This is a genomic window from Pseudomonas sp. IT-196MI5 (genome assembly GCF_949767415.1).
Taxonomy (GTDB): domain Bacteria; phylum Pseudomonadota; class Gammaproteobacteria; order Pseudomonadales; family Pseudomonadaceae; genus Aquipseudomonas.
The window spans coordinates 1-225,324 of sequence record NZ_CATKPZ010000033.1; the positions used below are offsets into that span (position 1 = coordinate 1).

213 protein-coding genes, 1 other RNA gene and 7 pseudogenes (1 of these 221 only partly in view) are annotated in these 225,324 nt (G+C 60.3%); 97 read left to right on the forward strand and 124 right to left on the reverse strand.

Translation table 11 applies throughout. The annotated features are described in order from the left end of the window. Positions 1-32: 32 nt before the first annotated feature. The 6 genes from ACM6IK_RS18350 to pilG all read right to left on the reverse strand — a co-directional run bounded on the left by ACM6IK_RS18350 (position 33) and on the right by pilG (position 10,150). Complete coding sequence (locus ACM6IK_RS18350) at positions 33-494, reverse strand: chemotaxis protein CheW (protein WP_414875481.1); 462 nt, start codon at positions 492-494, stop codon at positions 33-35. After that, on the reverse strand, positions 487-6,504 hold the full coding sequence (locus ACM6IK_RS18355) for an Hpt domain-containing protein (protein ID WP_414875783.1): 6,018 nt from the start codon (positions 6,502-6,504) through the stop codon (positions 487-489). The genes ACM6IK_RS18350 and ACM6IK_RS18355 overlap by 8 nt, the downstream gene beginning before the upstream one ends. A 37-nt stretch (positions 6,505-6,541) precedes the next feature. Then, entirely contained in the window at positions 6,542-8,602 is a 2,061-nt protein-coding gene (locus ACM6IK_RS18360) for a methyl-accepting chemotaxis protein (RefSeq protein WP_414875482.1), read from the reverse strand. 170 nt (positions 8,603-8,772) lie between these two features. Next, positions 8,773-9,312: a chemotaxis protein CheW gene (locus ACM6IK_RS18365; protein WP_414875483.1), complete on the reverse strand. Its 540-nt coding sequence runs from the start codon at positions 9,310-9,312 to the stop codon at positions 8,773-8,775. Between the two features lie 10 nt (positions 9,313-9,322). Further along, positions 9,323-9,688, reverse strand: coding sequence for a twitching motility response regulator PilH (gene pilH / locus ACM6IK_RS18370; protein WP_008068134.1), 366 nt, complete (start codon positions 9,686-9,688; stop codon positions 9,323-9,325). 57 nt (positions 9,689-9,745) lie between these two features. Next, a complete protein-coding gene (gene pilG / locus ACM6IK_RS18375) occupies positions 9,746-10,150 on the reverse strand; it encodes a twitching motility response regulator PilG (protein ID WP_414875484.1) in 405 nt (134 codons plus the stop codon). Between the two features lie 282 nt (positions 10,151-10,432). Between pilG and gshB the strand changes: the two genes are divergently transcribed. From gshB to ACM6IK_RS18415, 8 genes are all read left to right on the forward strand, one after another. Then, positions 10,433-11,386 (forward strand): glutathione synthase, encoded by a 954-nt coding sequence (gene gshB, locus ACM6IK_RS18380; RefSeq protein ID WP_414875485.1) that lies wholly within the window; start codon positions 10,433-10,435, stop codon positions 11,384-11,386. A 64-nt stretch (positions 11,387-11,450) separates the two neighbouring features. Next, positions 11,451-12,350, forward strand: a complete 900-nt coding sequence (locus ACM6IK_RS18385; protein WP_223456711.1) for an energy transducer TonB — start codon at positions 11,451-11,453, stop codon at positions 12,348-12,350. A gap of 191 nt (positions 12,351-12,541) precedes the next feature. Continuing rightward, positions 12,542-13,114: a YqgE/AlgH family protein gene (locus tag ACM6IK_RS18390; RefSeq protein WP_414875486.1), complete on the forward strand. Its 573-nt coding sequence runs from the start codon at positions 12,542-12,544 to the stop codon at positions 13,112-13,114. Continuing rightward, positions 13,114-13,551, forward strand: a complete 438-nt coding sequence (ruvX, locus tag ACM6IK_RS18395; protein WP_057398155.1) for a Holliday junction resolvase RuvX — start codon at positions 13,114-13,116, stop codon at positions 13,549-13,551. The genes ACM6IK_RS18390 and ruvX overlap by 1 nt, the downstream gene beginning before the upstream one ends. 79 nt (positions 13,552-13,630) lie before the next feature. Next, positions 13,631-14,134, forward strand: a complete 504-nt coding sequence (gene pyrR / locus ACM6IK_RS18400) for a bifunctional pyr operon transcriptional regulator/uracil phosphoribosyltransferase PyrR (RefSeq protein ID WP_108217047.1) — start codon at positions 13,631-13,633, stop codon at positions 14,132-14,134. A gap of 27 nt (positions 14,135-14,161) precedes the next feature. Then, positions 14,162-15,166: an aspartate carbamoyltransferase catalytic subunit gene (locus ACM6IK_RS18405; protein WP_414875487.1), complete on the forward strand. Its 1,005-nt coding sequence runs from the start codon at positions 14,162-14,164 to the stop codon at positions 15,164-15,166. Next, a complete protein-coding gene (locus tag ACM6IK_RS18410; protein ID WP_414875488.1) occupies positions 15,163-16,434 on the forward strand; it encodes a dihydroorotase in 1,272 nt (423 codons plus the stop codon). Before ACM6IK_RS18405 ends, ACM6IK_RS18410 begins: the two co-directional genes overlap by 4 nt. A 628-nt stretch (positions 16,435-17,062) precedes the next feature. After that, positions 17,063-17,461, forward strand: coding sequence for a hypothetical protein (locus tag ACM6IK_RS18415; RefSeq protein WP_414875489.1), 399 nt, complete (start codon positions 17,063-17,065; stop codon positions 17,459-17,461). A gap of 95 nt (positions 17,462-17,556) precedes the next feature. Here the strand turns inward: ACM6IK_RS18415 and ACM6IK_RS18420 are convergent, their stop codons facing one another. Beyond that, on the reverse strand, positions 17,557-17,976 hold the full coding sequence (locus ACM6IK_RS18420) for an NINE protein (protein ID WP_046039250.1): 420 nt from the start codon (positions 17,974-17,976) through the stop codon (positions 17,557-17,559). Between the two features lie 251 nt (positions 17,977-18,227). Here ACM6IK_RS18420 and ACM6IK_RS18425 point away from each other — a divergent pair, with 251 nt between their 5' ends. Continuing rightward, positions 18,228-18,848: a C40 family peptidase gene (locus tag ACM6IK_RS18425; RefSeq protein ID WP_115947974.1), complete on the forward strand. Its 621-nt coding sequence runs from the start codon at positions 18,228-18,230 to the stop codon at positions 18,846-18,848. A 117-nt stretch (positions 18,849-18,965) separates the two neighbouring features. On the opposite strand, the gene ACM6IK_RS18430 is transcribed toward ACM6IK_RS18425, so the two are convergent. Next, the gene (locus ACM6IK_RS18430) at positions 18,966-20,000 is read right to left on the reverse strand and encodes a type IV pilus twitching motility protein PilT (protein WP_414875490.1); all 1,035 of its coding nucleotides are present in this window, start codon (positions 19,998-20,000) and stop codon (positions 18,966-18,968) included. 56 nt (positions 20,001-20,056) lie between these two features. Between ACM6IK_RS18430 and ACM6IK_RS18435 the strand changes: the two genes are divergently transcribed. From ACM6IK_RS18435 to ACM6IK_RS18480, 10 genes are all read left to right on the forward strand, one after another. Continuing rightward, on the forward strand, positions 20,057-20,743 hold the full coding sequence (locus ACM6IK_RS18435; protein ID WP_414875491.1) for a YggS family pyridoxal phosphate-dependent enzyme: 687 nt from the start codon (positions 20,057-20,059) through the stop codon (positions 20,741-20,743). A 35-nt stretch (positions 20,744-20,778) separates the two neighbouring features. After that, the gene (proC, locus tag ACM6IK_RS18440; protein WP_414875492.1) at positions 20,779-21,597 is read left to right on the forward strand and encodes a pyrroline-5-carboxylate reductase; all 819 of its coding nucleotides are present in this window, start codon (positions 20,779-20,781) and stop codon (positions 21,595-21,597) included. Between the two features lie 10 nt (positions 21,598-21,607). Continuing rightward, entirely contained in the window at positions 21,608-22,198 is a 591-nt protein-coding gene (locus ACM6IK_RS18445; protein WP_414875493.1) for a YggT family protein, read from the forward strand. A 4-nt stretch (positions 22,199-22,202) separates the two neighbouring features. After that, positions 22,203-22,490, forward strand: a complete 288-nt coding sequence (locus tag ACM6IK_RS18450; protein ID WP_008019963.1) for a DUF167 domain-containing protein — start codon at positions 22,203-22,205, stop codon at positions 22,488-22,490. Positions 22,491-22,649: 159 nt separating this feature from the next. After that, positions 22,650-23,789, forward strand: a complete 1,140-nt coding sequence (metX, locus tag ACM6IK_RS18455; RefSeq protein ID WP_414875494.1) for a homoserine O-succinyltransferase MetX — start codon at positions 22,650-22,652, stop codon at positions 23,787-23,789. A 7-nt stretch (positions 23,790-23,796) separates the two neighbouring features. Continuing rightward, on the forward strand, positions 23,797-24,417 hold the full coding sequence (gene metW / locus ACM6IK_RS18460; protein WP_056726485.1) for a methionine biosynthesis protein MetW: 621 nt from the start codon (positions 23,797-23,799) through the stop codon (positions 24,415-24,417). Positions 24,418-24,443: 26 nt separating this feature from the next. After that, positions 24,444-24,878, forward strand: a complete 435-nt coding sequence (locus ACM6IK_RS18465; RefSeq protein ID WP_108217056.1) for a DUF4426 domain-containing protein — start codon at positions 24,444-24,446, stop codon at positions 24,876-24,878. Beyond that, positions 24,875-25,471, forward strand: coding sequence for an RdgB/HAM1 family non-canonical purine NTP pyrophosphatase (gene rdgB / locus ACM6IK_RS18470; RefSeq protein ID WP_414875495.1), 597 nt, complete (start codon positions 24,875-24,877; stop codon positions 25,469-25,471). Before ACM6IK_RS18465 ends, rdgB begins: the two co-directional genes overlap by 4 nt. Beyond that, the gene (gene hemW / locus ACM6IK_RS18475) at positions 25,468-26,673 is read left to right on the forward strand and encodes a radical SAM family heme chaperone HemW (protein WP_414875496.1); all 1,206 of its coding nucleotides are present in this window, start codon (positions 25,468-25,470) and stop codon (positions 26,671-26,673) included. The genes rdgB and hemW overlap by 4 nt, the downstream gene beginning before the upstream one ends. 22 nt (positions 26,674-26,695) lie before the next feature. Next, on the forward strand, positions 26,696-27,019 hold the full coding sequence (locus tag ACM6IK_RS18480; protein WP_007987827.1) for a DUF3392 domain-containing protein: 324 nt from the start codon (positions 26,696-26,698) through the stop codon (positions 27,017-27,019). A 131-nt stretch (positions 27,020-27,150) separates the two neighbouring features. Here the strand turns inward: ACM6IK_RS18480 and trmB are convergent, their stop codons facing one another. Genes trmB through thiS form a run of 3 tightly spaced genes read right to left on the reverse strand, consistent with a single transcriptional unit; the run spans position 27,151 to position 28,941 of the window. Continuing rightward, positions 27,151-27,876 (reverse strand): tRNA (guanosine(46)-N7)-methyltransferase TrmB, encoded by a 726-nt coding sequence (trmB, locus tag ACM6IK_RS18485; protein ID WP_414875497.1) that lies wholly within the window; start codon positions 27,874-27,876, stop codon positions 27,151-27,153. A gap of 9 nt (positions 27,877-27,885) precedes the next feature. Beyond that, entirely contained in the window at positions 27,886-28,680 is a 795-nt protein-coding gene (locus tag ACM6IK_RS18490; RefSeq protein WP_414875498.1) for a thiazole synthase, read from the reverse strand. A gap of 60 nt (positions 28,681-28,740) precedes the next feature. Next, positions 28,741-28,941, reverse strand: coding sequence for a sulfur carrier protein ThiS (thiS, locus tag ACM6IK_RS18495; RefSeq protein WP_007953386.1), 201 nt, complete (start codon positions 28,939-28,941; stop codon positions 28,741-28,743). 72 nt (positions 28,942-29,013) lie between these two features. Between thiS and ACM6IK_RS18500 the strand changes: the two genes are divergently transcribed. After that, the gene (locus ACM6IK_RS18500; protein ID WP_414875499.1) at positions 29,014-31,161 is read left to right on the forward strand and encodes an acyltransferase family protein; all 2,148 of its coding nucleotides are present in this window, start codon (positions 29,014-29,016) and stop codon (positions 31,159-31,161) included. Positions 31,162-31,170: 9 nt separating this feature from the next. Here ACM6IK_RS18500 and ACM6IK_RS18505 read toward each other — a convergent pair whose 3' ends face one another. Continuing rightward, entirely contained in the window at positions 31,171-31,542 is a 372-nt protein-coding gene (locus tag ACM6IK_RS18505; protein ID WP_414875500.1) for a DUF423 domain-containing protein, read from the reverse strand. Between the two features lie 74 nt (positions 31,543-31,616). Here ACM6IK_RS18505 and mtgA point away from each other — a divergent pair, with 74 nt between their 5' ends. Next, positions 31,617-32,339 carry a monofunctional biosynthetic peptidoglycan transglycosylase gene (gene mtgA, locus ACM6IK_RS18510; protein WP_414875501.1) on the forward strand — a complete coding sequence of 241 codons (723 nt, stop codon included), beginning with the start codon at positions 31,617-31,619 and terminating at the stop codon, positions 32,337-32,339. Positions 32,340-32,501: 162 nt separating this feature from the next. Here the strand turns inward: mtgA and rpoH are convergent, their stop codons facing one another. The 4 genes from rpoH to ftsY all read right to left on the reverse strand — a co-directional run bounded on the left by rpoH (position 32,502) and on the right by ftsY (position 36,635). Beyond that, positions 32,502-33,356: an RNA polymerase sigma factor RpoH gene (gene rpoH / locus ACM6IK_RS18515; protein ID WP_150725044.1), complete on the reverse strand. Its 855-nt coding sequence runs from the start codon at positions 33,354-33,356 to the stop codon at positions 32,502-32,504. 119 nt (positions 33,357-33,475) lie between these two features. Next, a complete protein-coding gene (gene ftsX, locus ACM6IK_RS18520; protein WP_414875502.1) occupies positions 33,476-34,498 on the reverse strand; it encodes a permease-like cell division protein FtsX in 1,023 nt (340 codons plus the stop codon). Further along, positions 34,495-35,166 carry a cell division ATP-binding protein FtsE gene (gene ftsE, locus ACM6IK_RS18525; protein ID WP_007975383.1) on the reverse strand — a complete coding sequence of 224 codons (672 nt, stop codon included), beginning with the start codon at positions 35,164-35,166 and terminating at the stop codon, positions 34,495-34,497. The genes ftsX and ftsE overlap by 4 nt, the downstream gene beginning before the upstream one ends. Next, positions 35,163-36,635, reverse strand: coding sequence for a signal recognition particle-docking protein FtsY (gene ftsY, locus ACM6IK_RS18530; RefSeq protein ID WP_414875503.1), 1,473 nt, complete (start codon positions 36,633-36,635; stop codon positions 35,163-35,165). The genes ftsE and ftsY overlap by 4 nt, the downstream gene beginning before the upstream one ends. Positions 36,636-36,978: 343 nt before the next feature. Between ftsY and ACM6IK_RS18535 the strand changes: the two genes are divergently transcribed. The 7 genes from ACM6IK_RS18535 (at position 36,979) to ACM6IK_RS18565 (ending at position 45,261) form a co-directional block, all read left to right on the forward strand. Next, a complete protein-coding gene (locus ACM6IK_RS18535; RefSeq protein WP_414875504.1) occupies positions 36,979-38,334 on the forward strand; it encodes a M16 family metallopeptidase in 1,356 nt (451 codons plus the stop codon). Next, positions 38,327-39,817, forward strand: a complete 1,491-nt coding sequence (locus ACM6IK_RS18540) for a M16 family metallopeptidase (RefSeq protein WP_414875505.1) — start codon at positions 38,327-38,329, stop codon at positions 39,815-39,817. The genes ACM6IK_RS18535 and ACM6IK_RS18540 overlap by 8 nt, the downstream gene beginning before the upstream one ends. Beyond that, positions 39,817-40,413, forward strand: a complete 597-nt coding sequence (gene rsmD, locus ACM6IK_RS18545; RefSeq protein WP_414875506.1) for a 16S rRNA (guanine(966)-N(2))-methyltransferase RsmD — start codon at positions 39,817-39,819, stop codon at positions 40,411-40,413. The genes ACM6IK_RS18540 and rsmD overlap by 1 nt, the downstream gene beginning before the upstream one ends. 126 nt (positions 40,414-40,539) lie before the next feature. Continuing rightward, on the forward strand, positions 40,540-41,886 hold the full coding sequence (locus ACM6IK_RS18550; protein WP_414875507.1) for a M16 family metallopeptidase: 1,347 nt from the start codon (positions 40,540-40,542) through the stop codon (positions 41,884-41,886). Further along, positions 41,879-43,324, forward strand: a complete 1,446-nt coding sequence (locus ACM6IK_RS18555; protein ID WP_414875508.1) for a M16 family metallopeptidase — start codon at positions 41,879-41,881, stop codon at positions 43,322-43,324. The genes ACM6IK_RS18550 and ACM6IK_RS18555 overlap by 8 nt, the downstream gene beginning before the upstream one ends. A gap of 73 nt (positions 43,325-43,397) precedes the next feature. Continuing rightward, positions 43,398-44,417: a hydrolase gene (locus tag ACM6IK_RS18560; RefSeq protein WP_414875509.1), complete on the forward strand. Its 1,020-nt coding sequence runs from the start codon at positions 43,398-43,400 to the stop codon at positions 44,415-44,417. A 4-nt stretch (positions 44,418-44,421) separates the two neighbouring features. Then, positions 44,422-45,261: an AraC family ligand binding domain-containing protein gene (locus tag ACM6IK_RS18565; RefSeq protein WP_414875510.1), complete on the forward strand. Its 840-nt coding sequence runs from the start codon at positions 44,422-44,424 to the stop codon at positions 45,259-45,261. Positions 45,262-45,405: 144 nt separating this feature from the next. On the opposite strand, the gene ACM6IK_RS18570 is transcribed toward ACM6IK_RS18565, so the two are convergent. After that, positions 45,406-46,260, reverse strand: a complete 855-nt coding sequence (locus ACM6IK_RS18570) for a sulfurtransferase (RefSeq protein WP_414875511.1) — start codon at positions 46,258-46,260, stop codon at positions 45,406-45,408. Positions 46,261-46,294: 34 nt separating this feature from the next. Then, positions 46,295-46,966, reverse strand: a complete 672-nt coding sequence (locus tag ACM6IK_RS18575) for a TetR/AcrR family transcriptional regulator (protein ID WP_223546881.1) — start codon at positions 46,964-46,966, stop codon at positions 46,295-46,297. A gap of 145 nt (positions 46,967-47,111) precedes the next feature. Here ACM6IK_RS18575 and ACM6IK_RS18580 point away from each other — a divergent pair, with 145 nt between their 5' ends. The 5 genes from ACM6IK_RS18580 (at position 47,112) to ACM6IK_RS18600 (ending at position 51,907) form a co-directional block, all read left to right on the forward strand. Next, the gene (locus ACM6IK_RS18580; protein ID WP_414875512.1) at positions 47,112-48,542 is read left to right on the forward strand and encodes a coniferyl aldehyde dehydrogenase; all 1,431 of its coding nucleotides are present in this window, start codon (positions 47,112-47,114) and stop codon (positions 48,540-48,542) included. A 27-nt stretch (positions 48,543-48,569) separates the two neighbouring features. Beyond that, the gene (locus ACM6IK_RS18585) at positions 48,570-49,115 is read left to right on the forward strand and encodes a twin-arginine translocation pathway signal protein (RefSeq protein ID WP_414875513.1); all 546 of its coding nucleotides are present in this window, start codon (positions 48,570-48,572) and stop codon (positions 49,113-49,115) included. A 140-nt stretch (positions 49,116-49,255) separates the two neighbouring features. Next, positions 49,256-50,851, forward strand: a complete 1,596-nt coding sequence (locus ACM6IK_RS18590) for a GMC family oxidoreductase N-terminal domain-containing protein (RefSeq protein WP_414875514.1) — start codon at positions 49,256-49,258, stop codon at positions 50,849-50,851. A gap of 115 nt (positions 50,852-50,966) precedes the next feature. After that, a complete protein-coding gene (gene coaD / locus ACM6IK_RS18595; protein WP_108217078.1) occupies positions 50,967-51,449 on the forward strand; it encodes a pantetheine-phosphate adenylyltransferase in 483 nt (160 codons plus the stop codon). 206 nt (positions 51,450-51,655) lie between these two features. Continuing rightward, positions 51,656-51,907 carry a YfhL family 4Fe-4S dicluster ferredoxin gene (locus tag ACM6IK_RS18600; RefSeq protein WP_003195146.1) on the forward strand — a complete coding sequence of 84 codons (252 nt, stop codon included), beginning with the start codon at positions 51,656-51,658 and terminating at the stop codon, positions 51,905-51,907. A 143-nt stretch (positions 51,908-52,050) separates the two neighbouring features. On the opposite strand, the gene mutM is transcribed toward ACM6IK_RS18600, so the two are convergent. Both mutM and ACM6IK_RS18610 read right to left on the reverse strand, forming a co-directional pair. Beyond that, positions 52,051-52,863, reverse strand: a complete 813-nt coding sequence (gene mutM, locus ACM6IK_RS18605; RefSeq protein WP_223456647.1) for a bifunctional DNA-formamidopyrimidine glycosylase/DNA-(apurinic or apyrimidinic site) lyase — start codon at positions 52,861-52,863, stop codon at positions 52,051-52,053. Between the two features lie 31 nt (positions 52,864-52,894). Then, the gene (locus tag ACM6IK_RS18610) at positions 52,895-53,764 is read right to left on the reverse strand and encodes an HDOD domain-containing protein (RefSeq protein WP_414875515.1); all 870 of its coding nucleotides are present in this window, start codon (positions 53,762-53,764) and stop codon (positions 52,895-52,897) included. Between the two features lie 153 nt (positions 53,765-53,917). Here ACM6IK_RS18610 and ACM6IK_RS18615 point away from each other — a divergent pair, with 153 nt between their 5' ends. Continuing rightward, positions 53,918-55,114, forward strand: coding sequence for a class I SAM-dependent rRNA methyltransferase (locus ACM6IK_RS18615; protein WP_103395796.1), 1,197 nt, complete (start codon positions 53,918-53,920; stop codon positions 55,112-55,114). Between the two features lie 34 nt (positions 55,115-55,148). Continuing rightward, a pseudogene (locus ACM6IK_RS18620) lies at positions 55,149-55,226 on the forward strand (outer membrane lipoprotein carrier protein LolA); the annotation flags it as partial. A 2-nt stretch (positions 55,227-55,228) separates the two neighbouring features. Here ACM6IK_RS18620 and ACM6IK_RS18625 read toward each other — a convergent pair. Beyond that, positions 55,229-55,687 (reverse strand): REP-associated tyrosine transposase, encoded by a 459-nt coding sequence (locus ACM6IK_RS18625; RefSeq protein WP_414875516.1) that lies wholly within the window; start codon positions 55,685-55,687, stop codon positions 55,229-55,231. 472 nt (positions 55,688-56,159) lie between these two features. Here ACM6IK_RS18625 and ilvD point away from each other — a divergent pair, with 472 nt between their 5' ends. Then, positions 56,160-58,001 (forward strand): dihydroxy-acid dehydratase, encoded by a 1,842-nt coding sequence (gene ilvD, locus ACM6IK_RS18630; RefSeq protein WP_414875517.1) that lies wholly within the window; start codon positions 56,160-56,162, stop codon positions 57,999-58,001. 606 nt (positions 58,002-58,607) lie between these two features. On the opposite strand, the gene ACM6IK_RS18635 is transcribed toward ilvD, so the two are convergent. The 4 genes from ACM6IK_RS18635 to ACM6IK_RS18650 form a co-directional block, all read right to left on the reverse strand. Further along, complete coding sequence (locus ACM6IK_RS18635) at positions 58,608-59,225, reverse strand: hypothetical protein (protein WP_223531461.1); 618 nt, start codon at positions 59,223-59,225, stop codon at positions 58,608-58,610. Beyond that, positions 59,222-60,697, reverse strand: a complete 1,476-nt coding sequence (locus ACM6IK_RS18640; RefSeq protein ID WP_414875518.1) for a PAAR domain-containing protein — start codon at positions 60,695-60,697, stop codon at positions 59,222-59,224. The genes ACM6IK_RS18635 and ACM6IK_RS18640 overlap by 4 nt, the downstream gene beginning before the upstream one ends. 185 nt (positions 60,698-60,882) lie before the next feature. Then, positions 60,883-61,170, reverse strand: coding sequence for a DUF6124 family protein (locus ACM6IK_RS18645; RefSeq protein WP_414875519.1), 288 nt, complete (start codon positions 61,168-61,170; stop codon positions 60,883-60,885). 488 nt (positions 61,171-61,658) lie between these two features. Continuing rightward, on the reverse strand, positions 61,659-62,714 hold the full coding sequence (locus ACM6IK_RS18650; protein WP_414875520.1) for a haloacid dehalogenase-like hydrolase: 1,056 nt from the start codon (positions 62,712-62,714) through the stop codon (positions 61,659-61,661). A gap of 255 nt (positions 62,715-62,969) precedes the next feature. On the opposite strand from ACM6IK_RS18650, the gene ACM6IK_RS18655 reads away from it, so the two are divergent. Further along, the gene (locus tag ACM6IK_RS18655; protein ID WP_414875521.1) at positions 62,970-64,361 is read left to right on the forward strand and encodes an L-cystine transporter; all 1,392 of its coding nucleotides are present in this window, start codon (positions 62,970-62,972) and stop codon (positions 64,359-64,361) included. A 116-nt stretch (positions 64,362-64,477) separates the two neighbouring features. Here the strand turns inward: ACM6IK_RS18655 and ACM6IK_RS18660 are convergent, their stop codons facing one another. Next, on the reverse strand, positions 64,478-64,990 hold the full coding sequence (locus ACM6IK_RS18660) for a dihydrofolate reductase (RefSeq protein WP_414875522.1): 513 nt from the start codon (positions 64,988-64,990) through the stop codon (positions 64,478-64,480). An 85-nt stretch (positions 64,991-65,075) separates the two neighbouring features. On the opposite strand from ACM6IK_RS18660, the gene ACM6IK_RS18665 reads away from it, so the two are divergent. Then, entirely contained in the window at positions 65,076-66,446 is a 1,371-nt protein-coding gene (locus tag ACM6IK_RS18665; protein WP_414875523.1) for a DUF2868 domain-containing protein, read from the forward strand. Then, positions 66,439-67,815, forward strand: coding sequence for a GTPase/DUF3482 domain-containing protein (locus tag ACM6IK_RS18670; RefSeq protein WP_414875524.1), 1,377 nt, complete (start codon positions 66,439-66,441; stop codon positions 67,813-67,815). The genes ACM6IK_RS18665 and ACM6IK_RS18670 overlap by 8 nt, the downstream gene beginning before the upstream one ends. A gap of 150 nt (positions 67,816-67,965) precedes the next feature. Here the strand turns inward: ACM6IK_RS18670 and ACM6IK_RS18675 are convergent. From ACM6IK_RS18675 to ACM6IK_RS18705, 7 genes and pseudogenes are all read right to left on the reverse strand, one after another. After that, positions 67,966-68,241: pseudogene (locus ACM6IK_RS18675) on the reverse strand (phosphohydrolase); the annotation flags it as partial. Beyond that, positions 68,241-69,374 (reverse strand): TIGR03364 family FAD-dependent oxidoreductase, encoded by a 1,134-nt coding sequence (locus ACM6IK_RS18680; RefSeq protein ID WP_414875525.1) that lies wholly within the window; start codon positions 69,372-69,374, stop codon positions 68,241-68,243. The gene ACM6IK_RS18680 and the pseudogene ACM6IK_RS18675, both read right to left, overlap by 1 nt. 128 nt (positions 69,375-69,502) lie before the next feature. Further along, the gene (locus tag ACM6IK_RS18685; protein ID WP_414875526.1) at positions 69,503-70,528 is read right to left on the reverse strand and encodes a putative 2-aminoethylphosphonate ABC transporter substrate-binding protein; all 1,026 of its coding nucleotides are present in this window, start codon (positions 70,526-70,528) and stop codon (positions 69,503-69,505) included. Between the two features lie 39 nt (positions 70,529-70,567). Then, entirely contained in the window at positions 70,568-72,286 is a 1,719-nt protein-coding gene (locus tag ACM6IK_RS18690) for a putative 2-aminoethylphosphonate ABC transporter permease subunit (protein ID WP_414875527.1), read from the reverse strand. Beyond that, positions 72,286-73,362 carry a putative 2-aminoethylphosphonate ABC transporter ATP-binding protein gene (locus tag ACM6IK_RS18695; RefSeq protein WP_414875528.1) on the reverse strand — a complete coding sequence of 359 codons (1,077 nt, stop codon included), beginning with the start codon at positions 73,360-73,362 and terminating at the stop codon, positions 72,286-72,288. Before ACM6IK_RS18695 ends, ACM6IK_RS18690 begins: the two co-directional genes overlap by 1 nt. A gap of 220 nt (positions 73,363-73,582) precedes the next feature. Further along, positions 73,583-74,446, reverse strand: coding sequence for a LysR family transcriptional regulator (locus tag ACM6IK_RS18700; RefSeq protein WP_414875529.1), 864 nt, complete (start codon positions 74,444-74,446; stop codon positions 73,583-73,585). A 16-nt stretch (positions 74,447-74,462) separates the two neighbouring features. After that, positions 74,463-76,724 (reverse strand): heavy metal translocating P-type ATPase, encoded by a 2,262-nt coding sequence (locus tag ACM6IK_RS18705; RefSeq protein ID WP_414875530.1) that lies wholly within the window; start codon positions 76,722-76,724, stop codon positions 74,463-74,465. Positions 76,725-76,817: 93 nt separating this feature from the next. On the opposite strand from ACM6IK_RS18705, the gene cadR reads away from it, so the two are divergent. Further along, positions 76,818-77,267, forward strand: coding sequence for a Cd(II)/Pb(II)-responsive transcriptional regulator (gene cadR, locus ACM6IK_RS18710; RefSeq protein ID WP_218431587.1), 450 nt, complete (start codon positions 76,818-76,820; stop codon positions 77,265-77,267). Positions 77,268-77,390: 123 nt separating this feature from the next. Here the strand turns inward: cadR and ACM6IK_RS18715 are convergent, their stop codons facing one another. The 3 genes from ACM6IK_RS18715 to ACM6IK_RS18725 form a co-directional block, all read right to left on the reverse strand. Beyond that, positions 77,391-78,362: a thymidylate synthase gene (locus tag ACM6IK_RS18715; protein ID WP_414875531.1), complete on the reverse strand. Its 972-nt coding sequence runs from the start codon at positions 78,360-78,362 to the stop codon at positions 77,391-77,393. Positions 78,363-78,411: 49 nt separating this feature from the next. Then, positions 78,412-79,218, reverse strand: coding sequence for a prolipoprotein diacylglyceryl transferase (gene lgt, locus ACM6IK_RS18720; RefSeq protein WP_414875532.1), 807 nt, complete (start codon positions 79,216-79,218; stop codon positions 78,412-78,414). A gap of 97 nt (positions 79,219-79,315) precedes the next feature. Further along, the gene (locus tag ACM6IK_RS18725; RefSeq protein ID WP_414875784.1) at positions 79,316-80,098 is read right to left on the reverse strand and encodes a sulfite exporter TauE/SafE family protein; all 783 of its coding nucleotides are present in this window, start codon (positions 80,096-80,098) and stop codon (positions 79,316-79,318) included. Between the two features lie 134 nt (positions 80,099-80,232). On the opposite strand from ACM6IK_RS18725, the gene ACM6IK_RS18730 reads away from it, so the two are divergent. Further along, on the forward strand, positions 80,233-80,979 hold the full coding sequence (locus ACM6IK_RS18730) for an NRDE family protein (protein ID WP_414875533.1): 747 nt from the start codon (positions 80,233-80,235) through the stop codon (positions 80,977-80,979). A gap of 114 nt (positions 80,980-81,093) precedes the next feature. Here the strand turns inward: ACM6IK_RS18730 and ptsP are convergent, their stop codons facing one another. Then, entirely contained in the window at positions 81,094-83,373 is a 2,280-nt protein-coding gene (ptsP, locus tag ACM6IK_RS18735; RefSeq protein WP_414875534.1) for a phosphoenolpyruvate--protein phosphotransferase, read from the reverse strand. Between the two features lie 22 nt (positions 83,374-83,395). After that, a complete protein-coding gene (locus tag ACM6IK_RS18740) occupies positions 83,396-83,875 on the reverse strand; it encodes an RNA pyrophosphohydrolase (RefSeq protein WP_003229203.1) in 480 nt (159 codons plus the stop codon). A gap of 144 nt (positions 83,876-84,019) precedes the next feature. Here ACM6IK_RS18740 and ACM6IK_RS18745 point away from each other — a divergent pair, with 144 nt between their 5' ends. Next, positions 84,020-84,676 (forward strand): HAD family hydrolase, encoded by a 657-nt coding sequence (locus ACM6IK_RS18745; protein ID WP_414875535.1) that lies wholly within the window; start codon positions 84,020-84,022, stop codon positions 84,674-84,676. 93 nt (positions 84,677-84,769) lie between these two features. Here ACM6IK_RS18745 and ACM6IK_RS18750 read toward each other — a convergent pair whose 3' ends face one another. Then, a complete protein-coding gene (locus ACM6IK_RS18750) occupies positions 84,770-85,195 on the reverse strand; it encodes a DUF2269 domain-containing protein (RefSeq protein ID WP_414875536.1) in 426 nt (141 codons plus the stop codon). A gap of 39 nt (positions 85,196-85,234) precedes the next feature. Then, positions 85,235-86,749, reverse strand: coding sequence for a threonine ammonia-lyase, biosynthetic (ilvA, locus tag ACM6IK_RS18755; RefSeq protein ID WP_414875537.1), 1,515 nt, complete (start codon positions 86,747-86,749; stop codon positions 85,235-85,237). Between the two features lie 312 nt (positions 86,750-87,061). On the opposite strand from ilvA, the gene rpiA reads away from it, so the two are divergent. Next, a complete protein-coding gene (gene rpiA, locus ACM6IK_RS18760) occupies positions 87,062-87,736 on the forward strand; it encodes a ribose-5-phosphate isomerase RpiA (protein ID WP_414875538.1) in 675 nt (224 codons plus the stop codon). A 145-nt stretch (positions 87,737-87,881) separates the two neighbouring features. Here the strand turns inward: rpiA and ACM6IK_RS18765 are convergent, their stop codons facing one another. The 4 genes from ACM6IK_RS18765 to ACM6IK_RS18780 form a co-directional block, all read right to left on the reverse strand. Next, positions 87,882-88,799 carry an SdiA-regulated domain-containing protein gene (locus ACM6IK_RS18765; RefSeq protein WP_414875539.1) on the reverse strand — a complete coding sequence of 306 codons (918 nt, stop codon included), beginning with the start codon at positions 88,797-88,799 and terminating at the stop codon, positions 87,882-87,884. Between the two features lie 107 nt (positions 88,800-88,906). Then, a complete protein-coding gene (locus ACM6IK_RS18770; protein WP_414875540.1) occupies positions 88,907-89,833 on the reverse strand; it encodes an SdiA-regulated domain-containing protein in 927 nt (308 codons plus the stop codon). A gap of 268 nt (positions 89,834-90,101) precedes the next feature. Continuing rightward, positions 90,102-90,767, reverse strand: a complete 666-nt coding sequence (locus tag ACM6IK_RS18775; protein ID WP_223551223.1) for a fumarylacetoacetate hydrolase family protein — start codon at positions 90,765-90,767, stop codon at positions 90,102-90,104. 39 nt (positions 90,768-90,806) lie between these two features. Then, positions 90,807-92,201: an FAD-binding oxidoreductase gene (locus tag ACM6IK_RS18780; protein ID WP_414875541.1), complete on the reverse strand. Its 1,395-nt coding sequence runs from the start codon at positions 92,199-92,201 to the stop codon at positions 90,807-90,809. Between the two features lie 204 nt (positions 92,202-92,405). Between ACM6IK_RS18780 and serA the strand changes: the two genes are divergently transcribed. After that, a complete protein-coding gene (gene serA, locus ACM6IK_RS18785) occupies positions 92,406-93,635 on the forward strand; it encodes a phosphoglycerate dehydrogenase (protein ID WP_223456601.1) in 1,230 nt (409 codons plus the stop codon). Between the two features lie 61 nt (positions 93,636-93,696). On the opposite strand, the gene ACM6IK_RS18790 is transcribed toward serA, so the two are convergent. Next, positions 93,697-94,119, reverse strand: a complete 423-nt coding sequence (locus ACM6IK_RS18790) for a DUF4399 domain-containing protein (protein ID WP_414875542.1) — start codon at positions 94,117-94,119, stop codon at positions 93,697-93,699. Between the two features lie 135 nt (positions 94,120-94,254). Here ACM6IK_RS18790 and ACM6IK_RS18795 point away from each other — a divergent pair, with 135 nt between their 5' ends. Further along, entirely contained in the window at positions 94,255-94,845 is a 591-nt protein-coding gene (locus ACM6IK_RS18795; protein WP_414875543.1) for a transporter substrate-binding domain-containing protein, read from the forward strand. A 122-nt stretch (positions 94,846-94,967) separates the two neighbouring features. Here the strand turns inward: ACM6IK_RS18795 and ACM6IK_RS18800 are convergent. Both ACM6IK_RS18800 and ACM6IK_RS18805 read right to left on the reverse strand, forming a co-directional pair. Further along, positions 94,968-95,454, reverse strand: a pseudogene (locus tag ACM6IK_RS18800) (DUF523 domain-containing protein). A 2-nt stretch (positions 95,455-95,456) separates the two neighbouring features. Continuing rightward, the gene (locus tag ACM6IK_RS18805) at positions 95,457-96,089 is read right to left on the reverse strand and encodes a 2OG-Fe(II) oxygenase (protein ID WP_414875544.1); all 633 of its coding nucleotides are present in this window, start codon (positions 96,087-96,089) and stop codon (positions 95,457-95,459) included. Between the two features lie 108 nt (positions 96,090-96,197). Here ACM6IK_RS18805 and ACM6IK_RS18810 point away from each other — a divergent pair, with 108 nt between their 5' ends. Beyond that, positions 96,198-96,950, forward strand: a complete 753-nt coding sequence (locus ACM6IK_RS18810; protein ID WP_414875545.1) for a DUF2059 domain-containing protein — start codon at positions 96,198-96,200, stop codon at positions 96,948-96,950. Between the two features lie 142 nt (positions 96,951-97,092). Here ACM6IK_RS18810 and ACM6IK_RS18815 read toward each other — a convergent pair whose 3' ends face one another. Beyond that, the gene (locus tag ACM6IK_RS18815) at positions 97,093-98,040 is read right to left on the reverse strand and encodes an alpha/beta hydrolase (protein WP_414875546.1); all 948 of its coding nucleotides are present in this window, start codon (positions 98,038-98,040) and stop codon (positions 97,093-97,095) included. A gap of 96 nt (positions 98,041-98,136) precedes the next feature. Between ACM6IK_RS18815 and ACM6IK_RS18820 the strand changes: the two genes are divergently transcribed. Beyond that, positions 98,137-98,718 carry a DUF6436 domain-containing protein gene (locus ACM6IK_RS18820; protein ID WP_414875547.1) on the forward strand — a complete coding sequence of 194 codons (582 nt, stop codon included), beginning with the start codon at positions 98,137-98,139 and terminating at the stop codon, positions 98,716-98,718. 103 nt (positions 98,719-98,821) lie between these two features. Further along, a complete protein-coding gene (locus ACM6IK_RS18825) occupies positions 98,822-101,221 on the forward strand; it encodes a penicillin acylase family protein (protein ID WP_414875548.1) in 2,400 nt (799 codons plus the stop codon). A gap of 145 nt (positions 101,222-101,366) precedes the next feature. Here ACM6IK_RS18825 and ACM6IK_RS18830 read toward each other — a convergent pair whose 3' ends face one another. Then, the gene (locus ACM6IK_RS18830) at positions 101,367-102,332 is read right to left on the reverse strand and encodes a GlxA family transcriptional regulator (protein WP_414875549.1); all 966 of its coding nucleotides are present in this window, start codon (positions 102,330-102,332) and stop codon (positions 101,367-101,369) included. A 290-nt stretch (positions 102,333-102,622) separates the two neighbouring features. Between ACM6IK_RS18830 and ACM6IK_RS18835 the strand changes: the two genes are divergently transcribed. Beyond that, positions 102,623-103,264 (forward strand): HD domain-containing protein, encoded by a 642-nt coding sequence (locus ACM6IK_RS18835; protein ID WP_414875550.1) that lies wholly within the window; start codon positions 102,623-102,625, stop codon positions 103,262-103,264. 155 nt (positions 103,265-103,419) lie between these two features. Here the strand turns inward: ACM6IK_RS18835 and ACM6IK_RS18840 are convergent, their stop codons facing one another. The 7 genes from ACM6IK_RS18840 to ACM6IK_RS18870 all read right to left on the reverse strand — a co-directional run bounded on the left by ACM6IK_RS18840 (position 103,420) and on the right by ACM6IK_RS18870 (position 111,827). Then, on the reverse strand, positions 103,420-104,310 hold the full coding sequence (locus ACM6IK_RS18840; protein ID WP_108217123.1) for an ABC transporter permease subunit: 891 nt from the start codon (positions 104,308-104,310) through the stop codon (positions 103,420-103,422). Next, the gene (locus ACM6IK_RS18845; RefSeq protein WP_191622238.1) at positions 104,307-105,188 is read right to left on the reverse strand and encodes an ABC transporter permease subunit; all 882 of its coding nucleotides are present in this window, start codon (positions 105,186-105,188) and stop codon (positions 104,307-104,309) included. Before ACM6IK_RS18845 ends, ACM6IK_RS18840 begins: the two co-directional genes overlap by 4 nt. Before the next feature lie 35 nt (positions 105,189-105,223). Further along, positions 105,224-106,366: an ABC transporter ATP-binding protein gene (locus tag ACM6IK_RS18850; protein ID WP_218431609.1), complete on the reverse strand. Its 1,143-nt coding sequence runs from the start codon at positions 106,364-106,366 to the stop codon at positions 105,224-105,226. Positions 106,367-106,416: 50 nt separating this feature from the next. After that, positions 106,417-107,514, reverse strand: a complete 1,098-nt coding sequence (locus ACM6IK_RS18855) for a polyamine ABC transporter substrate-binding protein (RefSeq protein WP_414875551.1) — start codon at positions 107,512-107,514, stop codon at positions 106,417-106,419. A gap of 249 nt (positions 107,515-107,763) precedes the next feature. After that, a complete protein-coding gene (locus tag ACM6IK_RS18860; RefSeq protein WP_414875552.1) occupies positions 107,764-108,873 on the reverse strand; it encodes a polyamine ABC transporter substrate-binding protein in 1,110 nt (369 codons plus the stop codon). Positions 108,874-109,044: 171 nt separating this feature from the next. Next, a complete protein-coding gene (locus ACM6IK_RS18865) occupies positions 109,045-110,409 on the reverse strand; it encodes an aspartate aminotransferase family protein (RefSeq protein ID WP_414875553.1) in 1,365 nt (454 codons plus the stop codon). Positions 110,410-110,468: 59 nt separating this feature from the next. After that, positions 110,469-111,827: a glutamine synthetase family protein gene (locus tag ACM6IK_RS18870; protein WP_414875554.1), complete on the reverse strand. Its 1,359-nt coding sequence runs from the start codon at positions 111,825-111,827 to the stop codon at positions 110,469-110,471. Positions 111,828-112,494: 667 nt separating this feature from the next. On the opposite strand from ACM6IK_RS18870, the gene ACM6IK_RS18875 reads away from it, so the two are divergent. Together ACM6IK_RS18875 and ACM6IK_RS18880 are read left to right on the forward strand one after the other, a co-directional pair. Further along, a complete protein-coding gene (locus ACM6IK_RS18875; RefSeq protein ID WP_160386188.1) occupies positions 112,495-113,871 on the forward strand; it encodes a glutamine synthetase family protein in 1,377 nt (458 codons plus the stop codon). A 255-nt stretch (positions 113,872-114,126) separates the two neighbouring features. Then, the gene (locus ACM6IK_RS18880) at positions 114,127-114,759 is read left to right on the forward strand and encodes a TetR/AcrR family transcriptional regulator (RefSeq protein ID WP_414875555.1); all 633 of its coding nucleotides are present in this window, start codon (positions 114,127-114,129) and stop codon (positions 114,757-114,759) included. A gap of 192 nt (positions 114,760-114,951) precedes the next feature. Here the strand turns inward: ACM6IK_RS18880 and ACM6IK_RS18885 are convergent, their stop codons facing one another. The 9 genes from ACM6IK_RS18885 to ACM6IK_RS18925 all read right to left on the reverse strand — a co-directional run bounded on the left by ACM6IK_RS18885 (position 114,952) and on the right by ACM6IK_RS18925 (position 123,990). Beyond that, positions 114,952-115,167, reverse strand: a complete 216-nt coding sequence (locus ACM6IK_RS18885; RefSeq protein WP_007967989.1) for a TOBE domain-containing protein — start codon at positions 115,165-115,167, stop codon at positions 114,952-114,954. Positions 115,168-115,200: 33 nt separating this feature from the next. Continuing rightward, a complete protein-coding gene (gene ssuB / locus ACM6IK_RS18890; RefSeq protein ID WP_414875556.1) occupies positions 115,201-116,007 on the reverse strand; it encodes an aliphatic sulfonates ABC transporter ATP-binding protein in 807 nt (268 codons plus the stop codon). Then, a complete protein-coding gene (gene ssuC, locus ACM6IK_RS18895; RefSeq protein WP_414875557.1) occupies positions 116,004-116,786 on the reverse strand; it encodes an aliphatic sulfonate ABC transporter permease SsuC in 783 nt (260 codons plus the stop codon). Before ssuC ends, ssuB begins: the two co-directional genes overlap by 4 nt. A gap of 9 nt (positions 116,787-116,795) precedes the next feature. Next, entirely contained in the window at positions 116,796-117,944 is a 1,149-nt protein-coding gene (gene ssuD / locus ACM6IK_RS18900) for an FMNH2-dependent alkanesulfonate monooxygenase (protein WP_218431619.1), read from the reverse strand. 25 nt (positions 117,945-117,969) lie between these two features. Further along, positions 117,970-118,950 (reverse strand): sulfonate ABC transporter substrate-binding protein, encoded by a 981-nt coding sequence (locus tag ACM6IK_RS18905; protein ID WP_108217138.1) that lies wholly within the window; start codon positions 118,948-118,950, stop codon positions 117,970-117,972. 90 nt (positions 118,951-119,040) lie between these two features. Continuing rightward, entirely contained in the window at positions 119,041-119,634 is a 594-nt protein-coding gene (ssuE, locus tag ACM6IK_RS18910) for an NADPH-dependent FMN reductase (RefSeq protein ID WP_414875558.1), read from the reverse strand. Positions 119,635-119,964: 330 nt separating this feature from the next. Further along, a complete protein-coding gene (locus ACM6IK_RS18915; RefSeq protein WP_414875559.1) occupies positions 119,965-120,603 on the reverse strand; it encodes a peroxiredoxin in 639 nt (212 codons plus the stop codon). 292 nt (positions 120,604-120,895) lie between these two features. Beyond that, positions 120,896-122,239 carry an OprD family porin gene (locus ACM6IK_RS18920; protein WP_414875560.1) on the reverse strand — a complete coding sequence of 448 codons (1,344 nt, stop codon included), beginning with the start codon at positions 122,237-122,239 and terminating at the stop codon, positions 120,896-120,898. A 410-nt stretch (positions 122,240-122,649) separates the two neighbouring features. After that, the gene (locus tag ACM6IK_RS18925) at positions 122,650-123,990 is read right to left on the reverse strand and encodes an OprD family outer membrane porin (RefSeq protein ID WP_414875561.1); all 1,341 of its coding nucleotides are present in this window, start codon (positions 123,988-123,990) and stop codon (positions 122,650-122,652) included. 472 nt (positions 123,991-124,462) lie between these two features. On the opposite strand from ACM6IK_RS18925, the pseudogene tauA reads away from it, so the two are divergent. Further along, a pseudogene (gene tauA, locus ACM6IK_RS18930) lies at positions 124,463-124,642 on the forward strand (taurine ABC transporter substrate-binding protein); the annotation flags it as partial. 127 nt (positions 124,643-124,769) lie between these two features. Here the strand turns inward: tauA and argA are convergent. Further along, positions 124,770-126,068, reverse strand: a complete 1,299-nt coding sequence (gene argA / locus ACM6IK_RS18935; protein ID WP_108217144.1) for an amino-acid N-acetyltransferase — start codon at positions 126,066-126,068, stop codon at positions 124,770-124,772. 266 nt (positions 126,069-126,334) lie between these two features. Next, positions 126,335-127,504, reverse strand: coding sequence for an acetylornithine deacetylase (gene argE / locus ACM6IK_RS18940; RefSeq protein ID WP_414875562.1), 1,170 nt, complete (start codon positions 127,502-127,504; stop codon positions 126,335-126,337). A gap of 157 nt (positions 127,505-127,661) precedes the next feature. Between argE and ACM6IK_RS18945 the strand changes: the two genes are divergently transcribed. Continuing rightward, complete coding sequence (locus ACM6IK_RS18945; protein ID WP_414875563.1) at positions 127,662-129,029, forward strand: inorganic triphosphatase; 1,368 nt, start codon at positions 127,662-127,664, stop codon at positions 129,027-129,029. 97 nt (positions 129,030-129,126) lie between these two features. Here ACM6IK_RS18945 and ACM6IK_RS18950 read toward each other — a convergent pair whose 3' ends face one another. Next, positions 129,127-129,591: an Lrp/AsnC family transcriptional regulator gene (locus ACM6IK_RS18950; protein WP_414875564.1), complete on the reverse strand. Its 465-nt coding sequence runs from the start codon at positions 129,589-129,591 to the stop codon at positions 129,127-129,129. Between the two features lie 126 nt (positions 129,592-129,717). Between ACM6IK_RS18950 and ACM6IK_RS18955 the strand changes: the two genes are divergently transcribed. The 5 genes from ACM6IK_RS18955 to ACM6IK_RS18975 all read left to right on the forward strand — a co-directional run bounded on the left by ACM6IK_RS18955 (position 129,718) and on the right by ACM6IK_RS18975 (position 133,780). Then, complete coding sequence (locus ACM6IK_RS18955) at positions 129,718-130,056, forward strand: hypothetical protein (protein WP_414875565.1); 339 nt, start codon at positions 129,718-129,720, stop codon at positions 130,054-130,056. A 90-nt stretch (positions 130,057-130,146) separates the two neighbouring features. Then, on the forward strand, positions 130,147-131,931 hold the full coding sequence (locus tag ACM6IK_RS18960) for a GspE/PulE family protein (protein WP_414875566.1): 1,785 nt from the start codon (positions 130,147-130,149) through the stop codon (positions 131,929-131,931). An 84-nt stretch (positions 131,932-132,015) separates the two neighbouring features. Continuing rightward, entirely contained in the window at positions 132,016-132,936 is a 921-nt protein-coding gene (locus tag ACM6IK_RS18965; RefSeq protein ID WP_414875567.1) for an SPFH domain-containing protein, read from the forward strand. Positions 132,937-132,944: 8 nt separating this feature from the next. Then, entirely contained in the window at positions 132,945-133,394 is a 450-nt protein-coding gene (locus tag ACM6IK_RS18970) for an NfeD family protein (protein WP_414875568.1), read from the forward strand. A 68-nt stretch (positions 133,395-133,462) separates the two neighbouring features. Then, positions 133,463-133,780, forward strand: coding sequence for a DUF2388 domain-containing protein (locus tag ACM6IK_RS18975; RefSeq protein WP_414875569.1), 318 nt, complete (start codon positions 133,463-133,465; stop codon positions 133,778-133,780). A 193-nt stretch (positions 133,781-133,973) separates the two neighbouring features. Here the strand turns inward: ACM6IK_RS18975 and gcvP are convergent, their stop codons facing one another. Next, positions 133,974-136,847 (reverse strand): aminomethyl-transferring glycine dehydrogenase, encoded by a 2,874-nt coding sequence (gcvP, locus tag ACM6IK_RS18980; protein ID WP_414875570.1) that lies wholly within the window; start codon positions 136,845-136,847, stop codon positions 133,974-133,976. Positions 136,848-137,001: 154 nt separating this feature from the next. On the opposite strand from gcvP, the gene ACM6IK_RS18985 reads away from it, so the two are divergent. Beyond that, positions 137,002-138,141 (forward strand): DegT/DnrJ/EryC1/StrS family aminotransferase, encoded by a 1,140-nt coding sequence (locus ACM6IK_RS18985; RefSeq protein WP_414875571.1) that lies wholly within the window; start codon positions 137,002-137,004, stop codon positions 138,139-138,141. A gap of 84 nt (positions 138,142-138,225) precedes the next feature. Here ACM6IK_RS18985 and gcvH read toward each other — a convergent pair whose 3' ends face one another. The 9 genes and pseudogenes from gcvH to ACM6IK_RS19030 form a co-directional block, all read right to left on the reverse strand. Then, positions 138,226-138,609, reverse strand: coding sequence for a glycine cleavage system protein GcvH (gene gcvH, locus ACM6IK_RS18990; protein ID WP_108217155.1), 384 nt, complete (start codon positions 138,607-138,609; stop codon positions 138,226-138,228). A 49-nt stretch (positions 138,610-138,658) separates the two neighbouring features. Further along, positions 138,659-139,741, reverse strand: a complete 1,083-nt coding sequence (gcvT, locus tag ACM6IK_RS18995) for a glycine cleavage system aminomethyltransferase GcvT (RefSeq protein WP_414875572.1) — start codon at positions 139,739-139,741, stop codon at positions 138,659-138,661. Between the two features lie 155 nt (positions 139,742-139,896). Then, positions 139,897-141,513, reverse strand: coding sequence for an ABC transporter permease (locus ACM6IK_RS19000; RefSeq protein ID WP_414875573.1), 1,617 nt, complete (start codon positions 141,511-141,513; stop codon positions 139,897-139,899). Between the two features lie 138 nt (positions 141,514-141,651). After that, entirely contained in the window at positions 141,652-142,656 is a 1,005-nt protein-coding gene (locus tag ACM6IK_RS19005) for an extracellular solute-binding protein (protein ID WP_414875574.1), read from the reverse strand. Between the two features lie 229 nt (positions 142,657-142,885). After that, on the reverse strand, positions 142,886-144,103 hold the full coding sequence (locus ACM6IK_RS19010) for a 2-octaprenyl-3-methyl-6-methoxy-1,4-benzoquinol hydroxylase (RefSeq protein ID WP_414875785.1): 1,218 nt from the start codon (positions 144,101-144,103) through the stop codon (positions 142,886-142,888). 9 nt (positions 144,104-144,112) lie between these two features. Then, positions 144,113-144,223, reverse strand: a pseudogene (locus tag ACM6IK_RS19015) (tetrameric acyl-CoA thioesterase); the annotation flags it as partial. Positions 144,224-144,261: 38 nt separating this feature from the next. Beyond that, the gene (gene ubiH, locus ACM6IK_RS19020; protein ID WP_414875575.1) at positions 144,262-145,449 is read right to left on the reverse strand and encodes a 2-octaprenyl-6-methoxyphenyl hydroxylase; all 1,188 of its coding nucleotides are present in this window, start codon (positions 145,447-145,449) and stop codon (positions 144,262-144,264) included. Next, complete coding sequence (pepP, locus tag ACM6IK_RS19025) at positions 145,446-146,780, reverse strand: Xaa-Pro aminopeptidase (protein WP_414875576.1); 1,335 nt, start codon at positions 146,778-146,780, stop codon at positions 145,446-145,448. Before pepP ends, ubiH begins: the two co-directional genes overlap by 4 nt. 27 nt (positions 146,781-146,807) lie before the next feature. After that, positions 146,808-147,365 carry a YecA family protein gene (locus tag ACM6IK_RS19030; RefSeq protein WP_414875577.1) on the reverse strand — a complete coding sequence of 186 codons (558 nt, stop codon included), beginning with the start codon at positions 147,363-147,365 and terminating at the stop codon, positions 146,808-146,810. Positions 147,366-147,559: 194 nt separating this feature from the next. On the opposite strand from ACM6IK_RS19030, the gene ACM6IK_RS19035 reads away from it, so the two are divergent. The 4 genes from ACM6IK_RS19035 (at position 147,560) to ACM6IK_RS19050 (ending at position 148,984) form a co-directional block, all read left to right on the forward strand. Then, positions 147,560-147,769, forward strand: coding sequence for a TIGR02449 family protein (locus tag ACM6IK_RS19035; protein ID WP_218431640.1), 210 nt, complete (start codon positions 147,560-147,562; stop codon positions 147,767-147,769). Continuing rightward, positions 147,766-148,083, forward strand: coding sequence for a cell division protein ZapA (locus ACM6IK_RS19040; RefSeq protein WP_039765346.1), 318 nt, complete (start codon positions 147,766-147,768; stop codon positions 148,081-148,083). Before ACM6IK_RS19035 ends, ACM6IK_RS19040 begins: the two co-directional genes overlap by 4 nt. A gap of 30 nt (positions 148,084-148,113) precedes the next feature. Then, a non-coding RNA gene (ssrS, locus tag ACM6IK_RS19045) (6S RNA) lies at positions 148,114-148,292 on the forward strand. A gap of 86 nt (positions 148,293-148,378) precedes the next feature. Continuing rightward, on the forward strand, positions 148,379-148,984 hold the full coding sequence (locus tag ACM6IK_RS19050) for a 5-formyltetrahydrofolate cyclo-ligase (RefSeq protein WP_008004722.1): 606 nt from the start codon (positions 148,379-148,381) through the stop codon (positions 148,982-148,984). A 35-nt stretch (positions 148,985-149,019) separates the two neighbouring features. Here the strand turns inward: ACM6IK_RS19050 and ACM6IK_RS19055 are convergent, their stop codons facing one another. Then, positions 149,020-149,175 carry a hypothetical protein gene (locus tag ACM6IK_RS19055; protein WP_007978897.1) on the reverse strand — a complete coding sequence of 52 codons (156 nt, stop codon included), beginning with the start codon at positions 149,173-149,175 and terminating at the stop codon, positions 149,020-149,022. A 195-nt stretch (positions 149,176-149,370) separates the two neighbouring features. On the opposite strand from ACM6IK_RS19055, the gene ACM6IK_RS19060 reads away from it, so the two are divergent. Further along, entirely contained in the window at positions 149,371-149,823 is a 453-nt protein-coding gene (locus ACM6IK_RS19060; protein ID WP_414875578.1) for an EVE domain-containing protein, read from the forward strand. Positions 149,824-149,965: 142 nt separating this feature from the next. Here the strand turns inward: ACM6IK_RS19060 and ACM6IK_RS19065 are convergent, their stop codons facing one another. Then, on the reverse strand, positions 149,966-150,373 hold the full coding sequence (locus ACM6IK_RS19065; protein ID WP_414875579.1) for a flagellar basal body-associated protein FliL: 408 nt from the start codon (positions 150,371-150,373) through the stop codon (positions 149,966-149,968). A 150-nt stretch (positions 150,374-150,523) separates the two neighbouring features. Here ACM6IK_RS19065 and ACM6IK_RS19070 point away from each other — a divergent pair, with 150 nt between their 5' ends. Next, positions 150,524-151,501, forward strand: coding sequence for an NADPH:quinone oxidoreductase family protein (locus tag ACM6IK_RS19070; RefSeq protein ID WP_414875580.1), 978 nt, complete (start codon positions 150,524-150,526; stop codon positions 151,499-151,501). Between the two features lie 122 nt (positions 151,502-151,623). Here the strand turns inward: ACM6IK_RS19070 and ACM6IK_RS19075 are convergent, their stop codons facing one another. Beyond that, positions 151,624-152,292: a gamma-glutamylcyclotransferase gene (locus ACM6IK_RS19075; RefSeq protein ID WP_218431644.1), complete on the reverse strand. Its 669-nt coding sequence runs from the start codon at positions 152,290-152,292 to the stop codon at positions 151,624-151,626. Positions 152,293-152,606: 314 nt separating this feature from the next. Here ACM6IK_RS19075 and ACM6IK_RS19080 point away from each other — a divergent pair, with 314 nt between their 5' ends. Then, entirely contained in the window at positions 152,607-153,083 is a 477-nt protein-coding gene (locus ACM6IK_RS19080) for a sn-glycerol-3-phosphate transporter (protein WP_414875581.1), read from the forward strand. A gap of 12 nt (positions 153,084-153,095) precedes the next feature. Here the strand turns inward: ACM6IK_RS19080 and ACM6IK_RS19085 are convergent, their stop codons facing one another. The 5 genes from ACM6IK_RS19085 to ACM6IK_RS19105 form a co-directional block, all read right to left on the reverse strand. Continuing rightward, positions 153,096-154,064: a CDP-6-deoxy-delta-3,4-glucoseen reductase gene (locus ACM6IK_RS19085; RefSeq protein ID WP_414875582.1), complete on the reverse strand. Its 969-nt coding sequence runs from the start codon at positions 154,062-154,064 to the stop codon at positions 153,096-153,098. Further along, positions 154,064-155,530: a 4-hydroxy-3-polyprenylbenzoate decarboxylase gene (ubiD, locus tag ACM6IK_RS19090; protein WP_108217171.1), complete on the reverse strand. Its 1,467-nt coding sequence runs from the start codon at positions 155,528-155,530 to the stop codon at positions 154,064-154,066. The genes ACM6IK_RS19085 and ubiD overlap by 1 nt, the downstream gene beginning before the upstream one ends. Before the next feature lie 140 nt (positions 155,531-155,670). Further along, complete coding sequence (gene rho, locus ACM6IK_RS19095) at positions 155,671-156,930, reverse strand: transcription termination factor Rho (protein WP_057712815.1); 1,260 nt, start codon at positions 156,928-156,930, stop codon at positions 155,671-155,673. A gap of 247 nt (positions 156,931-157,177) precedes the next feature. Next, complete coding sequence (gene trxA / locus ACM6IK_RS19100) at positions 157,178-157,507, reverse strand: thioredoxin TrxA (RefSeq protein WP_003206727.1); 330 nt, start codon at positions 157,505-157,507, stop codon at positions 157,178-157,180. Between the two features lie 121 nt (positions 157,508-157,628). Next, positions 157,629-158,336 (reverse strand): FadR/GntR family transcriptional regulator, encoded by a 708-nt coding sequence (locus ACM6IK_RS19105; protein WP_414875583.1) that lies wholly within the window; start codon positions 158,334-158,336, stop codon positions 157,629-157,631. Between the two features lie 256 nt (positions 158,337-158,592). On the opposite strand from ACM6IK_RS19105, the gene ACM6IK_RS19110 reads away from it, so the two are divergent. The 5 genes from ACM6IK_RS19110 (at position 158,593) to ppx (ending at position 163,178) form a co-directional block, all read left to right on the forward strand. Further along, the gene (locus ACM6IK_RS19110; RefSeq protein WP_414875584.1) at positions 158,593-159,378 is read left to right on the forward strand and encodes a transporter substrate-binding domain-containing protein; all 786 of its coding nucleotides are present in this window, start codon (positions 158,593-158,595) and stop codon (positions 159,376-159,378) included. A gap of 22 nt (positions 159,379-159,400) precedes the next feature. Further along, positions 159,401-160,069, forward strand: coding sequence for an amino acid ABC transporter permease (locus ACM6IK_RS19115; RefSeq protein WP_414875585.1), 669 nt, complete (start codon positions 159,401-159,403; stop codon positions 160,067-160,069). Continuing rightward, positions 160,066-160,716 (forward strand): amino acid ABC transporter permease, encoded by a 651-nt coding sequence (locus ACM6IK_RS19120; RefSeq protein WP_108217176.1) that lies wholly within the window; start codon positions 160,066-160,068, stop codon positions 160,714-160,716. The genes ACM6IK_RS19115 and ACM6IK_RS19120 overlap by 4 nt, the downstream gene beginning before the upstream one ends. Continuing rightward, entirely contained in the window at positions 160,703-161,440 is a 738-nt protein-coding gene (locus tag ACM6IK_RS19125; RefSeq protein ID WP_414875586.1) for an amino acid ABC transporter ATP-binding protein, read from the forward strand. The genes ACM6IK_RS19120 and ACM6IK_RS19125 overlap by 14 nt, the downstream gene beginning before the upstream one ends. A 235-nt stretch (positions 161,441-161,675) precedes the next feature. Further along, positions 161,676-163,178 (forward strand): exopolyphosphatase, encoded by a 1,503-nt coding sequence (ppx, locus tag ACM6IK_RS19130; protein ID WP_414875587.1) that lies wholly within the window; start codon positions 161,676-161,678, stop codon positions 163,176-163,178. A gap of 166 nt (positions 163,179-163,344) precedes the next feature. On the opposite strand, the gene ppk1 is transcribed toward ppx, so the two are convergent. Then, entirely contained in the window at positions 163,345-165,573 is a 2,229-nt protein-coding gene (gene ppk1 / locus ACM6IK_RS19135) for a polyphosphate kinase 1 (protein ID WP_414875588.1), read from the reverse strand. 18 nt (positions 165,574-165,591) lie between these two features. Then, complete coding sequence (hemB, locus tag ACM6IK_RS19140) at positions 165,592-166,605, reverse strand: porphobilinogen synthase (RefSeq protein WP_218431653.1); 1,014 nt, start codon at positions 166,603-166,605, stop codon at positions 165,592-165,594. 205 nt (positions 166,606-166,810) lie between these two features. Here hemB and ACM6IK_RS19145 point away from each other — a divergent pair, with 205 nt between their 5' ends. Then, positions 166,811-167,443, forward strand: a complete 633-nt coding sequence (locus ACM6IK_RS19145; RefSeq protein ID WP_414875589.1) for a DedA family protein — start codon at positions 166,811-166,813, stop codon at positions 167,441-167,443. Here the strand turns inward: ACM6IK_RS19145 and ACM6IK_RS19150 are convergent. Continuing rightward, positions 167,424-168,659 carry a sterol desaturase family protein gene (locus ACM6IK_RS19150; protein WP_414875590.1) on the reverse strand — a complete coding sequence of 412 codons (1,236 nt, stop codon included), beginning with the start codon at positions 168,657-168,659 and terminating at the stop codon, positions 167,424-167,426. The genes ACM6IK_RS19145 and ACM6IK_RS19150 overlap by 20 nt on opposite strands. A 115-nt stretch (positions 168,660-168,774) precedes the next feature. On the opposite strand from ACM6IK_RS19150, the gene elbB reads away from it, so the two are divergent. After that, a complete protein-coding gene (gene elbB, locus ACM6IK_RS19155; RefSeq protein ID WP_414875591.1) occupies positions 168,775-169,443 on the forward strand; it encodes an isoprenoid biosynthesis glyoxalase ElbB in 669 nt (222 codons plus the stop codon). A 119-nt stretch (positions 169,444-169,562) separates the two neighbouring features. On the opposite strand, the gene ACM6IK_RS19160 is transcribed toward elbB, so the two are convergent. The 5 genes from ACM6IK_RS19160 to ACM6IK_RS19180 all read right to left on the reverse strand — a co-directional run bounded on the left by ACM6IK_RS19160 (position 169,563) and on the right by ACM6IK_RS19180 (position 175,552). Beyond that, positions 169,563-170,018, reverse strand: coding sequence for a YaiI/YqxD family protein (locus ACM6IK_RS19160; protein ID WP_008048660.1), 456 nt, complete (start codon positions 170,016-170,018; stop codon positions 169,563-169,565). A 123-nt stretch (positions 170,019-170,141) separates the two neighbouring features. Continuing rightward, the gene (locus ACM6IK_RS19165; protein WP_414875592.1) at positions 170,142-172,040 is read right to left on the reverse strand and encodes an FTR1 family protein; all 1,899 of its coding nucleotides are present in this window, start codon (positions 172,038-172,040) and stop codon (positions 170,142-170,144) included. Between the two features lie 162 nt (positions 172,041-172,202). Further along, the gene (gene rhtB / locus ACM6IK_RS19170; protein WP_414875593.1) at positions 172,203-172,835 is read right to left on the reverse strand and encodes a homoserine/homoserine lactone efflux protein; all 633 of its coding nucleotides are present in this window, start codon (positions 172,833-172,835) and stop codon (positions 172,203-172,205) included. 225 nt (positions 172,836-173,060) lie between these two features. Further along, a complete protein-coding gene (locus tag ACM6IK_RS19175; RefSeq protein ID WP_414875594.1) occupies positions 173,061-173,642 on the reverse strand; it encodes a mechanosensitive ion channel domain-containing protein in 582 nt (193 codons plus the stop codon). Then, positions 173,642-175,552, reverse strand: coding sequence for an ATP-binding cassette domain-containing protein (locus ACM6IK_RS19180; protein WP_414875595.1), 1,911 nt, complete (start codon positions 175,550-175,552; stop codon positions 173,642-173,644). The genes ACM6IK_RS19175 and ACM6IK_RS19180 overlap by 1 nt, the downstream gene beginning before the upstream one ends. Positions 175,553-175,602: 50 nt before the next feature. Here ACM6IK_RS19180 and ACM6IK_RS19185 point away from each other — a divergent pair, with 50 nt between their 5' ends. After that, the gene (locus tag ACM6IK_RS19185) at positions 175,603-176,067 is read left to right on the forward strand and encodes a TIGR02444 family protein (protein ID WP_414875596.1); all 465 of its coding nucleotides are present in this window, start codon (positions 175,603-175,605) and stop codon (positions 176,065-176,067) included. On the opposite strand, the gene ACM6IK_RS19190 is transcribed toward ACM6IK_RS19185, so the two are convergent. Next, positions 176,064-177,152: an AlgP family protein gene (locus ACM6IK_RS19190; RefSeq protein ID WP_414875597.1), complete on the reverse strand. Its 1,089-nt coding sequence runs from the start codon at positions 177,150-177,152 to the stop codon at positions 176,064-176,066. The two genes, ACM6IK_RS19185 and ACM6IK_RS19190, sit on opposite strands and share 4 nt — an antisense overlap. Positions 177,153-177,344: 192 nt before the next feature. Between ACM6IK_RS19190 and ACM6IK_RS19195 the strand changes: the two genes are divergently transcribed. Next, positions 177,345-178,010: an FKBP-type peptidyl-prolyl cis-trans isomerase gene (locus ACM6IK_RS19195; protein ID WP_414875598.1), complete on the forward strand. Its 666-nt coding sequence runs from the start codon at positions 177,345-177,347 to the stop codon at positions 178,008-178,010. Between the two features lie 61 nt (positions 178,011-178,071). Here ACM6IK_RS19195 and rsd read toward each other — a convergent pair whose 3' ends face one another. The 8 genes and pseudogenes from rsd to ACM6IK_RS19235 form a co-directional block, all read right to left on the reverse strand. Beyond that, positions 178,072-178,530: a sigma D regulator gene (gene rsd / locus ACM6IK_RS19200; RefSeq protein WP_414875599.1), complete on the reverse strand. Its 459-nt coding sequence runs from the start codon at positions 178,528-178,530 to the stop codon at positions 178,072-178,074. Between the two features lie 178 nt (positions 178,531-178,708). Then, the gene (locus tag ACM6IK_RS19205) at positions 178,709-179,260 is read right to left on the reverse strand and encodes a disulfide bond formation protein B (RefSeq protein WP_414875600.1); all 552 of its coding nucleotides are present in this window, start codon (positions 179,258-179,260) and stop codon (positions 178,709-178,711) included. 263 nt (positions 179,261-179,523) lie between these two features. Beyond that, positions 179,524-180,762 (reverse strand): heme biosynthesis protein HemY, encoded by a 1,239-nt coding sequence (locus ACM6IK_RS19210; protein WP_414875601.1) that lies wholly within the window; start codon positions 180,760-180,762, stop codon positions 179,524-179,526. Continuing rightward, the gene (locus ACM6IK_RS19215) at positions 180,759-181,922 is read right to left on the reverse strand and encodes a uroporphyrinogen-III C-methyltransferase (protein WP_414875602.1); all 1,164 of its coding nucleotides are present in this window, start codon (positions 181,920-181,922) and stop codon (positions 180,759-180,761) included. The genes ACM6IK_RS19210 and ACM6IK_RS19215 overlap by 4 nt, the downstream gene beginning before the upstream one ends. 16 nt (positions 181,923-181,938) lie before the next feature. Beyond that, positions 181,939-182,706 carry a uroporphyrinogen-III synthase gene (locus ACM6IK_RS19220; RefSeq protein ID WP_414875603.1) on the reverse strand — a complete coding sequence of 256 codons (768 nt, stop codon included), beginning with the start codon at positions 182,704-182,706 and terminating at the stop codon, positions 181,939-181,941. Further along, positions 182,703-183,644, reverse strand: coding sequence for a hydroxymethylbilane synthase (gene hemC, locus ACM6IK_RS19225; protein ID WP_414875604.1), 942 nt, complete (start codon positions 183,642-183,644; stop codon positions 182,703-182,705). The genes ACM6IK_RS19220 and hemC overlap by 4 nt, the downstream gene beginning before the upstream one ends. Positions 183,645-183,782: 138 nt before the next feature. Further along, on the reverse strand, positions 183,783-184,529 hold the full coding sequence (locus ACM6IK_RS19230) for a LytR/AlgR family response regulator transcription factor (protein ID WP_414875605.1): 747 nt from the start codon (positions 184,527-184,529) through the stop codon (positions 183,783-183,785). Further along, positions 184,526-184,642, reverse strand: a pseudogene (locus ACM6IK_RS19235) (sensor histidine kinase); the annotation flags it as partial. The gene ACM6IK_RS19230 and the pseudogene ACM6IK_RS19235, both read right to left, overlap by 4 nt. 347 nt (positions 184,643-184,989) lie before the next feature. On the opposite strand from ACM6IK_RS19235, the gene argH reads away from it, so the two are divergent. Further along, the gene (argH, locus tag ACM6IK_RS19240; protein WP_414875606.1) at positions 184,990-186,384 is read left to right on the forward strand and encodes an argininosuccinate lyase; all 1,395 of its coding nucleotides are present in this window, start codon (positions 184,990-184,992) and stop codon (positions 186,382-186,384) included. A 103-nt stretch (positions 186,385-186,487) separates the two neighbouring features. Here the strand turns inward: argH and ACM6IK_RS19245 are convergent, their stop codons facing one another. Then, entirely contained in the window at positions 186,488-187,147 is a 660-nt protein-coding gene (locus tag ACM6IK_RS19245) for a glutathione S-transferase (RefSeq protein WP_414875607.1), read from the reverse strand. 124 nt (positions 187,148-187,271) lie between these two features. Between ACM6IK_RS19245 and ACM6IK_RS19250 the strand changes: the two genes are divergently transcribed. The 3 genes from ACM6IK_RS19250 (at position 187,272) to ACM6IK_RS19260 (ending at position 191,059) form a co-directional block, all read left to right on the forward strand. Beyond that, entirely contained in the window at positions 187,272-187,556 is a 285-nt protein-coding gene (locus ACM6IK_RS19250) for a hypothetical protein (protein WP_223456453.1), read from the forward strand. 223 nt (positions 187,557-187,779) lie between these two features. After that, positions 187,780-188,025, forward strand: coding sequence for a TIGR02647 family protein (locus tag ACM6IK_RS19255; RefSeq protein ID WP_007980796.1), 246 nt, complete (start codon positions 187,780-187,782; stop codon positions 188,023-188,025). A gap of 190 nt (positions 188,026-188,215) precedes the next feature. Next, the gene (locus ACM6IK_RS19260; RefSeq protein WP_414875608.1) at positions 188,216-191,059 is read left to right on the forward strand and encodes a class I adenylate cyclase; all 2,844 of its coding nucleotides are present in this window, start codon (positions 188,216-188,218) and stop codon (positions 191,057-191,059) included. An 8-nt stretch (positions 191,060-191,067) separates the two neighbouring features. Here the strand turns inward: ACM6IK_RS19260 and rnk are convergent, their stop codons facing one another. The 3 genes from rnk to cyaY all read right to left on the reverse strand — a co-directional run bounded on the left by rnk (position 191,068) and on the right by cyaY (position 192,316). Continuing rightward, entirely contained in the window at positions 191,068-191,478 is a 411-nt protein-coding gene (gene rnk / locus ACM6IK_RS19265; protein WP_007992229.1) for a nucleoside diphosphate kinase regulator, read from the reverse strand. A gap of 282 nt (positions 191,479-191,760) precedes the next feature. Then, positions 191,761-191,979: a DUF1289 domain-containing protein gene (locus ACM6IK_RS19270; protein ID WP_414875609.1), complete on the reverse strand. Its 219-nt coding sequence runs from the start codon at positions 191,977-191,979 to the stop codon at positions 191,761-191,763. A gap of 4 nt (positions 191,980-191,983) precedes the next feature. Continuing rightward, positions 191,984-192,316: an iron donor protein CyaY gene (gene cyaY, locus ACM6IK_RS19275; RefSeq protein WP_083367569.1), complete on the reverse strand. Its 333-nt coding sequence runs from the start codon at positions 192,314-192,316 to the stop codon at positions 191,984-191,986. A gap of 307 nt (positions 192,317-192,623) precedes the next feature. Between cyaY and lptM the strand changes: the two genes are divergently transcribed. From lptM to ACM6IK_RS19305, 6 genes are read left to right on the forward strand one after another with little or no spacing between them, the layout of a single operon-like run. Continuing rightward, positions 192,624-192,800, forward strand: coding sequence for an LPS translocon maturation chaperone LptM (lptM, locus tag ACM6IK_RS19280; RefSeq protein ID WP_218431702.1), 177 nt, complete (start codon positions 192,624-192,626; stop codon positions 192,798-192,800). A gap of 9 nt (positions 192,801-192,809) precedes the next feature. Further along, positions 192,810-194,057, forward strand: a complete 1,248-nt coding sequence (gene lysA / locus ACM6IK_RS19285; protein WP_108217203.1) for a diaminopimelate decarboxylase — start codon at positions 192,810-192,812, stop codon at positions 194,055-194,057. A 4-nt stretch (positions 194,058-194,061) separates the two neighbouring features. Then, the gene (gene dapF, locus ACM6IK_RS19290; RefSeq protein WP_414875610.1) at positions 194,062-194,892 is read left to right on the forward strand and encodes a diaminopimelate epimerase; all 831 of its coding nucleotides are present in this window, start codon (positions 194,062-194,064) and stop codon (positions 194,890-194,892) included. A gap of 13 nt (positions 194,893-194,905) precedes the next feature. Then, the gene (locus ACM6IK_RS19295) at positions 194,906-195,631 is read left to right on the forward strand and encodes a DUF484 family protein (RefSeq protein ID WP_414875611.1); all 726 of its coding nucleotides are present in this window, start codon (positions 194,906-194,908) and stop codon (positions 195,629-195,631) included. A 2-nt stretch (positions 195,632-195,633) separates the two neighbouring features. Continuing rightward, positions 195,634-196,533, forward strand: a complete 900-nt coding sequence (gene xerC, locus ACM6IK_RS19300) for a tyrosine recombinase XerC (protein ID WP_223544711.1) — start codon at positions 195,634-195,636, stop codon at positions 196,531-196,533. Beyond that, entirely contained in the window at positions 196,530-197,231 is a 702-nt protein-coding gene (locus tag ACM6IK_RS19305; RefSeq protein ID WP_414875612.1) for an HAD family hydrolase, read from the forward strand. The genes xerC and ACM6IK_RS19305 overlap by 4 nt, the downstream gene beginning before the upstream one ends. Positions 197,232-197,389: 158 nt before the next feature. Here the strand turns inward: ACM6IK_RS19305 and sutA are convergent, their stop codons facing one another. The 4 genes from sutA to glnK all read right to left on the reverse strand — a co-directional run bounded on the left by sutA (position 197,390) and on the right by glnK (position 200,166). Next, positions 197,390-197,713 (reverse strand): transcriptional regulator SutA, encoded by a 324-nt coding sequence (gene sutA / locus ACM6IK_RS19310; protein WP_414875613.1) that lies wholly within the window; start codon positions 197,711-197,713, stop codon positions 197,390-197,392. Positions 197,714-197,814: 101 nt separating this feature from the next. Continuing rightward, positions 197,815-198,240, reverse strand: coding sequence for a secondary thiamine-phosphate synthase enzyme YjbQ (locus ACM6IK_RS19315; protein ID WP_414875614.1), 426 nt, complete (start codon positions 198,238-198,240; stop codon positions 197,815-197,817). Between the two features lie 214 nt (positions 198,241-198,454). Continuing rightward, positions 198,455-199,792, reverse strand: coding sequence for an ammonium transporter (locus ACM6IK_RS19320; RefSeq protein ID WP_414875615.1), 1,338 nt, complete (start codon positions 199,790-199,792; stop codon positions 198,455-198,457). 35 nt (positions 199,793-199,827) lie between these two features. After that, a complete protein-coding gene (glnK, locus tag ACM6IK_RS19325; RefSeq protein WP_002555808.1) occupies positions 199,828-200,166 on the reverse strand; it encodes a P-II family nitrogen regulator in 339 nt (112 codons plus the stop codon). A 408-nt stretch (positions 200,167-200,574) separates the two neighbouring features. Between glnK and ACM6IK_RS19330 the strand changes: the two genes are divergently transcribed. Then, a complete protein-coding gene (locus tag ACM6IK_RS19330) occupies positions 200,575-200,835 on the forward strand; it encodes an accessory factor UbiK family protein (protein WP_008015521.1) in 261 nt (86 codons plus the stop codon). A 419-nt stretch (positions 200,836-201,254) separates the two neighbouring features. Continuing rightward, positions 201,255-201,776 (forward strand): Bro-N domain-containing protein, encoded by a 522-nt coding sequence (locus ACM6IK_RS19335; RefSeq protein WP_414875616.1) that lies wholly within the window; start codon positions 201,255-201,257, stop codon positions 201,774-201,776. A 52-nt stretch (positions 201,777-201,828) separates the two neighbouring features. Here ACM6IK_RS19335 and ACM6IK_RS19340 read toward each other — a convergent pair whose 3' ends face one another. Next, positions 201,829-202,134 (reverse strand): HigA family addiction module antitoxin, encoded by a 306-nt coding sequence (locus ACM6IK_RS19340; protein ID WP_039757791.1) that lies wholly within the window; start codon positions 202,132-202,134, stop codon positions 201,829-201,831. An 8-nt stretch (positions 202,135-202,142) separates the two neighbouring features. Then, positions 202,143-202,253 (reverse strand): annotated as a pseudogene (locus ACM6IK_RS19345) (type II toxin-antitoxin system RelE/ParE family toxin); the annotation flags it as partial. Positions 202,254-202,555: 302 nt separating this feature from the next. On the opposite strand from ACM6IK_RS19345, the gene ACM6IK_RS19350 reads away from it, so the two are divergent. From ACM6IK_RS19350 to ACM6IK_RS19360, 3 genes are all read left to right on the forward strand, one after another. Beyond that, entirely contained in the window at positions 202,556-203,002 is a 447-nt protein-coding gene (locus ACM6IK_RS19350) for a hypothetical protein (RefSeq protein WP_414875617.1), read from the forward strand. Between the two features lie 101 nt (positions 203,003-203,103). Then, a complete protein-coding gene (locus ACM6IK_RS19355) occupies positions 203,104-203,904 on the forward strand; it encodes a hypothetical protein (RefSeq protein WP_414875618.1) in 801 nt (266 codons plus the stop codon). 273 nt (positions 203,905-204,177) lie between these two features. After that, on the forward strand, positions 204,178-205,671 hold the full coding sequence (locus tag ACM6IK_RS19360) for a YifB family Mg chelatase-like AAA ATPase (RefSeq protein ID WP_414875619.1): 1,494 nt from the start codon (positions 204,178-204,180) through the stop codon (positions 205,669-205,671). 57 nt (positions 205,672-205,728) lie between these two features. On the opposite strand, the gene ACM6IK_RS19365 is transcribed toward ACM6IK_RS19360, so the two are convergent. Both ACM6IK_RS19365 and ACM6IK_RS19370 read right to left on the reverse strand, forming a co-directional pair. Beyond that, on the reverse strand, positions 205,729-206,943 hold the full coding sequence (locus ACM6IK_RS19365) for an aldose 1-epimerase family protein (RefSeq protein WP_414875620.1): 1,215 nt from the start codon (positions 206,941-206,943) through the stop codon (positions 205,729-205,731). 151 nt (positions 206,944-207,094) lie between these two features. After that, positions 207,095-208,015 carry a LysR substrate-binding domain-containing protein gene (locus ACM6IK_RS19370; RefSeq protein ID WP_414875621.1) on the reverse strand — a complete coding sequence of 307 codons (921 nt, stop codon included), beginning with the start codon at positions 208,013-208,015 and terminating at the stop codon, positions 207,095-207,097. A 157-nt stretch (positions 208,016-208,172) separates the two neighbouring features. On the opposite strand from ACM6IK_RS19370, the gene ACM6IK_RS19375 reads away from it, so the two are divergent. After that, positions 208,173-209,582, forward strand: coding sequence for a NorM family multidrug efflux MATE transporter (locus ACM6IK_RS19375; RefSeq protein ID WP_414875622.1), 1,410 nt, complete (start codon positions 208,173-208,175; stop codon positions 209,580-209,582). A 101-nt stretch (positions 209,583-209,683) separates the two neighbouring features. Here ACM6IK_RS19375 and ACM6IK_RS19380 read toward each other — a convergent pair whose 3' ends face one another. Then, positions 209,684-211,357, reverse strand: coding sequence for a putative bifunctional diguanylate cyclase/phosphodiesterase (locus ACM6IK_RS19380; RefSeq protein WP_414875623.1), 1,674 nt, complete (start codon positions 211,355-211,357; stop codon positions 209,684-209,686). A 264-nt stretch (positions 211,358-211,621) separates the two neighbouring features. Between ACM6IK_RS19380 and rep the strand changes: the two genes are divergently transcribed. Beyond that, complete coding sequence (gene rep / locus ACM6IK_RS19385; protein WP_007989511.1) at positions 211,622-213,631, forward strand: DNA helicase Rep; 2,010 nt, start codon at positions 211,622-211,624, stop codon at positions 213,629-213,631. Between the two features lie 55 nt (positions 213,632-213,686). Further along, positions 213,687-214,259 carry a xanthine phosphoribosyltransferase gene (locus ACM6IK_RS19390; protein WP_046038985.1) on the forward strand — a complete coding sequence of 191 codons (573 nt, stop codon included), beginning with the start codon at positions 213,687-213,689 and terminating at the stop codon, positions 214,257-214,259. Between the two features lie 130 nt (positions 214,260-214,389). On the opposite strand, the gene ACM6IK_RS19395 is transcribed toward ACM6IK_RS19390, so the two are convergent. The 6 genes from ACM6IK_RS19395 to dadA form a co-directional block, all read right to left on the reverse strand. Next, the gene (locus ACM6IK_RS19395) at positions 214,390-216,312 is read right to left on the reverse strand and encodes an acetyl-CoA hydrolase/transferase C-terminal domain-containing protein (protein ID WP_414875624.1); all 1,923 of its coding nucleotides are present in this window, start codon (positions 216,310-216,312) and stop codon (positions 214,390-214,392) included. Between the two features lie 249 nt (positions 216,313-216,561). Further along, complete coding sequence (locus ACM6IK_RS19400) at positions 216,562-216,984, reverse strand: c-type cytochrome (RefSeq protein ID WP_108217220.1); 423 nt, start codon at positions 216,982-216,984, stop codon at positions 216,562-216,564. Positions 216,985-217,166: 182 nt separating this feature from the next. Further along, entirely contained in the window at positions 217,167-217,715 is a 549-nt protein-coding gene (locus ACM6IK_RS19405) for a cupin domain-containing protein (protein WP_008023455.1), read from the reverse strand. A gap of 127 nt (positions 217,716-217,842) precedes the next feature. Further along, the gene (gene alr / locus ACM6IK_RS19410) at positions 217,843-218,916 is read right to left on the reverse strand and encodes an alanine racemase (RefSeq protein WP_414875625.1); all 1,074 of its coding nucleotides are present in this window, start codon (positions 218,914-218,916) and stop codon (positions 217,843-217,845) included. Between the two features lie 97 nt (positions 218,917-219,013). Beyond that, positions 219,014-219,367, reverse strand: a complete 354-nt coding sequence (locus tag ACM6IK_RS19415) for a RidA family protein (RefSeq protein WP_414875626.1) — start codon at positions 219,365-219,367, stop codon at positions 219,014-219,016. After that, on the reverse strand, positions 219,339-220,643 hold the full coding sequence (gene dadA / locus ACM6IK_RS19420; protein ID WP_414875627.1) for a D-amino acid dehydrogenase: 1,305 nt from the start codon (positions 220,641-220,643) through the stop codon (positions 219,339-219,341). Before dadA ends, ACM6IK_RS19415 begins: the two co-directional genes overlap by 29 nt. Before the next feature lie 157 nt (positions 220,644-220,800). Here dadA and ACM6IK_RS19425 point away from each other — a divergent pair, with 157 nt between their 5' ends. Then, positions 220,801-221,289: an Lrp/AsnC ligand binding domain-containing protein gene (locus ACM6IK_RS19425; RefSeq protein ID WP_007975155.1), complete on the forward strand. Its 489-nt coding sequence runs from the start codon at positions 220,801-220,803 to the stop codon at positions 221,287-221,289. A 5-nt stretch (positions 221,290-221,294) separates the two neighbouring features. Here ACM6IK_RS19425 and ACM6IK_RS19430 read toward each other — a convergent pair whose 3' ends face one another. Further along, the gene (locus tag ACM6IK_RS19430; RefSeq protein WP_007975156.1) at positions 221,295-221,648 is read right to left on the reverse strand and encodes a YkgJ family cysteine cluster protein; all 354 of its coding nucleotides are present in this window, start codon (positions 221,646-221,648) and stop codon (positions 221,295-221,297) included. 147 nt (positions 221,649-221,795) lie between these two features. Between ACM6IK_RS19430 and ACM6IK_RS19435 the strand changes: the two genes are divergently transcribed. Further along, positions 221,796-223,103 (forward strand): NAD(P)/FAD-dependent oxidoreductase, encoded by a 1,308-nt coding sequence (locus tag ACM6IK_RS19435; protein WP_414875628.1) that lies wholly within the window; start codon positions 221,796-221,798, stop codon positions 223,101-223,103. A gap of 143 nt (positions 223,104-223,246) precedes the next feature. Here the strand turns inward: ACM6IK_RS19435 and ACM6IK_RS19440 are convergent, their stop codons facing one another. Further along, positions 223,247-223,492 (reverse strand): DUF1127 domain-containing protein, encoded by a 246-nt coding sequence (locus ACM6IK_RS19440; RefSeq protein WP_414875629.1) that lies wholly within the window; start codon positions 223,490-223,492, stop codon positions 223,247-223,249. Between the two features lie 179 nt (positions 223,493-223,671). Here ACM6IK_RS19440 and ACM6IK_RS19445 point away from each other — a divergent pair, with 179 nt between their 5' ends. Next, complete coding sequence (locus ACM6IK_RS19445) at positions 223,672-225,105, forward strand: PLP-dependent aminotransferase family protein (RefSeq protein WP_218431775.1); 1,434 nt, start codon at positions 223,672-223,674, stop codon at positions 225,103-225,105. Positions 225,106-225,165: 60 nt separating this feature from the next. Then, positions 225,166-225,324: the beginning of a phospholipase D family protein gene (locus ACM6IK_RS19450; RefSeq protein WP_414875630.1), read on the forward strand. It continues 1,416 nt past the right edge of the window; 159 of the gene's 1,575 nt are visible here — the first part of the coding sequence; its start codon is at positions 225,166-225,168; the stop codon falls past the right edge of the window.

Sequence of the window (225,324 nt, forward strand, 5' to 3'; positions counted from 1 at the left end):
AGGCGTCAACACCATCAACACAAAAATCGGCATCAGTCGATCAACCCGGCATCTACCAACAACTCCTCCAACGCCAACAAATCCGGCACCTTGGCCACCTGCTCGCCCACCTGCACCGCCGCCTGCTCCAACGCACACAACGGCACATCCACGTAACTCAACTGGCTGTCGAGCTTGCAGGAACGCGGAATCCCCTGCACCAACAGCGCGATGAACTTCAGCTCGGGGCGCCCGCCGAGGGCGTTGAGGATCACGATCCGCGCACGTTCGCCGATGACGATATTCTGCGCGCAGGCCGACTCGAAACTCAGCAGCGGAATCTGCCGGTCGCGCCACGTCACCAGGCCCAGGTACCACGGCGGCGTGTCGAGGTCGAAGGTCCCCGGCTGCTGGTAGTCGATCAGCTCGGCAACGGCGACGTTGGGCAGGATCAGGTTTCGGTCGGCCAATGGCAGCAGCAGGCCGGTGAGGTTGCTGGTGCGGTGCTCAAGCATGGGTCTTGCTCCACAAGGCGATGCTTTCGAGCAACACCGATTCCTGGTACGGCTTGCCCAGGTAGTCGTTGACGCCGATGGCCATGGCGCGGTCGCGGTGTTTCTGTCCGGTGCGGGAGGTGATCATGATGATCGGCAGGTGTCGCAGGCGTTCGTCATTGCGCACCTGGGTCGCGACTTCGAAGCCATCCATGCGCGGCATCTCGATGTCCAGCAACATCAGGTCGGGCATGTGTTCTTCCAGCAGCAGCATGGCATCGACCCCGTCCTTGGCGGTCAGCACGTTCATGCCATGGCGTTCGAGCAAGCGGCTGGTGACCTTGCGCACGGTGACCGAGTCGTCGACCACCATCACCAGCAGCGGCCGATGCGGTTCGGCCTCGACTTCCTGCCCCGCCGGACGCTGGGGCACTCGGGCCTGCATGGCACGGATCGGCGCCAGCAAATCCAGAATCAGCACCACCCGGCCGTCTCCGAGAATCGTCGCCCCCGACACCCCTTGCACCGCCGCGAACTGCGGCCCCAGGCTCTTGACCACGATTTCGCGAGTACCGGCCATGGCGTCCACCAGCACCGCGATGTGCCGCTCATTGCACTGCACCAGCAGCACCGGCAATGGCAGGCTCTGGCCCAACAGCTTCGGGCGCGGGCTGGTTTTCAGCAACTCACCCAGGTAGCACAGCTCGTAACGTTGTCCGGCGTATTCGTAGGTCGGCGAATCGAAACGGAAATACCCTTCGAGTTCATTGGGCAGGACACGCACGATGCTATCGATGGTATTGAGCGGGATCGCGTATTGGTCCTCACCGCACTGCACCATCAGTGCGCGGTTGACCGATACGGTGAACGGCAGGCGAATGCGGAAATGCACGCCCTGCCCCGGCACCGAGTCGATGCTCATGGTGCCGCCCAGTTGCCGCACCTCTTCGTGCACCACGTCCATGCCGACGCCGCGCCCGGAGATCTGGGTGACTTTTTCTGCGGTGGAAAACCCCGGTTGCAGGATGAACTGCAACACGTCGTGATCACTGATGACACTGTCCGAGGCGAGCAGGCCGCGCTTGATCGCCTTGCGCCGCACCGCGTCCAGCGGCACACCGGCGCCGTCGTCGCGGATGTCGAAAATGATGTCGCCCCCTTCGCGCAGCAGATCGAGGGTGATCTTGCCCTTGGCCGGTTTCCCCGCCGCGAGCCGCGCTTCGACAGACTCCAGGCCGTGGTCGACGGCGTTGCGCAGCATGTGTTCCAGCGGTGCGGCCATGCGTTCGAGAACGTTGCGGTCCATTTCGCCTTCGGCGTTATCGACGATGAAATCCACGTCCTTTCCCAGTTCACTGGACACCTGCCGGACGATGCGCTGCAAACGCGGGAGCATGCGCTCGAACGGCACCATGCGCGTGCGCATCAGGCCTTCCTGCAATTCGGTGTTGATGCGGCCCTGCTGTTGCAGCAGGTTTTCCGTGTCCTGATTGCGTCGCTCGAGGGTTTCCTTGAGGTCGAGCAAGTCAGAGGCCGATTCGAACAGCGCCCGGGACAATTGCTGCAACTGCGAGTGGCGGTCCATTTCCAGCGGGTCGAACTCTTCGTAGCCCAGGCGTTCGGCGTCGACTTGCTGGCGGCTGAGAATCCGCCCCTGGGTTTCGGTGTCGAGGCGGCGCAACTGGTCGCGCATCCGCTCGATGGTGGTCTCCATCTCATTCAGGGCGATGTGCGCGTCGTTGACCTGCTGTTCGATCCGGCCACGGAAGATCGATGTTTCACCGGCCAGGTTGACCAGATCGTCAAGCAGCTCCGCCGAGACCTTGACCATGTCGGTGCCGGCATCGGACGGCGGCACCAGCGGCTCCGCCTTGGGCGTGGCCGGCGGAGCAATCGGCGCGGGGGCTTCAGGCATGGCCGGGTGGCTGAAGTTCCTGATCGCATCGATCAAGCGATCGGCCGGCGGCATCGACTCACCGGCCCGGGCCGCATCGAGCATCTGCGCCAAGCGGTCATGGCTGCGCTGCAACAGCGCGAACAATGGTTCCGTCGGTTGCAACACGCCGGTAGACAGACCTTCGTAGAGGAACTCCAGTTCGTGGGCCAGATCACCAATCGCGGCGATTTCCACCATGCGCGCGCCGCCCTTGAGGGTGTGCAGGTCGCGCAGCAGGGTTTCCACTTCCTGCCGATTCGAAGGCTGGGCCTGCCAGCGTTCCAGCGCCGCCCCGGAGCTTTCGATGATGTCGAAACCTTCCTCGAGGAATATTTCCAGCAATTGCGGATCGTGCCCGGCGGAGTCGCTATCAGTCGCCTGCCGGGCTGCCTCGGCGCCGCCCGCATGATCTTGGCGGTAGGCACGAATGGCTTCGATCAGATCGCGGGAATCGTCCAGTGGCTGGTTGGGCTGCAGCTGTTCAAGGTACAACGTCAGTCGCTCATGGCTCTGTCGCAGCAGCACCGCCAGTGAATCGCTGAAAGCGTAACGACGGTCCACCAGACCCTGGTAAAGGCTTTCCAGTTCATGGGCCAGATCGCCGACCGGCCCGACCTCGGCCATGCGTGCGCCGCCCTCGAGGGTGTGCAAATCCCGTTGCAGGGACGACAGCGGCGCGGCGTTGTCCGGGTCGCGCAACCAGCGCTGCAAGGCCTGACCGGCGCTGTCGAGGATATCCACCGCTTCTTCAAGGAAGATCGCAACGATTTCCGCATCCAGCTCGCGCCCCTCTCCTGTAGGAGCGAGCTCGCTCGCGATGGGCTCACCGGCGCCGCGTTTATCCAATGACAACGCGTCATCGTTTACGTCCATCGCTGGCAAGCCAGCTCCTACAGGGGGGCGCGCGGTGTTTTCAAGCTCGGCGGTGGCATCGGACAGGTCACGGATGCTCAGGCTACGGCTGCCATCGCTGCGGATCAGACCCATGGCCGACGGGTCAAGGCTCTCGTCGAGCAGTTCGCGCAAGGCCCTGATCCGTTGTGGCTGCGGGCTGACTTCCTGGCCCGCGGCCAGTTCGTCGAGCATGTTGATCAGCGCTTCGTGGGCCCCCTGTGCCTCATGGAAAAACCGCTCGCTGACGGCAAGGCTGCTTTCTTCCACGGCACCGTACAGGTCGAGCAACGCTTCGCACAGCTCATCCACCGGGTGCAGGTCGGCCAGATGGGCGCCTTCGCCGAGGGTGGTCAATTCGTCCAGCAGTGCGCTGAGTTCCTGACGTTCGCCGGGGTGCTGCTGCCAACGCTGCAACAGGCTTTCGGCGTCCAGCAGGATGTCCATGCCCTGGGCGAGGAAGTTGTTGATCAGTTGCGGATCGCGCTTGATCCGCAGCCCGGTGTTCGGTGTGTTCAGAAGGTTTTCCAGACGCTCGGCCAGCAGCGCCCTGGCTCGCTCGGTCAAACCCCGGGCGCCGGGAATTTCCGTCAGCGGATCGGTCTTGAGCTGGCGCAAACCAAGGCGGAACAGTCCTTCCGCTTCCAGCAGCAATTCGACTTCATCCAGATCCAGCGCGATCAGGTGCGCCTTGTATTCCCGGGCCAATTGATCCAGCGGTGCGGCCAGTTCGGCAATCGGCAACACGCCGGCCATCGAGGCACTGCCCTTGAGGGTGTGCAAGGCGCGCTGCAATTCGTCGCTGGCCGGCAACGGCAAATGCTCGGCGGCCTGATCAAGGAAGCGATGGAGGCTGCCCAAGTGGGTTTCGGCCTCTTTGCGGAAGATCTCCAGCAACAGCGGGTCGAGGGCCGCGACATCCTGCGTATCCTCATCGGACACCGGCTCATCGCCCTTGGCCAGGGCATGGGCGCGGGCAGCCAATTGATCGACATCGCTGCGCTGGCGCTGGGCATTGGCGGCGTACTCAGCCACCAGCTCCGGAAGCAACTGCAGCACATCGTCGATCAGTTGCTGCACCGCAGCGCCTGGTTCCACGCTGCCTTCCAGTACACGATTGAGCAGGTTTTCCACGGCCCAGGCCAGCTCGCCCAGCACCAGGGCGCGCACCATTCGACCACTGCCCTTGAGGGTATGAAAGGCACGGCGCAGCTCACTCAGGGCCGAGCGGTTGTCAGGGTTGACCGACCAGCGCGGCAAGTACTCACGCAGGATCTCCAGGACTTCGTCGGTTTCTTCGAGGAACACCTCACGCAGTTCCTCGTCCACCGGCTCTTCGCCTGCTGGCGGCGGCAGCAGGCTGCCCGGAGTGTTCAGGGCGGGTGGGTTCAGGCTCGAAACCGGGCTGGCAAGCACATCGGCCAGGGTCTGGACGATCTGCGGATCATCCAGCTCCTGCATCATTTGCATCACCTGCGCTTCGGTCGGGTTAAGCACATCATCAAGCACTGGCACATGCTGCTCACTGGGGGAAAACCCGAGGCTGGCCAGGCTTTTTTCCGCGACATCGAGCAGGTTTTCACCCTGCGCTTGCGGGTCATCGCTGAGGCGCTCGAGGTAGTACTCGATGCTGGTGATCACGTCGGCCAGGCTGTCCAGTTCCTGCCAGCCCGGTTGACCCGGTTCGAGCAACAGGTGCTCGCGGATAAAGTGATTGCAGGTTTCGACCAGGCTCGCCGCCCGGCCCAGCGGAACCATCGCCAGCGCGCCGCGCACTTGGGTCAGCAAGGCCGGCAGCGCCTGCAAATGCTGGCGGTCCCAGTCGGCGTCGATGTAGTCGACGATCATGTCCTTGGCCTGCTGCAAACAGATGCGGGCCTCCTTGATCACGATCTGATGGATCTGCGTCAGGTCGGTGGTCGGCAGGCGATTGTCATCCTGGCTCTCCTGCTCCACGGTACCGACCATGCCGGCCAGCGTCGCTTCGACGTACAGCAAGGCCCCGGCAACGTCCATGAGGATCGCATCGTTGGGTTCGCGTTGGCCCTGGGCGAGGTTGAGCACCACCGCCAATTGATCGATGATCACCTTGCGCGGCTGGCCGAAGCCCAGCACCGCCAGGGTGTCGGCGATTTGCCGCAGCGGTGCCAGCAGGCTCTCGAGGTCAGAGGTGTGCTGGCGGTCACTGCGCACGAACAGATCCAGACGTTCCTTGACCCGCACCAGCTCTTCGCACAGCGCGGCCAGCACCGAGCGCATGGCGTCACGGTCGGGACCGGCCAGCCGCGCGCGTTCTTCATCGACCATCGCGCTGTCGGGCAGAGCGTCGTCCAGTGAGTAGCGTTCTTTCATGGTCAGCATCTGCCCGGTGGGATGTTCGGCCTTTGCAATGTAGAACAGCAAACTCTTGAGCAGCTCCGGCGGCGCCGGCTGGTTGATGCCTTGAATGCCTTGTTCGAGCAGGCGCTTGAGTTCCTTGTCGGCATCCTTGAACAGGCTGCGCAAGGCCGGGCTATTGGCGATCGCGCCGCCTTGCATGCCTTCGACCAGCGCCGATGCCACCTGCCATAACGGGCTCAGGGGTGCATTGGCGCACAGTGCTTCGAGGCAGGTGAAGACCTTGGCCAGGTAATCGAGGTTGGTGTCGTTGTCCTGTTCACGCAGGAAACCGACCAGCGCCATTTGCAGCATCTGCCGCAGCTTGCGCAGCACACTGGGCAATTCGGCCGGCTCCAGTTGTGCCAGCGTTTCTGCGTCCAGCGCTGGTAACTCGGGTAATTGCGGGCTGAACAGGCTGGTTTCCGACAGCAGGTTTTCGCCGCGGGCGCTGCGCAGGTCGTTGATCAGTGGCAACACCACCAGAGGCAAGTCGCGGCGTGCACCCTGCACCCGGTCGAGGTAGATCGGCAGCTGCCCCAGGGCCTGCATCAACAGGTGCAACGCCTCGTCGCGATGGCTGACACGGTTGTCCTGCAAGGCCATGGCCAGTTGTTCCATTTCTTCGGCGAGCAATGCCGCGCCGTAGAACTCGACCATCTGCAAACTGCCGTGGACCTGATGGATGCACGAAAGGCAATCATCCAGCGCTTGCGTCGCCTGCGGGTCATCGAGCAGGTTTTCAATCGCGTGATGAGCCTGTTTCAGCGTTTCGGCAATCTCGCCCTTGACCCATTCGAGGGCCACATAGTCGTGCCGATCACCCATAACCACTTCAGTCACCATAGTTCTACCCGCGGGCGATTCACGCTTTGTCCACAGCCTGAGCCTTGGCCGCCGGCAAGGTGAAACCGGACACCGAACGACGCAACTGACTGGCCATTTTCGCCAGGTTACCGATGCTCTCGGCCGTAGCAGTGGAACCCGACGACGTCTGCGAAGTGATCTGCTGGATCACGTTCATCGTCAGGGAAATCTGACCGGCCGACGACGTCTGCTGTTGCGCCGCATTGGAAATGCTCTGGATCAGCGCCGCAAGCGTCTTGGACACGCCTTCGATTTCTTCCAGGGCCACACCTGCATCCTGCGCCAGACGGGCGCCGCGTACCACTTCGGTCGTCGTCTGCTCCATGGAGATGACCGCTTCGTTGGTGTCGGTCTGGATCGCCCGCACCAGGGTTTCGATCTGCCGGGTGGCAGCGGATGAGCGCTCGGCCAGGCGCTGCACTTCATCGGCGACCACGGCGAAACCGCGGCCGGCGTCACCGGCCATGGACGCCTGGATGGCCGCGTTGAGAGCAAGGATGTTGGTCTGGTCGGCAATGTCATCGATCAGGCTGACAATGTCGCCGATTTCCTGGGACGACTCACCCAGGCGCTTGATGCGTTTGGCAGTGTCCTGAATCTGCTCGCGAATGTTGTCCATGCCGTGGATGGTGTTGTGCACCACCTCATTGCCCTTGTTGGCGATTTCCACCGAGCGTTCGGCAACCGCCGAAGATTCCGCTGCGTTGGCCGACACCTGGTCGATGGACTCGGCCATGTCGTTGATCGCCATGGAGGCCTCGGAAATCTGCTGGGCCTGATGTTCCGACGCCTGGGCCAGGTGCATGGCGGTGGCCTGGGTTTCCTGTACGGCGGCGGCGATCTGGCCGGCGGTGAGGTTGATGGTCGCGACCAGATCGCGCAGTTGGTCGACGGAGTAATTGATCGAATCGGCGATGGTGCCGGTAAAGTCTTCGGTCACCGAGGCGGTCACCGTGAGGTCACCGTCGGCCAGGTCTTCGATCTCGTCGAGCAAGCGCATGATCGCGTTCTGGTTACGCTCGTTTTTCTCGGCGGTTTCGTGCAACTGACGATTGGTTTCGCGCACCATCACCATGCCGATCAGGATGATCGAAGCCAGCGCCAGCAAGCCCAGCACATAACCTCCGATAGTGTCGGTGGTGCGCCCGCCGACCATGTTTTCGAACCCGCTGGCCAGGTGTGAGGCTTCGTCGAGCAGGGTTTGCGACAGGCTGAAAATGTTCGAGGCCGATTCGCGGACCTTGAACAGCTCCGGCGAGGTTTCGAGGATCTCGTCCACCGAACCCGACACGAATTCGAACAGTTCGGAGATTTCCGCGAGACGCGCACGGGCGTCACGATCTTCGACCTGGCTGACCTTGAGCGCCGGGTCGCCCTGGAGCATGCCGTTGAGCACCTTGCCGAACTGCGTCGCGTCACGTCCGAACGCATCGGCAGCCTGCAGTGAATTTTCGTCGCCGGCCAACACCGTGTTGACCGCGCCGAGGATCCGCTCGGCCAGCAGCGATTGGCGCTGGGCCATGGCCACCTGAGCCGCCGGGGCGCCCCGTTGCAGGAGGATCTCGACGACTTTTTCGTACTCGACCTGCAACTGCGGCACGGTTTCGGCCAGGGTCGCGGCGACCTGATGCAGCGACAGTACGGTTTGCTCGCTGGAAAGAATCGCATCGGTGTTTTTCAGCAGGCGCTCCCAGTCCTGTTGCACCGCGCGCATCTCCGGACGCACGGTGGCAGGGGCCGGCGGCAGGCCGGTGGCCGGGTCGCCTTTCTTCAGGTAACCCCAGCGCTGGGCAAAATCGTTGCGCGCATCACTTAGCAACTTGAACGCGGCAGCCTTGCCGGCGGCGGCTTCGGTAGCGTTCTTGGCGATACGCTGGGACAGCACACGCAGCTCGCCCGCGTGGCCGATGTACTGTTTGTCGTAGGTAGCCTGGGTGTTGAGGTACGCGAAGTTGGCGAACAGCAGCATGATAAAGACGATCAGCGCGATGAACAGCACGATAATCTGCGACCGGCTGCGCGACCCTTCCATTGGCTTGCCTGCTTTTGCTTTTATCATCGGTCCTCGCCTGTTAACCCACACCTTCAAAGACTTGCCGAGGAACCTGTGGGAGCGAGCTTGCTCCGGGCGGCGCTCCGACGATAGCGGTGTGTCAGTCGACATTAATGCTGGCTGCAAGTCCGTCATCGCGAGCAAGCTCGCTCCCACAAGGTTCTCTGTTGCTCCAACTACACCGCGACGCTCATGAACCCCTGAGACTGCGTCAACGCAAACGGGCTGAACACCTGCCAGCACTGCTCGCGCTGAAACCGGCCTTTGAGGAACGCCGCCATCGGCCCCTTCAACTCGTCTGCCGGCACCGGCTCCAGGCTGTCCTGGGCAAAGTGCTGGAGGCCAAAGACTTCATCGACCAGCAACCCGGCAAACATCTCTTCATGTTCCACCACCAACACCCGCCGCTGCCGGCGCACTGCCGAAAGCTCATGCCCGAAGTAGCCGCATAAATCCATGACCGGCAGCAAACGCCCGCGCAGGTTGGCGACACCCTTGACCCAGGGTTTGACCCCCGGTAGCTGAGTGACGCGCGGCTCATGCAGGACTTCGCTGACTTCGCTCATGGGCGCGACGTACCAGTGCTCGCCCAGGCGAAAACCGATACCGCTCCAGCTGTCCCGCCGGGCCGGCTGGGACGGCAAGTCCGCCGCCAGCAAACGACAGCGCCGGTCGATTTGCAGCAGCAGTTCGAAAGCCGTCAGCGACTCGTTCATGACCGGATGATCAACCGGCCAGCACGTTGTTCAGGGTTTTGATCAGGGTCTCTTCATCGACCGGTTTGGTCAGGTAGTCCTTGGCGCCTTGGCGCGTGCCCCAGACCTTGTCGGTTTCCTGGTCCTTGGTGGTGATGATGATCACCGGGATGTGTCCGGTTTCCGGGTCCTTGGTCAACTGACGGGTCGCCTGGAAGCCGTTGAGGCCGGGCATGACAATGTCCATCAGCACCGCGTCGGGTTTTTCCTGGCGGGCCAGGGCCACACCGTCGGCGCCGTTTTCGGCCTTCAACACTTCATGACCGTGCTTTTCCAGCATGCCGGTCAGTTTGTACATTTCGGTCGGCGAATCATCGACGATCAGAATACGTGCCATGCTCTTCCCCATTCTTGTCGACACCGGGCCCGATGGCCGAGCGTCACTGTGCGTGTCCTACTGCGGCAAAACGGCGGCAAAACCAGGTACATGGGCCTGGATCGCATCAAGCAATTCTTCCTTGCTGAAAGGCTTGGTCAAAAACTGGTCGGAGCCGACGATGCGCCCCTTGGCCTTGTCGAACAGCCCGTCCTTGGACGACAGCATAATCACCGGCGTGGACTTGAACGCGCTGTTGTTCTTGATCAGGGCGCAGGTCTGGTAGCCATCCAGGCGCGGCATCATGATGTCGACAAAGATGATGCCGGGGTGGTTGTCGGCAATCTTGGCCAGGGCATCGAAGCCGTCGATGGCCGTGATGACCTCACAACCCACGCTCTTGAGCAGCGTTTCGGCGGTGCGACGGATCGTCTTCGAATCGTCGATCACCATGACCTTCAAGGCGCTGGGGTACCGTTCCATAAAATGCTCTACCGTCGCCTTTGCGAAACAAATTGTCCGTTTGCCGGTTAACGCGGCTCGAAACCCTTGATGCTCAAGGGCCGGCACGACATGGCAGTCTTTTTAGCACAGTCTCCAAATCCAATCTATCGGCCGACCTGCAAGGTGGTTTTTCCTTGACCGGGAACACACTCAGCGCCACTCTGACGCCACTTTTATATGACCCTTTGGCCTGACTTGCAGGAGCGAGCAAGCTCGCTCCTGCAGATCGACACAAGCCCCCAAAATTTCGAGGAAAACCCAATGAGCGTTCGCGTCGGGATTGTCATGGACCCTATCGCCAGCATTTCCTATAAAAAGGATAGCTCGCTGGCCATGCTGCTGGCCGCGCAGAAGCGTGGCTGGGAACTGTTCTACATGGAACAGCGCGACCTGTATCAGGGCGAAGGCCAGGCGCGGGCGCGGATGCGTCCGCTGCAGGTGTTCGCCAACCCGGAAAAATGGTTCGAACTGGGCGCCGAAAGCGACGCGCTGCTGAGCGACCTGGACGTGATCCTGATGCGCAAGGATCCGCCGTTCGACATGGAGTTCGTCTACTCCACTTATCTGCTGGAACAGGCCGAGCGCGCTGGCGTGCTGGTGGTCAACAAGCCGCAAAGCCTGCGCGACTGCAACGAAAAGCTGTTTGCCACACTGTTCCCGCAATGCACGCCGCCGACCATCGTCAGCCGTCGCCCTGACGTGCTGCGCGAATTCGCCGACCATCATGGCGATGTGATCCTCAAGCCGCTGGACGGCATGGGCGGTTCTTCGATCTTCCGCCACACCGCAGGGCATCCGAACCTGTCGGTGATCCTCGAAACACTGACCTTGCATGGCCAGCAGCAAATCATGATCCAGGGCTACTTGCCGGCCATCGTCGATGGCGACAAGCGCATCCTGATGATTGACGGCGAGCCCGTGGATTACTGCCTGGCACGAATTCCCGCGGCGGGCGAAACCCGTGGCAACCTCGCCGCCGGCGGCCGTGGCGAAGCCCGCCCGCTGACCGACAAGGACCGCTGGATCGCCGCGCAAGTCGGCCCGACCCTGCGTGAAAAAGGCCTGTTGTTCGTTGGCCTGGACGTGATCGGCGAGCAACTGACCGAGATCAACGTCACCAGCCCGACCTGCATTCGCGAGATTGATAACGCGTTTGGTACCGACATCGGCGGCCTGCTGATGGATGCCATCGATCAGAAGCTCAAGGCACGTTGATTAGCCAAACCAACATTGCGTTATCATGCGCGGCCTGTGAAAACGCGATGTTGGTTTCCTTGTCATGACCCTCCCGTCCGATCTGCCTGCCGAACTCGCCCACCGTGGCGTGCGCCCGGCCGATCGCCTCGGTTTTACCCTTTTTCTGGCGGCGCTGATCCACCTGGCCTTGCTGTTGGGTGTCGGGTTTGCAGTGGTCGAACCCAAGCAGATCAGCAAAACCCTGGAAATCACCCTCGCCACCTTCAAAAGCGAAAAGAAGCCTGAAAAGGCCGACTTCCTCGCCCAGGAGAATCAGCAAGGCAGCGGCACCCTGGATAAAAAGGCGATTCCCAAGACCACCGAGGTCGCGCCGTTCCAGGACAACAAAGTGCAAAAGGTCACGCCACCGCCGGCCGCCAAGCCTGAAACGCAGGAAGCCCCGCCCAAGGCTGCCGTGACCACCGTGGCACCGAAACCGAAAAAAGCCCCCGCCAAGACCGAGGAGCCCAAGACCGAGGTCAAATCCCAGGTCCAGGCACCGACGTTCGACAGCGAGCAGCTGTCCAGCGACATCGCCAGCCTGGAAGCGGAACTGGCCGCCGAGCAACAGCTGTACGCCAAGCGCCCGCGCATTCACCGCTTGAGCGCGGCCTCGACCATGCGCGACAAGGGCGCCTGGTACAAGGACGAATGGCGCAAGAAAGTCGAGCGCATCGGCAACCTCAATTACCCCGACGAAGCGCGGCGCAAACAGATCTACGGCAACTTGCGCTTGATGGTGTCGATCAATCGCGACGGCTCGCTGTATGAAGTGCTGGTGCTGGAATCCTCCGGCCAGCCGCTGCTGGACCAGGCGGCGCAGCGGATCGTGCGGCTGGCGGCACCGTTTGCACCGTTTACCGGGGATCTGTCGGATGTTGACCGGCTGGAGATCATCCGCACCTGGAAGTTTGCCCGCGGGGATCGACTCTCAAGCAATTGACCACCCCGAAACCCTGTGGGAGCGAGCTTGCTCGCGATGACAACTTCACATCCAACAAAGATGTCGACTGCCAGGCCGCCATCGCGAGCAAGCTCGCTCCCACAGAAATCCAAGTCGTCAGTGGGGACTTGAGGCATTTCCTATGCATCCCCAGCTTGTCAGTTCGCCCCTCGAACGCCACACTAGCGTTCATGAAAAACGTCAGCCCCAGCTACCTCAAGCATCAATTCCTGATCGCCATGCCGCACATGGCCGACCCGAACTTTGCGCACACCTTGACCTACATCGTCGAGCACACGGCCAATGGTGCCATGGGGCTGGTGATCAACCGTCCGCAAGAGTTGAGCCTGGCCGATATCCTTGAGCAATTGCGCCCGGATATCGAACCGCCAGTGCTCTGCCAGCATGTGCCGATCTTTATCGGCGGCCCGGTGCAGACAGATCGCGGCTTCGTCCTTCACCCCAAGGGGCTGAGCTTCCAGGCAACCGTTGATCTGGAAGACGAATTATCCCTGTCGACCACCCAGGACATACTGTTCGCCATCGCTGACGGCGTCGGCCCGGCAAAAAGCCTGATCGCCCTCGGCTATGCCGGTTGGGAAGCCGGACAGCTGGAGGCCGAACTGGCGCAGAACGCCTGGCTGACCTGCCCGTTTGACGCCGACATCCTGTTCAACACCAGCAGCGAACTGCGCCTGGAGGCGGCGGCCAAGCACCTGGGCATCAACCTCAGCCTCCTGACCAGCCAGGCGGGGCACGCCTGATGGCCCTGCGGCTGATTCTCGGATTCGACTACGGCACCAAACAGATCGGCGTTGCGGTCGGCCAGGTGGTGACCGGCCAGGCCCGCGAGCTGTGCACCCTGAAAGCGCAGAACGGCATTCCTGACTGGAACCAGGTCGAAGCCCTCATCAAAGAGTGGAAACCCGATGCCGTGGTGGTCGGCCTGCCGTTGAACATGGACGGCACCCCCAGTGACATGTGCGCCCGCGCGGAAAAGTTCGCCCGGCGCCTGAACGGCCGCTTCAACCTGCCCTTTTATACCCACGATGAACGCCTGACCACTTTTGAGGCCAAGGGCGAACGCCTGGCCCGGGGCGGCCAGAAAGGCAGTTACCGCGACAACCCGGTCGATGCCATCGCCGCCGCCCTGCTGCTGCAAGGCTGGCTCGACGAAAATGGCGCACTGTTCGAGTCCTGAAGAGCCGTTGTGCGTCTCCATTAGCTGCAACCCGAGCCATTTTGCGCACAAGCTGGCTCGAACCCAAGAAGGAGCAACCATGAGCCTGCCCAATCCCGCCGAACTGGTCAGCCAGATGGCAACCCGACTTGACGCTTATCTGGCCAAACGAGGCATCAGCGACCCGCGTTTCATTGGCATCCGTACCGGCGGCGTCTGGGTGGCCCAGGCCCTGCTCAAGGAACTGGGCAGCCATGAGCCCCTCGGCACTCTCGACGTGTCCTTCTACCGCGACGATTTCAGCCAGAGCGGCCTGCACCCGCAGGTTCGCCCTTCGGCGCTGCCGTTCGAGATCGAAGGCCAGCACCTGGTGCTGATCGACGACGTGCTGATGAGCGGTCGGACCATCCGCGCCGCCATGAACGAACTGTTCGACTACGGCCGCCCGGCCAGCGTGACGCTGGTGTGCCTGCTGGACCTGGACGCCGGCGAGCTGCCAATCCGCCCGAACGTGGTGGGCGCGACTTTGTCCCTGGCGGCCCACGAACGGGTGAAGCTGTCTGGCCCGGAGCTCGCGCTCGAACTGCAAGACCTCGCCCTTTAATTCGCCCTATTGAGAGTCCCCCTCGCGATGACGCCTCTAGAAACCAAGCGCCCGCTGCAGCTCAATGATCAGGGCCAGCTGCGCCATTTCCTCTCGCTCGACGGTTTGCGCCGCGAGTTGCTGACGGAAATCCTCGACACTGCCGACTCCTTCCTCGAAGTCGGCGCCCGGGCCGTGAAGAAAGTCCCGTTGCTGCGCGGCAAGACCGTGTGCAACGTGTTCTTCGAGAACTCGACCCGTACCCGCACCACCTTCGAACTGGCGGCCCAGCGGCTCTCGGCGGACGTGATCACCCTCAACGTGTCCACGTCGTCGGCGAGCAAGGGCGAAACCCTGCTCGACACCCTGCGCAACCTGGAAGCCATGGCCGCCGACATGTTCGTCGTACGCCACGGTGATTCCGGTGCCGCGCACTTCATCGCCGAGCATGTTTGCCCACAGGTGGCGATCATCAACGGCGGCGACGGCCGGCACGCGCACCCGACCCAGGGCATGCTCGACATGCTGACCATCCGCCGGCACAAGGGCGGGTTCGAAAACCTTTCGGTGGCCATCGTCGGCGACATCCTGCACTCGCGGGTCGCACGCTCGAACATGCTGGCCCTGAAAACCCTAGGTTGCCCGGACATCCGCGTGATCGCGCCAAAAACCCTGCTGCCGATCGGCATCGAGCAATACGGCGTGAAGGTCTACACCAACATGACCGAAGGCCTGAAAGATGTCGACGTGGTGATCATGTTGCGCCTGCAGCGTGAACGCATGACCGGCGGCCTGCTGCCGAGCGAGGGCGAGTTCTACCGCCTGTTCGGCCTGACCACCGCGCGCCTGGCCGGTGCCAAGCCCGATGCCATCGTGATGCACCCGGGGCCGATCAACCGTGGCGTGGAAATCGAGTCGGCGGTGGCCGACGGCCCGCACTCGGTGATCCTCAACCAAGTGACCTATGGCATCGCGATTCGTATGGCTGTGCTGTCCATGGCCATGAGCGGGCAAACAGCCCAGCGCCAATTCGAGCAGGAGAACGCCCAGTGAAGCTCAGCATTCTCGGTGCCCGCGTAATCGATCCGGCCAGTTGCCTGGATCAAGTGACCGATATCCACATTGAAGCCTGCAAAGTCGTCGCCCTTGGCGCAGCACCAGCCGGCTTTGTCGCCGTCGACACGATCGACGCCAAAGGCCTGGTGGCCGCTCCCGGCCTGGTCGACCTCAACGTAGCCCTGCGCGAGCCGGGTTACAGCCGCAAAGGCTCGATTGTCAGCGAAACCCGCGCGGCAGCGGCTGGCGGCGTGACCAGCCTGTGCTGCCCGCCGAAGACCAAACCGGTGCTGGACACCTCGGCGGTGGCCGAACTGATCCTCGACCGCGCCCGTGAGGCCGGCAACACCAAAGTTTTCCCGATTGGCGCCCTGAGCAAAGGCCTGGACGGCGAACAGCTGGCAGAGCTCGTGGCACTGCGCGATGCCGGTTGCGTGGCCTTCGGCAATGGTCTGGAGAGTTTCCGCAACAACCGCACCCTGTGCCGCGCACTCGACTACGCAGCGACTTTCGACCTGACGGTGATATTCCACTCCCAGGATCACGACCTGGCCGAGGGTGGCCTGGCTCACGAAGGTCCGACCGCCAGCTTCCTTGGCTTGCCGGGCATTCCGGAAAGCGCCGAGACCGTCGCCCTGGCCCGGGATCTGCTGCTGGTTGAACAGACCGGCGTGCGCGCGCACTTCAGCCAGCTCACCAGCGCCCGCGGTGTTGAACTGATCGCCCAGGCCCAGGCCCGGGGCCTGAAGGTGACCGCGGATGTCGCCCTGTACCAGCTGATCCTGACCGACGAAGCGCTGATCGACTTCAGCAGCCTGTATCACGTCCAGCCGCCGCTACGCACCCGCGCCGACCGCGAGGGCCTGCGCGCAGCGGTGAAATCGGGGGTGATCTCGGCCATCTCCAGTCATCACCAACCCCATGAGCGTGACGCCAAACTGGCACCGTTCGGCGCGACCGAGCCGGGCATCAGCAGCGTTGAACTGCTATTGCCACTGGCAATGACCCTGGTCGAAGACGGCTTGCTGGACCTGCCGACACTGCTCAAGCGCCTGAGCGCCGGCCCCGCCGAGGCCTTGCGCCTGCCGGCAGGCAAACTGGCGGTGGGTAGTGCGGCGGACATCGTGCTGTTCGACCCGGCGGCCTCCACCGTGGCGGGTGAAAGCTGGCTGTCCAAGGGCGAAAACTGCCCGTTCATTGGCCACAGCCTGCCGGGTGTGGTGCGTTACACCCTGGTGGATGGGCGCATTAGCCACCAGGCGTAACTCCGCGTCGCCTGCATTCGCGAGCAGGCTCGCTCCCACAGTGGATTTGTAGTAGTTCACAAATCTGTGGCTATACGCCAACCCTGTGGGAGCGAGCTTGCTCGCGATGGCGATTTAGAAGGCACCTCTGTTCTGCGCGTTGCGAACGGAGACCTGATCATTCAACGTCCAGACGTCATACAGCCCTCCTCTCCCCTCCTCCGTCATCCACTGCCTCTCCCCTAACGGCACATCCGCATCAAGTACATCTCTACAAGCGATGGCGAATAAACCTATCCAATGAACAGAAGCTTCTGACTCATCATCATTTGTGCGAAAAGAACTTCGCAACACACAGAAACATCCTACAACGTTATTGAATGCGGATTCGGCATCTATCCTTTAGCATAAAAGCAGCACAAGGAAATATCACTACAAACACTATGAATACAAAGTATAAGCAAGGAGCAAGACATGGAAATTGGACTTACCCTACCTCCTATCGTTATGAAAGGAACAACGGGAAACTCAGGCGGATTACAATTAATCCTGGATTCAGCTGGGGGGCCTATGGGATCGCAGATTGGCTAGCATGGAAAGCGGTATAAAAACCTTTACTTATGAGCTTCTGCATTCAGGAAAAGCCAACATGAAGCCCCTCTACAAACACCTGAACTACATCTACCCAGTGCTTTTAGCGATCACCGCCAGCGTAGCAATATTCACCATAGTAAATAATTTGAGTGCTGGCATTTACGACATAGATCGGGACTCAATTGGTATACCGATAGGTGCAATCCTTATTGCAGGATTAATGTTATTTACATTTCACCTAATGCAAATATCTTTATACAGAAAAGCCCGCCACACCAATTCAACCTTGATAAAAATATCAGCATTAATAATTGCAATTGCATCGCTTGCGATTTTCGCCGACAGCATAAATTACTGGGCCACCCCAAACCACTTCATCATTTCAATCTTCTACAGCTTCAGCACAATGGCATTTTTAACGCTTCAACTTCAATTACTGAAAGCATTTCAGTAACCACTCATGGGCTGTAACTCAAGCAGGCAGATAGCTGGATCAGTCACCAGGCGTAAAACCCTGCGGCGAGAGGGCCTGCCCCCTCGCCACAGATATCAACGACTCTGCGCATTACGCACCGACACCTGGTCATTCAACGTCCAGAAGTCATACAGCACGCCAATAAAGAACAGCCCACCCGTCACGAGGTACAGCAACCCGCTGATCCATTTCCCCTGATACATCCGGTGCACGCCGAACACCCCGAGAAACGTCAGCAGGATCCACGCCACGTTGTATTCGATGGGACCCGCGGTAAACCGCAAGTCAGCCTCGCGATCCATTGCCGGGATCAGGAAAAGGTCGATCAGCCAGCCGATCCCCAGCAAGCCAAAGGTGAAGAACCAGATCGTCCCGGTCACCGGCTTGCCGTAATAGAAGCGGTGAGCGCCGGTAAAACCGAAAATCCACAACAGGTAACCGATCACTTTGCTGTGCGTGTCTTGCTGCTGGACAGCCTGTTGATAGGGGTTCATGAATGACCTCGATTCACACGATAGATAAATATTCTTTAATTCTTTGTGACTTTTTTACAGGCATCCGACGTATGGCAAATGCTACCTTCACCCCCGTCAAAGCCTTGTAACACCGGACTTCTGTCCGACAATTGCGTCATTTTGCCGCTTTTTTGCCACCATTGCCCTCCAGATTGAATCGACCAACGGCCTCGGAAGCGGCAAAAAAGCTGTTATAAAGTTGCGCGCTGACCTATTAAGAGCCTTGCCTAATGCGTTCATTTTTCAAGACATGGCTAACCATTTGCCTTTTGATGCCACTGGCCGCCCACGCCACCAATCGTGAGCAACGTCTTCCTAACGTTAATGGTTACACCCCAAAATCCCATGCCTCTGCTCCTTCGAGCAAAGACAAAAAATCCGCCAGATATGCTCCAAGCCTGGCCAGCAGCAAAAGCGGCCTGGTTCCACCGATGGGCACCAAGGAAAGCAGCGACGTGCTGAGCCGCGCCGTGAACGTCCTTGGCACTCCCTATCGTTGGGGCGGCAGCAGCCCAAGCAAAGGCTTCGATTGCAGCGGCCTGGTGAAGTACGCGTTCAACGACGCCACGTTCGACCTGCCGCGCACCTCCAACGCCATGGCCAGCGGTCATGGGGAGAAAGTCGATCGCAATGACCTGAAGCCCGGCGACCTGATTTTCTTCAACATCAAGAGCCGTCGGGTCAATCACGTCGCCATTTACCTGGGCAACGATCGCTTCATCCACGCGCCACGTCGCGGCAAGTCGGTGTCCATCGACACCCTGAATAAACCGTATTGGGAAAACCACTATGTGGTTGCCAAGCGGGTTCTGCCGAAAGAGCCGAATCAGTTGCGGGTGGTTCAGCGCTGATTTCAGTGGCCTGAATCTGTATCGAACATGATGGCCCCATCGCGAGCAGGCTCGCTCCCACAGGATTGATGCAGTCCATGTGAGAGCGAGCCTGCTCGCGATGGCGTTTCTGAAACCTCAAAACCCATCCGGTGACCGCGCCTTCTCCCGCGCATGATCACGACTGACCAACCCCTTGGTCACCAGGTCCTTCAAGCTCATATCCAGCGTCTGCATCCCCAACGACCCTCCCGACTGAATCGCCGAATACATCTGCGCCACCTTGTCCTCGCGGATCAGGTTCCGGATCGCCGATGTCCCCAGCATGATCTCGTGGGCCGCGATGCGTCCGCCGCCGATCTTCTTCACCAGAGTCTGGGACACCACCGCCAGCAGCGACTCGGAGAGCATCGAACGCACCATCGACTTCTCGTCTCCCGGAAACACGTCCACCACACGGTCGATGGTTCTCGCCGCCGACGTGGTGTGCAGCGTGCCGAACACCAGATGGCCGGTTTCGGCGGCAGTCAATGCCAGGCGAATGGTCTCCAGATCGCGCATCTCGCCCACCAGAATCACATCCGGATCTTCCCGCAGCGCCGATCGCAAGGCGGTGGCGAAGCTGCGGGTATCGCGGTGGACTTCACGCTGGTTGATCAGGCACTTGCGCGGCTCGTGGACAAACTCGATAGGGTCTTCGATGGTGAGGATGTGGTGATGACGATGGGTATTGAGGTAATCGATCATCGCCGCCAGCGTGGTGGACTTGCCGGAACCGGTCGGGCCAGTCACCAGCACCAGGCCACGGGGCGCGTCGGTCATTTTGTGGAACACGTCCCCCATGCCCAGTTCGTCCATGCCCCGCACTTTCGACGGGATGGTACGAAACACAGCGCCCGCGCCACGGTTCTGATTGAACGCATTGACCCGAAAGCGCGCCACACCGGGCATCTCAAAGGAAAAATCGGTTTCCAGGTGTTTCTCGAAGTCCACCCGCTGGGTGTCATTCATGATGGCATGGATCAGCGCCTGCACCTGCTGGTGATCCAGGGCCGGCAGGTTGATACGCCGCACATCGCCATCCACCCGGATCATCGGCGGCAGGCCAGCAGACAAGTGCAGGTCGGACGCCCCCTGTTTGGCGCTGAATGCCAGCAGTTCGGTGATATCCATAGCGTCCCTCAATTCCAGTAGAATGCGGCGAACCTTCAGACCGCTGGCGCCTCTTGATGTCCACCATAGCAGACAACATTCTCGAAGTTAGTTCGCGCATCCATGCCGCAACACTCGCCGCCAACCGCGCCGAGAACAGCGTCCAGCTGCTGGCCGTAAGCAAGACCAAACCCGCGCAAGACCTGCGTGAAGCCTACGCCGCCGGCCTGTGCGACTTTGGCGAGAACTACCTGCAGGAAGCGCTGGGCAAGCAGCTCGAACTGGCCGACCTGCCCTTGATCTGGCACTTCATCGGCCCCATTCAATCGAACAAGACTCGTGCTATCGCCGAGCACTTCGACTGGGTGCACTCCGTGGATCGTCTGAAAATCGCACAACGCCTGTCCGAACAACGTCCCGCCGATCTGCCGCCCCTGAACATCTGCATTCAGGTCAATGTCAGCGGTGAAGCCAGCAAATCCGGCTGTACTCCGGCCGACCTGCCGGCCCTGGCCAACGCCATCAGCAACCTGCCGCGCCTGAAACTGCGCGGGTTGATGGCAATCCCGGAGCCGACTGAAGATCGCGCTGCCCAGGATGCCGCTTTCGCTGCCGTGCAAAGCCTGCAAGCCAGCCTGAACCTGCCACTCGACACACTTTCCATGGGCATGAGCCACGATCTCGAATCGGCCATCGCCCAAGGCGCTACCTGGGTGCGGATCGGTACCGCCCTGTTTGGCGCCCGCGACTACGGTCAGCCTTGAAAAATGGCTGACATCTCTCTTTATAAGGACCTGACATGAGCAAGACACGTATTGCCTTTATCGGTGCCGGCAACATGGCCGCCAGCCTGATCGGCGGCCTGCGGGCCAAGGGTCTGGAAGCGGCACAGATCCGCGCCAGCGATCCGGGCGAAGAAACCCGCGCCCGCGTGAGTGCTGAACACGGCATCGAAACCTTCGCCGACAACGCCCAGGCCATCGACGGTGCCGACGTGGTCGTCCTGGCGGTCAAACCCCAGGCGATGAAAGCCGTGTGCGAAGCGCTTCGCCCAAGCCTCAAGCCCAATCAACTGGTGGTTTCGATTGCCGCGGGCATCACCTGCGCCAGCATGAACAACTGGCTCGGCGCCCAGCCGATCGTGCGCTGCATGCCCAACACCCCGGCGCTGGTGCGTCAGGGCGCGAGCGGCCTGTTCGCGACAGCCGAAGTGACCGCCGAACAGCGTCAGCAGGCCCAGGAACTGCTGTCCGCAGTCGGTATCGCCTTATGGCTGGATGAAGAGCAGCAACTGGATGCCGTCACTGCCGTTTCAGGCTCGGGCCCGGCGTATTTCTTCCTGCTGATCGAAGCCATGACCGCCGCCGGCGTGAAACTCGGCCTGTCGGCGGACATCGCCGCGCAATTGACCTTGCAAACCGCACTGGGCGCCGCCCACATGGCCGTCTCCAGCGATGTCGACGCGGCCGAGCTGCGCCGCCGTGTCACCTCGCCTGCGGGCACCACAGAAGCTGCAATCAAGTCGTTCCAGGCCAATGGCTTCGAAACCCTGGTCGAAAAAGCACTCGGCGCTGCCGCGCATCGCTCGGCCGAGATGGCCGAACAACTGGGTCAATAAGGAGCCTTTCATGATTGGATTGAATACCGCAGCGGTCTACGTGCTGCAAACCCTCGGCAGCCTGTACCTGCTGATCGTGCTGATGCGCTTCGTACTGCAACTGGTACGGGCGAACTTCTACAACCCGATCTGCCAGTTCATCGTCAAGGCCACTCAGCCTCTGCTCAAGCCACTGCGCCGGATCATCCCGAGCGTGTTCGGCCTGGACATGTCCTCGCTGGTGCTGGCGATCCTGGTGCAACTGGCGCTGATGGCCCTGACCCTGCTGCTGACCTATGGCACCACCGGTAACCCGCTAACACTGCTGATCTGGTCGATCATCGGCGTGACCGCGCTGTTCATGAAGATTTTCTTCTTCGCCCTCATCATCAGCGTAATCCTGTCCTGGGTCGCTCCGGGCAGCCATAACCCGGGCGCCGAACTGGTGAACGACGTCTGCGAACCGGCCCTGGCGCCGTTCCGTAAATTCCTGCCGAATCTGGGCGGCCTGGATCTGTCGCCGATCTTTGCGTTCCTGGCCATCAAACTGGTCGACATGCTGGTGATCAACAACCTCGCCGCCATGACCATGATGCCGGAAATCCTCCGCGTGTTGATCTGACACGGTGAGCTACTTTCGCTGGGACGGCGACGATCTGATTCTGGAGTGTCACCTGCAACCGGCAGCCCGCAGTGATGATTTCTGCGGGCTGCACGGCGATCGCCTGAAGATCCGCCTGACCGCGCCGCCAGTCGAGGGCAAGGCCAACGCGTATCTGATGGCGTTTCTGGCCAAGGCCTTTGGCGTGTCCAAGAGCCAGGTCAGTTTGATCAGTGGCGAGTTGAACCGGCAGAAGCGGGTGCGGATCTGTTCGCCGAAAAAACTGCCGGATTTGCCCGGACTGGAACGCTGAACCTACTGTAGGAGCTGGCTTGCCAGCGAAGGCGGCGTGACTGACACACCGTGACATCTGGTTCGCCGGCAAGCCGGCGCCTACAGTGGGCAAGGGTTAGCTTGCTGCTAGGGGCAGCGGTCTTTAGACTTACGCCTCATTTCAACGAGAGCAGGGTCGATGCCAGCTGCCTTTCCCCCCGATTCTGTTGGTCTGGTGACGCCGCAAGTGGCGCACTTCAGCGAACCCCTGGCATTGGCCTGTGGACGTTCGCTCCCGGCCTATGACCTGATTTACGAAACCTACGGCACGCTCAACGCCATGGCGAGCAACGCCGTGCTGATCTGCCACGCCTTGTCCGGCCACCACCACGCCGCCGGCTACCACAGCGCCGACGACCGCAAACCCGGTTGGTGGGACAGCTGCATCGGCCCCGGCAAGCCGATCGACACCAGCAAGTTCTTCGTGGTCAGCCTGAACAACCTCGGCGGCTGCAACGGCTCCACCGGCCCGAGCAGCATCAACCCGGAGACTGGCAAGCCGTTCGGCGCCGACTTCCCGGTGTTGACCGTCGAGGATTGGGTGCACAGTCAGGCGCGCCTGGCGGATCGCCTCGGTATCGCCCAGTTCGCGGCCGTGATCGGCGGCAGCCTCGGCGGCATGCAGGCGATGCAATGGAGCATCACCTACCCTGACCGCATCCGTCATTGCCTGGCCATCGCCTCGGCGCCCAAGCTGTCGGCACAGAACATCGCGTTCAACGAAGTGGCGCGTCAGGCGATCCTCACCGACCCGGAATTCCACGGCGGTTCTTTTCAGGAACACGGCGTGATCCCCAAGCGCGGCCTGATGCTGGCGCGGATGGTCGGGCACATCACTTACCTGTCCGACGACTCCATGGGCGAGAAATTCGGCCGAGGGCTCAAGAGCGAAAAGCTCAACTACGACTTCCACAGCGTCGAGTTCCAGGTCGAAAGCTACCTGCGCTATCAGGGCGAGGAGTTCTCCGGGCGCTTCGATGCCAATACGTATCTGTTGATGACCAAAGCGCTCGATTACTTCGATCCGGCGGCGGACTTCGGCGATAACCTGGCGAGAACCTTTGAAGGCGCCAAGGCCAGGTTCTGCGTGATGTCGTTCACCACCGACTGGCGCTTCTCCCCTGCCCGCTCGCGGGAACTGGTGGACGCGCTGATGGCCGCGCGCAAGGACGTCTGCTACCTCGAGATCGACGCACCGCAAGGCCACGACGCCTTCCTGATTCCGATCCCGCGCTACCTGCAGGCATTCGGCAATTACATGAACCGCATTACGCTGTGAGAAAGCCATGAGAGCTGATCTGGAAATCATCCAGGAATGGATCCCCGCCGGCAGCCGCGTGCTCGACCTCGGGTGCGGCGATGGCGAACTGCTGACCTGGCTGCGCGATAACAAGCAAGTCACCGGCTATGGCCTGGAAAACGATGCCGACAACATCGCCGAATGCGTGGCCAAGGGCATCAACGTCATCGAACAGGACCTGGACAAGGGCCTGGGCAACTTTGCCAGCAACAGTTTCGATGTCGTGGTCATGACCCAGGCACTGCAAGCGGTGCACTACCCGGACAGGATCCTCGAGGAAATGCTGCGCGTGGGCCGGCAGTGCATCATCACCTTCCCCAACTTCGGTCACTGGCGCTGCCGCTGGTACCTGGCGAGCAAGGGCCGGATGCCGGTTTCCGAGTTCCTGCCGTACACCTGGTACAACACGCCGAACATTCACTTCTGCACCTTCGCGGACTTTGAAGCCTTGTGTCGCGAACGTGAGGCGAAGGTCATTGATCGACTTGCCGTGGATCAACAGCATCGGCACGGGTGGGCCAGCAAGCTATGGCCTAATCTGTTAGGTGAGATCGGCATCTACCGGGTCAGCAGCCCGGGACTTTCCGACCACAAGGTCGCAGTCTGATCCACCCTATTTCAAGGAGAACGATCATGGGTCGTCTAGCGTTGTTTCTACTCACTGCCTGCCTGAGCGTCACCGCCATGGCCGCCGACGCCATCAAGGGCGAACGCAAGGAAACCTTCGGCGACGTGACGGTGCACTACAACACCTTCAACTCCACCTACCTGACCCCGGACATTGCCAAATCCGCCGAACTCACCCGCAGCAAGAACCAGGGTGTGATCAACATTGCGGTGCTCAAGGACGGCAAACCGCAGATGGCACAGGTCAGCGGTACGGTCAAAGACCTGACCAGCCAAAGTGTGGACCTGAAGTTCCGCCAGATCACTGAACAAGGTGCGATCTACTACATCGCCCAATTCCCGGTACCGCAGCAGGAAACCCGCACCTTCGACATCAAAGTGCAGACCGGTGACAAAATCAACACCATCAATTTCAACCAAGAGCTCTTCCCTGGCCAATGATCAACTTCACGCAACTCGTACTGGCCAGCCATAACGCCGGCAAACTCAAGGAACTCCAGGCCATGCTCGGCGAGTCGGTGCATCTGCGCTCGATCGGCGAGTTCAGCAGCGTGGAGCCTGAAGAAACCGGCCTGTCGTTCGTCGAGAACGCCATCCTGAAAGCCCGCAATGCCGCGCGCATTTCCGGCCTGCCGGCGCTGGCTGACGATTCCGGGCTGGCGGTGGACTTCCTGGGCGGCGCGCCAGGCATCTACTCGGCGCGTTATGCCGATGGCAAGGGCGATGCGGCAAACAACGCCAAGCTGCTCGACGTGTTGAAAGACGTACCAGAAGCCGAACGCGGCGCGCAATTCGTCTGCGTGCTGGCCTTGGTGCGTCACGCCGATGATCCGTTGCCGATCCTCTGCGAAGGTTTGTGGCACGGGCGCATCCTGACCCAGGCCAGCGGTTTACACGGTTTCGGCTACGACCCGCTATTCTGGGTGCCGGAGCGCGAGTGCTCCAGCGCCGAGCTGAGCCCGGGCGACAAGAACCAGATCAGCCACCGCGCCCGTGCAATGGATCTGCTGCGCCAGCGTCTGGGCTTGAAATGACCCGTGAATCATCCGCGTCGCCGCTGATCTTCGGCGGCGATGCACAATCGCCTCGGGCTGCCCTGCCTGTGCTGCCGCCGCTGGCGCTGTACATCCACATCCCGTGGTGCGTGCGCAAATGCCCTTATTGCGACTTCAACTCCCACACTGCCAGCCCTGTGCTGCCGGAAGAAGAGTACGTCGATGCCTTGCTGGCCGATCTCGATCAGGACCTGCACGCCGCTTATGGTCGTGAGCTGAGTTCGATTTTCTTTGGCGGCGGTACGCCAAGCCTGTTCAGCGCTGATTCGCTGGGGCGCTTGCTCAAAGGCGTCGAACAGCGCATTCCGTTTGCCAGCGACATCGAAATCACGTTGGAAGCCAATCCGGGGACGTTCGAGCAAGACAAGTTCGTGGCGTACCGGAAACTGGGGATCAACCGCCTGTCGATCGGCATCCAGAGTTTTCAGCAAGAAAAGCTCGAAGCCCTGGGGCGGATTCACAACGGCGACGAAGCCGTACGCGCCGCCGGCATGGCGCGGCAGGCCGGGTTCGACAACTTCAACCTGGACTTGATGCATGGCTTGCCGAATCAGTCCCTGGACGATGCCTTGGCGGACCTGCGCACAGCCATCGCTCTGAAGCCGACGCACCTGTCGTGGTATCAACTGACCCTGGAACCGAACACGGTGTTCTGGAATCAGCCACCGACGCTGCCGGAAGACGACACATTGTGGGACATTCAGGAAGCCGGGCAAGCGCTGCTGGCTGAACACGGTTACGTGCAATACGAAGTCTCAGCCTACGCCCTGCCCGATCGCCCGGCACGCCACAATCTCAATTACTGGAGTTTTGGCGATTTCATCGGCATTGGCGCGGGCGCCCATGGCAAGCTCAGCCATCCGGACGGGCGCATCATTCGCACCTGGAAGACCCGCCTGCCGAAGGACTACTTGAATCCGGCGAAAAGCTTCCAGGCTGGCGAGAAAGCGCTGACCAATGATGAAATGCCGTTCGAGTTCCTGATGAACGCGCTGCGCCTGACTGAAGGCGTCGAATCGCGGCTGTACCCGGAACGTACCGGCATGACGCTGGAAAGCCTTGCTGAAGGCCGCCGTGAAGCCGAACAAAGCGGCCTGTTGCAGGTCGAACCGTCACGTCTGGTAGCCACGATGCGCGGACAACTCTTCCTCAACGACTTGCTGCAGAAATTTCTGAGCTGATTTCAGCCTTAAGGGAAAACGAATGGATTTGGTACTCGACCTGCTTGCCACCGTGTCTCGCTGGAGCCGCAGCAACCTCTCGGAAATCGCCCTGGCCCTGGTGGGTTGCCTGCTGGTGCTGTTTGGTGCGGATTTCAAAGGCTGGGTCGAGCAGCGCCTGGGCAGCATCGCTGGCGCGTTGCGCGTACCGCTAATGTCCCTGCTGTGCATGATTGGCAGCGGCGCGGCGCTGATCTACGCCACGCCATGGGTCGTGCGCGGCTTGAGCCAGTTCAACAACTACAGCCTGGCGCCGGTGTTGCTGGTGGTGTTGGTGTTGATCGGCGTGGTCGCCGACCGCCGCTGATCCTGCGGCACACACCAAACAACTGTGGGAGCGAGCTTGCTCGCGATGACGTAATAACAGTCAACATCTTCATTGACTGCCAGACCGCTATCGCGAGCAGGCTCGCTCCCACAGTTTGTATTGGGTGGCGCTTAGGACTGTTTTTCGAACTTCAAATCCCACACGCCATGCCCAAGACGTTCGCCACGGCGTTCGAACTTGGTGATCGGCCGTTCGGCCGGACGCGGCACGCACTTGCCGTCTTCGGCCAGGTTGCGATAACCCGGCGCCACGTTCATCACTTCCAGCATGTATTCGGCGTATGGTTCCCAGTCGGTGGCCATGTGCAGAATGCCGCCGACTTTCAACTTGCTGCGCACCAGTTCAGCGAAGGACGCCTGAACGATACGGCGCTTGTGGTGACGGCTCTTGTGCCATGGATCCGGGAAAAACAGCATCAGGCGGTCGAGGCTGTTATCGGCCACGCAGCGGTTGAGCACTTCGATTGCGTCGCAATCGTAGACCCGCAGGTTGGCCAGGCCTTGCGTCAGCACGCCATTGAGCAGCGCGCCGACACCCGGACGATGCACTTCGACGCCGATGAAATCCTGATCCGGCGCAGCCGCTGCCATTTCCAGCAGCGAATGGCCCATGCCGAAACCGATTTCCAGCGAGCGCGGTGCCGAGCGACCGAACACCTGGTCGAAATCCACCGGCGCGTCGGCTAGCGGCAGCACGAACAGCGCAGAGCCCTGCTCCAGGCCCTTTTGCTGGCCTTCGGTCATGCGCCCGGCGCGCATCACGAAGCTCTTGATGCGGCGGTGTTGGCGCTCGTCGCCTTCTTCCGTCTGGATTGGCGTGTCGTTCGATTCAGTCATCAATGGCTCTTACTTGATCAGACCATCCAGCGGCGAAGAGGCGCTGGCATAGAGTTTTTTCGGCATGCGGCCGGCGAGGTAGGCCAGGCGGCCTGCGACGATCGCATGTTTCATGGCTTCAGCCATCATGACCGGCTGCTGGGCGTGGGCGATGGCCGAATTCATCAGCACCGCATCACAACCCAGTTCCATGGCAATGGTAGCGTCGGAAGCAGTACCGACACCGGCATCCACCAGCACCGGGATTTTGGCTTCTTCCAGGATGATCTGCAGGTTGTACGGGTTGCAGATCCCCAGACCAGAGCCGATCAGACCAGCCAGCGGCATCACCGCGATACAGCCGATTTCCGCCAGTTGACGGGCGATGATCGGGTCATCACTGGTGTAGACCATGACGTCGAAGCCTTCCTTGACCAGCGTTTCGGCGGCCTTGAGGGTTTCGATCACGTTGGGGAACAGGGTTTTCTGGTCAGCCAGCACTTCCAGTTTCACCAGGTTGTGGCCATCGAGCAGTTCACGGGCCAGGCGGCAAGTGCGCACAGCTTCGATGGCGTCGTAGCAACCGGCGGTGTTCGGCAGGAAGGTGTAGCGATCCGGCGACAGTACTTCGAGCAGGTTCGGCTCGCCCTCGATCTGGCCAAGGTTCGTGCGGCGCACGGCGAAGGTGACGATCTCGGCACCCGAGGCTTCGATGGCCAGGCGGGTTTCATCCATGTCACGGTACTTGCCGGTACCGACCAGCAAACGCGACTGGTAAGTACGACCGGCCAGGACGAAAGGCTTGTCGCTACGAACGATGCTCATGGGAAATCCTCTGTAGGGGTGAGGTACTTGCTGAATTCTGTGGCCACTCGGCCGAGGCTGCTAGCCGCCGCCGATGGCGTGTACCACTTCGACGTTGTCGCCATCATTCAATGTGGTGTCTGCATGCTGACTGCGCGGGACGATATCCAGATTGAGTTCGACCGCCACCCGACGTCCGGTCAGGTCCAGACGGGTCAGCAGGGCCGCAACGGTTTCGCCGTCGGGCAGTTCAAAGGATTCGCCGTTCAACTGAATGCGCATGCCGGATGCCGTCATCATTTTTAGGGGCTGGCATTCTAGCCCGATCAGTCAGGCCGACCCAAGCCATTCGTCATGAAATGGACCGGCTGGTCAACCCAGCCGCCAGGCGGCAAGCCCGGAACAATCCTGAAACAACTCCAGGGTTCAAGCACTCGCCCAAGCCTCCTATATTCTTTGCCTCGTGTCGAACCGCAGCAAAACCTGATCGAACACACGAGAGAGGAGCTTGTGTCCAGCCTTCATCCAATGCCGACCATCCCGGCCATCGACGGCCTGCGCGCCATTGCAGTCCTGAGCGTGATCATCTTCCACGCCGACTTCCTGAACGCACTGCCCGGTGGGTTTACCGGCGTCGATATCTTCTTCGTCATTTCCGGCTACGTGATCAGCCAGTCGCTGTCCGCTCGAGCCCACAGCGGCTTTCCCGCCTTCCTGGTGGATTTTTATCGCCGTCGATTCCTGCGTATCGTGCCCGCGCTGCTCCTGGTGCTTCTGGCTTGCAGCCTGTTTTCGGCGATGTTCGTGCCCCAAGCCTGGCTCAGCATGCAGAATGACCGTACGGGGCTGGCCGCCTTTTTTGGCCTGAGCAATTTTGTGCTGGCCTGGAACACCGACACCTACTTCTCCCCTTCCACCCTGCTCAACCCCTATACCCATACCTGGACCCTGGCCGTAGAGGAGCAGTTCTACCTGGTCTTTCCATTCATTTGTTTCATCTGGTTGCGCCATCGACAGCACAGCCGGCTCGCCTGGGCCTTGCTGCCCGTGCTCGCACTCATGTCACTGGCGTTCAGCGCCGTGCAGACGCGGGAGAATCCGCTTGAGGCGTTCTACCTGATGCCCAGTCGGTTCTGGGAACTGGCCGCTGGGGCACTCCTTTTCCAGTTGATCGCAACAGGACGCTTCACGCTGCATTCAACGGCCGCAAGCCGAGGCGTGTTACTCGGCGGCTTCGCGCTGGTCACCGGAGGACTGTTTCTCGCCGATAAAAACCAGTTCCCCTTCCCTTGGGCGCTGCTGACGGTTTCCGGCACCTTGATGATCATCACCACTCTGGCCCAGAAAGCCGACGATCACTTCCTGCCCCTGCGCCTGTTGCAATCTTCACCCGCGGTCTATGTCGGCAGATTATCCTACTCGCTGTATCTCTGGCATTGGCCGGTGCTGGTGCTCCTGCGCTGGACCACGGGCCTGGAGCAACCGGCCGTGCAGTTGGCCTACCCAGTGATCGTTATGGCGCTTGCCGTCGCTTCCTACCATTGGGTCGAGACACCGTTGCGCGCCGGCCATTCGCTTTTCCAGCGCCGCGCCTGGATCACGATCACCTCTTGCCTGGCAGCCATTGGCCTAGGCTGGTCCGGCGCGCGCTGGGTCAGCGAAAATCCCGAGGTCCTTTCACTGAGCCAGACCCGTGATACCTATACCTGGCTCTCCAGGCAGCTGCCGCAACATTCCACCAGCCAACCGGTCCAGAGCCCGCCATTGCAGGGACGCCAGTTGTTCGTGATCGGCGATTCGCACGCAGCGGCCTATCGAACGATGCTCAGCCTCGCATCACGGCAACTCGGCTTTACGGTTTCGGAATATGAACGCGGCGGTTGCGCGGTCGTCAGCCTCATGGCGCCCGACCCGCAAGGTGCCTGCACCAGGGCTCGGGAAAAAGCCCTGAGCGATATCGAGGCGCGAGCGGAGCCGGGCGATATTGTTTTCCTCGCGTCGTTGCGAATGCCGGAGCTGGCAGGGCGCGACTGGGCTCGGAGCGAGGGGGAAGCATTTGGGGAGGCTCTTTCCGAATTGACGTCCGAGCAGTCTGAAGGCGCCCGGATCGCCGCCGAGGCCGTGCTGACACGCTTGACGGCCGCCAAGGTGCGGGTATTGATCGATGCGCCCATGCCACTGTTCAAGGCTCCACCCTATCGCTGCTCGGACTGGTTTAACCGGATGAATCCGATTTGTGCGCCCGGATTCACCATGGCGCGAGAACACATCGAGCAACTGCGCACGTCGCAAATGACGCTGCTCGACCACTTGACCCGCCAGTATCCGATGCTTCGAGTCTGGGACCCACTGCCACTGCTGTGCTCAGGCGCTACCTGTTCAGCCTACGACGACGATAAACCGCTCTTCCGCGACGCTGACCACCTCAGCGGGCACGGCAACCGCGTCCTTGTGCCGTCTTTCACGCAAACTCTGCTGAATGGCTGGAAAAACGCAAGTTGATTCCCATCGTCAATTCAGGCGCCAGGCGGCCAGCCCGAGGCACAGCCAGCCAATCAGGAATGCCAGGCCACCGAACGGGGTGATGATGCCGAACTTGCCGATGCCCGTCAGCGTCAAAACATAAAGGCTGCCGGAGAACAGCAGGATACCAATGGCAAACGATGCGCCAGCCCAGGTGATCAGGCGGCCGGGAATCTGCGCGGCCAGGAATGTGACACCCAACAACGCCAGGGCATGCACCAGTTGATAGGTGACGCCCGTGTGGAAAATCGCCATGTACTCGGCACTCAGGCGGCTCTTCAGGCCATGGGCGGCAAAGGCGCCGAGGCCGACACCGGTGAAGCCGAAAAAAGCGGCCAGCATCAGAAAGCCACGCAGCATGCAGAACTCCAGTCAGTTTCGATCCCCAGGGTCTGTATAATGGCCCGCTCAACGGGTTCGGCCAAGCCATCTCTATGCTACGTATCTATTTCCGTCGCTTCACCAAGGCCGCGCTCTGGTTCATGGGTGGCAGCGTATTGCTGGTGCTGATCTTTCGCGTGGTGCCACCACCAGGAACGGCGCTGATGGTCGAGCGCAAGATCGAATCCTGGTTTGACGGCGAACCCATCGACCTGCAACGGACCTGGAAACCCTGGGACGAGATCTCCGATGACCTGAAAGTCGCGGTGATTGCTGGCGAAGACCAGAAGTTTCCAGAGCACTGGGGCTTCGATATTGGCGCGATTCAGGCGGCGTTTGCCCATAACGAGCGCGGCGGTTCGATCCGTGGCGCCAGCACCCTGAGCCAGCAGGTCTCGAAAAACCTGTTCTTGTGGTCCGGCCGCAGCTGGCTGCGCAAAGGCCTGGAAGCCTGGTTCACCGGGCTGATCGAAGTACTCTGGCCCAAGCAGCGGATTCTTGAGGTGTACCTCAACAGCGTCGAATGGGATGACGGCGTGTTTGGCGCTGAAGCGGCGGCCCGGCATCACTTTGGCGTGAGCGCTAAAGGCCTCAGCCGCCAACAGTCGAGCCTGCTCGCCGCCGTCCTGCCCAACCCTCGGGTCTGGAGTGCCGGCCATCCGACCGCTTACGTGGCGCGACGTGCAGGCTGGATTCGGCGACAGATGAGCCAACTCGGTGGCGACAGCTATCTGGTGGAGCTCAATGATTCGCGTCGAGCGCCTTGGGCGCAGTAATTGATCACAATTCTTCAGATCCTGAAAACCACTGTGGGAGCGAGCTTGCTCGCGATGACGGCCTGACATTCAACTTTTATATTGAATGTTCGGACCTCATCGCGAGCAAGCTCGCTCCCACAGGATCAATGATCGGGGCGTTTTTTATTGCCTGCTTGCCAATTAAGCAGCGATCGACACCTTGAGCTTGTTCATCGCGCTCTTCTCGAGCTGACGAATACGCTCGGCCGACACGTTGTACTTCTGCGCCAGGTCGTGCAGCGTGGCTTTCTCTTCCGCCAGCCAGCGCTGGTAGAGGATGTCACGACTACGGTCGTCCAGCACTTCCAGCGCTTCGTGCAGGTTGTGGTTGGAGTTGTCGCTCCAGTCAGCATCTTCCAGTTGACGGGCCGGGTCGTACCGGTGGTCTTCCAGATAGTTGGCCGGCGACTGGAAAGCACTGTCGTCATCCGCTTCGGCAGCCGGGTCGAAGGCCATGTCATGCCCGGTCAGGCGGCTTTCCATCTCGCGTACTTCCCGAGGCTCTACACCCAGGCTTTCCGCCACGCGGTGGACTTCCTCGTTGTTCAACCAGGCCAGGCGTTTCTTCTGGCTGCGCAGGTTGAAGAACAGCTTGCGCTGGGCCTTGGTGGTCGCAACCTTCACGATACGCCAGTTACGCAGGATGAATTCGTGGATTTCCGCCTTGATCCAGTGCACGGCAAAGGACACCAGGCGCACGCCCATTTCCGGGTTGAAGCGCTTCACGGCTTTCATCAGGCCGACGTTACCTTCCTGGATCAGGTCAGCCTGAGCCAGGCCGTAGCCGGAATAGCTACGGGCGATATGTACGACAAAACGCAGGTGGGCGAGCACCATCTGCCGAGCCGCCCCCAAGTCCTGCTCATAATAGAGACTCTCGGCCAGTTCACGCTCCTGCTCCGGCGACAGCAATGGAATGCTGTTGACGGTGTGCACATAGGCCTCCAGGTTCGCACCCGGGACCAGAGCATATGCAGGTTGCAAAGAATTGGTCATACGAAAAAACCTCCGACTTACAAACTCGTGCAGTTCAGCACTGCGAAAATTGACCGGAAACCGAAAGACAAGTTCCCTAAACCCAAAAACGCTGAAAGGTCAATACGAGCAAAATGATACTACTTAGGCGCAAGCTCCCTCAGGTGGCGTGCGACTGCAATCCATGCACCGATATACCCCAACAGCACCGCGCCAAGCAAGAGAGACAGACCGTCGGCAACTGGCACTCCAGCCAGCGCAAAATCACTGCCGTACAAACCGGCCAGCCCTACCACCGCGTCGTTCAGCCAATCAAGGCCGAACGCCAGAACGCCCCAGGACAGAATCCCCGCACCGAAGCCATACAGCGCGCCCATATACAGAAAGGGCCTGCGCACATAGCTGTCAGTGCCGCCGACCAGTTTAATCACTTCTATCTCTGTGCGGCGGTTTTCAATATGAAGACGAATGGTATTGCCTATCACCAAAAGTAATGCAGAAACCAGAAGCACGGTCAGACCGAAGACAAAACGGTCACCCAGCTTGAGGATGGCTGCCAGACGCTCGACCCAGACTAAATCAAGTTGCGCCTGTTGTACCTTCGGCAGCTCGGATAGTTTTTGTCTTAATGCTTCAAGGGCCGGCTTGTCGACTTCGTTCGGCGTCACCAGGACCACGCCCGGCAGCGGGTTCTCCGGCAATTCCTTGAGCGCCTCGCCCAGACCGGACTGTTGCTGGAACTCTTCCAGCGCCTGCTCCCGTCCAACGTATTCGGCATCGGCGACGCCAGGCATGCCCTTGATCTGATCGCGCAGCGCTTCGCCTTCGGCCGGTTTGGCCTCAAGGTCCAGATACAGGGAAATCTGCGCCGCACGCTGCCAGGAACCACCCAGCCGCTCGACGTTACCTAGCAAAAGTGACAGCCCCATGGGCAAACTCAGGGCCACCGCCATCACCATGCAGGTGAAGAAACTGCCGATGGGCTGCTTGCCCAGGCGGCGCAGGCTGTCGACCATGCTGGCACGATGGCTTTCGATCCAGGCGCGGAACAACGTGGCAAAGTCCGGCCCGTCGTCATCGTCGTGTTTTTTCTTTTGCGGCTGCGGATCGGCGGCTTTCGGGGCCACGCGCTCGGAAACCTTGGGGCTACGTGTTGCGCTCATACGGCCGCCTCCCCGTCACCAATCAATCGACCGCGTTGCAGCGTCAGCATGCGATGGCGCATGCGGGCGATCAGGGCCAGGTCGTGACTGGCGATCAGCACGCTGGTACCCAGGCGATTGATGTCTTCGAACACACCCATGATCTCGGCGGCCAGACGCGGGTCGAGGTTACCGGTCGGTTCGTCCGCCAGCAGCAAGGCCGGACGATGGACGATAGCGCGGGCGATGCCGACGCGCTGCTGCTGACCGGTGGACAGGTCACCCGGGTACAGATCGGTTTTATCAGACAGCGCCACGCGCTCCAGTGCCGAGTCCACGCGCTTGGCGATCTCGGCCTTGGACAGCCCCAGGATCTGTAACGGCAATGCGACGTTGTTGAACACCGTGCGATCGAACAGCAACTGGTGATTCTGGAACACCACACCGATCTGCCGGCGTAAAAAAGGAATCTGCGCGTTGCTGATGGTGCTCAGGTCTTGTCCGGCGAGCAGCAGCTTGCCGCTGGTCGGGCGCTCCATCGCCAGCAGCAGGCGCAACAGCGTGGATTTACCGGCGCCGGAATGGCCGGTGACAAACAGAAACTCGCCACGACGGACTCGAAAGCTCAGCTCATGCAAGCCGACGTGACCGTTCGGGTAGCGCTTACCGACCTGTTCGAAACGAATCATGAACGCTCCCGCTCGGCAAACAATGCCTGGACAAAGGGTTCTGCTTCAAAGGTACGCAAATCGTCGATGCCTTCGCCGACGCCGATGTAGCGAATCGGCAGGCCGAACTGCTTGGCCAGGGCGAAAATTACCCCGCCTTTCGCTGTGCCGTCGAGCTTGGTCAGCGCCAGGCCGGTCAGTTCGACGGTCTGGTTGAATTGCTTGGCCTGGTTGATGGCGTTCTGGCCGGTGCCGGCGTCAAGCACCAACAGCACTTCGTGAGGTGCGTCGGCGTCGAGCTTGCCGATCACCCGGCGAACCTTTTTCAGCTCTTCCATCAGGTTGTCTTTGGTGTGCAGGCGGCCGGCGGTATCGGCGATCAGCACATCGATGCCACGAGCCTTGGCGGCCTGCACGGCGTCGAAGATCACCGAAGCCGAGTCGGCGCCAGTGTGCTGCGCGATCACCGGGATCTTGTTGCGCTCGCCCCAGACCTGCAACTGCTCCACCGCCGCGGCGCGGAAGGTGTCGCCGGCGGCGAGCATGACTTTCTTGCCTTCCAGCTGCAGTTTCTTCGCCAGCTTGCCGATGGTAGTGGTCTTGCCGGCACCGTTGACGCCGACGACCAGAATCACGAACGGTTTGTTCTGCGAGGTGATTTTCAGCGGCTGCTCGACAGGCTTGAGCATGGCCGTCAGCTCAGCCTGCAGGGATTTGTACAGGGCATCGGCGTCGGCCAGCTCTTTGCGTGCGACCTTCTGCGTCAGACGCTGGATGATCACCGAAGTGGCTTCGACACCGACGTCGGCGGTCAGCAAGCGGGTTTCGAGGTCTTCCAGCAATTCGTCATCGATGACCTTTTTGCCCAGAAACAGGCTGGCCATGCCTTCGCCGATACTGGCGCTGGTCTTGGACAGGCCCTGCTTGAGGCGGGCGAAGAAACCGGCTTTGGTTTCTTCGGTGCGCACTGGCTGGACCGGGGTTTCGACGGGAGCGGGGACGGGAGCAGGTGCTGCAACAATCGGGGCTGCCGGTTCGATTACAACCGGTGCAGGTGCGGGCTCAGCCACAACGACTGGCGCCACCACCGGCTCGACCACAGGCGCATGAACCGGGGCCGGCGCGAACTCAGCCGGGGCCGGAATCGGCGGTGTCAGGTGGGGGGCCTGGTCATTCTCGACCAGTGCCACCGGCTCTTCCGCCACGGGCAATGTCAGCCATGGCTCGGTGGCGGTGGTCAGCGGTTGCTCGATGATTTCACGGGCAGGTTCGGCGACGACTTCGGCCTGCGTCTGCAGCACCGGCTCGGCAATCGGCAGAGTCGGTGCAGGCGCTTCTTCTATTACCGGGACCGGCGTCGGCGCTGGTTCAGGAATGGCTTGTGGCTGTTCGACGACGGGTTCCTGCGGCTTTTTGCGCAGCCATCCGAACAGGCTTTTTTTCTCGCCAGCCGCAGCTGGGGTCTTCTTGTCGTCGTTGGAACCAAACATGGAGGACGGCTATCTCACGGTAGCGACGCGCCAATGGCGCCCCGGCAAATAAATATTCGATGCAGAACAGACTGCGATTGACCCAGCTTGTTCACGCGCAACATTTTGTCGAAGTGCTCAACGGCACCTCAAGCAATCGATTTCTCATAGGACTAAAGCAGCAAAATCGGCGAAAAAGCAGAATTCAGTTGATAAACATCCACCTTCCGTCGCAAACCCATACAGCCTGATCAAGCATAAAGGCCTGATAGGCGTGGCCGCCGCTAAAACGGATCAGTATCCTAGCACCCTCTCGCCCGCTGACGCTAAGAACAAGCGGGCAGCCCCAAAGGTTTAAAAACGAATGAATGCTCTTGCCCGCCGTGCCGCAGGCCTGCTGCTCAGCACAGTTTGCCTGCCTCTCTCGGCCTTGGCCGCCGACCCGCAACCCACCCACGAATTCACCCTCGACAATGGCCTGAAGGTGGTCGTGCGAGAAGACCATCGTGCGCCTGTTGTGGTTTCCCAGGTCTGGTACAAGGTCGGCTCCAGCTACGAGACGCCGGGCAATACCGGCCTGTCCCACGCTCTGGAACACATGATGTTCAAGGGTAGCGAGAAGGTTGGCCCCGGCGAAGCCTCGCTGATCCTGCGCGACCTCGGTGCCGAAGAGAATGCATTCACCAGCGACGACTTCACCGCGTACTACCAGGTGCTGGCCCGGGATCGCCTGGGCGTAGCCTTCGAGCTGGAAGCCGACCGCATGGCCAGCCTGCGCCTGCCGCCCGACGAGTTTGCCAAGGAAATCGAAGTCATCAAGGAAGAGCGTCGCCTGCGCACCGACGACAAGCCGATGTCCAAGGCCTACGAGCGCTTCAAGGCCATGGCCTACCCGGCCAGCGGCTACCACACGCCGACCATCGGCTGGATGGCCGACCTTGAGCGGATGAAAGTCGAAGAACTGCGCCACTGGTACGAAACCTGGTACGTGCCCAACAACGCTACGCTGGTGGTGGTTGGCGATGTCACCCCGGACGAAGTCAAAACCCTGGCCCAACGCTACTTCGGCCCGATCGCCAAGCGTGAAGTGCCAGCCGCAAAAAAACCGCTGGAACTGGCCGAACCGGGCGAGCGCCAGATCACCCTGCATGTGCAGACCCAACTGCCTAGCCTGATGCTGGCCTTCAATGTGCCAAGCATCGCCACCACCGACGACAAACGCCTGGTCAATGCCCTGCGCCTGATGTCGGCGTTGCTCGACGGCGGCTACAGCGGACGCATCCCGACGCAACTGGAGCGCGGAGAAGAACTGGTGTCCGGCGGCTCGTCGAGTTACGACGCCTACACCCGTGGCGACAGCCTCTTCACCCTGTCGGCATCGCCAAACTCACAGAAACACAAGACCATCGCCCAGGCGCAAGCCGGTTTGTGGAAGCTGCTCGACCAGCTGAAAACCACAGCGCCAACCGCCGAAGAATTGGAACGCGTACGCGCACAAGTCATCGCTGGCCTGGTCTTCGAGCGTGACTCGATCACCAGCCAGGCCACCGCCATCGGCCAACTGGAAACCGTCGGCCTGTCATGGAAGTTGATGGACACCGAACTGGCCGATCTGGAAAGCGTCACGCCGCAAGACATCCAGAAAGCCGCCAAGCTGTATTTCACCCGCGAACGTCTCAGCGTCGCCCATGTACTGCCTCTGGAGACGACTCATGAGTGAGCGTAAACCCTCCCGCCTGGCCCTGATCGGCCTGGTCGCCGTCGCCGTTATCGGCTCCGCAGCGTTCTATTTGTCGCGCCCTGGCGAAACCAATGCCAGCGAAGCCCTGGACAAGGCCAAGGCCAGCCAGAAACTGCAGTCGCTGACCGAGCTCAATGGCAAGGCACCGGACCACCGCAAGCTGGACGTACAAACCTGGAGCACTGCCGAAGGTGCGAAAGTGCTGTTCGTCGAAGCCCATGAGTTGCCGATGTTCGACATGCGCCTGATCTTCGCCGCCGGCAGTAGCCAGGACGGCGACGCACCGGGTGTAGCGGTGTTGACCAACGCCATGCTCAACGAAGGCGTGGCCGGCAAAGACGTCGGCGCCATTGCCCAGGGCTTCGAAGGCCTGGGTGCCGATTTCGGCAACGGCGCTTACAAGGACATGGCTATCGCGTCGCTGCGCAGCCTCAGTGACAAGGACAAGCGTGAGTCGGCCCTGAAACTGTTCGCCGAAGTCGTCGGCAAACCGACCTTCCCCGCCGACTCCTTTGCCCGCATCAAGAACCAGATGCTCGCCGGTTTTGAATACCAGAAACAGAACCCGGGCAAACTGGCGAGCCTGGAACTGATGAACCGCTTGTATGGTGATCACCCGTACGCACACGCCAGCGACGGCACGGCGAAAACCGTCCCGGCGATCACCGTGGCCCAACTGCGTGCCTTTCACGAGAAAGCCTACGCGGCCGGTAACGTGGTGATCGCGCTGGTTGGCGACCTGTCCCGCGCGGAAGCCGAAGCGATTGCCGCCCAGGTGTCCAGCGCCCTGCCCAAAGGCCCGGCCTTGCCGAAAATCGCGCAACCGGTCGAGCCCAAGGCCAGCGTCGGCCATATCGAGTTCCCGTCCAAGCAGACCAACCTGATGCTCGCGCAACTGGGCATCGACCGTGATGACCCGGACTACGCGGCATTGTCCATGGGTAACCAGATTCTCGGTGGCGGCGGCTTCGGCACCCGTTTGATGAGCGAAGTGCGCGAGAAGCGTGGCCTGACTTATGGTGTGTATTCGGGCTTCACCCCGATGCAGGCCCGTGGCCCGTTCATGATCAACCTGCAGACCCGCGCCGAGATGAGCGAAGGCACCCTGAAACTGGTGCAGGATGTACTGGCCGACTACCTTGAAACCGGCCCGACCGAAAAAGAGCTCGACGACGCCAAGCGCGAACTCGCCGGCAGCTTCCCGCTGTCCACTGCCAGCAACGCCGATATCGTCGGCCAACTGGGCGCCATCGGTTTCTACAACTTGCCGTTGAGTCACCTGGAAGACTTCATGCAACAGTCCCAGGCCTTGACCATCGAGCAGGTCAAAGCCGCCATGAACAAACACCTGGGCACGGATAAAATGGTCATCGTCAGCGCTGGCCCGACCGTGCCGCAAAAGCCGTTACCGGCCCCTACTGATAAACCTTCCGAGCAACCGCTCGGGGTTCCGGAGCATTAATGGCAAGTCCAAAAAAACCCGCCAAGAACGTCCACAACGGCGTGAACCAGCTGCGCATCATCGGCGGCGAATGGCGCAGCCGCAAGCTGAGCTTCCCCGACGCCCCGGGCCTGCGCCCGACGCCGGATCGTGTGCGTGAAACCCTGTTCAACTGGCTCGCGCCTTACGTGCCGGGCGCCAAGGTGCTCGACCCGTTCACCGGCAGTGGCGCGCTGTTCCTCGAAGCACTGTCCCGTGGCGCGGCCATGGGTCAGGCGCTGGACGCCAGCAGTATCGCGGTGTCCAGCCTGAAAGAGCACCTGGGCACATTGCGCTGCACCAACGGCCAGGTCCAGACCGCCGATGCCCTGCGCTACCTGGAAACCCAGACCGCGATGGCCTATGACCTGGTGTTCCTCGACCCGCCGTTCAACCAGAACCTGCTGCCCGCCGTTTGCAAGTTGCTCGAAGAGCGCCAATGGCTGGCTGAAGACGCTTGGGTGTACACCGAAAGCGAGTCGGCGCCGTCGACCCTGGGCCTGCCGGAGAACTGGCGCCTGCACCGGGAGCAGAAATCCGGACGCGTGTATTACTCGTTGTGGCAACGTAGCGCCTGACATTTCGACGAGATGACTACCCCCGAGCCGGTTGCAGGGTGCACTACATAGTTACCGCCTGACATCCTTACGGATCATCCACAGTGGCTTGCGCAATTACCTGCAAACCACTGAGGATGAACAAGGATGAACGTCTCCCGCAGCCTACTTATGCTGCCCTTTATCGCCTGTCTGCCGTTCATGGCCGGCGCGGCGACCCCCCCTGCAACACAAGACTTCGTACTGGATAACGGCCTCAAGGTTGTCGTACGCGAGGACCACCGCTCCCCCATCGTCACCGCCCAACTCTGGATCAAGGCTGGTTCAAGCTACGAACTGCCCGGCCAGTCTGGCCTGTCCCACGCCCTCGAACATATGGTTTACAAAGGCAGCAGCAAGGCCTGCGCCGGAGAGTTCGCGGCGATACTGGAAAAACTGGGCGCCAGCCAAAACGCATTTACCGGCACTGATTTCACGGTTTTTTACCAGACACTGCCTTCCGGCCGCACTGGCGTCGCGTTCGAAATACTGGCCGACCTGATGAGCACGGCCGAGCTGGATGCACAGGACTTCACACCGGAACTCAAGGTCATTCAGGAGGAACGTCGGATGCGCGTTGATGATGAAATCATCGCGCTGGCTCACGAACGACTAAACAGCATCGCCCACCCGGCCAGCGGCTACGGCACCCCGACGATCGGCTGGATGCACGATCTGCAACGCATGAACACCGTGCAATTGCAGCAGTGGTATCAGGCCTGGTATTCGCCGAACAATGCGACGCTGGTGGTCGTTGGCGATGTTGCACCTGAGCGGATCAAGGCCTTGGCACAGCAGCACTTCGGCCATCTTGAGCGGCGCGCGATACCTGTGGCGCCTGCACCCGTCGAGCTGGCTACTGCCGGTGAACGGTCACTGACCCTGCGCGCGCCGGTAGCGTCCCCGCGCCTGATCATGAGTTTCAACGCGCCCAGCCTGACCACGGCACCGGATCATCGGACCGCCCATGCCCTGCGCCTGCTCGATAGGTTACTGGCCGGGTCCAATAGCGCGCGGATCAAACAGCAACTGCAACTGAGCGAGGCGGTATTCACCGAGGCCGACTCAGAGTACGACGCCTTCAATCGCGGCGATTCGTTACTGACCATCAGCACCCAGCTCAACCCGGACAAGCTCAATGACGCTGACGAAGCCCTCGCCCGTCTGTGGCAAGTGATCGAATCACTGAAGAGCAAGGCACCGGAACCGGCAGAACTGGAGCGCGCGAAAAACCTCCTGATCGCTAACTCGGTTTATGCGCAGGATGATCTGGAGGGGCAGGCCAACACCTTGGGCCTGCTGGAAACTATCGGCCTGGACTGGCGGCTGGCCGATCAGGATACGGATGAGCTGAACAAGGTCACTCCCCTGGACATTCAACAAGTCGCAAAGACTTACCTGACGCGTGAGCGCTTGAGTACCGCGAAAATCCTGCCGGAGAAAAACAATGGATAAGCTCAAAGGCCTCATCAATGGAGTGATCCTGGCCGTCATACTGTTGAGTGCACAGGCCCCTGCCGTTGCAACCACCGCGCCCCAGAAACCAGTGCTGCAATCGCTCAACGAACCACAGTCTCTGACGATCCACCGCGCGCTGTCGATCAAGGGTTACAAAACGCTCAGTGGAACGAAGATCCTGTTCATCCGCACTCCTGGCCTGCCGATGTTCGATGTCCTGGTGAGTTTTGCTGCCGGCAGCGCCCACACCCCGCATCAACCCGGCCTGGCCGCAGTTACCTTTAGACTTTTGACTGAGGGCGTAGCTGGCAAGGACGTCAACGCCATAGAGGCGACGTTCGATAATCTGGGGGCAAGGATGGATATGGGCATCAACCAGGACCGGAGCTGGCTTTCCCTGCGTAGCCTGAGTGACGAATCACGGCGCACTCCAGCCCTGGAACTTTTTGCCCAGGTACTCGGCAAGCCGCTGTTACCACAAGAGTCCCTGCCTAAGGTGAAATCCCAACTGCAGTACTTTCTGGATCTCGATGATCAGTCCCATGCTGTTCAAGCCCGAGAAACCAATTTCGGCCAGCTGTTTCCCAACCATGGTTATGCTCAGTCCCTCTACGGAACCAGGGCCGGACTGACCTCCATCACCCGCAACCAGGCGCAAGACTTTCATAGCGAGGCTTATGCCGCGGGCAATGCCCAGATCACACTGGTCGGCGACCTCTCCGAGGAAGAAGCCCAACGCATCGGTGCACAGATATCCGCGGCCTTGCCCTTGGGACCGGCCACTGCCGCGATCCAGCCAGTGACAAGTCCAGTCGCTCCAGGTCTGCTGCGCGCTGAGCGACCATCGACCCAGGCTTACCTGCGCCTTGCCCAGCCAAGTGTCCTGCGAAACAGTCCGGACTACGTTGCGCTACAGATGGCCATGCGGATTTTCACCAACCGACTGAGTAATGAACTGCGTGAACGCCGAGGCCTGACCTACCACGTTGAAGCCGACCTCTCAGCCCTTCAGGCACAAGGGTGGCTGACCATTGAATTGCAGACCCGACCAGAGCAGGCCGATGCCGTGCTGGCCCATATCAAGACGATGTTCAGCGACTTCCTCGCCCAAGGGCCGACCCAGCAGGAACTCGAAGGCAGCCAACAGCAACTGACCGGTAGCGCGCCGTTGAACAGTGCTACCAATGCACAGATTCTGAGGCAGTTGTATGCCATCAGCGCTCACAATCTGCCGCTGGACCTCGACTTCGCCACGCAAGCAGCTTTAAAGCTGAGCCCCGCTTCAATCAAAAACACGCTCAACCGGCATTACCACGCCGAACATTGGCGCGCGGTCATTCTGGGGCCGAAGGCAGATCAACAACCACTGCCAGCTCCGAGCGAAAGCACAACCAACGCCATGTGTCGCGCACCTGCCGAGATTGTGGCAAGTTAGATAGCCATGCTGGCGCGGTCGCGGCGCTGTCCCGCCGCGTCTTCGGGCACACTCATGAACACTTCCACCGAGAATGACTGTGCAATCGCACCCCGCACTGGCCTCACCGCCGTCCTTTACCCCCGCCTTTGGCATCGGCAATCCGCACTTGCAAACCTTGTGGGGGCCTCTGTGGCGTAAAACCGTGCACATCGAACGCGAACGCGAACGTCTTTGGCTTGAAGACGGCGATTTTCTCGATCTCGACTGGCATGGCCCGCACAGCGCCGACGCACCCTTGGTGCTGGTGTTGCACGGGCTCACCGGCTCCTCGAATTCGCCTTATGTCGCCGGCATGCAAAAAGCCTTGGGCGACCGAGGCTGGGCCAGCGTCGCGCTGAATTGGCGTGGCTGCTCTGGCGAACCCAACCTGTTGCCGCGCAGCTACCATTCCGGCGCCAGCGAAGACCTGGCCGAAACCATCAGGCACTTGCGGGCCAAACGACCTCTCGCGCCACTGTATGCGGTGGGGTACTCCCTGGGCGGTAATATCCTGCTCAAGCATTTGGGCGAAACCGGCAGCGACAGCGACTTGATGGGCGCCGTGGCGGTGTCGGTGCCGTTCCGCCTGGACCAGTGCGCCGACCGTATCGACCAAGGTTTCTCAAAAGTCTATCAGGCGCATTTCATGCGCGAGATGCTCGCCTACATCAAGAACAAACAGCGGCAGTTCCAGCATGACGGACGCGAGGATGGCCTGGCCGCATTGGCTGCACTTGGCTCGCTGGAAAACATGCGCACATTCTGGGATTTCGATGGCCGGGTTACCGCACCGCTGAACGGCTTTGTCGATGCCGAGGATTACTATCGCCGCGCATCGAGCCGCTACTTCCTCGGCGAAATTCGCACGCCGACCCTGATGATTCAGGCGGCCGACGACCCCTTCGTATTTCCCCACAGCCTGCCGCACGCCGATGAATTGTCCGCCTGTACGCAACTTGAACTGCAAGCCAAGGGCGGGCACGTCGGTTTCGTAGACGGCACGCTCCGGCAACCGGGTTATTACCTGGAACGGCGCATCCCCGAGTGGCTGGTCGCCGTGGCTCGCGAGTAAAGCCATGGTCAGCGATCAGGGCGAGTCGATTCATTTCTGGCAAACCGCACCACTGGCCGGAGTCGAGTTATTGTCCGCCCGCTACATCGATCATCGTTTCGCGCCCCATGTGCATGATGGCTATGTGATCGGCATGATCATGGCCGGTGCCCAGCGTTATCGCTATCGCGGTGCCGAACACTTGGCGGGCAGCGGCACACTGGTGCTGATCAACCCCGATGAATTGCACACCGGTCATAAAGGCACCGAGGATGGCTGGCTCTACCGGGCGTTTTATCCGGACAGCGGACAGATAACCTCGCTGCTGGCCGAACTCGAATTGCCGACCCGCCACTTGCCGGCCTTCGGTGCCACGCTGTATCGCGATCAGGATCTGGTGAACGGTTTCTGCCAACTCCACCGCCTGCTGGAAAGCCCCGCCACGGCATTGCAGCAACAAACGGTCTGGCGCGAACTGGTGCTGTCGCTGTTGCAGCGTCATGCGGCGGTGCCCGATGCCGGCAAACCTGGCAAGGAACACCGGGCCGTGAGCCTGGCCAAGGAATTGCTGCAGGCGCAACTGGCAGCACCGCCCTCACTGGAGGCGCTGGCAGCGGCGGTCAATCTCTCGCCATTCCATTTCGCCCGAGTGTTCCGCCGTGCCACCGGCATGCCGCCGCACACCTGGCTGATGCAACAGCGCATCGCCCGGGCACGGGCGATGCTGCAAAGTGGTTGTCTGCCGCTGGAAGTCGCGATGCAACTGGGGTTTGCCGACCAGAGCCATCTGAGTCGGCAGTTCAAGCAAGTGTATGGGGTCGGGCCGGGGGCGTATCGCAGCGCAAAGCGGGGACTTGAGGCTTAACGAGATCTCACAAACACCATCCATCCCTGTGGGAGCAGCCGGTCGACGCTCGATTGCTCGCGATAGCGGCTTAACAATCAGCATCAATATTGAATGTGATGGCCTCATCGCGAGCAAGCTCGCTCCCACAAGGTTTCGTGGTGCTTATTCGCCGCTAGCAATGCCCCGCGCAGGCTCGTTGATCCATTCGCTCCACGACCCGGCATACAACGAACCCAACGGATAACCGGCCAGACACAACGCAAACAGGTTGTGGCACGCCGTCACGCCGGAACCGCAGTACGCCACCAGATCGGTCGGCGAGCGATCACCCAGTTTCGTGGCGAAACGCTGCCTGAGCTGATCGGCCGGCAGGAAGCGCCCGTCTGCGCCCAGGTTGTCGGTAAACGCTGCACACTGGGCGCCGGGAATGTGCCCGGCTACCGGATCGATCGGCTCCACTTCACCCTTGAAACGCGGCAGTGCACGGGCATCGAGCAGGGTCAGTTGCGGCTGGGAGAGGCGTTTTTGCAGTTGCTCGGCGCTGATCAGCAACGCTGTGTCAGGACTGCCGGTAAAGGTGCCACGGGTGATTGACGGCGCATCCAGACTCAACGGAAGCCCCGCTGCATGCCAGGCCTTGAGGCCGCCATCGAGGATGAATACGCCATCGCGCTTGCCCAGCCAGGCCAGCAACCACCAGGCCCGCGCCGCATAGGCACCCGGGCCGTCGTCATACAGAACCACTTCGCTATCGGCATTGATGCCCCAGGCTTGCAGGCGCTCGATCAGTTGCGCGGGCTCGGGCAACGGATGACGCCCGGTCACGCCCTTGACCACGGTGCCACTCAGATCACGCTCAAGGTCGGCATAGCTCGAACCGGCAATGTGCCCTTCGGCATAGCTGCGCTGACCGTAATCCGGGTCTTCAAGGGCAAAACGACAATCCAGAATCACCAGCCCCGGCTGGTCCTTTTTCAGGTCCAGTGCTTGCGGGCTGATCAGTTGCGCAATGGGCATAACGGGCTCCTGTGATTTTTATCGGGCTTCGATCCTACGACACTTCCTCAAGCGCCTGGGCCAGGGGCACGTAAAACTCTTCGAACAAGGCGTTGACCGCATCGCGGGCCTCATCCGTGACGAACCCGGCTTCCAGTACCAATACCTGATACACACCGCGTTTAATGGCCTGCTCGCTGAGGTGGCTGGAATTCTCCCGCGTGGTGCACAGGAAGCGCACCCAGGACGTGAGGATGATCCAGGCATTGAGCGTCAGGGATTCGATCTGCACCTTGTCCATCTTCAGAATGCCGGCGGCGACGAAGCCTTCATAGATCGCCGAACCCTGGATCAGGCAGCGCTGGGAGAAACGTCGATAGCGGTCGGCCAGGTCCGGATCGCTGTCGAGCAAATGTTCGAGATCGCGATGCAGAAACCGGTAACGCCACATCGCCGCCAGCAGCTCCTTGAGGTAGAAGCGTTTGTCTTCCACCGTGGCAGCACGGCCCTGGGGCGGGCGCAGGAAGCTGTCCACCAGGCTTTCGTACTCGCTGAACAGCACAGCGATGATCGCCTGCTTGTTAGGGAAGTGGTAGTACAGGTTGCCCGGGGAAATTTCCATATGGGCAGCAATGTGGTTGGTACTGATGCTGCGCTCGCCCTGTTGATTGAACAGCTCCAGGCTGTTCTGCACGATGCGCTCGCTGGTTTTGATCCGTGGGGCCATGGCTTGAGCTTTAATTCAGAGTGCGTTGAGGGGCATCTTAGATCTATCCGCGAGTGGATAAAACAAAGCTGTTACAGGATGTCATTTGACTTTTTAGAGCATAGACTCTAAAAAATGCCTCATTACAATAAATCCGGAGCCGACCATGACTGCTGAAATTTCCTACCTGCAGAACCTACAGCAGCCGTTGGAAGAGCTTCAGGCCCTGTTCAACGCCCAGCGTGCCGCCTACGCTGCCAATCCGATGCCACCCGCCGCGCAGCGTCAGCAATGGCTCAAGGTGCTAAAGGATTTGTTGAATACTGAACGTCAGGCCCTGATCGATGCGATCAGCCAGGACTTCAGCCATCGCAGCGCCGATGAAACCCTGCTCGCCGAACTGATGCCCAGCCTGCACGGCATCCATTACGCCAGCAAACACCTCAAGGGCTGGATGCGAGCATCGCGGCGCAAGGTGGGTTTAGCCTTCCAGCCCGCTGCGGCCAAAGTGATTTACCAACCGCTGGGCGTGGTCGGGGTCATCGTGCCGTGGAACTACCCGCTGTACCTGGCCATCGGCCCGCTGGTCGGCGCGCTGTCGGCGGGCAATCGGGTGATGCTCAAGCTCAGTGAGTCAACCCCCGCGACCGGCCTGCTGATGAAGCGACTGCTGGCGCGAGTCTTCCCCGAAGACCTGGTTTGCGTGGTCCTGGGCGAGGCCGATATGGGCGTGGCGTTTTCACGCCTGCCGTTCGATCACCTGTTGTTCACCGGCGCCACCAGCATCGGCAAACACGTCATGCGCGCCGCCGCGGAAAACCTGACCCCGGTCACCCTGGAACTGGGCGGCAAGTCCCCAGCCATTGTTTCCCGCGACGTGCCGCTCAAGGACGCCGCCGAGCGCATCGCCTTCGGCAAGACCCTGAACGCCGGCCAGACCTGCGTGGCACCGGACTACGTACTGGTGCCGGAGGATCGCGTCGGAGGTTTCATCGAGGCCTATCGCACAGCCGTCCGCGGGTTTTATCCGACGCTGGCCGACAACCCGGACTACACCGCGATCATCAATGAGCGACAACTGGCGCGCCTAAACGGCTACGTCAGCGATGCCACCAGCAAGGGTGCGTTGCTGATGCCGCTGTTCGACCAGAGCCAGGGCCGACGCATGAGCCATAGCCTGCTACTCAATGTCACTGACGAGATGACGGTGATGCAGGACGAGATTTTCGGACCGCTGCTGCCGATCGTGCCGTACAAGGATCTGGACCAGGCATTTGCCTACATCAACCAACGCCCTCGCCCACTGGCGCTGTATTACTTCGGCTACGACAAGCGCGAACAACAGCGTGTGCTGCATGAAACCCATTCCGGCGGCGTGTGCCTGAACGACACGCTGCTGCACGTCGCTCAGGACGACATGCCGTTCGGCGGAATCGGTGCCTCGGGCATGGGTCATTATCATGGCCATGAAGGGTTCCTGACCTTCAGCAAGGCCAAGGGCGTGCTGATCAAGCAGCGCTTCAACGCGGCGAAACTGATTTACCCGCCGTATGGCAAGTCGATCCAGAAGCTGATCCAGAAGCTGTTCATCCGCTAACGATTTCACCATCGGGTAATAACAATAATGAACCCCAGCTTTTCCGATACACCCGCGCTGTCACGGCGCGGGCTACTTAAATTCAGCCTTGGCGCCAGCGCCTTTCTCGCCACTGCCGGATTGGGCGCCAGCCTCAGCGGCTGTACGTCGAGTGTTCCGGCCAGTGGTTTCGTCACGTTACGCAGCGGCGACCTGCTGTTTTTGCGGGCATTGATTCCAGTCATGCTCGAGGGTGCCGTAACCTCCGAACGGATGCCCGAGGCTGTCGAGGGCACACTGAAAAGCCTTGATTACAACCTCGCTCACTTGTCACCGGAAATACTCAAACTGACCCGGCAACTGTTCGATGTGCTGGGCATGGCCGTAACCCGCGGGCCGTTGACCGGGATCTGGGGCAGTTGGGAAAACGCCAGCGCCAACGACATCCGAGCCTTTCTCGATCGCTGGGAAAACAGCTCGTTGAGCCTGTTGCGCATGGGCCACAGTTCCTTGCTGCAACTGGTGATGATGGCCTGGTACGGCCGCAAGGAATCGTGGGCGCATTGCGGGTATCCCGGGCCGCCTACGGTCTGAAAACGAGTCGCCCCTATCGCGAGCAAGCTCGCTCCCACAGGGGATTTGTGAACGACGCAGAACCAATGTGGGAGCGAGCTTGCTCGCGATGGGGCCAGCCGTTTCACCGCCTACTCCAACAATAAAAAGAGAATCCGAAGATGCCCGTACCCGATCCGTTCCGCGAAGGCATGGCCCGAGGCTGGAAAACCTACAATGGCTCGCAACTGACCCAGGACCTGACACTCGAAGCGGACGTGGCGATCATCGGCAGCGGAGCCGGCGGCGGCACCACCGCCGAAATCCTCAGCGCAGCCGGCTACAAAGTGCTGCTGATCGAAGAAGGCCCACTCAAGACCAGCAGCGATTTCAAGCTGCTCGAAGACCAGGCCTACAGCAGCCTTTATCAGGAAGGCATCGGCCGCATGAGCAAGGACGGCGCGATCACCATCCTCCAGGGCCGGGCGGTGGGCGGCACCACGTTGATCAACTGGACCTCCAGTTTCCGCACTCCGGAACCGACCCTGGAACACTGGGCCAAAGAGCACAACGTCAAGGGCCATAGCCCGGCGGAAATGGCACCGTGGTTCGAAAAAATGGAGCAACGCCTGGGCGTCGCGCCGTGGATGGTGCCACCCAACGCCAACAATGATGTGATTCGCAAGGGCTGCGAAGCACTGAATTACTCATGGCACGTCATCCCGCGCAACGTGCGCGGCTGCTGGAACCTCGGCTACTGCGGCATGGGCTGCCCGACCAACGCCAAGCAATCGATGATGGTCACCACCATTCCAGCGACCCTGGAAAAAGGCGGCGAGCTGCTTTACTTGGCCCGCGCCGAAAAACTTAACATCAGCGGCGACAAGGTCACCAGCCTGCAATGTTCGGCGATGGATGAACGCTGCGTCGCACCGACCGGGCGCACCATCACGGTCAAGGCACGGCATTTCGTGCTGTCCGGTGGCGGCATCAACAGCCCGGCCTTGCTGATGCGCTCCGGGGCACCCGACCCGCACAAGCGCCTGGGCAAACGCACCTTCCTGCACCCGGTGAATATGTCTGCCGCACTGTTCGACGAAGTGGTCAACCCGTTCTACGGCGCGCCGCAGTCGATTTACTCCGACCATTTCCAATGGCAGGACGGCACCACCGGCAAGATGTCCTTCAAACTGGAAGTCCCGCCCCTGCACCCGGCGCTGGCCACGACGTTGCTCGGCGGGTTCGGCCAGGAGAATTCGCAACACATGGCCAATCTGCCGCATACCCACGCCATGCTGGCGTTACTGCGGGACGGTTTTCACCCGGATAGCCCCGGTGGCAGCGTCGAATTGCGCAGCGATGACACACCGGTGCTGGATTATCAGCTCTCGCCCTACGCCTGGGATGGATTGCGCCGGGCGTTCCATACCATGGCCGAGATCCAGTTTGCGGGTGGCGCCAAGGCAATCATGCCGATGCACGCCGATGCCCGTTACGTGAAGACACTCGCCGAAGCCCGCACGCTAATCGACGGCCTGAGCCTGGAGTTGTATCGCACACGCCTGGGCAGTGCCCATGTGATGGGCGGTTGCGCCATGGGTGAAGACCCGACGAATGCGGTGACCGACAGCCTCGGCCGGCATCATCAACTGGGCAATTTGTCGATCCACGACGGTTCGCTGTTCCCCACCAGCATTGGTGCCAACCCGCAGCTGTCAGTCTATGGACTGACGGCGCAACTGGCGACATCCTTGGCCGAACGTTTAAAAAATCCATGAAAATGACGATTATTCCCATCGTCTATAGTGCTTTCTTATCCAACAGGCGACTTGGCCGACCGGGAAGGCTGCGATACCATCCGACTCCCCAACGGATTCCCGCCAGGACGACGCGATGAACCGAGTGTTGTACCCAGGTACCTTCGACCCTATTACCAAGGGCCATGGCGATCTGGTCGAACGCGCCTCGCGCCTGTTCGATCACGTGATCATTGCCGTTGCCGCGAGCCCCAAGAAAAACCCGCTGTTTCCAATGGAACAGCGCGTGGAACTGGCACGCGAGGTCACCAAACATCTGCCGAACGTTGAAGTCGTCGGCTTCTCGACGCTGCTCGCGCACTTCGCCAAAGAGCAGAATGCCAACGTGTTCCTGCGTGGTTTACGCGCGGTGTCAGACTTCGAATACGAGTTCCAGCTGGCCAACATGAATCGCCAGTTGGCGCCGGACGTGGAAAGCCTGTTCCTGACCCCTTCCGAGCGTTACTCGTTCATTTCCTCGACGCTGGTCCGTGAAATCGCAGCCCTGGGCGGCGATATCACCAAGTTCGTCCACCCTGTGGTGGCGGACGCCCTGACCGAGCGTTTCAAGAAGAAATAACCCCCGCAAACTGTAGGAGCGAGCCTGCTCGCGATGGACGTCAACAATAACGCGGGAAACCTGACACCCCGCGGCGTTCTCGGGTTCTTCGCCAGCAGGCTGGCTCCTACAGTACGTCGCACCTGCGTGCAACGCAGGCGCCAATGCGGCACAATTATGCGCATTGGTTTATTGCGCCCGGGCTTGCCGCCCCGGCTGGAGTTAGCATGTCCCTGATCATCACCGACGATTGCATCAACTGCGACGTCTGCGAACCCGAGTGCCCGAACGCCGCCATTTCCCAAGGCGAAGAGATCTACGTGATCGACCCGAACCTGTGCACCCAGTGCGTCGGCCACTACGACGAACCGCAGTGCCAGCAAGTCTGCCCGGTGGATTGCATTCCACTGGACGAAGCTCATCCGGAGACTGAAGAACAGTTGATGGAGAAGTACCGCAAGATTACCGGCAAGGCTTGAATGATGTAGTGCTCTTTCAGGCCTCATCGCGAGCAAGCTCGCTCCCACACTGGATCTGTGTCGTTCACAAACCCCTGTGGGAGCGAGCTTGCTCGCGATGAGGCCATCAGCCACGCCGAATCTCTAACGGATTGTCGCGCGTATCAGCTCTGACAACGCGGGCAAAAAACGCTGGCGCGCTGCCCGAGCTTCACTTCCCGCAGCCCCGTGCCACAGACCTTGCAGTGTTCACCGCCACGGCCGTACACGAACAGTTCCTGCTGGAAATAACCGGGCTGACCGTCACCACCGATAAAGTCCCGCAGCGTGGTACCGCCACACTCGATGGCAGCCGCCAGGATGCGCTTGATCTCGATGGCCAGCTTCAAGTAACGCGCACGGGAAATGCTCCTGGCTTCGCGGCGCGGGTCGATCCCGGCGGCGAACAACGCTTCGGTCGCGTAGATATTGCCGACGCCCACCACCACCGCGTTATCCATGATGAATGGCTTGACCGCTATCGAACGGCCACGGGACTGCTGGAACAGGCGCTCACCATCGAACAGGTCGGTCAGCGGCTCAGGCCCCAGGCGAATCAGCAATTCATGATTGAGCGGGTCGAGGCTCCAGAGCATTGCGCCGAAGCGCCGCGGGTCGGTGTAACGCAGGGCCAGGCCCGACTCCAGCTCGATGTCCACGTGCTCATGCTTGGCCGCCGGCAGCCCGACCTCCACCAGACGCAAATTGCCTGACATGCCCAAATGACTGATCAAGGTGCCGACTTCGGCATTGATCAGCAGGTACTTGGCGCGCCGCTCCACCAGTACGATGCGCTGCCCGGACAACCGCACATCGAGGTCTTCGGGAATCGGCCAGCGCAGGCGCCGATCACGCACGATCACCCGGCTGACGCGCTGGCCTTCCAGGTACGGCGCGATGCCGCGACGGGTGGTTTCGACTTCTGGCAATTCAGGCATGGTGCGCTCTTGAAAGAAGAAAGTCCGACACTCAGCGATGAGTGCCGAGGTCGCGGATCGTCTGCTTGAGGGTCTCGAAGTCATAGTCCGAGAGGCCGACATAATCGAGCACCAGCGGCGCGATGCTGTTCCACTCGTGATCTTCGGTCTGGTTGCCCAGCACCCGATAAGAAGCACAAATATGCTCGGCCATTTTCAGTATCGCCAGCAGGTTTTTCAGCGAACTGTTGCGCGACGACTCATCGCTGAAGATCGCCAGGGCGTTGTGGTGATTGGCGATCGCCGCGCTCACGTGTTCCGGCAGACGCCAGGACTTGGCCGTGTAATACCCGACCACCGAGTGGTTGGTATTGAACACCTGATTCTCCGTATCCACCACCCGGCATTCGGCGCTGGCGTTGGCATAGGCCTGCTCCAGAACGCCCATGTAGTCGGGAAAACGCTGGAGCATCAAGGGCACCCCGCAGTCATGGAACAGGCCCAGGGCATAAGCTTCGTCGCCATTTTCAACGCCAATGCGCTTGGCCAGGGTCAGGCAGGTCATGGCCACGTCCTGGGCGGTGTCCCAGAAACGGTTCAGGGTGACAATGGTCTCGTCATTCATCTCGCCCTTGATCGACTGCGCGTTGATCAGGTTGATGACCGAGCGGCTGCCCAGCAGATTTACCGCGCGCTGGATCGAGGCGATCTTGTTGCTCAGGCCGTAATACGGCGAATTGACGATCTTCAGCAGGGAACCGGAAAGACCCGGGTCCTGGGAAATCAGCCTGGCGATGACTTCCAGATCCGGGTCGGGCATGTACTGCTCCATCTGCAAATCCACCATGATTTGCGGCTGGGCCGGTACGCTGATGCCCTGCAGGGCTTGTTGGATCTGTTCGCAAGTCAGCTCTTGGGACATTTGTGCACACTCTGGGTCAGACGGTGATTCTAACCTTTATAAAGTTGGATCCGACATACCAAATCGCAAGACAACCCTTGCCACATGTCCATTCGCAGGCCAATCCGGGGGCTCAACACGCTATACTCCCGCTCTTTTTTCCGGAGCGACGACATGTCCCTGCCTAGCCTGCGCCTCAAAGCCAACGCCGACCGTCGTCTGCGCAACGGTCACTTGTGGGTCTACAGCAACGAAATCGATGTAGCCGCTACGCCTTTGCACGGTTTCAAGGCCGGCGACCAGGCGATCCTCGAAGCCGCTGGCGGCAAGCCGCTGGGCATCGTTGCCATGAGCCCGAACAACCTGATTTGCGCCCGTGTGCTATCGCGCGACATCAAGTTGCCGCTGGACAAATCGCTGCTGGTACACCGCCTGAACGTGGCCCTGTCCCTGCGCGACCGCCTGTTCGACAAGCCGTTCTATCGCTTGGTCTACGGCGACTCCGACCTGCTGCCGGGCCTGGTGGTCGACCGTTTCGGCGACATCCTCGTAGTACAGATCGCTTCGGCCACCATGGAAGCCCATAAAGACGACGTGATCGCGGCACTGACCCAGGTGCTCAAGCCAAGCGGCATCCTGTTCAAGAACGACTCCGCTGCCCGTGACGCTGAAGGCCTCACCCGCTACGTCGAAACCGTCTTCGGCCTGGTGCCGGAGTGGGTTGCCCTCGAAGAGAACGGCGTGAAATTCGAAGCGCCAGTCATTCAAGGCCAGAAAACCGGCTGGTTCTACGACCACCGCATGAACCGCGCACGCCTGGCGCCGTATGCCAAAGGCAAACGCGTGCTGGACCTGTACAGCTACATCGGCGGCTGGGGCGTGCAGGCTGCCGCGTTCGGCGCCAGTGAAGTGTTCTGCGTCGATGCGTCGGCCTTCGCCCTCGACGGTGTCGAGCGCAACGCTGCGCTGAACGGCTTCGCCGAGAAAATGACCTGCATCGAAGGCGACGTGTTCGAAGCCCTCAAAGAACTCAAAGCCAGCGAAGAGCGTTTCGACGTGATCGTGGCCGACCCGCCGGCGTTCATCAAACGCAAGAAAGACATGAAGAACGGCGAAGGCGCCTACCGCCGCCTGAACGAGCAAGCCATGCGCCTGCTCACCAAGGACGGCATCCTGGTCAGCGCATCGTGCTCGATGCACCTGCCGGAAGACGACCTGCAGAACATCCTGCTGACCAGCGCCCGTCACCTGGACCGCAACATCCAGATGCTCGAACGCGGTGGCCAGGGTCCGGATCATCCGGTGCATCCGGCGATTGCCGAGACGCGGTATATCAAGAGCATTACTTGCCGGTTGTTGCCGAACAGCTAAAACGCAAACCACTGTAGGAGCGAGCTCGCTCGCGATGGTCGTCAACGATAACGCGGGAAGCCTGGCGCCCCGCGGCGCTCTCAGGCTCATCGCGAGCAAGCTCGCTCCTACAGATCAGAGCCAAATGGCATCCCACAGTGAGTAGTCACGAACACTGGTCACAAGTCCGGCTCGCAATGGGTTGGCAATAATGTATCGGGCAGCGGCTTTCAGGTCTTCCTCTCGGCGTAGCGCCCGATCGAAATAGCCTTTTTGCCATAGCGTCTCGTGGCAACCTCTCTCCTTGTTAATGGCACGAGCACTTCGAGACTTCGTCGTTTGCATCAACTTCGGTAAATCACCATTGTGCAACTCAACCAGCCAGTGAAAATGATCCGGCATGACCACCCAGGCTATCGAAGTGGCATTGCCAGACTCCTGAGCTCTTCTGAATTCGTGCACCAGAAAACGACCCATCCTCCAATCCTTAAAGAATTGTTGCCGTCCTTGTGTGACAGCAGTCAGCAGATAGATACGACCAGACTCTGACTGTCGACCTGTGCGTAAGCGATGACCATGGTTCGGGTTGGACATTCCGTTGTCCTCCTTGGCGAATGGAGGATAAACGGTAGATGGGGCGAATGGGTTTGTCGCCACGACAGTGGATCTGGATGTATCGAACACATCTCCCTGTAGGAGCGAGCTCGCTCGCGATGGTCGTCAACGATAACGCGCTCACCCTGGATGAACGCGTTCCCCTCAGGTTCATCGCGAGCAAGCTCGCTCCTACAGAAAATCGTTCCATGTGAAGTTCCGCAGGCCTGTCCGCATGTCTTGTGAATGCTGCCTCCCCCGCTTGCAGGCATTCCCTCCAGCCGCCAGCCGTGTAGAATCGCGAGCATTCATCGCCAGTCATCCCCGGCGGGTTTATGAGCTCAAGCTGAAGCGCGCGGCGATCCCGCAAAGTTATCGGCAACTTCCGGACACGCGGCCATTTCTGAGTGTTCCAGACGTCAATAGAAGCTCACTTCCCTTTTGATACCTGATTAGCCGCCCGGAGTGCTTCATGCCTGATTACCGCTCGAAAACATCCACCCACGGCCGCAACATGGCCGGCGCCCGTGCACTGTGGCGCGCCACGGGGATGAAAGATGACGACTTCAAGAAGCCGATCATCGCCATTGCCAACTCGTTCACCCAGTTCGTACCGGGCCACGTGCACCTCAAAGACCTGGGGCAACTGGTCGCCCGCGAGATCGAACGCACTGGCGGCGTGGCCAAGGAATTCAACACCATCGCTGTCGACGACGGCATCGCCATGGGCCACGACGGCATGCTCTATTCGCTGCCGAGCCGCGAGATCATCGCCGACTCCGTCGAGTACATGGTCAATGCCCACTGCGCCGACGCCATCGTGTGCATCTCCAACTGCGACAAGATCACCCCTGGCATGCTGATGGCCGCCCTGCGCCTGAACATCCCGGTAATCTTCGTGTCCGGCGGCCCGATGGAAGCCGGCAAGACCAAACTCGCCTCCCACGGCCTCGATCTGGTCGACGCCATGGTGATCGCCGCCGACTCCAGCGCTTCTGACGAGAAAGTCGCCGAGTACGAGCGCAGCGCCTGCCCGACTTGCGGTTCGTGCTCCGGCATGTTCACCGCCAACTCGATGAACTGCCTGGTCGAGGCCCTGGGCCTGGCATTGCCGGGCAACGGTTCGACCCTGGCCACCCACAGCGACCGCGAGCAGTTGTTCCTGCAGGCCGGGCGCACCATCGTCGAGCTGTGCAAGCGTTATTACGGCGAGAACGATGAGTCGGTGTTGCCGCGCAACATCGCCAACTTCCAGGCGTTCGAGAACGCCATGACCCTGGACATCGCCATGGGCGGTTCCACCAACACCATCCTGCACTTGCTGGCCGCGGCCCAGGAAGCCGAGATCGATTTCGACCTGCGCGACATCGACCGTCTGTCCCGTCACGTGCCGCAACTGTGCAAGGTCGCGCCGAACATTCAGAAGTACCACATGGAAGACGTGCACCGCGCCGGCGGGATCTTCAGCATCCTCGGCTCGCTGGCCCGTGGCGGCTTGCTGCACACCCAGCTGCCGACCGTGCACAGCCGCAGCATGGAAGAAGCCATCACCAAGTGGGACATCACCCAGACCACCGACGAAGCCGTGCACCACTTCTTCAAGGCCGGTCCGGCAGGCATCCCGACGCAAACCGCGTTCAGCCAGTCGACCCGTTGGGAAACCCTGGACGACGACCGTGAAAACGGCTGCATCCGCAGTGTCGAGCATGCGTACTCGCAAGAAGGCGGCCTGGCCGTGCTCTACGGCAACATCGCCCTGGACGGCTGCGTGGTGAAAACCGCGGGTGTCGACGAGTCGATCCACGTGTTCGAAGGCAACGCCAAAATCTTCGAAAGCCAGGACAGCGCCGTACGCGGCATCCTTGCTGACGAAGTGAAAGAAGGCGACATCGTCATCATTCGCTACGAAGGCCCGAAAGGCGGCCCGGGCATGCAGGAAATGCTCTACCCGACTTCGTACCTGAAATCCAAAGGCCTGGGCAAAGCCTGCGCCCTGCTCACCGACGGCCGTTTCTCCGGCGGTACGTCCGGTCTGTCCATCGGCCACGCTTCGCCTGAAGCCGCTGCCGGCGGCGCGATCGGCCTGGTGCAGGACGGCGACAAGGTGCTGATCGACATCCCGAACCGCTCGATCAACCTGTTGGTCAGCGATGAAGAACTGGCGGCACGCCGAGTCGAGCAGGACAAGAAAGGTTGGAAGCCGGTGGAAGTGCGGCCACGTAAAGTGACCACCGCGTTGAAGGCTTACGCCCTGCTGGCCACCAGTGCCGATAAGGGTGCTGTACGTAACAAGGCGATGCTTGATGGGCTGTAAGGCTTAAGCATCGAACATAAAAATGCCCCGCCAAGTGCGGGGCATTTTTTTGGGATCATTTATCAACCGATGACCTCCTTGTGAGCTCTAACGAGCCATATGCAAAAAATCGGCATTTTCCGGAGCAGTGAATCCGCACAACTTGCCACATGTAGTGAAGTGCCAGAAGTGTTGGCCCCAGAATTGCCCAATTAATCCATATTTCGTCGCTGAACGCTGTGAACAAAAAAAACAGCAGAGGAGACATAGCGAGCAATCCCATCGTTAACATTGCTGTTATAACCAGCCTACGTCGTGGCTCAGTATCAGTGGGTTTGTTTGATGCCGCCAAAATAAGTCCGCAGGTCCCTAGCCATGCGAGCGTGCTGAGCAGCATGAAAAAAGCTTTACCGGACCCCATAAAAACCAGACTGAGTAGCGCCAATCCCGAGGCAGGCAAGACACCTCCAACTACATATATAAGTGACCGAAAAATGCATGCATCCATATATACCTACTCCATTAAATTAATTCGCTGAACTGAATAAACTCTCGGGCTTACAGATGTTTTAAATTTCACAAGCCGTTAACTATGGCTGGGTCCGAACCATTGTCGCGACCATTGGGTCATGGGCTTCCCCAGGGCGTGGCAAGCTGCAACGTGATGAGATAGCGCTCTTCTGTGGGACGCTTATCGTCCCTGAAGCGATTAACCCCTAGCAGTACCTGATATTTGTCGTCAGCTCGCCAGTAAGCAGTGCCGCCGGTGTTTACATCTCGTAATCGGGCACGCCATTGAGGAGTGTCGGCGAATGACGGAAAGTCATTGAGCCGGATTGGTGTCCAACCGCCTTGGCGCCATTGCTCCTGCAGGCCCAACAGGACTTTGAGCGTGTCGTCGAGCAATAGCGGCTCTATCTGCGGGGACATACGGACACTGCTGACTAACCCATCCTTATCGAAACTAACCGTGAAAAAGCGAGCTAGCGGGGTCTCAAATCCGAGTTGAGGGTCGATAAAACGTAGGCGCGCATCAGACTTGGGCATGTTGAACCAGGAGTATCCAGGAAAAGCCGGAGCGATAACCGCGCTGGAGCGCTGACGCATGGCTTCCCAAGGCTCGCCAATCATCAGCGCGATCACAGGCTCGTCCGAAAGCGCTCGAACCATCGCCACGATCAACAGAACCGCGACTACGATTGCCAAAACCTTGCGTTGCCAATCTATTCGTCGTAGCAGACTCATCGCACGCCCCGGCCTGCGGCAATGTCCAGGATCGCCTGTTCGATCAGGTGGCGATCAGAGCGTCGTAGCAGCTCATCAAATTGCGCCGCGGCCTTGAGTACGAAAGGCATGCGCTGATGGATATCGGCCAGGTTGGCAAAGTAATCATTGCTGAAGCCCACGGTGCGCCCGTCTTCGCTTGGATGACACTGGCTGGCCAGAGTCAGCTCGACCGCTGCCGCAGCACCGGAGGGGAAGTTCGTGACATAGGAGAAATGGTTACCACGTAGCAAACGTACCAATTGCACGTTGCTGTACATCGCTGGTTGCAGGATGTTCTTCTGCTCATGTTCGGCAAGAAAAACAACACTTTCGACGATATTGCCTGCATCCATGGCTTCGAAGGCTTGCAGGATTTCCTTGTGATCAACACCGAATCTCAACCTCTCCTGCTCAATCGGCCACAGGACTGGATACTGATCGTGGCCATAAATTTTTTGACGTGATTCCAGGCAGGTTTTGAGCGCGAACAACCCACGCTCCTTGTAAAACGCATGCAGCGGAAACACATCCAGAAACAGCGTGGTATTGCCCAGCGCCAGCATGTCGTGAACGTACTGAAGTTGCTTCTGTACGAGCGACAACGGTTCGTTCGGGCTCCGCACATCGAGCCACCACGTCGGATTGTTGCGGCGCGCCTGTTCGTAATCCCGTTCAGCCCGCTCAAGTTCGCGTGCTGTCGTCTGCCGTTCACTCTTACTGAACCAGCCGAACAAGCCAGCGGGCTTTCTCCTGTGCGACTCCACCCATCGTTGTTTTGCCTCCTTTTCCGCATCGATCTTTTCGATCGAATCCGCAGCATGCAACAACCCACAACCCACCTGCTTGGAGGCGAACGCTGCCAGGCCCGCCCATTGGAAGCGCTGATCCTCCAGCCACAATCGGGCGTACGCCGCATTGATCGCGCGATTACGCGCCTTTGGGTCGGCAATCAAGATGCCACCCGGTGCCACGATGGCCTCGGCTCTTTGCTGGTAGCCGCGCCACAAGTTCTCGCAAACCGGCCCCGGTAAATCGCCGAAAGACGGTGTCGCGGGGCTTGCGGCAGGTGCAAGACCAGAGGGACCCGGTGCCGCTCGCGCGGGACTGGTTGCAGACGGCGCGGCAGATTGGGCGGCGGCTCTTGTCCCCGAGGCGACCTGCACATCGTCGAACTGTTGAGAACGGAGTGTCTGGTTAGCAATCAACCTGGGGGGCGGGTCGCATTTGCATCTGCAGAGATCGTTGTCCAAGGCAGCCTGGCGGCCGTCCATCTCATCCACCAAGTGCGGGCCGTCGAGGACAATCACACCGATGCTGTCGCACTTCGGGCAATAGACTTCATCACCTTCGCGGGCCATGGCCTGATCTTCGATGGTGCTGTACTGATAGCCCGTACGCACGGTGCCACCGACGGTGGTTCTAGCACCGACAGTGATGTTATAGCGCTTCATGCGAAATGTGTCCTTGTCAGATCGAAAGGACGCACGCTAGAAGAGGCGAAGTGGGAGATAAATCAGACGTTTCCTTGATTGATGTAGGTTAATTCTGAAATGAGTCTGGATATGGACGTCGGTATGCTGGCGTTAACCGCCGAACATAAAAATGCCCCGCCAAGTGCGGGGCATTTTTGCGAGCGTTAATCCTGCGGATCGAGATTATCGAGAGCCTGATTCACCGCCAGCTCGCCCAACATGATCACCTGCGCAATCCCCAGCATCGTGCTGCGTTGCGAGCCTTCCAGCAGTCCGGCGAAATCGCTGGCCATGACATTGGCCGAGGCGAGGGATTCGCAGGCGTGAGCCAACAGGGTTTCGGTGTCGAGGCCGGGCGCGATCAAGAATGTTCGGCTGGGTTTGCGCGGGGTGGTGTTGATGTGGGCGGACAGGTTGTCGGTATTTGGGGGATCGGGGGTAATTTTCAGCATTGATGGAACTCCGGGTGAGAAAAAAGGAGCCATCACTCTCGCTACCAAACGATGGGTGGCGGCCATACGCAGGTTGGTAGACCGGTCACCAGGAACCCGGCGCGTCCGAAGATGCCCTGCGCATGGCCACCATATGAGCAGAGACGGAAACGAACCCTGCAAAGGGTGGCGCAATGCGCCGAGGTGAACACGGGCTACCAAACCCGATCACTGATGTTCAGCGACGCGGAAACGATAGAAGCCGGTACCCAGACGCACAAGCCGGCGGATTCTGGCGCAGTCGTAGTCCCTTACGCAAGAATGCGTAGGTTGCGACTGTCAGGAGATGTCGATCATGCAGAGGCTTTCATTGCTCCGACTGGCCTCATCGCGAGCAAGCTTGCTCCCACAGGGGATCTTCGGTGCTCACACAGTCTGTGTTTCACCCGAGATCTTTGTGGGAGCGAGCTTGGTCCGGGCGGCGTTCCGACGATGGCGGCGCCGCGGTCTTACTGGATGTCTTCAGGTTTGACGATCACCCAGTTCTTGTCGGCGGTCACCGTCAACCCTTCCTTGGTCTGGGCCGCGGCGTTCTTGGCCATCATGCCGTTGATCTGGGTCATGTACTTGTCCTTGCGGTTGACCCACAGGTGGATGCCGCCCTTGGCTACGTCAACACTGTGGAACAGCATGTAACCATCGCTGCTCGGGGTGTCGCCGCCCACCAGTACCGGTTTTTTCCACTCGTCGATGTAGGTCAGGATCGCCGCCTGCTTGCCGGCCATCCAGGTCGCCGGGGTCCACAGGTATGGAGTCAGTTCGAGGCCGAGGTTGGCCTTCTCGTCATATTTGCCGGCGGTGACCTGCTTGCGTGCGGTGGTCAGCTCGCCCGTCTTCGGGTCCTTGAGCAGCAGCGACACGCCAATCACGTTTTGCGGTTTGACGTTGTAGCCGTACTTCGGATCGGCCGCGACCATGCGCACCAGTTCTTCGGAGGCGGCGGTCATCACGTAGACCTCGATGCCGTTCTCCATCAGTTTGTTGTACAGCTCTTGCTGGCCGGTGAAGATTTTCGGCGGGTTGACGTCGAGTTTCTTGACCACGTCGCCTTCGTAATAAGTGGCCGGCACCGGTTTGCCGGACGCCATCATCTCGTCGACATAGCCCTTGAGTTCCTTGAGCGTGAAGCCGGAGAACACTTGGGCGACCCATGGATAGCAAACCATGTCGTCGACTTCGCAGAGGCGGTAGTAGTAGCTGAACAGGCTTTCCTTGTGGTCGGCGGTGTCCTTGAACGGCATCAGCTTCAGGGAAGGGTCGAGTTTATCGCGGGTGATCAGGCCCTTGTTCTCCATGAACGGCAGCAACGACTCTTCGAGGTCGTAGCGGTAACTGGTGTTGTCCATGTCGAACACCGCGTAGTTACCTTTGTTGGCGTTGGCGGCGATCATCGCGTCCAGCGCCTTGGCCTGATCGGCGGGCCAGTGTTTCAGATCCGTTGCGAGAACCTGGCCGGCGAGGCCCAGGCAAAGCGCTGCTGCCAGCAATTTCGGTGCGAACTTCATTGGCATGCTTCCCTTATAAAAAGACCCTGAATGAAGGAGATCGACGCTAACAAATATGTGTGACAGTCCTCGTCTGTCAGCGACCGCCTGCGTCCCTTTCGCGCCAGCTGCATTTCTGACAGCGACACCCGCTTATTCCAAAAACGACTGAAATCATGCGTTTTTGATATTAATTCATTATTTTTCAAGCTGTTAGGCTTGCCGATTCACAGCTGCCCCGGACGGTAGCTGGCACAAGTCTGACTCGGAGTTCTCATGAATCTGCCGCTGATTCTCAATCTGCTGGTGTTCCTCGCCCTGCTCTACGGCCTGGCACAAACCCACCACACCAGCTGGAGCCTGGCGAAAAAAGTTTTGCTCGCGCTGGTGCTGGGCGTGACGTTCGGCGTGGCCTTGCACACCGTTTACGGTGCCGGCAACCCGGTGTTGAAAGCCTCGATCGGCTGGTTCGATCTGGTGGGCAACGGTTATGTGCAACTGCTGCAGATGATCGTGATCCCGCTGGTATTCGCCTCGATCCTCAGCGCCGTGGCCCGTCTGCACAATGCTTCGTCTCTGGGCAAGATCAGCGTCCTGACCATCGGCACGCTGCTGTTCACCACCGCCATTGCAGCGCTGATCGGCATCGGCCTGACCAACCTGTTCGGCCTGACCGCCGAAGGCCTCGTGGCCGGCACCCAGGAAATGGCGCGGCTGCAAACCATCCAGACCGATTACGCCGGCAAGGTCGCCGACCTTAACGTGCCACAGTTGCTGCTGTCGTTCATCCCGCAGAACCCGTTTGCCGATCTGGCACGGGCCAAACCGACCTCGATCATCAGCGTGGTGATCTTCGCTGCGTTCCTGGGTGTCGCTGCGCTGCAATTGCTCAAGGATGATGCCGAGAAAGGTCAGAAAGTGCTCAACGCCATCGACACCCTGCAAGCCTGGGTGATGCGTCTGGTGCGCCTGGTGATGAAGCTGACCCCGTATGGCGTACTGGCACTGATGACCAAGGTGGTCACCGGTTCGAACCTGCAAGACATCATTAAACTCGGCAGCTTCGTGGTGGTGTCCTACATCGGCCTGGGCCTGATGTTCGTGGTGCATGGCGTGCTGGTGTCGGCCGCCGGGATCAATCCACTGCGCTTCTTCCGCAAGATCTGGCCGGTGCTGACGTTTGCTTTCACCAGCCGCTCCAGCGCTGCGACGATTCCGTTGAGCATCGAAGCGCAGACCAGTCGCTTGGGCATTCCGCAGTCCATCGCCAGCTTCGCCGCTTCGTTTGGCGCAACCATTGGCCAGAACGGTTGTGCCGGCCTGTACCCGGCGATGTTGGCGGTGATGGTTGCGCCGACTGTGGGCATCAATCCGCTGGACCCGCTGTGGATCGCGACGCTGGTGGCGATTGTCACGCTGAGTTCGGCCGGTGTGGCCGGGGTTGGCGGCGGTGCGACGTTTGCGGCATTGATCGTGCTGCCGGCGATGGGCTTGCCGGTTTCACTGGTGGCGTTGCTGATTTCGGTCGAGCCGCTGATTGATATGGGGCGTACGGCGTTGAACGTCAGTGGTTCGATGACGGCGGGGGCGATTACCAGTCAGGTGATGCAGCAGACCGATAAGGCGTTGCTGGATGCGGATGAGCATTTGGCGTTGGCGCACGTTTGATCGGCGTCTGATAGACCGCTATCGCGAGCAAGCTCGCTCCCACAGGGATCTGTGGTGCTCACACAATTTGTGATTCACCTCAAAACACTGTGGGAGCGAGCTTGCTCGCGATGCTTTTAGGCTTTTTCCCAGACTTCGAAGTTGTACGCCGGCTTGTCGCCTTCCGCCGGATTCGGCACATTCGACACCAGTTTCCATTGGGTCAAATCAAACGCCGGAAACCATGCATCCCCTTCCGGGTTCAGCGCCACGCGGGTCAGGTACAAGCGATCGGCCTGCGCCAACCCTTGCGCATACAACTGCGCACCACCAATCAGCATCAGCTCATCAACGCCCTGCTCCTTCGCCCATTCCTCGGCGCGAGCTACAGCGGCTTCCAGCGACGGATAAACCTCCGCGCCTTCGAGCACCAGATCCGCCTGACGGCTGACCACGATGTTCAAGCGGCCGGGCAACGGGCGACCGAGGGAATCCCAGGTCTTGCGCCCCATGATGATCGGCTTGCCGAGGGTGGTGGCCTTGAAGTATTTGAAGTCCCCCGGCAGGTGCCAGGGCATGCTGTTGTCGACGCCGATCACGCGGTTTTCACCGAGGGCTGCGATCAGGCTGAGGGGGAGTGATTTAGTCATGCCGGCGAGGATACCAGAGCCGCGCTTTCGCCGATAAGCGCCACAGCGGTTATGCTCACAGCTCAATTAAGCGACGGGATGCCGCGTGACTGAACTCAATACCCTCTGGCTGACAGAAACCATTCGACTGCGCGAAGAACACGCAGGTCCTCTGGAAGACCTTGAAGCCAACCGAGTGGCCCGCAGCGCCGGCGGCGATTTGCCGTCGCGCATTCAACGCCGGGCCCTGTGGCTGGCTGAACGCGATGGCTTGGCTGCGGCCCTCAAACACTGGCTGCAAGGCGCACGACTGGCGCTGATCGTTATGGCGGTGCTGGCCGTGATCAGCGGCGCCGGCCTGGCCTTTGCTGCACTGGGCGACGGCCTGCACCCGGTGAATGTGTTCTGGGCCTTGGGCAGCCTGCTCGGGCTCAATCTGATCCTGCTGCTGAGCTGGGCCCTGGGCCTGGTGTTCGCCGGTGAACAAGGCGCCAGCCTCGCACGCCTGTGGCTGTGGCTTAGCGAAAAGCTCGCGCGGGACGCCAAAGCCGCACAACTGGCACCGGCCCTGCTCCTGTTGCTACAACGCCAGAAACTCAATCGCTGGGCCATCGGCGTGCTGGTCAACAGCCTGTGGTTGCTGGCGATGCTCAGCGCCTTGGTGCTCCTTCTGATGTTGATGGCGACCCGGCGCTACGGCTTCGTCTGGGAAACCACGATCCTCAGTGCCGACACCTTTATCGCCGTCACTCAGGCGCTTGGCGTGCTACCGGCCCTGCTCGGCCTCAGCGTGCCGACCGAGGAAATGATCCGCGCCAGTGGCGATGCCGCACTGAACATCGAAAGTGCCCGTCAGGCCTGGGCCGCGTGGCTGGTCGGCGTCTTGCTGGTCTACGGCGTTGTGCCGCGCCTGCTGCTGGCGCTGCTTTGCCTGTGGCGCTGGAAGACCGGGCAAACGGCGCTGCGTCTGGATTTGAACCTGCCCGGTTACGCACAACTGCGCGAACGCTTGATGCCCACCAGCGAGCGCCTCGGCGTCAGCGATGTGGCACCGGCGCAGCTGCATCGCGTGGAAAGCGGCGTGACTGAACAGCAAAGCGACGGCGCGTTACTGGTCGCCATCGAGCTGGACGACCAGCGCCCGTGGCCACCGCAATTGCCGAAAAACGTGAACAACGCCGGCATCCTCGACAGCCGCGAATCGCGACACAAACTCCTCGAACAATTGAGCCGTTTCCCCCCGGCACGCCTGGCCATCGCGTGCGATCCACGGCGCTCGCCGGATCGCGGCAGTCTGGCCTTGATTGCCGAGTTGGCCCGCAGCGCCAGCGCCACCCGCGTGTGGTTGTTGCAGGCGCCCCCCGGTGAAGCGCTGGACGCCGAACGCCTGGGCGACTGGCACGTGGCGCTGCAACAGCTTGAGCTGCCGTTTGCCGATTGTGCACCGATGAACTGGCTGGAGACGGGTCATGACTGACACCTGGAAACAGCCTCTGATACTCGCCGTGGTCGGCCACACCAATGTCGGCAAAACCTCGTTGCTGCGCACCCTGACCCGCGACGTCGGCTTTGGTGAAGTGTCCCATCGCCCCAGCACCACGCGGCATGTCGAGGGCGCACGGTTGTCGGTGGATGGCGAGCCGTTGCTCGATCTCTATGACACCCCCGGACTGGAAGACGCCATCGCCCTGCTCGATTACCTCGAACGCCTGGAGCGTCCCGGTGAACGCCTCGACGGCCCGGCACGCCTGGCGCGCTTCCTCGAGGGTAGCGAAGCCCGGCAACGCTTCGAACAGGAGGCCAAGGTGCTGCGCCAATTGCTGGCGTCGGACGCCGGGCTCTACGTGATCGACGCCCGGGAGCCGGTGCTGGCCAAGTATCGCGACGAGCTGGAAGTACTGGCCAGTTGCGGCAAACCCTTGCTGCCGGTGTTGAACTTCGTCAGCAGTGCCAACCACCGCGAGCCGGCATGGCGTGAAGCGCTGGCGCGGCTGGGATTGCATGCCTTGGTGCGCTTTGACAGTGTCGCGCCGCCGGAGGATGGCGAGCGTCGGCTCTATGAAAGTCTCGCCCTGCTGCTGGAGTCTGCCCGACCGCAACTGGAACGCCTGATTTGCGATCAGCAAGCCCAGCGTTTGGCCCGCCAGCAAAGTGCGGTGCGGTTGATTGCCGAATTATTGATCGATTGCGCGGCCTGCCGACGCAGCGTGGTCAGTGATGCCGAAAAGGAACGACAGGCGATCAGCGAACTGCGCAAAGCCGTGCGGCAACGGGAGCAGCGTTGCGTCGAGGCCCTGCTCAAGCTCTACGCTTTCCGCCCACAGGACGCCGCGGCCAGTGAGTTGCCGTTGCTCGACGGCCGTTGGGGCGATGACCTGTTCAACCCGGAAACCCTCAAGCAACTGGGCGTGCGCGTCGGTGGCGGGATCGCAGCGGGGGCTGCTGCGGGGGCTGGGGTCGATTTGCTGGTAGGCGGCATTACCCTCGGCGCTGCCGCACTGGCCGGTGCCATCGCCGGCGGCGCGCTGCAAACCGCGCGCAGTTACGGCAGCCGCTTGCTCGGCAAGGTCAAGGGCCAGCGCGAACTGACGATGGACGACAACGTGCTGCGGCTGTTGGCGCTGCGTCAGCGGAAGTTGCTGCAAGCACTGAACGCCCGTGGGCATGCGGCGATGGACAGCATTCAGGTCGCCACGCCACAGGACAAGAGCTGGCGCGAAGGCAAACTGCCCGAGGCTTTGAGCAAGGCGCGGGCGCATCCGCAGTGGTCGTCGCTCAATGCGCATGCGAAGTTGAATCAGGCGGAGCGCCAGGAGCAGGTTGAGGTGTTGGCGCAGCAGCTGTAGAGGCAGGAACACTTGTGTTGCCTGGGCTGACGCCATCGCGAGCAAGCTCGCTCCCACAGGGTTTTGTGCTGGGACATCAATCTGTGACCAGACACAGATCCAATGTGGGAGCGAGCTTGCTCGCGATGGCCGCGCCTCGGTTCAAAGGCTTTATGCAGCCAACAACCGCACCGCTTTGTCCTTCAACACCGCCAGATCAATCACCGGCACATGCATCTCTTTCGCCAGTTCATCCCACTGGCGCATGCGCAAGCTCACGGCACACAGCGGGTCCTGCTCGAACGCCTCAGCCTCGGCCTCCGTCATCACCCCGCCCTGATATTCCAGGGTTCGACGACTGGCTTCGCTCCAGCGCTCGAAGTACCCGGGCGCTTTCAGCGTCAGATAACGTTTGGCCTGAACGTGATATCCGACCAGCCGCCCCATCAGATTTCCCCCAGTACCGTGGCGACGTTTCGCTCGGCCATCGCCGGCCCGATGCTCATGCCGACACCAGTGTGCATCAACGCCACGCTCAGACCTTCTGCCGGGCGCAGGAACGAGAACGGTCCCGGCCCCCGTGAACCATAGACACCCTGCCAGCGTTCGACCACTTGCACCTTGCAGCCCAGAGTCTGCTCGGCCAGTTCGATCATCCAGTCGTCGACCTGCTCGGCATTGAAGGGCGACGGATCGCTTCCGTAATGGTGCGAATCGCCAATGATCAACTCGCCATAGGGCGTCGGGCTGATCAGCAGGTGGATGCCGTTTTCGTGCAGGTGCGGCGCGTGCCGCAGAATGTCTGCCTGCACCGCGGCGGCCTCGGGCAAGTCGGCGAAGGCGCCGTAGTGCACGCAACTCAATCCGGTGAGCAATGCATGTTGCAGGTTCAGATTGATCTGCGGTCGAGCGCGGAGCATTTGCAGGTGGCAGATTTGCGGGTCGAGTTCGGCGATCTGTTCGGCCAGCAACGTCTGATAATCGTGGCCGGAACAGACGATGATCTGCTCGGCACTGAAGCTGCCGGCGGTGCTGTGCAGGCGGCCCGGCTCGATATCGCGCACCAGGGTAGAGAAGTGAAACTTGACGCCCAGGTCGCGGCGCAGGAAGTCGATCAGCGCCGGAATTGCTTCGCGGGAATACAGTTGCTGGTCATCCATGCCGTGCAAGGCCGCGCGATGATGGCGGAACTGGCCGCCATACAAATCGCACAATGCAGCACCGCGCAGCAGGTCGACGCTGTAACCGTGCTCCACCGCTCGGCCGTCGCAGAAGGCTTCCAGCAGTTGCTCTTCTGCTTCGGTGCGGGCGAACAAATACGAGCCACTGCGCTTGAGTTGCAGGCCGGCGAGCTGTGCCCAATCGCCCCAGATACCGCGACTGGCCTTGGCCAGCTCAAGCATCGGGCCCGGGGGTTGGCCTGTTACCAGTGCCTGACCGAAGTTGCGTACCGATGCACCTAAGGGCGTTTCGCTGCGTTCGAAAACGGTGACTTTCAGACCGCGCTTGGCGGCGGCGTAAGCGTGGGACAGGCCGAGAATGCCAGCGCCAACGATCAGCATGTCGTTGTGTTGTGTCATGGGGTTTTGTCCTGAACTCAGGACCGCTATCGCGAGCAAGCTCGCTCCCACATTGGATTTGTGATGGACGCACATCCTCTGTGGGAGCGAGCTTGCTCGCGATGAGGCCCTGTCAGCCGATAGAGATCCTACTTGGCCGCCACTTTCTCGGACTTGCCGTCATAGCGCTTGCGCCATTCGGTCAGGATTTCGTCGCGGTTCTTCGAAGCCCAGGCGAAGTCGTTCTTGATCAGGCGCTGTTCGTAGTCGGCTGGCAGTTCGGTCTGTGGCTTGGCGATGCCAGGCTGGGCGAGTACGGCAAAGTTTTCTTTATAGAGCTCCATTGCCTCAGGGCTCGCGGAGAAGTCAGCCAGTTTCTTCGCCGCTTCTTCGTGGGCAGTGCCCTTGATCACGGCAGTCGCTTCGATCTCCCAGCCCAGGCCTTCCTTCGGCAGGATGATGTCCAGCGGTGCGCCCTGGCGCTTGAGTTGAACAGCCGGGTACTCGAAGGAAATACCGATCGGGAATTCGCCAGCCGCCGCCAGTTTGCAAGGTTTGGAACCGGAGTGAACGTACTGGCCGATGTTCTGGTGCAGGCCGTCCATGTAGGCCCAGCCCTGCTTCTCGCCGAAGGTTTGCAGCCAGGCGCTGACGTCGAGGAAACCGGTGCCGGACGATGCCGGGTTCGGCATGACGATCTTGCCTTTGTACTCAGGCTTGGTCAGGTCTTGCCAGCTCACGGGTTTGGTCAGGCCCTGCTTCTCGGCTTCGACGGTGTTGAAGCAAATAGTCGCGGCCCAGACATCCATGCCGACCCAGGCTGGCGGGTTGGCGGCGTCGCGGTAGTTGGCGCCGATCTTGGCCAGGTCTTTCGGTGCGTAGCTTTGCAGCATGCCTTGCTGATCGAGAATCGCCAGGCTGGAAGCGGCCAGACCCCATACGGCGTCAGCCTGCGGGCGCTCTTTTTCGGCCACCAGTTTGGCGGTGATGATGCCGGTTGAATCACGCACCCATTTGATTTCGACGTCCGGGTTGGTCTTCTCGAAAGCTTCTTTGTAGGTCTTCAGTTGTTCGGCTTCGAGGGCGGTGTACACCGTCAACTCGGTTTTCGCCGCGAAGGCGTTCAGGCTGAAAGCGGTGAGGACAGCAGCGGCCAGGGCCATAGGCTTGAACATGATCTTTTCCTGTTTTTTGAGTTGAGGGGTTGTGCAGATTCAATGACCGGGCGCGGTCTGCCGCCAGGCCTGGGAGCGGCGCAGCAAACCGCGCGAGGCCCAGGCCAGCTGCAGGGACACGCCCGCCGAGGTGAACAGAATCAGGGTCGACATCGCCGCCGCGCCGCCGACATTGCCGGCGTCGTCCATGTTCAGCACCGCCACTGCCGCGAGGATGGTGTCGGGCCTGTAGAGGAAGATCGCCGCCGAAACGGTGGTCATGGCCGAGACGAACAGGTAGCGCACGATGTCCAGCAACGCCGGCAGGCAGATCGGTATGGTGACTCGCAGGTAGTGGCGGTACAGCGGCGCCTTGAGCGACAGCGCGGCGGCTTCGAACTCGGCATCGAGTTGACGCAGCGCGGTGGTGGCGGTCATTTGTGCGGTGGTCAAATAGTGCGCAATGGTGCAGACGATCAGCAGGGTCATGGTCCCGTAGAGCACATGCAGCGGGTTGCCGGTGAGGTTGAAGAAGAAGACGTAACCCAACCCCAGCACCAGGCCCGGCACCGCCATCGGGACGAAACTGAGCATGCGCAAGGTCAGGTTAAGACCGCGCTGGTCCCTGGTTTTTTCCATCAGGTAGGCGCCAGTGAAAATCAGCATGGAACCGATCAACGCGGTGCCCAAGGCCATCTTCAGACTGTTGCCATAGGCCAGCCAGCCACCGCCGGTGGTTTCATTGAACTGGTAATGGTTGAGCGACAGCGACAGGTTGTACGGCCAGAACTTCACCAGGGACGAGAACACCGCCATGCCGAATACCAGCAGCAATGCGGTGCAGATCAGCAGGACGATGGCCAGGTAGCAGCCGTCGCGCAGCTTCGATGGAGCAGGTTTCAATACTTGGGCACGACCGCTCATGAAGTCGCCATGGCGCCGACGCAGCCAGGCATCGACGCCGAAACTGAACAGCGCCGGCAGCAGCAACACCATACCGATCAACGCACCGCGACCGAACTGTTGCTGGCCGACCACGGCTTTATAGGCCTCCAGCGCCAGCACTTGATAGTCGCCACCGACCACCACAGGCACACCGAAATCGGTGATGGTCAGGGTGAACACCAGGCAAAATGCAGCGAACACAGCCTGACGGGTCGCCGGCCAGGTGATGCTGCGGAACGCTTTGGCGGGACTCGCGCCCATGCTGGAGGCGGCATCGAACAGCCGCGCATCCGCCAGGGACAGGGCCGACAGCAGAATCATCAAGGCGTGGGGGAAGGTGTAGATGACTTCGCCGAGCACAATGCCCCAGAAGCCGTAGATGTTGTCCGAGAGCAGGCCGCGCAGCAGGCCCTGGTTGCCGAACAGATAAACCAGCGCAATGCCGGGCAACATCGATGGTGCCATCAATGGCAGCAGCGAAATGCCACGCCAGATGCCTTTGGCCGGAATCAAGGTGCGTTGCAGGGCGCAGGCAAACAGGTAGGCCAGCGGTACGACGATGGCTGCGACGCTGAGGGAAACTTTCAGGCTATTGCCCAGGAGCCAGTGGAAGTTCTCACTGGTCACCAGCTCTTTCGCGGCGACCCAGCCACCGCCCTGCCCGGCCTCGGCGCTGAAACCACGCCAGAAGATCGCCAGCAACGGCATCAATACGGCAACACCGAGCAACACCAGCAAGAGGACCTTTCCACCGACCACGAACAACCGGTCACCGATTTCGGCACGGGCGGCCTGCCACAGCTGCTTGTGTGGCAGCGCGATGTTCGCGCTCATCAGGCAAACACCTGCAGGCTGCGCGGCGGCAAGGCGACCATGATCTGCTGGGCGCCAAGGCGCGGCATGGCTTCCGGCGCCAGCTCCGCCAACAGCGCGTGGCCCGGCAATTGATCGAGCTCGAAGCTCATGCGGCAGCGGTTGCCGAGGAAGGTGATTTCACGAACCTTGGCCGGGAACAGGTTTTCCTCATGCACCAGCGGGTTGACGTTGATCGCTTCCGGACGGCAGAACAAACGGCCCGACGCGGCCTTGGCGCCGCCATCGGCCAGTCGCATGCTCATTGCACCGACCTGAGCGTGGCTGTCGCTGCTGCGCTGGAACGGCAACCAGTTACCTTGGCCGACGAACTCCGCCACGAATGGCGTGGCCGGGCGATTGTAGATTTCCAGCGGTGTGGCGTACTGCTCGACCTTGCCGTTGTTCATCACGGCGATACGGTCGGCCATCAGCATGGCCTCGTCCTGATTGTGGGTGACCATCAGGGTGGTGATGCCGAGGTTGCGTTGCAGCTGGCGCAGTTCGGTGCACAGATGCTCGCGCACCCGGGCATCGAGGGCCGACATCGGTTCGTCCAGCAACAACAACGAAGGCGCAGGCGCCAGGGCGCGGGCCAGTGCCACACGTTGCTGCTGACCGCCAGACAACTGGCCCGGGTATTTCTTCTCGCTGCCGGTCAGGCCAACCAATTCCAGCATCTGACCGACACGTTGGCGAATCTGGTCGCGGCCATTGCCGGCGAGGCCGTAGGCAATGTTCGCTTCGACGGTGAGATTGGGAAACAACGCGTAGGACTGGAACAGAATGCCGTAGTCCCGCGCCTGGGGTGCCAGGTGGGAAACGTTGCGATCACCCAGGTACAACTCGCCGCTGTCCTGTTTTTCCAGACCGGCGATGCAGCGCAGCAAGGTGGTTTTGCCACAGCCCGAAGGGCCGAGCAGACACACCAGCTCACCGGCCGCCACGTCGAGGGAAACGTTATCCAGCGCCGTGAAGGCGCCAAAACGCTTCTGTACGCCGCGCACTTTCATCGGTGCACCGGGGTTGGTCAGGGCAGTTGCGATCGGGTTGCTCATGGACGGACCTCATCTGGCAGATAGGGCCATCCTAGGGTTGTAATGAGTCCGTCATGTGGCAGTAAGGCAAAAACTGCCGATAGTGGTATTCAGGGTTTTGGGGTATTCCTGTGCTGACTGATCTACCGCCATCGCGAGCAGGCTCGCTCCTACAGGAGAATGCGGTCAACTGTAGGAGCGAGCCTGCTCGCGATGAGGCCGGGACAGCCGATAAAGACCTTTAGGCCGGCGCCATTTCCTGCGCCAACCCGAGAAACGCCGCCGGTAGCCGCGCGCCTTTACGCTCCTTGAGGCAGTACAGATACTCGGGAATCTGCGGCGCATTCTCGATGGTCAGCACCCGCAGCTGCGGATCATGGGGCACTTCCTGGCGGGCAATGATGCTGATACCGATATTGCGCAGTACCGCTTCGCGGATCGATTCGCGGCTGCCAATCTCCAGCAACGGGCCGAAACACACGCCGGCGCTGGCCAGCAATTCTTCGGTCAGGCGACGGGTGGTCGAACCCGGTTCGCGCATCAGCAGGGTATGCCCGGCCAATGCACTGAGCGAAACGTGATCGTGAACCGCCAGCGGATGATTGCGATGCACCGCCAGCACCAGCGGATCGCTGCCGAGCACCCGGCGAATCAGCCGCGCGTCATCGAGCAACTGCGACGACGCCGCGACATCGACCCGATAATCCTCCAGCGCTTCAAGCACCTGTTGGGAGTTGCCGATTTCCACCGACACCTCCACTTGCGGCAAACGTTCGCGGAATGTTTTTACCAGGTCGAGGATGTAATACGGTGCCGTGGCGGCAATGCGCAATGAGCCCTGGACCTGGCCGCAGTTACGCAGGAAAAACTCGATGTCGGCCGCCTGTTGCGTCAGCACCTTGACCATCGGTAGCAGCCGCGCGCCCTCCTCGCTGACACTGAGACGCCGGCCACCACGGTAGAACAGCTCGACGCAATACTGACTTTCGAGGTTGCGGATCTGCGTCGTCACCGTCGGCTGGCTCAGGCCGAGCTTTTTTGCAGCCTGGGTAATGCTGCCCAGGCGGGCCACCATGTAAAACGCCTTCAGCTCGGCACTCAGCACAACCGTCCCTCATCCTTTACTTGCGCAGCAGGCGCAAACCGTTGAACACCACCAGCAAACTCACGCCCATGTCGGCGAACACGGCCATCCACATGGTAGCGAGCCCGGCGAAGGTTACCCCAAGAAAGATCGCCTTGATGACCAAAGCCAGGGCGATGTTCTGCTTGAGGATGCTCGATGTCTGGCGCGACAGCCGAATGAATGCCGGGACTTTGCGAAGATCGTCGTCCATCAGGGCGACATCGGCGGTTTCGATCGCGGTATCGGTGCCTGCGGCAGCCATGGCGAAACCGATCTCGGAACGCGCCAGTGCCGGAGCGTCATTGATGCCATCGCCGACCATACCGACCCGATGTCCTTGGGCATAAAGGGCATCGATGGCCTGCAATTTGTCACCCGGCAACAGGTCGCCCCTGGCCTCGTCGATGCCGACTTGCGCGGCAATGGCTTGCGCGGTGTGGACGTTATCGCCCGTGAGCATCAGGGTTTTGATGCCCAGGTCATGCAGTTGCCGGATGGCTTCGCGGCTGGACGCTTTTACCGTATCGGCGACGGCGAACAGCGCCAATGGCCCGGACTGATCAAGCAGCAGCACCACTGACTTGCCCTGTTTTTCCAGGGCGAACAGTTTCTCTTCCAGCGCCGGCGAGCACAGCCCCAGATCCTCCACCAGTCGATGGTTGCCCAAATGGTAGAGCTGGCCGTTGATTTCGCCGCGCACACCGCGCCCACCCAGCGCTTCGAAGTTATCCACAACCAGCGTCGCGGCTTGGTTATCCACAGCCGCTTTGGCAATGGCCTGGGAAACCGGATGATCCGAGCGCCTGGCCAGCGCGGAGGCAATGGTCGGCGCCGAATCGTCGGCGGTCGGATCCAGCGACAGGTAATCGGTCTGCACCGGTTTGCCGTGGGTGATGGTGCCGGTCTTGTCCAGGGCCAGGTAGTCGAGTTTGTAACCGCCCTCCAGATAGACGCCACCCTTGACCAGGATGCCTTTGCGCGCCGCCGCCGCGAGGCCACTGACGATGGTCACCGGCGTGGAAATTACCAGCGCACAGGGGCAGGCCACCACCAGCAGCACCAGCGCCCGATAAATCCAGTCGAACCACAACGCGCCCATGAACAGTGGCGGAATCACTGCCACCGCCAGGGCCAGGACGAACACCGCCGGAGTGTAGACTTTCGAGAAGCTGTCGACGAAACGCTGGGTCGGCGCCCGCGCGCCCTGCGCTTGTTCGACCGCGTGGATGATGCGGGCCAGGGTCGAGTTGTCGGCCGCAGCGGTTACTTCATATTCCAGGGATCCGGCCTGATTGATGGTGCCGGCGAATACCTTGTCGCCGACGGTTTTCTCCACCGGCATGCTTTCACCAGTGATTGGCGCCTGATCGATGGTCGAGCGACCGGACAGCACTTCGCCGTCCAGGCCGATGCGCTCACCGGGGCGGACCCGCACCCGCGCGCCGAGCCCGATGTTTTTGACATCCTGCTCAAGCCAGCTGCCGTCAGCCTGCAACACCGTCGCAGTGTCCGGGGTCATCTGCATCAGGCCACCGATGGCATTGCGTGCGCGGTCGAGGGACCTGGCTTCGATCAACTCGGCCACGGTGAACAGGAACATCACCATTGCCGCTTCCGGCCACTGGCCGATCAGCACCGCGCCGGTCACGGCAATGCTCATCAGCGCATTGATGTTCAGGTTGCGGTTTTTAACGGCGATCCAGCCTTTTTTGTAAGTACCGAGGCCACCGCTGAGGATCGAGACCAGTGCGATGATCGCCACCACCCAGTTCGGCGCGAAACCGGTGAAGTGGATAACTTCTGCCAGCAATGCACCGACACCGGACAGCGCCAAGGGCCACCATGGCTTTTTCCGGGGTGTCGGCGTCGGGGTTTCAGCACTCTGATCCAGCGGCTCGGCCTGCATGCCCAAGGACTTGATGGCCTCGACGATCGGCTCGATACCAGGCAAATCGTGGGTCACGCCGAGCACCCGATTAATCAGATTGAACTCCAACTGCTGCACACCGGTCAGTTTGTTTAGCTTGTTCTGAATAAGCGTCTGTTCGGTTGGACAGTCCATCGCCTCGATGCGAAAACTGCTCAGTCGGGCCCCGGGCGTCGACGATTCGCTCAGTCTTATCAACGCGGGCGCCGTCGCCCTGGATGAACAGCAGGAATCGCCATGACCGCCGTGGTCATGTTTTTGCACGGGCTTGAGCTTGTGGTTGTGCCCGTGTTCAGGCCCGGGTTTGTGGGAATGCAGGGAATCGCTCATTGGTTGCGTCCATAAGAGTGCCTGTTGCCAAGTAAAGACCCTGTAGCCACTATAGGGTCAAGCACCCTTTCTGGAGTTTTGGAGATTGGCGTCATGAAAATTGGAGAATTGGCGAAACTCACGGACTGCGCCGTGGAAACGATCCGCTACTACGAGCGCGAGAGCCTTCTGCCGGAACCGGCTCGCAGTGATGGCAATTATCGCCTCTACACCCAGGCCCACGCCGAGCGCCTGACCTTCATCCGTAACTGTCGCACCCTCGACATGACGCTTGAGGAAATCCGCAGTCTGCTGGCCTTTCGCGACAGTCCGCAGGACCAGTGCGAAAGCGTCAACGCGCTGATCGACGAGCACATCCATCACGTCAGGGCGCGGATCGACGGCTTGCTGGCCTTGCAGACACAACTGCTCGACCTGCGCCAACGCTGCGACGAGGGGCCGGATATCGATCAATGCGGGATTTTGCAGCGGCTGGAAGTGAATGGCGGGGTTGTGACGACGGAGGTGGAGCATTCCCATGTCGGCCGTAGTCACGGCCACTAAGAACACCACAAAACCCTGTGGGAGCGAGCTTGCTCGCGATGGCGTCTGTTCAGCCAACATGGATGTCGTCTGATACACCGCTATCGCGAGCAAGCTCGCTCCCACAGGGTCGGTGGTGGTTTTTCAGACCGCCATCGGCGCGGTCATCGGTGCGTGGTGCTCGTAGCCTTCCAGCGAGAAATCGCCCGGCTCCACCAGCTCCAGCCACTCCGGCTGATACACACCCGTCTTGGCAAACGCCGGCACACGCTCGGAAATCACCAGTTTCGGCATCGGGAACGGCTCGCGCTTGAGCTGTTCGTTGAGCATGTCCAGGTGGTTTTCGTAGACGTGGGCATCACCGATGAAATAGGTGAACCAGCGCGGCGTGTATCCGGTCAGGCGACCGATCAGGCTCAGCAGCGCGGCGCCTTCGGTGAGATTGAACGGCGTGCCCAGGCCCAGGTCGTTGGAGCGGATGTAGAGGGTCAGGGAAATCTCCCTGGTTTCGACATTCGGGTGGAACTGGTACAGCAGGTGGCACGGTGGCAGGGCCATTTCATCGAGCTGGGCGCAGTTCCAGCCGTGGAACAGGATACGGCGGCTGCCCGGGTCCTTGATGATGGTGTCTACGCACTGGCGGATCTGGTCGATCGCCTTGTACAGCACCACATAAGCCTGGCCATCCTCTTCGCCTTCGGCGATCTGACGATAACCTTGGCTCAGGGTCTGCTCGATGGCGGCCGGGTTGCTGACTGGAATCTGCTTGTACGCCGGCCACTTGCGCCATTGCACGCCGTAGATTTCGCCAAGGTCGTCTTCGCCCTGGCGGAACGGGTTGGCCAGCCACTGGGCGTTTTCGTTGGCGTTCTGGTCCCAGACCTTGCAGCCCAGGGCACGGAACTCGGCAGCGTTGTTCACGCCACGCAGGAATCCGCACATTTCGCCGATGGCCGACTTAAAGGCCATCTTGCGTGTGGTGATCGCCGGAAAGCCTTCCTGCAGGTCATAACGCAGCATCGCACCGGGAAAACTGATGGTGTTCACGCCAGTGCGGTTGGCCTGCTTGGTGCCGTTCTTGATGACGTGGGCGACCAGTTCGAGATATTGCTTCATGAGTTACCTGTGTCCTTGAACCCGGGACCGAAGCCCCGGGATTCGAATTTTATACAGCTGCCGCTGGAGCCGACGGAGCGCGGTGATACGCCAGCCAGATCAAGAGCAGCCCACCGACGATCATCGGCACGCACAGCACCTGGCCCATGGTCAGCCAGTTCCAGGCCAGGTAGCCCAGTTGCGCGTCCGGTACGCGGACGAACTCGACGATGAAACGGAAGATGCCATAGAACAGCGCGAACATCCCCGAGACCGCCATGGTCGGCCGCGGCTTGCGCGAGAACAACCAGAGGATGGCGAACAGTGCCACGCCTTCCAGCGCGAACTGGTACAGCTGCGACGGGTGACGCGCCAGTTGCGCCGGATCGGTCGGGAAGATCATCGCCCAAGGCACGTCAGTCGCCTTGCCCCACAGCTCGGCATTGATGAAGTTGCCGATACGCCCGGCACCCAGGCCAATCGGCACCATCGGCGCAACGAAATCCATCAGTTGGAAGAACGACTTGTTGTTCTTTTTACCGAACCACAACGCCGCCAGCATCACGCCGATGAAACCGCCGTGGAATGACATGCCGCCCTTCCACACTTCGAAAATCAGCGTCGGGTTGGCCAGATAAGCGCTCAGATCGTAGAACAGCACGTAACCCAGTCGCCCGCCAACGATCACCCCCATCGACATCCAGAACACCATGTCGGAGAGTTTCTCCCGGGTCCAGGTCGGGTCGAAGCGGTTCAAGCGACGGGACGCCAGCAGCCAGGCGCCGCCGATGCCGATCAGGTACATCAGACCGTACCAGTGGATTTTCAGCGGACCGATGGCCAGGGCCACCGGGTCGATCTGCGGGTAAGGCAGCATTGCGACTCCTCGTTAGAGTTCAAATCTTAAAAATTCCCGGGCGACGCTGCCACCTCAGGATTAAGCCAGGATTGCGCTGCCGGTCAGAGCAGATGCTTCAGACTAGAAAGTTCAGACCGACGCAGAACAGCAAAGCGGCAAACAGCCTTTTCAGCAACCTCGGCGACAACCTGTGGGCCAATCGTGCGCCCAAGCGGGCGAACACCATGCTGGTCAGGGCAATGCCCAGCAACGCCGGCAAATAAATGAAACCGAGACTATGGGCCGGGAGCAACGGATCGTGCCAGCCCAGAATCATGAAACTTAATGCACTGGCCAGGGCAATCGGCAGACCGCAGGCCGACGAAGTAGCCACGGCTTGCTGCATCGGCACGCTGCGCCAGGTCAGGAATGGCACGGTCAGCGAACCTCCACCGATGCCGAAAATCGCCGAAGCCCAGCCAATCACGCTGCCGGCCACGGTCAGACCGAGTTTGCCTGGCACGGTTCGGCTGGCCTTGGGTTTGACCTCCAGCGCCAGTTGAGCGGCGATCACCAAGGCAAATACACCGATGAGTTTCTGCAGGTTAGGGCCGGAAATCGCTTCCGCCGTCAGCGCGCCGAATCCGGCACCGACCAGAATGCCGACGGTCATCCACATGAAGATCGGCCAACGCACGGCGCCACGGCGGTGATGCTCACGTACCGCGTTGACCGAGGTAAAGATGATCGTCGCCAGGGAGGTACCCACTGCCAGGTGCGTGAGGATCGACGGATCGAACCCTTGGGCCTTGAAGCTGAACACCAGCACCGGGACAATGATGATCCCGCCGCCCACGCCAAACAGCCCGGCGAGTACACCTGCACAGGCGCCGAGCGCCAGATAGAGCAGAATTTCCATGGTCGTCTCGCCCGCATCCCTAAAACCGGAGCGGCATGGTAACGGATGCATGGCCTCGATCTCCACTGTGTAAGGCGATGGATCGATGAGCGATGTCTGCGTAGAGTGAGCAAAAAACACACAAGGACAGCCTTATGTGCCTGATTGTTTTTGCCTGGCGCCCGGGTCATGCCCAGCCGCTGGTCGTGGCGGCCAATCGCGATGAGTTCTACGCCCGCCCCAGCCTGCCTCTGGCGCCATGGCCCGAAGCGCCGCACGTACATGCGGGGCGCGACCTCGAGGCCGGTGGCACCTGGCTCGGGATCGGTGCCAACGGACGATTTGCGGCGCTGACCAACATCCGCGATCCCCATCGACCGCCGGGGCACAAGTCTCGAGGGGAACTGGTGGCGCAATTTCTCACCGGGGAAATGTCAATTGACGACTATTTAGCCGACGTTGTCGACCGTTCTCTGGAATATGGTGGCTTTAACCTGTTGGTCGGCAATACCAATGAACTCTGGCACTTCAACGCCCGGGAACCGGCAGCGGTGATGTTGGCCCCGGGGATCTACGGAATATCCAATGCGGGGCTGGATACGCCGTGGCCGAAGTTGCTCAAGGCCAAGGCGGCGTTGAGCGAGGTGCTGGATGATCCACAGCCTCAGGCGCTATTGGCGTTATTGAGCGATGCGCAGACCGCGCCGCTTGCCGAGTTGCCGGATACCGGGGTGGGACTGGCCACCGAGACGTTGCTGTCGAGTGTGTTCATTGCCAGTCAGAGTTATGGAACGCGGGCGAGTACGGCGTTGATTGTGCAGGCGGATGGGACGTTGCATATGGTCGAAAGGAGTTTCGGACCGTTTGGCGGGCATCTTGGGGAAGTGGAGATCAGGCTTTAGTTTTGTGTTGCTTGAGCTGGCCTCATCGCGAGCAAGCTCGCTCCCACAAGGGATTTGCGTCGTTCACAGATCCAGTGTGGGAGCGAGCTTGCTCGCGATGGGGCCGTCAGCGTTTCAGAGAGGCTTGATCGCCGCCGGATTGATCATCCGCGCCAGCCCGAGGTTCTTCAGCGACAGCTGCAACGAGCTGTGAATCACTTGCGGGTTGTCGATGGTCATCAGCTCGGCCAGTAATTCCTTGGCCTTGCTCAGGTTGATCTGGCGCAGCATCCACTTCACTTTTGGCAAGTTGGTGGCGTTCATCGACAGGCTGTCGAACCCCATCGCCATCAATAGCACGGCCGCCGCCGGATCACCGGCCATTTCACCGCAGATGCTCACCGGTTTGCCTTCGGCATGGGCGTCGCGCACGACGTTCTGCAAGGCTTGCAATACAGCCGGGTGCAGGTAGTCGTAAAGATCGGCCACCCGCGGGTTGTTGCGGTCCACGGCCAGCAGGTACTGGGTCAGGTCATTGGAACCGACTGACAGGAAGTCCACTTGCCGCGCCAGTTCCTTGGTCTGATAAACAGCGGCCGGAATCTCGATCATCACGCCAACCGGCGGCATCGGCACGTCGCAGCCCTCGTCGCGAACTTCGCCCCAGGCACGGTGGATCAGGTGCAAGGCCTCTTCCAGCTCGTGAGTGCCGGAGATCATCGGCAGCAGGATGCGCAGGTTGTTCAGGCCTTCGCTGGCCTTGAGCATGGCGCGGGTCTGCACCAGGAAGATTTCCGGGTGGTCGAGGGTGACGCGAATGCCGCGCCAGCCGAGGAACGGGTTGTCTTCCTTGATCGGGAAGTATGACAGTGACTTATCGCCACCGATGTCCAGGGTGCGCATGGTCACCGGTTGCGGATGAAACGCGGCGAGCTGCTCGCGGTAGATCGCCAGTTGTTCCTTTTCGCTCGGGAAACGCTGGTTGATCATGAACGGCACTTCGGTGCGGTACAGGCCCACGCCTTCGGCACCGCGTTTTTGCGCGCGCGCCACGTCCGCCAGCAGGCCGGTGTTGACCCACAGCGGCATGCGGTGGCCATCGACCGTCACGCACGGCAGATCGCGCAGCGCATCCAGCCCGAGGGCCAGTTGTTTCTCTTCCTCGACCACCTCGGCGAACTGCTTGCGCAGCACTTCACTCGGGTTGGTGTAGACCTCGCCGTGGAAGCCATCGACGATCATCTGGATGCCATCGACCTTGGAGTACGGCAAGTCGACCAGGCCCATCACGGTCGGAATGCCCATGGCGCGGGCCAGGATGGCAACGTGGGAGTTGCCGGAACCGAGTACCGACACCAGGCCGACCAGCTTGCCTTCCGGCACCTCGCCGAGCATCGCCGGCGTCAGTTCTTCGCTGACCAGAATGGTGTTGTCGGGGTAGACCAGCGTTTGCTGACGCTCTTCCTGCAAGTAAGCCAGCAATCGCCGACCAAGGTCCTTGACGTCCGAGGCCCGCTCGCGCAGGTAGGCGTCGTCCATCAATTCGAAACGGTTGACGTGATCGGTGACCACCTGGCGCAAAGCGCCCTGGGCCCACTGCCCGGTCTTGATCACAGTGGTGACTTCGCTGCCCAGCGCGGCATCGTCGAGCATCATCAGGTAGACGTCGAACAAGGCCCGCTCTTCCGGGCGCAGCTGCGTGGCGAGTTTGGCAGACAAGGTGCGCATGTCGGCGCGCACGCCTTCGATGGCGGTCTTGAACAAACCGAGTTCGGCGTCGATGTCGATGATGTTCTTGTCCGGCACCACGTCCAGATCGGCGGGCGGCAGCATGACCACCGCCGTACCGACTGCCGCACCCGGCGAACCCGGAACGCCGATGAACTTGGCCTCCTGAATGCCTTTACCCTGACGGCCCAGGCCGCGGATCGAACCGGTGGCCTCGGCGTGGGCGATAACACCGGCGAGCTGCGCACTCATGGTCACGAGGAAGGCTTCTTCACCTTCATCGAACTGGCGACGTTCTTTTTGCTGGATGACCAACACGCCGACAACGCGGCGGTGGTGAATGATAGGTGCCCCGAGGAATGAGGCGAAGCGCTCTTCACCGGTCTCGGCGAAGTAGCGGTAGCGCGGGTGATCCGCAGCGTTTTCGAGGTTCAGGGGTTCTTCGCGCGTACCGACCAGGCCAACCAGACCTTCGTTGGGTGCCATGCTGACTTTACCGATCGAGCGCTTGTTCAAGCCCTCGGTGGCCATCAGCACGAAGCGGTTGGTCTCGGGGTCAAGCAGGTAGACCGAGCAGACCTGGCTGCCCATGGCCTCTTTGACGCGCAACACAATAATCCCCAACGCCGCCTTGAGATCCTTGGCGGAGTTAACTTCCTGGACGATCTTGCGCAGCGTATTGAGCATGGCTCGGGGTCGAACTCCGTCGTCAGTCGCGCGCTAAAAGGCGCGGGGCAAGCTCTTTGAGAGCGCGTCGATACACCTCGCGCTTGAATGTCACCACCTGGCCTAACGGATACCAATAGCTGACCCAGCGCCAGCCATCGAACTCCGGTTTACCGGTCAAATCCATCCGCACCCGCTGTTCGTTGGAGATCAGGCGCAGGAGAAACCATTTCTGCTTCTGGCCGATACACAGCGGTTGGCTGTGGGTACGCACCAGACGTTGCGGCAAACGATAGCGCAACCAGCCCCGGGTGCAGGCAAGAATTTCAACATCTTCGCGCTCAAGGCCAACTTCTTCGTTCAGCTCGCGGTACAAGGCGTCTTCCGGCGTCTCTTCGGGGTTGATTCCCCCCTGCGGAAATTGCCAGGCATCTTGATTGATTCGGCGAGCCCATAGCACCTGGCCGGCGTCATTCGTCAGAATGATCCCGACATTGGGGCGAAAACCATCGGGGTCGATCACGGCAACAACCTCGCAAACGCATGTCGCCGCATTGTTCCACAAAGGTTGTGAAGGCGGCAACGAAGGTTCCTACCTTATGTGCACTCTTGTGAAAAGACCGTATTCTTGTCGCCTTTTTTACTGACTTTTCAGCGGGTAACTGCGATGCGCCTGGCTTTATTCGATTTGGACAACACCCTTCTGGGCGGTGACAGCGATCACGCTTGGGGCGATTACCTGTGTGAGCGCGGCTTTCTCGACGCCGTCGCCTACAAGGCTCGCAACGATGCGTTCTACCAGGATTACCTGGCCGGCAAACTCGATAATGCCGCTTACCTGAACTTCTGCCTGGAAGTCCTCGGCCGCACCGAAATGGCCACGCTGGATCAGTGGCACAGCGATTACATGCGTGACTGCATCGAACCGATCGTGCTGCCCAAGGCCATCGACCTTTTGGCCAAACACCGCGCCGCCGGCGACAAACTGGTGATCATCACGGCGACCAACCGCTTCGTCACCGGGCCGATTGCCGTGCGCCTGGGCGTCGAAACCCTGATCGCCACCGAATGCGAAATGGTCGACGGCCGCTACACCGGGCGCAGCACCGATGTGCCGTGCTTTCGCGAAGGCAAGGTGACGCGCTTGAATCGCTGGCTGAAGGAAACCGGGTATACGCTGGAAGACAGCTACTTCTACAGCGACTCGATGAATGATTTTCCGCTGCTGGAGCAGGTGACCCATCCGGTGGCGGTCGATCCTGATCCGAATCTGCGGGCCGAGGCCGAGAAGCGGGGTTGGCCGGTGATTTCGTTGCGCGACTAAAATTGCTATCGCGAGCAGGCTCACTCCTACATTGGAATGCGTTCCCTTGTAGGAGTGAGCCTGCTCGCGATCGGGTCGACTCGGTTTCAAGCCTTAAACAGGCTTGGCGCCCATCAAACCGGCAATGGCCACAAGACAGACAAAACTGAGCAGCGCCAAGGCAAAGGTGAATTTCCCCACGCCACCCGGCGTCTTGCGCAGTTTATTGAGCCGCACCAGCAACCAGAACCAAGCCAGCGCCGCCACGGTGTACAGCACACTGGATGCCAGCAACCAGGTCTGCCCCAATGGCCAGCCCACCAGATGCACCATCCACCAGCCGGTAAACGGCATGCTCAGCAGCGCCAACCCCATCAACAGCCAGACAAATACCCGTGGCCGTTGCAGGGTGCGGCTTCCCGCCGTCGCATCACCCTTGCGCCGCGCAAGCAAAACCCAGACGCCCAGACCCAGCGCACCAGCCAGCAGTACAACCGTTGCCACCATGTGCGCCATTTTCAGGGCAGTTAACGTTTCCATTGTCAGATTTCCTTATAACCTGCCCGTCAGCGTAGCCGTTCAGCCAAGAAACAGCTGATAGGCCGGGTTGTCGCTTTCGTCCCAGTACGGGTAACCGATGGCTTCCAGCGCCGCCGGCACCAGGTGACGCTCGTCGTGGGGCACTTGCAGGCCCGCGACGACCCGGCCATCCGCTGCACCATGGTTGCGGTAGTGGAACATCGAGATGTTCCAGCGCCCGCCGAGCTTGTTGAGGAAGTTGAACAGCGCGCCCGGACGCTCCGGGAATTCGAAGCGCAGAATCACTTCATCGACCACATGCGCCGCACGCCCACCGACCATGTGGCGGATGTGCAGCTTGGCCAGTTCGTTGTCGGTCAGGTCCAGCACCGGGAAGCCCTGCTCGCTCAGACTGGCGAGCAACGCGCTGCGCGGGTCGCTTTCCGGGTGCGTCTGCACACCGACAAAGATGTGCGCTTCGCTGCCGGTGTTGTAGCGGTAGTTGAATTCGGTGATCTGGCGCTTGCCGATGGCCTCGCAGAACGCCTTGAAGCTGCCCGGCTTTTCGGGAATGGTCACGGCGATGATGGCTTCGCGGCCCTCGCCCAGCTCCGCACGCTCGGCAACGTGGCGCAGGCGATCGAAGTTGACGTTGGCCCCTGAGTCGATGGCCACGAAGGTCTGGCCGCTGACGCCGCGCTGCTCGACATACTTCTTGATTCCGGCCACACCCAAGGCGCCGGCAGGTTCGGTGATCGAGCGGGTATCGTCGTAGATATCCTTGATGGCGGCACAGATTTCGTCGGTGCTGACGGTGATCACTTCATCGACATGGTCTTTGCAGATGTCAAAGGTGTGCTGACCGATCTGGGCCACAGCAACACCGTCGGCGAAAAGGCCCACGGTCGGCAATACCACACGCTCGCCCGCTGCCATGGCGGCTTGCAGGCAATTGGAGTCATCCGGTTCGACGCCGATGACCTTGATGTCCGGGCGCAGATACTTCACGTACGCCGCGATGCCGGCAATCAGGCCGCCGCCGCCCACCGGGACGAAAATCGCGTCCAGCGGCTGCGGGTGCTGGCGCAGAATTTCCATCGCCACGGTGCCCTGCCCGGCAATGGTGTGGGGATCGTCGTAAGGGTGAATGTAGACATAGCCTTTTTCGTCGACCAGTTTCAGCGAGTACGCCAGGGCTTCCGGGAACGAATCGCCGTGCAGCACCACCTTGCCGCCACGGGAGCGCACGCCTTCGACCTTGATCTCCGGGGTGGTCTTGGGCATGACGATGGTCGCTTTCACGCCCAACACCTTCGCCGCCAGGGCCAGGCCTTGGGCATGGTTGCCGGCCGACGCGGTGACCACGCCGCGAGCGCGTTCTTCTTCGCTCAACTGGGTCAACTTGTTGTAGGCGCCGCGAATCTTGAACGAGAACACCGGCTGCAAGTCTTCGCGCTTGAGCCAAATGCTGTTACCCAGCCGCTCGGAGAGCTGGCGGGCAGACTGCAGCGGGGTTTCTACGGCAACGTCATAAACGCGCGAGGTGAGGATCTTTTTGACGTACTGTTCAAGCATCGGAAAGCATCACTGAGCGGGTTGGGCGGGACCACGGAGTCTAACCCGGCTTTCAGCCACACGACCACACTAAACCGGTGGTTTAGGGTGTGGAGTTCCATTGTGGCGAGGGGGCTTGTCGGATCGCCGCACCGCCCCGTTCGGCTGCGCAGCAGTCGTAAAACCTGTGCATGCGATCTGTCTGAACAGATGCAGGGGAGCGCTTCGCACTCCAACGGGGGCAAGCCCCCTCGCCACAGGTGTTTCCCCCTGCACCACCGCGGGGCCTATAATGCCGGCCTTTCGTTCCCTCCTCGGCACCCCGGAGCCCGCATGAACCAGGATCAACTCAAACAGGCAGTGGCTCAGGCCGCCGTCGACTTCATCCTTCCGAAACTCGACGACAAGAGCATCGTCGGGGTCGGCACCGGCTCCACCGCCAACTGCTTCATCGATGCCCTGGCCCAGCACAAAGGTGCGTTCGACGGCGCCGTCGCCAGTTCCGAAGCCACCGCCGCGCGCCTCAAGGGCCACGGGATTCCGGTGTACGAACTGAACACCGTCAGCGACCTGGAGTTCTACGTCGACGGCGCCGATGAAAGCGACGAGCACCTGAACCTGATCAAGGGCGGTGGCGCCGCCCTGACCCGCGAGAAGATTGTCGCGGCCGTGGCCAAGACCTTCATCTGCATCGCCGACGCCAGCAAACTGGTGCCGGTCCTCGGTACATTCCCACTGCCGGTGGAAGTGATCCCGATGGCCCGCAGCCACGTGGCCCGCGAGCTGGTGAAGCTCGGCGGCGACCCGGTTTACCGCGAAGGCGTACTGACCGACAACGGCAACATCATCCTCGACGTGTTCAACATGCAGATCACCAATCCGGTGGAGCTGGAGACGCAGATCAATCAGATCGTCGGCGTGGTCACCAATGGTTTGTTCGCGGCGCGCCCGGCGGATCTGCTGCTGCTGGGTACCAGCGAAGGTGTAAAAACCCTGCGCGCGCAGTAAGCCACACTGCCCACATTTTTCGGGCAGATAAATGACCTGTGGGAGCGAGCTTGCTCGCGATAGCGGACTGTCAGTTGAAATCAATCTCGACTGATACACCGCTATCGCGAGCAAGCTCGCTCCCACATTTGCTTTTTGGTGTCGGTCAGGGCTGTGCTGGTTTCTTGAAAACGTAAAACAGGTTCGGCTCACTGACGAGGTACAGCGTACCGTCGTCATCCATGGCAACCCCCTCCGCTTGCGGTACGTTTTTCTGCAGGCCATGCTGCCACTTGCTCAATGACATTGTGCTCAGCGGACGCCCATCCACATCCAGCTCCAGAATCAATCGCGACTCATCCGATAGCGCCAGCAAATGCCCGCTGCGCTCGTCGTATTGCAAACCCGACAGGTCCCGCACAAACATCCCGGCATCACGCTTGGGGTCGTTGACCACGTGCACCGACCAGGAATCTTCAGGATTGAATCGCGGAAAACCGTACACCTCGTAGATCAGCATCGGGTCGCGCTCCTTGGCGACGAACAGGCGCTTGCCCACCGAATCGTAAGCCAAGCCCTCGAAGCCCTTGTTGTTGCCCATGTGTACGCCAACGGTCATCTGCTCGGCGTCTGCCGCATCGATGAAGGCGGTGTCCTGCTGCAGATGAATCTTGATCAGCCGTTGCTGACTTTCATCGGCGACTACATAGGTGTCGGCGCTGATGAATTCAACCGACTCGGGATCGCCGAAACCGACCAGTGCCACACGGCGCAAGATCCTGCCGTCGAGGGACAACTCGATCAACTCGCTTCGCTTGTTGGTAACGGTAAACAGGCTTTTGCGCACCGGGTCGTAGGTCAATGCTGAAACGTTGTCAACCTGGCCATCGATCACCTGCGCTTCGGTCACGACCTGATATTGATCCAGGCCCATGGACCGGGAACTCACCGGCTGCCACAGCGTATGCAGATTGAACCAGGCGCGCTCCAAGAGGCGCATGTGCTGGGCGATTCCGATCAACGCGATCAGCGAGACCGCCGACAGGATCAGAATCAGGGATTTGAGGCGGGCAATTCGACGCATTCGGGTGGGCTCAGGGTCAATACAGGCGGATGAAATATCACGCCTGCCTGAACTGCAGCTTAATGGCCGCTGGCCTTTTACGTACAGGCAATCAGCGCAAGCGCTGGTTACCTCTGTTTTTCGAAGCGATAGAACAGGTTCGGCTCACTCACCATATACAGAGTACCCGCTTCATCCATGGTCACGCCTTCGGCACGGGGAATGGTATTTTTCAGGCCGTTGAAGCCACGCAGCAAAGTAATGAAACTGACCTGCTCACCCTTATTGTCCAGCTCCAGCAACAGGTGCGAGTCGGCGGACAGCACCAGCATGTGGCCAGTGCGCGGGTCGATCGCCAATGCCGACAGGTTACGCATGTCCAGCGCATGACTGGCCAGCTTCAGCTTGTCGCCAGTAAGGACTTTGCTGTCACCTTTCCAGGCAAACAATGCCGGCGGGCGCTCTTCGCCCAGCAGCAGCTGCTGATTGCGCGAATCCCAGGTGACAGCCTCGAAAGCCTTGTTCTGGTCTTTGGAAGGACCGAGGTCGTATGTCGGGAAATCAGTGATGTTCAGCTCGCGAGTGTCGGCATTGACCTTGACGATGGCGATCAGGTGGTCGCGCTCATCGACAATAGCCAGTCGACCGTCGCCCAGCACGGTGATGCCTTCAGGGTTGCTCCAGCCGACCAACGGCATTTTGCGCAGCACATCGCCCTGCAGGGTCAATTCGACCAGGAAGGGGTTCTTGCCCATGACCGAAAACAGGGTTTTGGTCTGGGGGTCGTAGGCCAGGTCCGATGCTTCGTCCTTCTCCATGCCCGGCAACGGCTTGGCATCGATCACCGCCCGATAGTCGGGAAGCCAGATACTGGCCTGACGCTCGGCTGGGCTCTTGAATTGCTCTTTCACCCAGAGCACGCCCCGCGCATCCCAGTGCATGGCAAACGCAACGCCGTAGGCGACAACGACCACCAGCAGTAGCCAGATTTGCCAACGCAGGGCGAAGCGTGAGCGGCGGGCAGGTTCAAGCGTGGAAAGCGGAGAAGTGGCCATCAGGGATGCGTTCCAGAAATTCAGGCTAGGGGTAATAGCACAATTTGGGGCCGGCTCAGAGGCCAACAGCCCTGAAATTATCCAGACCGGATGTGAAAAAAACGGGAAATGACAGGATCTATCTGGATGCGTACAAAACTTAAGACCACCAGAAACAACTGTGGGAGCGCGCTTGCTCGCGATGAGGCAGTGTCAGTCAGCGAAGATGTTGAATGACACTGCCTCATCGCGAGCAAGCTCGCTCCCACAGGGTTTGGCAGTGTCTGGACTAGCGGACGCTGCTGGTGAAGCGGCTTACGCCCGGCAGTTCCAGAACGATCTCATCACCGACATTCAGCGGACCGACGCCCACTGGTGTGCCAGTCAGAATCACATCGCCGGCCTGCAGCGAGAAGCAACCGGCCATGTGCTGGATCATCGGCACGATCGGGTTGAGCATTGCACTGCTGTTACCGTCCTGGCGTACTTCACCGTTGATGGTCAGGCGGATACCGATGTCGGTCAGGTCGGCGAACGCGCTACCGGACACAAACGGAGCAATCACTGCCGCGCCGTCGAAGGACTTGGCGATTTCCCAGGGCAAACCCTTGGATTTCAGCTCGGCCTGCTTGTCGCGCAGGGTCAAGTCCAGGGCCGGGGCGAAACCGGAGATGGCGTCGAGCACTTCTTCGCGGCTCGGCCTGGTCGACAACGGCTTGCCGATCAAGACCGCGATTTCCGCTTCGTAATGCACCGAACCGCGCTCGGTCGGAATGCTGAAACCGCCTTCCAGCGGCACAACACAACTGCCCGGCTTGATGAACAGCAGTGGCTCGGTCGGTACCGGATTATCCAGTTCCTTGGCGTGTTCGGCGTAGTTACGGCCGATGCACACCACTTTCCCCAACGGGAAATGAATACGCGTACCGTCGACATACTGGTGCTGATAGCTCATTACCGACTCCTGCCTTCATGGATGCTTAAAGATTGCAGATCAAACCGCGAAGATCTTGCCCGGGTTCATGATGCCGTTCGGGTCGAACACTGCCTTGACCGCTTTCATGTACTCGATCTCGACCGGGGAGCGGCTGTAGGTCAAGTAATCACGCTTGGTCATGCCCACGCCATGCTCGGCGGAAATCGAACCGTTGTACTTCTCGACGGTTTCGAACACCCACTTGTTGACGGTGGCGCACTTGGCGAAGAACTCGTCCTTGCTCAGGTTATCCGGCTTGAGGATGTTCAAGTGCAGGTTGCCGTCGCCGATGTGGCCGAACCAGACGATTTCGAAGTCCGGGTAGTGTTCGCCGACGATCGCGTCGATTTCCTTCAGGAACGCCGGGACTTTCGACACGGTGACCGAGATGTCGTTTTTGTACGGCGTCCAGTGGGAAATGGTTTCGGAGATGTATTCGCGCAGTTTCCACAGGTTTTGCAGCTGGGTTTCGCTCTGGCTCATCACGCCGTCCAGTACCCAGCCCTGCTCGACGCAGTGCTCGAAGGTTTCCAGGGCGTGGTTGGCTACATCTTCGGTGGTCGCTTCGAACTCCAGCAGCGCGTAGAACGGGCAGTCGGTTTCGAACGGCGCCGGGACATCGCCACGCCCCATGACTTTGGCCAGGGCCTTGTCGGAGAAGAATTCGAAGGCGGTCAGGTCAAGCTTGCCCTGGAAGGCGTGCAGCACCGGCATGATCGAGTCGAAATCGGCGGTACCGAGGACCATCGCGGTGAGGTTTTTCGGTGCGCGATCCAGGCGCATGGTCGCTTCGACCACGAAACCAAGGGTGCCTTCGGCGCCGATGAACAGCTGACGCATGTCGTAGCCGGTAGCGTTCTTGATCAGGTCGCGGTTCAGTTCCAGCACGTCGCCCTTGCCGGTGACCACTTTCATGCCGGCGACCCAGTTACGGGTCATGCCGTAGCGAATAACCTTGATTCCGCCGGCATTGGTGCCGATATTGCCGCCAATCTGGCTCGACCCTGCCGAAGCGAAGTCCACCGGGTAGTACAGGCCCTTTTCTTCGGCCACGTTCTGCAGATGCTCGGTGACAACGCCCGGCTGACAAACCGCGGTGCGGTCCGTGAGGTTCACGTCGAGGATCTGGTTCATATAGTCGAACGACACGACCACTTCGCCATTGGCTGCCACGGCAGCAGCGGACAACCCGGTACGACCGCCGGACGGCACCAGTGCCACCTTGTGTTTATTGGCCCACAGGACAATGGCCTGGACCTGCTCGGTGGTCTTGGGGAACACAATGGCGGTCGGGGCCGGGGCGAAATGCTTGGTCCAATCCTTTCCGTAAGCATTCAGGGAGTCGGCATCGGTCAGCACCTTGCCAGGCTCAACCAGTGTCTTCAGCTCATCAATCAGGGCAGGATTGGTCATCGACAGAACTCTCGAACAATTCATGGTCATCCTGAGAACGCTTCACGTCGCAGGAATGAGTGTTTAGCGGGGCGCATATGCTAGCATACCGACCCCGCAGGATTGTGCCCAAGGGCTGTTCTGCGGTGACGGCTGTCGTGCCGTCCGGGTCAGCGTCTGCTGGCTATCTCCTGCCATTTTTCTCCGGGATACAGGTTTACGCAGATGAGCAAGACTTCTCTCGATAAGAGCAAGATCAAGTTCCTTCTTCTCGAAGGCGTCCACCAATCGGCTGTCGACGTCCTCAAGGCGGCGGGCTACACCAGCATCGAGTACCTCACCGGTTCTCTGCCGGAAGCCCAGCTCAAGGAAAAGATCGCTGATGCTCACTTCATCGGCATTCGCTCCCGCACTCAACTGACCGAAGAGATCTTCGATCACGCGAAGAAGCTCGTGGCTGTAGGGTGTTTCTGCATCGGCACCAACCAGGTCGACCTGGACGCGGCCCGTGAGCGCGGTATCGCCGTGTTCAACGCGCCGTACTCCAACACCCGCTCCGTAGCGGAGCTGGTGCTGGCCGAAGCGATCCTGCTGTTGCGCGGCATCCCTGAGAAGAACGCTTCCTGCCACCGTGGCGGCTGGATCAAGAGCGCGGCCAACTCCTTCGAGATCCGCGGCAAGAAGCTGGGCATCGTCGGTTACGGTTCGATCGGTACTCAACTGTCGGTCCTGGCTGAAGGCCTGGGGATGCAGGTGTACTTCTACGACACCATCACCAAGCTGCCATTGGGTAACGCTACTCAGGTAGGCAAGCTGCACGAGCTGCTGGCGATGTCCGACATCGTTTCGCTGCACGTACCGGAAACCGCCGCCACCCAGTGGATGATGGGCGAGAAAGAAATCCGCGCCATCAAGAAAGGCGGCATCCTGATCAACGCCGCCCGCGGCACCGTGGTCGAACTGGACGCCCTGGCGGACGCGATCAAAGACAAGCACCTGATCGGCGCAGCCATCGACGTATTCCCGGTAGAGCCACGCTCCAACGACGAAGAGTTCGAGAGCCCGCTGCGTGGCCTGGACAACGTGATCCTGACCCCGCACATCGGTGGTTCCACCGCTGAAGCCCAGGCCAACATCGGTCTGGAAGTGGCGGAAAAACTGGTCAAGTACAGCGACAACGGTACTTCGGTATCGTCCGTGAACTTCCCGGAAGTGGCCTTGCCGGCTCACCCTGGCAAACACCGCCTGCTGCACATCCACGAGAACATCCCGGGTGTGATGAGCGAGATCAACAAGGTCTTCGCCGAAAACGGCATCAACATCTCCGGTCAGTTCCTGCAGACCAACGAGAAGGTCGGCTACGTGGTGATCGACGTCGACGCCGAGTACTCGGACCTGGCGCAAGAGAAGCTGCAACACGTCAACGGCACCATCCGTAGCCGCGTGCTGTTCTAAAGAACAGCGGCGAGCTTGTGTGTGATAAAAAGGGAGCCCCTGCGAAGGGGGCTCCCTTTTTTTATTTCACATTGACGGTGATCTTCTCGGAAAGGATCGGCGGCTCGAACGGTATGTGGTTGCTATCGCCCAGTTCAAGCTGCAGGGTGTGTTTGCCCGGCGTGAGCGTTATTTCAGCCTGGGTCTGCGCACCGCCGAAATGCAGGTGGTTGGCATCCTTGGGGATCGGCGTACCGGCGGCTGGCAGCTGATCGACGTCGATCAGCACGTGATGATGACCGGTGTTCTTGGTGGTATCGCCCGCCGGTGCCAAGGCAATGTTCTCGACCGCGAACTTGACGACGACGGTCTGTGGAATCGTCGCACCGTCCTCGGGAGAAACAATGGACACTTCGGCGCCTTTCGGAGCCGGCGTTGCACTGGCCAGCACCGAAACACCCATCAACAGGCCAGCCAAAGCAGCACGTGACATAAAGGTTTTCATTCTCTTCTCCAGTTTTTCCGTAAAATCCGCGTGACCATGACAACTTCATGGCCATTCGTTGTCGAAGGCACTCGACAACCATAGCAAAGCGAGCCTGAATCAGAGGGTCCGCGATAAAAATTCAAAGGAGTGACCATGCGCTTTCTGCCTGGCCTGATCTGCCTGCTACCCCTTTTGAGCCCTTTGGCTCACGCCGAACTGATAGATGACGTCAACGACCGAGGCGAATTGCGCATTGCCGTTGAAGCCAACACACCCCCATTCAATTTCAAGGATGACGACAAACTCACGGGTTTCGAAGTCGAACTGGGCCAACTGCTGGCAAGTGAACTCGATGTCCGGGCCGACTTTGTCGTCACCGACGGCAGCGATCTGCTGACTGGCGTCGAAAGTGGCAAATACGACATCGCCATCAACCACATAGCAGTGACCCCGGACCTCCAGGATCGTTTCGACTTCAGCGAGCCTTACGCTCAAACCCATGCGCAATTGATCGCGCAAAAAGAACAGCCGCGCTCCATTCTGCTGGTGCAGTCGCTGACGGAAGAGAAACCTGAAACCAACCCGGCCGTGAGCCTGGCGATTCCCTTTCAGAAGGGTAATCCGGCGTTCCATGCCAGCCTGGAAAACGCGTTGCAGCGGATCAAGGATGATGGGCGACTGCAAGCGCTGGAGCAGAAGTGGCTGGGGGCGGATGCGGGTGTGGTGCCGAAGCTGCAGAACTGAAGTAAATGCAGAACCTGTGGGAGCGAGCTTGCTCGCGATGAGGCCAGTCCAGTCAACATTGATGTTGAATGTCAGGCCGCCATCGCGAGCAAGCTCGCTCCCACAGGGTTTTGTGTCGGTTGTCAGTTCAGCGTTGCCAACGCCTGCGCCGCCTGCGGCAACTCCAGCTCACTGAACACCTGCACCCCATGGCGCCGGAGCAACGCCGCCGTCACGCCCTCGCCACTGACCTTCACGCCGCTGAACGTCCCGTCATAGGTCAGCAGATTGCCGCAGGACGGGCTGTTGGCCTTGAGGATGGCGATGCGGATGGCATGCTTTTGCACCAGTTCCAGAGCCTGATACCCCCCCCGACAGAAACTGCGCACTGACATCCTCGCCCTCGGTAGTGATCACCAGCGCCTGGCCGTCGAGCACTTGCGCGCCCTGCCCGCCCGGAATTTCCGCCGCCGCCCGTGGCGTCGGCAAGCCGCCGGCGACCTCGGGGCACAAGGGTATGACCCGACCTTCATCAAGCCACTGCGCAAGCTGATCGAACGGCCCGCTGGCCCCGCCGTCGTAACGAACCCGGTGGCCCAACAGGCAGCGGCTGACGAGAATTTTCTGCATGATCAGAACGGCTCGTTACCGCGCCGGCGGAACCAGCCGGTCAGCGACAGGCGATCCCGGGTCGCGGGCAGGACTTCGTGGGGAACCTCTGCGGAGAGAAACACCACCAGGCAGCCGCCGATAGGTTGCACGTCTTGGACGCGATCATTGCCGAGGTACATGCGCAATTGGCCGCCGTGCTCGGGAAGCCAGCCGTCATTGAGGTAAACCACCGCCGAAACCATGCGCCGGTCGTCATCGCGAAAGCGGTCGACATGCTTCAAGTAAAAGGCACCGGGCGGGTACATCGCAAAATGGCTTTCGAAGTCCTCCAGGCCGAGAAACAGACCGCGATTGATCGCCTCGCGCAGGCTGCCCATCAATCTCAGGTAGCTGTCGCAAGCCTCGGCCTGGCCGGGGTCGATCCACTGGATATGGTCGCCACGAATCCCTTCGCGGATCTCCGATGATGGCCCACGACCCACGGCGGCCGGAGCCAGTTCACCCTCGACAGCACGCTTGCGACACTCGGCCGCCAGCGCCTGGGTCAGATCCAGAGGCAGGAAAATATTCTGCTGCGACCAACCGTGCTCGGCCAGATCGTCGACGATTCGTAACAGCAGCGGATGATCAGAGGATATTTGCATGCCGCGCATAGTATTCCTGTACCCGGAAATCCGACAGAGCCGCGCAGCGGGCTGATACGAATTCTCGACAAGTACGGATGCCGCACGGAGAATAGTCGCCTGCTGACTGGAGTCCCTATGCGCCGTTTGCTTTTATCACTGCTGATGTTCTGCGTATTGCCCGCCTGGGCAGACAGCCACGACCAGTTGTACAAGGTCGCCGGCTGGCCGGAACAACGCGCGCATTTCAACGACGCCCTCTCGGCTGCTCAGCAACGCTACCAGGGCAGCCTGCCTCCAGCGGTGTTTCAGGCACTGGTCAATAACAGCAATCAGCGTTTTTCCGCCCAGGCCGTGGACCAGCGCGCCGAAGCGCAATTGCGCAATAAGCTCGCCAACCCAAAACCCGCGCTGACGTTTTTCCAATCGCCCCTGGGCAAGAAAATCGTCGCCGCCGAACTGCTGGCGACCCGTCGTGACCAACTGGCAAAAAACGCCAAGGGTCTGCCGAAAATGCAGGCCAGCGACAGCCGCCTGCTGATCATCGGCCATTTGGCACAAGCCCTGCCCGCCCGCGAGGCCGGTGCGGAAGTCAGCCTGGCGATTGCTGGCGTCGCCGCCGATAGCTTGAGCTCGATGATTCCCGGGCTGCTCGGTGCCGGTCAGGCACAGGGCATGCTGAACGGACAACGTCAGCGCCTGATGGACCAGATCGGCAGCGATCTCAACAACACGCTGTTGTATGTCTATCGCGACCTGTCGGACGACGAGCTGGAAGAGTTCGCGACCTTTGCCGAATCGGCGGAAGGCCAGGCTTATTATCAGGCCGCATTGGCTGCGATTCGGGCGGGGTTGGCGGTGGGGCAGAGCAATTCGAACCTGACCCAGTGATTTTCGGCACCTGACAGATTGCTATCGTCGGAACGCCGCCCGGAGCAAGCTCGCTCCCACAGTGGATCTGTGAAAACCCACTATTGTGATCACCGCAAAACCTGTGGGAGCGAGCTTGCTCGCGATGGGGCCAAAACAGGCACTAGAGATTGTGCCCCTTGATCCGCCTGGTCAAAAACCCGAAATACTCCTGCCGCATCACCAACGTTTCATTCGCCAGATGATGCCGTGCCTCGGGCAGCATCAGCACCTGCGGCCGATCAAACTTGCCCCGCAAAACGTCCAGGTTGTGCTCCCAATCCACTGTCATGTCGGCCTGGCCCTGCACGATCAGCGGCCGCCGCGTGCTCGTGGGTGCGGCTTCGATACGCTTGATCCAGCGTGCCAACGCGCCCACCCAGGCTGTCGGCAGGCGCAGCGGCTGCAACGGATCTGCTTGCAGGAACGGCAAAAACGCCGGGTCGTTGGAGTTCTCGCTGAAACGCCGGGCGATGGCTTTGACGAAAGGCTTGAGCAGGTAGTAACTCAGTTGCGACCAACCCCACGCCCGCGGCCGCACCAGCGGCGACAGCAGAATCACCTGACCCTGCGCCGGGCTGCTCACCCCCGCATTCAACACATGATCGATCACGATCGCCCCGCCGGTACTCTGCCCGCACAGGTGCCACGGTTGCGGCAAGTCGAGGGATTGCGCCTCGCCGAACAACCCTTGCAACGCGTCCTGATACTCGGCGAAATCCTTGATGCTCGCCCGTTCGCCACTGGACAAGCCGTGCCCCGGCAAGTCGCAGGCAATCACCGCAAAGTCCTGGTCCAGCGCCCACTCGATTACATGCCGGTAGAGCCCGGTGTGATCGTAGAAGCCGTGGATGACAAACAGCGTCGCCTTCGCCCGCTCGGGCCACCAGAACTGGCTGACCAGCTCATAACCATCGACCTCGAATCGCCCAAGGCCACTGCGCACCTGACGCTGCGCAAAATCCAGCCCGTAGAATCGCTGGTAAGCTTGCGCCTGTGCTGACAACGGCTGCCCGGCTGCCAGAGGCAGCAAGCTGGCGCGTAGAAGATCAGGGTCGAAAGTAGCCGGCATGGACGATTCCAGAGCGTGAAACGGACTTTATAGGCCTGCGATATTCATCTGTCGCGGCAAGCATGGCAAGCTAGCCGACCTTCGAGGATTGAACCGATGCGCCCGCCCTTTCGCGTCACCCTGTTAGCCGGCCTGCTCGCCGTGGTGTGTGCCGGCGTGTTGTGGGCGGCCTACGACTGGTTCCAGGGGCGTTACCTGCGCACGTTCAGCGAGCACACCGCGATATTTTCGGGGGATGCGCTGCGCCTTCCCGAATCCCTCGCCGGCCCTGGCGCCATCCGCCTGGTGCATTTCTGGGACCCGGCCTGCCCGTGCAATGTCGGCAATCAACAACACCTGACCGAACTGGTCGAGCGCTATGCCCCCCATGGCGTGGAATTCTATGTCGTGCAAAAACCCGGTAGCCACGGCCAATTGCCGGGCACCTTGAGCAGCCTCAAATCCATCGACATCCTGCCCGGTTCCGAACAAGTCCCCGCCAGCCCGGCCGTGGCGATCTGGGATCGCAGCGGCAAACTGGCGTACTTCGGCCCGTACAGCGAAGGCCTGACCTGTAATTCCAGCAACAGCTTTATCGAGCCGATTCTGCAGGCGCTCGATGAGGGTCGTGCGGTGAGTGCCACGCACACATTGGCTGTGGGTTGTTACTGCCCGTGGCCTGTCGATCCCGCGAAGTAGGCAAAGACCTGGCAATACGAATCCCTCCTACGGGCGATGCGTCAGACTGGCGCGTCGTGCTACACAGTGGCACCAGGAATCACAATAACAACAAGGAGTCACCATGAAACGCAGCCTGACCGCTCTCGCTCTGCTGATCGTCGTGCTGGCCGCCGGGGCCGGCGGGTACCTCTACAGCAAGCAGCCGTCACGCCAGGGCATGGTGGAACTGCAACACCTGCAAGGCTCCGTCACCGTGCGCTACGACGAGCGCGGTGTTCCGCACATCCGCGCCGACAACGAAACCGACCTGTACCGTGCCCTCGGCTATGTCCATGCCCAGGACCGCCTGTTCCAGATGGAGGTCTTGCGTCGCCTGGCCCGTGGCGAACTGGCTGAAGTGCTCGGGTCGAAACTGCTCGACACCGACAAACTGATGCGCAGCCTGCGCATTCGCGAGCGCGCCGAAACCTACTTCGCGAACCTCGACAAGCAGTCGCCCTCCTTCATCGCCATGCAAGCCTATCTGGACGGCATCAACCAGTATCAGGACAGCCACGCAAAACCCGTGGAGTTCGACGTGCTGGGCATTCCAAAACGCCCATTCACGGCCCAGGACACCATCAGCATTGCCGGGTACATGGCCTACAGTTTTGCCGCGGCGTTTCGCACCGAACCCCTGTTGACGTTCGTCCGTGATCAGTTGGGCCCTCAATACCTGAACATCTTCGATCTCGACTGGCAGCCAAAAGGCGTGCTCAACGGGACCGCCCCCGCATTGGCCAGCGCCGACTGGAAAGACCTCAACGCCCTCGCCCGCCTGAGCGAGCAAGCCTTGGCTGACAACGGCCTGCCACAGTTCGAGGGCAGCAACGCCTGGGTCGTCGCAGGCAGCCGGACTCAAAGCGGCAAGCCGCTGCTGGCGGGTGATCCGCATATCCGTTTTTCCGCGCCGTCGGTGTGGTACGAAGCGCAGCTCTCGGCGCCGGGCTTTGAACTCTACGGCCACTATCAGGCCCTGATGCCGTTCGCCTCCCTGGGCATGAACCACGACTTCGGCTGGAGCATCACCATGTTCCAGAACGACGATCTCGACCTGATCGCCGAGAAGGTCAACCCGGACAACCCCAATCAGGTCTGGTATCGCGGCAAGTGGGAGGACATGACGACCAGCGAGCAGCAGATCGCGGTCAAGGGCCAGGCGCCAGTCACCCTGGTGTTGCGTCAATCGCCCCACGGCCCGATCGTCAACGATGCCCTGGGCAGCGGCGGCGGCAAGACACCGATTGCGATGTGGTGGGCGTTTCTCGAAAGCCAGAACCCGATACTCGAGGGTTTCTACCAGCTCAATCGCGCCGACACCCTGGCCAAGGCCCGCGGTGCCGCGGCAAAAATCCAGGCTCCGGGCCTGAACGTTGTCTGGGCCAATGCCAAGGGTGACATCGGCTGGTGGGCGGCGGCGCAATTGCCCAAGCGCCCGGCGGGGGTTCGCCCGTGGTTCATCCTCGACGGCAGCACCGCCGAGGCGGACAAGGATGGCTTCTACCCGTTCAGCGCCAACCCCCAGGAAGAAAACCCGGCGCGGGGCTACATCGTCTCGGCCAACTTCCAGCCGGTGTCACCGACCGGCATGGAGATTCCCGGCTACTACAACCTTGCCGATCGTGGCCAGCAACTCAATCGTCAGCTCAGCGACAAAGCGCTCAAATGGAACCTGGAAAACAGCCAGCAGCTGCAACTGGGCACCACCACCGCCTATGGCCCGCGCCTGTTGGCACCGCTGTTGCCGGTGTTGCGCGAAGTGGTGAGCGATCCCGCCGAACTCAAACTGGTGGAGCAACTGGCCCAGTGGCAAGGCGATTACCCGCTCGACTCCACCAGCGCCACGCTGTTCAACCAGTTCCTGTTCAACCTGGCTGACGCGACGATGCACGATGAGCTGGGCAACGATTTCTTCGAGACGCTGCTCTCGACCCGGGTGATCGACGCCGCGTTACCCCGCCTGGCCGCCAGCGCCGATTCGCCGTGGTGGGACAACCGCGGCACCCTCGGCAAGGAAACCCGTGCAGACATAGTGAAGGCCGCCTGGCAAGCCAGCCTCGCGCACCTCAAGAGCACCCTCGCTACAGACTCCGCGCAATGGCAGTGGGGCAGCGCGCACACGTTGACCCATGGCCATCCGCTGGGGCAGAAAAAGCCGCTGGACCTGATCTTCAATGTCGGCCCCTTCGCCGCACCCGGCACACATGAAGTGCCGAACAACCTCTCGGCGAAGATCGGCCCGGCCCCGTGGCCCGTCACCTACGGCCCTTCGACCCGGCGCCTGATCGACTTCGCCGACCCGGCCCACAGCCTGACCGTCAACCCGGTCGGCCAGAGCGGCGTACTGTTCGACAGTCACTATGATGATCAGGCCGAGGCCTACATCGAGGGGATGTACTTCCAGGCGCATCTCAATGATGAAGAGGTCACGGCCAATTCCCGCAGCACCTTGAAGCTGTTGCCGGCGCGGGCTGTGCCATAGATTTTTGCTGGCCGGGCTGGCCTCATCGCGAGCAAGCTCGCTCCCACAGGTTTTTCTGGTGTTCACAAAATTTGTGTTCAACAAAGATCCCTGTGGGAGCGAGCTTGCTCGCGATGGGGCCCTAAAAGGCACCCACAAATTCAGCTCATACCATCGCCGCAAAATTCAGCCTGAACTGCTGCGGCGTCACCCCCAATCTACGATTGAACACACTGCGCATGTGCTGGGCATCGCGAAAGCCGCATTGATAGGCCACAGTCTTGAGCGGCGCGCGGGTGCTTTCGAGCATCACCCGCGCCGCATCGACCCGTGCACGCTCGACAAACTCGGCCGGGGTGATTTTCGCTTCCCTGGCGAACACCCGGGAGAAGTTGCGTGCGCTCATATTGGCGGCATTGGCCAGGTCGGCGATGGTCAAATCTCCCGTCAGGTTGGCCAGCACGTAATGCTGGACCATCGCCACCGCCGAAGTCGGTTCGGCGTGGGGCACAAGGAACGGGCTGAATTGCGATTGCCCGCCCGAACGCTGGGTGAACACCACCAAGCGCTTGGCGACATTCAGCGCCACTTCCGGCCCGTGATCCCGGCCCAGCAGATACAGGGACAGATCGATGCCCGCAGTGACCCCGGCCGAGGTGAACAGCTCCCCGTCCTCTACGTAAAGGCGATCCGCTTCAACCCGGGTCGACGGACACAACATTGCCAGCGCCGACGCATCATTCCAGTGGGTAGTGACCGTGCGCTCTTCCAGCAGCCCCGCCCGAGCGAGCATAAACGCGCCATTGCAGATCGAGCCAAAGCGCTTGGCCCGCGCGCAGGCATCGCGCAACCAGGTGTCGAACGCCACACCGAAACTCATGAACGGCAACTGCGGCCCGCCAGCCACCAGCAACAGGTCATACGGCTCCAGCGCTTCGCTGAAATGTCGATGGGCATTGAGTGCCAAACCGTTGGAGCACGCCATCATTCCGTGCTCGACGCCGATCACTTCAAGACGATAGTGATCCTGCGGGGCAAGGAAACGATTGGCCTCGGAAAACACATCCATGGGGCCAGTGATATCTAGCGACTGGACGCCCGCGAACACCACGATGGCAACGGTTTTACTCATGGTTCGACGCGCCTCTCATGGCACTGATTGCAACGCTCACCTGTAGGAGCGAGCCTGCTCGCGATGGACGTGAGGGCGCCGCGTACATCCAGGTAGCCCCCGTCATCGTTGACGTCCATCGCGAGCAAGCTCGCTCCTACAGGGTCTGCATGCACCCTAGCCAATCCACCCCCAACAAGCGAGGTTGGCGCGATATGCACGCTCATTGGCCGGGATCGCAGCCATGGATCGATTGTCCGGTTTCGGGGGCTGGAACAGACTGAAACCCTCATCACGACGAGGAAAACTCCATGAGCACTACCATCGCCGGCATCAGGATCCCCGACAGCGCGTTGGCCAAAGCCACCACCGAATTCATCCGCGACATCGAATCGGACCTGCTCTACCACCACTCGCGCCGGGTCTTCCTGTTTGGTGCACTGAGCGGTGAGCGCAAGCGATTGGCCTACAACCCGGAGTTGCTGTACGTCGGCGCGATGTTCCATGACCTGGGCCTGATGCAGGGTCATCGCAGTGACAACGAACGCTTCGAAGTCGATGGAGCCAATGCGGCAGCCGCATTTCTCAAGCCTTACGGATTGAGCGATGACGACATCGAACAGGTCTGGCTCTCGATTGCCCTGCACACCACACCGGGCGTGCCTCAGCACTTACGGCCCACCGTGGCGCTGGTCACGGCGGGCGTCGAGATGGACGTGCTGGGCATGGACTACGCGGCGTTTTCCAGCGTGCAGCGCGAAGCAGTGGTGCATGCGCATCCACGGGGCGAAGGATTCAAGGAGTGCATCATCTGCGCGTTTGCCGACGGTTTGCGCCATCGTCCGCAGACTACATTCGGTAATGTGAAGACCGATGTGCTGGCGGATCAGGAGCCGGGGTTCAAGCCGATGAACTTCGTCGAGGTCATCCGCGAATCCCCTTGGGTCGCCTAAAAAAACTGTGGGAGCGAGCTTGCTCCGGGCGGCGTTCCGACGATGGCGGCGTCACATTCAACATCGATGTTGAATGACAGTCCGCTATCGCGAGCAAGCTCGCTCCCACAGGGGATTGGGTAGACCACAATACTGTGGCCAACCCGATTTCAGGCTCAAGCCGCTTCCGGTGCCTGTGCGCGACGCACGTCCGGTTGCTTCCATGAATCGGCTGCAGCTTCTTCGATCGCTTGCTGGATCGCACGCTTGCGGCTTTCTTCGGCACGACGGCTGAAGAACCAGACCATGAAGGTCACGATCGACACCGCCAGCAGGATCAGGCTGGCCACGGCGTTGATCTCGGGCTTCACCCCCAGACGCACCGCCGAGAACACTTCCATCGGCAGGGTCGTGGAACCCGGACCCGACACGAAGCTCGCCAGCACCAGGTCATCCAGCGACAGGGCGAACGACATCATGCCGCCCGCTGCCAGCGATGGCGCGATCATCGGGATGGTGATCAGGAAGAACACCTTCCACGGCTTCGCGCCCAGGTCCATGGCCGCCTCTTCGATGGACAGGTCCAGCTCGCGCAAACGCGCCGAGACCACCACCGCCACATAGGCCGCGCAGAACGTGGTGTGGGCGATCCAGATGGTGACGATGCCGCGTTCCTGCGGCCAGCCGATCATCTGCGCCATGGCCACGAACAGCAACAACAGCGACAGACCGGTGATCACCTCAGGCATCACCAGTGGCGCGGTGACCAGGCCACCGAACAGGGTGCGGCCCTTGAAGCGCGTAATGCGCGTCAGGACGAACGCCGCCAATGTACCCAGTGCCACCGCCGCCACCGCCGTGTAGCAGGCGATTTCCAGCGAGCGCACCACCGAGCCCATCAACTGGCTGTTGTCGAGCAGGCCGACGTACCACTTGATCGACCAGCCACCCCACACCGTTACCAGCTTGGAGGCGTTGAACGAGTAGATCACCAGGATCAGCATCGGCGCGTAGATGAATAGCAAACCCGCTATCAGCATGAAACTTGAGAAACGGAAGCGCTTCATTCTTTACCCTCCATTTCCTTGGCCTGACTGCGGTTGAACAAGATGATCGGCACAATCAGGATCGCCAGCATCACCACCGCCAGGGCAGACGCCACCGGCCAGTCACGGTTGTTGAAGAACTCCTGCCAGAGCACTTTACCGATCATCAGGGTTTCCGGACCGCCGAGCAGTTCCGGGATCACGAACTCGCCCACCACCGGGATGAACACCAGCATGCAGCCTGCGATGATGCCGTTTTTCGACAGCGGCACGGTGATTTTCCAGAAGCTGTTGAAGGTGCTCGAACCCAGGTCCGACGCGGCTTCCAGCAGGCTCTGGTCGTGCTTCACCAGGTTGGCGTACAGCGGCAGGATCATGAACGGCAGGTAGGAATAGACCACGCCGATATAGACCGCCAGGTTGGTGTTGAGGATCTGCAGCGGTTCGTCGATCCAGCCCATGCTCATCAGGAAACCGTTGAGCAGGCCGTTGTTGCTGAGGATGCCCATCCACGCGTAAACGCGGATCAGGATCGCAGTCCAGGTCGGCATCATGATCAGCAGCACCAGCACCGTCTGCACTTCCTTGCGGGCAACGGAGATGCCGTAGGCCATCGGGTAGCCGATCAGCAGGCAGAGGATGGTGCTGAAAAGCGCCATCTTCAACGAGCCGAGGTAAGCGGCGATGTACAGCTCGTCACCGGCCAGCATCGCGTAGTTACCCAGGTTAAGCAGCAACTGCAGCTTCTGCTCGGCGTAGCTGTAGATTTCGGTGTACGGCGGAATGGCGACGTCCGCTTCGGCGAAGCTGATCTTCAGAACAATGAAGAACGGCAGCATGAAGAACAGGAACAGCCAGATGAAAGGAACTCCGATGACCATCTGACGGCCACCGGGAATTATTCGATTGAGACGGCGTTTGAATTTGCGCATGTTCATGAGCGAAGTACCACGCCGCTGTCGTCTTCCCAGTACACGTAGACCTGATCACCCCAGGTCGGACGCTGCCCGCGACGCTCGGCGTTGGCCACGAACGACTGCACCAGCTTGCCGCTTGGCAGTTCGACGTAGAACACCGAATGGCCGCCGAGGTAGGCGATGTCGTGCACCTTGCCGCTGGACCAGTTGTACTGGCAGGTCGGCATGTTGGCGGTGACCAGCAGTTTTTCCGGACGTATCGCGTAGGTGACCGACTTGTCCTGCACCGAAGTGCTGATGCCGTGGCCGACGTAGATCTGACGATCCAGGTCCTTGCAGGTAATGATCGCGTGGCCTTCGGCGTCGTCGATCACTTCACCTTCGAAGATGTTCACATTGCCGATGAATTCGCAGACCAGGCGGCTGGTCGGGGTTTCGTAGATGTCGATCGGGCTGCCGATCTGGGCGATCCAGCCCAGGTGCATGATCGCGATGCGTTCGGCCATGGTCATGGCCTCTTCCTGATCGTGGGTCACCATGACGCAGGTCACGCCGACGCGCTCGATGATCTCCACCAGCTCCAGCTGCATTTGCGAACGCAGCTTCTTGTCCAGTGCGCCCATCGGTTCGTCGAGCAGCAGCAATTTCGGACGCTTGGCCAGGGAACGGGCCAGGGCTACGCGCTGACGCTGGCCGCCGGACAGCTGATGCGGCTTGCGCTTGGCGTACTGGCTCATCTGTACCAGCTTGAGCATGTCCGCCACCCGCGCATCGACTTCAGCGGCCGGCAACTTGTCCTGCTTGAGGCCGAAGGCGATGTTCTGCGCCACCGTCATGTGCGGAAACAAGGCGTAGGACTGGAACATCATGTTGATCGGCCGCTCGTAGGGCGGCATGTCAGTGATGTCTACGCCATCGAGGAAAATGCGCCCCTCCGTGGGCCGTTCGAAACCTGCGAGCATGCGCAGCAACGTGGATTTGCCCGATCCCGAACCGCCGAGCAGGGCGAAAATTTCGCCTTTCTTGATTTCCAGGGACACATCGTCCACGGCAATCGTCTCGTCGAACTTCTTCGTGACCCGGTCGATTTTGACCAGCACCTGTTTAGGTGACTGGTCGCCCTCGAGGGCTTTCTTATAGGCGCCGGAGGCAACTGCCATTTACGAAACTCCCAACAAAATTTTCAGTTCGCTCAAGGTGAGCCTTGAAACTATTTACCCGACTTGACCTTGGTCCAGCTGCGGGTCATCAAACGTTGAATATTCGGCGGCAGCTCGATGGACACGTAGGTCTTGTCGAGCACCGCTTGCGGCGGATAAACCGCTTCGTCGGTGCGAATGGACTGTTCCATCAGTTTGTCCGACTTAGGGTTAGGGTTGGCATAGCCGACGTAATCACTGACCTGGGCAATCACCTCAGGCTTGAGCAAATAGTTGATGAAGGCATTGGCCTGCTTCACGTTGGCCGAGTCCTTCGGAATCGCCAGCATGTCGAACCAGAGCGCGCCGCCCTCTTTCGGGATCGAGTAGGCGATGTTCACGCCTTTCTTGGCTTCTTCGGCGCGATTCTTCGCCTGGAAGATGTCGCCAGAGAAGCCGATCGCCACGCAGATATCGCCGTTGGCCAGATCCGCGATGTATTTCGAAGAGTGGAAGTAGGTCACGTAAGGCCGCACTGCGAGCAACTTCTCTTCGGCCTTTTTGTAATCTTCAGGGTTGGTGCTGTTCGCATTCAGGCCCATGTAGTTGAGCACTGTCGGCATCATTTCATCGGCGGAGTCGAGGAAGGCTACACCACAGCTTTGCAGCTTCTTGATGTTCTGCGGCTCGAACAGCACGCCCCAGGAATCGATCGTGTCGACGCCCAGCACAGCCTTGACCTTGTCGACGTTGTAGCCGATGCCATTGGTGCCCCACAGGTACGGCACGGCGTACAGGTTGCCCGGATCGTTCTGTTCCAGGCGCTTGAGCAGCACCGGGTCGAGGTTCGAATAATTCGGCAGCTGCGATTTGTCGAGCTTCTGGAATGCCCCGGCCTTGATCTGTTTGCCGAGGAAGTGGTTCGACGGCACGACCACGTCATAACCGGTACGCCCGGCCAACAACTTGCCTTCCAGGGTTTCGTTGGAATCGAAGACGTCATAAACCGGCTTGATGCCGGTCTCTTTCTGGAAGTCGGCCAGAGTGGTCTCACCGATGTAGTCCGACCAGTTATAAATATGCACGGTGCCGGCGGCCTGGACACTGACAGCAATCGTCAGCCCGGCGCCGACCAGCATGGCTTTGCGCAAGAAAGAAAAAACAGGCAAGTGGAGGTCCTCTGAAATTAGTTGGGCCCAAGTTGCCCCGCGCTACATGACAACCGTGGTTGCCCGGCAACAAAACCGGCGCGCAACTTACCCTCGAAAAACCGTTCCAGCAAAACTTTTATGCAGATACCACGACCCTTGTAGGAGCGAGCTTGCTCGCGATGGTCGTCAACGATAACGCGTTGTGCCTGACACCCCGCGGCGTTTCGGTTTTTTTCGCGAGCAAGCTCGCTCCTACAGAGGTATTACTTATTTACCGGATTTGATCTTGGTCCAGCTGCGGGTCAATTCCCGCTGAGTCGCCGCTGGCAGGTCGGCGATGGCATACAACTTGACCAGCACATCGGCTGGCGGGTAGATGCCTGGATCGCTGGTGATGTCTTTGTCGACCAGAGCTGTTGCAGCGGCGTTACCGTTCGGGAAGCGTACGGCGTTGGTGATACCGGCCATGACTTCAGGCTTCTGCAGGAACGTCATGAACTTGTAGGCGCCCTGAACGTTCTCGGCATCCTTGGGAATCGCGACCATGTCGTAGAAGGTGCCAGCGCCTTCTTTCGGAATGGCGTAGCTGACTTTGACCTTGTCACCCGCCTCTGCGGCACGGGACTTGGCCTGCTGAACGTCACCCGAGTAGCCAACCGCTACACAGATGTTGCCGTTGGCCAGGTCCGAGATGTACTTGGACGAGTGGAAGTAGGTGATCGAAGGACGAATCTTGAGGAACAGTTCCTCGGCTTTCTTGATGTCTTCTTTCTTCTGGCTATCGGTTGGCAGGCCCAGGTAGTGCAGCGCGACCGGGATCATTTCGGTCGGCGAATCGAGGAAACTCACACCGCAACCCTTGAGCTTGGCAATGTTTTCCGGTTTGAGCAGCACGTCCCAGGAGTCGATGGTATCGACGCCCAACGCGGCCTTGACCTTCTCCGGGTTGTAACCGATGCCGATCGAGCCCCACATGTACGGGAAGGCGTGCTTGTTGCCAGGGTCACTGACCGAAACGGCCTTGAGCAGATCCTGGTTCAGGTTTTTCCAGTTAGGCAGCTTGGACCGGTCCAGCTCCTGATATACGCCGGCCTTGATCTGCTTGGCCAGGAAGTTGTTCGATGGCACGACCACGTCGTAGCCGGACTTGCCCGCCAGCAGTTTGGCTTCCAGGGTCTCGTTGCTGTCGAATACGTCGTAAACGACCTTGATCCCCGACTCTTTCTCGAAGTTCGCGATGGTGTCCGGAGCGATATAGTCGGACCAGTTGTAGACGTGCAACACCTTGTCGTCCGCCTGAACCGCACCCGCCATCATGCCCGCGACGGACAGGGCGAGAAATGTCTTGCCAGCAAGCTTTTTACCTAATGCCTTCATGCGTCATGCTCCAAATTTTTCTTTTTTGAACCACTTTGTTCAGCAGCCGAACCCTGACAACTGGAACTGCGGCTAGTCTGGCAAGATCCTGGGCGGTCTTTCAAGAAAAGACCGGCCTTTGTGACAGCTTTGAGCAAGAGCGCCGCAGCTCCCTCGCTCAGAGCCTAGCACTTAGCCCTGCAACGCACTCAGGGTCAGGTCAAGGCACTTGCGAGCCTTGGTTACCAACTCATCGATTTCCGCCAGCGTGATCACCAGTGGCGGAGCGATGATCATGGTGTCGCCGACTGCGCGCATGATCAGGCCGTTGTCGAAGCAGAACTGACGGCAGATCATGCCGACGCCCTTGCCCTCGTAACGCTTGCGAGTGACCTTGTCCTGGACCAGTTCGATGGCCCCCAACAGCCCGACCCCACGAACTTCACCCACCAGCGGGTGATCGTTCAGTTCCCGCAGACGCTTCTGCAAATACGGTGCCGTTTCTGACTTCACGCGCTCGACAATTTTTTCGTCGCGCAGGATACGGATGTTTTCCAGCCCCACAGCCGCCGCCACCGGGTGCCCGGAGTAGGTGAAACCATGGTTGAAGTCACCGCCCTCGTTGAGCACGTCCACCACTTCGTCACGCACGATCAGGCCGCCCATCGGGATGTAGCCCGAGGTCAGGCCCTTGGCGATGGTCATCATGTCTGGCTTGAGGCCGTAGAAATCGCTGCCGAACCACTCTCCGGTACGACCGAAACCGCAAATCACTTCGTCCGCCACGAACAGGATGTCGTACTTGGCGAGGATTTCCTTGATGCGCGGCCAGTAGGTCGCTGGCGGAATGATCACGCCACCGGCGCCCTGGATCGGCTCGGCAATAAAGGCACCGACGTTGTCGACGCCGACTTCCAGAATCTTTTCTTCCAGCTGGTTGGCCGCCCAGATACCGAATTCTTCCGGAGTCATGTCGCCGCCTTCGGCGAACCAGTACGGCTGGGCAATGTGGACGATGCCCGGGATCGGCAAGTCGCCCTGTTCGTGCATGTACGTCATGCCACCCAGGCTCGCGCCGGCCACGGTGGAACCGTGATAGCCGTTCTTGCGGCTGATGATGACTTTCTTTTTCGGCTGGCCCTTGATCGCCCAGTAGTGACGAACCATACGCAGCATGGTGTCGTTGCCTTCAGAGCCGGAACCGGTGAAGAACACATGGTTCATACCCTCTGGCGCGATGTCGGCGATAGCCTTGGCCAGTTCCAGTACCGGCGGGTGCGCGGTCTGGAAGAACAGGTTGTAGTAAGGCAGTTCGCGCATCTGTTTACTGGCGGCATCGGCCAGTTCATCGCGACCATAACCAATCGCGACACACCACAGGCCGGCCATACCGTCGAGGATCTTGTTGCCTTCGCTGTCCCAGAGGTAAACGCCCTTGGCGTTGGTGATGATCCGCGGGCCTTTCTCTTTCAGCTGCTTGAAGTCGCTGAACGGAGCCAGGTGGTGATCATTGCTCAGGGTTTGCCATTCACGGGTTTGCGGATTGTTGCTGGTCATACGGATCTCCTAAAACAATCAGGTGAAGGCGCCGCCAGGCAGCGGCGGCGCCCGGCGTATCAGACGGCAAAGAGCAGGAATTCCCTTTCCCACGAACTGATCACGCGCTTGAAGTTTTCATGCTCGGCCCGCTTGACCGCGACGTAGCCAGTGATGAAATTTTTGCCCAGGTAACGCTCGATGGTCGCGCTGTTTTCCATGCGCTCCAGCGCGTCTTCGATGGTCAGCGGCAGGCGCAGGTTGCGGCGTTCATAGCCACGCCCCACCACCGGCGCACTCGGGTTCAGGCCTTCGACCATGCCGATGTAACCGCAGAGCAGACTCGCGGCAATCGCCAGGTACGGGTTGGCATCGGCGCCCGGCAGGCGGTTTTCAACCCGACGGTTCTGCGGCCCGGCATCCGGCACCCGCAGGCCCACGGTGCGGTTCTCTTCGCCCCACTCCACGTTCACCGGCGCCGAAGTGTCTGGCAGGAAGCGACGGAACGAGTTGACGTTGGGGGCGAACAGCGGCAACAGCTCGGGGATGAGTTTCTGCAGACCACCGATGTGGTGCAGGAACAGTTGGCTCATGGTCCCGTCTTCATTAGAGAAGATGTTCCTGCCGGTCTCGATGTCGATGATGCTCTGGTGCAAGTGCATGGCGCTGCCCGGCTCGCCGGTCATCGGCTTGGCCATGAAGGTCGCTGCGACGTTGTGCTTGAGCGCGGCCTCGCGCATGGTGCGCTTGAACACCAGGATCTGGTCGGCCAGGGACAGGGCATCACCGTGACGGAAGTTGATTTCCATCTGCGCCGTGCCGTCCTCGTGGATCAGCGTATCGAGGTCCAGGTCCTGCAGTTCGCACCAGTCGTAGACGTCTTCGAACAGCGGATCGAATTCGTTCGCCGCTTCAATGGAGAACGACTGACGACCGATTTCCGGACGACCAGAGCGACCGACCGGCGGTTGCAGCGGGTAGTCCGGGTCGTCACTGCGCTTGGTCAGGTAAAACTCCATTTCCGGCGCCACGATCGGCTGCCAGCCTTTGTCGGTATAGAGTTTCAGGACTTTCTTGAGCACGTTGCGCGGCGACAGCTCGATCGGGTTGCCTTGCTTGTCGTAGGTATCGTGAATGACGATGGCGGTCGGCTCGATGGCCCACGGCACCAGGTACACCGCGCTCTGGTCGGGACGGCAGATCATGTCGATGTCGGCCGGGTCGAGCAGCTCGTAATAGATGTCGTCTTCGACGTAATCGCCGGTCACGGTCTGCAACAGCACGCTTTCTGGCAGACGCATGCCTTTTTCGGCGATGAATTTGTTGGTCGGCGAAATCTTGCCCCGGGTAATCCCGGTCAAGTCGGCGATCATGCATTCGACTTCTGTGATCTTGTGGTTTTTCAACCAATCGGTGAGCTGGTCGAGGTTGTTACTCATAAATGCCTCTAGGCTTGAGTTGTCTGACCCTTTTAAGGTCAGGCATTGTTTGACGCATCGGCGTCGCGTTGTAGAGCGTTTGCGCGGCAGATTATCGTGCTTGCCGACACGGCTGCAGAAGCCGGGCGTGCAGAATCGCGAGCGGTGCCCTGCACGATGGTCAGGCCGCTAGTGTGAATCGGTTCTATATTGAATGAAGTAGCCGTAATGGGGGTGCCATCGCGACCGTCCAGAATATCGGACGGGGACAGTCGAACCGTCTGGGACGCAAGGATCACCGGAACCGCTGAGGCCACGGAACGGACGGGCGTGTCATCACTGATGTGATAAACATGCCGACCGACCTGTCTTGAGCAGTCGGTGACGCCGATTATCGGCAGGCGAGACATGAAGCACCCCGGTATTATTGCTGTTATGGGTTTGATTCGAGCTTAGCCTTGTTCATTTTTTTACACAACACCCCCGTAAAAAATACAACACGGCCCGCTCAAGCCTGCGGGCGCCACAGGGGCCAAGGGCATAAAAACGCCCCAAATCGCCTCAAAAAAGCCACGCGAGCGCTTTTTTAGGGCAAAAAAGGCCTCGCTTGACTTCGGCATGCCGTTCGGGTTGACTGGAATCTGAAAAGATCAATGATTGATATTTTTAACAACAAAGGTGTTGCATCATGTCGGTACCCCCGCGTGCCGTTCAGCTTAACGAAGCGAACGCGTTCCTTAAGGAACATCCTGAGGTTCTGTACGTTGACCTTCTGATTGCGGATATGAATGGTGTGGTGCGCGGCAAGCGCATTGAACGCACCAGCCTCCACAAGGTTTACGAGAAAGGCATCAACCTGCCGGCCTCTTTATTTGCTCTGGATATCAATGGCTCGACGGTGGAAAGCACCGGCCTGGGCCTGGACATCGGTGATGCTGACCGAATCTGCTATCCAATCCCCGATACCCTATGCAACGAGCCATGGCAGAAGCGCCCGACCGCGCAACTGTTGATGACCATGCACGAACTCGAAGGCGAGCCATTCTTCGCCGACCCGCGTGAAGTGCTGGCCAATGTGGTACGCAAGTTCGACGAAATGGGCCTGACCATCTGCGCCGCGTTCGAACTGGAGTTCTACCTGATCGACCAGGAGAACGTGAACGGTCGTCCGCAACCCCCTCGCTCGCCGGTTTCCGGCAAACGTCCGCACTCGACACAGGTCTACCTGATCGACGACCTCGACGAATACGTCGACTGCCTCCAGGACATTCTGGAAGGTGCCAAGGAGCAAGGCATCCCGGCCGACGCCATCGTCAAGGAAAGTGCCCCGGCGCAGTTCGAAGTGAACCTGCACCACGTGGCCGACCCGATCAAGGCCTGCGACTACGCGGTCCTGCTCAAGCGCCTGATCAAGAACATCGCCTACGACCATGAAATGGACACCACCTTCATGGCCAAGCCTTATCCAGGCCAGGCGGGTAATGGTCTGCACGTCCACATTTCGATTCTCGACAAAGACGGCAAGAATATTTTTGCCAGTGAGGATCCCGAGCAGAACGCCGCACTGCGTCACGCGATCGGCGGTGTGCTCGAGACCCTACCGGCGCAGATGGCGTTCCTCTGCCCGAACGTCAACTCCTACCGTCGTTTCGGCGCACAGTTCTACGTGCCGAACTCGCCGTGCTGGGGCCTGGATAACCGTACCGTGGCGATTCGCGTACCGACCGGTTCCGCCGATGCCGTGCGCATCGAACACCGCGTGGCCGGTGCCGATGCCAACCCGTACCTGCTGATGGCGTCGGTCCTGGCAGGTGTGCACCACGGCCTGACCAACAAGGTCGAGCCTGGCGCTCCAGTGGAAGGCAACAGCTACGAGCAAAACGAGCAGAGCCTGCCGAACAACCTGCGCGATGCACTGCGCGAGCTGGACGACAGCGAAGTCATGGCCAAGTACATCGATCCGAAATACATCGATATCTTCGTGGCCTGTAAAGAGAGCGAGCTGGAGGAGTTCGAACACTCCATCTCCGACCTCGAGTACAACTGGTACCTGCATACCGTTTAATCGGTTGCAGTAGTAAAAAAACGCCGCCGGCCTCATAGCCTGCGGCGTTTTTTTATGGCCCCTGTGGCGAGGGGGCTTGCCCCCGTTGGGCTGCGTAGCAGCCCCAAAACAGGCGATTTCATTGAAACAGACATAACGCGTTTGCCGTTAATGGGAGTGCTGCGCACTCCAACGGGGGCAAGCCCCCTCGCCACAGGGGATATGGAACATCTGCCCGCTCTGCGTACAATGCCCGCTGCCCCGCAGGAGACTTCAATGACACGCGTAGCCACCCCCCGCAAACCCCGCGCACGTAGCCAGGCCCGGATCGATTCGATTCTCGATGCGGCCCGCACGCTGTTGGCCACCGAGGGCGTGGCCAGTCTGTCGATCTACAGCGTCGCCGAGCGCGCGGAGATCCCGCCCTCCTCGGTCTACCACTTCTTCGCCAGCGTGCCTGCCCTGCTCGAAGCCTTGACCGCCGACGTCCATGCGGCCTTCCGCGCCTGCCTGCAAGCCCCCATCGATCACCTCGCCTTGAATGGCTGGCGCGACCTGTCGCGACTGGTGGAACAACGCATGCTCGACATCTACGCAGAGGACGCCGCCGCTCGCCAACTTATTCTGGCCCAACACGGCCTGACCGAAGTCACCCAGGCCGACCGTCAGCACGACATCGAACTGGGCGATCTGATGCACAAGTTGTTCGACCATCACTTCGAGCTGCCGACATTGCCCAGTGATGTCGACGTGTTCGCCCTGGCCATGGAGCTGGGCGACCGGGTGTATGCGCGCTCGGTGCAGCAGCACGGGCAGATTACGCCACGAATGGCCGAGGAAGGGATGCGGGTGTTTGATGCTTATGTGGGGTTGTATTTGCCGCCGTATCTGCCCAAGAGAAATCTCTAGCGCGCTCACTGGCCTCATCGCGAGCAAGCTCGCTCCCACAGGGTTATTTGTCGTTCACGGAATCTGATTTCACTGAAGATCCCTGTGGGAGCGAGCTTGCTCGCGATGGCCGCACCGCTCAGTTCAAGACAAGCACACACAAAAAACCCCGAAGGGCTCAAACCCTTCGGGGTTGTTGTTTACGCATGCGGCTTACAACTTGGCGATCGACACCTCGGTGGATTTCACAAATGCGATCACTTCACTGCCGACCGCCAGTTCCAGCTCTTTCACCGAGCGCGTGGTGATCACCGAAGTGACGATGCCGGACGCGGTCTGCACGTCGATTTCCGAGAGCACGTCGCCGAGGACGATTTCCTTGATGGAGCCTTTGAACTGGTTGCGAACGTTGATGGCCTTGATTGTCATGATGTTGATTCCTGTCGTTGGATAAAGCTTGAGTTATTGAGCCCAGCGCAATTGCGTGGGCAAGGGTGAAACAGGTTCCGGTTCCGGCGGCTGGCCGGGCAGCGCCAGCACGCGATTGAGCACTTCGGTTTCCAGCGCCGCCAGCCGATGGGAGCCACGGACCCGGGGGCGCGGCAATTCCACGTGCAGGTCGAGGCCGACTTCGCCGTCTTCGATCAGGATCACCCGATCGGCAATCGCCACGGCTTCGCTGACGTCATGGGTCACCAGCAACACCGTGAAGCCGTGCTGCTGCCAGAGCCGTTCAATCAGTTGCTGCATTTCAATTCGGGTCAGGGCATCCAGCGCCCCCAAGGGCTCGTCGAGCAACAGCAGGCGCGGCTGATGAATCAACGCACGGGCCAAAGCCACGCGTTGCTTCTGCCCACCGGACAGCGCTGCCGGCCACTCATTGGCGCGATCCGCCAAACCGACCGCTTCCAACGCTTCAAGCGCTTGCGGCCGCCAGTTGCCCTTGAGGCCGAGACCGACGTTGTCGATGATCTTTTTCCAGGGCAGCAAACGCGCCTCTTGGAACATCAGCCGCGTGTCTTCCCGCGCGTCGCTCAATGGCGCGGCACCGGCGAGCAGCTCACCGCCCGTGAGTTTATCGAGGCCGGCGAGCAAGCGCAGCAAGGTACTTTTGCCGCAGCCGCTGCGACCGACCACGGCGACAAACTGGCCCGCCGGAATGTGCAGGTCGATCTCGTGCAGCACCTGCCGCGAGCCAAAGGTTTTTTGCAGCTTGCGCACCGCCAGCGGAATACCGCGCAGCAAGCGTGGAGGTTGCTCCGCGATCATGCCGCACCTCCCTTGGCAACCTGATACGCCGGGTGCCAGCGCAGCCACACACGCTCAAGTCCACGGGCCGCGAGGTCGGCCAGTTTGCCGAGCACCGCGTACAACAGAATCGCCAGCACCACCACGTCGGTCTGCAAAAACTCCCGGGCATTCATGGCCAGATAGCCGATGCCGGAACTCGCGGAAATGGTTTCCGCCACGATCAACGTCAGCCACATGAAGCCCAGGGCGAAGCGCACACCGACCAGAATCGAAGGCAGCGCCCCCGGCAGAATCACCTGCCAGAACAGACCGAAACCAGACAAGCCATAACTGCGCGACATCTCCACCAGCGCCGGGTCGACGTTACGGATGCCGTGATAGGTGTTGAGGTAGATCGGGAACAACGTGCCCAGCGCCACCAGGAAAATCTTCGCCGACTCGTCGATACCGAACCACAGGATCACCAGCGGAATCAGCGCCAGGTGCGGCACATTGCGGATCATCTGCACCGAACTGTCGAGCAGGCGCTCGCCCCACTTCGACAGGCCGGTGATAAAGCCCAGGGTCAAACCGATGCTGCCGCCAATGGTGAAACCCAGCGCGGCACGCCAGCCGCTGATGGCCAGGTGCGTCCAGATTTCGCCGCTGCGTACCAGGCTCACGCCGGCTTCGATGACGGCGATCGGCGCCGGCAGAATCCGTGTCGACAACCAGCCCGCCGACACACTCAACTGCCAGACCGCCAGTAGCAACAGCGGCAACGCCCAGGGCGCCAGGCTATGGATGATTTTCTTCATGACCGCGCCTCAGCTCTGGGACGCGGCTTTGGGCAGAATGTCGTTGGCGACCATCTCACCGAACGGGCTGACATAGCCGGCACTTTTCGGCAGTTCAGGACGCTCGACATCGAGGTGCGGGAACAGCAACTCGGCCACCCGGTACGACTCTTCCAGGTGTGGATAACCGGAGAAGATGAAGGTATCGATGCCCAGGTCCGCGTACTCCTTAACGCGAGCCGCCACGGTCGGACCATCGCCTACCAGCGCCGTACCGGCACCGCCGCGCACCAGGCCGACGCCAGCCCACAGGTTAGGGCTGACTTCCAGGTTGTCACGGTTACCGCCATGCAATGCGGCCATGCGCTGCTGACCGACCGAATCGAAACGCGCCAGCGAGGCCTGGGCACGAGCGATGGTCTCGTCGTCGAGATGGGAGATCAGCCGGTCCGCGGCTTTCCAGGCTTCATCGTTGGTTTCGCGCACGATCACATGCAGGCGAATGCCGAAGCGCACGGTGCGCCCAAGCTTGGCGGCCTTGGCGCGCACCTGTTCGATCTTTTCCGCCACGGCGGCCGGTGGCTCGCCCCAGGTCAAGACCATCTCCACCTGTTCGGCGGCCAGGTCTTGCGCGGCATCCGAAGAGCCGCCGAAGTACAGTGGCGGACGTGGCTGCTGGATCGGTGGATAGAGCAATTTCGCGCCTTTCACGCTGATGTGCTGGCCGTCGTAATCGACGGTTTCGCCTTCCAGCACCCGACGCCATATACGGGTGAACTCCACCGAGGCCTGATAGCGTTCCTCGTGGCTGAGGAACAGACCGTCGCCCGCCAACTCTTCCGGATCACCGCCAGTCACCAGGTTGAACAGCGCACGACCACCAGACAGCCGATCCAGGGTCGCGGCCTGACGCGCCGCCACTGTCGGGGAAATGATCCCGGGGCGCAGGGCGACCAGGAATTTCAAGCGCTGGGTCACCGGAATCAACGATGCCGCCACCAGCCACGAGTCTTCGCACGAGCGGCCGGTAGGGATCAGTACCCCGCCGAACCCCAAGCGATCCGCTGCCTGTGCGACTTGTTGCAGGTAACCGTGATCGACGGCACGTGCGCCTTCAGCGGTGCCAAGGTAATGGCCGTCGCCGTGGGTAGGCAGGAACCAGAAAATATTGAGGCTCATGGAGTGGTCTCCTTGGGGAATCGAATTATTGGGCTTTGGTTACCGAGCTTTGGGCCACGACGGCCGGCGGCGTCCAGATCACGTCTTTGATGCTCAACGGCTTGGGAATCAGCTTGAGCTGGTAGAAGCTGTCGGCAATTTTCTGTTGCGCCGCGACCACTTCCGGGGTGAGGAACAGCGCGCCATAACCCTGGCGTTTCACCGAGGTCAGAGTGATGTCCGCTGGCAGGCCGAGCAGCGGTGAAACCTGTTGGGTCACCTCTTGCGGGTTAGCCTTGGACCACTCGCCAATCGCACGCACTTCTTCGACCAAGGTCTTGATCACCTCGGGATTCTTCTGCGCATAAGGCTTGGTCGCCAGGTAGAACTGATGGTTGTCGACGATGCCCTGGCCATCGCGCAGGGTGCGCGCTTGCAGCTGTTGTTCGGCGGCGGCCTGGTACGGGTCCCAGATCACCCAGGCGTCGACGCTGCCACGCTCGAACGCGGCGCGGGCATCGGCCGGCGGCAGGAATACGGTCTGGATGTCGGTGTATTTGAGGCCGGCGTCTTCCAGTGCACGCACCAGCAGGTAATGCACGTTGGAGCCCTTGTTGAGCACGACTTTCTTGCCTTTGAGGTCCGCCACCGATTTGACCGGCGAGTCCTTCGGCACCAGGATCGCCTCACTGTGCGGCGCTGGCGGTTCATAGGCGACGTAGAGCAGATCGGCACCCGCTGCCTGGGCAAACACCGGAGGCGTTTCGCCGGTCACGCCGAAATCGATGGAACCGACGTTCAGGCCTTCGAGCAACTGCGGGCCACCGGGGAATTCAGTCCATTGCACGTCCACGCCTTGGGCGGCGAGGCGTTTTTCCAGGGTGCCTTTGGCTTTGAGCAGCACCAGGGTGCCGTATTTCTGATAGCCGATTCGTAAGGTCTCGGCCTGAGCTTGAGTAATGGCGCCGAAGGTGACAGCCGCAGCAAACAGAGCGACCAGACCACGACGCAAAATGACAGGGCGCATGGCGCTCTCCTTTTTGCAGTTGGGTTTTGGCTGCACCTGCTTGCCCGATGGCGGGCGAGTAAGGCCAGTACTTCAATTTTTCGGTGAGGCTCAAATGCTCCAGCGAGCACTCAACAACCGATCATTCAACAGGTTCGGATCGAGCGGCTTGGGCCGTCGCGCCATGGCGCTGAGAAACAGCTCCAGAGATTCATTCAGTCGTTGCTCCAGCTCCGGTGCCAATTGCGCCTGGGCGCTGCCTTCGCCGTAGGCGATCTGACTGTCGACGGCGAAAATGCCTTGCAGCATTTCCTGGGCCTTCAAGGCCGACAGCACCGGCTTGAGCGCGTAATCCACCGCCAGCATGTGGGCGATGCTGCCGCCCGTGGCCATCGGCAGAACCACCTTGTGGCTCAAGGCGCGTTCGGGCAGCAGATCCAGCACGACTTTCAGGGCTCCGGAAAACGATGCCTTGTAAACCGGTGTGGCGATCAGCAGGGCATCGGCGTTTTCAATCTGTTGCAGCAGGTCGATCACCTTGGGGCTGTCGAAGCGTGCGTGCAGCAGGTCTTCGGCCGGGAAGTCCCGTACCTGATAACTCACCACTTCCACGCCCTGCTCTTGTAACCATTGTCGGGAGCGATCCAGCAGCACCCCGGAACGAGAGCGCTGGCTGGGACTGCCACCGAGTGAGACAACCAACATTCAGACGATTCCTTGCGCGGCGTTGGCGATTCGCGGTTTGCGATCTCGCTTCGATGGAGTGACCTTAACAGTTGATTTATATATCCATAAATCATATTTATTCATTTAGTTATGCATTAAAGAGATATGCAATTCGGTTTCTTCCAGACAAAAAAACAGGCCGTCGGAACGGCCTGAAATCCCCTGCTTTGTGGGTGCAAACTCTGAATCCTGCTGCGCCTGATCGACCGCTATCGCGAGCAAGCTCGCTCCCACAGGATGGACGCGATCAACTGTGGGAGCGAGCTTGCTCGCGATGGCGGCATCAGTTGCGCCAAAAATGCTGAAGGCTCACCGATTCGGCTGCGGCGTCAGGCGCAAGTATGGCTTGACCACCCGATAACCCTTGGGAAAGCGCTGTTTGATTTCTTCCTCATCCTTGAGCGACGGCACGATCACCACCTCATCACCGTCCTGCCAGTTGGCCGGCGTGGCCACCTTGTAGTTATCAGTAAGTTGCAACGAGTCGATCACCCGCAGGATTTCATCGAAATTGCGCCCGGTGCTCGCCGGGTAGGTGATGGTCAACCTGACCTTTTTGTTCGGGTCGATCACGAACAGCGAGCGTACGGTCAGGGTGTCGTTGGCGTTGGGATGGATCAGGTCGTAGAGGTCCGAGACCTTGCGGTCGGCGTCGTCGAGGATCGGGAAATTGACCACGGTGTTCTGCGTCTCGTTGATGTCCTCGATCCACTTGTGATGCGACTCCACCGGATCCACCGACAAGGCGATGGCCTTGACGCCACGCAGGGCGAATTCATCCTTGAGCCTGGCAGTGAAGCCCAATTCAGTGGTGCACACTGGCGTGAAATCCGCCGGATGGGAAAACAGCACGCCCCAGCTATCGCCCAGCCACTGATGAAAACGGATAATGCCGGCGCTGGAGTTCTGTTCGAAATCGGGGGCGATATCGCCAAGTCTGAGGCCCATGGTGCTGCTCCTTGTGAGTACTTGATGGGTTCAACTGTGCCTGTGTTTTTTATCCATTAAAAAGAATAAATATCGATTTATTTAGATCATAAAGACATATTAAAAATCTGTTCACTGGACGTGCACGCACAAGCCGCCGAATATCGCCCACAAGGTTCGAGAAGGCCTTGAGTTGCTGCAAAGAGGGAACTTCAAGGCGGGATTACGGGGGTGAACCCGTCTTGAACATGTAAAAGCCCCGCCCGGTGCAATACCGGGCGGGGCTTTTTTTGTCTCGATTACGCGAGCGCTATTACAGCAGCGGGATCGAGTAGCTGAGGATCACGCGGTTTTCGTCCTGCGAACGCGTGTTCGGCAGGTCGGTGCGCCAGGTAGCGTTTTTCCATGCCAGGCCCAGGTTTTTCAGCGGACCTTCCTGAACGACGTAAGCCACGTTCAGATCACGCTCCCACTCGGAAGCACCATTGGCCGCCTCGCCACCCTTGGCGTTAACGGTATCGATGTTGTCGCCATGCAGATACACCAGGCCCGCCGTCAGGCCAGGTACACCGACCCTGGCGAAGTCGAACGAGTAGCGTGCTAGCCAGGTTTTCTCGCCGGCACGGGCAAACTTCTGGATTTGCGAATCGGTGATGGTGTAGTTCGATGAACCGTCCCCCTGGTTCAGCCAAGGGAAGTCGCTACTGCCGTTGCTGACCTGGTAACCGGCGCCGAAGGTGTGACCGGCAACGGAGTACAGGAACAGGCCGCTGTACAGGTTGTTGTCGACCTTGCCTTTACCGTTGGCTGCACCGCTGTAGTTGCCAGTGCTGAAGAACAGAGGGTCGTGGCCGTTGGCACCGTCGTCGGAACTGTTGAAGTAACGCAAGTCCGACTTCAACACGCCAGGGCCGATAGCCCAGTTGTGCACCAGACCCAGGAAGTGTTGCTTGTAGAACTCTTCCAGATTGCCGTAGTAGTACTGGGCAGTCAGGTCCTTGGTGATCTTGTAGTCGCCACCGGCATAGATGAACTTGTTGCTGTCGCGGAATTTGGTGCCGCGAGTGTTCGCACCCGAAATCGACATCTGCTCATTGTTGCTGGAGTTACGGCCTTTGACGGCTTCGATCTGTCCACCGACCAGCGACAGGTCCTTGATCTCGGCGGAAGTGATCTGGCCACCCTGCCAGGTTTGCGGCAGCAGACGACCATCGTTGGTCACGATCACCGGATTTTTCGGCTGCAGGGTGCCCAGCTTCAGTTCGGTCTGGGAAACCCTGGCTTTGGCGGTCAGGCCCAGGCTGGAGAAATCATCAACTGCCTCGCCGTTGGATTTGCTCGGGAAAACCGTACCGCCGTAAGAGGTCGCCGTGGCGCCATTGGTACCGCCGCCCGAATCCAGCTTGACGCCCAACAGGCCGATCGCATCGATACCGAAGCCGACAGTGCCTTGGGTGTAACCGGAAATGAAACGCAGATCGAAGCCTTGGCCCCATTCTTCGTTTTTGTTCGGGCCAGTGCCGTCACGGTAATCGGTGTTGATGTAGAAGTTACGCAGCCCCAATGTTGCCTTGCTGTCTTCGATAAAACCCGCGGCGTTTGCCTGCTGGGCCAATGCCCCGACGGCCACAGCCATGGCCAGGGTGGACTTGTTCATGTTTCGCTCCTCTCTTCTAATTCTGATGTTCCTGGTCCCGAATCGATTGCCCGGGATCCTGAATGCATAAATTCGCGGTAAACCGTCCAGGCCGGTCGTTTGACGGGCCGCAGGACACGTTGACTTAAAGCCAAAAATAATTTTTTACCTATTTTTAATTCCATTTTGGAATATCAATTCCCACAACAGATCCGAGGTATCGGCAGCTAGGCCAATTCCTGTAACTGATCAATTGTCGAGGGAGGAAAATGCCAAATCCGAGCTCATGGATGAGTGTCGGACAGGTGCACTTTAAGGCGCGGATTAAAAATCCAAAAAGAATAAAAAGGAAATAGATCCTTTGTTTATGGAATATAAAATTCGGCGCAAAAAAAACCCCGCCAATCGACGGGGCTCTTTTCTTACGGCTATTACATGAAGCTGTAGGTGTAGTTGAAGATCAGACGGGTCTGGTCTTGATCGAGGGTGCTGGTGTTGCCACGGTAGGTACCGTGACGCAGCGTCGTACCAAACCCTTTCAGTGCGCCCGTTTGAATCACGTAATCAATGCGCGCGTCGGTTTCGTGCTCACTCAGGTCTTTACCAACACCGTTGGTAGCCTTGATGTCCTGGCCATTCAAGTAAGCAATCGAAGCTTTCAAGCCTGGTACGCCCAGGGAGGCGAAGTCATAGGAGTACTGACCGAACGTGGTGTTTTCACCGGCACGGATAAAGCTGCCAACCGTAGCGTCGGTAAACGAGTAGAAGCTCGCGCCGCCGGCACCTTCAGGATTACCGTTGCTATCGACAAGGTTGCCTTGGTTCAAGAAAACGAAGCCGCCGTCATCGTTGACACGCTGATGCCCGATCAGGAATGCGTTGCCACCCAGGGTATAGGTGAACATGGCGCTCCAGGTCTTGTTATCGACTACGCCCTTTTCCTTGGCGAAGCCATTGTTGTTGTTGAACTGGAAGCCCGGATCACCGTTCTTGCCATCAGAGCTGCTGTCGAAATAACGGATATCGGTCTTGAACGACTGATTGGCCGCGATCGGGTAGACGTGCACCAGACCGAGGAAGTTCTGCTTGTAGAAGTCTTCCAGGTTCGCATAGTAGTACTGCAGCATGAGGTCTTTGGTGACCTTCCAGTCAGCACCGGCGTATTGGAATTTATTGCTGTCCTCAGTAGCGCCAGCCACAGACAGGCCAGTGGAGTTCGAGGAGGCGCGACCCGACGCATGCTCCAGTTGACCAAAATTAAAGGTCACATTGTCGATTTCTTTGGAGGTGATGGTGCCACCTTCAAAGGTCTGCGGCAGCACACGGCTGTCGTTCGCGATCAGGATCGGCAGGTTAGGTGCCAGAGCGCCACCCAGGTGGGCTTCGGTCTTCGAGAAGCGCGCCTTGACGTTGCCATCCAGACGGCTCCACTCGTTGGCCGCCTCATTGCCATCGCTAGGGAAGAATGAGTTGCTGTTACCGGTCGGGTGATGCCCCTTGCCACCATCCAGATGGATACCAACCAGAGCCTGGGCGTCGATACCAAAACCTACGGTACCCTGAGTGAAACCGGACAGGTAATCGAACTTCAGACCCTCAGCGGTTTCGCGCTGACGGTTGGCAGGGGTGCTCGCACCTTCACGCATATCGGCGTCGTAATACATGGTGCGAGAGCTGATGGAAGCCTTGCTGTCTTCCAGGAAACCGGCGGCGCCTGCCTGCTGCGTCAATACCCCAACGGTCACGGCCAGAGCCAAGGTGGACTTGTTCATTGTGTAGCTCCTCTCGATTCTAATTCTTGTGTTCCTGGCCCCGAGTCGATGCCCGGAATCCTAAGATGCGCGATTAGCGCCAGAGCGTGACCCACAAGTCAATCGTAACCATGTGTGTCTACGACCATAGTCTAACCCCCTTTTTTTTGGTCCTTGCGGGGTCATGAACTCGTCATGAACCTGAAAAGAATTGACCACTTCTTTTCTAATACCGTTTAGGAATTTAGCTCCCCACTCCCAACTTCCACAGAATAGAGGGTTTGGCTCACAAGCCAATTCCTAATAGGTATCTATTTTTTCTTTTTTAGATCGATTAGTTCTGACGTAATTCGGAAATAAATTTTATACCGGAAGGCGGTCCCATGACGTCCAAACGCGCACTATCCGGACCAATTGTTACAGTTTGTGTATTTGTTCGCATTTTCTTTCGCCTTGAGGTCTGGGTGACGCGCAAGGATTACGCCGAAAACATCCGGAGGTCGTGGCCGGTTCCGCTTTTCCGGATGCCAGGGCGTAACAGAGCGCTACTGGATGGCGGCACACGGCCAAGGCGATGGGCGAGACAGCGAAATTCTTGAAGGAACAAGGGAAGGTCGAGACGGTGTTGCCGGATTATTCGCCTTATGTCAGCGTGAAGTTTGTGCAGGAGTAACGCAAATTCCGTGGCGAGGGAGCTTGCTCCCGCTGGGCCGCGCAGCGGTCCCAATAGGGAGTCCTTCGGCCTCCAGCGGGACGGTGCGGCGGTCCGACAAGCTCCCTCGCCACAAAAAGCTGCTGGGTTACAGGGCTTTTTCGAAGATCTTCGAGTTACGCTGATAGTTGTAAAGCGACGCCCGCGCCGACGGTAGTCGGTCGACGCTGCTGGGTTCGAAGCCACGTTCGCGGAACCAGTGCGCGGTGCGGGTGGTGAGGACGAACAAGGTTTTCAACCCCTGAGCCCGCGCGCGGTTTTCAATGCGTTCCAGCAGCTCATCGCCGCGACCGCCATGGCGGTACTCCGGATTCACCGCCAGGCACGCCAGCTCGCCCGCGTCCGAATCGGCGATTTGGTACAGCGCCGCACAGGCGATGATCATGCCTTCGCGTTCAACCACACTGAACTGCTCGATTTCGCGCTCCAGCACCTCACGGGAACGGCGCACCAGGATGCCCTGCTCTTCCAGCGGACTGATCAAGTCCAGCAAACCACCGACGTCTTCAATGGCCGCTTCGCGCACCACTTCGAACTGTTCCTGGGCGACCAGGGTACCGCCACCATCGCGGGTGAACAGCTCGGTCAAAAGTGCACCGTCTTCGGCGTAACTGACGATATGGCTACGGGCCACGCCGCCACGGCAAGCTTCGGCCGCGGCATCGAGCAATTCTGCCTGATAGTTGCTGCCCAGCCGTTGCAGATGCGCTGGCACTTGCTGCGGACGCAGTTCGCGCACCAGGCGCCCATGTTCGTCGATCAGGCCCAGGTCAGCGCCGAACAGCAGCAGCTTGTCCGCGCCCAGATCGATGGCCGCGCGCGTGGCGACGTCTTCGCAAGCCAGGTTGAAAATCTCCCCGGTCGGCGAATAGCCCAGTGGCGACAGCAGCACGATGGAGCGCTCATCCAGCAGACGGTTGATGCCCTTGCGGTCGACCCGGCGCACTTCGCCGGTGTGGTGATAGTCGACGCCTTCGAGCACGCCGATCGGACGTGCCGTCACCAGGTTGCCGCTGGCCACCCGCAGGCGTGAGCCCTGCATCGGTGACGAAGCCATGTCCATCGACAGGCGAGCCTCAATGGCAATGCGCAACTGGCCGACCGCGTCGATCACGCACTCCAGGGTCGCGGCATCGGTGATGCGCAGGCCGTGGTGGTAATGCGGGGTCAGCCCACGGGCAGCAAGGCGCGCTTCGATTTGCGGACGGGAACCGTGAACCAGCACCAGACGCACACCCAGGCTGTGCAACAGCACCAGGTCGTGGACGATATTGCCGAAGTTCGGGTGTTCAACGCCATCGCCGGGCAGCATGACGACAAAGGTGCAATCGCGGTGGGCGTTGATGTAAGGCGAAGCGTGGCGAAGCCAATTGACGTATTCGGGCATGAACCTGGGCCTGTAATAAATAGCAGCCGAGAAAAGGGCGAAACTGAAAACGCACAGCGGGCTGATGGTTATCGTCGGAACAGGCTTGGCGACACGCGCGCTCTCCTCATGAATACGGGTTTGGGTACCGGCAATTTATACGGCTTTGTCTGTTATGGCACGGAACCTGTGGGAGCGAGCCTGCTCGCGAATACGGTGTGTCAGACACACAAGTATCAACTGGCACTCTTTTTTCGCGAGCAGGCTCGCTCCCACATGGATTGTGTTCAATTGACGGGCACCGTGTTTTGCGCCGGTGTCAGGCAATAGTGTTCGATCAGTTGCCTTAATAGATGCACCGTAGGCTGCAAACGTGACATTTCGAGGTATTCCCCCGGCTGATGGGCGCAGGCGATATCGCCCGGGCCAAGCACCAGCGTTTCGCAGCCAAGGCGCTGAAGATAAGGCGCTTCGGTGCCAAACGCCACTGCTTCGGCGCTGTGACCGGTGAGCTTTTCGGCAAGGCGCACCAACTCGGCGTCCTCGGCCTGCTCGAACGGCGGCACTTCTGGGAACAACGGCGCGTAATCGATCTTGACCTGATGCCGCTCGGCAACCGGCTTGAGCTTCTGCAGGATCTCGGCGCGCAGGACTTTGGGGTCCATGCCGGGTAGCGGCCGCAAATCGAATTCCAGCGAACACTGGCCGCAGATGCGGTTGGGGTTGTCGCCGCCATGGATACAGCCGAAATTCATCGTAGGTGTCGGCACGCCGAATTGAGGATTGCGGAATTCGCGCTGCCATAACAAGCGCAGGCCACGCAATTCACCGATGGCATCGTGCATGGCTTCCAGGGCGCTATGGCCCAGGCGCGGGTCAGAGGAATGACCGCTCTGTCCGAGGATATCGATGCGCTCCATCATGATGCCTTTGTGCATGCGGATCGGCTTGAGCCCGGTCGGCTCGCCAATCACCGCTGCCCGCCCCAGCGGTCGCCCCGCTTCGGCCAGCGCGCGGGCGCCGGACATCGAGCTTTCTTCATCGCAGGTGGCGAGAATCAGCAACGGCTGTTTGAACGGCTGGTCGAGCAACGGTTTGACCGCCTCGATCGCCAGGGCGAAAAAACCCTTCATGTCGCAACTGCCCAGGCCGATCCAGCGACCGTCGACTTCAGTCAGCTTCAACGGGTCGGTTTGCCATAGCGCACCGTCGAACGGCACGGTGTCGCTGTGCCCGGCCAGCACCAGGCCGCCAGGACCGGAGCCGAAACTGGCCAGCAGGTTGAACTTGCCCGGACTGACCTGCTGGATCTCGCAGGTAAAACCCAGCTCACCGAGCCACGCCGCCAGCAGGTCGATGACCGGGCCGTTGCTTTGATCGAGACTGGGTTGGGTACAACTGACCGACGGTGCAGCGATCAACGCAGCGAATTGTTCTTTCATCGACGGCAATGGCATCGCTGACTCCCGGCACCCGAATTGAAGTCCATCATAGAACCAACCGACAACAGGAATAAACCGTCTCGGCGCGTACTAACCTTGAGTCCTGTACACTGCACGACCTTGGCAGCCACACATTCCCCCGGCTGCGCTCCCGATCCTGGATTTTCCGGCCATGCAGAAAGAAACCGAAATCAAACTCCGCGTCAGCCGCGAAACCCTCGCCGCCCTGCGCGAGCACCCGTTACTGAAAAAACGCAACAAAAGTGGCTGGGAACGCCGTGAGTTGATGAACCAGTACTTCGACACCCCAGAGCGCGACCTGGCCCAGGCCAAAGTCGCCCTGCGCCTGCGCAAGGATGGTGACGATGTGATTCAGACCCTCAAGACCCGCGGCCAGAGCGTCGCCGGTTTGTCGGTGCGGAACGAGTACGACTGGAACCTGCCCAAGGCCAAGCTCGACCTGAAGAAACTCGACGGCGAATGCTGGCCCGAGGAACTGGCCGAGCTCGACAAGAAAACCCTGAAGCCGATCTTCACCACCGACTTCGTCCGCGAACGGGCGGAAATCGCCTGGGGTCGCGGCAAGACCAAAGTGGTCATCGAAGCCGCGCTGGACCTGGGCCACGTGGTGGTCGGCAAGCAGAAAGAAGAAATCTGCGAGCTGGAACTGGAACTGCGCGAAGGCGAGCCGGCCGCGTTGCTGGAACTGGCCGCCGAGCTGGCCGAGAAACTGGCTTTGATGCCATGCGACATCAGCAAGGCCGAGCGCGGTTATCGCCTGTACGACGCCCACAGTTACTCGTTGAGCCTGCCGGCACCACAGATCACCGCCGAAACGCCGCTGGACGACGCGTTCGCCGCGCTGAGCTGGCATTTGCTGGGCAGCAGCCAGCGTCTGGCCGAACAGTATCGCTTCAATGGTCACTGGCGCCTGTTGCAGGACTGGGTCGAAAACCTCGCGGAAATGCGCGCGCTGATCAGCAGCCTGGGCCAGGCCGCTCCGCGTCAGTCGACCCACGACCTGCGTATCGCCCTCGATGCCTTGCTGGAAGACTGGCGTCCGCTGGTCCAGGCCGGCATCGAAGATGAAGACGTGCGCAAAGCCGCGCCCGAGCAGTTTCTCGAAGAACTCGAGGACCCGCGCTGGGGCCTGTTCTCCCTGACCACCTCGCGCTGGCTGCTGGCCCGTACCTGGGCCGCCGACCGCAACACCCGTGGCAATCGCCAGGGCGCTGCGCAACTGGGCAGCTGGTTGCCGCGCCTGCTGGGCGAGGAAGCCACTTCGTTGCAATTGCAGCGTTATCAGCAACAGCCGGAAGACCTGGCCGAACAACTGCCGCGCATCGAACGCATCCAGGTCTGGCTGCACCATGCGCGTAACGTGCTGGAGATCCCGGAAATGGATCGCCTGTACGGCGAGCTGAACAAACTGGCGCAACTGGCCAACGAATCGATCACCGACGAAGTCCTGGATGCGCGCAAGCAGCAGGCGATTGCGGTGTATCAGAACCGTGCCTGGAAAATGCTGTTGCGTCTGTAATACCGCCATCGCGAGCAAGCTCGCTCCCACAGGATTTATGCGGTCCTTGTGGGAGCGAGCTTGCTCGCGATGAGGCCGGCACAGTCACCACAAAATTTCAGACCGGCAAACTGGTGGTCGACTTGATTTCCGACAACGCCACGATCGAATTGACCTCCTGAATCCCCGGCACCATCGACAGTTTCTCGAAGAAGAAGCGCTCGTAGGCCTCGATGTCCGCCGTGACAATCCGCAACAAGAAATCCACTGCCCCCATCAGCACATGACACTCCAGCACCTCCGGAAAGCCGCGAATCGCCTCGGTGAATTCGGTGAAGTTCGAACGCCCGTGGGCATTGAGTTTCACCTGCGCGAAGATCTGCGTGTTCAGGCCGATTTTCTTGCGGTCGAGCAAGGTCACCTGGCCGCGAATGATGCCCTCCTCTTTCATCCGCTGAATCCGCCGCCAGCACGGCGACTGCGAGAGCCCCACCTGCTCGGCGATCTGTGCGCTGGAAAGCGAGGCATCCTCTTGCAGCAAGGCGAGGATCTTACGGTCGTAGCTGTCCAGTTCGCCCTGCATAAAAAAACCCTTAACCTGGTAACAAGTGAATTGATTGATTCTTCATTCCTGCAATACAGCCAATCATAGAGAAGAAATACCCGGCACAGGATGTAAAAATTTCTCCAATGATTTTGGAGCCTGACCATGCCGTACCTCGAAGCCGTGAACACCCCACCTGCCCGCGTCGATGTCTGGAACGTCGGCAACGCCCACTGCCGGGTTCGCTATCAAATGCAGGCCGAGGCTGAACCGGACCTGCTGTGTCGCGCCCTCAATCTGTTCGCCTTGCAAGTGCTCACGCCGGAACAGGTCAACGCGCAGCGCCAGGACGACTGGATGACCATCGAGATCGTCATCGACGGTTTGAGCTGGCACCGCGCGCAAGTGATTGCGGAAAAACTTCGTAACCTGATCAGCGTCTGCTCGGTGGAGTTGCAAGAAGCTGATCCTGCCTGGGCCGAAGCGGTTCAAGCGGCGGGCTGAAAAAACCCGAAACGGCTTCGTCGGGTAGTGGCCCAGCGGTCCGCCGGGCCACGGCTATCCTTTGCGCACTGTCGTTCAAAAGGAGCCCGCATGTCCGTACATATCGCCCTTCAGGACCGCTGGCTGGATCTCAATGATGTGCTGCGCGAACTGGTCGCCCAGGGCTTTATCAGCCAGGATTCGGCCGAACACGCGCTCAATGCCCGCCGCCGCAACGCCAATCATGGCCAGATGCACCCGCTGGAGTTCATCGCCAGCCAACAGCTGGACGATCTCAGCCGCCCCGGCAAACCGCTGGACCTCGAAAGCCTGACCCTGTGGCTGTCCCGGCAGGCCGGCCAGCCTTACCTGCGCATCGATCCGTTGAAAATCAACGTCGCGGCCGTGACCCCGCTGATGTCCTATGCCTTCGCCCAGCGCCACAAGATTCTCGCGGTAGCGATCGACCGCGAGGCGGTCACCGTGGCCAGTGCCCAGCCTTATGTCAGTGGCTGGGAGGCTGACTTGACCCACGTGCTCAAATTGCCGATCAAGCGCGTGGTGGCCAACCCGGTGGACATCCAGCGCTTGAGCGTTGAATTCTTCCGCCTGGCCAAATCGGTCACCGGGGCGAACAGCGCCGATCCCCAGGTCAGTAACCTGGGCAATTTCGAACAGCTGCTCAACCTCGGCGCCAGCGACCAGGAGCCGGATGCCAACGACGCACACATCGTCAACATCGTCGACTGGCTGTTCCAGTACGCGTTCCAGCAACGCGCCAGCGACATCCACATCGAGCCCCGGCGCGAGCAAGGCACGGTGCGCTTTCGCATCGATGGCGTGCTGCACAACGTCTATCAATTCCCGCCCCAGGTCACTGTGGCCATCGTCAGTCGCCTGAAAACCCTGGGGCGCATGAACGTCGCGGAGAAACGCAAACCCCAGGACGGTCGGGTGAAAACCAAGACCCCGGAGGGCGGTGAAGTCGAACTGCGCTTGTCGACACTGCCCACGGCCTTCGGCGAAAAAATGGTCATGCGGATCTTCGATCCGGAAGTTCTGCTCAAGGACTTCGACCAGCTTGGTTTCTCCGCCGACGACCTGCGCCGCTGGCAGGACATGACCCGCCAGCCCCACGGCATCATCCTCGTCACCGGGCCGACGGGTTCGGGCAAGACCACCACCCTCTACACCACCCTGAAAAAACTGGCGACGCCGGAGGTCAACCTCTGCACCATCGAAGACCCGATCGAAATGGTCGAGCCGGCGTTCAACCAGATGCAGGTCCAGCACAACATCGACCTGACCTTTGCCGCTGGCGTGCGCGCGCTGATGCGACAAGACCCGGACATCATCATGATCGGCGAGATCCGCGACCTCGAAACCGCGGAGATGGCGATCCAGGCTGCACTCACCGGGCACCTGGTGCTGTCGACCCTGCACACCAACGATGCGCCCAGCGCCATCAGCCGCCTGCTGGAGCTCGGCGTGCCGCACTACCTGATCAAGGCCACGGTGCTCGGCGTCATGGCCCAGCGCCTGGTGCGAACTCTGTGCCCGCACTGCAAGGCGCCGCTGACGCTGGGCGAAGACGACTGGCAAACCCTGACCCGACCCTGGCAAGCACCCTTGCCGGGCAATGCCCAGCGTGCCATTGGTTGCGTGGAATGCCGCGACACCGGTTATCACGGTCGCGCCGGGGTCTACGAAATCATGCAGCTCAACGACAGCCTCAAAGCGCTGATCAGTCCCGACACCGATCTGCTGGCCGTGCGGCGCCAGGCATTCAAGGAAGGCATGCGCAGCCTGCGACTGTCAGGGGCGCAAAAAGTCGCCGCCGGGCTGACGACCATCGAGGAGGTTCTGCGCGTGACACCCCAGAGCGAGCAGAACTGAGCCCGGCGGTACTTATCCGGCATCGGCACCGCTACACTCCAACCATTGCAACTCCACAGATCCACACATCAACAAGGAATCGTTATGCAGATCGGTAGTGTGCTTTTGCTTTTTGTCGGCCTGGTGGTCGCCATTCTGTTCATGGGTTTCAAGGTTGTGCCCCAAGGCTTTGAATGGACCGTCGAGCGCTTCGGGCGCTACACCAACACGCTCAAGCCGGGGTTGAACGTCATCATTCCGGTCATGGACCGCATCGGCCGCAAGATAAATGTGATGGAAAGCGTGCTGGATATTCCGCCGCAGGAAGTCATCACCTCCGACAACGCCACGGTGCAGATCGACGCCGTGTGTTTCTTCCAGGTGGTCAACACAGCCCAGGCGGCCTACGAGGTGAACAACCTCGAACATGCCATCCGCAACCTGCTGCAAACCAATATCCGTACGGTACTCGGCTCGATGGAACTCGACGCCATGCTCAGCCAGCGTGACGGCATCAACGAAAAACTGCTGCGCACCGTCGATGAAGCGACTGCACCGTGGGGCATCAAGATCACCCGGATCGAGATCAAGGACATCAGCCCGCCCGCCGACCTGATGGCGGCGATGTCGGGGCAGATGAAAGCCGAACGGATCAAGCGTGCCCAGATCCTCGAGGCCGAAGGCCTGCGCGCCGCGGCGATCCTGACCGCCGAAGGCAAGAAGCAGGCGCAGATCCTCGAAGCCGAGGGCAGTCGCCAGGCCGCCTTCCTTGAGGCCGAAGCTCGCGAGCGACAAGCCGCGGCAGAAGCCCAGGCGACCAAAGTGGTGTCCGAAGCCATCGCCAGCGGCAACGTGCAGGCGATCAATTACTTCGTGGCGCAGAAGTACATCGATGCGCTGGGCAAGTTGTCTTCGGCCAACAACAGCAAAGTGATCCTGATGCCGCTAGAGGCCAGTTCGATGATCGGTGCGGTGGGCGGCATTGGCGAAATCGTCAAAGCCACTTTCGATAACAGGAAAGCCTGAGGCGCGCCATGTGGGCATTTTTGCAGCATCTTTCGTTCTGGGACTGGTTGGCGCTGGGCACGGTACTGTTGATTCTCGAAGTGTTCGGTGCCGGCGGCTACCTGTTGTGGATCGGCATGGCGGCAGCGACCGTGGGCGTCTTGACCTTCTTCCTGCCGGGCCTGTCCTGGGAATGGCAGTTTCTATTGTTCGGCCTGCTGTCGATCACCACTGCGTTGTACTGGTGGCGGCGTCAGCGCACGGCGGCGCGCCCGAGCGATCAACCGCACCTGAATCTGCGCGGCCAGGAACTGATCGGCAAAACCTTCGTGGTGCATGAAGCGATTGTCAACGGTCGCGGCAAAATCAAGGTGGCCGACGGCGTGTGGATGGCCCGCGGGCCGGACACTGCCATTGGCAGCCGCGTGCGGGTGGTCGGCCAGCAAGGCGCGATCCTGCTGGTCGAAGCAGCGGAATAGGCAACCACGGAACTCGATTGGGGGTTGGCAATCCAACCGCGTAGTCAACCCAGTGGAGTCACCCAGTCATGCGTTTCAAACTTGCTGTCGCTACCGTCGCGCTGTTGTCCCTGCCTGTCGGTTCGGCGATGGCCGATACTTTTTGGCGTAACGTTCTTACGTCCGGTGCAACCACCGGTTCGAGCTATCTGACATCCAAGGACAACAAGCTGGTCGTCGCGGCCCAGGACGATGCCAGCAGCTTCGTCGCCAGTGACGGCGGTATCCGCGGCCCGTACCTAGAAGCAGCCATGCAGAAGGTCCGCGCTGAAAACCCTGACCTGCAAGCCACGGACATGGAGTTGGCGAACGCGATCCTGGCGAAGAATGCCATCGCCTCGAAGTAAGCGTTGCGAATGAAAAATGCCGCTCTATTGAGCGGCATTTTTTTGCCTTGCGAACACAAACCTCATGTTCACTGATATCCCTGTGGGAGCGAGCTTGCTCGCGATAGCGGTGTATCAGTAAAAACCTCATTGACTGTCACACCGCTATCGCGAGCAAGCTCGCTCCCACAAGTGTTATGTGCAGCCTGAAATGTCAGCGGTATTCATCCACCGGCACACACGCACAAAACAGGTTCCGGTCCCCATACACATTGTCCACCCGGTTCACTACCGGCCAATACTTGTGAGCCTTGGTGTGAGCATCCGGCGTCACCGCTTGCACAATGCTGTACGGCCGCTCCCACACGCCAGTGATATCGGCCAACGTATGCGGCGCACCTTTCAACGGGTTTTCTTCAGCCGGCCAGTTACCGTTCTGTACCTCATTTATTTCCGCACGGATGCTCAGCATCGCCCCGATGAACCGGTCCAGTTCCGCCTTCGATTCACTTTCGGTCGGCTCGACCATCAGCGTCCCCGGTACCGGAAACGACATGGTCGGGGCATGGAAGCCGTAGTCCATCAGGCGCTTGGCGACGTCCTCTTCGGTGATACCGGTCAACACCTTGAGCGGCCGCAGGTCGAGGATGCATTCGTGCGCCACTCGCTCGTTGCGCCCGGTGTAGAGCACCGGGAAGGCACCGGACAAATTCCGCGCCAGGTAATTCGCAGCCAGGATCGCCACTTCGCTGGCGTCCGCCAATTGCGGCCCCATCATGGCGATGTACATCCAACTGATCGGCAGAATGCTTGCGCTGCCCCAGGGCGCTGCGCTGACGGCGCCATTTTGCGGGTGCGGCCCGTCGATCGGCACCACCGGATGGTTGGCCACAAACGGCGCCAGATGCGCCCGCACCCCGATCGGTCCCATGCCCGGCCCACCGCCACCATGGGGAATGCAGAAGGTCTTGTGCAAGTTCATGTGCGAGACATCGGCGCCAATATCGGCCGGCCGCGCCAGCCCGACCTGGGCGTTGAGGTTGGCGCCATCCATGTACACCTGACCGCCGTGCTGGTGGATCACTTCACAGATTTCGCTGATGCCTTCCTCATACACGCCATGGGTCGAAGGGTAAGTCGCCATCAGGCAGGCGAGTTTGTCTGCGGCCTGCGCTGCTTTTTCCTTGAGATCATCGAGGTCGACGTTGCCCGCCTCGTCACACTCGACGATCAACACGCGCATCCCGGCCATTTGCGCCGACGCAGGATTGGTGCCGTGAGCCGACGAAGGAATCAGGCAAATGTCGCGGCCACCCTGTTGCCGGCTCTCATGGTATCTACGGATCGCCAGCAGCCCGGCGTATTCGCCTTGGGCACCGGAATTGGGCTGCATGCAGACCGCATCGAAACCGGTGATCGCGCACAGCCAGCGTTCCAGTTCTTCGATCATCAGCCCGTAACCGGCGGCCTGTTCCTTGGGCACGAATGGGTGCAGGTTGGCGAACTGCGGCCAGGTGATCGGGATCATCTCGCTGGTAGCGTTGAGCTTCATGGTGCAGGAGCCCAGCGGGATCATCGATTGGTTGAGCGCCAGGTCCTTGTTTTCCAGTTGCTTGAGGTAGCGCAGCATCTCGGTTTCGCTGTGATGGGCGCTGAACACCGGATGGCGCAGATAAGGCGAGGTTCGCGCCAGCCCTTCGGGAATTCCGCCAGGCAAGACTTCGGCATCCAGGTCCTCGATGCTGAGCCCGTGATCGGCCCCCAGGAACACGTCGAACAGCTTCGCCACGGTGGCTTCGTCGCAGGCCTCGTCGAGGCTCAAGCCCAGTTGGCCGCGCCCGAGAATGCGCAGGTTGATCTGTGCGGCCCGGGCACTTTCGATGATCGCGGTCTGGGCTCCGCCAACCTCCAGTGTCAGGGTGTCGAAGAAGTGCCGGTTGACTCGAGTGATACCGTTGCGCTCAAGCCCGGCGGCAAGGATGCAGGTCAGCCGATGAACCCGCTGGGCGATCCGCTTGAGCCCTTCCGGACCGTGGTAGACCGCATAGAAACTGGCGATATTGGCCAGCAGCACCTGGGCCGTGCAGATATTGGAGTTGGCCTTCTCCCGGCGGATGTGTTGCTCGCGGGTTTGCAGGGCCATGCGCAGGGCGGTGTTGCCCCGCGCATCTTTTGAAACACCGATGATACGCCCAGGAATCGCTCGCTTGTATTCATCGCGGCTGGCAAAAAATGCCGCATGGGGCCCGCCGTAGCCCATGGGCACGCCAAATCGCTGGGACGAGCCGAACACCACATCGGCGCCCAATTCACCTGGCGGGGTCAGCAACAACAGGCTCAACAAATCCGTGGCGACACAGGCCAGGGCCTGTTGTGCGTGCAGGTGATCGATCAGCGGCCGCAGGTCGTGGATTTCACCGTGGGTGTCGGGGTATTGCAGCAGCGCGCCGAACACCTGGTGCTGCTTCAAGTTATCCACAGCGTCGACGATCAGCTCGAAGCCGAAACCTTCAGCGCGGGTCTGCACCACGGAAATGGTTTGCGGGTGGCAGTTTTCGTCGACAAAGAACAGGTTGCTTTTGGACTTGGCGACCCGCTTGGCCAGGGCCATGGCTTCCGCCGCGGCAGTGGCCTCATCGAGCAGCGAGGCGTTGGCCAGTTCCAGACCGGTCAGATCGATGGTCAGTTGCTGGAAGTTCAGCAGCGCCTCGAGCCGCCCTTGGGCGATCTCCGGTTGATAGGGTGTATACGCAGTGTACCAACCGGGATTTTCCAGCACGTTACGCAGAATGACTGCCGGCGTGAGGGTGCCGTGGTAGCCCATACCGATCAGGCTGGTCCAGACCTGATTCTGCTCGGCATAACCGCGCAGCTTGGCCAGTGCGGCCTCCTCATCGAGTGCCGGGGGCAGGTCCAGCGCCCGGTTGAGGCGGATGCCCGGCGGCACCGTTTGCTCGATCAATTCAACCCGGCTGCCCAGACCGAGGCTGTCGAGCATTGCCTGTTGCTCGGCGGCATCGGGTCCGAGGTGGCGGCGCAGAAAGGTATTGGGGTCGCGTAGCTGGCTCAGGGACGGCATCTTGGACATGACGGGCTCTCTCTTGACTGGCGCTCAACGTCGATGCAACACGGTCAAACCAGCATAGCAGTCGATATCCGCGTGGATGACGTGGCGCCGTCAGCCAATCCGGATCATCATGTCCGACGCCTACCTAATGTCCGCTGATCGGGTGACTGTATCCATGAGCCAACTGCCTTTCCTGCCGTTTTCCAAACCCACCATCGATGAAGCCACGATTGCCGCTGTCGGCGACGTATTGCGCTCAGGCTGGATCACCAGCGGCCCCAAGGTCCAGGCCTTCGAAGCACAACTTTCGGAGTATTTCGGCGGGCGCCCGGTACGCACCTTCAATTCCGGTACCTGCACCATGGAAATCGCCTTGCGCATTGCCGGGGTCGGGCCGGGAGATGAAGTGATCACTACGCCGATTTCCTGGGTGGCCACCGCCAACGTCATCCTGGAAGTCGGCGCCACCCCGGTGTTTGCCGACATCGACCCGGTGACCCGCAACATCGATCTGGATCAACTGGAAGCGGTGATTACCCCCCGCACCAAAGCCATCATCCCGGTTTACCTCGCCGGGTTGCCGGTGGACATGACGCGGTTGTACGCCCTGGCGAAAAAGCACGGCCTGCGGATCGTCGAAGATGCGGCCCAGGCACTCGGCTCCAGCTGGAACGGCCAGCGCATTGGCTCGACGGGGGATTTCGTGTCCTTCAGTTTCCAGGCGAACAAAAACGTCACCTCTTCCGAGGGCGGTTGCCTGGTGCTGAATACGGCCGAAGAAGTACGACTGGCAGAGAAGTACCGGCTGCAGGGCGTTACCCGCAACGGTTTCGATGGCCTGGATGTCGACGTGCTGGGTGGCAAGTTCAACATGACCGACGTCGCCGCGGCCATTGGCCTGGGGCAATTTGCTCATATCGAAACCATTACCGCTCATCGCCGTGACCTGGCCCGGCACTATTTCGCCTGCTTTGGCGAGGATTTCGAAGCGCAGTACGGGGCGCAATTGCCGCCAGCGGATTTCGAGAACAGTAACTGGCATCTGTTCCAGCTGGTATTACCGGAACGTACGGACGACAAACCGGCGCGAGCGACTTTCATGGAGCAGATGCAGGCATTGGGTGTCGGGATCGGCTATCACTACCCGCCGATTCACCTGTTGAGCCTTTACCGCGAGCGCGGATTCAAGGAAGGCATGTTCCCGATCGCCGAGCGGATCGGTCGGCTGATTGTCTCGCTGCCGATGTTCACGGCGATGAGCAAAGCGGATGTCGAGCGCTCGGTGGCGGCCGTGAAGGCCGTACTCAAGCCTTGAACCACCCGTGTAGGAGCCGGCTTGCCGGCGAAGGCGTCCTCGAAACCGCCTTCGCCGGCAAGCCGGCTCCTACAGGGGCGAGCATTACTCGCCGATGGCAGCCTTGTAGCCGGCGGCATCCAGCAGTTTTTCCAGGTCTGCAGCGTTGCCTGGCTTGAGCTTGAAGATCCACGCGCCGTACGGGTCACTGTTGAGCAGTTCCGGCGAAGCGCTCAGTTCTTCGTTGACCGCGATCACTTCACCGGCAATCGGGGAGTAGATGTCGGAAGCGGCTTTGACCGATTCAACGACACCCGACTGATCACCGGCAGCAAACACGTTGCCGACTTCAGTCAGCTCGACGAACACCACATCACCCAGCGCTTCCTGCGCGTGATCGCTGATGCCCACGGTGACGGTGCCATCGGCTTCCAGACGTGCCCATTCGTGACTTTCGGCAAAACGCAGTTCGGCAGGGATATCGCTCATGTTCTGTGTCCTCAGGAAAAGGGTCGGCGGGCATGCCCGCCAGAAAAGGTTAGATCAAGGTTTTGCCGTGACGTACGAAGGTCGGTTTGACCACCCGGACCGGGTACCACTTGCCACGGATTTCCACTTCAGCGCGGTCGGCAGTAGCCATCGGCACGCGCGCCAGTGCAATCGACTTGCTTAGCGTAGGAGAGAAACTACCACTGGTGATCTCCCCTTCGCCAACATCGGCGATACGGACCACCTGATGAGCACGCAAAACCCCGCGCTCCTCAAGGACCAGACCGACCAGTTTGTACTGCACACCGGCGGCCTTTTCGGCTTCCAGGGCCTTGCGCCCGATGAACTGCCGAGTGGCAGGCTCCCAGGCGATGGTCCAGGTCATATTGGAGGCCAATGGTGAAACATCTTGCTGGATGTCCTGACCGTAAAGGTTCATGCCGGCTTCGACCCGCAAGGTATCCCGCGCGCCAAGGCCGATGGGAGAAATCCCGGCACCGACCAGATCGTTCAAAAAGCCTGGCGCCTGATCGGCCGGCAGAATGATTTCCAGGCCGTCTTCGCCGGTATAACCGGTACGCGCGATGAACCAGTCACCATCGGACAGGCCTTCGAAGGGCTTGAGGAGCTGGATCAGGTTGCCGCGGGACTGGTTGACCAGCTCGGCAATTTTTTGCCGGGCATGAGGGCCCTGTATGGCCAGCATCGCCAACTCGGAACGTTCGCTGAGTTGTACGTCGAAACCGTCGAGATGCGCTTGCATCCAGGCTATGTCCTGATCGCGGGTGGAGGCGTTGACCACCAGGCGATAACCCGCATCGAGACGGTAGACGATCATGTCGTCGACGATCCCGCCTTGCTCGTTGAGCATGGTGCTGTACAACGCACGGCCGGGGCTGTGCAGGCGTTCGACATCATTGGCCAGCAAATGCTGGAGCCAGGATTTGGCCTGGGCGCCGCCGACGTCGATCACGGTCATGTGGGATACATCGAAGACACCGCAATCGCGGCGTACCTGGTGGTGCTCCTCGACCTGCGATCCATAATGCAGAGGCATGTCCCAACCGCCAAAATCGACCATCTTCGCGCCAAGTGCGAGATGAAGGTCATACAGAGGCGTACGCTGTCCCATGGGTTTCTCCTTCCGGGCGTGGCGAAGGTGCGGGCAGGTGCTGCACGGACTGAATGCCTTGAAACAAGGGCCTTCAGCCGATTTCAGCTGCCTGGTCTGTCAGACGGACCGCACCGAATGCCGCGCATTGTAGCCGCAAGGTGTAGGACTGACACCTAGCTGTTTCGATGTGCTGAACGCCGAATCAATCCGATGACCGGTAACAGCCCGACCAGCACCAGAGTCAATGCCGGCAAAGACGCCCGCGCCCATTCGCCTTCGCTGGTCATTTCGAAGATTCGCACCGCCAGCGTGTCCCTGCCAAACGGGCGCATCAGCAGGGTCGCGGGCATTTCCTTGAGCACGTCGACGAACACCAGCAACCCTGCGCTCAGCGTGCCGGGTAACAACAACGGTAGATACACTTTGAAAAACAGTCGTGGCCCACTGACGCCCAGGCTACGTGCCGCTTCGGGCAAAGATGGCCGTATACGCGCCAGGCTGCTTTCCAGTGGCCCGTAGGCCACCGCAATGAAGCGCACCAGATAGGCCAGCAACAACGCTGACAGACTGCCCAGCAGCAGCGGCTTGCCTGCGCCGCCGAGCCAGCTGGAGAGTGGGATCACCAGCTCGCGATCCAGGTAACTGAACGCCAGCATGATCGACACCGCCAGCACCGAACCGGGCAAGGCGTAACCCAGGTTGGCCAGACTGACCCCGGAACGAATGACCCGAGTGGGCGCCAGTCGTCGGGCAAACGCCAGTAACAAGGCAACGCTGACAGTGATCAACGCCGCCATCGCCCCCAAATACAAGGTATGGACGATCAACCCGGTGTAGCGCTCGTCGAGATCGAAGCGCCCGCGCTGCCAGAACCACACCATCAGTTGCAGCATTGGAATGACAAAGGCGCAGGCAAATACCAGTCCACACCATGTCATGGCTGCCAGCGCCGTGAAGCCTCGCAGGTGATACAGCGCCTTGACTCGTGGTCGCTCGTTGCTCGCCCGGTTGGCCCCTCGAGCACGCCGTTCGCCATACAGCACTAGCATGACCACCAGCAGCAACAGGCTGGCCAGTTGCGCGGCGGAAGACAGGCTGAAGAAACCGTACCAGGTCTTGTAGATGGCGGTGGTGAAGGTATCGAAGTTGAACACCGACACTGCGCCGAAGTCCGCCAGGGTTTCCATCAATGCCAATGCCACGCCCGCACCGATGGCTGGCCGCGCCATGGGCAACGCCACCCGCCAGAACGCTTGCCAGGGCGATTGGCCAAGGACCCGCGCGGCTTCCATCAAGCCTTTGCCCTGGGCGAGGAAGGCCGTGCGGGCCAGCAGATATACATAGGGATAGAAAACCAGCACCAACACCACAGTCACCCCGCCCGTGGAGCGCACGCGCGGCAGTCGCAGACCACTACCGAACCATTCGCGCAGCAGGCTTTGCACGGGCCCGGCAAAATCCAGCAGGCCGACAAACACGAACGCCAGCACGTAGGCCGGTATCGCGAAGGGCAGCATCAGCGCCCAATCGAGCCAGCGCCTGCCGGGGAATTCACAGAGGCTGGTCAGCCAGGCAAGGCTGACGCCCAACAGAGTGACACCCGCACCGACACCGAGCACCAGCGTCAGGGTATTGCCCAGCAGGCGCGGCATCTGCGTGTCCCACAGGTGGGACCAGATTTGAGTGTCGATGGTTTGCCAGGAAAGCAGCAGGACGCTCAGGGGCAACAGGACCAGCGCAGCAATGGCGAAGACGACGGGATACCAGCGGCGTTGGGCGGGATGGGCCAAGGAAAAGCTCTCGCGAAATTTTGAAGTGTAGAGAAAGCACAAAAAGATCGCAGCCTTCGGCAGCTCCTACATTGGGTTGGTGATCAACCTGTAGGAGCTGCCGAAGGCTGCGATCTTTTGACCTTTAAAACAGCAGGCTCAGTTCCAGCCAGCCCGATCCATCATACGAATCGCCTCAGCCTGGCGCTTGCCGGCAATTTCCACCGGCAAGGTATCGGCAATGAACTTGCCCCAGGCCGCCACTTCCTCAGAAGGAGCAACCGCCGGGTTCGCCGGGAACTCCTGGTTCACGTCGGCAAAGATTTTCTGCGCTTCCGGGGTGGTCATCCACTCCACCAGGGCCTTGGCCTCTTCCGGGTGCGGCGCGTGTTGTGTCAGGCCGATACCCGACAGGTTGACGTGTACGCCACGGTCAGCCTGGTTCGGCCAGAACAGTTTCACCGGCAGATCTGGCTTCTGCTTGTGCAGGCGGCCGTAGTAGTAGGTGTTGACGATACCAACGTCGCACTGGCCGGCGCTGATCGCTTCCAGCACGGCGGTGTCGTCGGAGAACACGTCAGTGGACAGGTTCTTGACCCAGCCCTTGAGGATTTCCTCGGTCTTCTCCGCGCCGTGCACTTCGATCATGGTCGCGGTCAGGGACTGGTTGTAGACCTTTTTCGCCGTGCGCAGGCACAAGCGGCCTTCCCATTGCTTGTCGGCCAGCGCTTCGTAGGTGGTCAGTTCGCTCGGCTTCACCCGGTCAGTGGAGTAGGCGATGGTCCGCGCTCGCAGGCTCAGGCCAGTCCAGGCATGAGAGGCGGCCCGGTATTGCAGCGGAATGTTAGTGTCGATGGTTTTCGAGGTGAACGGCTGGAGGATGCCCATCTGCTCGGCTTGCCAGAGGTTGCCGGCATCGACGGTCAGCAGCAGGTCGGCCGGCGTATTCGCGCCCTCGGCCTTGAGCCGCTGCATCAGTGGCGCTTCCTTGTCTGTGATGAACTTCACCTTCACGCCGGTCTTGGCGGTGTAGGCATCGAAGACTGGCTTGATCAGCTCGTCGATTCGCGAGGAGTAGACCACCACCTCGTCAGCAGCCTGGGCGGCGGTGCTGCCGATCAGGGTCAGGGCCAGTGCGGTCAGTAGACGCTTTGGTGCCAACATGGGAGCGGTCCCTCGATTGAAAATGAGGACAAATGATAAGGACTCACATTTAGCTTCTCAATCGAACCTGGCCGCGGAGGAGTTACCAGATGTTGCTTGAGCTGGAATATGAGGTGACCAAGCTGCCGCCATCGCGAGCAAGCTCGCTCCCACAGGTTTTTTTGGCGTTCACAAAACCAATGTGGGAGCGAGCTTGCTCGCGATGAGGCCATAAGCCTCAACGAAAATCTCAGGGCTTGGCGAGCGCCGGCAAATCCCCGGTCAACCCCAGCGCTTCACGCACGAACAAAGCCTTGGCTTCCGGCATCTTCTCAACCAATTTCAACCCGGTATTACGCAACCAGCGCACCGGCAACGGATCGGCCTGGAACAAGCGCTCGAAGCCTTCCATCGCCGCCATCAGCGCCAGGTTGTGAGGCATGCGCCGACGCTCGTAACGACTCAGGACTTTCACATCTGCCAGACGTTCGCCTCGTGTTGCCGCTTGCAGCAACACTTCGGCCAGCACGGCGGCATCGAGGAATCCGAGATTCACTCCCTGCCCGGCCAACGGGTGAATGGTGTGCGCCGCGTCGCCGATCAACGCCAGGCCTTGCGCCACATAACGCTTGGCATGTCGCTGGCGCAGGGGCACACACAGGCGCGGGTCGGCGCTCAGTACTTCGCCGAGTCGACCTTCAAAGGCGCGCTCCAGTTCCTTGCAGAAACCCTGGTCATCCATCGCCATCAGGCGTTCGGCTTCACCGGGCGTGGTCGACCAGACGATCGAACACCAATCCTGTTGGCCATCGCGCTCAAGGGGCAGAAACGCCAACGGACCGTTGTCGGTGAAGCGCTGCCAGGCCGTCATTTGATGCGGTTTGGTGCAACGCACGCTGGTGACGATGGCATGGTGCAGATAATCCCATTCGCGGGTCGCCACACCGGCCAGGCGCCGCACCGCCGAGTTGGCGCCATCCGCTGCGATCACCAGTGGCGCGCGCAGGGTGCGGCCATCGGCCAGGGTCAGCAGCCAGTCATCGCCGGAGTGGCGCATCTGTTCCAGTCGCGCATTGGCCAGCAACCCCAGGTCGCAGTCGTGCAGGCGCTCGAGCAAGGCATCCTGGACCACGCGGTTTTCGACGATATGTCCCAGCACCTCGGCATGCACGCTGGCCGCCGAAAAATGGATTTGCCCGGTGCCGCTGCCATCCCAGACCTGCATGTCGGTGTAGGGGCTGCTGCGCCGCCCGGCGATGCCATCCCAGACGCCCAGGCGTTCGAGAATCCGCTGGCTGGCGGCCGACAGGGCGCTCACCCGCGGCTCAAAAGCAGCCTGAGCGTTGAACGGTTTGACACTCATGGGGCTGCCGTCCAGCAGCAGGACTTCCAGCCCGCTGTCCTGCAACGCCAGCGCCAGGGCGCTGCCGACCATTCCGGCCCCGACAATCAGCAGATCTGCGCGCATTTCCATGCTTTAAGCCTGTCTCTCTTGCGGCTTGAGCCGCACGTAAAGGGTTTTCCCGACCCGCGCCACCAAGTGGCCGGCGTCGTCATGAATGTCGACCTGCAATTGCGGCAGGTATTTTTATCAATCGCGCCTTGCCGAACCGGCGGATCGACCCGTTACGCATCCGGTCGCGTACCCAGACCCATCGCCTGTCGGGCAAACCAGCGTTTGGCCGGTGGCAACAGGTCGAGGCCGAGCAGTCCGATGTTGCGCCCCAGGGATACCAGCGGCTGGGTACTGCCGAACAGGCGCGTGACCTGATCGGAGAAACCCACGGTGAGGTCCTGATCGAGACGCTGGCGTTCGCGATAGGCCTGCAACGTGGCGAAGTCGCCCAACGGTTTTTCGCTGACGAGCAAGGCATCGGCCAGGGCCTGGGCATCGCGCAAGGACAGATTGAACCCTTGGCCGGCAATCGGATGCAGGCTGTGTGCCGCGTTGCCGAGAATCGCCAAATGCGAGCGCACCTGTTCTTCAGCCTCGACCAGTGTCAGCGGATACAGATGCCGCGCACCGACCTGCTTCAACGCGCCGAGGCGATAACCGAATACGCCCTGCAACTCGCTGAGGAAGCTGCGTTCATCAAGGGCCGCCAGGCGTTGCGCGTCCATGCCCAGGCGGGTCCAGACCAGTGCACAGCGGTTTTCCGGCAGCGGCAACAACGCCATCGGGCCTTCGTCGGTGAAGCGCTCGAAAGCCATGCCGTTGTGGGCTTCGCTCGGAGTGATGTTGGCGATCAGCGCGCTCTGGTTGTACGGACGCTTGCGGATACCGATCCCCAATTGCTCGCGCAGGCCGGAGCGGCCACCATCGGCGAGCACCGCGAGGTCGCATTCCAGGGTGGTTTCATCATTGAGGGTCAGGCGGTAGCCGTCGGTCAGCGGCTCCATGCGGGTGACTTCCGCCGGGCAGCGCCAACTGATCACGTCCTTGTCCAGGCCTTGCCACAGGCATTGGCCGAGCCAGGCGTTTTCAACGACATAACCCAGCGCTGGAACGCCCTCTTCCATCGCCGACAACCGCGCCGTCGAGAAACGCCCACGGTCGGAAACATGAATCTGCTTGATCGGCTCGGCGCGGCGGGAGACTTCCTGCCAGACGCCCAGCCGTTGATAAATTTGCCGGGAGCCGAAGGACAACGCCGAAGAACGGGCGTCGTAACTCGGTTGATACGTGTCGCCGGGGGCGAACGGTTCGATCAGCACGATCTTCCAGCCCCGGGCCTTGGCTCCAGCTTGCAAGGCAAGCGCCAGACTCGCACCGACCAGCCCGCCACCGATGATTGCCAGATTGACTCGACTCATGCCGCTTGTGTCCGCGCGGCGGCCATCAGGGCCTCGATCTCGGCGACGGTTTTCGGCACGCCGTTCGTCAATATTTCACAGCCGGTTTTGGTGACCACTACGTCGTCCTCGATGCGCACGCCAATGCCGCGCCATTTCTTCGCCACGCTCTGATTGTCCGCAGCGATATAGATCCCCGGCTCCACGGTCAGCGCCATGCCGACTTCCAGCACGCGCCATTCACCGCCGACCTTGTATTCGCCGACGTCATGCACATCCAGGCCCAGCCAATGGCCGGCGCGGTGCATGTAAAACGCTTTGTAGGCTTCGCTGGCGATCAGTTCTTCGACGTCGCCCCGCAGCAGCCCCAGCTTGACCAGCCCGGCCGTGATGACCCGGACCGTGGCCTCATGCGCCTGATTCCAGTGTTTGTTCGGGGCGATTTCGGCAAAGGCAGCCTCCTGGGCGGCCAGCACCAATTCGTAAATCGCTTTCTGTTCCGCCGAATACTTGCCGCTGACCGGAAAGGTCCGGGTGATGTCGCTGGCGTAGCAGTCGATCTCGCAACCGGCGTCGATCAGCACCAGATCCCCGTCCTTGAGCAGCGCATCATTCTGCTGGTAATGCAGGATGCAACTGTTGCGCCCCGCCGCGACGATCGACCCGTAGGCCGGCATCTTCGCCCCGCCCTTGCGGAACTCGTAATCGAGTTCGGCTTCCAGGCTGAATTCGTGCAACCCGGCGCGACAGGCCTGCATTGCCCGCACGTGCGCCTGGGCGGAAATCCGCGCCGCCTCGCGCATCACTTTCACTTCTGCCGCCGATTTATACAGGCGCATGTCGTGCAGCAGATGATCCAGGGCAACGAATTCGTTCGGCGGCTGGGCACCGAGGTTGGCCTTGGAGCGGATCACGTTGATCCACTCCATCAGGTGGCGGTCGAATTCGGGGTTGCTGCCCATGGCCGAATACACCCGGTCACGGCCTTCGATCAGGCCCGGCAGGATGTCGTCGATATCGGTGATCGGAAAGGCGTCGTCGGCACCGAAGTCGCGAATCGCGCCCTCTTGCCCGGCACGCAGGCCATCCCACAGCTCGCGCTCGGCGTTGCGTTCACGACAGAACAGAATGTATTCGCCATGCACACGCCCCGGCATCAACACCAGCACGGCCTGCGGCTCGGGAAAACCGCTGAGGTACTGGAAGTCGCTGTCCTGACGGTAAACGTGCTCGACGTCGCGGTTGCGGATGGCTACCGCGGCGGCGGGCAGGATGGCGATGCTGTTGGGTTCCATCTGCGCCATCAAGGCCTTGCGGCGACGGCTGTATTCCGATTTCGGGATATGGATCATGGGCAGATGGCGTTCCCTGGCAAACGATTAATGCAGCGACGGTTTGGCGGCGGCCGGCACGTCTTTTTGGGTCTCGGAGAACAGCAGCAGCGGTGCGACGCGCAGGTACTCCATGACTTCCATATAGTCGCTCTCGCCGTCTTCGGACTCTTCCAGCGCGTCTTGTACCTGGGAAATGGCCGCCAGATCCTGCAGCACTTCGGTGGCCTCGGTGCTCAGCATGCTGCTGTCACGGCAATTCAGGCCGAAACCGCTGAGGAAACCCTGGCACCACTGGCCCAGTGCGACGGCACGCTCGGTGAGCGGGGCGTCGTCGGTCGGCAACAACAGAACGACGGTCACGTCATCGCCGGTGAGTTCGCCCTTGACCATCTCTTGCAGGCCGATCAGGGCGTTGCGAACGTTGTCCTGCGGTTCGGTTTCGAGCAGTTCGGCGGCGTCGATCAGCCAGCCTTCGGCGTCGAAACCGGCACCGGCGCAGCTGCGGCCGAGCAACAGGCCGTGCAGCTCAGCTGGCGAGACGTTGTGACCGCTGGAAGTCAGCAGGGTGGCGAAGCCTTGGTACGGGGAATTCTGAATGGTCATGGGCAGCTAGGCGCCAGACGGCGCTATGTCTAGAATGAAGGCCTTGTATCCTACATCGACTACCCCTGTAGGAGCGAGCTTGCTCGCGATGAACCCGAGAACACCACGGGGTGTCAGGGACCCAGCGTTAACGTTGGCGACCATCGCGAGCAAGCTCGCTCCTACAGTCCAACACCCATCAGACAGTGAAGACAATGGAAGACACCGACCTGCAAGCGCTGATGTCCAGACTCGAACTGCTGATTACCCGAGTCGAGCAACTTAAGAGTCAAAACGGACTCTTACTAGCTCAGGAAAAAACCTGGCGCGAGGAACGCGCGCACCTCATTGAAAAAAACGAAATCGCCCGGCGTAAGGTCGAATCGATGATTTCGCGCCTCAAGGCCCTGGAGCAAGACTCATGAGTTCAAGCAATAGCGTCACCGTGCAGATCCTCGACAAAGAGTATTCGATCATCTGCCCTCAGGAAGAGCGCAGTAACCTGATCAGCGCTGCCCGTTATCTGGACGGCAAGATGCGCGAGATCCGCAGCAGCGGCAAAGTCATTGGCGCCGACCGTATCGCCGTGATGGCTGCGCTGAACATCACCCACGACCTGTTGCACAAGGAAGAACGCCCGGATATCCAGGCCAGCGGCTCGACCCGCGAACAGGTGCGCGACCTGCTCGATCGCGTCGATCTGGTGCTTGCCACCGATCCGGACGTCACCAAAGGCTGATTCGCGCCGCCGCTTGCGGTATAATCCCCTCACTCCCTGGGGTGCTTGCCAGTTGGCGATGTCCCTGAGCCGATTTGCTATACCCTGGAGGTTGCACGTTGGGCTGGTGTGCATGTCCGCTAGACGGAAAGCCTTAAAGCCTACTGCATCTTCCACCTTGAACTTTCGGGTTCAAGGGCTAAGTCGACAGCGGCACATTCGGGGAGCCTGATTCCAGTCCAATGCCGGTTTTGATACCGGCATTGGCTTTTTTACGGGTACGCTTCACGTATCCGCATTGCTGAAGCCCGAATACATGACCGAACCTGCGCTGCTCCCTCGCCCGCAACTTCGACGCATGCTGCGCAAGGCCCGCCGCGCACTGACACCCAGTCAGCAGCGCCAGGCCGCTCGCGGGCTATACAGGCAATTGGCCCAGCAACCGCTGTTCCGCCGCGCCAGACACATCTCGCTCTACCTGCCGACCGACGGTGAAATCGATCCGCGCCTGTTGCTGCGCGCCGCGCAACGCCGGGGCAAGGCCACCTATCTACCGGTGCTGAGCGCCTGGCCGCGAACCAAAATGGTGTTCCAGCGTATCCGGCCCGGAGAAAAGCTCAAACCCAACCGCTTCCGCATTCTCGAGCCACGGGCCAACCTCGCCCGGCAACGCAAGATCTGGGCGCTGGACCTGGTGTTGTTGCCCTTGGTGGGGTTTGACGATGTCGGCGGACGCCTGGGGATGGGCGGCGGTTTCTATGATCGGAGCCTGGCCTACCTGGCGCGACGAAACGACTGGCGCAAGCCGACGCTGTTGGGGCTTGCCCATGAATGTCAGAAGGTGGAGCGATTGGCTCAGGCAAGCTGGGATGTGCCGCTGCAAGGAACGGTGACGGACAAGGCCTGGTATTACGCAGGATAGGCGCCACTTCGATCAGCGACGCCGAGGCAACAGGATCAGCGCTTGAAGGCTGTCGACTGTTGCTGCAATTGGGCGAGTTCGACGGGTGCATCGGTCTTGCTGGCCCACAGGCTTTGGGCATAGCCAGTGGTCACGACGCCAAGGCCAAACAAAATGACCAGAATCCATAGTAAATCCGGTTTGCGTTTCATCGATTACCCCCCAAAGGCATATCTATACGATGACAGCAGCGGTTTCCGTTTGTAGGCCGTGCAGCAGCGTCAAGCTTTAAAGGCCGGCATTTTGCGACAACGTGAACCGCTGCGCAAATGCTGACGTCAACCGACTGTCGGTTTGTCATAAAATCGCCGACAAGCTGCTCAATCACCTCGCAAGGAGCAACAGACATGGCCTACTGGCTGATGAAATCCGAGCCCGACGAACTCTCGATCAAAGGACTGGAAAAGCTCGGCAAAGCGCGCTGGGACGGGGTTCGCAACTATCAGGCACGCAATTTCCTGCGGGCCATGGCGGTGGGGGACGAGTTCTTTTTCTATCATTCCAGCTGCCCCGAGCCTGGTATTGCCGGAATCGGCAAAATTGTCGAAGCCGCGTATTCGGACCCGACGGCACTGGAGCCAGAGAGCCATTATTTTGACCCGAAGGCCACCCCGGATAAAAATGCCTGGAGCGCGATCGATGTCGCGCATGTCGAGACCTTTGCCCGGGTGCTGAAACTGGATTACCTGAAGCAGCAGACGGCGCTGGCCGAGTTGCCGCTGGTGCAGAAAGGTTCGCGGCTGTCGGTGATGCCGGTGACGCCGGAGCAATGGGCGGCGGTGATTGCCTTAAAGCCTTGAGTCATTTATCGCCTGTGCCGGCCTCTTCGCGGGCAAGCCCGCTCCCACAGGGTTCTGTGGCGAACATTTGATTGTATTTCAACACAAACCCACTGTGGGAGCGGGCTTGCCCGCGAAGAGGCCGGCCCGGACAGCAGAGTTCTTACTGAATGATCAAGTTGTTGAACAACAGATCCTCAACCACCGGCTTACCGGTTTCATCATTCATGATCTGTTGGGTCTGCTTGAGGGCTTCCTGACGCAGCTTTTCCTTGGCCTCGACATTGTTCATCGTCTCGGTGGTCTGCTGGGCGAACAGGGCAACCAATTGATTGCGGATCAACGGCTCATTGGCCTTCACCGCTTTGGCCGCCTCGTCACCGGTCACCCGCAACGCCACATCGGCCTTGTAAACCTTCAGTTTCGGCGTGCCGTCCAGCCCGTAGTTACCCACGAACGGCGGGCTCAGGGTGATGTAACTGACCTTCGCAGCTGCATCTTCTTTGGCTTCTTCGGCCACCGCTGTCACAGGCAGAGACAGGGCCAGCATCAACATGATCCACGCTTTCAAAATTCGCTCCTTATCCGGTTTACGGCCTGGCATAACAACCCGTCACGCAGGCACAAGCTTATGGCTGACTATCAGGGCCAGGCATGCTCGTTGACCCATCAACTCACACACCTACACTTATCGGCCATCACTCCCAAAGGAATAGCCCTGATGAAAGCCGTGCTGTGCAAAGCCTTCGGCCCTGCCGAATCGCTGGTGCTGGAAGACGTCGCCAGTCCTGCCGCGAAGAAGAATGAAATCCTGCTGGACGTGCACGCCGCCGGGGTCAACTTCCCCGACACGTTGATCATCGAGGGCAAATACCAGTTCAAGCCACCCTTCCCGTTCTCTCCGGGCGGCGAAGCGTCTGGTGTGGTCAGCGCTGTGGGCGAAAAGGTCAGCCACTTGAAAGTCGGTGACCGGGTCATGGCCCTGACCGGCTGGGGCAGCTTTGCCGAACAGGTCGCCGTGCCAGGCTACAACGTGTTGCCGATCCCGCCGTCCATGGACTTCAACACCGCCGCCGCCTTCAGCATGACCTACGGAACCTCGATGCACGCCCTCAAGCAGCGCGGCAACCTGCAACAGGGCGAAACCCTGCTGGTGCTTGGTGCCTCCGGCGGTGTCGGCCTGGCGGCGGTGGAAATCGGCAAAGCCATGGGCGCCCGGGTGATCGCCGCAGCCAGCAGCGCAGAGAAACTCGCCGTGGCCAAGGCCGCCGGCGCCGACGAACTGATCAACTACAGCGAAACCAGCCTGAAGGACGAAATCAAGCGCCTGACCGACGGCCAGGGTGCTGACGTGATCTACGACCCGGTCGGCGGCGACCTGTTCGACCAGGCCATCCGCGCCATCGCCTGGAACGGCCGCCTACTGGTGGTCGGTTTCGCCAGCGGGCGCATCCCCGAATTGCCGGTGAACCTGGCACTGCTCAAGGGTGCAGCGGTGCTCGGTGTGTTCTGGGGCTCCTTCGCCCAACGCCAGCCACAGGACAACGCTGCCAACTTCCAGCAACTGTTCGGCTGGTTTGCCGAAGGCAAATTGAAACCGCTGGTGTCGCAGGTGTATCCGCTGGGCAATGCGGCGCAGGCCATCAATGATCTTGGTCAGCGCAAGGCGGTCGGGAAGGTTGTTGTGCAGGTTCGCTGAGCGAGGCAAGCGATCTGAACTTCGAAAGACGTCATTCAGATCGCTCTTTATTGGTACGTAGATCAAAGCAACTGGCGAAGATCTTCAGGCAAAAAGCTCATGTGTTGCGAACCCGTCTCCAGTCAGGGCCGCGCGACATTCGTCTGGTCAGACTTCGATTTACAGCGCTTGAGCCGCGCCTCCAGATTCCGGTCTGGCATGGCGTGGCTGCGCAGGGCGTGCGCGGTCTGCTCGACATAATCGCGAGTGCTGCCGTAGCGCCCGCAGGCGTTTTCGAACACATGGCTCAGCACATGGTCCGGCAAGTTGCCGGCATAGCTGGGCAGGTGTCGCTCCAGCACAAAACCCAATGCCTGTACCTGGCTGCCATCTTCGAGACGGCAGTTGAGCCAGTGCGGGCGGTAGGAAGGGAATGGCATCTCGCGCTGCCAAAGTGCGTAAAGCGATGCTTCGAGTTGCTCTTCGGGCAAGCGATAGGCGAAACCGCTGCAAGAACCGCCGCGATCCAGGCCAAACACCAGGCCGGGCATTTCCGGTGTGCCGCGATGTTCGTGGGACCACAGGTACAACCCGCGATGGTAGCCATGCACCCGGCCGCGAACCCGCTCAACCGCCGTGCATTCAGGGCGCCAGATCAGCGAACCATACGCAAACAACCAGACCGGCCCGCCCTTGTGGCGCGCCATGGTCGATTGCATCGAGCTGAGCAATTGTTCATGAGTGAGCTGCGGCCCCAGATCGAGCCGCGGAGGGTAAGCCAGATTCAAAAAAGCAGATTCAATGGCGCTCATGGCAACAGTTGTTCGGCCCCGCAAGCATTACAAAATGTAATGCACTATTAATGTAATAGAACATATAGCAGTAAAGGTAAAACGAAAAGTGATAAAGGACATTTGCCTCACTGTTTATATACCCTAATGTCATTCTGCAAATATCTTAAATACCATAATGAAATATGTATAAGCATTGAGTCCTTCCGGGAATAAAGCCGCTTATCAGAAACGTCCTACTCCCCCTTCGGATTTGCCGCCTTCTGGCCCCCATCGAGCGTCGCGTATAACAGCCACACAGGCGCAAGCCAGACTGCCTTCACAGGGGGCCGCCAATGAAAAAACCATGGTTTTACGCAGTGCTGTCGATGGTCTTGGCGCCATTGGCGCTGGCACAGCATGCAAGCTCGAAGGACACCGGCTCCTGGTATTTGCAGACCAGTGTTTATACGAAGCACTATTCGCCCGACCCCAGGCACAACAACAATCAGGATCTGATTGGTCTTGAACGTATCGACGCGTCCGACTGGCTGTTTGGCGCTGCCACTTTTCGCAATTCGTACAGTCAGCGCTCACATTATGTCTACGCGGGTAAACGCTACGAAAGCGCCTCCTATCCCGTGTATATCAAATTCACGGGCGGCCTGCTGGAAGGCTACCGTGGCAAACATAAGGACAAGATCCCCCTGAATCGCTTCGGGGTCGCACCGGTGATCATCCCCTCACTGGGCGCACATTACGGGCCGGTGGCAGCCGAGCTGGTGTTGCTCGGCTTCAACGCCGCCATGGTGACCACTGGCGTGCGCTTCTGATCCCACGCTGACCTACGAGCGTGGCGCGTAGGCAAAAACGTCGGCACGCATCTGATGCGCATCCATTCCCGCTTCCACCAGCGCATCCAGCGTGCCGTAGACCATGGCCGGAGAGCCGCTGGCGTACACGTGCAGCGGCTTGAGGTCAGGGAAGTCTTCACAGACTGCTTCATGCAACATACCGCAACGCCCTTCCCAGTCGCATTGATCGCTGACGACCTTGTGCAGGAACAGGTTGGGCAGTTTCAGCCATTCATCCCAATGCTCGACCTGATAAAAGTCTTCAGGACGACGCACGCCCCAATACAGATGCACCGGATGTTTGAAACCCGAGGCCCGACAATGTTCGATCAGGCCGTGGATCTGGCCCATACCGGTGCCAGCAGCGATCAACACGAGAGGACCGTCCGGCAACTCTTCCAGGTGGGTATCGCCAAACGGCAACTCGACCCGCACCATGCTGTTGCGCTGAAGCTGTTCGATCAGACTCAGCGCACTGGTTTCACGCGCCAGTACGTGGATTTCCAGGTCGCGTCCCGCATGCGGTGCCGAGGCGAGGGAGAAGGCGGACTTTTCGCCGTTCTCGCGTTCGATCATCAGGTACTGACCGGCGTGGTAGCGCGGCGGTTTACCGGCCGGAGCCCGCAGACGCACGCGCCAGGTGTCGCCGCCCACGTCCTTGCACTCAATGACCTGACACGACACGCTGCGCACCGGCAGTTCTCCCAAGGCGAGCACGCCATCCCACAGCACGATGCAGTCTTCCAGCGGCTCCGCTATGCAAGTGTAGAACTCGCCATGATCACGCACATTGCCGGCCTGCTCGACCCGACCTTCCACCAGCAGCGCGGCGCACACGTGGCAATTGCCGTTGCGGCAGCTTTGCGGGCATTCGTAGCCCAGACGTCGTGCGCCATCGAGAATCCGCTCGCCGGACAATATCTCAAGCACTGCTCCGGAGGGCTGCAAGGTTACACGCATCAATCTATTCCTAACTGATTCCAGATGGCATCGATCCGCTGGGTCACGGCATCGTCCTTGACGATGACCCGGCCCCACTCGCGGGTGGTTTCGCCCGGCCATTTATGTGTGGCATCGAGGCCCATTTTCGAGCCCAGGCCGGACACCGGCGAAGCGAAATCCAGGTAGTCGATCGGCGTGTTGTCGATCATCACCGTATCGCGCTTGGGGTCCATGCGCGTGGTGATGGCCCAGATCACGTCGTTCCAGTCCCGGGCGTTGATATCGTCGTCGGTGACGATAACGAACTTGGTGTACATGAACTGTCGCAAAAACGACCAGACACCCAGCATTACCCGCTTGGCGTGGCCCGGATACGACTTCTTCATGGTCACGATGGCCATGCGGTACGAGCAGCCTTCGGGCGGCAAGTAGAAATCGGTGATCTCCGGGAACTGCTTCTGCAGGATCGGCACGAACACTTCGTTCAGCGCAACGCCGAGAATCGCCGGTTCATCCGGTGGACGACCGGTGTAGGTGCTGTGGTAGATCGGTTTGATCCGGTGGGTGATGCGCTCGACAGTGAATACCGGGAAGCTGTCGACTTCGTTGTAGTAACCGGTGTGGTCGCCGTACGGGCCTTCATCGGCCATTTCGCCTGGATGGATCACGCCTTCGAGGATGATTTCGGCGGTGGCCGGCACTTGCAGGTCATTGCCGCGGCATTTCACCAGCTCGGTGCGGTTGCCGCGCAACAGGCCGGCGAAAGCGTATTCGGAAAGGCTATCGGGAACCGGGGTCACGGCACCAAGGATGGTCGCCGGGTCCGCGCCCAATGCCACGGATACCGGGAACGGCTGGCCGGGATGCTTCTCGCACCATTCGCGGTAATCCAGCGCGCCGCCACGGTGGCTCAGCCAGCGCATGATGACCTTGTTGCGACCGATCACTTGCTGACGATAGATGCCGAGGTTCTGGCGATCCTTGTTCGGGCCTTTGGTGACGGTCAGGCCCCAGGTGATCAACGGGCCAACGTCGCCCGGCCAGCAGGTCTGCACCGGCAACATGGCCAGGTCGACGTCGTCGCCTTCGATGACCACCTCCTGGCACACCGCGTCCTTGACGACTTTCGGCGCCATCGAAATGATCTTGCGGAAGATCGGCAGCTTGGACCAGGCATCCTTCAGGCCTTTCGGTGGCTCGGGTTCCTTGAGGAACGCCAGCAGCTTGCCGATTTCGCGCAGTTCGCTGACCGCCTCGGCGCCCATGCCCAGCGCCACGCGCTCGGGGGTGCCAAACAGGTTGCCGAGCACGGGGATGTCATAACCGGTGGGTTTTTCGAAAAGCAGGGCCGGCCCCTTGGCGCGCAAAGTGCGGTCACAGACCTCGGTCATTTCCAGTACTGGGGACACCGGAACCTGGATGCGCTTGAGTTCACCGCGCTGTTCCAGGCCGCTGATAAAGTCGCGCAAGTCGCGATACTGCATGCGTGAGCCTCGTGTTGGCCGTGGCGTTCGGGGCAGGCAGTTTAGCGCCGAACCCTTCGGTTCAGAACCACGAACTGCCACCTGATCAAAAATCGGATAGCAAAAAGCCGGGTTTCCCCGGCTTTTTGTGCCTGCTCGACTTACTTGCGCTTCATCGACAGGAAGAACTCATCGTTGGTCTTGGTCGTTTTCAGCTTGTCGACCAGGAACTCGATGGCAGCGATTTCATCCATCGGATGCAGTAGTTTGCGCAGAATCCACATGCGCTGCAGCTCGTCGTCGGCGGTCAACAACTCTTCGCGGCGGGTGCCGGAACGGTTGATGTTGATGGCCGGGAACACGCGCTTTTCAGCGATACGACGATCCAGCGGCAGCTCCATGTTGCCGGTGCCTTTGAATTCTTCGTAGATCACTTCGTCCATCTTCGAGCCGGTTTCTACCAGCGCGGTGGCGATGATGGTCAGCGAGCCGCCTTCTTCGATGTTCCGCGCAGCGCCGAAGAAACGCTTCGGTTTCTCCAGGGCGTGGGCATCGACACCACCGGTGAGCACTTTGCCGGAGCTCGGGATCACGGTGTTGTAGGCGCGAGCCAGACGGGTGATGGAGTCGAGCAGGATCACCACGTCCTTCTTGTGCTCGACCAGGCGCTTGGCCTTCTCGATCACCATTTCGGCAACCTGCACGTGGCGGGTTGGCGGCTCGTCGAACGTCGAGGCAACCACTTCGCCGCGCACAGTGCGCTGCATTTCGGTCACTTCTTCCGGACGCTCATCGATCAGCAGCACGATCAGGTGAACTTCAGGATTGTTACGCGCGATGTTCGCAGCAATGTTCTGCAGCATGATCGTCTTGCCGGCTTTCGGCGGTGCAACGATCAGACCGCGCTGGCCTTTGCCGATCGGGGCGCACAGGTCGATGACACGACCGGTCAAGTCTTCGGTGGAACCGTTGCCGGCTTCCATCTTCATGCGCACGGTCGGGAACAGCGGGGTCAGGTTCTCGAAGAGAATCTTGTTTTTCGCGTTTTCCGGACGGTCGAAGTTGATGGTGTCGACCTTGAGCAGCGCGAAATAACGCTCGCCTTCCTTCGGAGGACGGATCTTGCCAACGATGGTGTCACCGGTGCGCAAGTTGAAGCGACGGATCTGGCTCGGCGAGACGTAGATATCGTCTGGACCTGCGAGATAGGAAGCGTCAGCGGAGCGCAGGAAGCCGAAGCCGTCCTGGAGAATCTCCAGCACGCCATCACCGGAGATTTCCTCACCGCTTTTCGCGTGCTTCTTGAGCAGGGAGAAAATCACGTCCTGCTTGCGCGAACGGGCCATATTTTCTATGCCCATCTGTTCGGCCAATTCGAGCAGTTCGGTAATCGGCTTTTGCTTGAGTTCAGTCAGATTCATATAGGAATGACGTAATCATTTATGGAGGGGGGAAATTAAGCTTTTGGCTTAATGAGGCCGCGCCGCGGAGAAGGCGACAGGATCGCGTACTTATTCGAAAAGGAGTGCGTCGGCGACGGCTAGCAGGGGGCAATGGAGAAACCATTGCGGGGCCGAATGTACCACCTGAGTTTAGGAGCGTCTAGCCCTGAATACGCAAAAAGCCCCGCTAATTGCGGGGCTTTTTCAGGACACTTTGCAGCGACGCTTAGATGTTGGCGTCGAGGAAGGCAGCCAGTTGCGACTTCGACAGTGCGCCGACCTTGGTCGCTTCAACGTTGCCGTTCTTGAACAGCATCAGTGTCGGGATACCGCGCACGCCATGCTTGGCCGGGGTTTCCTGGTTTTCGTCGATGTTCAGCTTGGCAACGGTCAGCTTGCCTTTGTAGGTCTCGGCAATTTCGTCCAGAACAGGAGCGATCATTTTGCAAGGGCCGCACCACTCAGCCCAGTAATCGACCAGTACAGCGCCTTCAGCCTTGAGTACGTCGGCCTCGAAGCTAGCGTCGCTAACGTGTTTGATAAGATCGCTGCTCATGGAATTCTCCAGGGTTGTAAGCAAAAAAACGTGGCCCATCATAGCGGTCCTTACCTCGTTCAGGAAGGTGCAGTTGATTGAGTCTCGCTATGGTGTTCCATGAGTTTGGGTATAGCTCAGGTCATGAAGTGACGGGAGCGATGAACGCGATTCCGGTACGTAACGCGGCATTGCGTACGTGCTCTTGCATGGCCTTTTGCGCGGCGCCAGAGGCTCGGCGAGCCAGCGCGCGAAGGATCTTGCGGTGTTCCTGCCAGGTTTCCATGGCCCGCTCGGCCCGGATGAACGGTAGCTTCTGACTCTCCAGGAAGATGTCGGCACTGGCGGTCAGGATACTCAGCATCGCCTGATTGCCGCTGGCCAGCAGGATGCGTCGGTGGAACTCAAAGTCCAGCCGCGCCGCCGCTTCGAAATCGGCGGCTTTCAGTTCATTGCGCATGGCGGCGACATTGTCTTCCAGCGCATCGAGCTCATCGATGCTCAATGTCATGGCCGCCAGCCCCGCGGCAAACCCCTCCAGCGCGTAGCGCAACTGGAAGATATCCAGCGGCGAAGCCTGCGCCGCGAACGGCCAGCCTGGCGCTGCCTCGCCTCGCGGCAGCTCCACCGGCGCCTGCACGAACACGCCTTTGCCCGGCTGGATGCTGATCACGCCCAGCGCACTCAACGATGACAACGCCTCGCGCAACGATGCCCGACTAACCCCCAATTGCACCGCCAGTTCCCGTTGCGAGGGCAAGGCATCCCCCGGCCCGAAGCCCTGCTCGGTAATCAGTTTGCGGATGGCCTGCAGCGCCACTTCAGGTACGGCACGGGAGATCGAATTCATGGTTTTCCAAACGAACCAGGACAATGTGCGCCCAGTTGTAAAGCTATTCACGACGCCCGGCAAGTCGTGCCCCATGGGGGTTCGGCAATTTTCCTGGCTGCGCTATCGGGGTGCGAAATACAACCTGACTGTTCAGACCAGTAAGACCGTTCGACACCAGCAAAACCGCGCCCTGGCGCCCTCAAAACCCTAAGTTGGCATGGCCCATGCTCTGTCGATCCGCAGAAATCACTCCTCGCCGATCCGGAGATTTGCCATGACCCAGCGTTACCGCGCCCTCCTCGCTGCCCTGTTTGCCAGCCTGCTGCTGAGCCAGGTCCCCGCCCACGCCGACGGTCTGGACGATGTGGTCAAGCGCGGAGTCCTCAAGGTCGCCGTGCCCCAGGACTTCCCGCCCTTCGGCTCGGTCGGCCCGGACATGCAACCCCGGGGGCTCGACATCGACACCGCGAAACTGCTGGCCGACCAGCTCAAGGTCAAACTCGAACTGACGCCGGTCAACAGCACCAACCGCATCCCGTTCCTCACCACCGGCAAGGTCGACCTGGTGATCTCCAGCCTCGGCAAGAACCCGGAGCGCGAAAAAGTCATCGACTTCTCCCGCGCCTACGCGCCGTTCTACCTCGCCGTGTTCGGTCCGCCAGACGCCAGCATCAACGGTCTGGACGATCTCAAGGGCAAGACCATCAGCGTCACCCGCGGCGCCATCGAAGACATCGAGCTGACCAAGGTCGCCCCCGAAGGCGTGACCATCAAACGCTTCGAAGACAACAACTCGACCATCGCTGCGTATCTGGCGGGCCAGGTCGACCTGATCGCCAGCGGCAACGTGGTGATGGTCGCCATCAGCGAGAAGAGCCCGAAACGCGTGCCGGCACTGAAAGTGAAGCTCAAGGATTCGCCGGTCTACATCGGCGTTAACAAGAACGAGCCGGCGCTGCTGGATAAGGTCAACCAGATCCTCGTCACCGCCAAGAGCGACGGCGCACTGGAGAAAAACGCCCTGACCTGGCTGAAAGAACCGCTGCCGGCCGATCTCTGATTCGGCGCGCTGGAGACGTTTTATGGCTTATCAGTTCGATTTCCTACCGGTGGTGAACAACACCGACCTGTTGCTGCGCGGTGCGTTGTTCACCCTTGAGCTGACCGCCATCGGCGCGGTGCTTGGGGTGGGCCTGGGTATCGTCGGGGCACTGGTGCGAGCGTGGAACATCCGGCCTTTCGCGGGGATTTTCGCGGTCTATGTCGAGTCGATCCGCAACACGCCATTTCTGGTGCAGTTGTTTTTCATCTTCTTCGGCTTGCCGTCCCTGGGCGTGCAGATTTCCGAATGGCAGGCGGCGGTACTGGCGATGGTCATCAACCTCGGCGCCTATTCGACCGAGATTATCCGCGCTGGCATCCAGGCGATCCCACGGGGTCAGCTGGAAGCCGCGGCGGCGTTGGCGATGACACGTTTCGAAGCCTTCCGTCACGTAGTGCTGCTGCCGGCGCTGGGTAAGGTCTGGCCAGCCCTGAGCAGCCAGATCATCATCGTGATGCTCGGCTCGGCGGTGTGTTCACAGATTGCCACTGAAGAGCTGAGCTTCGCGGCCAACTTCATTCAATCGCGCAACTTCCGAGCCTTTGAAACCTACGCCCTGACCACGCTGCTCTATCTGTGCATGGCGCTGCTGATCCGCCAATTGCTGAACTGGATCGGGCATCGGTTTATCGCGAGGAACAGCCAATGAGCGATTTCACCTTCTGGGACATCGTGCGCAACCTGCTCACCGGCCTGCAATGGACGCTGGCGCTGTCGCTGGTGGCGTTCATTGGTGGCGGATTGATCGGCTTGCTGATCATGGTCATGCGCATCTCGGATAAATCCCTGCCGCGCAGTTTCGCTCGCACTTACATCGAACTGTTCCAGGGCACGCCGCTCTTGATGCAGCTGTTCCTGGTGTTTTTTGGCGTGGCGCTGGCCGGGGTGGAGATTTCGCCATGGATGGCGGCGGCGATCGCACTGACGCTGTTCACCAGCGCTTACCTGGCGGAGATCTGGCGCGGTTGCGTCGAGTCGATTCCCAACGGCCAGTGGGAAGCCTCGTCGAGCCTGGCGCTGAACCCGCTGGAGCAACTGCGCTACGTGATCCTGCCACAAGCCCTGCGTATCGCCGTGGCGCCGACTGTGGGCTTCTCCGTGCAAGTGGTCAAAGGCACCGCCGTTACCTCGATCATCGGTTTCACCGAACTGACCAAGACTGGCGGCATGCTCGCCAACGCCACCTTCGAACCCTTCATGGTCTATGGCCTCGTCGCTCTCGGCTATTTCCTGCTCTGTTATCCCTTGTCGCTCAGTGCGCGCTACCTGGAAAGGAGACTGCATGCCTCTGCTTAGAATTTCCGCCCTGCATAAGTACTACGGCGATCACCATGTGCTCAAAGGCATCGACCTGAGTGTCGAGGAAGGCCAGGTGGTGGCGATCATCGGCCGCAGCGGCTCGGGCAAGTCCACCCTGCTGCGCACCCTCAACGGCCTGGAGTCGATCAACGACGGCGTGATCGAAGTCGACGGCGAGTACCTCGACGCCGCCCGCGCCGACCTGCGCAGCCTGCGGCAGAAGGTCGGCATGGTGTTTCAGCAGTTCAACCTGTTCCCGCACCTGACCGTGGGCGAGAACGTGATGCTCGCGCCGCAAGTGGTGCAGAAGGTGCCCAAGGCACAGGCCGCCGAACTGGCGCGACAGATGCTGGAGCGGGTCGGGTTGGGGGAAAAATTCGATGCCTTCCCGGATCGACTGTCCGGCGGGCAGCAACAGCGGGTGGCGATTGCCCGTGCCCTGGCGATGTCGCCGAAAGTGCTGCTGTGCGATGAAATCACCTCGGCCCTGGACCCGGAGCTGGTCAATGAAGTGCTGAGCGTGGTTCGGCAACTGGCCAGGGAAGGCATGACGCTGATCATGGTCACCCACGAAATGCGCTTCGCCCGCGAGGTTGGGGACAAGTTGGTGTTCATGCACCAGGGCAAGGTGCATGAAACAGGCGATCCGAAGGTGTTGTTCGCCAGGCCGCAGACGGCGGAGCTGGCGAATTTCATCGGGACGGTTGAGGCGGCGGGCTGACAGTCCTTCAGCGCCTGTCATACCCTTTTCGCGAGCAGGCTCGCTCCCACAGTGGTTCAGCGTTGTACACGGGATAGGTGGCAACATAGAAACCCTGTGGGAGCGAGCCTGCTCGCGATTGACCGCGCAGCGGTCACCCGTTTGCATGCACTGGATCAAGGCTTTGAACACTACGCGTTGGCGGCAGCCTTTGATCGTGGCACGATGTCGAGGTTATCGACCGAGACCCCTGACCATGCCGCAATCCCAAGCCAAGAATCTGTCCCTGATCGCCGCAATCGACCTGGGCTCCAACAGCTTTCACATGGTCGTGGCCAAGGCCCAGAACGGCGAGATCCGTATTCTCGAGCGTCTCGGGGAGAAGGTTCAGCTGGCCGCCGGCATCGACGAAGAGCGCCATCTCAACGAAGAATCGATGCAGCGCGGGCTCGACTGCCTCAAGCGCTTCGCCCAACTGATCAGCGGTATGCCCACCGGCGCCGTTCGCATCGTCGGCACCAACGCCTTGCGTGAAGCCCGCAACCGCGCCGAATTCATCCGTCGCGCCGAAGAAATCCTCGGCCACCCGGTGGAAGTCATCTCCGGTCGTGAAGAGGCGCGCCTGATCTACCTCGGCGTGTCCCATACCCTCGCCGACACCCCGGGCAAGCGCCTGGTGGCCGACATCGGCGGCGGCAGTACCGAATTCATCATTGGCCAGCGTTTCGAACCGCTGCTGCGCGAAAGCCTGCAGATGGGTTGCGTCAGCTACACCCAGCGCTATTTCAAGGACGGCAAGATCACCCCGGCCCGTTACGCCCAGGCATACACCGCGGCGCGGCTGGAGATCATGAGCATCGAGCACGCCCTGCACCGCCTGACCTGGGATGAAGCCATCGGCTCCTCGGGCACCATCCGCGCCATCGGTCTGGCGCTGAAGGCTGGCGGTCACGGCACCGGCGAGGTCAATGCCGAAGGCCTGGCCTGGCTCAAGCGCAAACTGATCAAGCTGGGCGATGTCGAGAAAATCGATTTCGAAGGAATCAAACCGGATCGCCGGGCGATTTTCCCCGCCGGCCTGGCGATCCTCGAAGCAATCTTCGATTCCCTCGAACTGCAACGCATGGATCACTGCGAAGGTGCCCTGCGCGAAGGCGTGCTCTATGACCTGCTGGGCCGCCATCATCACGAAGACGTGCGCGAGCGCACCCTCACTTCGCTGATGGAGCGCTACCACGTCGATCAAGAGCAAGCGGTACGGGTCGAGCGCAAGGCGCTGCATGCGTTCGATCAGGTGGCCGCGGACTGGGATCTGGAAGACGGCGTCTGGCGCGAACTGCTCGGCTGGGCGGCCAAGGTCCATGAAGTGGGCCTGGACATTGCTCACTATCAGTACCACAAGCACGGCGCCTACCTGATCGAACACTCCGACCTCGCCGGGTTCTCCCGCGAAGACCAGTTGATGCTCGCACTACTGGTGCGCGGCCACCGCCGCAATATTCCCAAGGACAAGTTCGCCGATTTCGGCGACGACGGCATCAAGCTGATTCGCCTGTGCGTGCTGCTGCGCTTTGCGATCCTGTTCCACCACATCCGTGGCACCCAGCAAATGCCCCAGGTGGAACTGAACGCCTATGGCAATAGCCTGGAAGTGGTGTTCCCGGAGAACTGGCTGGACGAAAACCAGCTGACCCAGGCCGACTTCGCCATCGAAGCGGAATGGCTCACTCGCGTCGATATTGTGCTGAACGCACGTTGAAATTGAAAAAGGCCTTCTTCGGAAGGCCTTTTTTGTGTCCGCAATTCAGCAGACGCCACTAACCCTGTAGGAGCGAGCCTGCTCGCGATGGCGTCAAGTCAGCCAACATTGATGTCAACTGACACTCCGCTATCGCGAGCAGGCTCGCTCCTACAGGTTTTATGCGTTAACGAACAGCCAGGATCGGGCTGCCCAAACGCTCCAGCAATGTCGCCTGGGCACTGCGCGGATTCTGGTTGCCGGTCGGTGTGTTCCGCACGTAACGACCGTCCGACTGCAGGCTCCAGCTGTGGGTGTTATCGGTCAGATACATCTCCAACTCTTTCTTGACCCGCATGATCAGCTTCTTGCCTTCCACCGGGAAGCAAGTCTCGACGCGCTTGTCGAGGTTGCGCTCCATCCAGTCGGCACTGGACAGGAACATCTGCTCGTCGCCGCCGTTGAGGAAATAGAAGACCCGAGTGTGTTCCAGGAAGCGGCCAATGATCGAACGCACATGGATGTTGTGGGAAACCCCGGTGATGCCCGGCCGCAGGCAGCACATGCCACGCACCACCAGATCGATGCGCACGCCTGACTGACTGGCCTTGTACAGCGCGCGGATGATCTTCGGATCGGTCAGCGAGTTGAATTTGGCGATGATGTGCGCCGGTTTGCCGTCGAGGGCGAACTGGGTTTCGCGGGCAATCATGTCGAGCATGCCCTTTTTCAGGGTAAACGGCGCGTGCAGCAATTTCTTCATGCGCAGCGTCTTGCCCATGCCGATCAACTGACTGAACAGTTTGCCGACGTCTTCGCACAAAGCGTCGTCGGAAGTCAGCAGGCTATAGTCGGTGTACAGGCGGGCGTTGCCGGCGTGGTAGTTGCCCGTGCCGAGGTGCGCGTAACGCACGATTTCACCCGCCTCACGACGCAGGATCAGCATCATCTTGGCGTGTGTCTTGAAGCCGACCACGCCATAGATCACTACCGCACCGGCCGCTTGCAGACGGCTGGCCAGTTGCAGGTTGGATTCTTCATCGAACCGCGCACGCAACTCGATCACCGCGGTGACTTCCTTACCGTTACGCGCAGCATCCACCAGTGCATCGACGATTTCCGAGTTGGCGCCAGAACGGTACAGCGTCTGGCGCACCGCCAACACGTGCGGGTCCTTGGCGGCCTGGCGCAGCAGGTCGACCACCGGGGTGAACGACTCGAACGGGTGCAGCAGCAGGATGTCCTGCTTGCTGATCACACTGAAAATGTTCTCGCTGTTTTGCAGCAGTTTCGGGATCTGCGGGGTGAACGGCAGGTATTGCAGCTCGCGCTGGCTGTCGAGGCCAGTGATGCTGAACAGCCGCGTCAGGTTTACCGGACCGTTGACCTGATACAACTCTGTCTCGCTCAGGTTGAACTGCTTGAGCAGGTAGTCGGACAGGTGCTTCGGACAGGTGTCGGCCACTTCCAGACGCACCGCGTCACCATAGCGACGGGAGAACAGTTCGCCGCGCAAGGCGCGGGCCAGGTCTTCTACATCTTCGGAGTCCAGCGCCAGGTCGGCGTTACGGGTCAGGCGGAACTGGTAGCAGCCCTTGACCTTCATGCCCTGGAACAGGTCATCGGCGTGAGCGTGGATCATCGACGACAGGAACACATAGTTGTCGCCTGCGCCGCCGACTTCTTCCGGCACCTTGATGATGCGCGGCAGCAAGCGTGGCGCAGGGATGATCGCCAAACCGGAGTCGCGACCGAAGGCGTCGATACCTTCGAGCTCGACGATGAAGTTCAGACTCTTGTTCACCAGCAACGGGAACGGGTGCGTCGGGTCAAGGCCGATCGGGGTGATGATCGGCGCGATCTCGTCGCGGAAATAGCGGCGGACCCAGGTTTTGAGCTTGGTCGTCCAATTGCGGCGACGGATGAAGCGGACCTGATGTTTCTCCAGCTCCGGCAACAGAATGTCGTTGAGGATCGCGTACTGGCGGTCGACGTGACCGTGCACCAGTTCGCTGATGCGAGCCAGGGCCTGATGCGGTTGCAGACCATCGGCGCCAGCCTGTTCACGGGCGAAAGTGATCTGCTTCTTGAGGCCGGCGACACGAATTTCGAAGAACTCGTCCAGGTTGCTGGAGAAGATCAGCAAAAACTTCAGCCGCTCCAGCAATGGGTAGGACTCGTCCAGCGCCTGTTCCAGCACGCGGATGTTGAACTGCAGTTGCGAGAGCTCGCGGTGGATGTACAGGCTGCTGTCATCCAGACCGGGAATGGCCACCACGGGCGCGGGCGCGGGCGCTGCGGTTTCGACGACCGCCGCAGGCGGAGCTGGCTCCAGCTCCGGCGGGGTCTCGTCGACTTGCGCCACCACAGGTTGGGCGTCTTTTACGGCAACTTCAGTGAGCACTTCGGTATTCATCGAATGTTCCTGGGAGGGCTATTTTTGCTCTCGTAGCAATTGAGCGGCACGAACGGCAAAGTACGTCAGGATGCCATCAGCCCCTGCACGTTTGAAAGCGGTCAGGGACTCGAGGATAACCCCTTCGCTCAACCAGCCATTCTGGATCGCCGCCATGTGCATGGCGTATTCGCCGCTGACTTGATAAACAAACGTCGGCACTTTGAATTCTTCTTTTACCCGGCACAGGATGTCCAGATACGGCATGCCTGGCTTGACCATGACCATGTCTGCACCTTCTGACAAGTCCGCAGCCACTTCGTGCAGGGCTTCGTTGCTGTTGGCCGGGTCCATCTGATAGGAGGCCTTGTTGGCCTTGCCCAGGTTCAGCGCCGAACCGACCGCATCGCGGAACGGGCCGTAATAGGCGCTGGCGTACTTGGCCGAGTAGGCCATGATCCGCACGTTGACGTGACCGGCCACCTCGAGGGCTTCGCGGATCGCCTGGATGCGGCCGTCCATCATGTCCGATGGCGCCACGACCTGGGCGCCGGCTTCGGCGTGGGACAGGGCTTGCCTGACCAGTGCGTCGACCGTGATGTCGTTCTGCACGTAGCCTTCTTCATCAAGAATGCCGTCCTGGCCGTGGGTGGTGAACGGGTCCAGGGCAACATCGGTGATCACGCCCAGCTCAGGGAACTGCGCACGCAGCGCACGGGTCGCGCGTTGGGCGATGCCTTGCGGGTTCCACGCTTCGGCGGCGTCCAGGGACTTGAGCTGCGAGGGTGTTACCGGGAACAGCGCCAGCGCCGGAATCCCCAGCTCGACCCACTTGGCGGCTTCTTCCAGCAACAGGTCAATGGTCAGGCGTTCGACGCCCGGCATCGAAGCCACCGCTTCGCGACGGTTTTCACCGTCCAGCACGAATACCGGCAGGATCAGGTCATCGACTGTCAGGACGTTTTCACGGACCAGACGACGCGAGAAATCGTCACGACGGTTGCGGCGCAGGCGGGTTGCGGGGAACAAACGATTAGCGGGGGTAAAGCTCACGGCAGACTCCTGAGCCCGCAGACGTGCGAGCGTGACAGTTATAAGCGGCCATTATGACGAACGTATTACAGTTATGTGCACGCTGCGACAGGTAGCCGCATTCCATTGTCGTTGTAGGAAATGTTCACGTCGAGACACATTTGGACACTTTCCTGAATGTGTCCGAAGGGTTAGGCTGCGCGTTCATTTCGCCAGCACCCAGACAATGCTCCAACAATTTCTGCATGACTTCGGCTATTTTGCCCTTTTTCTAGGGACGTTCTTCGAAGGCGAAACCATTCTGGTACTCGCGGGTTTCCTCGCGTTCCGTGGATACATGGATATCAACCTGGTGGTGGTCGTGGCCTTCTTCGGCAGCTATGCCGGCGACCAACTGTGGTACTTCCTGGGACGCAAGCACGGTCGCAAGTTGCTGGCGCGCAAACCGCGCTGGCAAATGATGGGCGACCGGGCGCTGGAACACATTCGCAAGCATCCGGATATCTGGGTGCTGAGCTTCCGCTTCGTCTACGGTTTGCGCACGGTCATGCCGGTGGCCATCGGGTTGTCGGGTTACCCGCCGGGCCGTTACCTGCTGCTCAACGGAATTGGCGCGGCGATCTGGGCCGCCGCATTGGCGGCGGCCGCGTACCATTTCGGCGCCGTGCTCGAAGGCATGCTCGGCAGTGTGAAGAAATACGAACTCTGGGTACTCGGCGCCCTGCTGGTCCTGGGCTTCGTGCTATGGCTACGCCGGCGCTTCAAGAATGCCCGCCTGGCCAGGCAGGTCTACGCCGACGAGCAAGCCATGAAGGCCGAACGAACAAAAATCGAAGGCCCTACGACGCCAATCGAGTAATGCGGTTTCTGCAACAGTAGAGACCGATGCCGCTCAACAGGCTGTAACTGAGCAGGCCGATCCAGCCCACCGCGCTGGCCGGCCACAACCCCACCATCGGGGCCAGCCATGCCAATGGCAGATTCGACGCCAGCCGCACCCACTCAAGCTTCAACGCCCACGGGCGATTCTCCAGGGCCACGCCCAGCACAAACAGACCGAACGCCACCGCTCCCCAGCCCAACACCAGGGCAGTGACCGGCAGTTTCGGCTCAAGATTCATCAAGTAGCTGCCCAGCGCGATGTAGGCGCAGAACTGCAACAAGACGTAGAGCTGCTGGCGCCCGTCCAGCGGCACCTCGAATTTGCGGAACAGGGACAGGTCCGGCTTGTTCATCGGGTATTTGGCCGCCACGTCCGCCGGGCGCCAACCGGTGCGCATGAACCAGATCCGCAGCTTGTCCCAAGTGCTCTCGGCACGCCGCGCATCTGCCCACAACTGCGCGTAGAACTGCACGTTTGCCCACACAGGATTCCAGCTCGCCAGCGGCGTGGTCACACCGAAGATCACCGGCTCGTTGTCGTCTTCTTCCTGGAACGAGCCGAACAGACGGTCCCAAATAATGAACACGCCGCCGTAGTTGCGATCCATGTAGAGAGCGTTCTGTGCATGGTGAGCCCGATGATTGGACGGCGTGACAAAGAACCATTCGAACCAGCCAAGCTTGGGAATGTGCCGGGTGTGCACCCAGAACTGGTAGAGCAGGTTCAGCGCCGCGACGCTGACGAACATCAGCAGCGGCACGCCGAACACGGCCATCGGCAGATAGAAGATCCAGCTCAGCAGGAATCCGGTACTGGTCTGGCGCAACGCCGTGGACAGGTTGTAGTCCTCACTCTGGTGATGCACCGAATGGGCGGCCCAGAGGATGTTGCGCTCGTGGCCCATGCGGTGCAGCCAGTAATAGCAGAAGTCATAGAAGACAAAAGCGAACACCCAGGTCCACACACTGTCGACCGACAGTTCGAACAGCGCCAGGTACTTGAGGGCGAACGCGTAGGTCACCAGCCCCACGCCTTTGGTCAGCAGCCCCGTGGTGGTCGACAGCACGCCGGTGCTGATGCTGTTGATCGCGTCCGCCACCCGATAATTGCTGACCCCGCGCCAACGGTCGGCCAGCAGTTCGACGGCGATCAGCACAAAGAAAAACGGCACCGCATACAGAATGAAGTCCATGACGCGCCCTGACCGGAATCTTGAGGACAGATGCTATGTGTAGCCGTGAATTAACCCTATGGCAACGAGTGACAAATTAGTGGACATTTAACGCCATGAATCTGGAGAAAAGCCCATGAGCAAAAAAGTTGCAGTGATCCTTTCCGGTTGTGGCGTGTACGACGGCGCCGAGCTCCACGAGAGCGTCATCACCCTGCTGCGTCTGGACCAGCGCGGTGCCCAGGTGCAGTGTTTCGCACCGAACATCGCGCAGTTGCATGTGATCAATCACCTTACCGGCGAAGAAATGCCCGAATCGCGCAATGTGCTGGTGGAATCGGCACGGATAGCCCGGGGCAACATCAGGGATATCCGTGACGCGAACGTCGATGAGTTCGATGCGCTGATCGTGCCCGGCGGCTTCGGCTCGGCCAAGAACCTCTCCAACTTCGCCATCGAAGGGGCTGGCTGCACTGTTCAACCGGATGTCCTGGCGCTGACCGAAGCCTTTGCCGAGGCCGGCAAGCCGGTGGGGTTGATGTGCATCTCCCCTGCCCTGGCGGCAAAGATCTACGGCCCCGGCGTCACCTGCACCATCGGCAATGACAGCGACACCGCTGCCGCGATGAACAAGATGGGCGCCACCCATGCCGATTGCGCGGTCAGTGACATCGTCGAGGACAAGGCACGCAAACTGGTGAGCACACCGGCTTACATGCTGGCGCAATCGATCAGTGAAGCGGCGTCGGGGATCAACAAACTCGTGGATCGCGTGCTCGAACTGACCCACGAAAACGACGCCTGACACTATTCAAAACTGTGGGAGCGAGCTTGCTCGCGATGGGGCCAGCACATTCAACATAGATGTTGCCTGTAAGTCCGCTATCGCGAGCAAGCTCGCTCCCACAGGGATCGCCACTGGCCTTAAGAATTGCGGGCCAGCCGGGTGAGAATCCGGTCCAGCGCATTGGCAAACGCCTGCTTCTCACGGTCGCCGAACGGCGCTGGTCCCCCACCCATTTGCCCCTGTTCGCGCAAATCGGTGAACAGGTTGCGCACCGCCAGCCGCTCTCCCATGTTCTGCGCATCAAACTCCTTGCCCCGTGGGTCGAGCGCCGCCACGCCCTTCTTCACCAGACGATCGGCCAGCGGCACATCGCTGCAAATCACCAGCTCACCGGGCACCGCGTGTTCCACCAGATAATCGTCCGCCGCATCCGGACCGCTCGGCACCACGATCAACTTGACCAGTGCCAGCCCCGGTTTGGTCTGCGGCTGTCCGGCCACCAGCACCACTTCGAACTGGCGTTTGAGGGCGAACTTCACCACCAGATCCTTGGCTGCCCGCGGACAGGCATCGGCATCGATCCACACTCGCATTGAATTTTCCTCTGTTGAAAAGCATCACGGGCAAGTCGGATCGCCGCACCGCCGCTCCCACAGGTTAACGCTAAACCTGTGGGAGCGTGGCTTGCCCGCGAAAGTGAGCGAAGCGAATGCTCTTTAAGAAACCTGCACCCGCTGCTTCTCAACCACCCGGCTACGGCCATACAACACGACAATCGCAATGATCGCCACAGCCTGGGCACTCAGCGAATACGCATCGGCATGGATCCCCAACCATTCAAAGTCAAAGAACGGCACCGGTCGAGTGCCGAAGATCCCGGCTTCTTGCAGCGCTTTCACGCCATGTCCGGCAAACACCACCGACAAGGCGCACAAAAGACCGGCGTTGAGGCTGAAGAACAGCGCCAGCGGCAGCTTCGCCGAACCGCGCAAAATCACCCAGGCCAGGCCAACCAGCAGCACCAGCGCCGTGGCCCCACCGGCCAGCACCGCGTTATGCCCCGCCGGACCTGCCTGCAGCCACAGGGTTTCGTAGAATAGAATCACTTCGAACAGTTCGCGATACACCGAGAAAAACGCCAGGGTCGCAAAGCCGAAACGCCCACCGCCACCCACCAGGCTGGTCTTGATGTAATCCTGCCAGGCCGCCGCGTGACGACGGTCATGCATCCACACGCCCAGCCACAACACCATGACACTGGCAAACAAGGCCGTCGCGCCTTCCAGCAATTCGCGCTGCGAACCGCTGACATCGATCACATAGGCTGCCAGCGCCCAAGTGCCCAGCCCCGCCACAAACGCCAACCCCCAACCGGCATTGACGCTGCGCACCGCCGCCTGTTGACCCGTATTGCGCAGGAAAGCCAGGATCGCCGCCAGCACCAGAATCGCTTCCAGACCTTCGCGCAGCAGAATCAGCAGGCCGGAAATGTAACTCAGCGACCAGCTCAAACCCTCGTTGCCCAACAGGCCGGCCGATACCTTCAACTTGTCCTTGGCCACGTCCAGGCGCTGCTCGACCTCACTCACCGGCAGGCCGTCCTGCAACGACTGACGGTAGGCCATCAGGGATTTTTCAGTGTCTTTGCGCACGTTGGCGTCAATGTTATCCAGCGAGCTCTCAACCAGCTCGAAACCTTCCAGATACGCCGCTACCGACAAGTCATAGGCCTGTTCATGCTCACCGGCACGATACGCCGCGATGCTCTTGTCCAGCGTGGCCGCGGTGTAGTCGAGCAGTTGTGCCGGGCCACGCTTGACCTGCGGCGGTTGTGCCCGCTGGGCACGGAAGGTCGCGGCGACTTGCGGGCCTTCGGCGGCCAGCAATTCGGCCGGGGTCTGACGAGCGAGGTCGGCAATGTTGTAGGTCTTTTCAGCCTTGGCCGTCGCCGGGTCGACACTGAAACTGGCGATATAGGTGGCCAGGTCCCAACGCTGACGATCATCCAGTTGATCGGCAAAGGCCGGCATGTCAGTCCCTTCGACGCCCAGGCCCAAGGTGCTGTAGAGCGCGTAGAGGCTCAGTCGATCCAGTCGCGTGGTGTCACGCAGATTGGATGGCGGTGGCGTCATGCCGACACCTGCCGGGCCGTCGCCGGCCCCTGCATCGCCATGGCAGACCGAGCAATGCTGGGCGTACAGAGGCGCGCCGCGCACCGGGTCCGGCGTAATGACCGGGGCCTGGCTGACTTCATAGGCCACGGCCAGCTTTGCACCGAGTTGCCGGGCCTGGCGAGTGACCTCGGCACCGTCCTGACGGGCGCCGATGGAATTTCCCAGCGCGGTCAGGCTTTGCTCCAGCGCGGCTTTTTCCGGTTTGGCCGGCATGGCCGCCATCAGACTTCCCAGCGTCTTGACCGACTCTTGCTGCGCGCGAAATCCGGCCTGGTCCGTGATGCTGCCCGTCTGCACCGTGTCCGGGTAATCCGCGCCGATGTAATCGAGCAAGTGCAGCGCCTGCGGCGCACCTTCGGCGGGGGCGGCCAGCAGTTGAACGCTGCACGCCGCGAACAACGGCAGCAGCAACCAGGCCAGCAAACGGGAGGGGGCAATCATGAATGAATCTCAATTTGAAAAACGAAGTTACATATTGTTAACGCCCAACAGGTTTCGCTCAAGCTTTGTTGGGGCTTCCTGCGAAATCGCGGGTTCTCCAAGGTACTGATACCCCAATGAAAAAGGCGACCTCATGGGTCGCCTTCCTGGGTTTCTGTCGGATTAGACCGCGGCTTTTCGCAACGTCGCCATGAATGCTGCCGCACCGATGAACAGTCCGGCAAAGGTCCGATTCATGCGTTTTTGCTGTTTCGGTGTGCGCAGCAGACGCAGCACCCTGGACGCCAGACCGGTGTAGCCAGCCATGACGATCAAGTCGACGCAGATCATGGTCACGCCGATCACCAGATACTGAATCAACAGTGGAGCATGGGGGTCGATGAACTGCGGCAACACCGCCAGCATGAACACCAGCGCCTTGGGGTTACTGATGTTCACCAGGAAACCACGGAACACCAGGGCCATCGGTTTGCCGATCTGACGCACAGCCGCGTCATCGCTCATATCGCTGGGCAGCGCACGCCATTGCTTGATCGCGAGGTAAACCAGATACGCTACGCCGAACCATTTGATCGCATGGAAGGCTGTGGCCGACGCCGTCAGAATCGCGCCCACACCGGCGCCGACAATGGCGATCTGCACTGCAAGGCCCAATTGCAGGCCCAGGGCATTCCAGTAGCCGCGCCAGAATCCGTATTGCAGACCGCTGGACATCGACGCAATGGCGCCGGCACCGGGGGACAGGCTGATCACCCAGCAGGCGGCAAAAAACGCCAGCCATGTTTGAAGCTCCATTTCACACCTCGACTCAGACTCGTGACAGATGTCTAAGCTAATGCGGCTTTGATTGGATGACTACCGATTTTTTACAGGACATGGCAACGACTAACTTGAGGCCCCCATCGCGAGCAAGCTCGCTCCCACAGGGAGGTCTCTGCTGCCCACAAGATTTGTGTTCGCTGAAGATCGACTGTGGGAGCGAGCTTGCTCGCGATGGCAATCTGTCAGACAACAGAAAACTTACTTCTCAAACCCGCTGGAAGGAAACACATCCGTGCCACGCCAGCGTCGCACCGAACGCTGGAAAAACAAACTGTTGGGCACTTGCACCATAGCGCTGCCAGTGCCGAGTTCTTCGGCCTCGACCAGCGTGGTGTAGAGGAGATTGATCGCCACCACCCGACCTTTGACGCCGGGCTTGTCGGTAGTGTCCACCAGTTCGACCACGTCACCGATGCGGAACGGGCCGACGGTAAAGATCAGGATCGCGCACAGCAGGTTCGACAGCACGCTCCACATGGCGAAAAACGCCACCGCCGCGACCGCAACGAAACCAGATAGCGCAGTCCAGAGCACCGTGGCCGATACACCGAGGCGCTCCAGCACGAAAATCAACGCACTGCCCATGATCAGCCAGCGCAGCCCCCCGCGCAGCGGCATCAGCAACTGCGGCGGAAACGGGTAGCGCTCACCGAGACGAGTCAGGCATTTGGCAACAAAGCGCTGGGCGAAGTAACCGGCGAGCAGGATCAGCAGGATTTGCACGCCAAGCCAGATCGGCTCGGCCCACACCGCCGGCAACGGCAGCTTGAAGGCGTCCATCAGGACAGCGCCTCCAGCTCCGCCTGCATGCTTTCCAGCAATTCCAGAGCTTCCATCCACGCTTCTTCCAGTTGCGCCTCACGCACCTTCAACTTGGCCTGTTCGGCCAGCAGATCACGCAAATCGTTCTTGCGTGCCGGTTCGTAGATGTCACTGTCGCCGAGGCTGGCATCGATTTTCGCCAGCTTTTCGTGGAGCTTGCCCAGCTCGGTTTCAAGCTTGTCAGCTTCACGCTTGTGCGGCGCCAGTTGCTGACGCAACGCAGCAGCAGCCTGACGCTGGGCTTTCTTGTCAGTCTTGTCCGGGTTGACCGGCGTGTTACTGACCGGGGCATTGCGCTGGCGATACTCCACCAGCCAACGGGTGTAGTCCTCCAGGTCGCCGTCGAACTCTTCGACCTTGCCGTCTGCCACCAGATAGAAATTGTCGGTGGTGCTTTTGAGCAAATGCCGGTCGTGGGAGACCACCAGTACCGCACCACTGAATTCCTGCAGGGCCATGGTCAGCGCCAGACGCATTTCCAGGTCCAGGTGGTTGGTCGGTTCGTCGAGCAGCAGCAGGTTCGGCCGGTCCCAGGCAATCAATGCCAAAGCCAGGCGCGCCTTCTCGCCACCAGAGAAATTCAACACCGGCTCGTCGATTCGTGCACCGCGGAAGTCGAAGCCGCCGAGGAAGTCGCGCAAGGTCTGCTCGCGCTCGGTCGGTGCCAGGCGCTGCAAGTGCAGCAACGGGCTGGCCTTGGAGTCCAGCGAGTCGAGCTGATGCTGGGCGAAGTAACCGACCACGGTGTTCTCGCCACGGGTCAAGCGACCGGCCAATGGCGAGAGCTCACCGGCAAGGTTCTTGATCAGGGTCGATTTACCCGCGCCGTTAGGGCCGAGCAAACCGATCCGCGCACCCGGGGTCAGTTGCAGCTTGACCTTCTCCAGCACGGTTTTGTCGCCGTAACCCAGACGGGCATCGGACAGGTCGATCAGAGGGCTGGAGATTTTCTGCGATTCACGGAAGACAAAATCGAACGGCGAATCGACATGGGCCGCGGTCAACTCTTCCATCCGCTCCAGCGCCTTGATCCGGCTCTGGGCCTGACGGGCCTTGGTGGCCTGGGCCTTGAAGCGGGCGATGTAGCTTTCCATGTGCGCACGTTGCACCTGCTGCTTCTCGTAGGCCTGCTGTTGCTGGGCCAGGCGTTCGGCACGGGCGCGCTCGAAGGCGCTGTAGCCACCGCGGTACAGGGTGATCTTGCGCTGATCGACGTGGGCCACGTGATCGACCACGGCATCGAGGAAGTCCCGGTCGTGGGAGATCAGCATCAGGGTGCCGGGATAGCTCTTGAGCCATTCCTCAAGCCAGATGATGGCGTCGAGGTCCAGGTGGTTGGTCGGTTCGTCGAGCAGCAGCAGGTCCGATGGGCACATCAAGGCCTGCGCCAGGTTCAGGCGCATCCGCCAGCCACCGGAGAAATCCCCGACCTGACGATCCATCTGCTCGTTGGTGAACCCAAGCCCGGCCAGCAACTTGCGCGCCCGGGCATCGGCGGTGTAACCGTCGGCGCTGTCGAGTTCGGAGTGCAGGCGGGCCTGTGCGGCACCGTCATGGGCCGCTTCGGCTGCCGCCAGGTCGCGTTGCACCTGGCGCAGGCGCAGGTCGCCATCGAGCACGTAGTCGACCGCCAGGCGTTCGAGGGTGTCGACCTCCTGGCGCATGTGGGCGATACGCCAGTCGGCCGGCAGGAAGCAATCACCCGAGTCCGGGTGCAGCTCACCCCGAAGCAAGGCGAACAGGCTCGATTTGCCGGCGCCGTTGGCACCGATGAGGCCGGCTTTCTGGCCGGCGTGCAGCGTCAGCTCGGCGTCTTCTAGCAGACGTTGCGGGCCACGCTGTAAAGTCAGGTTCTGAAGTCGAATCATAATGGCGGCGGAGTCTACCAGCTTCGCTCGCAACTGGCGCGAGTAGCACTATGTCCTCTGACCTGTGGAGCTTTTCCCTGACCATTTACGCCCGCCCGGGCGTTGAGCAGGCATGCCTGCAATTGCAGTCGGCGGGAGTCAATGTGTGCCTGTTGCTGTGCTGTGCGTGGCTGGGACAACGAGGTGTGGCCTGCGATGAGCAGCGCTTGCAGCAACTACGCAGCGTGGCTGTCGCCTGGGACACCGATGTCGTGCGGCCGTTACGGGCCTTGCGTACGCAATGGAAAACCGCAGCCTCGGAAGACGCCGGTTTGCATACCCTGCGTGAACAAGTGAAGGCACTGGAGCTGGAAGCCGAACGGCATCTGTTGTTGCGGCTGGAGAGAGCGGCGCAGGGTTGGCCGCAAAATGCCGAGACCGATCTATCGGCCTGGCTGGAAGGTGCGGCGGCGGAGGCCGCCCACCTGCACCGCGACGCGCTGCATCAGCTGCGCGTCGCGGTAACCGGCACTTAGGAAGCGCTGGTTGGGGTGGTTACAGCGCTCGAAGTTGCGGCAGGCGTTGGCGCTGGCGCGGCTGTCGAGGTAGTGGCTGCCGAAGCAGGTGCTGCTGGCGCAGCCGGAGCGACTGGCTTGGCAACCGGTGCTGTGGCTGGCTTGGCGGCAACTGGTTTTTTCACCGCAGGTTTGGCCGCTGGTTTTGCAGCAGCCGGTTTGGCAGCGGCTGGTTTCGCTGCAGCCGGTTTCGCGGTAGCTGGTTTTGCGGCTGGTTTAGCAGCCGCTTTTACCGCAGGTTTTGCTGCTGGCTTGGCTGCTGGTTTTGCAGCGACAGGTTTTGCAGCCGGCTTGGCAGCAGGTTTCGCAGCAGCGGTACGGGCAGCGGGTTTAGCGGCCGGTTTTGCCGCTGGTTTTGCCGCTGGTTTAGCGGCGGCGGTTCTAGCCACAGCTGGTTTGGCAGCAGCGGCTTTTGCAGCGGCAGGTCGTGCAGTGGCTGGTTTGGCAGCCGTGGTTTTAGCTGCAGGTTTTGCGGCGCTGGCAGCAGCCGGTTTTCTCGCAGCAGGTTTTGCGGCAGGTTTGGCAGCGGCAGTTTTCGCTACTGGTTTGGCAGCTGCCGGTTTTGCGGCAGCAGGCTTGGCCGGTGCTTTTGCAGCAGCCGGTTTGGCAGCGGCTTTCTTCGCAGGTGCCGCGGCAGGTTTGGCTGCACGCAGGGACAACGCCTTGCCGACAGCCTCTTGTACACGACCGACGCCCTGGGCCAGTTTCAGGCTTTCCTGAGCATCGCGCTTGAGTTGCAGAATGTAGCTGCGGGTTTCCGATTGACGATTTTTGAGGGCATCGAGCAGCTCCTCGAGATCGGCCACTGCGCCCTTGGCCTTGGCTTGTGCCTTGGCTTTTCCGGCTGCCGCAGCGTCCTGCAATTTGGTGCGGGATTTGTGCAGTTTTTCTTGCGCTTTTCCGCGCTGCTTTTCCAGCTTGGCGAGCAGTTTTTCAGCATCAGCCAAGGCTTCGGAACAAGCGGTTTCCAGATGCTCGAGCAGGCTGCTCGATAGTTGTTGGAGCAGGTGCAATGGAGTGTTTACTGGCTTCTTGGTGGCCGACATGGTTTACCTCCTGGCTGAAGTGAGTGCGGCTCATACTAGACCTCTGCTGCAACCGCCGCTAGGGCATGTTGACACTATCGAAAGCCCCGCGTTGCAATGGATCGAAAAACTTCTGCCTCGACGCAAAAGCAGTTCACCGTTGCGCGCATTCTCACTGGCATAATCGCCCGCAATTCAGGTCGGAGAGTGCCGATGTCGCGCTACCTTTTTTTATCGCTGTGCGTGTTTTTTTCGGTGGCCCAAGCCGCCACAACAACACAGGAAAATGAAGCCCACGATCTCGCTTACAGCCTGGGTGCGAGCCTTGGCGAACGCTTGCGCCAGGAAGTTCCCGACCTGCAACTCCAGGCACTGGTCGAAGGATTGCAGCAGGCCTATCAGGGCAAACCGCTAGCGCTGAAGGACGAGCAGATCCAGCAGATATTGACCGAGCATGAAGCCCGGATCGCCATGCAGTCAGCCGAGCCGCAAAGCGAAATGGCGCTGGAAAAGGAACAGCGTTTTCTCGCCACAGAAAAGGCCAAGCCCGGCGTGCGCGAACTGGCTGATGGCGTGCTGCTGAAGGAATTGACGCCAGGCATTGGTGCCAAGGCCGGACCGAACGGCAAAGTGCAGGTGCTGTACATCGGTCGCTTGCCCGACGGCACGGTGTTCGATCAGAACAGCCAGCCACAATGGTTCAGTCTCGACAGCGTGATCGCCGGATGGCGCAGCGCATTGCAAAACATGCCGGTTGGGGCGAAATGGCGACTGGTGATTCCATCGGCCCAAGCCTATGGCGCCGACGGTGCCGGCGACGTGATCGCACCGTTCACGCCATTGGTGTTCGAGGTTGAATTGCGTGGCGCAACCAACTGACAGCGCAAATGAAAAACGGCGTGCCTTGGCACGCCGTTTCAGGGGTCTTGCAGGAAGTGCTTCAGGCCTGAACCGAATCGACTTCCTTGTGGGCTGTGTGCAGCACTTCGATCAGGCAGTCTTCCAGTTCGAAGCGTTCATGCAACAGGCCACCCAGTTCCTTGAACTTCTCGGCGACACATTTGCCTTCGTCGCAAAGGTCATTGAACGCAAGCAGCTTTTCAGTGATGACATCGATGCGCGGGTAGATGGTCTCGGCGAGCTCCAGTCCACGCTTGTCGTTGAAGGCCTTGGCCTCCCCCGTCAGTTGTTCGTAGATCTCGAAATGCCCGGCTGATACATAATCGACCAGCACGCCGCAGAAATCCTGCAAGGGCTTGCGGTTCTCACCCAGCGCCTCAGGCTTTGCGCCGAGAGCGTCATAGGCCCCGATCAGTTCGTGCCGCTCCTGCAACCAGCGATCGATCAGCAGGTGCACTCCACCCCAGCGTTCCTGAGCATTCTGACAACTTTCGAGCATGGTGATCTCTCTTCCCTTGTGGGTCAGCTGCTCAACGCCCGTCGCCCTCTTGTTACGTCGGGGGCGATTTCAGGCAGAGCGTCATCGAGCAACATAATTCCAATGACACGTGCGGGCCAGATTATGCCCGCACGACACTGGCTTCAAGGTACGCAGGCGATAAAGTTCATACAAGTGTTTAATCGCCCGCAAAGGCCCGGTGCAACGACTCGCCGCTGAGTGGTCGCTGATAGCGGGTCCAGACCAGTCGTAACGACTGGTAAACGGCCAGAATCATCATCGCGACGAAGAACAGCAGGCTCCACTCGGTGAGACTCAGATCGAACAGCGTCCAGGAAATTTCCACACAATCGGCAGCGCCCTTGAACATTTGTTGTACGACGGATAGCCACGGAGAACTGGCCAACAGGTCCGCCAGATGGGTCGAGCACGTCGCTGCCTGTTCCGTCGGAAGGCTTTGCAGCAGGACCTGTCGCCACGCCGTGACAGTGCCGGCGAGGCTGCAACAAAGACTGAGCAGCCAATACAGAACGCTTCCGATGCGACCGGGTCCATGGACCGAAGCCAACAGGCAGACACCGGCAAAGAGCGCCATGCAAAACCGTTGCAACAGACACAATCCACAAGGTCGCAGGCCGACTGAATATTCCAGGTAGTAGGAAACGCCCATCGCCAGGGCGCCCGCAATGAAAGCCATGAAAAACAAGGAGCGTGAGCAGGCCAAAGACATGGCTTTTCCGTAAAAGTAGTGACAGGCCATTACGGTAGAGGAAAGCGCGACGGCCTTACAAGGCAAGTGCCCACAGAGACTTCAGCACAGGTGTAGGGAAATCCCGACGCAAGTGAGGGGATAAAATGTAGTCCTCTGTAGGACTTTGCCTTCGACGAGATGCAGCAACTGAATTTCAACTCATCATCGTACTGCGGCGAGGGCGATCGCTCCTTCGCCGCAGGTCATCGCTCAGACGCCGGAACCTGGCGCCAGCGAACGGGTCAGGCGCGGACTGGCACTGGCAGAGGGGCCGCGAGCAAGCGTTCATCCAATAACCCCAGGCCTTCCTGAAACAGCTGGTTGCTGCGTTCGGTATCGCCCATTTGCGCCAGCAAGCGTGCCAGCTCCGCACAGGCTTCCGGATTGCGTTGTACACGCAGGCTGCTTTCCAGATAGTCCCGGGCCTTGCCCCACAAACTGTTTTGCAGGCATAGACGACCCAGTGTCAGCAGCAGGCCCGGATCGGCAGGATGGTCCTTGAGCCAGCCTTCGGCGGCCTGCAACTGGCGGGCCGGATCATTGCCGCGAACCAGTCCGTAGAGTCGTGCCAGATGACTGTCGTAGCTGCGTTTGAGAGCAGTACGCAACACTTCTTCGGCCTCAACCTGAGCCCCCAATTGCCGCAGTTGCTCGGCATAAGCAAGCACCAGTTGCGGCTCCTGACGCTGTGCCGAGGTCAGTTGTTGCCAGGCACGTTCCAGCGATTGCTGCCCCGCCGTTCCGTCTTCTTCCCGTTGCGCTGCCAGAGACAGGTTCGCCCCCCAGGCCCGATGCTCCAGCTTGGCGAGCTCGGCCGCCGGCAGGATTTTGTCTTTGCGCAGCTCCGGCAGCAGGCGAATCACTGCCGACCAGTCACCACGCTGCTCAAGCAAGCGCTGCAACTGCCGCAGGGTCTGTGCGTTATGAGGATGGCGTTCACGCATGGCTTGCAGGGTGGCGAGGGCACCTTCGGTATCACCGCGATCGGTCTGCAACTGAGCGTGGCTCAAGGCGATTGCCAACTCGGCCTGAGGCTGACGCTCCAGGGCGCGCTCCAGCAAGTTGTCGCTTTCTTCGTAATTGCCGAGTTCGTTCGCGGCACGGGCCGCACCGAGGTAGTAAAGCAGCGGCTGGCGCTCGGCTTCGGCGGCCCGATGCAAGTGCCGTTGCGCGCTGGCCCAGCGGCCCTCGGCCAGGTCCAACTGACCGTGTTCGATCGCCACCTGCACCCGACGACTGCGGTTACGCCGCGACCACGGATTGACCACGCCACTGGAAGCCATCACCAGTTCGACCAGCGACTTGATGCCCCAGATCACCAGCCAGAGCACAGCCACCAGCGCCAAGGTAGCCCACAGGCTCGACTCATAACGGAAGGTCTTGTAGGCAATCAGCACATAGCCGGAGTGTTCGGCAATCGCCAGCCCGAGCGCAGCGGCAGCGGCGATCACGAGGAACACGATCACATAGAGGCGTCTCATGGCGTAGCCTCCGGCGCAGCGTTCGCGGCAGGCCTGGACATTGGCTTGACCGAGTCCTCGGCGTTGACATTGCGCCGTTCCAGATACCCCTGCACCGCGCTCAGGGTTCCGGTCATGTCTGGCGTGACTACGGTGACAGGTTGCTTGCTCAACTCGGCCACCTGCTCAAGCATCACTTTGCTTTGTGCGTTGTCCGGGTTGAAGTTGCCCCTGAGGATATCCTGCGCTTCGTCCAGCACTTGGGAGTAAACCGCCGCCTGGCCATTGAGTGCGGCCCACTGCGCTTGCTCCAGCGCCAGGCTCAGGGCCAGGCGTACCTGACTCAGGCTCTGGCCGGCCAGCAATGGACGAACATTTTTGTCGGCATTGAAATCGATACGGATGTAGCGCGAAATCTGATCCCACCATTGCGCCCAGCGACTGGCGCCGTCGCCATCGGCAGTCAGGCCCAGCAACGAATCGCCACGATCCTTGTACTCTGGTGCCAACTCGGTGAGGCTGGCCACTTGATCACGCAGCGCGCCCAAACGCAGGAACAGCCCGGTGCGATCCGGTTGTTCGGTGCTGCGCAAGGCAATCAGGGTCTTGGCCACCTGCTCGCGAGCGGCAAAGGAGCCCGGGTCGTTTTGCTCGCGCAGTATCTCGTCGGCACCCTGGACCAGCGCCTGGGCACTGCTGATGTCCTGCAAGGCAGACAGCCGCAGGCTGGCCAGACGCAGCAGGTGCTCGGCCTCGGCCAGACGCCAGTCCTTGCGGCTGGCACCGAGAACGGTTTCCAGCCGTTGGTTCAACCGCTGCTGATCACCTTGCAGCTGAATCACCAGACGGCTGCGTGCCTCCAGCTCATCGGCGGGAGGCAATTGCGCCAGGCGTGCGCTCAGGCGCTCCTCATTGAGCTTGAGGTTTTGCGCCTGGTCATTCAGCGCCTGCATCTGGCTCAGTTGCTGCTGATTATTGGCTTGCAGGTGACGCACCTGCCAGACACCCCAACCGCCCACCGCGACACCAGCCGCACCCAACAGCAGCGCAATGATTGCCAGACCATTGCCTCGACGTTGCCCGGCGGCAGGTGGTGGCGGCAGCATTTCATCAACAGGGGCATCAACAGGTGCATCAAGCACCGGTCGCGAGTCATCTTTAGGCAAGGCTGTTTCGCTCACGTATCCATCCTTTGCATTAGAAAACGGGTACGGGATGCTCCCGTAACGCCGTCAGCAAGGCCGCGGCACTCGCGCCGCGACAATCCACAACTGTTTTGGCCCCGGCGGCACGCGCCAGCTCGGCAACCCTGGGGCTCGGTACAAACAACGGCAACTGCGCCAACTGCGGCCAGGCGTCGCCGGCCAATTGATGCAGGTGCTCAAAACCTTGTCCACTGCTGACCACCAGCCCGTTCAGGCGTTCCGCCTGGATCCGTTCCGGCAGCGCTGTCGGCGGGTAAATCGGCAATGCCCGGCGGTACAGTTCCAGATACTCGACACTAGCACCAAGCTCACGCAAACGCTCCGCCAGCAACTCGCGCCCGCCCTCCCCGCGCAGGATCAACACTCGCGCATCGGGATGTGCGATAGCCTCGCGTAGTCGGGATAATTCGAGCAAGGCTTCACTGTCATCGCCTTCTGCCGGAAAGCTCACGTCCAATCCGTGATCCTCGAGGATCTGCGCAGTCGCCGCGCCGACGCTGAACCACTTCACACCGGGCGGCGTTGGCCAATACCGCTCGAGCAGATCGACGCCGATCCGGGCGGCCGGCTTGCTGACCACAATGACCGCGCAGAACTGATCCAGCGTCAGAATCACCTGGCGCATTGTGTCAGTGACCGCAATCGGCATGATGTCCAAAAGCGGCAGACTGTTACTGAATATCCCCTGCTCAGCCAAAAGACTGCTCAGCGCCGCCGACTCATCGGCGGGACGCGTCAGCAGCAAGCGCCAGCCGATCACTCGTGACCAGCCTCGCCATAGACCGCTTTGAGTATGGCGTCGGCACCCTGGCTGAGAAGGTCTTCGGCCACCCGCACCCCCAACGCTTCGGCATCGCCGCGAGGAGCGCGGGCCTCTGCGCTGAGCAGCAGACCACCCTTTGGATCGCCCACCAGCCCGCGCAACCACAGCTGCTCACCTTCCAGCACGGCGTAGCAGGCAATCGGCACCTGGCAGCCGCCATTGAGGTGCTTGTTGAGAGAACGTTCGGCGGTCACGCGGGTGGCGGTGTCCTGGTGATGCAGGGGCGCCAGCAGAGCATGGATTTCACGGTCGGCGCTGCGGCATTCGATACCCACCGCGCCCTGGCCACCGGCTGGAAGGCTGTCGTCGACGCTGATGGCCGAGGTAATGCGATCTTCAAATCCCAGGCGTATCAGGCCGGCAGCGGCGAGGATGATGGCGTCGTATTCGCCGGCATCGAGCTTGGCCAGACGCGTATTGACGTTGCCGCGCAGGAAACGGATTTCCAGGTCCGGGCGACGGGTCAGCAATTGCGCCTGGCGGCGCAGGCTGGAGGTGCCGACGATGCTGCCCTGGGGCAACTCATCCAGGCTGGCATAGGTGTTGGAAACGAACGCATCGCGCGGGTCTTCCCGCTCGCAGATGCAGAACAGACCAAGGCCTTCGGGGAAGTCCATCGGCACATCCTTCATGGAGTGCACGGCGATGTCGGCTTCATTGTCCAGCAGCGCGGTTTCGAGCTCCTTGACGAACAGGCCCTTGCCACCGATTTTCGACAGCGGTGAGTCAAGCAGCTTGTCACCACGACTGACCATGGGGACGAGGGTGACCAGCAGGCCGGGATGCGCCACTTCAAGACGGGCTTTGACGTATTCGGCCTGCCACAGGGCGAGAGCGCTTTTGCGGGTGGCGATGCGGATCTGACGAGAGGACATGGATCAATCCGTACTGAATAGATACGGCGGATAATAACATCTCAGCCAAACTCACTTTGACTTGTATCAGATACTACTCGGCCTCCCTGGCCCCGGATGTCCGGCAATCGGGTGTGAAATTCGCCTGCGAACAGCTGTTTAAAGCTGTTGCATCATTTTGCGCACGCCAGCCACATGGCGCCGGCTGACGATCAGCGCATCACCGTTGAGACCTTTGAGAAACAGCTGAAAATGTCCCAAGGGGGTGCGCTGCAGTCGCTCGATACGCTCGCGGGCGACCAGTGCATTGCGATGAATTCGCACGAAGCGGTCACCGAATTCGTCCTCGAGGGCCTTGAGCGGCTCATCGAGCAGCACTTCTCCGCCTTCGTGGCGCAAGGTCACGTATTTGTGGTCGGCAATGAAGTACACCACCTGATCCAGCGGAATCAGCTCAATCCCTTTACGGGTCCGGGCGCTGATATGGCTACGCGGGCCGTTACCGCTTTCGGCAGCAGGACGGGTCAGGGCGGCGAGCTGGGAACGATTGGGGCGCTCAGCTCTCTTTAATGCGTCATGTAGTTGTTCAGTTCTCACAGGTTTCACCAGATAGCCTACGGCGCTGGCCTGTAAGGCTTCCACGGTAAATTCATCGGGCCCGGCGCAGAACACTACGGCGGGAGGGGTTTCACGTTCGCACAACCGCGCAGCCACTTGCAGGCCATCGAGACCGGGCATGCGGATATCAAGCAGCACGATATCCGGTTTGTGGCTGTCGATCAGTGCCAACGCCTCTTCGCCATTCGTGGCACTAGGCTCCATGACACTGTATCCCTCGAGTTCGCCAACCATTCGGCTCAGGCGCTCGCGGGCCAGGGGTTCGTCATCAACGATCAGGACATTCATATTGCGCTGGATTCCTGCGTGAGTCTCGCACAAGGATAGCGTAGACAGGTGAAGTGACGTCCGTCACCGCGATCCACGCTAAGACTAGCGCGAGCGTCAAAAAGTGCCGTTGGTCCGACGGCTAAATTTTCATCTGCCGGGCGATTGGCGGCCCAGGCCCGCATTGGCGACACATCGCCACAGGGTTTGCTGTTACGCAATCTGAACACCCCTCTCCTTTTATAATCAGCGGCTGCAACGAAAAGTGCGCTGATCCTACTGTCCAACTGTAGACGGTTGCCGGGACGATACAGCTCAATTGGAAAATATCGTTCCGCAAAAATGTGCGGGGCTTGTCCAAGCCTGGACTCTCCCCCCCCAAAAAACCTGTCGACCAGTGTCAGCGACAGGATTGGCAACCCTGTTATTATCCGCGCCAGCGTTCCACGCCTTCTTACTTCAAGCCGATACGAGCGAATTCATGAGCACTGACAAGACCAATCAGTCCTGGGGCGGCCGCTTCAGTGAACCCGTCGACGCCTTCGTCGCCCGCTTCACCGCCTCCGTCACCTTCGACCAGCGCCTGTATCGCCACGACATCATGGGCTCGATTGCCCACGCCACCATGCTGGCCAAGGTCGGCGTGCTGACCGATGCCGAGCGCGACAGCATCATCGATGGCCTGAACACCATCCAGGGTGAAATCGAGGCCGGCCAGTTCGACTGGCGCATCGACCTCGAAGACGTCCACATGAACATCGAGGCGCGGCTGACCGACCGCATCGGCGTGACCGGTAAAAAACTGCACACCGGCCGCAGCCGTAACGATCAGGTCGCCACCGACATCCGTCTGTGGCTGCGTGACGAGATCGACCTGATCCTGGCCGAAATCACCCGCCTGCAAAAAGGCCTGCTGGAGCAGGCCGAGCGCGAAGCCACCAGCATCATGCCGGGGTTCACCCACCTGCAGACTGCACAGCCAGTGACGTTCGGGCACCACATGCTGGCCTGGTTCGAGATGCTCAGCCGCGACTACGAACGCCTGGTCGACTGCCGCAAGCGCACCAACCGCATGCCGCTGGGTAGCGCCGCACTGGCCGGCACCACCTACCCGATCGATCGTGAGTACACTGCCCAACTGCTGGGTTTCGACGCGGTTGGCGGCAATTCGCTGGATAACGTCTCCGATCGCGATTTCGCCATCGAATTCTGCTCGGCCGCCAGCATCGCGATGATGCACCTGTCGCGCTTCTCCGAAGAGCTGGTGCTGTGGACCAGCGCGCAATTCCAGTTCATCGATCTGCCCGACCGTTTCTGCACTGGCAGCTCGATCATGCCGCAAAAGAAAAACCCGGACGTGCCGGAGCTCGTGCGTGGCAAGACCGGTCGCGTATTCGGCGCGCTGATGGGCCTGCTGACCCTGATGAAAGGCCAGCCTCTGGCCTATAACAAGGACAACCAGGAAGACAAGGAACCGCTGTTCGACGCCGCCGACACCCTGCGCGACTCGCTGCGGGCCTTTGCCGACATGGTGCCGGCGATCAAGCCCAAGCACGCGGTGATGCGCGAAGCGGCGCTGCGCGGGTTCTCCACCGCCACCGACCTGGCCGACTACCTGGTGCGTCGCGGTCTGCCATTCCGTGACTGCCACGAAATTGTCGGTCATGCCGTGAAGTACGGTGTGGACAGCGGCAAGGACCTGGCGGAAATGAGCCTGGAGGAGTTGCGCAAGTTCAGCGACCAGATCGATCAGGACGTGTTCGCCGTGCTGACCCTCGAAGGCTCGGTCAATGCCCGTAACCACATCGGCGGTACTGCGCCGGCGCAGGTGAAGAAGGCTGTTGCTCGCGGTCAGGCGTTGCTCGCCAGCCGCTAAAAGCTTCGCGAGCAGGCTCGCCCCCACAGGGTTCGGTGTATGAACACGATCTTATGTGGGAGCGAGCCTGCTCGCGATGACTGACTTCAAAACACTACAAAGCCTACTTTTTGGACGCGATCATCTCCAGAAAGGCAGGCATCGCCACGTCCTTGTCCTTTGCGATCCGCTGCACATGCGGATTCTGCTCCAGACGCTCCAACAGCGCCCTGGCCGCCGGCATTTCTGCCAGCAGATCAATCCCGAACACCTTCTGCCCGACCGCACTCGCCAGTGACACGCTGTACTGGAAGTACAGATCGGCAATGCTCAAGCTTTCTCCAGCCACATAAGGGGCGAATTTGCCGTGCCTGGCCAGACAGGCAAACCCCAGTAGCAGCTCAGCCTTGCTCTTTTCCTTAATCGCCTCCGGCACCGTCATGCCAAAAAATGCTTCCGGGAAGCAGGCACGCGCCGGCAGTTCGATGTATAGCTCGATTTCCTTGGCCAACGCCAGCACCTGCGCACGCTCGAACGGCTCATTCGGTAGCAGCGGCTTGCCCTTTTGGGCTTGTTCGATGTACTCGAGAATCACACTGGTTTCGTTGATGTAGCCCTGCTCGACGCCCAGCACCGGGACCTTGCCCCGCGGGCTGATCGCCAATGACTCCGGGGCCTGGGTCGGGACGAACATGACTTCCTCGAACGGCAGGCCTTTTTCCAGCAACGCCAGTTTGACCATGTTGTAGTAGTTGCTGACACAAAATCCATAAAGTTTAAACATCACATAGCCTCCAGGCCGCGCGGGGTGGGCAGTGCCTGTTTATAGAACGCTACCGGGATTCCTGCCAGCAGCATCACGCTGCTGAATGCGGGTAAACTGGCCGCCTTTCCCTGAGGAGCCTGCCATGAGCGAGCCAACCGATATCGACAACGACGAAGAAGAGTTCGCCGAAAGCACCCTGATCCAGGCCATCGAAAACCAGATCGAAAGCGACAACCCGCCGGCTGCCAAAGCGACGTTCAACAAGCTGACGCTGGTGGGTTACGAGCGGGAAGAAATCCTCAACTTGATGGCTCACGTTCTGGCGGTAGAAATCGACGCGATCCTCGAAGAAGACCGCGCGTTCAACACCCAATGGTACGAAGCCGCGCTGCGCGCATTGCCCGAGTTGCCGCCGGAAAAGCAGTAAACCCACGCCTTCCATGTAGGAGCAGCCGGTCGACGCTCGATTGCTCGCGAAGGTCGTCAACGATGACGCGTAAAACCAGATACCCCGTGGCGCTCTCGGGTTTTTCGCGAGCAAGCTCGCTCCTACAAAGGAAAAAAACCCTGTCGCAGGCACTGGACATGCCGGACAAGCGGGTTCACCTTAGGGGCGCTGTCGTCCAATTCCTAGAAAGTCTGGAGTCCTTATGTCGCTTACCCCTGAGTTGGTTGCCGAACTGGAAGTCCTCGCACTCTTCAACCTGGACAGTTCCCAGGAAGGTCTGAAAATTCATCAGACCGCTGCCCCGAAACACATTGCCGCCGCTAAACGCCTCTTTGAAAAAGAACTGACCGACCAACCTGATGGCGGTTACCTGACCAGCCTGGGTCGTGACGCCGCACAAAATGTGCAATCCGTGCTGACCATTCTTAATGCCGAAGTAACAGCCTGAATTCTGCCGCATCGCCCACGGAGACCCCGAACCAGGGATTTCCGCGGGCACATTCCCCTGATTTCTGCCTCCAATCGATAGAAATATGACGCCAGAAAAAATCCGCTTAAAGGCCCTCGCCTCAAGGCGCTAAACTGCCCCTCATCCGAAGAGCCCCACGTCCGAGCCCTGCGAGCCGGTTTGAGCTGACATGACCCGCAACCATGAAATCCGCCCCGATCTGGACGAGGGAATCGACCGCAAGGTTCTCAGCCAGTTGCGCGCACGTTTTCTGAAACTCAACGAAGGACGCATGGCTCGCGCCATGGAAGGGTTGTCGACCCGCCAGCAAGGAGTCCTGACCTTGCTGCCGTTGTTTTTCCACGTTAACCATCCGCTGTTGCCCGGCTACGTTTCCGGCAGTACGCCGGCCGGGCTGTCGAACTTCGAACCGGATGCCAATGTCCTCGCTGAAGCCCAGCGCCTGACCCGCTCGTTCTCCTACAAGCCGCGCCACGGCAGCAACCCGCCGAGACCGATTCACGGACTGTTCCTGATGGGCAGCCTCGGCACCCTGGCGCAGGCCGACCAGAGCGACATGGATGTGTGGGTCTGCCATGGGCCAGACCTGACCGAAACCGAGCTCGCCGAGCTGCGCAAGAAATGCCAGCTGCTTGAAACCTGGGCCGCCGGCCAAGGCGCGGAAGCGCACTTTTTCCTGATCGACCCGACCCGCTTCGTCCGGGGCGAGCGCGATACCCAGCTGAGTTCGGAAGATTGCGGCACCACCCAGCACTACCTGTTGCTGGATGAGTTTTACCGCACCGCGATCTGGCTGGCCGGACGCACACCAATCTGGTGGCTGGTGCCGGTCTACGAAGAGTCGAGCTACGACCGCTACACCCATGCCTTGATCTCCAAACGCTTCGTCCGCGCCGATGAAACTCTCGACCTCGGCAACCTGGCCTTCATCCCGCCCGGTGAATTCATCGGCGCCGGGCTCTGGCAGTTGTTCAAGGGCATCGAGTCGCCCTACAAATCAGTCCTCAAGCTGTTACTGACCGAGGTTTATGCCAGTGAGCACCCCAGGGTTCATTGCCTGAGCCTGCGCTTCAAACAAGCGGTATTCGCCAACCGGCTCGACCTCGACGAGCTGGACCCGTATGTCGTGGTGTACCGGCGCATAGAGGAATACCTGGTCGCCCGCAACGAACCGGAACGACTGGAACTGGTGCGTCGCGCGCTGTACCTGAAGGTCAATCGCAAACTGACCGGTAGCAGCCGCACCCAGAGCTGGCAACGCTCTTTGCTTGAGCGCCTGGCCCGCGAATGGCACTGGGACCAGCGCCAACTGGCCCTGCTCGATAGCCGCAGTCAGTGGAAAGTCCGCCAGGTCAGCTCCGAGCGGCGGACGCTGGTCAATGAGCTGAACTACAGCTACCGCTTCCTCACTCAGTTTGCCCGTCACGAACAAACGGTCAGCCGCATCAACAAACGCGACCTGAGTGTCCTCGGCCGTCGCCTGTACGCCGCGTTCGAGCGCAAGGCCGGCAAAGTCGAGCTCATCAACCCCGGTATCGCCCCGGACCTGGCTGAAGACACCCTGACGCTGGTGCACGCACCGAACAGGAAAGAACCGGGGCAAAGCCAGTGGCGCCTGTACAACGGCAACCTGACGGCGCTGGAGTGGGAACATTTCGCGCCGATCAAACGCAGCCGCCACTTGCTGGAACTGCTGACCTGGTGTCACCGTAACGGAGTGATCGACAGCAGTACCCGCCTGGCCCTGCACCCCGGTACCAGCGACTTGAGCGAATTCGAACTGTTCAACTTGCTCGGCAGCCTGCAACAGACCATCGCCCTGCCCTTGCCCACCGTCGCCGAAGAACCGCTGCTGCGCGCCAGTGTGCCGAGTGAAGTGCTGATTCTGGTGAATGTCGGCATCGATCCACTCAAGCACCATCGCGACCTGAACATCCTGATGACCACCGAGCGCACCGATTCCCTGAGCTACGCTGGTGTCCGGGAAAACCTGGTGCTGACCCTGGACCAGGTCACGCTCAACAGCTGGAATGAAGTGCTGGTCGGTCGATACGACGGCCCCCACGCCCTGCTCGAGTGCATCCGCGATTACCTCAACAACCTGCCGGCCGGGCCACATCAGCCGAAGCTGCGGGTACGTTGCTTCTGCCATAACCGCGCGCAGTTCATTGCCCAACGAGTGGAAGAAATCCTCGATACCGCGCAGAACCTGCTGTTGAGCCGGCTCAATCATCGCTACCTGATCCAGGTCCAGCAGCACTACCACGTGCTGGAGTTGGTGCCGGGCCAGGTCCAGCACGTCGCGCTGGCCACTCTACCGGCGCTGGTCGATTACCTGGGCGAGGAAATGGCCAGCTACAGCCCGTTGCACCTGGATCCGAAGGCACTGGAAGACCACGACCTCGCGCTGTTCCTGCCGACGGGCCAGCCGGACTGCATACAAGTGTTCTATCGGGTCAACGAAAATCAGGCCGATCTGTACGTGCTCGATGAGCTCAATGCCCTGTGGCAGCAACACCTGCCCTGGCACGACGAGCAAAGCCTGCTGGTGCCGCTGCAGCGTTTCCTGCAATCGATCCAGCACCGTCGCGATACCCTGCTGCCAATGGATGCCGCCCACCCCTTGAACCTCGACACCCTGTATTGCCAGTTGCTGCCGTCAGGCCCTGGCCGGGCGCGCCGCATCGAAGCCCGACCGGTACCGCAGACACCGGTGAACAAGCCGCTCTACGACGTGCAGGCGATCGTCGGCAAAGCCGCACCGGGCCAGGTGCAGGTCACGCTGTATTGCAATCAACGGGAGTTTTCCGAGTTGGAACATGGCGACCAGCTGTTCAGCGTGGTCGCCCGGGAAATCGTCGGGCAGCGCCGGGAGACCGAACGTTATCGCTGCTACATCACTGACCTCGACCTGTCAGGCCTGCTCGGCGAAGGGCAGAGCTCCACTCATCTGTACCTGCGCTACAAGGCGGACCTGGAACACGCATTGAACGAGGCGCTCGATCAGGTCTGAGGGGGGAGTCACTCGGGGAACGCGCCGCCATTGGCCGGCTGCGACTCGACTTCCAGCAGCGTCAGCTTCAGGGTCTTGCCGCCCGGAGCCGGCCAATCGATATGCTGACCAACCTTCAAGCCGAGCAGTGCACTGCCCACCGGTGCCAGGATCGAGACCTTGCCTTCGTCGGCATTCGCATCCTTGGGGTACACCAGGGTCAGGTGGTAGTCCTTGCCACTGCCTTCTTCACGGCAATGCACACGGGAATTCATGGTCACGACATCCGCCGGCACTTCATCGTGGCCGACCACAGTATCGGCGCGATCCAGTTCGGTTTGCAGCGCAATAACGCCCGGCAGCGTCTCGTCCAGGCTATCGATCAGACGCTCCAGACGCTGGACGTCCAGACGGGTAAGGGTGATGGAAGGTGCGGTCATGATCTGGGCAGACTCCTTTCTTCTGCACGAAAAAAGCAAAACCCCGCCAGAAAAAGGCGGGGTTTTCACAAGCCTCGGTGGGTTGAGGCGTTTTCGGACACTATCACAGCTCAAAAAATATACAAGTCATGGCCAAACCGACGCTATGGACTTGTGGAGAACTCCTGTGGCGAGGGGGCTTGCCCCCGTTGGGTCGCGCAGCGGCCCCAGAATCTTTACGACTGCTGCGCAGCCGAACGGGGCGGTGCGGCGATCCGACAAGCCCCCTCGCCACAAAAGCCCTTATGCCAAGGATTTGCGGTGGGCAGCCTCGGCGCAAATCACGCGCCGACGATCGTCATCGGCCGAGCGCCATTCGCGGATGTCTTCGACGTGGCGGAAGCAGCCCAGGCAGACTTTCTGCTCGTCCAGCCGACAGACACCGCTGCACGGCGACGGCACCGCCGGGCTGACGTTGCTGTAGATCGGCTTGGGCGCACGGACAGGCGCAGGCTGGGTCACGATCTCACAGGCCTTCGAAATCGAATTCGACACCGGCCTGTTGCTTGACGATACGCTCGAGCATTTCACCCAACTGCTCTTCACTCTTGTCGCACATCCAGCGCTCGCTTTCTTCGTCGTAGTCGAAGTGGAAACCGCCGGAAACCGCTGCCAGCCACAGCTGACGCAGCGGCTCCTGGCGACTGAAGATCAACTGGCTGCCATTCTCGAACTTGACGGTCAGCACACCGGCCGAGCTTTCGAGGTCGATGTCCAGGTCGCTGTCGTCAAAGATGTCCTCCAGGGTTTGCTGGGTGGCATCGACCAGGTCATGGAAACGCGCTTCGGACAAACTCATTACGGCAACCTCAAAAAGTGTCTGATCAGGCTCAAGCGCCGCAAGATACGACCGAGCCCTGTCGATTGCAAAGGATAACGACCAAGGGCCCCATTGTGGGAGCGAGCCTGCTCGCGAATGCGGACTGACATTCAACATTGATGTCGCCTGACACGACGCCTTCGCGAGCAGGCTCGCCCCCTCAGGGATTGCGTGATACCGGCCGGCCACGGCCCAAGCCCCGCCGGACGGGAGCCCCGCTGCATAGGCAAGCTGCCGGGTGGCCGGTATACTCCGGCGCAATTAATGCATTTTCAAGGATTTCGCCATGAAGCGCCTGATCTCCTCCCTTGCTGCGATCGTCGCGGTTGCCTGCCTTGTGTCGGCCTGTGGTCAAAAAGGCCCGCTGTATCTGCCTGACGAAAATCAGGACCCTGCCGAGCAGGCCATATCGTCGCAGCAACAGCCTGCCTCGAAAGCACACAAGCACGACGTCTACCAATAAGGGAACCTCATGGACGCTTTTAACTACCGTGACGGTGAACTGTTCGCGGAAGGTGTTGCCCTGTCTGCCATCGCCGAGCGCTTTGGTACACCGACCTACGTTTACTCCCGTGCACACATCGAAGCCCAATACCTGGCTTACGCCGATGCACTGGCCGGCATGCCGCACCTGGTGTGCTTTGCTGTAAAGGCCAACTCCAACCTGGGCGTACTGAATGTCCTGGCGCGTCTGGGCGCCGGTTTCGACATCGTCTCCCGTGGCGAGCTGGAACGCGTACTGGCCGCTGGCGGCAGCGCCGACAAGATCGTGTTCTCCGGTGTCGGCAAGACCCGTGACGACATGCGTCGCGCCCTGGAAGTCGGCGTGCACTGCTTCAACGTCGAATCCACCGACGAGCTGGAACGCCTGCAAGTGGTCGCCGCCGAACTGGGCGTTCGCGCGCCGATTTCGCTGCGCGTGAACCCGGACGTCGATGCCGGCACCCACCCGTACATTTCCACCGGTCTCAAAGAGAACAAGTTCGGCATCGCCATCGCCGACGCCGAAGACGTGTACGTGCGTGCCGCGCAACTGCCGAACCTGGAAGTGGTCGGCGTCGATTGCCACATCGGCTCGCAACTGACCACCCTGCCGCCATTCATCGACGCTCTCGACCGCCTGCTGGGCCTGGTCGACCGACTCGGCGATTGTGGCATCTACCTGCGCCACATCGATCTCGGTGGTGGCCTGGGCGTGCGATACAAGGACGAAGAGCCGCCATTGGCTGCCGACTACATCAAGGCCGTGCGCGAGCGTCTCGACGGTCGTGACCTGGCGCTGGTGTTCGAGCCGGGCCGCTTCATCGTGGCCAACGCTGGCGTGCTGCTGACCCAGGTCGAGTACCTCAAGCACACCGAGCACAAAGACTTCGCCATCGTCGACGCCGCCATGAACGACCTGATCCGCCCGGCGCTGTATCAAGCCTGGATGGACGTCACTGCCGTGCGCCCGCGCGCCTCTGCTGCTCGCGCCTACGACATCGTCGGCCCGATCTGCGAGACCGGCGACTTCCTGGCCAAGGATCGTCAACTTGCACTGGAAGAAGGCGACCTGCTGGCCGTGCATTCGGCCGGTGCCTATGGGTTTGTCATGAGTTCCAACTACAACACCCGCGGCCGTACCGCAGAAGTGTTGGTGGACGGTGATCAGGCATTTGAAGTGCGTCGCCGCGAGACGGTAGCCGAGTTGTTTGCTGGCGAAAGCCTGCTGCCGGAGTAAAACCATGCTGCTGCGTTTTACCAAGATGCACGGCCTGGGCAATGATTTCATGGTTCTCGACCTGGTCAGCCAGCACGCACATATTCTGCCCAAGCATGCCAAGCAATGGGGCGACCGGCACACCGGCATCGGTTTCGACCAGTTGCTGATCGTCGAGGCACCGAGTAACCCGGACGTGGACTTCCGCTATCGGATCTTCAACTCCGACGGCTCCGAAGTGGAACAGTGCGGTAACGGTGCGCGCTGCTTCGCCCGCTTCGTACTCGACAAGCGCCTGACCGCAAAACGGCAGATTCGCGTCGAGACCAAAAGCGGCGTCATCGAACTGGACGTGCGAAGCGACGGCCAGATCAGCGTCAACATGGGCGCCCCGCGTCTGGTGCCGGCGGATATTCCGTTCCAGGCGCCGGAGCAGGCCAAGAGTTATCAGGTCGACGTCGACGGCACCCCGGTCGATCTGGCTGCCGTGTCCATGGGCAACCCCCATGCCGTGCTGCGGGTCAGCGATATCAATAATGCGCCGGTACATGAACTGGGGCCGAAAATCGAACATCATCCGCGCTTCCCGGCACGGGTCAATGTCGGTTTTCTCCAGATCATCGACCGGAGCCGCGCGCAGTTGCGCGTCTGGGAGCGTGGAGCCGGGGAAACCCAGGCTTGCGGAACCGGCGCCTGTGCCGCCGCAGTGGCCGCGATCAGCCAGGGGTGGATGGATTCACCGCTATTGATCGACCTGCCTGGCGGGCGCTTGTCCATCGAATGGGCAGGCCCTGGCCAACCGGTGATGATGACCGGCCCGGCAGTGCGCGTATATGAAGGACAAGTGCGTCTTTGAGTGAGCGAAATCCATGACCGACAAGCCTCAGGTACCCGCACGACAAGCTGACGAATCACCGTCCGAAAGCCTGGAGGCGGCGGCTGTTGCCGCGTACCTGGAGGCTCATCCGGACTTCTTCGTCGAGCACGAAGAACTGCTCCCGTCCTTGCGTATTCCCCATCGGCGCGGCGATACCGTATCGCTGGTGGAACGACAGATGACGATCCTGCGCGACCGCAACATTGAACTGCGTCATCGCCTGTCGCATTTGATGGACGTGGCCCGGGACAACGACCGGCTGTTCGACAAGACCCGTCGCCTGATCCTGGCGTTGATGGATGCCGCCAGCCTGGAAGACGTGGTGATGTGCGTCGAAGACAGCCTGCGCCAGGAGTTCCAGGTGCCCTTCGTCAGCCTCATCCTGCTCGGCGACAACGCCATGCCGGTGGGCCGCTGGGTCACCCACGCCGAAGCACAAGTGGCCATCGGTGGTTTACTCTCGGAAGACAAAAGTGTCAGCGGCAGCCTGCGCGAGCACGAACTGGACTTCCTGTTCGGCGAAGAACAGCGCAAGCAGATTGGCTCCACTGCGGTTGTTGTCATCAGCCACCAAGGCATCCACGGCATCCTGGCCATCGCCAGCCGTGATCCGCAGCACTACAAAAGTTCGGTGGGCACCCTGTTCCTGAGCTACATCGCTGAAGTCATGGGTCGCGTGCTGCCACGGGTCAACAACTCCCTGCGCTCGGTACGCTGAACATGGAACGGCAACTGGACGCTTACTGCGAACATCTGCGCAGTGAGCGGCAGGTGTCACCGCACACGCTGTCGGCCTACCGCCGCGACCTCGATAAAGTGTTGGGCTGGTGCGTCAAACAGAACATCGGCAGCTGGACGGCGCTGGACATCCAGCGCCTGCGCAGCCTGATTGCCCGCCTGCACGCCCAGGGCCAATCGTCCCGCAGCCTGGCGCGATTGCTGTCTGCCGTTCGCGGGCTCTATCATTACCTGAACCGCGAAGGTTTGTGCGACCACGATCCGGCCAATGGTCTTGCGCCGCCGAAAGGCGAACGCCGCCTGCCGAAAACCCTCGACACCGACCGCGCCCTGCAACTGCTTGAAGGCGGGGTTGAAGATGACTTTCTGGCACGTCGGGACCAGGCGATTCTGGAGCTGTTCTATTCCTCCGGGCTGCGGTTGTCGGAGTTGACGGGGCTCAATCTCGACCAGCTCGACCTGGCTGACGGAATGGTCCAGGTACTCGGCAAAGGCAGCAAGACCCGTCTGCTGCCGGTAGGAAAAAAAGCCCGCGAAGCCCTGGAACAGTGGCTGCCACTGCGGGCCATGGCCAATCCGGCGGACGATGCGGTATTTGTCAGCCAACAAGGTCGCCGTCTCGGTCCGCGGGCGATCCAGGTGCGGGTCAAGGCTGCCGGAGAACGCGAATTGGGGCAAAACCTGCATCCGCACATGCTGCGGCACTCCTTCGCCAGCCATTTACTGGAGTCCTCTCAGGACCTGCGCGCGGTGCAGGAACTGCTCGGACACTCGGACATCAAGACCACGCAGATCTACACCCACCTGGACTTCCAGCATCTTGCAGCGGTCTACGACAGCGCCCACCCACGGGCCAAACGCATGAAAGGCGACGATTCATGAGTATTCAATTGATCACCTTCGACCTCGACGACACCCTGTGGGACACCGCCCCCGTGATAGCCAGCGCCGAAACCGTCTTGCGTAAATGGCTGACCGAGCACGCGCCCAACCTTGGGGCAGTGCCGGTAGAGCATCTGTGGGCTATTCGCGAGCGTGTATTGAGCAACGAGCCAAGCCTCAAGCACCGCATCAGCGCCCTGCGTCGGCGGGTGCTGTTCCATGCGCTGGAAGAGTCCGGTTACGGGCATGACGAGGCGTCGGATCTGGCGGACAAGAGTTTTGAAGTGTTTCTGCACGCTCGCCATCAGATCGATGTGTTTCCGGAGGTCGAACCGACCCTGGAAATCCTCGCCAATCATTACGCCCTCGGCGTGGTCACCAATGGCAACGCCGATGTGCGTCGGCTGGGGTTGGCGGACTACTTCAAGTTTGCGTTGTGTGCCGAAGACATCGGCATCGCCAAACCCGATGCGCGATTGTTTCATGAGGCGTTGCAGCGCGGTGGCGCGACCGCTGAAACGGCGGTGCACATTGGCGATCATCCGGGCGATGACATTGCCGGTGCGCAGCAGGCAGGAATGCGGGCGATCTGGTTCAACCCGGCGGGCAAGGCCTGGGAAGCCGAACGGTTGCCGGATGCAGAGATTCGCAGCCTGATCGATTTGCCGGCGTTGCTGGCGCGGTGGAATACCGTTTAGTTTCGAGGTGATTTCACAAAGATCGCAGCCTTCGGCAGCTCCTACAGAAATTTGCGTATACCTGTAGGAGCTGCCGAAGGCTGCGATCTTTTGCTTTTCCATGAGGCATGAAAAAGCCCGCAGCGACGGCGGGCTTTTTCAGCAAGCGGGCAGCAGGCTCAGATAGGCCGGCTACCGTACTTGTTGTCCGGCTTCTTGGGCGGATCGGCGACCACATTGGCCTCCACTTCCTGCACCTTGCCGCCCTTGGCCAAAAACTCCTCCATGGCCCGCGCGAGAGCATCGCGTTCCTTGTTCTTGGCTTCGACACTCGGCAGCTCATCAACCGATACCGCTGCCTTGGCCTTGCCTTTGGCGGTCGGAACCGGCGCATCACCGCCGTCGTCTTCAGCGACGTCTTCCGCCGCGGCTTCCAGACCTTCTTCGGTTTCGTCTTCGTCGCCTACTTCGAGGTCGTCGTTTTCCAGATCATCGTCGCTCATGTTCTACCTCATGACTTGCGAAAAGCAGATTAGTTATAGCCCAGCTTTGCCCTCTGTCGAAGGCTGCCGGAAAAAAATCAACAGCCGCCGCTGACCAGCGGCTATGCCTCTTCACCGTGCACGGTGGCGAGGACTTTACGGGCACCGCCATGATCGCGGTGCTCGCCCAGGTAAACGCCTTGCCAGGTCCCCAACGCCAGCCGGCCTGCCGAAATCGGCAAACTGAGCTGACAGCCAAGCACGCTGGCCTTGAAGTGCGCCGGGAGGTCGTCCAGGCCTTCGTCGTTATGCTCATAGCCGTCTGTTCCTTGTGGGATCAGACGATTGAAAAATCGTTCGAAGTCGCGACGTACCGCCGGATCGGCGTTCTCGTTGATGGTCAACGACGCCGAGGTATGCTGCAGCCACAAATGCAACAGACCGACCCGACACACCTTGAGTTCAGGAAGTCCGGCGAGTAACTCGTCCGTTACCAGATGAAAGCCCCGGGGCCTCGCCCGCAAGGTAATCAGAGTCTGTTGCCACATACAGTTCTCCGCACGTTCGGGGCGCATTCTAGCGCGCTCTGGGAAAAAACAAAGGCCCTAATATTCCTTCAATCCTGTAAGCCTTCGACCGCACAAAAACACTCGGCGCAAACATCGCAAAACCTGTAGGAAAAAACCTTTCAGCTCAGCTTTCAATGACAAATTCCAGACAAAAAAATGCCCGGCAAGCCGGGCAGGTTTTTTATTCGCTTGCTTACAAGTTGTAGCCGCGTTCGTTGTGAAGCGCCAGATCGATGCCGACCGCTTCTTCTTCTTCGCTGATGCGCAGGCCCATGACCGCATCCAGCACCTTGAGGATGATGAATGTGGCGATCGCGGTGTAGATCACCGTGAAGCCCACGCCTTTGCACTGAATCCACACTTGTGCGGCGATGTCGGTGACGGTGCCGAAGCCGCCCAGGGACGGCGCAGCGAACACACCAGTCAGGATTGCGCCGAGGATACCGCCAATACCGTGTACGCCGAAGGCATCCAGGGAGTCGTCGTAGCCGAGTTTGCGTTTCAGGGTGGTCGCGCAGAAGAAGCACACCACGCCAGCCGCCAGACCGATCACCAGCGCGCCCATCGGGCCAACGGTGCCAGCGGCCGGGGTGATTGCCACCAGACCGGCAACCACGCCCGAAGCGATACCCAGTGCGCTAGGTTTGCCGTGGGTGATCCATTCGGCAAACATCCAGCCCAGCGCCGCAGCGGCGGTAGCGATTTGCGTCACCAGCATCGCCATACCAGCGGTGCCGTTGGCCGCAGCGGCGGAACCGGCGTTGAAACCGAACCAGCCGACCCACAGCATGGCCGCGCCCATCAAGGTGTAACCGAGGTTGTGCGGCGCCATCGGCGTGGTCGGGAAGCCTTTGCGCTTGCCCAGCACCAGGCAGGCAACCAGACCGGCCACACCGGCGTTGATGTGCACCACCGTGCCACCGGCGAAGTCCAGAACGCCCCAGTCCCACAACAGGCCGCCGTTACCGGACCAGACCATGTGCGCAATCGGCGCGTAAACCAGAGTGAACCACACGCCCATGAAAACCAGCATTGCGGAGAACTTCATCCGCTCGGCGAAAGCGCCGACGATCAACGCCGGGGTGATGATCGCGAAAGTCATCTGGAAGGTAACGAACACCGCCTCAGGGAACAGCGCCGCAGGCCCGGTCAGACTGGCTGGCGTGATGCCGGCGAGGAATGCCTTGCCCATGCCGCCGAAGAACGAGTTGAAGTTGACGACGCCCTGCTCCATGCCCGTAGTGTCGAACGCGATGCTATAGCCATAAATGACCCACAGGACGCTGATCAGACCGGTAATGGCGAAGCACTGCATCATCACGGAAAGAATGTTTTTCGACCGAACCATGCCGCCGTAGAACAGCGCGAGGCCGGGAATGGTCATGAACAGCACCAAGGCTGTCGAGGTCATCATCCAGGCGGTATCGCCGGAGTTGAGGACAGGTGCCGCCACTTCGTCTGCCGCCAAGGCAAGGCTGGGCATTACGATGGACAACAGGGCTCCTAGCCCTGCGATTTTACGCAGAGTCATATTGTTTTCTCCTGGGGCGTTGGGTTTGTGGCGGCTTAGATAGCGTCGGTATCGGTTTCGCCGGTACGGATGCGAATCGCCTGTTCCAGATTGACCACGAAGATCTTGCCGTCACCGATCTTGCCGGTGTTGGCAGCCTTGGTGATGGCCTCGATTACCCGGTCCAGATCCTTGTCGTCGATGGCGACGTCGATCTTCACCTTGGGCAGGAAATCGACCACGTATTCCGCGCCGCGATACAGCTCGGTGTGACCCTTCTGCCGACCAAAGCCTTTGACTTCAGTGACGGTAATGCCCTGCACGCCGATCTCGGACAGCGACTCGCGTACGTCGTCCAGCTTGAACGGCTTGATGATGGCAGTGACTAGCTTCATGAAAACTCTCTCCCGAATTGGTGGACTTGCCCCAGGAAAACAAACCCGACTCAAGTCTAAGCGCAGTGCCTGGCTTTGTAACGCATCGTCGGCCCTGACCTGCCCGTCCGACGCCCCTCACGAAACACTCCCCCGCTTCGCTTGGCGCACTGCGTTCGTCACAGGGACTGCTTCAGTGCATGGGTCATCAGGGTCTAAGCAGAAAGCTTGCCATCTCCACAAAAACTACTGTTTTCAAGCCTTTACCCGCAGATGACGGCTACTTCGCAACAACAGCCGACGCGATACGCACAACAACGGTGCGATACCGCCCATCCCCATGCGCGAAAAGCGTGCATCCCTTGCCCGCGCAAATGACTATAGACACTGCGTGATACACTGCCCGGCATTGTTTCCAGGACATTGCCCATGCTCGCGCCAAAAGACTTCCTCGACGCCCTCACCGGCACCGCCTCCCGCCTCTTCAGCGGCGACACGCCTCTGCCGAAAGCTGAAATCGAAAGCCAGTTCAAAATGTTGCTGCAGAGCGGCTTCAGCAAACTGGATCTGGTGAGCCGGGAAGAATTCGATAGTCAGATGGTCGTGCTGGCACGCACCCGGGCGCGGCTGGAAAGTCTTGAAGCGAAAGTCGCCGAGCTTGAAGCGAAGCTCAATCCACCAGCCGAGTAACACCACGATCCCTGTGGGAGCGGGCTTGCCCGCGATTGAAGGTCGGAACGACCTTGCGCTTCACCTGTAGGAGCTGCCGCAGGCTGCGATCTTTTGATCTTCAGCCCCGCAACAATCCCGGCAACGTCCTACAAACATCACACCGCCGTCCGATTGCGTCGCAATGCCTCCGGTTTCTATGCTCATCCCCAGCTGAATGCTCAGCACCGGGTTTGGCGACCTGGAAAACCACAACGCATCGCGACCGCATTCGACCGAGAAATTTGCTCTCATCTCGAATTATGGCGGCTATGCGTGGGAGACCTTCGGGTCTGCCGGTTTGGTGCGTTACCGGTTCGCCAACCCCCGCATGGCTGCCACCCTTTTCGTTTGGCGACGATCAGAGGCAGTTTTCTTCATCGCACCTTGAGAACTGCACCATGAACGAAAACTATCTAATCCCTCACGTCTTCACCCGCCACAAACTCCACCTCCACGCCCTCCTGATACAAAACCAACCCTGGTTCAGCGCCCGCGACCTAGGGCGACTTCTACGCATCTACCTCAACGACCGCCAAGTCCGAAAACTCGACCCCGACCAATACCAAACAGCCAAAACCCTCATCCACGGACATATCGAAAACACCCTGCTGGTCAGCGAATCCGGCGTCTACGCCTTGCTGGTCTATCACTACTGCCCCGAATACCGAGCCTTACGCGAATGGCTCACCCACGAAGTTGTTCCTGCCCTGCGAGATGCCCAATACCCCACCACAACCGAACGCCCGCAACTGAGCCTGCTGAACTGGCCGGAAATGTCGTTGAGTTTGCTGCACTGGAACAACCAGCCGTGGATTCGGTTGCAGGATGTGCCGCAACTATTGCCTGATCAGGTTACTCCCAGGCCTGCTATCAATGCGCCTTGGTGGAAAAGAGCCGCGAAGATGCTTCACGCATTCTGAATAAAAAAAACCCACGCTTTCGGCGTGGGGTTCAATGAATCCAAGACAACAATCAGGCGCAGTGCGCAAGCCGCTCGACCTGATCCCGAATCGCAGCCCCACGCTCAATCTCGGCTTTGCGCAAATCGTAAGTCGATTGCAGGTTCAGCCAAAACTCAGGGGTCGTGTCCAGACAAATAGAAAGCCTGAGAGCCATATCAGCACTGATTCCTCGACGCTGGAGCACGATATCGTTCACCGTGGGTGTCGAAACGCTCAACGCCCTGGCCAACGCTGCAGCCGTAAGGCTCAGAGGCTCCAGGTATTCCTCTTTGAGGATCTCGCCAGGGTGAACCGGGCGCATACCATTCTTAGTCATTACTCACCTCAGTGATAATCGACGATTTCGACATTCTCTGGTCCGTTAGGACCCCAAATGAAGCAAATTCGCCATTGAGCGTTGATGCGGATGCTGTACCGACCTTTTCGACCGCCCTCCTCCTCCCTTCAAGTCCTACCATACAAGCGAGCCTGCTCGCGATAAAGTCAGAACGACCTTCAGATTTACCTGTAGGAATTGCCGAGCCTGCGATCTTTCCGCCCGCAGTAATCCCGGCAATGCCCTACAACGTTCTCGTCCGCGGTCTGATTGCGCCTCAAAGCCACCCTTTCTAAGCTCACTTCTCAAAGCGCGAGCGCTGCACTCGCTCGGAAAAAAATTCAGTCCAGCTTGAGTAATGGATTATGACGAGTGCGATACACCCAAAGGAATGTTCATAACACCACAAGGAGCAATACCCATGAAACTATCCAAGTCTTTAATTGCGGCTTTCGCATTGACTGCATTTCACATAAGTCCAGCTGTCGCCGGGCCGCCTGTGACAGTCACTTTCAAGAACCTTGGAACACAGACTGCTATGTATACCCCTACAACCAACAACGAAGCCACGACAAAAGCCAACGCATTAACTACTCCACAAGAGTCCGTAATTGCAAATGGCTCGGATACGTACACCATACAAAGCCGGATGTTTCCTGGCCACAACTATGCTAATTTGCGATATCAAATGGGTAGAAAGAAATGTATTTATTTAGCTACATTTGTGGAGACTGTTGGCGCAGGCGCGACCAAAATCCCAAAATGGAATAATACGGCAACTCCTAGCGGCGGCGCCACCTGCACCATCAAGGTAACTAGAACAAATCCGTCCTCCTATGCCTGGTCAGTAGTAATCACCATGAAGTGAAGCATGTAGCGAGCCTTAAGTGGTTTGCAAGATCTTGCCAAAGCATCAATATTATCAAGCGATAGATCATATTTTAGTCATCAGACAGGGAGTTGCAAAAAATGTTTAATTCACTAAACAATTCTGCAGTTAACAGCGGCCAAACGCTGGCTGGAACTAAAAAACTGACAGCGACTCCCAGCAAAAACCCAGGTGTCAACCAAAGTAGCCCCCAGGACCGGTATGGCAACGCACGAGATAGCAGTACCGTTTCCACGCTAGCGAGCCAATTGAGCGAAGCCTCAGTACGTGCACAGGCCCGGGATGCACGCCTAACTAGAGTGGAGCTGGATTCGATGGCTAAAAACACATTCAACGAATTGGAGAGTGCTAATTATACTATCAATAAATCAAAATACGACTCTGAAGTTCCTGACACAGATGATGCCACATTATTAGCACGCGCAAAAAGTGCGACACAGTATACAAATGGACTCGGCAAAAATCCGTTTTCGGGGATGCCCAAGGATCAACTGACCTTAATAACTTACGATGACAGCGGCACCTTTACTGTCAATGAAAGGCGGGCAGCATTGGAAGAATCGGCCAAACAAGAATCTACTTGGCGACAGCAATTTTCGGCCAAGGCAATTGATGAATACAACCGTACTGGAAAGCTTACTAACTCTTTCCAAATTGCCCTTGATCGTTACAAAGTTCTGCCCGCAGTGGAGCAAGCACAGTATCCAAACAACTACGAAACCAAACTCAAGGACTGGATAGATTTAGACTTCAACTATTTTACGCATATCGCAGAAGGTAAAAAGAGGTTTGATATTGAAAGCTTCACAAGAAAAGTTCTAGACGGTGACAGTAGCTTGTTTGACGACACGACTTCATCCGAAGAAGCTGCCTCAACATAAATTGGCTAATTTCGCACGCGAAATAAATTCGAGAAAATCAACTAAGTGCGACTTGTTTCGTAGCCGCCCCTTATGCAACTCGCAAACGGCGTTGAGTAATGCGATTGCTCAGGAGATGGGTTTGCCACCGCAGCCGAACGCTGCGTTTGGCTGCTGTTAAAGATCGTGGCTTCGGCAACATTCTGCGAAGGTTTCCCTATTCTCCGGCCAGACTCCACGACTACCCTTCAACAACCCGCAGGAAGCGGCCCCCGTTTAGCTCAAGGAACGACCATGTCCCTCTCCATCGTCCACAGCCGCGCCCAGGTCGGCGTGGAGGCGCCAGCCGTCACCGTTGAAGTCCACTTGGCCAATGGTTTGCCGTCGCTGACCATGGTCGGCCTGCCCGAGGCGGCGGTGAAGGAAAGCAAGGACCGGGTGCGCAGTGCGATCATCAATTCGGGGCTGCAATTTCCGGCGCGACGCATCACCTTGAATCTGGCCCCGGCGGATTTGCCCAAGGATGGCGGGCGATTCGATCTGGCGATTGCCTTGGGGATTCTCTCGGCCAGCGTACAGGTGCCGACGCTGACACTGGATGATGTGGAATGCCTGGGGGAGCTGGCGCTTTCCGGCGCAGTGCGGCCGGTCTGCGGGGTGCTGCCGGCAGCATTGGCGGCGCGCAAGGCCGGGCGCTGGTTGATGGTGCCGCAGGCGAATGCCGAGGAGGCCTGCCTGGCGTCGGGGTTGAAGGTCATCGCAGTGGACCATCTGCTGCAGGCAGTGGCGCATTTCAATGGGCACACCCCCATCGAGCCTTACGTTTCCAATGGTTTGCTCCACGCCAGCAAACCCTATCCCGACTTGAACGAAGTTCAGGGGCAAATGGCAGCCAAACGCGCACTGCTGATTGCGGCAGCGGGTGCGCATAACCTGCTGTTCAGCGGGCCACCGGGCACAGGCAAGACGCTATTGGCGAGCCGATTGCCAGGGCTGCTGCCGCCCCTGGCCGAGAACGAGGCACTGGAAGTCGCAGCGATTCAATCCGTCGCCAGCTGTGTGCCACTGAGCCATTGGCCACAGCGCCCCTTCCGACAACCACACCATTCCGCCTCCGGACCGGCACTGGTGGGCGGCGGTTCGAAACCGCAACCGGGCGAAATCACCCTCGCCCACCACGGTGTGCTGTTCCTTGATGAACTCCCGGAATTTGATCGCAAGGTACTGGAGGTACTGAGAGAACCGCTGGAATCCGGCCACATCGTGATTTCCCGCGCCAAGGACCGCGTACGCTTCCCGGCGCGCTTTCAGCTAGTCGCCGCGATGAATCCCTGCCCCTGTGGATATCTTGGCGAACCGAGCGGCCGTTGCTCCTGTACACCGGACATGGTTCAGCGCTATCGCAACAAATTGTCGGGGCCACTGCTGGATCGTATTGATCTGCACCTGACGGTCGCTCGCGAAGCCACGGCGTTAAATCCTGCGTTAAAACCCGGCGACGACACTGCCACCGCCGCTGAGCTGGTTGCCAACGCACGAGAACGGCAACAAAAGCGCCAGGGCTGCGCCAATGCCTTTCTCGATTTGCCGGGCCTGCGCAGACACTGCAAGTTATCCACAACAGACGAAACCTGGCTGGAGACGGCGTGTGAGCGACTGACCTTGTCACTGCGAGCGGCCCATCGACTGCTCAAAGTAGCGCGCACTCTTGCGGACCTTGAACAAGTCGATGAGATCAGACGCGAGCACTTGGCCGAAGCGCTGCAATATCGGCCAACAAGCCAGTAGCTCAAAGTTGTAAGTGTTTTTCGACCAATAAGCGGCTTTTCGAAAAGATAGCGAAAATCAACCCTTGGTAAGGTCAACCAACGGCGTCTGCCGCACCTCAGTCTCCCGCCCACCTTGAATCTCGCTCACCCGCTTCAACGCCTTATCCACCGCCGCCTTATCCGCCAGCAAGCCGTAGCTGATACGGAACTGCTTCTGCTCCTTGGGCGCAATCGTCGGCACCAGGTTCAGTGGCCGCTGATACCGGCGGTTGTAGGAAAAACTCGTGCCTGGCTCCAGCCCCGTGACATAGCCCTGCCCTTGGGTATCGGTGTTTTTCCACAGCGAGAACACGGGCAGTGTTTGAGTGTTGAAACCGACCGAGACGCCCAGGCTGCCGGCCTTGTTATGCAGGACGGTCAATGTATCGCCCTTGGCATCGGCATACGGCACTACGTTGTAAACCGTTTCGTCGTAGTCCTTGGTCGGTGCGCGATAGGTTTGCCAGTCTGGCAAATCGCTTTTGGCTTTATCGTTGAACGGCGACACCTGTTTCACCGGCGCGGCGAAGCGGGCGCCCTGCTCCAGGAATGGGGTGCTGAAGTTGCTGTGATACAGCGCCTGGTATTCCTTCGGATAGTCGCCGTTGTTGGTCAGGGTGTCGTTGAGGGCGAACGCTACGCTGCCGGGCTCGGTGACCAGTTCGGTCGCGACCGAGAAGTCGACTTTCTTGAAAGCCTGCTCTTTCAGCTCGCCGCGCAGGCTGATGGCGTACGGCGGTTTTTCATCGATGTGCAGGGTGACTTTGTTGGCCGGGATATTGGCAGCGCGACCGTGCAGGGTCAGCAGTTCGCCATTGTCGATGCCGGGGTGGCCGACCCATTCGTAGCCGCAGCGGGTGACCAGTTCATTGAAGCCTTCCAGCCAGCCCAGGCCACCACGGCCGTTGAGCTCGATGAAGGACGGATTGACCACTTCCTTGACTGGCGAATCCCAACCCATGCGCACGTTACCGACCGAGGCCTGCAGGACGTTCATGCCGCGAGTTGGAACTACCGAAAGTTTCATCGTGCCGTTATCGATGTCGACGATGCTGACGCCTTCCTGCCGACCGCCGTGCAAGGTGCGCAGGGTCACGCTGAACGGTTTGCCGGTTTTTACGCCGAGCTGCTGGCTGGTGACTTGCCAGTTCTGGGCGGCTTTGTCGGTGTCGAGCAGGACGTAATCCCAGGCCAGGGCTTGGGAGGCAGCGGACAGTGCGCTGAGGGCAACGAAGAGTTTGAGTGGGGTCATGGCAATAGCCTTTCTTGGAGTTGTGCCGTTTTTATAGACCTGAAGAAACGTTTCAGCAAGCATAAAAATCGAGACATCGGCGGCAAATGCCAAGAAAGACATTTGATCCGCAGATGTGGGACAAAACGGGAATCGAGTCGACCCCATCGATTCAGCCCAGGCGTTCGACATCCGGTAACTCCATGGCCCGGACCTCGCCTTGCAGGAAATCGCTGAGGCGACGCAAACGCTCGCCGCCGGGGCGGGTTTTCGGCCAGACCAGGTAATAACTCTCACCACTGGCGACGGCGGTCGGCCACGGCAAACTCAGACGTCCCTGCGCAACATCCTCCGCCACCATCAGCAAATCGCCCATGGACACGCCGTAACCTCGAGCGGCAGCGATCATGCCCAGCTCCAGCGTATCGAACACTTGTCCGCCCTTGAGCGAGATTCGATCGGTCAGGCCCATGCGTTCCAGCCAGTTGCGCCAGTCACGGCGGTCCGGTGTCGGATGCAACAGCTCGGCACTGGCCAGACGCGCAACGTCCCACGGTTGATCCTTCAGAAGATTCGGCGCGCCTACCGGAATCAGCTCTTCGGGGAACAGGAAAGTCGCCTCCCAGTCCGGTGGAAAATGCCCGTTGCTGAGGATGACAGCGCAGTCAAAGGGTTCGTGGTTGAAGTCCACCGTATCGATGTCCATCCAGGCGCTGGTCAATTGCACTTCGTTCCCCGGTCGCAGGTGCCGGAAACGACTGAGCCGCGCCAACAGCCAACGCATGGTCAGGGTCGACGGGGCTTTCATGCGCAGGATGTCGTCCTCGGCGCGCAAGGTATTGCAGGCCCGTTCAAGGGCAGTGAAGCCTTCGCGGATGCCGGGCAGGATCAGCCGCGCCGACTCGGTCAATTGCAGGTTGCGTCCGCTGCGATGAAACAGCCGACAGGCGAAATGCTCTTCGAGCGTACGAATGTGTCGGCTGACTGCACTTTGAGTGATCGACAGTTCTTCGGCGGCGCGAGTAAACGAGCTATGCCGCGCCGCCGCTTCGAATGCTCGAAGGGCATACAAGGGAGGAAGACGACGGGACATCAGGAAAGCTCCTACAGCGCGATTGCTTCAACTTATCGGAAACTCTCTCACATGAGTTTTAATCATGCCACCCATCCTTTTTATCCCTTTGTGCAAACCCCGCAGAGCGCCGAGAATCGACGCTTCCTGTTTTCTCTGACAATCGAGCGTGATGATCATGCAGCATCCAGCACGTACTGAACTGCGGGCCATCCTGCGGCTGGCGGGGCCGTTGATTGCCTCGCAGTTGGCGCACATGCTGATGGTCCTCACCGACACCCTGATGATGGCGCGCCTGAGTCCCGAGGCGCTGGCCGGTGGTGGGCTCGGTGCGGCAACCTATTCGTTCGTGTCGATCTTCTGCATCGGCGTGATCGCGGCGGTCGGCACACTGGTGGCGATCCGTCAGGGCGCCGGCGATATTGTCGGGGCTACCCGGCTGACCCAAGCCGGGTTGTGGCTGGCATGGCTGATGGCGCTGGCCGCCGGTTTACTGCTGTGGAACCTCAAACCGGTGCTGCTGCTGTTCGGCCAGACCGAAAGCAACGTTCAGATGGCCGGGCAGTTTTTGATCTTCCTGCCATTCGCCCTGCCCGGCTACCTGAGCTTCATGGCCCTGCGCGGGTTCACCAGCGCCATTGGCCGTGCGACGCCGGTGATGGTGATTAGCGTGGGCGGGACGGTTGCCAACTTTTTGCTCAACTATGCGTTGATCACCGGCATGTTCGGCCTGCCGAAACTGGGGCTGATGGGTATCGGGCTCGTGACTGCGATTGTCGCCAACCTCATGGCAATCGCACTGGCGTGGCACATTCGTCGGCATCCGGCTTATGAGGCCTATCCGCTGCGCCAGGGCCTGTCGCGACTGAACCGCCAGTACCTGAAGGAGCTGTGGCGTCTGGGCTTGCCGATTGGCGGCACCTATGCCGTGGAAGTCGGGCTGTTTGCCTTCGCCGCGCTGTGCATGGGCACCATGGGCAGCACGCAACTGGGCGCGCACCAGATCGCCCTGCAAATCGTCTCTGTGGCGTTCATGGTCCCGGCGGGTATTTCTTATGCCATCACCATGCGCATCGGCCAGCACTACGGCGCCGGGCAACTGCTGGGTGCGCGGCTGGCCGGGCGAGTCGGCATTGCGTTCGGGGCGGCGGCGATGCTGTGTTTCGCCATGGTCTTCTGGTTGCTGCCAAACCAGTTGGTCGGTTTGTTTCTCGACCACAACGACCCGGCGTTTCGCGATGTCATCAACCTTGCCGTGAGCCTGTTGGCGGTGGCGGCCTGGTTCGAGCTGTTCGACGGCGTGCAAACCATTGCCATGGGTTGCATTCGCGGACTCAAGGATGCCAAGACCACTTTCCTCGTCGGCCTGGGTTGCTATTGGCTGATCGGCGCACCGGCGGCGTGGTGGATGGCGTTCCACCTGGACTGGGGACCAACGGGCGTCTGGTGGGGCCTGGCGCTGGGGCTGGCGTGCGCGGCGGTGAGCCTGACGCTGGGGTTTGAATGGAAGATGAAGCGGATGATCAAGCGGGACACGACGTCAGAGCAGCGCTTCGAGGTCGCTCAGACAGACTCATATCCCTTGTAGGAGTGAGCCTGCTCGCGATAGCGAACTATCAGCCGACATGAATGTTGACTGACCTGGCCTCATCGCGAGCAGGCTCACTCCTACAGGGGGTCGTGGGGTTTTTAACTCACGATTTCCAGCATCGACTGCTGATTGCTGCCAAACGCCAGATACTCCACCAGCTCAGCCAACGGCAATGGCTTGCTGATCAGATATCCCTGCACTTGATCGCATTCAAACCCGCGCAGCAGATCCAGTTGCTCCGGTGTTTCCACACCTTCGGCGACCACCTCAAGGTTGAGGTTGTGCGCCAGGTTGATCATCGCGTGGACCAGCTTGCGGTTTTCCTCACGCTGTTCCATGCCGCCGACAAAGCTCTTGTCGATCTTCAGCAAGGTGATCGGCAGGCTGTTGAGGTGCACGAAGGACGAGAAACCGGTGCCGAAGTCGTCGAGAGAGAAGCGCACACCAAGACGCCCGAGAGCGTCCATGGTCTGCTTGACCAGATCGCTGCGGCGCATCACCGCGGTTTCGGTCAGCTCGAACTCCAGCCACTGCGCCTCGACGCCACGCTCGGCAATCAGGCGACTCAGGGTCGACAACAACTGGCTGTCCTGGAACTGCCGGAACGACAGGTTGATCGCCATGTGCAACGGCGGCAAACCCAGCTCAAGCAACGCCTGCATGTCGCGCAAGGCCCGGGAAATCACCCAGTAACCCAGCGGGACAATCAGACCGCTTTGCTCAGCCAGCGGCACGAATTCGCTCGGTGCCAGCAAGCCGCGCTCGGCATGCCGCCAACGCACCAAAGCTTCGAGGCCGACGATCTGCCCGTCTTCGAGGTTCAACCGTGGCTGGTAGTGCAGTTCCAGCTCATCGCGGCGCAGCGCCCGACGCAGCTCGGTTTCGAGGTCGGCGATGCTGCGGGCATTGCGGTTGATGCGTTCGTTGAAAATGTGAAAGGTGCAGCCCTGGGTGCTTTTGGCCTGCTGCATGGCGATATGTGCATGCCACATCAGCGGATCCGCATCGGTCTGGGCCCGGGCGTAGGCGATGCCCAGGCTGGAACCGATCAGCAGGCTTTCGCCGTCGACCCAATAAGGTTCGGCCAATGCTTCGCTGATGCGTTCGGCCATCCACTCGGCACGCTGGGGAGCGCGACGGGTGTCGATCAGCAAAGCGAACTCATCGCTGCCCAGGCGCGCCAATTGATCGCCGGCCTCGAGCTGGTTCTTGAGCCGCGCCACCACTTGCAGAATCAAACGGTCACCGGCCTGATGGCCAAGGGCATCGTTGGCATAACGAAAGTTGTCGAGGTCGAGATGACCGAGGGCCAGGCCGCGCCCGTCGTTTTCCGCCAGCCGCGCGGTCAGCAGGGTCTGGAAGCCCTGGCGATTGGCGATGCCAGTGAGCGGATCTTGCTCGGCCAGGCGTTGCAGAGTGTTTTCCAGGACGCCACGCTCGCGCACATGGCGCAGGCAGCGGCGCAACATGCCGGTATCGAGCAGATCGCGCACCAGCCAGTCACTCACACCGTCGGGCGGGGTCAGCGGCTCATGGTCGAGCAGCAACACCGTCGGCAGGCTGCAACGGCCCGGCGCCGGTTGAAGTTGCGGGATGGTCAATAACACCGCGCTGCGGTTGTCATCGAACAGGCTGCTGACCGACTCCCAACTCGGCGCACTGATGAGCACGGCCGAGTTCCCCATAGGAGCCAGACACTCGCGCAACAACGCTGCCCACGCTGGCTCTTGAGCCAGTAGCAGCAAACGCAAGGGTTCGACAGGCGTAGACAAGCTAGCTCCCTAGACTCTGCAAAGATATAGGCGACGGGCATTATGCCGTTCCGATAACTAATGACAATGACATCAGTTATCAAATCGGGCCCTTTGCATCTGGAATTACGAACATTAGCCGCAAATTCATTACGCATCCTGCGTGAAAGTAACAAAACCGGCAATTACAGATAGCGTGGTACGTCACAAGTCGGACAGAGCAGCACAATTCGCTGAGCCTGTTAAAATGCCGGCCCATTTTGTGACTGACTCCTGAATTTACCTATGTCCCGACTCAATCCCCGGCAGCAAGAAGCCGTGAGCTACGTCGGCGGCCCTCTTTTGGTGCTCGCCGGCGCCGGCTCCGGCAAGACCAGCGTGATCACGCGCAAAATCGCGCACCTGATCCAGAACTGCGGCATTCGCGCCCAGTACATCGTCGCCATGACCTTTACCAACAAGGCTGCCCGCGAGATGAAGGAACGGGTTGGCACTCTGTTGCGTGCCGGTGAAGGTCGTGGGCTGACGGTCTGCACGTTCCACAACCTGGGCCTGAACATCATCCGCAAGGAACACGTGCGGCTGGGCTACAAACCGGGCTTCTCGATCTTCGACGAGACCGATGTCAAAGCCCTGATGACCGACATCATGCAGAAGGAATACTCGGGCGACGACGGCGTCGACGAGATCAAGAACATGATCGGCGCCTGGAAAAATGACCTGATCCTGCCGGCCCAGGCCCTGGAAAACGCGCGCAACCCCAAGGAGCAGACTGCCGCCATCGTCTACACCCACTATCAGCGCACGCTCAAGGCGTTCAACGCGGTGGACTTCGACGACTTGATCCTGCTGCCGGTGAAGCTGTTCGAAGAGCACGCCGACATCCTGGAAAAGTGGCAGAACAAGGTGCGCTACCTGCTGGTCGATGAATACCAGGACACCAATGCCAGCCAGTACCTGCTGGTGAAAATGCTCATCGGCAAACGCAACCAGTTCACCGTGGTAGGTGACGACGACCAGTCGATCTACGCCTGGCGCGGCGCTCGCCCGGAAAACCTGATGCTGCTCAAGGACGACTACCCGTCCTTGAAAGTGGTGATGCTGGAGCAGAATTACCGCTCCACCAGCCGCATCCTGCGTTGCGCCAACGTGCTGATCTCGAACAACCCCCACGAATTCGAAAAGCAGCTGTGGAGTGAAATGGGCCACGGTGACGAGATCCGCGTGATCCGCTGCCGCAACGAGGACGCCGAGGCCGAGCGCGTGGCCATGGAAATCCTCAGTCTGCATTTGCGCACCGACCGCCCGTACAGTGATTTCGCAATCCTCTATCGCGGCAACTACCAGGCCAAGCTGATCGAGCTGAAGTTGCAGCATCATCAGGTGCCGTATCGCCTGTCTGGCGGCAACAGCTTTTTCGGACGTCAGGAAGTAAAAGACCTGATGGCCTACTTCCGCCTGATCGTGAACCCGGACGACGATAACGCCTTCCTGCGGGTGATCAACGTGCCGCGCCGCGAGATCGGCTCGACCACGCTGGAGAAGCTGGGCAACTACGCCACCGAGCGCAAGATCTCGATGTACGCCGCCACCGACGAGATCGGCCTGGGCGAGCATCTGGACTCGCGTTTCACCGATCGTCTGTCGCGCTTCAAACGCTTCATGGACAGGGTGCGCGAGCAGTGCGCCGGCGAAGACCCGATCTCGGCCCTGCGCAGCATGGTCATGGACATCGACTACGAGAACTGGCTGCGCACCAACAGCTCCAGCGACAAGGCCGCCGACTACCGTATGGGTAACGTCTGGTTCCTGATCGAAGCGTTGAAGAACACCCTGGAGAAAGACGAAGAAGGCGAGATGACCGTCGAGGATGCCATCGGCAAACTCGTGCTACGCGACATGCTGGAGCGTCAGCAGGAAGAGGAAGACGGCGCCGAAGGCGTGCAGATGATGACCTTGCATGCCTCCAAGGGCCTGGAATTTCCCTACGTGTTCATCATGGGCATGGAGGAGGAAATCCTCCCGCACCGTTCCAGTATCGAAGCCGACACCATCGAAGAAGAACGTCGCTTGGCCTACGTGGGTATTACCCGTGCGCGCCAGACCCTGGCCTTCACCTTCGCTGCCAAGCGCAAGCAGTACGGCGAGATCATCGACTGCGCGCCGAGCCGTTTCCTCGATGAGCTGCCGCCGGATGATCTGGCCTGGGAAGGTAACGACGACACACCGACCGAAGTCAAAGCCGTGCGCGGCAACAACGCATTGGCGGATATACGCGCGATGTTAAAGCGCTAGAATTGACCACTTTTACATGACCTTCGGCGCACAGGCGCCAAAAGAGGACCGCTTCATGGAAGCCCTGCACAAGAAAATTCGCGAAGAAGGCATCGTGCTTTCCGACCAGGTCCTGAAAGTCGACGCTTTTCTGAACCACCAGATCGACCCGGCCCTGATGAAGCTGATCGGCGACGAATTCGCCACGCTGTTCAAGGATTCGGGCATCACCAAGATCGTCACCATCGAAGCCTCGGGCATCGCGCCGGCGATCATGACCGGCCTGAACCTCGGCGTGCCGGTGATTTTCGCGCGCAAGCACCAGTCCCTGACCCTGACCGAAAACCTGCTGTCGGCAACCGTGTACTCGTTCACCAAGCAGACCGAAAGCACCGTCGCGATCTCCCCGCGCCACCTGACCAGCAGCGACCGCGTGCTGATCATCGATGACTTCCTGGCCAACGGTAAGGCGTCCCAGGCGCTGATTTCGATCATCAAACAGGCCGGCGCTACCGTTGCCGGTTTGGGGATCGTGATCGAGAAGTCATTCCAGGGCGGCCGTGCGGAACTGGACTCGCAGGGTTATCGCGTAGAGTCCCTGGCCCGCGTGAAGTCGCTGGCTGATGGTGTCGTGACCTTTATCGAATAAAGCCGCCACAACGCACATCCCCTGTGGGAGCGAGCTTGCTCGCGATTGCATAGTGTCAGTCGACATCTTCATTGACTGATACACCGCTATCGCGAGCAAGCTCGCTCCCACAGTTGTTTTCGGTGATCAGTTACTGCGCAGTCGCCTTGAGGCCTGTGAGCAGCAACCGCTGATACAAGTCCTCTTTCATCCCCTCCGGGTTGGCCAGCTGCATGCGCTCCAGATGCTTCGGGAACGCTGCCGCCTCCGGCGCATCCAGCGCCGCCTTGCCCAATTCCAGCACCTCGCTCAGTTTGAACTTGCTCTTGAGCCAGTTCAGCGCCCGCAACACATCCCGCTCGACCTCGGTGAAATCGCAGCCCAGCGGATACTCCGCAAACAGCTGCGGATGCCGCGCCTGAATCGCCTGTAAACGCTGCGGACTGTTATCGGTAAATCGCGGATCCAGACAGAAGTCCTTGGGCAGTTTGCCGACTTTCTGCGCCTGCTCGATCAATCCCGGCTGAAAACGCGAGTCGCTGATATTGAGCAAGGCCTCGATTACTGCCGCGTCGGTTTTGCCGCGAAGATCGGCGATGCCGTATTCGGTGACCACGATGTCCCGCAAGTGCCGGGGAATCGTGCAGTGGCCATACTCCCAGACGATGTTCGAGCTGACGTCGCCGCCGGATTCACGCCAGCTGCGCAGCAGCAATACCGAGCGCGCGCCTTGCAGTGCATGGCCCTGAACCACGAAGTTGTACTGCCCGCCTACGCCGCTGAGCACACGTCCGTCTTCGAGCTGATCCGCCACGGCGGCCCCCAGCAACGTCACGGTGAAGGCCGTGTTGATGAACCTCGCATCGAGGCGCTGCAAGCGTTTGAGTTCTTCCTGGCCGTACAGCTCGTTGATGTAGCTGATGCAGGTCATGTTGAATTCGAGACGCTTGCTCTGCGGCAACTCGCGCAGGCGTTCATAGAAACTGCGTGGCCCGAGGAAGAAACCCCCGTGCACCGAGATGCCATCGGTTTGCGCAGTCTCGTCGAGGGTGCCGGCATTCGCCTGCTGTTGGGTCGCCACGTCCGGGTAGACCTTGCGCCGCACGATCCCGGCATCGGCCAGCACCAGCAAGCCGTTGACGAACATTTCGCTGCAGCCATACAGGCCTCTGGCAAAGGGTTCGATGCCACCTTCGCGCTCGATCAGTTGCGCCCAGTGGCCGAGGTTTACGTCTGCCAGCAAAGCGCTGTATCCGTCGTTGTCGGCTTGCCGCGCCAGCAGCGCCGCCGTCAACGCATCGCCCATGGAACCGATGCCGATCTGCAAGGTGCCGCCGTCACGCACCAATGTGCTGGCGTGCAGGCCGATGAAATGGTCCTGACACCCCACCGGCATGTTCGGCGTGGAGAACAGCGTGGTGTTGTCCTTCTGGTCGATCAGCACGTCGAAGGTGTCGATGCCGAGCTCCGCATCGCCGGGCATGTAAGGCAGATCGTTGTGCACCTGGCCGACCATCAGGATGGTTTCTCCGGCGGCGCGGCGCTTGGCGATCATCGGCAGCAGGTCGAGGGTGATGTCCGGGTTGCAGCTCAGGCTCAAGCGGTCGGGATGTTCGGCATCGCTGGCCACCAATTGCGCCACCAGGTTCAACCCGGCGGCGTTGATGTCCCGCGCCGCATGGCTGTAGTTGCTGCTGACGTAATCCTGCTGCGCCGCCGCACTGTTGAGCAGACTGCCGGGCTGCATGAAGAATTGCTGGATGTGGATGTTGCCCGGCAGTTGGTCACGACGCAGGTCGGCGAGAAATTCCAGCTCCGGATAATCGCCGAAAACCCGTTCGATAAAGGGTTCGAGAAAGCGCTTTTGCAAACCATCGCCCAAGGGCGGACGGCCCAGGCACAGCGCGGTATAGATCGTCAGCCGCCGCTCGGGCAGTTGCGCGATACGTCGATACAACGCGTTGACGAAGTGGTTGGGTTTACCCAGGCCCAGGGGCAGGCCCATGTGAATGTGGACCGGCAACCGCGCCAGCACGTCATCGACCGCCTGCTCGATAGAACACAGCTGAACCATCGGATCCTCCCTCACGCTCCATGACTTGGGCATGGAACGAGCTTGCCGGGTCTTTGCCGCAATGAACAGCCCTGTAGGAGCGAGCTCGCTCGCGATGGTCGTCAACGATAACGCGGCGAACCTGACACCCTGCGGCGCCTTTGAACGCTTCGCGAGCAAGCTCGCTCCTACAGAGATCAGCGGTGTTTATTGAAACGGCAGGCACAAAAAAGCCGCTCGAAAGCGGCTTTTCAGCAGCAAGTCTCAGGCTTATTTCAGGCCGGACATCTTCTGGATGGCGCCTTTGAGCTCGGCGTCGGAGCAATCGGCGCAGGTGCCTTTTGGCGGCATCGAATTGATACCGGTAATGGCTTTGGCCAGAATGCCGTCGAGGCCGCCCTGGTGATCGGCACGTTCTTTCCAGGCGGCGGCATCACCGATTTTCGGCGCACCCAACAGGCCTGAACCGTGGCAAGCGTTGCAATGTTTTGCAATCACTTCATCCGGGGTTTTTGCACCGCCACCGCCGCCAGCGGCAGTGGCCACTTCCATCCCTTTGCACTCTTTACCCTGAACACAAACCTGGCCGACTGGCTCAAGGCGCTTGGCAATTTCGTCGTTGGTCGCAGCCTGAGCGCTGACACTGACAGCCCATAGGGCCAATACGGTTGCTGGTGCAGCCAGCATTTTCATAATTAGGTTCACGCGTTCACCCTCAATGGTGGCTAGTCACGCCTACGGCCACGGTTCGCAGGCGGGCGCAAGTATAGCGGTAAGCCCGTCGCACTGAAACAACCCCAAAGTCGGAGGGGTCTTAGGCCGCGACGGAAAAACAGCCCGGGCGCCTCTGCGATGCTGGCAGGACGCCTCTTTTCTTAGAAGTTCGCCGGCGTGGCTGCGCTGATTAGTCGCGCTGGCACATCGAACGGATTACGGAAACGGTGTGGCTTGGTACTTTCAAAGTAGTAGCTATCGCCGGCTTCGAGGACAAAAGTTTCGAGACCGACCACCAGTTCCAGTTTTCCTTCGACCAGGATGCCGGTTTCCTCGCCTTCATGGGTGAGCATCTCGTCACCGGTGTCGGCGCCTGGCGGATAGATTTCATTGAGGAATGCGATCGCCCGGCTTGGATGGGCACGCCCGACCAGTTTCATGGTCACCGCGCCATCGGAAATATCGATCAGCTCGTTGGCCTTGTAGACGATCTGGGTCGGTTTTTCCTGCAGGATCTCTTCGGAAAAGAACTCGACCATGGACATGGGAATCCCACCCAACACCTTGCGCAGCGAACTGATCGAAGGGCTCACGCTGTTCTTTTCGATCATCGAAATCGTGCTGTTGGTGACCCCCGCCCGTTTGGCGAGCTCACGCTGGGACAGGCCCTTGAGCCTACGGATGGATTGCAGTCGTTCACCGACGTCCAAAGCTTGCGCCTCCAGGATTCAGATTGTTGGAATAGTGAGCGTTATCATGGCGACAGCGTTCAGTATTTACAACACTTTGACCTGAATCCTGCTCAGCGAGGCGACTCCCGGTCTGCAGCCCCGCGCACTAAGCCCCGGAATAGAGCAGTGGCACTCGGCGCAGGTTGCAGAATATCTGGTATGGAATCGTGCCGGCAGCCAGGGCGACATCACTGGCGAGGATGTTTTTGCCCCACAATTCGACGGTCGAACCGAGGCCGGCCTGCGGCACATCGGTCAGGTCGATGCAGAGCATGTCCATCGATACCCGGCCGATCAACTGGCTGCGCTGCCCGGCCACCAGTACCGGCGTGCCGGTCGGTGCCGAACGCGGGTAGCCGTCGGCGTAGCCCATGGCCACGACGCCAATGCGCATCGGTTTGGGGGTGATGAATCTGGCGCCGTAACCGACGGGCTCGCCGGCCGGCAGCTCGCGCACGCTGATCACTTTCGATTCCAGGGTCATCACCGGTTGCAGGCGCGCAGCCACTTCATTGGCTTCTTCGAAGGGCGTGGCGCCATAGAGCATGATGCCAGGGCGCACCCAATCGCTTGGAATCTGCGGCCAACCGAGCACCGCCGGCGAATTGCGCAGGCTGATCTCGGCGTCCAGGCCATTGCGCGCGGCCTCGAACACCGCAACCTGGTCGGCGCTGGATTGCTCGTGCAGTTCATCGGCACGCGCAAAGTGGCTCATCAACACCACTTTCGCGACCTTGCCGCAGGCCAGCAGCCGTTGATAGGCCGCCTGATAATCCGCCGGATGCAGGCCAACCCGGTGCATGCCCGAGTCAAGTTTGAGCCACACCGTGATCGGCTTGCTCAACACCGCTTTCTCGATGGCTTCGAGTTGCCACAGCGAATGCACCACGCACCAGAAATCATGCTCGACAATCAGTGCCAGCTCGTCGGCTTCGAAAAAACCTTCCAGCAGCAGGATCGGTGCACGAATGCCCGCCGCCCGCAGCTCCAACGCCTCTTCGATGCAGGCCACGGCAAACCCGTCCGCCTCGGCTTCCAGCGCCTGGGCGCAACGCACCGCGCCATGGCCATAGGCATCAGCCTTGATCACTGCGAGGGCTTTGGCCCCCGTGAGCTCACGGGCGACTTGGTAGTTGTGACGCAGGGCTTGAAGGTCGATCAGGGCACGGGCAGGACGCATGGCGGCAGACTTCTGGTCGGGTTATCGGGAAAAAAAACCGGCGCTGGCTGACGGCGTGAACCGCCAGCAGCACCGGGAGAGGGATCTGTCTGAAAGCTTATGGCAGAGCGGCGACAACCGACAGCTCGACCAGAATTTGCGGTTCGCACAATTTCGATTCAACGGTGGCACGAGCCGGGGCGACGCCTTTTGGCAGCCACTTGTCCCACACCGCGTTCATGCCTTCGAAATGCGCGTCGATGTCTTTCAGGTAAATCGTCACCGACAACAGATTGTGCTTGTCGGTGCCTGCCAGATCGAGCAAACGCTCAATGTTGGCGAGGGCTTCGCGGGTCTGCTGTTCAATCCCGGCGCTCATGTCATCGCCGACCTGTCCGGCCAGGTAAACCGTGCCGTTATAGGTGACGATCTGACTCATGCGCTCATTGGTGAGCTGGCGCTGGACTGACATGCTTTGCAGGCTCCTGGGTTTTGTTGTCATAACGGGAAATATCGAGGCCTTCGGCGCTGATCTGTGGCTTTTTCTTCGCCATCAGGTCAGCCAGCAAGCGACCGGAGCCGCAGGCCATGGTCCAACCCAGCGTGCCGTGACCGGTGTTCAGGAACAGGTTCTTGAACGGTGTGGCGCCGACAATCGGCGTGCCATCCGGAGTGGTCGGACGCAGGCCGGTCCAGAAACTGGCCTCGGCCAGATTGCCGCCCTGAGGATAAAGGTCGTTGACGATCATCTCCAGGGTTTCGCGCCGGCGCGGGTTCAGCGACAGGTCAAAACCGGCAATTTCAGCCATGCCGCCGACGCGGATGCGGTTGTCGAAACGGGTGATCGCGACCTTGTAGGTCTCGTCGAGAATGGTCGAAGTCGGGGCCATTGCCGGGTTGGTGATCGGCACGGTCAGGGAGTAGCCCTTGAGCGGGTACACCGGCGCCTTGATCCCCAGCGGCTTGAGCAGTTGCGGCGAGTAGCTGCCGAGGGCCAGCACGTAGCGGTCGGCGGTTTCCAGCTTGCCGTCGATCCACACGCCATTGATGCGATCACCGGCGAAGTCGAGGCGCTGAATGTCCTGGTCAAAACGGAATTGCACACCGAGGTTTGCGGCCATTTCTGCAAGTTTGGTGGTGAACATCTGGCAGTCGCCAGTCTGGTCGTTCGGCAGGCGCAAGGCTCCGGCGAGGATGTCCGTGACGCTGGCCAGGGCTGGCTCAACGCGGGCAATGCCTTCGCGGTCGAGCAGTTCGAACGGCACGCCGGACTCTTTCAGCACGGCGATGTCTTTCGCCGCGCCGTCGAGCTGGGCCTGGGTACGGAACAACTGGGTAGTGCCGAGGCTGCGGCCTTCGTAGGCGATGCCGGTTTCGGCACGCAGTTCATCGAGGCAGTCACGGCTGTACTCGGACAGGCGGACCATGCGCTCCTTGTTCACCGCGTAACGGCTAGCGGTGCAGTTGCGCAGCATCTGTGCCATCCACAGGTACTGGTCGATGTCGGCAGTGGCCTTGATCGCCAGCGGCGCGTGACGCTGCAACAGCCACTTGATGGCCTTGAGCGGCACGCCCGGCGCGGCCCACGGCGAGGCATAGCCCGGCGAGACCTGCCCGGCGTTGGCGAAACTGGTCTCCATGGCAGCAGCCGGCTGCCGGTCGACCACCACTACTTCGAACCCGGCACGGGCCAGATAATAAGCACTGGTGGTACCGATGACGCCGCTACCCAAGACCATGACGCGCATTTTCATATCCCTCATCGCGGCTAACCGCTGACGTTTGTTATTCAAAGCTTTAGATGCGCGCAGTGTAAAAAAGATCTGCCAGTGCTTTTCACTATATAAGCGCCTATATTTGGCGACAATTCTCGGCAAAAACCCTTTTCACGGAGGCGCATCCCCTATGCGTACCAACACTCAGACCAAACGTGAGCTGGACAAGATCGACCGCAACATCCTGCGGATCCTGCAAGCGGACGGGCGGATTTCCTTTACGGAGCTTGGAGAAAAGGTCGGGCTCTCGACCACGCCCTGTACTGAGCGGGTCCGGCGTCTGGAGCGCGAAGGGATCATCATGGGCTACAACGCCAGGCTCAATCCGCAGCACCTGAAGGGTAGTCTGCTGGTGTTCGTCGAGATCAGCCTGGACTACAAATCCGGCGATACTTTCGAAGAGTTCCGACGTGCGGTGCTGAAATTGCCCCATGTGTTGGAGTGTCACCTGGTGTCAGGGGACTTCGACTACCTGGTGAAGGCGCGGATCTCCGAGATGGCCTCGTACCGCAAATTGCTGGGCGACATCCTGCTCAAGCTGCCCCATGTGCGCGAGTCCAAGAGCTATATCGTGATGGAAGAGGTGAAAGAGAGCCTGACCTTGCCGATTCCGGATTGAAGATTTTAAACCAACACCTGCCGAGTGCTGGCCATGTATTCGAACACCTGCTTCTCCACCCGTGGATGAATCAGCTCCACCGGCCCCCGCCCATTGGGGCACGGCAAGGTCTTGGTGGTACCGAATAACCGGCAGATCAGCGGCCGCTCGTCATACACGGTGCAACCATTCGGCCCCAGATGCACACAGTTGAGTTCTTCCATGGCGGCATCCTGCTCGGCGCGGGTCTTGCGTGGCAGGCGCGACATTTCTTCCGGCGAGGTGGTCACCGGCCCGCAGCAGTCATGGCAGCCGGGCACGCACTCGAACGAGGGAATCTGCTGGCGCAGGGTACGGATTGTCTGGCTGTTGCAGCTCATTGAAGCGGTGACCAAAAGCGGAATAGAGCGCGATTCTGACGCAAAAGCTCCGATCCAGACAGCACCAGCCGACCAATGTTGCCCGCCCGGAAAGGTCCGGCTTATGCTCCGCCAGGTTTTCCAATCGCAAGAATCAGGAACACGCACATGAATGCCCGTGCTCAACAGCCTGCCCTGAACCACACCGCTTCCTACTACGCCGCCAGCAGCCTGCCGCAGCCCGAACTTGCGGCGCTCAAAGGCGAAGTGCTGGCCGATGTCTGTGTAGTGGGCGGCGGGTTTTCGGGGTTGAACACGGCGCTTGAGCTGGCCGAGCGTGGCCTTAGCGTGGTGTTGCTTGAAGCCCATAAAATTGGTTGGGGCGCCAGCGGACGCAATGGCGGGCAGTTGATTCGCGGCGTCGGCCACGGCCTCGATCAATTCACCAACATCATCGGCGTCGAAGGCGTGCGGCAGATGAAACTCATGGGCCTGGAAGCCGTGGAAATCGTCCGGCAACGGGTCGAGCGCTTCCAGATCCCCTGCGACCTGACCTGGGGTTACTGCGACCTCGCCAACAAGCCCCGTGACCTTGAAGGTTTCGCCGAGGATGCCGAAGAACTGCGCAGCCTCGGTTATCGCTACGAAACCCGCTTGCTGCAAGCCAATGAGATGCACACCGTGGTCGGCTCCACGCGCTATGTGGGTGGCCTGATCGACATGGGGTCGGGGCACCTGCACCCTCTGAACCTGGCCCTGGGCGAAGCCACAGCGGCACAACGACTGGGGGTCCGGTTGTTCGAGCAGTCGGCCGTGACCCACATCGACTATGGTCCCGAGGTCAAGGTCCATACCGCCGAAGGCTCGGTGCGCGCCAAAACCCTGGTGTTGGGCTGCAATGCCTACCTCAACGACCTCAATCCGCAACTCAGCGGCAAAGTCCTGCCCGCCGGCAGCTACATCATCGCCACCGAACCATTGAGCGAAGAACTGGCCCATGCCCTGCTACCGCAGAACATGGCGGTCTGTGACCAGCGGGTGGCGCTGGACTACTACCGGCTCTCGGCAGACCGGCGCCTGCTGTTTGGCGGTGCCTGCCATTACTCAGGCCGCGACCCGAAAGACATCGCCGCGTACATGCGCCCGAAAATGCTCGAGGTTTTCCCGCAGTTGAGCGCAGTGAAGATCGATTACCAATGGGGCGGCATGATCGGCATCGGCGCCAATCGCCTGCCGCAGATCGGACGACTCAAGGACCAGCCGAACGTGTACTACGCCCAGGCCTATTCCGGCCATGGCGTGAATACCACGCACCTGGCCGGCAAGCTACTGGCCGAAGCTATCAGCGGCCAGCACAGCGGCGGCTTCGATCTGTTTGCCAAGGTGCCGCATATCACCTTCCCCGGCGGCAAGCATTTGCGTTCGCCGTTGCTGGCGTTGGGGATGTTGTGGCATCGGCTTAAAGAGTTGGTCTGAAGGTTTAGCTGGGCCTGTACCGGCGCCATCGCGAGCAAGCTCGCTCCCACAGTGTTTGGCGGTGTTCACAAGATTTGCGTTCACCACCGTTCCTTGTGGGAGCGAGCTTGCTCGCGATGAGGCCTTGAAGAACGCCGCCAAAATCAGATCCGCCAGAAAGGCTTCAGCCCCTCCTCTTGCGCCCTCTCCCGCGTCAGCCCGATATCCTTGAGCTGATCGGCCGTCAGGGCCAGCAAGGCCTTGCGCGTGTGCAGGCGACGCCAGAACTGGTCCCAACGACTCTGGCCGGACAAGGCATTGCGCATGCTCGCCTCCCGCGCGCCGTTGTTCTGCTCTGCCGCCATTTCCTGACTGTGTAACGTCAGCCGCACATCGCTCAAACCGTTCATCTTGGATGCTCCTGTTTACTTGGGTAGCCAGAGGTTCCATGATGCGCGGGCGGCAAAAAGCATTACAGATTCAAAGCTACTGTATTAACTCCATACAGCTTTGCCGATTCCGCCACTGAATCCCGATTTTTTGCCAGATCTGTACCGGTTATCCGAATCACCCTCATCGAGGCTGCACCATGACCCTATACGTCAACCTCGCCGAGTTGCTCGGCACGCGTATCGAACAGGGCTTCTATCGCCCCGGTGACCGACTGCCTTCGGTACGGGCGCTGAGCGTCGAGCACGGCGTCAGCCTGAGTACGGTGCAGCAGGCCTATCGGGTGCTGGAAGACAGCGGGCTGGCCATGCCACGGCCCAAGTCCGGGTACTTCGTTCCTGCCAGTCGCGAATTGCCTGATTTGCCGGCGGTCGGTCGCCCGGCCCAGCGCCCGGTGGACATCTCTCAATGGGATCAGGTGCTGGAATTGATCCGCGCCGTGCCGCGCAAAGACGTGGTGCAACTGGGGCGCGGCATGCCGGATATCACCAGTGCGACCATGAAGCCGCTGCTGCGCGACCTGGCGCGAATCAGCCGGCGGCAGGACATGCCCGGCCTGTATTACGACAACATCCACGGCAACCTCGAACTGCGCGAACAGATCGCTCGCCTGATGCTCGATTCCGGCTGCCAACTGAGCGCCAGCGAACTGGTGGTCACCACTGGATGCCATGAAGCGCTGTCCACCAGCGTTCGCGCGATTTGCGAACCCGGCGACATTGTCGCGGTGGACTCGCCGAGCTTTCACGGTGCGATGCAGACCCTCAAGGGCCTGGGCCTGAAAGCCCTGGAAATCCCCACCGATCCGCTGACCGGCATCAGCCTCGAAGCGCTGGAACTGGCCCTGGAGCAGTGGCCGATAAAGGTCATACAGTTGACCCCCAACTGCAACAACCCGCTGGGCTACATCATGCCGGAGTCGCGCAAACGCGCGCTGTTGACGCTTGCACAACGGTTTGACGTGGCGATCATCGAGGACGATGTGTATGGCGAACTGGCCTATACCTATCCACGCCCACGCACGATCAAATCCTTTGACGAGGACGGTCGTGTCCTGTTGTGCAGTTCGTTTTCCAAGACCCTGGCGCCGGGCCTGCGCATCGGTTGGGTCGCGCCCGGTCGCTATCTGGAACGGGTGCTGCACATGAAATACATCAGTACCGGATCCACCGCGCCACAGCCGCAGATCGCCATCGCCGAATTCCTTAAAGGTGGCCACTTCGAACCGCATTTGCGCCGAATGCGCACGCAATACCAGCGTAATCGCGACATGATGATCGACTGGGTGACCCGCTATTTCCCGGCCGGCACCCGCGCCAGTCGCCCACAAGGCAGCTTCATGCTGTGGGTCGAACTACCTGAAGGTTTCGACACCCTGAAACTGAATCGTGCATTGCACGACCAAGGCGTACAGATTGCCGTGGGCAGCATTTTTTCCGCCTCGGGCAAGTACCGCAATTGCCTGCGCATGAACTACGCTGCCAAACCAACACCGCAGATCGAAGACGCAGTGCGCAAGGTCGGTGCGACAGCGATCAAACTGCTGGCGGAAACCGATCAGCTCAGCGACTGACTTTTATTCGGGAATCAGCGTCCATATGCCTATCTGCGCCGCCAAACGGAACGATCCTACGTGAGAGCCAGACAGCCCCTGCTTGCTCTTCTGCTGCTCGCCACGCTCCTGGGCGGTTGCTCCAGCTTCGACGTTCAGCGTGTGCCGAGCCAGGCGCTGCCAGCTTCAGACTCCGCATTCGGTCGCTCGGTCCAGGCACAGGCTGCACCTTACAAGGGC

What these genes read in the sequence shown, in the direction of transcription:
- ACM6IK_RS18415 (WP_414875489.1), top strand. Translation starts at nt 17,063, where the DNA reads ATGAAGCCCCTCTACAAACACCTGAACTACATCTACCCAGTGCTTTTA.
- ACM6IK_RS19415 (WP_414875626.1), bottom strand. Translation starts at nt 219,367, where the DNA reads ATGTCAGTCCAGCGCCAGCTCACCAATGAGCGCATGAGTCAGATCGTC.
- ACM6IK_RS18365 (WP_414875483.1), bottom strand. Translation starts at nt 9,312, where the DNA reads ATGAACGAGTCGCTGACGGCTTTCGAACTGCTGCTGCAAATCGACCGG.
- ACM6IK_RS19395 (WP_414875624.1), bottom strand. Translation starts at nt 216,312, where the DNA reads ATGGTTCAGCTGTGTTCTATCGAGCAGGCGGTCGATGACGTGCTGGCG.
- ACM6IK_RS19260 (WP_414875608.1), top strand. Translation starts at nt 188,216, where the DNA reads ATGACCCGCAACCATGAAATCCGCCCCGATCTGGACGAGGGAATCGAC.
- lptM (WP_218431702.1), top strand. Translation starts at nt 192,624, where the DNA reads ATGAAGCGCCTGATCTCCTCCCTTGCTGCGATCGTCGCGGTTGCCTGC.
- ACM6IK_RS18780 (WP_414875541.1), bottom strand. Translation starts at nt 92,201, where the DNA reads ATGACCAATCCTGCCCTGATTGATGAGCTGAAGACACTGGTTGAGCCT.
- rsd (WP_414875599.1), bottom strand. Translation starts at nt 178,530, where the DNA reads ATGCTCGAAAGTTGTCAGAATGCTCAGGAACGCTGGGGTGGAGTGCAC.
- rhtB (WP_414875593.1), bottom strand. Translation starts at nt 172,835, where the DNA reads ATGGAGCTTCAAACATGGCTGGCGTTTTTTGCCGCCTGCTGGGTGATC.
- ACM6IK_RS18870 (WP_414875554.1), bottom strand. Translation starts at nt 111,827, where the DNA reads ATGAGTAACAACCTCGACCAGCTCACCGATTGGTTGAAAAACCACAAG.
- ACM6IK_RS19085 (WP_414875582.1), bottom strand. Translation starts at nt 154,064, where the DNA reads ATGCGTGTAACCTTGCAGCCCTCCGGAGCAGTGCTTGAGATATTGTCC.
- ssuC (WP_414875557.1), bottom strand. Translation starts at nt 116,786, where the DNA reads ATGAAGAAAATCATCCATAGCCTGGCGCCCTGGGCGTTGCCGCTGTTG.
- ACM6IK_RS18775 (WP_223551223.1), bottom strand. Translation starts at nt 90,767, where the DNA reads ATGAGCTATCAGCACCAGTATGTCGACGGTACGCGTATTCATTTCCCG.
- ilvD (WP_414875517.1), top strand. Translation starts at nt 56,160, where the DNA reads ATGCCTGATTACCGCTCGAAAACATCCACCCACGGCCGCAACATGGCC.
- ACM6IK_RS18535 (WP_414875504.1), top strand. Translation starts at nt 36,979, where the DNA reads ATGAATGCTCTTGCCCGCCGTGCCGCAGGCCTGCTGCTCAGCACAGTT.
- ruvX (WP_057398155.1), top strand. Translation starts at nt 13,114, where the DNA reads ATGGCCCTGCGGCTGATTCTCGGATTCGACTACGGCACCAAACAGATC.
- ACM6IK_RS18885 (WP_007967989.1), bottom strand. Translation starts at nt 115,167, where the DNA reads ATGACAATCAAGGCCATCAACGTTCGCAACCAGTTCAAAGGCTCCATC.
- lgt (WP_414875532.1), bottom strand. Translation starts at nt 79,218, where the DNA reads ATGCTGCCTTACCCGCAGATCGACCCGGTGGCCCTGGCCATCGGTCCG.
- ACM6IK_RS18685 (WP_414875526.1), bottom strand. Translation starts at nt 70,528, where the DNA reads ATGTTCAAGCCTATGGCCCTGGCCGCTGCTGTCCTCACCGCTTTCAGC.
- ACM6IK_RS18385 (WP_223456711.1), top strand. Translation starts at nt 11,451, where the DNA reads ATGACCCTCCCGTCCGATCTGCCTGCCGAACTCGCCCACCGTGGCGTG.
- ACM6IK_RS19005 (WP_414875574.1), bottom strand. Translation starts at nt 142,656, where the DNA reads ATGTTGGCACCAAAGCGTCTACTGACCGCACTGGCCCTGACCCTGATC.
- coaD (WP_108217078.1), top strand. Translation starts at nt 50,967, where the DNA reads ATGAACCGAGTGTTGTACCCAGGTACCTTCGACCCTATTACCAAGGGC.
- ACM6IK_RS19195 (WP_414875598.1), top strand. Translation starts at nt 177,345, where the DNA reads ATGTCGCGCTACCTTTTTTTATCGCTGTGCGTGTTTTTTTCGGTGGCC.
- ACM6IK_RS19390 (WP_046038985.1), top strand. Translation starts at nt 213,687, where the DNA reads ATGGAAGCCCTGCACAAGAAAATTCGCGAAGAAGGCATCGTGCTTTCC.
- ACM6IK_RS18950 (WP_414875564.1), bottom strand. Translation starts at nt 129,591, where the DNA reads ATGCAGGGCGAACTGGACAGCTACGACCGTAAGATCCTCGCCTTGCTG.
- metX (WP_414875494.1), top strand. Translation starts at nt 22,650, where the DNA reads ATGCCAGCTGCCTTTCCCCCCGATTCTGTTGGTCTGGTGACGCCGCAA.
- ACM6IK_RS18955 (WP_414875565.1), top strand. Translation starts at nt 129,718, where the DNA reads ATGCCGTACCTCGAAGCCGTGAACACCCCACCTGCCCGCGTCGATGTC.
- ACM6IK_RS18850 (WP_218431609.1), bottom strand. Translation starts at nt 106,366, where the DNA reads ATGGCAGTTGCCTCCGGCGCCTATAAGAAAGCCCTCGAGGGCGACCAG.
- ACM6IK_RS18655 (WP_414875521.1), top strand. Translation starts at nt 62,970, where the DNA reads ATGAATCTGCCGCTGATTCTCAATCTGCTGGTGTTCCTCGCCCTGCTC.
- ACM6IK_RS18905 (WP_108217138.1), bottom strand. Translation starts at nt 118,950, where the DNA reads ATGCGCCCTGTCATTTTGCGTCGTGGTCTGGTCGCTCTGTTTGCTGCG.
- pilG (WP_414875484.1), bottom strand. Translation starts at nt 10,150, where the DNA reads ATGGAACGGTACCCCAGCGCCTTGAAGGTCATGGTGATCGACGATTCG.
- rho (WP_057712815.1), bottom strand. Translation starts at nt 156,930, where the DNA reads ATGAATCTGACTGAACTCAAGCAAAAGCCGATTACCGAACTGCTCGAA.
- sutA (WP_414875613.1), bottom strand. Translation starts at nt 197,713, where the DNA reads ATGAGCGACGATGATCTGGAAAACGACGACCTCGAAGTAGGCGACGAA.
- ACM6IK_RS18810 (WP_414875545.1), top strand. Translation starts at nt 96,198, where the DNA reads ATGCGCCGTTTGCTTTTATCACTGCTGATGTTCTGCGTATTGCCCGCC.
- serA (WP_223456601.1), top strand. Translation starts at nt 92,406, where the DNA reads ATGAGCAAGACTTCTCTCGATAAGAGCAAGATCAAGTTCCTTCTTCTC.
- ACM6IK_RS19040 (WP_039765346.1), top strand. Translation starts at nt 147,766, where the DNA reads ATGAGTTCAAGCAATAGCGTCACCGTGCAGATCCTCGACAAAGAGTAT.
- argA (WP_108217144.1), bottom strand. Translation starts at nt 126,068, where the DNA reads ATGCCCGAATACGTCAATTGGCTTCGCCACGCTTCGCCTTACATCAAC.
- ACM6IK_RS18705 (WP_414875530.1), bottom strand. Translation starts at nt 76,724, where the DNA reads ATGAGCGATTCCCTGCATTCCCACAAACCCGGGCCTGAACACGGGCAC.
- ACM6IK_RS19295 (WP_414875611.1), top strand. Translation starts at nt 194,906, where the DNA reads ATGACCGACAAGCCTCAGGTACCCGCACGACAAGCTGACGAATCACCG.
- thiS (WP_007953386.1), bottom strand. Translation starts at nt 28,941, where the DNA reads ATGCGCATTCAGTTGAACGGCGAATCCTTTGAACTGCCCGACGGCGAA.
- ACM6IK_RS18880 (WP_414875555.1), top strand. Translation starts at nt 114,127, where the DNA reads ATGACACGCGTAGCCACCCCCCGCAAACCCCGCGCACGTAGCCAGGCC.
- ACM6IK_RS19335 (WP_414875616.1), top strand. Translation starts at nt 201,255, where the DNA reads ATGAACGAAAACTATCTAATCCCTCACGTCTTCACCCGCCACAAACTC.
- ACM6IK_RS19175 (WP_414875594.1), bottom strand. Translation starts at nt 173,642, where the DNA reads ATGGACGCCTTCAAGCTGCCGTTGCCGGCGGTGTGGGCCGAGCCGATC.
- ACM6IK_RS18360 (WP_414875482.1), bottom strand. Translation starts at nt 8,602, where the DNA reads ATGATAAAAGCAAAAGCAGGCAAGCCAATGGAAGGGTCGCGCAGCCGG.
- ACM6IK_RS19050 (WP_008004722.1), top strand. Translation starts at nt 148,379, where the DNA reads ATGACCGAACCTGCGCTGCTCCCTCGCCCGCAACTTCGACGCATGCTG.
- ssuB (WP_414875556.1), bottom strand. Translation starts at nt 116,007, where the DNA reads ATGATCGCGGAGCAACCTCCACGCTTGCTGCGCGGTATTCCGCTGGCG.
- ACM6IK_RS18970 (WP_414875568.1), top strand. Translation starts at nt 132,945, where the DNA reads ATGTGGGCATTTTTGCAGCATCTTTCGTTCTGGGACTGGTTGGCGCTG.
- ACM6IK_RS19435 (WP_414875628.1), top strand. Translation starts at nt 221,796, where the DNA reads ATGAATGCCCGTGCTCAACAGCCTGCCCTGAACCACACCGCTTCCTAC.
- ACM6IK_RS19110 (WP_414875584.1), top strand. Translation starts at nt 158,593, where the DNA reads ATGACCCAGCGTTACCGCGCCCTCCTCGCTGCCCTGTTTGCCAGCCTG.
- ACM6IK_RS18435 (WP_414875491.1), top strand. Translation starts at nt 20,057, where the DNA reads ATGTCCACCATAGCAGACAACATTCTCGAAGTTAGTTCGCGCATCCAT.
- ACM6IK_RS19445 (WP_218431775.1), top strand. Translation starts at nt 223,672, where the DNA reads ATGACCCTATACGTCAACCTCGCCGAGTTGCTCGGCACGCGTATCGAA.
- ACM6IK_RS18650 (WP_414875520.1), bottom strand. Translation starts at nt 62,714, where the DNA reads ATGAAGTTCGCACCGAAATTGCTGGCAGCAGCGCTTTGCCTGGGCCTC.
- ACM6IK_RS19315 (WP_414875614.1), bottom strand. Translation starts at nt 198,240, where the DNA reads ATGTGGCAACAGACTCTGATTACCTTGCGGGCGAGGCCCCGGGGCTTT.
- ACM6IK_RS18425 (WP_115947974.1), top strand. Translation starts at nt 18,228, where the DNA reads ATGCGTTCATTTTTCAAGACATGGCTAACCATTTGCCTTTTGATGCCA.
- ACM6IK_RS18690 (WP_414875527.1), bottom strand. Translation starts at nt 72,286, where the DNA reads ATGAGCGCGAACATCGCGCTGCCACACAAGCAGCTGTGGCAGGCCGCC.
- ACM6IK_RS18600 (WP_003195146.1), top strand. Translation starts at nt 51,656, where the DNA reads ATGTCCCTGATCATCACCGACGATTGCATCAACTGCGACGTCTGCGAA.
- cadR (WP_218431587.1), top strand. Translation starts at nt 76,818, where the DNA reads ATGAAAATTGGAGAATTGGCGAAACTCACGGACTGCGCCGTGGAAACG.
- ACM6IK_RS18355 (WP_414875783.1), bottom strand. Translation starts at nt 6,504, where the DNA reads ATGGGTGATCGGCACGACTATGTGGCCCTCGAATGGGTCAAGGGCGAG.
- ACM6IK_RS18585 (WP_414875513.1), top strand. Translation starts at nt 48,570, where the DNA reads ATGAACCCCAGCTTTTCCGATACACCCGCGCTGTCACGGCGCGGGCTA.
- ACM6IK_RS19430 (WP_007975156.1), bottom strand. Translation starts at nt 221,648, where the DNA reads ATGAGCTGCAACAGCCAGACAATCCGTACCCTGCGCCAGCAGATTCCC.
- trxA (WP_003206727.1), bottom strand. Translation starts at nt 157,507, where the DNA reads ATGAGCAGCGATCTTATCAAACACGTTAGCGACGCTAGCTTCGAGGCC.
- lysA (WP_108217203.1), top strand. Translation starts at nt 192,810, where the DNA reads ATGGACGCTTTTAACTACCGTGACGGTGAACTGTTCGCGGAAGGTGTT.
- ACM6IK_RS19145 (WP_414875589.1), top strand. Translation starts at nt 166,811, where the DNA reads ATGCTCCAACAATTTCTGCATGACTTCGGCTATTTTGCCCTTTTTCTA.
- ACM6IK_RS18405 (WP_414875487.1), top strand. Translation starts at nt 14,162, where the DNA reads ATGACGCCTCTAGAAACCAAGCGCCCGCTGCAGCTCAATGATCAGGGC.
- ftsY (WP_414875503.1), bottom strand. Translation starts at nt 36,635, where the DNA reads ATGTTTGGTTCCAACGACGACAAGAAGACCCCAGCTGCGGCTGGCGAG.
- ACM6IK_RS18560 (WP_414875509.1), top strand. Translation starts at nt 43,398, where the DNA reads ATGACTGTGCAATCGCACCCCGCACTGGCCTCACCGCCGTCCTTTACC.
- ACM6IK_RS18945 (WP_414875563.1), top strand. Translation starts at nt 127,662, where the DNA reads ATGCAGAAAGAAACCGAAATCAAACTCCGCGTCAGCCGCGAAACCCTC.
- ACM6IK_RS19165 (WP_414875592.1), bottom strand. Translation starts at nt 172,040, where the DNA reads ATGATTGCCCCCTCCCGTTTGCTGGCCTGGTTGCTGCTGCCGTTGTTC.
- ftsE (WP_007975383.1), bottom strand. Translation starts at nt 35,166, where the DNA reads ATGATTCGTTTCGAACAGGTCGGTAAGCGCTACCCGAACGGTCACGTC.
- rsmD (WP_414875506.1), top strand. Translation starts at nt 39,817, where the DNA reads ATGGCAAGTCCAAAAAAACCCGCCAAGAACGTCCACAACGGCGTGAAC.
- ppk1 (WP_414875588.1), bottom strand. Translation starts at nt 165,573, where the DNA reads ATGAATACCGAAGTGCTCACTGAAGTTGCCGTAAAAGACGCCCAACCT.
- pyrR (WP_108217047.1), top strand. Translation starts at nt 13,631, where the DNA reads ATGAGCCTGCCCAATCCCGCCGAACTGGTCAGCCAGATGGCAACCCGA.
- cyaY (WP_083367569.1), bottom strand. Translation starts at nt 192,316, where the DNA reads ATGAGTTTGTCCGAAGCGCGTTTCCATGACCTGGTCGATGCCACCCAG.
- ACM6IK_RS18965 (WP_414875567.1), top strand. Translation starts at nt 132,016, where the DNA reads ATGCAGATCGGTAGTGTGCTTTTGCTTTTTGTCGGCCTGGTGGTCGCC.
- ACM6IK_RS18975 (WP_414875569.1), top strand. Translation starts at nt 133,463, where the DNA reads ATGCGTTTCAAACTTGCTGTCGCTACCGTCGCGCTGTTGTCCCTGCCT.
- gcvH (WP_108217155.1), bottom strand. Translation starts at nt 138,609, where the DNA reads ATGAGCGATATCCCTGCCGAACTGCGTTTTGCCGAAAGTCACGAATGG.
- ACM6IK_RS19030 (WP_414875577.1), bottom strand. Translation starts at nt 147,365, where the DNA reads ATGACCATTCAGAATTCCCCGTACCAAGGCTTCGCCACCCTGCTGACT.
- ACM6IK_RS18640 (WP_414875518.1), bottom strand. Translation starts at nt 60,697, where the DNA reads ATGAAGCGCTATAACATCACTGTCGGTGCTAGAACCACCGTCGGTGGC.
- ACM6IK_RS19125 (WP_414875586.1), top strand. Translation starts at nt 160,703, where the DNA reads ATGCCTCTGCTTAGAATTTCCGCCCTGCATAAGTACTACGGCGATCAC.
- ACM6IK_RS19330 (WP_008015521.1), top strand. Translation starts at nt 200,575, where the DNA reads ATGCTCGCGCCAAAAGACTTCCTCGACGCCCTCACCGGCACCGCCTCC.
- ACM6IK_RS19120 (WP_108217176.1), top strand. Translation starts at nt 160,066, where the DNA reads ATGAGCGATTTCACCTTCTGGGACATCGTGCGCAACCTGCTCACCGGC.
- ACM6IK_RS19305 (WP_414875612.1), top strand. Translation starts at nt 196,530, where the DNA reads ATGAGTATTCAATTGATCACCTTCGACCTCGACGACACCCTGTGGGAC.
- ACM6IK_RS19070 (WP_414875580.1), top strand. Translation starts at nt 150,524, where the DNA reads ATGAAAGCCGTGCTGTGCAAAGCCTTCGGCCCTGCCGAATCGCTGGTG.
- ACM6IK_RS19190 (WP_414875597.1), bottom strand. Translation starts at nt 177,152, where the DNA reads ATGTCGGCCACCAAGAAGCCAGTAAACACTCCATTGCACCTGCTCCAA.
- ppx (WP_414875587.1), top strand. Translation starts at nt 161,676, where the DNA reads ATGCCGCAATCCCAAGCCAAGAATCTGTCCCTGATCGCCGCAATCGAC.
- gcvP (WP_414875570.1), bottom strand. Translation starts at nt 136,847, where the DNA reads ATGTCCAAGATGCCGTCCCTGAGCCAGCTACGCGACCCCAATACCTTT.
- ACM6IK_RS19320 (WP_414875615.1), bottom strand. Translation starts at nt 199,792, where the DNA reads ATGACTCTGCGTAAAATCGCAGGGCTAGGAGCCCTGTTGTCCATCGTA.
- ACM6IK_RS18715 (WP_414875531.1), bottom strand. Translation starts at nt 78,362, where the DNA reads ATGAAGCAATATCTCGAACTGGTCGCCCACGTCATCAAGAACGGCACC.
- xerC (WP_223544711.1), top strand. Translation starts at nt 195,634, where the DNA reads ATGGAACGGCAACTGGACGCTTACTGCGAACATCTGCGCAGTGAGCGG.
- ACM6IK_RS19340 (WP_039757791.1), bottom strand. Translation starts at nt 202,134, where the DNA reads ATGACTAAGAATGGTATGCGCCCGGTTCACCCTGGCGAGATCCTCAAA.
- ACM6IK_RS18695 (WP_414875528.1), bottom strand. Translation starts at nt 73,362, where the DNA reads ATGAGCAACCCGATCGCAACTGCCCTGACCAACCCCGGTGCACCGATG.
- ACM6IK_RS18465 (WP_108217056.1), top strand. Translation starts at nt 24,444, where the DNA reads ATGGGTCGTCTAGCGTTGTTTCTACTCACTGCCTGCCTGAGCGTCACC.
- ACM6IK_RS19360 (WP_414875619.1), top strand. Translation starts at nt 204,178, where the DNA reads ATGTCCCTCTCCATCGTCCACAGCCGCGCCCAGGTCGGCGTGGAGGCG.
- ACM6IK_RS19355 (WP_414875618.1), top strand. Translation starts at nt 203,104, where the DNA reads ATGTTTAATTCACTAAACAATTCTGCAGTTAACAGCGGCCAAACGCTG.
- ACM6IK_RS18725 (WP_414875784.1), bottom strand. Translation starts at nt 80,098, where the DNA reads ATGGAAATTCTGCTCTATCTGGCGCTCGGCGCCTGTGCAGGTGTACTC.
- ubiH (WP_414875575.1), bottom strand. Translation starts at nt 145,449, where the DNA reads ATGAGTCGAGTCAATCTGGCAATCATCGGTGGCGGGCTGGTCGGTGCG.
- ACM6IK_RS18580 (WP_414875512.1), top strand. Translation starts at nt 47,112, where the DNA reads ATGACTGCTGAAATTTCCTACCTGCAGAACCTACAGCAGCCGTTGGAA.
- ACM6IK_RS18840 (WP_108217123.1), bottom strand. Translation starts at nt 104,310, where the DNA reads ATGAAGCGCTTCCGTTTCTCAAGTTTCATGCTGATAGCGGGTTTGCTA.
- ACM6IK_RS19160 (WP_008048660.1), bottom strand. Translation starts at nt 170,018, where the DNA reads ATGCGAGTGTGGATCGATGCCGATGCCTGTCCGCGGGCAGCCAAGGAT.
- ACM6IK_RS19060 (WP_414875578.1), top strand. Translation starts at nt 149,371, where the DNA reads ATGGCCTACTGGCTGATGAAATCCGAGCCCGACGAACTCTCGATCAAA.
- alr (WP_414875625.1), bottom strand. Translation starts at nt 218,916, where the DNA reads ATGCGTCCTGCCCGTGCCCTGATCGACCTTCAAGCCCTGCGTCACAAC.
- ACM6IK_RS18500 (WP_414875499.1), top strand. Translation starts at nt 29,014, where the DNA reads ATGAAATGGACCGGCTGGTCAACCCAGCCGCCAGGCGGCAAGCCCGGA.
- ACM6IK_RS18505 (WP_414875500.1), bottom strand. Translation starts at nt 31,542, where the DNA reads ATGCTGCGTGGCTTTCTGATGCTGGCCGCTTTTTTCGGCTTCACCGGT.
- mutM (WP_223456647.1), bottom strand. Translation starts at nt 52,863, where the DNA reads ATGCCTGAATTGCCAGAAGTCGAAACCACCCGTCGCGGCATCGCGCCG.
- ACM6IK_RS18915 (WP_414875559.1), bottom strand. Translation starts at nt 120,603, where the DNA reads ATGGGCCTCAGACTTGGCGATATCGCCCCCGATTTCGAACAGAACTCC.
- ACM6IK_RS18835 (WP_414875550.1), top strand. Translation starts at nt 102,623, where the DNA reads ATGAGCACTACCATCGCCGGCATCAGGATCCCCGACAGCGCGTTGGCC.
- ACM6IK_RS19250 (WP_223456453.1), top strand. Translation starts at nt 187,272, where the DNA reads ATGAGCGAGCCAACCGATATCGACAACGACGAAGAAGAGTTCGCCGAA.
- ACM6IK_RS19080 (WP_414875581.1), top strand. Translation starts at nt 152,607, where the DNA reads ATGAAAAAACCATGGTTTTACGCAGTGCTGTCGATGGTCTTGGCGCCA.
- ACM6IK_RS18820 (WP_414875547.1), top strand. Translation starts at nt 98,137, where the DNA reads ATGCGCCCGCCCTTTCGCGTCACCCTGTTAGCCGGCCTGCTCGCCGTG.
- ACM6IK_RS18865 (WP_414875553.1), bottom strand. Translation starts at nt 110,409, where the DNA reads ATGACCAGCAACAATCCGCAAACCCGTGAATGGCAAACCCTGAGCAAT.
- ACM6IK_RS18420 (WP_046039250.1), bottom strand. Translation starts at nt 17,976, where the DNA reads ATGAACCCCTATCAACAGGCTGTCCAGCAGCAAGACACGCACAGCAAA.
- ACM6IK_RS18390 (WP_414875486.1), top strand. Translation starts at nt 12,542, where the DNA reads ATGAAAAACGTCAGCCCCAGCTACCTCAAGCATCAATTCCTGATCGCC.
- trmB (WP_414875497.1), bottom strand. Translation starts at nt 27,876, where the DNA reads ATGACTGAATCGAACGACACGCCAATCCAGACGGAAGAAGGCGACGAG.
- ptsP (WP_414875534.1), bottom strand. Translation starts at nt 83,373, where the DNA reads ATGCTCAATACGCTGCGCAAGATCGTCCAGGAAGTTAACTCCGCCAAG.
- ACM6IK_RS18815 (WP_414875546.1), bottom strand. Translation starts at nt 98,040, where the DNA reads ATGCCGGCTACTTTCGACCCTGATCTTCTACGCGCCAGCTTGCTGCCT.
- ssuE (WP_414875558.1), bottom strand. Translation starts at nt 119,634, where the DNA reads ATGTTGGTTGTCTCACTCGGTGGCAGTCCCAGCCAGCGCTCTCGTTCC.
- ACM6IK_RS19180 (WP_414875595.1), bottom strand. Translation starts at nt 175,552, where the DNA reads ATGATTCGACTTCAGAACCTGACTTTACAGCGTGGCCCGCAACGTCTG.
- ACM6IK_RS18490 (WP_414875498.1), bottom strand. Translation starts at nt 28,680, where the DNA reads ATGAGCATCGTTCGTAGCGACAAGCCTTTCGTCCTGGCCGGTCGTACT.
- ACM6IK_RS19210 (WP_414875601.1), bottom strand. Translation starts at nt 180,762, where the DNA reads ATGAGACGCCTCTATGTGATCGTGTTCCTCGTGATCGCCGCTGCCGCT.
- ACM6IK_RS18790 (WP_414875542.1), bottom strand. Translation starts at nt 94,119, where the DNA reads ATGAAAACCTTTATGTCACGTGCTGCTTTGGCTGGCCTGTTGATGGGT.
- ACM6IK_RS19150 (WP_414875590.1), bottom strand. Translation starts at nt 168,659, where the DNA reads ATGGACTTCATTCTGTATGCGGTGCCGTTTTTCTTTGTGCTGATCGCC.
- ACM6IK_RS19425 (WP_007975155.1), top strand. Translation starts at nt 220,801, where the DNA reads ATGCGTACCAACACTCAGACCAAACGTGAGCTGGACAAGATCGACCGC.
- ACM6IK_RS19365 (WP_414875620.1), bottom strand. Translation starts at nt 206,943, where the DNA reads ATGACCCCACTCAAACTCTTCGTTGCCCTCAGCGCACTGTCCGCTGCC.
- ACM6IK_RS18765 (WP_414875539.1), bottom strand. Translation starts at nt 88,799, where the DNA reads ATGCGTCGAATTGCCCGCCTCAAATCCCTGATTCTGATCCTGTCGGCG.
- ACM6IK_RS19035 (WP_218431640.1), top strand. Translation starts at nt 147,560, where the DNA reads ATGGAAGACACCGACCTGCAAGCGCTGATGTCCAGACTCGAACTGCTG.
- ACM6IK_RS18645 (WP_414875519.1), bottom strand. Translation starts at nt 61,170, where the DNA reads ATGCTGAAAATTACCCCCGATCCCCCAAATACCGACAACCTGTCCGCC.
- ACM6IK_RS18860 (WP_414875552.1), bottom strand. Translation starts at nt 108,873, where the DNA reads ATGAAGGCATTAGGTAAAAAGCTTGCTGGCAAGACATTTCTCGCCCTG.
- ACM6IK_RS18660 (WP_414875522.1), bottom strand. Translation starts at nt 64,990, where the DNA reads ATGACTAAATCACTCCCCCTCAGCCTGATCGCAGCCCTCGGTGAAAAC.
- ACM6IK_RS18570 (WP_414875511.1), bottom strand. Translation starts at nt 46,260, where the DNA reads ATGCCCATTGCGCAACTGATCAGCCCGCAAGCACTGGACCTGAAAAAG.
- ACM6IK_RS18750 (WP_414875536.1), bottom strand. Translation starts at nt 85,195, where the DNA reads ATGGAAACGTTAACTGCCCTGAAAATGGCGCACATGGTGGCAACGGTT.
- hemW (WP_414875496.1), top strand. Translation starts at nt 25,468, where the DNA reads ATGACCCGTGAATCATCCGCGTCGCCGCTGATCTTCGGCGGCGATGCA.
- ACM6IK_RS18615 (WP_103395796.1), top strand. Translation starts at nt 53,918, where the DNA reads ATGTCCCTGCCTAGCCTGCGCCTCAAAGCCAACGCCGACCGTCGTCTG.
- pilH (WP_008068134.1), bottom strand. Translation starts at nt 9,688, where the DNA reads ATGGCACGTATTCTGATCGTCGATGATTCGCCGACCGAAATGTACAAA.
- ACM6IK_RS18730 (WP_414875533.1), top strand. Translation starts at nt 80,233, where the DNA reads ATGTGCCTGATTGTTTTTGCCTGGCGCCCGGGTCATGCCCAGCCGCTG.
- proC (WP_414875492.1), top strand. Translation starts at nt 20,779, where the DNA reads ATGAGCAAGACACGTATTGCCTTTATCGGTGCCGGCAACATGGCCGCC.
- ACM6IK_RS19185 (WP_414875596.1), top strand. Translation starts at nt 175,603, where the DNA reads ATGTCCTCTGACCTGTGGAGCTTTTCCCTGACCATTTACGCCCGCCCG.
- ACM6IK_RS19375 (WP_414875622.1), top strand. Translation starts at nt 208,173, where the DNA reads ATGCAGCATCCAGCACGTACTGAACTGCGGGCCATCCTGCGGCTGGCG.
- ssuD (WP_218431619.1), bottom strand. Translation starts at nt 117,944, where the DNA reads ATGAGCCTCAATATTTTCTGGTTCCTGCCTACCCACGGCGACGGCCAT.
- rpoH (WP_150725044.1), bottom strand. Translation starts at nt 33,356, where the DNA reads ATGACCAATTCTTTGCAACCTGCATATGCTCTGGTCCCGGGTGCGAAC.
- ACM6IK_RS18680 (WP_414875525.1), bottom strand. Translation starts at nt 69,374, where the DNA reads ATGACACAACACAACGACATGCTGATCGTTGGCGCTGGCATTCTCGGC.
- ACM6IK_RS18925 (WP_414875561.1), bottom strand. Translation starts at nt 123,990, where the DNA reads ATGAACAAGTCCACCTTGGCTCTGGCCGTGACCGTTGGGGTATTGACG.
- ACM6IK_RS18635 (WP_223531461.1), bottom strand. Translation starts at nt 59,225, where the DNA reads ATGAGTCTGCTACGACGAATAGATTGGCAACGCAAGGTTTTGGCAATC.
- ACM6IK_RS19115 (WP_414875585.1), top strand. Translation starts at nt 159,401, where the DNA reads ATGGCTTATCAGTTCGATTTCCTACCGGTGGTGAACAACACCGACCTG.
- ACM6IK_RS18875 (WP_160386188.1), top strand. Translation starts at nt 112,495, where the DNA reads ATGTCGGTACCCCCGCGTGCCGTTCAGCTTAACGAAGCGAACGCGTTC.
- ACM6IK_RS18625 (WP_414875516.1), bottom strand. Translation starts at nt 55,687, where the DNA reads ATGTCCAACCCGAACCATGGTCATCGCTTACGCACAGGTCGACAGTCA.
- ACM6IK_RS19255 (WP_007980796.1), top strand. Translation starts at nt 187,780, where the DNA reads ATGTCGCTTACCCCTGAGTTGGTTGCCGAACTGGAAGTCCTCGCACTC.
- ACM6IK_RS18445 (WP_414875493.1), top strand. Translation starts at nt 21,608, where the DNA reads ATGATTGGATTGAATACCGCAGCGGTCTACGTGCTGCAAACCCTCGGC.
- ACM6IK_RS18480 (WP_007987827.1), top strand. Translation starts at nt 26,696, where the DNA reads ATGGATTTGGTACTCGACCTGCTTGCCACCGTGTCTCGCTGGAGCCGC.
- ACM6IK_RS19055 (WP_007978897.1), bottom strand. Translation starts at nt 149,175, where the DNA reads ATGAAACGCAAACCGGATTTACTATGGATTCTGGTCATTTTGTTTGGC.
- ACM6IK_RS19370 (WP_414875621.1), bottom strand. Translation starts at nt 208,015, where the DNA reads ATGTCCCGTCGTCTTCCTCCCTTGTATGCCCTTCGAGCATTCGAAGCG.
- ACM6IK_RS18825 (WP_414875548.1), top strand. Translation starts at nt 98,822, where the DNA reads ATGAAACGCAGCCTGACCGCTCTCGCTCTGCTGATCGTCGTGCTGGCC.
- ftsX (WP_414875502.1), bottom strand. Translation starts at nt 34,498, where the DNA reads ATGAGCGCAACACGTAGCCCCAAGGTTTCCGAGCGCGTGGCCCCGAAA.
- rnk (WP_007992229.1), bottom strand. Translation starts at nt 191,478, where the DNA reads ATGACCGCACCTTCCATCACCCTTACCCGTCTGGACGTCCAGCGTCTG.
- ACM6IK_RS19230 (WP_414875605.1), bottom strand. Translation starts at nt 184,529, where the DNA reads ATGAATGTCCTGATCGTTGATGACGAACCCCTGGCCCGCGAGCGCCTG.
- metW (WP_056726485.1), top strand. Translation starts at nt 23,797, where the DNA reads ATGAGAGCTGATCTGGAAATCATCCAGGAATGGATCCCCGCCGGCAGC.
- elbB (WP_414875591.1), top strand. Translation starts at nt 168,775, where the DNA reads ATGAGCAAAAAAGTTGCAGTGATCCTTTCCGGTTGTGGCGTGTACGAC.
- glnK (WP_002555808.1), bottom strand. Translation starts at nt 200,166, where the DNA reads ATGAAGCTAGTCACTGCCATCATCAAGCCGTTCAAGCTGGACGACGTA.
- ACM6IK_RS18670 (WP_414875524.1), top strand. Translation starts at nt 66,439, where the DNA reads ATGACTGACACCTGGAAACAGCCTCTGATACTCGCCGTGGTCGGCCAC.
- ACM6IK_RS18985 (WP_414875571.1), top strand. Translation starts at nt 137,002, where the DNA reads ATGAGCCAACTGCCTTTCCTGCCGTTTTCCAAACCCACCATCGATGAA.
- ACM6IK_RS18770 (WP_414875540.1), bottom strand. Translation starts at nt 89,833, where the DNA reads ATGGCCACTTCTCCGCTTTCCACGCTTGAACCTGCCCGCCGCTCACGC.
- dapF (WP_414875610.1), top strand. Translation starts at nt 194,062, where the DNA reads ATGCTGCTGCGTTTTACCAAGATGCACGGCCTGGGCAATGATTTCATG.
- ACM6IK_RS18830 (WP_414875549.1), bottom strand. Translation starts at nt 102,332, where the DNA reads ATGAGTAAAACCGTTGCCATCGTGGTGTTCGCGGGCGTCCAGTCGCTA.
- rep (WP_007989511.1), top strand. Translation starts at nt 211,622, where the DNA reads ATGTCCCGACTCAATCCCCGGCAGCAAGAAGCCGTGAGCTACGTCGGC.
- ACM6IK_RS18795 (WP_414875543.1), top strand. Translation starts at nt 94,255, where the DNA reads ATGCGCTTTCTGCCTGGCCTGATCTGCCTGCTACCCCTTTTGAGCCCT.
- ilvA (WP_414875537.1), bottom strand. Translation starts at nt 86,749, where the DNA reads ATGCTTGAACAGTACGTCAAAAAGATCCTCACCTCGCGCGTTTATGAC.
- argH (WP_414875606.1), top strand. Translation starts at nt 184,990, where the DNA reads ATGAGCACTGACAAGACCAATCAGTCCTGGGGCGGCCGCTTCAGTGAA.
- ACM6IK_RS19400 (WP_108217220.1), bottom strand. Translation starts at nt 216,984, where the DNA reads ATGAAAATGCTGGCTGCACCAGCAACCGTATTGGCCCTATGGGCTGTC.
- ACM6IK_RS19105 (WP_414875583.1), bottom strand. Translation starts at nt 158,336, where the DNA reads ATGAATTCGATCTCCCGTGCCGTACCTGAAGTGGCGCTGCAGGCCATC.
- ACM6IK_RS18960 (WP_414875566.1), top strand. Translation starts at nt 130,147, where the DNA reads ATGTCCGTACATATCGCCCTTCAGGACCGCTGGCTGGATCTCAATGAT.
- pepP (WP_414875576.1), bottom strand. Translation starts at nt 146,780, where the DNA reads ATGATCCATATCCCGAAATCGGAATACAGCCGTCGCCGCAAGGCCTTG.
- ACM6IK_RS18920 (WP_414875560.1), bottom strand. Translation starts at nt 122,239, where the DNA reads ATGAACAAGTCCACCCTGGCCATGGCTGTGGCCGTCGGGGCATTGGCC.
- ACM6IK_RS19205 (WP_414875600.1), bottom strand. Translation starts at nt 179,260, where the DNA reads ATGTCTTTGGCCTGCTCACGCTCCTTGTTTTTCATGGCTTTCATTGCG.
- ACM6IK_RS18805 (WP_414875544.1), bottom strand. Translation starts at nt 96,089, where the DNA reads ATGCGCGGCATGCAAATATCCTCTGATCATCCGCTGCTGTTACGAATC.
- rdgB (WP_414875495.1), top strand. Translation starts at nt 24,875, where the DNA reads ATGATCAACTTCACGCAACTCGTACTGGCCAGCCATAACGCCGGCAAA.
- rpiA (WP_414875538.1), top strand. Translation starts at nt 87,062, where the DNA reads ATGAACCAGGATCAACTCAAACAGGCAGTGGCTCAGGCCGCCGTCGAC.
- dadA (WP_414875627.1), bottom strand. Translation starts at nt 220,643, where the DNA reads ATGCGCGTCATGGTCTTGGGTAGCGGCGTCATCGGTACCACCAGTGCT.
- argE (WP_414875562.1), bottom strand. Translation starts at nt 127,504, where the DNA reads ATGCCATTGCCGTCGATGAAAGAACAATTCGCTGCGTTGATCGCTGCA.
- ubiD (WP_108217171.1), bottom strand. Translation starts at nt 155,530, where the DNA reads ATGCAGTATCGCGACTTGCGCGACTTTATCAGCGGCCTGGAACAGCGC.
- gcvT (WP_414875572.1), bottom strand. Translation starts at nt 139,741, where the DNA reads ATGGGACAGCGTACGCCTCTGTATGACCTTCATCTCGCACTTGGCGCG.
- ACM6IK_RS18575 (WP_223546881.1), bottom strand. Translation starts at nt 46,966, where the DNA reads ATGGCCCCACGGATCAAAACCAGCGAGCGCATCGTGCAGAACAGCCTG.
- ACM6IK_RS18540 (WP_414875505.1), top strand. Translation starts at nt 38,327, where the DNA reads ATGAGTGAGCGTAAACCCTCCCGCCTGGCCCTGATCGGCCTGGTCGCC.
- ACM6IK_RS18565 (WP_414875510.1), top strand. Translation starts at nt 44,422, where the DNA reads ATGGTCAGCGATCAGGGCGAGTCGATTCATTTCTGGCAAACCGCACCA.
- ACM6IK_RS18350 (WP_414875481.1), bottom strand. Translation starts at nt 494, where the DNA reads ATGCTTGAGCACCGCACCAGCAACCTCACCGGCCTGCTGCTGCCATTG.
- gshB (WP_414875485.1), top strand. Translation starts at nt 10,433, where the DNA reads ATGAGCGTTCGCGTCGGGATTGTCATGGACCCTATCGCCAGCATTTCC.
- ACM6IK_RS19075 (WP_218431644.1), bottom strand. Translation starts at nt 152,292, where the DNA reads ATGAGCGCCATTGAATCTGCTTTTTTGAATCTGGCTTACCCTCCGCGG.
- ACM6IK_RS18550 (WP_414875507.1), top strand. Translation starts at nt 40,540, where the DNA reads ATGAACGTCTCCCGCAGCCTACTTATGCTGCCCTTTATCGCCTGTCTG.
- ACM6IK_RS19245 (WP_414875607.1), bottom strand. Translation starts at nt 187,147, where the DNA reads ATGTTTAAACTTTATGGATTTTGTGTCAGCAACTACTACAACATGGTC.
- ACM6IK_RS18430 (WP_414875490.1), bottom strand. Translation starts at nt 20,000, where the DNA reads ATGGATATCACCGAACTGCTGGCATTCAGCGCCAAACAGGGGGCGTCC.
- ACM6IK_RS18610 (WP_414875515.1), bottom strand. Translation starts at nt 53,764, where the DNA reads ATGTCCCAAGAGCTGACTTGCGAACAGATCCAACAAGCCCTGCAGGGC.
- hemC (WP_414875604.1), bottom strand. Translation starts at nt 183,644, where the DNA reads ATGTCCTCTCGTCAGATCCGCATCGCCACCCGCAAAAGCGCTCTCGCC.
- ACM6IK_RS19010 (WP_414875785.1), bottom strand. Translation starts at nt 144,103, where the DNA reads ATGCGCGCAGATCTGCTGATTGTCGGGGCCGGAATGGTCGGCAGCGCC.
- ACM6IK_RS18745 (WP_414875535.1), top strand. Translation starts at nt 84,020, where the DNA reads ATGCGCCTGGCTTTATTCGATTTGGACAACACCCTTCTGGGCGGTGAC.
- ACM6IK_RS19440 (WP_414875629.1), bottom strand. Translation starts at nt 223,492, where the DNA reads ATGAACGGTTTGAGCGATGTGCGGCTGACGTTACACAGTCAGGAAATG.
- ACM6IK_RS19350 (WP_414875617.1), top strand. Translation starts at nt 202,556, where the DNA reads ATGAAACTATCCAAGTCTTTAATTGCGGCTTTCGCATTGACTGCATTT.
- mtgA (WP_414875501.1), top strand. Translation starts at nt 31,617, where the DNA reads ATGCTACGTATCTATTTCCGTCGCTTCACCAAGGCCGCGCTCTGGTTC.
- ACM6IK_RS18555 (WP_414875508.1), top strand. Translation starts at nt 41,879, where the DNA reads ATGGATAAGCTCAAAGGCCTCATCAATGGAGTGATCCTGGCCGTCATA.
- ACM6IK_RS18590 (WP_414875514.1), top strand. Translation starts at nt 49,256, where the DNA reads ATGCCCGTACCCGATCCGTTCCGCGAAGGCATGGCCCGAGGCTGGAAA.